Source organism: Streptomyces paromomycinus, from assembly GCF_003865155.1.
Classification (GTDB): domain Bacteria; phylum Actinomycetota; class Actinomycetes; order Streptomycetales; family Streptomycetaceae; genus Streptomyces; species Streptomyces chrestomyceticus.
In genome coordinates this window covers 3,427,151-3,652,250 of the sequence record NZ_BHZD01000001.1, presented here as the reverse complement: position 1 = coordinate 3,652,250, position 225,100 = coordinate 3,427,151, and the positions used below count along the sequence as shown (strand labels likewise).

General features: G+C 71.8%; 193 protein-coding genes, 2 tRNA genes, 5 pseudogenes and 1 riboswitch (2 of these 201 cut by a window edge). Of the genes and pseudogenes, 116 read left to right on the top strand and 84 right to left on the bottom strand.

Annotation, left to right across the window (positions count from 1 at the left end):
* A protein-coding gene (locus OEIGOIKO_RS14860; RefSeq protein WP_125054458.1) for a DUF6542 domain-containing protein crosses the window boundary here: on the bottom strand, positions 1-483 show its 5' portion. It extends 303 nt beyond the left edge of the window; only the first 483 of its 786 coding nucleotides appear in the window; it begins with the start codon at positions 481-483; its stop codon lies off the left edge, out of view.
* A gap of 457 nt (positions 484-940) precedes the next feature.
* Between OEIGOIKO_RS14860 and ychF the strand changes: the two genes are divergently transcribed.
* Complete coding sequence (gene ychF, locus OEIGOIKO_RS14855) at positions 941-2,029, top strand: redox-regulated ATPase YchF (RefSeq protein ID WP_125054457.1); 1,089 nt, start codon at positions 941-943, stop codon at positions 2,027-2,029.
* Between the two features lie 132 nt (positions 2,030-2,161).
* On the opposite strand, the gene OEIGOIKO_RS14850 is transcribed toward ychF, so the two are convergent.
* The gene (locus tag OEIGOIKO_RS14850) at positions 2,162-2,428 is read right to left on the bottom strand and encodes a type II toxin-antitoxin system RelE family toxin (protein WP_125054456.1); all 267 of its coding nucleotides are present in this window, start codon (positions 2,426-2,428) and stop codon (positions 2,162-2,164) included.
* Positions 2,421-2,690, bottom strand: a pseudogene (locus OEIGOIKO_RS14845) (type II toxin-antitoxin system Phd/YefM family antitoxin). Before OEIGOIKO_RS14845 ends, OEIGOIKO_RS14850 begins: the two are co-directional and overlap by 8 nt.
* A gap of 458 nt (positions 2,691-3,148) precedes the next feature.
* Here OEIGOIKO_RS14845 and OEIGOIKO_RS14840 point away from each other — a divergent pair.
* Positions 3,149-4,111 (top strand): alpha/beta fold hydrolase, encoded by a 963-nt coding sequence (locus tag OEIGOIKO_RS14840; protein WP_125054455.1) that lies wholly within the window; start codon positions 3,149-3,151, stop codon positions 4,109-4,111.
* Here OEIGOIKO_RS14840 and OEIGOIKO_RS14835 read toward each other — a convergent pair.
* A complete protein-coding gene (locus OEIGOIKO_RS14835) occupies positions 4,099-4,821 on the bottom strand; it encodes a PIG-L deacetylase family protein (protein ID WP_125054454.1) in 723 nt (240 codons plus the stop codon). The two genes, OEIGOIKO_RS14840 and OEIGOIKO_RS14835, sit on opposite strands and share 13 nt — an antisense overlap.
* Positions 4,822-5,165: 344 nt before the next feature.
* Between OEIGOIKO_RS14835 and OEIGOIKO_RS14825 the strand changes: the two genes are divergently transcribed.
* The 6 genes from OEIGOIKO_RS14825 to OEIGOIKO_RS14800 all read left to right on the top strand — a co-directional run bounded on the left by OEIGOIKO_RS14825 (position 5,166) and on the right by OEIGOIKO_RS14800 (position 12,891).
* Positions 5,166-5,918, top strand: a complete 753-nt coding sequence (locus tag OEIGOIKO_RS14825) for a GntR family transcriptional regulator (RefSeq protein ID WP_125054452.1) — start codon at positions 5,166-5,168, stop codon at positions 5,916-5,918.
* A 424-nt stretch (positions 5,919-6,342) separates the two neighbouring features.
* A complete protein-coding gene (locus tag OEIGOIKO_RS14820; RefSeq protein ID WP_125054451.1) occupies positions 6,343-8,049 on the top strand; it encodes an APC family permease in 1,707 nt (568 codons plus the stop codon).
* A gap of 299 nt (positions 8,050-8,348) precedes the next feature.
* A complete protein-coding gene (locus OEIGOIKO_RS14815) occupies positions 8,349-8,528 on the top strand; it encodes an SPOR domain-containing protein (protein ID WP_030020236.1) in 180 nt (59 codons plus the stop codon).
* A gap of 38 nt (positions 8,529-8,566) precedes the next feature.
* A complete protein-coding gene (locus tag OEIGOIKO_RS14810; RefSeq protein WP_125054450.1) occupies positions 8,567-9,010 on the top strand; it encodes a (deoxy)nucleoside triphosphate pyrophosphohydrolase in 444 nt (147 codons plus the stop codon).
* A 459-nt stretch (positions 9,011-9,469) separates the two neighbouring features.
* Positions 9,470-9,859, top strand: a complete 390-nt coding sequence (locus OEIGOIKO_RS14805; protein WP_125049364.1) for an ATP-binding protein — start codon at positions 9,470-9,472, stop codon at positions 9,857-9,859.
* Positions 9,860-10,137: 278 nt separating this feature from the next.
* Positions 10,138-12,891, top strand: a complete 2,754-nt coding sequence (locus OEIGOIKO_RS14800; RefSeq protein ID WP_246178003.1) for a SpoIIE family protein phosphatase — start codon at positions 10,138-10,140, stop codon at positions 12,889-12,891.
* Between the two features lie 33 nt (positions 12,892-12,924).
* On the opposite strand, the gene OEIGOIKO_RS14795 is transcribed toward OEIGOIKO_RS14800, so the two are convergent.
* The 5 genes from OEIGOIKO_RS14795 to OEIGOIKO_RS14775 form a co-directional block, all read right to left on the bottom strand.
* Positions 12,925-13,431, bottom strand: coding sequence for an excalibur calcium-binding domain-containing protein (locus OEIGOIKO_RS14795; protein WP_125054448.1), 507 nt, complete (start codon positions 13,429-13,431; stop codon positions 12,925-12,927).
* 233 nt (positions 13,432-13,664) lie between these two features.
* Entirely contained in the window at positions 13,665-14,447 is a 783-nt protein-coding gene (locus OEIGOIKO_RS14790; RefSeq protein WP_125054447.1) for a succinate dehydrogenase/fumarate reductase iron-sulfur subunit, read from the bottom strand.
* Positions 14,444-16,474 carry a fumarate reductase/succinate dehydrogenase flavoprotein subunit gene (locus tag OEIGOIKO_RS14785; RefSeq protein ID WP_170251701.1) on the bottom strand — a complete coding sequence of 677 codons (2,031 nt, stop codon included), beginning with the start codon at positions 16,472-16,474 and terminating at the stop codon, positions 14,444-14,446. Before OEIGOIKO_RS14785 ends, OEIGOIKO_RS14790 begins: the two co-directional genes overlap by 4 nt.
* Before the next feature lie 15 nt (positions 16,475-16,489).
* The gene (locus OEIGOIKO_RS14780) at positions 16,490-17,350 is read right to left on the bottom strand and encodes a hypothetical protein (RefSeq protein WP_125054446.1); all 861 of its coding nucleotides are present in this window, start codon (positions 17,348-17,350) and stop codon (positions 16,490-16,492) included.
* Between the two features lie 68 nt (positions 17,351-17,418).
* Positions 17,419-17,751 (bottom strand): hypothetical protein, encoded by a 333-nt coding sequence (locus tag OEIGOIKO_RS14775; RefSeq protein WP_125054445.1) that lies wholly within the window; start codon positions 17,749-17,751, stop codon positions 17,419-17,421.
* A gap of 513 nt (positions 17,752-18,264) precedes the next feature.
* Here OEIGOIKO_RS14775 and OEIGOIKO_RS14770 point away from each other — a divergent pair.
* From OEIGOIKO_RS14770 to OEIGOIKO_RS14740, 7 genes are all read left to right on the top strand, one after another.
* Complete coding sequence (locus OEIGOIKO_RS14770) at positions 18,265-20,637, top strand: ABC transporter family substrate-binding protein (protein ID WP_125054444.1); 2,373 nt, start codon at positions 18,265-18,267, stop codon at positions 20,635-20,637.
* Positions 20,638-21,000: 363 nt separating this feature from the next.
* Entirely contained in the window at positions 21,001-22,905 is a 1,905-nt protein-coding gene (typA, locus tag OEIGOIKO_RS14765) for a translational GTPase TypA (RefSeq protein WP_125054443.1), read from the top strand.
* Positions 22,906-23,397: 492 nt separating this feature from the next.
* Positions 23,398-25,020 (top strand): peptide ABC transporter substrate-binding protein, encoded by a 1,623-nt coding sequence (locus tag OEIGOIKO_RS14760; protein WP_125054442.1) that lies wholly within the window; start codon positions 23,398-23,400, stop codon positions 25,018-25,020.
* 95 nt (positions 25,021-25,115) lie between these two features.
* The gene (locus OEIGOIKO_RS14755; RefSeq protein WP_125054441.1) at positions 25,116-26,042 is read left to right on the top strand and encodes an ABC transporter permease; all 927 of its coding nucleotides are present in this window, start codon (positions 25,116-25,118) and stop codon (positions 26,040-26,042) included.
* Positions 26,035-27,027, top strand: coding sequence for an ABC transporter permease (locus tag OEIGOIKO_RS14750; protein WP_125054440.1), 993 nt, complete (start codon positions 26,035-26,037; stop codon positions 27,025-27,027). Before OEIGOIKO_RS14755 ends, OEIGOIKO_RS14750 begins: the two co-directional genes overlap by 8 nt.
* 11 nt (positions 27,028-27,038) lie before the next feature.
* Positions 27,039-28,076 carry an ABC transporter ATP-binding protein gene (locus OEIGOIKO_RS14745; RefSeq protein ID WP_125054439.1) on the top strand — a complete coding sequence of 346 codons (1,038 nt, stop codon included), beginning with the start codon at positions 27,039-27,041 and terminating at the stop codon, positions 28,074-28,076.
* Positions 28,069-29,121, top strand: a complete 1,053-nt coding sequence (locus OEIGOIKO_RS14740) for an ABC transporter ATP-binding protein (protein ID WP_125054438.1) — start codon at positions 28,069-28,071, stop codon at positions 29,119-29,121. Before OEIGOIKO_RS14745 ends, OEIGOIKO_RS14740 begins: the two co-directional genes overlap by 8 nt.
* 138 nt (positions 29,122-29,259) lie before the next feature.
* Here OEIGOIKO_RS14740 and OEIGOIKO_RS14735 read toward each other — a convergent pair whose 3' ends face one another.
* A complete protein-coding gene (locus tag OEIGOIKO_RS14735) occupies positions 29,260-29,661 on the bottom strand; it encodes an ATP-binding protein (protein ID WP_031000912.1) in 402 nt (133 codons plus the stop codon).
* Positions 29,662-29,795: 134 nt separating this feature from the next.
* Here OEIGOIKO_RS14735 and OEIGOIKO_RS14730 point away from each other — a divergent pair, with 134 nt between their 5' ends.
* The 7 genes from OEIGOIKO_RS14730 (at position 29,796) to OEIGOIKO_RS14700 (ending at position 37,851) form a co-directional block, all read left to right on the top strand.
* Entirely contained in the window at positions 29,796-30,659 is an 864-nt protein-coding gene (locus OEIGOIKO_RS14730) for a helix-turn-helix domain-containing protein (protein ID WP_125054437.1), read from the top strand.
* Positions 30,660-30,669: 10 nt separating this feature from the next.
* Entirely contained in the window at positions 30,670-30,858 is a 189-nt protein-coding gene (locus OEIGOIKO_RS14725; protein ID WP_125054436.1) for a DUF397 domain-containing protein, read from the top strand.
* A 1,337-nt stretch (positions 30,859-32,195) separates the two neighbouring features.
* Positions 32,196-33,815, top strand: a complete 1,620-nt coding sequence (locus tag OEIGOIKO_RS14720; RefSeq protein WP_125054435.1) for a peptide ABC transporter substrate-binding protein — start codon at positions 32,196-32,198, stop codon at positions 33,813-33,815.
* Between the two features lie 20 nt (positions 33,816-33,835).
* The gene (locus tag OEIGOIKO_RS14715; protein WP_125054434.1) at positions 33,836-34,759 is read left to right on the top strand and encodes an ABC transporter permease; all 924 of its coding nucleotides are present in this window, start codon (positions 33,836-33,838) and stop codon (positions 34,757-34,759) included.
* Positions 34,752-35,756 (top strand): ABC transporter permease, encoded by a 1,005-nt coding sequence (locus OEIGOIKO_RS14710; RefSeq protein ID WP_125054433.1) that lies wholly within the window; start codon positions 34,752-34,754, stop codon positions 35,754-35,756. Before OEIGOIKO_RS14715 ends, OEIGOIKO_RS14710 begins: the two co-directional genes overlap by 8 nt.
* An 11-nt stretch (positions 35,757-35,767) precedes the next feature.
* Positions 35,768-36,802, top strand: coding sequence for an ABC transporter ATP-binding protein (locus tag OEIGOIKO_RS14705; RefSeq protein WP_246177344.1), 1,035 nt, complete (start codon positions 35,768-35,770; stop codon positions 36,800-36,802).
* Positions 36,799-37,851, top strand: a complete 1,053-nt coding sequence (locus OEIGOIKO_RS14700) for an ABC transporter ATP-binding protein (RefSeq protein WP_125054432.1) — start codon at positions 36,799-36,801, stop codon at positions 37,849-37,851. The genes OEIGOIKO_RS14705 and OEIGOIKO_RS14700 overlap by 4 nt, the downstream gene beginning before the upstream one ends.
* Positions 37,852-37,879: 28 nt before the next feature.
* Here the strand turns inward: OEIGOIKO_RS14700 and OEIGOIKO_RS14695 are convergent, their stop codons facing one another.
* The 6 genes from OEIGOIKO_RS14695 to OEIGOIKO_RS14670 form a co-directional block, all read right to left on the bottom strand.
* A complete protein-coding gene (locus OEIGOIKO_RS14695; RefSeq protein WP_125054431.1) occupies positions 37,880-38,869 on the bottom strand; it encodes a PI-PLC domain-containing protein in 990 nt (329 codons plus the stop codon).
* 97 nt (positions 38,870-38,966) lie between these two features.
* The gene (locus OEIGOIKO_RS14690; RefSeq protein WP_125054430.1) at positions 38,967-40,121 is read right to left on the bottom strand and encodes an ABC transporter ATP-binding protein; all 1,155 of its coding nucleotides are present in this window, start codon (positions 40,119-40,121) and stop codon (positions 38,967-38,969) included.
* A 17-nt stretch (positions 40,122-40,138) separates the two neighbouring features.
* Positions 40,139-41,200 (bottom strand): ABC transporter ATP-binding protein, encoded by a 1,062-nt coding sequence (locus OEIGOIKO_RS14685; RefSeq protein ID WP_125054429.1) that lies wholly within the window; start codon positions 41,198-41,200, stop codon positions 40,139-40,141.
* A 10-nt stretch (positions 41,201-41,210) separates the two neighbouring features.
* Complete coding sequence (locus tag OEIGOIKO_RS14680; RefSeq protein ID WP_125054428.1) at positions 41,211-42,188, bottom strand: ABC transporter permease; 978 nt, start codon at positions 42,186-42,188, stop codon at positions 41,211-41,213.
* Between the two features lie 129 nt (positions 42,189-42,317).
* Positions 42,318-44,120 carry an ABC transporter substrate-binding protein gene (locus tag OEIGOIKO_RS14675; protein ID WP_125054427.1) on the bottom strand — a complete coding sequence of 601 codons (1,803 nt, stop codon included), beginning with the start codon at positions 44,118-44,120 and terminating at the stop codon, positions 42,318-42,320.
* A gap of 89 nt (positions 44,121-44,209) precedes the next feature.
* Positions 44,210-45,241 (bottom strand): ABC transporter permease, encoded by a 1,032-nt coding sequence (locus tag OEIGOIKO_RS14670; protein WP_125054426.1) that lies wholly within the window; start codon positions 45,239-45,241, stop codon positions 44,210-44,212.
* Between the two features lie 496 nt (positions 45,242-45,737).
* Between OEIGOIKO_RS14670 and OEIGOIKO_RS14665 the strand changes: the two genes are divergently transcribed.
* Complete coding sequence (locus OEIGOIKO_RS14665) at positions 45,738-46,679, top strand: hypothetical protein (RefSeq protein ID WP_125054425.1); 942 nt, start codon at positions 45,738-45,740, stop codon at positions 46,677-46,679.
* 16 nt (positions 46,680-46,695) lie between these two features.
* On the opposite strand, the gene OEIGOIKO_RS14660 is transcribed toward OEIGOIKO_RS14665, so the two are convergent.
* Entirely contained in the window at positions 46,696-48,861 is a 2,166-nt protein-coding gene (locus tag OEIGOIKO_RS14660; protein ID WP_125054424.1) for a S9 family peptidase, read from the bottom strand.
* A gap of 233 nt (positions 48,862-49,094) precedes the next feature.
* On the opposite strand from OEIGOIKO_RS14660, the gene OEIGOIKO_RS14655 reads away from it, so the two are divergent.
* The 5 genes from OEIGOIKO_RS14655 to OEIGOIKO_RS14630 all read left to right on the top strand — a co-directional run bounded on the left by OEIGOIKO_RS14655 (position 49,095) and on the right by OEIGOIKO_RS14630 (position 55,197).
* Complete coding sequence (locus OEIGOIKO_RS14655; RefSeq protein WP_030020272.1) at positions 49,095-49,289, top strand: hypothetical protein; 195 nt, start codon at positions 49,095-49,097, stop codon at positions 49,287-49,289.
* A gap of 135 nt (positions 49,290-49,424) precedes the next feature.
* Positions 49,425-50,363 (top strand): N-acetyl-1-D-myo-inositol-2-amino-2-deoxy-alpha-D-glucopyranoside deacetylase, encoded by a 939-nt coding sequence (gene mshB / locus OEIGOIKO_RS14650; RefSeq protein WP_125054423.1) that lies wholly within the window; start codon positions 49,425-49,427, stop codon positions 50,361-50,363.
* On the top strand, positions 50,360-50,932 hold the full coding sequence (locus OEIGOIKO_RS14645; RefSeq protein ID WP_125054422.1) for a DUF6113 family protein: 573 nt from the start codon (positions 50,360-50,362) through the stop codon (positions 50,930-50,932). The genes mshB and OEIGOIKO_RS14645 overlap by 4 nt, the downstream gene beginning before the upstream one ends.
* 164 nt (positions 50,933-51,096) lie before the next feature.
* A complete protein-coding gene (locus tag OEIGOIKO_RS14635) occupies positions 51,097-53,391 on the top strand; it encodes a hypothetical protein (protein WP_170251425.1) in 2,295 nt (764 codons plus the stop codon).
* A 564-nt stretch (positions 53,392-53,955) separates the two neighbouring features.
* Positions 53,956-55,197 carry a serine hydrolase domain-containing protein gene (locus OEIGOIKO_RS14630; RefSeq protein ID WP_125054419.1) on the top strand — a complete coding sequence of 414 codons (1,242 nt, stop codon included), beginning with the start codon at positions 53,956-53,958 and terminating at the stop codon, positions 55,195-55,197.
* 40 nt (positions 55,198-55,237) lie between these two features.
* Here OEIGOIKO_RS14630 and OEIGOIKO_RS14625 read toward each other — a convergent pair whose 3' ends face one another.
* Positions 55,238-56,059 carry an SDR family NAD(P)-dependent oxidoreductase gene (locus OEIGOIKO_RS14625; protein ID WP_125054418.1) on the bottom strand — a complete coding sequence of 274 codons (822 nt, stop codon included), beginning with the start codon at positions 56,057-56,059 and terminating at the stop codon, positions 55,238-55,240.
* An 87-nt stretch (positions 56,060-56,146) separates the two neighbouring features.
* Between OEIGOIKO_RS14625 and OEIGOIKO_RS14620 the strand changes: the two genes are divergently transcribed.
* The 7 genes from OEIGOIKO_RS14620 to OEIGOIKO_RS14590 all read left to right on the top strand — a co-directional run bounded on the left by OEIGOIKO_RS14620 (position 56,147) and on the right by OEIGOIKO_RS14590 (position 62,498).
* Positions 56,147-57,007 (top strand): helix-turn-helix transcriptional regulator, encoded by an 861-nt coding sequence (locus OEIGOIKO_RS14620; protein ID WP_125054417.1) that lies wholly within the window; start codon positions 56,147-56,149, stop codon positions 57,005-57,007.
* A 110-nt stretch (positions 57,008-57,117) separates the two neighbouring features.
* On the top strand, positions 57,118-58,077 hold the full coding sequence (locus OEIGOIKO_RS14615; protein WP_125054416.1) for an ABC transporter ATP-binding protein: 960 nt from the start codon (positions 57,118-57,120) through the stop codon (positions 58,075-58,077).
* Positions 58,074-58,811, top strand: a complete 738-nt coding sequence (locus OEIGOIKO_RS14610) for an ABC transporter permease (RefSeq protein WP_125054415.1) — start codon at positions 58,074-58,076, stop codon at positions 58,809-58,811. The genes OEIGOIKO_RS14615 and OEIGOIKO_RS14610 overlap by 4 nt, the downstream gene beginning before the upstream one ends.
* Positions 58,808-60,058 carry a sensor histidine kinase gene (locus tag OEIGOIKO_RS14605; protein WP_125054414.1) on the top strand — a complete coding sequence of 417 codons (1,251 nt, stop codon included), beginning with the start codon at positions 58,808-58,810 and terminating at the stop codon, positions 60,056-60,058. The genes OEIGOIKO_RS14610 and OEIGOIKO_RS14605 overlap by 4 nt, the downstream gene beginning before the upstream one ends.
* A gap of 120 nt (positions 60,059-60,178) precedes the next feature.
* On the top strand, positions 60,179-60,370 hold the full coding sequence (locus OEIGOIKO_RS14600; RefSeq protein ID WP_125054413.1) for a hypothetical protein: 192 nt from the start codon (positions 60,179-60,181) through the stop codon (positions 60,368-60,370).
* Between the two features lie 166 nt (positions 60,371-60,536).
* Positions 60,537-61,175: a response regulator transcription factor gene (locus OEIGOIKO_RS14595; RefSeq protein WP_125054412.1), complete on the top strand. Its 639-nt coding sequence runs from the start codon at positions 60,537-60,539 to the stop codon at positions 61,173-61,175.
* Between the two features lie 108 nt (positions 61,176-61,283).
* Positions 61,284-62,498: a PP2C family protein-serine/threonine phosphatase gene (locus tag OEIGOIKO_RS14590; RefSeq protein ID WP_246177343.1), complete on the top strand. Its 1,215-nt coding sequence runs from the start codon at positions 61,284-61,286 to the stop codon at positions 62,496-62,498.
* Here the strand turns inward: OEIGOIKO_RS14590 and OEIGOIKO_RS14585 are convergent.
* Both OEIGOIKO_RS14585 and OEIGOIKO_RS14580 read right to left on the bottom strand, forming a co-directional pair.
* Positions 62,465-63,325 carry a transglutaminase family protein gene (locus tag OEIGOIKO_RS14585; RefSeq protein WP_125054411.1) on the bottom strand — a complete coding sequence of 287 codons (861 nt, stop codon included), beginning with the start codon at positions 63,323-63,325 and terminating at the stop codon, positions 62,465-62,467. The two genes, OEIGOIKO_RS14590 and OEIGOIKO_RS14585, sit on opposite strands and share 34 nt — an antisense overlap.
* Before the next feature lie 17 nt (positions 63,326-63,342).
* The gene (locus OEIGOIKO_RS14580; protein ID WP_125054410.1) at positions 63,343-64,353 is read right to left on the bottom strand and encodes a GNAT family N-acetyltransferase; all 1,011 of its coding nucleotides are present in this window, start codon (positions 64,351-64,353) and stop codon (positions 63,343-63,345) included.
* Between the two features lie 139 nt (positions 64,354-64,492).
* Here OEIGOIKO_RS14580 and fdxA point away from each other — a divergent pair, with 139 nt between their 5' ends.
* Together fdxA and dapC are read left to right on the top strand one after the other, a co-directional pair.
* On the top strand, positions 64,493-64,813 hold the full coding sequence (gene fdxA, locus OEIGOIKO_RS14575; RefSeq protein ID WP_003985062.1) for a ferredoxin: 321 nt from the start codon (positions 64,493-64,495) through the stop codon (positions 64,811-64,813).
* Positions 64,814-64,945: 132 nt separating this feature from the next.
* Complete coding sequence (gene dapC, locus OEIGOIKO_RS14570) at positions 64,946-66,043, top strand: succinyldiaminopimelate transaminase (RefSeq protein WP_125054409.1); 1,098 nt, start codon at positions 64,946-64,948, stop codon at positions 66,041-66,043.
* Between the two features lie 118 nt (positions 66,044-66,161).
* Here the strand turns inward: dapC and OEIGOIKO_RS14565 are convergent, their stop codons facing one another.
* Positions 66,162-66,728 carry an ATP-binding protein gene (locus tag OEIGOIKO_RS14565; RefSeq protein ID WP_125054408.1) on the bottom strand — a complete coding sequence of 189 codons (567 nt, stop codon included), beginning with the start codon at positions 66,726-66,728 and terminating at the stop codon, positions 66,162-66,164.
* 547 nt (positions 66,729-67,275) lie between these two features.
* Complete coding sequence (locus OEIGOIKO_RS14560; RefSeq protein WP_125054407.1) at positions 67,276-68,301, bottom strand: heavy metal transporter; 1,026 nt, start codon at positions 68,299-68,301, stop codon at positions 67,276-67,278.
* Between the two features lie 41 nt (positions 68,302-68,342).
* Here OEIGOIKO_RS14560 and dapE point away from each other — a divergent pair, with 41 nt between their 5' ends.
* Both dapE and OEIGOIKO_RS14550 read left to right on the top strand, forming a co-directional pair.
* Positions 68,343-69,434 (top strand): succinyl-diaminopimelate desuccinylase, encoded by a 1,092-nt coding sequence (gene dapE / locus OEIGOIKO_RS14555; protein WP_125054406.1) that lies wholly within the window; start codon positions 68,343-68,345, stop codon positions 69,432-69,434.
* Positions 69,435-69,545: 111 nt separating this feature from the next.
* Complete coding sequence (locus OEIGOIKO_RS14550; protein WP_125054405.1) at positions 69,546-70,298, top strand: LOG family protein; 753 nt, start codon at positions 69,546-69,548, stop codon at positions 70,296-70,298.
* 7 nt (positions 70,299-70,305) lie between these two features.
* Here OEIGOIKO_RS14550 and folP read toward each other — a convergent pair whose 3' ends face one another.
* Positions 70,306-71,166, bottom strand: coding sequence for a dihydropteroate synthase (gene folP, locus OEIGOIKO_RS14545; protein WP_125054404.1), 861 nt, complete (start codon positions 71,164-71,166; stop codon positions 70,306-70,308).
* Positions 71,167-71,255: 89 nt separating this feature from the next.
* Between folP and OEIGOIKO_RS14540 the strand changes: the two genes are divergently transcribed.
* Together OEIGOIKO_RS14540 and OEIGOIKO_RS14535 are read left to right on the top strand one after the other, a co-directional pair.
* Positions 71,256-71,771, top strand: coding sequence for a DivIVA domain-containing protein (locus OEIGOIKO_RS14540; RefSeq protein ID WP_125054403.1), 516 nt, complete (start codon positions 71,256-71,258; stop codon positions 71,769-71,771).
* Entirely contained in the window at positions 71,768-72,376 is a 609-nt protein-coding gene (locus OEIGOIKO_RS14535; protein ID WP_125054402.1) for a DNA-3-methyladenine glycosylase I, read from the top strand. Before OEIGOIKO_RS14540 ends, OEIGOIKO_RS14535 begins: the two co-directional genes overlap by 4 nt.
* A gap of 72 nt (positions 72,377-72,448) precedes the next feature.
* Here the strand turns inward: OEIGOIKO_RS14535 and chcB are convergent, their stop codons facing one another.
* Positions 72,449-73,249 (bottom strand): 2-cyclohexenylcarbonyl CoA isomerase, encoded by an 801-nt coding sequence (gene chcB, locus OEIGOIKO_RS14530; protein ID WP_125054401.1) that lies wholly within the window; start codon positions 73,247-73,249, stop codon positions 72,449-72,451.
* Between the two features lie 315 nt (positions 73,250-73,564).
* On the opposite strand from chcB, the gene OEIGOIKO_RS14525 reads away from it, so the two are divergent.
* On the top strand, positions 73,565-73,732 hold the full coding sequence (locus tag OEIGOIKO_RS14525) for a DUF3117 domain-containing protein (RefSeq protein WP_125045128.1): 168 nt from the start codon (positions 73,565-73,567) through the stop codon (positions 73,730-73,732).
* Between the two features lie 220 nt (positions 73,733-73,952).
* On the opposite strand, the gene OEIGOIKO_RS14520 is transcribed toward OEIGOIKO_RS14525, so the two are convergent.
* Positions 73,953-74,636 (bottom strand): O-methyltransferase, encoded by a 684-nt coding sequence (locus tag OEIGOIKO_RS14520; RefSeq protein WP_030020299.1) that lies wholly within the window; start codon positions 74,634-74,636, stop codon positions 73,953-73,955.
* Between the two features lie 276 nt (positions 74,637-74,912).
* On the opposite strand from OEIGOIKO_RS14520, the gene sigE reads away from it, so the two are divergent.
* The 5 genes from sigE to OEIGOIKO_RS14495 all read left to right on the top strand — a co-directional run bounded on the left by sigE (position 74,913) and on the right by OEIGOIKO_RS14495 (position 80,419).
* The gene (gene sigE / locus OEIGOIKO_RS14515; protein ID WP_125054400.1) at positions 74,913-75,602 is read left to right on the top strand and encodes an RNA polymerase sigma factor SigE; all 690 of its coding nucleotides are present in this window, start codon (positions 74,913-74,915) and stop codon (positions 75,600-75,602) included.
* Positions 75,599-76,609 carry an anti-sigma factor family protein gene (locus tag OEIGOIKO_RS14510; RefSeq protein ID WP_125054399.1) on the top strand — a complete coding sequence of 337 codons (1,011 nt, stop codon included), beginning with the start codon at positions 75,599-75,601 and terminating at the stop codon, positions 76,607-76,609. The genes sigE and OEIGOIKO_RS14510 overlap by 4 nt, the downstream gene beginning before the upstream one ends.
* Positions 76,610-76,743: 134 nt before the next feature.
* On the top strand, positions 76,744-78,912 hold the full coding sequence (locus OEIGOIKO_RS14505; RefSeq protein ID WP_125054398.1) for a trypsin-like peptidase domain-containing protein: 2,169 nt from the start codon (positions 76,744-76,746) through the stop codon (positions 78,910-78,912).
* Positions 78,913-79,068: 156 nt separating this feature from the next.
* The gene (locus OEIGOIKO_RS14500; protein ID WP_125054397.1) at positions 79,069-79,563 is read left to right on the top strand and encodes a sec-independent translocase; all 495 of its coding nucleotides are present in this window, start codon (positions 79,069-79,071) and stop codon (positions 79,561-79,563) included.
* A 127-nt stretch (positions 79,564-79,690) separates the two neighbouring features.
* Positions 79,691-80,419 (top strand): hypothetical protein, encoded by a 729-nt coding sequence (locus OEIGOIKO_RS14495; RefSeq protein WP_125054396.1) that lies wholly within the window; start codon positions 79,691-79,693, stop codon positions 80,417-80,419.
* A gap of 171 nt (positions 80,420-80,590) precedes the next feature.
* On the opposite strand, the gene OEIGOIKO_RS14490 is transcribed toward OEIGOIKO_RS14495, so the two are convergent.
* From OEIGOIKO_RS14490 to OEIGOIKO_RS14480, 3 genes are all read right to left on the bottom strand, one after another.
* The gene (locus OEIGOIKO_RS14490) at positions 80,591-81,751 is read right to left on the bottom strand and encodes an Mrp/NBP35 family ATP-binding protein (protein WP_125054395.1); all 1,161 of its coding nucleotides are present in this window, start codon (positions 81,749-81,751) and stop codon (positions 80,591-80,593) included.
* A gap of 110 nt (positions 81,752-81,861) precedes the next feature.
* Complete coding sequence (locus OEIGOIKO_RS14485; RefSeq protein ID WP_125054394.1) at positions 81,862-82,452, bottom strand: DUF1003 domain-containing protein; 591 nt, start codon at positions 82,450-82,452, stop codon at positions 81,862-81,864.
* Positions 82,442-83,788, bottom strand: a complete 1,347-nt coding sequence (locus OEIGOIKO_RS14480; protein WP_125054393.1) for a magnesium transporter MgtE N-terminal domain-containing protein — start codon at positions 83,786-83,788, stop codon at positions 82,442-82,444. The genes OEIGOIKO_RS14485 and OEIGOIKO_RS14480 overlap by 11 nt, the downstream gene beginning before the upstream one ends.
* A 361-nt stretch (positions 83,789-84,149) precedes the next feature.
* On the opposite strand from OEIGOIKO_RS14480, the gene OEIGOIKO_RS14475 reads away from it, so the two are divergent.
* The 3 genes from OEIGOIKO_RS14475 to OEIGOIKO_RS14465 are packed head-to-tail and all read left to right on the top strand — an operon-like array spanning position 84,150 to position 85,584.
* Entirely contained in the window at positions 84,150-84,863 is a 714-nt protein-coding gene (locus OEIGOIKO_RS14475) for a hypothetical protein (protein ID WP_125058693.1), read from the top strand.
* Between the two features lie 41 nt (positions 84,864-84,904).
* Positions 84,905-85,189, top strand: coding sequence for a hypothetical protein (locus OEIGOIKO_RS14470; protein ID WP_125054392.1), 285 nt, complete (start codon positions 84,905-84,907; stop codon positions 85,187-85,189).
* Positions 85,186-85,584, top strand: a complete 399-nt coding sequence (locus OEIGOIKO_RS14465) for a hypothetical protein (protein ID WP_125054391.1) — start codon at positions 85,186-85,188, stop codon at positions 85,582-85,584. The genes OEIGOIKO_RS14470 and OEIGOIKO_RS14465 overlap by 4 nt, the downstream gene beginning before the upstream one ends.
* A 31-nt stretch (positions 85,585-85,615) precedes the next feature.
* Here the strand turns inward: OEIGOIKO_RS14465 and OEIGOIKO_RS14460 are convergent, their stop codons facing one another.
* Entirely contained in the window at positions 85,616-86,185 is a 570-nt protein-coding gene (locus tag OEIGOIKO_RS14460) for a hypothetical protein (RefSeq protein ID WP_125054390.1), read from the bottom strand.
* 88 nt (positions 86,186-86,273) lie between these two features.
* Positions 86,274-87,413, bottom strand: coding sequence for a magnesium and cobalt transport protein CorA (locus OEIGOIKO_RS14455; RefSeq protein ID WP_125054389.1), 1,140 nt, complete (start codon positions 87,411-87,413; stop codon positions 86,274-86,276).
* Between the two features lie 518 nt (positions 87,414-87,931).
* Between OEIGOIKO_RS14455 and OEIGOIKO_RS14450 the strand changes: the two genes are divergently transcribed.
* On the top strand, positions 87,932-88,528 hold the full coding sequence (locus OEIGOIKO_RS14450; RefSeq protein ID WP_125054388.1) for a suppressor of fused domain protein: 597 nt from the start codon (positions 87,932-87,934) through the stop codon (positions 88,526-88,528).
* A 138-nt stretch (positions 88,529-88,666) separates the two neighbouring features.
* Here the strand turns inward: OEIGOIKO_RS14450 and OEIGOIKO_RS14445 are convergent, their stop codons facing one another.
* Positions 88,667-89,941, bottom strand: a complete 1,275-nt coding sequence (locus OEIGOIKO_RS14445; protein WP_125054387.1) for an MFS transporter — start codon at positions 89,939-89,941, stop codon at positions 88,667-88,669.
* Positions 89,942-90,182: 241 nt separating this feature from the next.
* Here OEIGOIKO_RS14445 and OEIGOIKO_RS14440 point away from each other — a divergent pair, with 241 nt between their 5' ends.
* From OEIGOIKO_RS14440 to OEIGOIKO_RS14430, 3 genes are all read left to right on the top strand, one after another.
* Positions 90,183-90,821 (top strand): DUF6758 family protein, encoded by a 639-nt coding sequence (locus OEIGOIKO_RS14440; RefSeq protein WP_030020315.1) that lies wholly within the window; start codon positions 90,183-90,185, stop codon positions 90,819-90,821.
* Between the two features lie 222 nt (positions 90,822-91,043).
* Positions 91,044-91,898 carry a PHP domain-containing protein gene (locus OEIGOIKO_RS14435; RefSeq protein WP_125054386.1) on the top strand — a complete coding sequence of 285 codons (855 nt, stop codon included), beginning with the start codon at positions 91,044-91,046 and terminating at the stop codon, positions 91,896-91,898.
* Between the two features lie 237 nt (positions 91,899-92,135).
* Complete coding sequence (locus tag OEIGOIKO_RS14430; RefSeq protein WP_073758457.1) at positions 92,136-92,741, top strand: MarC family protein; 606 nt, start codon at positions 92,136-92,138, stop codon at positions 92,739-92,741.
* A 209-nt stretch (positions 92,742-92,950) separates the two neighbouring features.
* Here the strand turns inward: OEIGOIKO_RS14430 and OEIGOIKO_RS41585 are convergent, their stop codons facing one another.
* Entirely contained in the window at positions 92,951-93,103 is a 153-nt protein-coding gene (locus OEIGOIKO_RS41585) for a hypothetical protein (RefSeq protein ID WP_003985759.1), read from the bottom strand.
* Positions 93,104-93,314: 211 nt separating this feature from the next.
* On the opposite strand from OEIGOIKO_RS41585, the gene OEIGOIKO_RS14425 reads away from it, so the two are divergent.
* On the top strand, positions 93,315-94,265 hold the full coding sequence (locus OEIGOIKO_RS14425) for an NYN domain-containing protein (protein WP_125054385.1): 951 nt from the start codon (positions 93,315-93,317) through the stop codon (positions 94,263-94,265).
* 143 nt (positions 94,266-94,408) lie between these two features.
* On the opposite strand, the gene OEIGOIKO_RS14420 is transcribed toward OEIGOIKO_RS14425, so the two are convergent.
* Positions 94,409-95,266 (bottom strand): alpha/beta fold hydrolase, encoded by an 858-nt coding sequence (locus OEIGOIKO_RS14420; protein WP_125054384.1) that lies wholly within the window; start codon positions 95,264-95,266, stop codon positions 94,409-94,411.
* 492 nt (positions 95,267-95,758) lie between these two features.
* Entirely contained in the window at positions 95,759-98,362 is a 2,604-nt protein-coding gene (locus OEIGOIKO_RS14415) for a DEAD/DEAH box helicase (protein ID WP_246177342.1), read from the bottom strand.
* A gap of 464 nt (positions 98,363-98,826) precedes the next feature.
* Here OEIGOIKO_RS14415 and OEIGOIKO_RS14410 point away from each other — a divergent pair, with 464 nt between their 5' ends.
* A complete protein-coding gene (locus OEIGOIKO_RS14410; RefSeq protein WP_031001019.1) occupies positions 98,827-99,582 on the top strand; it encodes a ferritin-like fold-containing protein in 756 nt (251 codons plus the stop codon).
* A gap of 224 nt (positions 99,583-99,806) precedes the next feature.
* Here the strand turns inward: OEIGOIKO_RS14410 and OEIGOIKO_RS14405 are convergent, their stop codons facing one another.
* The 4 genes from OEIGOIKO_RS14405 to OEIGOIKO_RS14390 form a co-directional block, all read right to left on the bottom strand.
* Entirely contained in the window at positions 99,807-100,076 is a 270-nt protein-coding gene (locus tag OEIGOIKO_RS14405; RefSeq protein WP_031001020.1) for a hypothetical protein, read from the bottom strand.
* Between the two features lie 203 nt (positions 100,077-100,279).
* The gene (locus OEIGOIKO_RS14400) at positions 100,280-100,507 is read right to left on the bottom strand and encodes a DUF3107 domain-containing protein (RefSeq protein WP_030024620.1); all 228 of its coding nucleotides are present in this window, start codon (positions 100,505-100,507) and stop codon (positions 100,280-100,282) included.
* 252 nt (positions 100,508-100,759) lie between these two features.
* On the bottom strand, positions 100,760-101,401 hold the full coding sequence (locus OEIGOIKO_RS14395; RefSeq protein WP_031001023.1) for a TetR/AcrR family transcriptional regulator: 642 nt from the start codon (positions 101,399-101,401) through the stop codon (positions 100,760-100,762).
* A gap of 148 nt (positions 101,402-101,549) precedes the next feature.
* Entirely contained in the window at positions 101,550-101,768 is a 219-nt protein-coding gene (locus OEIGOIKO_RS14390) for a hypothetical protein (protein ID WP_125054383.1), read from the bottom strand.
* A 174-nt stretch (positions 101,769-101,942) separates the two neighbouring features.
* Here OEIGOIKO_RS14390 and OEIGOIKO_RS14385 point away from each other — a divergent pair, with 174 nt between their 5' ends.
* The 12 genes from OEIGOIKO_RS14385 (at position 101,943) to moeZ (ending at position 117,996) form a co-directional block, all read left to right on the top strand.
* Positions 101,943-102,992, top strand: coding sequence for an alpha/beta fold hydrolase (locus OEIGOIKO_RS14385; RefSeq protein ID WP_125054382.1), 1,050 nt, complete (start codon positions 101,943-101,945; stop codon positions 102,990-102,992).
* A gap of 82 nt (positions 102,993-103,074) precedes the next feature.
* Positions 103,075-104,811 carry a DUF3152 domain-containing protein gene (locus OEIGOIKO_RS14380; protein WP_246177341.1) on the top strand — a complete coding sequence of 579 codons (1,737 nt, stop codon included), beginning with the start codon at positions 103,075-103,077 and terminating at the stop codon, positions 104,809-104,811.
* A 189-nt stretch (positions 104,812-105,000) separates the two neighbouring features.
* On the top strand, positions 105,001-105,096 hold the full coding sequence (locus OEIGOIKO_RS43935; protein WP_359871224.1) for an Ms4533A family Cys-rich leader peptide: 96 nt from the start codon (positions 105,001-105,003) through the stop codon (positions 105,094-105,096).
* A gap of 211 nt (positions 105,097-105,307) precedes the next feature.
* Positions 105,308-107,044, top strand: coding sequence for an ABC transporter substrate-binding protein (locus tag OEIGOIKO_RS14375; RefSeq protein ID WP_125054380.1), 1,737 nt, complete (start codon positions 105,308-105,310; stop codon positions 107,042-107,044).
* A 53-nt stretch (positions 107,045-107,097) separates the two neighbouring features.
* Entirely contained in the window at positions 107,098-108,135 is a 1,038-nt protein-coding gene (locus OEIGOIKO_RS14370; RefSeq protein ID WP_246177998.1) for an ABC transporter permease, read from the top strand.
* Positions 108,132-109,121, top strand: coding sequence for an ABC transporter permease (locus OEIGOIKO_RS14365; protein ID WP_125054379.1), 990 nt, complete (start codon positions 108,132-108,134; stop codon positions 109,119-109,121). Before OEIGOIKO_RS14370 ends, OEIGOIKO_RS14365 begins: the two co-directional genes overlap by 4 nt.
* Positions 109,118-110,938 carry a dipeptide ABC transporter ATP-binding protein gene (locus tag OEIGOIKO_RS14360; RefSeq protein WP_246177340.1) on the top strand — a complete coding sequence of 607 codons (1,821 nt, stop codon included), beginning with the start codon at positions 109,118-109,120 and terminating at the stop codon, positions 110,936-110,938. Before OEIGOIKO_RS14365 ends, OEIGOIKO_RS14360 begins: the two co-directional genes overlap by 4 nt.
* A gap of 191 nt (positions 110,939-111,129) precedes the next feature.
* Entirely contained in the window at positions 111,130-113,241 is a 2,112-nt protein-coding gene (locus OEIGOIKO_RS14355; protein ID WP_125054378.1) for a glycosyltransferase, read from the top strand.
* Positions 113,238-114,608, top strand: coding sequence for a hypothetical protein (locus OEIGOIKO_RS14350; RefSeq protein WP_246177339.1), 1,371 nt, complete (start codon positions 113,238-113,240; stop codon positions 114,606-114,608). Before OEIGOIKO_RS14355 ends, OEIGOIKO_RS14350 begins: the two co-directional genes overlap by 4 nt.
* 339 nt (positions 114,609-114,947) lie before the next feature.
* Positions 114,948-115,925, top strand: a complete 978-nt coding sequence (locus OEIGOIKO_RS14345; protein ID WP_125054377.1) for an NAD-dependent epimerase/dehydratase family protein — start codon at positions 114,948-114,950, stop codon at positions 115,923-115,925.
* Positions 115,913-116,719, top strand: coding sequence for a spherulation-specific family 4 protein (locus tag OEIGOIKO_RS14340; RefSeq protein WP_125054376.1), 807 nt, complete (start codon positions 115,913-115,915; stop codon positions 116,717-116,719). Before OEIGOIKO_RS14345 ends, OEIGOIKO_RS14340 begins: the two co-directional genes overlap by 13 nt.
* A 98-nt stretch (positions 116,720-116,817) precedes the next feature.
* The gene (gene moeZ, locus OEIGOIKO_RS14335; protein ID WP_125054375.1) at positions 116,818-117,996 is read left to right on the top strand and encodes an adenylyltransferase/sulfurtransferase MoeZ; all 1,179 of its coding nucleotides are present in this window, start codon (positions 116,818-116,820) and stop codon (positions 117,994-117,996) included.
* Positions 117,997-118,072: 76 nt separating this feature from the next.
* Here the strand turns inward: moeZ and OEIGOIKO_RS43930 are convergent.
* The 6 genes and pseudogenes from OEIGOIKO_RS43930 to OEIGOIKO_RS14310 all read right to left on the bottom strand — a co-directional run.
* A pseudogene (locus OEIGOIKO_RS43930) lies at positions 118,073-118,622 on the bottom strand (IS30 family transposase); the annotation flags it as partial.
* Between the two features lie 111 nt (positions 118,623-118,733).
* Positions 118,734-118,844 (bottom strand): annotated as a pseudogene (locus OEIGOIKO_RS44095) (hypothetical protein); the annotation flags it as partial.
* 421 nt (positions 118,845-119,265) lie between these two features.
* Positions 119,266-121,215 carry a hypothetical protein gene (locus OEIGOIKO_RS14325; protein ID WP_125054374.1) on the bottom strand — a complete coding sequence of 650 codons (1,950 nt, stop codon included), beginning with the start codon at positions 121,213-121,215 and terminating at the stop codon, positions 119,266-119,268.
* 269 nt (positions 121,216-121,484) lie between these two features.
* Complete coding sequence (locus OEIGOIKO_RS14320) at positions 121,485-122,204, bottom strand: ABC transporter ATP-binding protein (RefSeq protein ID WP_125054373.1); 720 nt, start codon at positions 122,202-122,204, stop codon at positions 121,485-121,487.
* 64 nt (positions 122,205-122,268) lie between these two features.
* Positions 122,269-122,631, bottom strand: coding sequence for a hypothetical protein (locus tag OEIGOIKO_RS14315; RefSeq protein WP_125054372.1), 363 nt, complete (start codon positions 122,629-122,631; stop codon positions 122,269-122,271).
* A gap of 304 nt (positions 122,632-122,935) precedes the next feature.
* The gene (locus OEIGOIKO_RS14310) at positions 122,936-125,470 is read right to left on the bottom strand and encodes a lysylphosphatidylglycerol synthase transmembrane domain-containing protein (protein WP_125058688.1); all 2,535 of its coding nucleotides are present in this window, start codon (positions 125,468-125,470) and stop codon (positions 122,936-122,938) included.
* A 775-nt stretch (positions 125,471-126,245) separates the two neighbouring features.
* On the opposite strand from OEIGOIKO_RS14310, the gene OEIGOIKO_RS14305 reads away from it, so the two are divergent.
* From OEIGOIKO_RS14305 to nudC, 5 genes are all read left to right on the top strand, one after another.
* Positions 126,246-126,710 (top strand): MGMT family protein, encoded by a 465-nt coding sequence (locus OEIGOIKO_RS14305; protein WP_371858918.1) that lies wholly within the window; start codon positions 126,246-126,248, stop codon positions 126,708-126,710.
* A 546-nt stretch (positions 126,711-127,256) separates the two neighbouring features.
* On the top strand, positions 127,257-130,682 hold the full coding sequence (locus tag OEIGOIKO_RS14300) for an ATP-dependent helicase (protein WP_125058687.1): 3,426 nt from the start codon (positions 127,257-127,259) through the stop codon (positions 130,680-130,682).
* Between the two features lie 79 nt (positions 130,683-130,761).
* Positions 130,762-134,700 carry an ATP-dependent DNA helicase gene (locus OEIGOIKO_RS14295; RefSeq protein ID WP_246177337.1) on the top strand — a complete coding sequence of 1,313 codons (3,939 nt, stop codon included), beginning with the start codon at positions 130,762-130,764 and terminating at the stop codon, positions 134,698-134,700.
* A gap of 56 nt (positions 134,701-134,756) precedes the next feature.
* Positions 134,757-136,157 carry a dipeptidase gene (locus OEIGOIKO_RS14290; RefSeq protein ID WP_125054370.1) on the top strand — a complete coding sequence of 467 codons (1,401 nt, stop codon included), beginning with the start codon at positions 134,757-134,759 and terminating at the stop codon, positions 136,155-136,157.
* A gap of 226 nt (positions 136,158-136,383) precedes the next feature.
* Positions 136,384-137,319, top strand: a complete 936-nt coding sequence (gene nudC, locus OEIGOIKO_RS14285; RefSeq protein WP_031001056.1) for an NAD(+) diphosphatase — start codon at positions 136,384-136,386, stop codon at positions 137,317-137,319.
* A gap of 109 nt (positions 137,320-137,428) precedes the next feature.
* Here the strand turns inward: nudC and OEIGOIKO_RS14280 are convergent, their stop codons facing one another.
* Positions 137,429-138,670 (bottom strand): erythromycin esterase family protein, encoded by a 1,242-nt coding sequence (locus tag OEIGOIKO_RS14280; protein ID WP_125054369.1) that lies wholly within the window; start codon positions 138,668-138,670, stop codon positions 137,429-137,431.
* Between the two features lie 301 nt (positions 138,671-138,971).
* Here OEIGOIKO_RS14280 and OEIGOIKO_RS14275 point away from each other — a divergent pair.
* Positions 138,972-139,708: pseudogene (locus tag OEIGOIKO_RS14275) on the top strand (XRE family transcriptional regulator).
* Between the two features lie 142 nt (positions 139,709-139,850).
* On the opposite strand, the gene OEIGOIKO_RS14270 reads toward OEIGOIKO_RS14275, so the two are convergent.
* Positions 139,851-140,105, bottom strand: coding sequence for a mycoredoxin (locus tag OEIGOIKO_RS14270; protein ID WP_125054368.1), 255 nt, complete (start codon positions 140,103-140,105; stop codon positions 139,851-139,853).
* A 196-nt stretch (positions 140,106-140,301) separates the two neighbouring features.
* Between OEIGOIKO_RS14270 and OEIGOIKO_RS14265 the strand changes: the two are divergent.
* The 5 genes and pseudogenes from OEIGOIKO_RS14265 (at position 140,302) to OEIGOIKO_RS14245 (ending at position 144,215) form a co-directional block, all read left to right on the top strand.
* A pseudogene (locus tag OEIGOIKO_RS14265) lies at positions 140,302-142,577 on the top strand (ATP-dependent DNA helicase UvrD2).
* A gap of 142 nt (positions 142,578-142,719) precedes the next feature.
* Positions 142,720-143,052, top strand: coding sequence for a hypothetical protein (locus tag OEIGOIKO_RS14260; RefSeq protein WP_125054367.1), 333 nt, complete (start codon positions 142,720-142,722; stop codon positions 143,050-143,052).
* 120 nt (positions 143,053-143,172) lie between these two features.
* The gene (locus OEIGOIKO_RS14255; RefSeq protein WP_003984433.1) at positions 143,173-143,526 is read left to right on the top strand and encodes a WhiB family transcriptional regulator; all 354 of its coding nucleotides are present in this window, start codon (positions 143,173-143,175) and stop codon (positions 143,524-143,526) included.
* Positions 143,523-143,852, top strand: a complete 330-nt coding sequence (locus OEIGOIKO_RS14250) for a hypothetical protein (protein WP_125054366.1) — start codon at positions 143,523-143,525, stop codon at positions 143,850-143,852. Before OEIGOIKO_RS14255 ends, OEIGOIKO_RS14250 begins: the two co-directional genes overlap by 4 nt.
* A 162-nt stretch (positions 143,853-144,014) precedes the next feature.
* Positions 144,015-144,215, top strand: a complete 201-nt coding sequence (locus OEIGOIKO_RS14245; protein ID WP_125054365.1) for a hypothetical protein — start codon at positions 144,015-144,017, stop codon at positions 144,213-144,215.
* Positions 144,216-144,321: 106 nt separating this feature from the next.
* Here OEIGOIKO_RS14245 and OEIGOIKO_RS14240 read toward each other — a convergent pair whose 3' ends face one another.
* Both OEIGOIKO_RS14240 and OEIGOIKO_RS14235 read right to left on the bottom strand, forming a co-directional pair.
* A complete protein-coding gene (locus OEIGOIKO_RS14240) occupies positions 144,322-145,776 on the bottom strand; it encodes an ABC1 kinase family protein (protein ID WP_125054364.1) in 1,455 nt (484 codons plus the stop codon).
* A 34-nt stretch (positions 145,777-145,810) separates the two neighbouring features.
* Positions 145,811-146,956 carry a ThiF family adenylyltransferase gene (locus OEIGOIKO_RS14235; RefSeq protein ID WP_125054363.1) on the bottom strand — a complete coding sequence of 382 codons (1,146 nt, stop codon included), beginning with the start codon at positions 146,954-146,956 and terminating at the stop codon, positions 145,811-145,813.
* A 189-nt stretch (positions 146,957-147,145) separates the two neighbouring features.
* Between OEIGOIKO_RS14235 and OEIGOIKO_RS14230 the strand changes: the two genes are divergently transcribed.
* The 4 genes from OEIGOIKO_RS14230 (at position 147,146) to OEIGOIKO_RS14215 (ending at position 151,077) form a co-directional block, all read left to right on the top strand.
* Positions 147,146-147,745, top strand: a complete 600-nt coding sequence (locus OEIGOIKO_RS14230; RefSeq protein ID WP_125045090.1) for a M48 metallopeptidase family protein — start codon at positions 147,146-147,148, stop codon at positions 147,743-147,745.
* A 114-nt stretch (positions 147,746-147,859) separates the two neighbouring features.
* A complete protein-coding gene (locus OEIGOIKO_RS14225; protein ID WP_125054362.1) occupies positions 147,860-149,602 on the top strand; it encodes a TerD family protein in 1,743 nt (580 codons plus the stop codon).
* A gap of 11 nt (positions 149,603-149,613) precedes the next feature.
* On the top strand, positions 149,614-150,297 hold the full coding sequence (locus tag OEIGOIKO_RS14220; protein WP_125054361.1) for an AIM24 family protein: 684 nt from the start codon (positions 149,614-149,616) through the stop codon (positions 150,295-150,297).
* Positions 150,298-150,318: 21 nt separating this feature from the next.
* On the top strand, positions 150,319-151,077 hold the full coding sequence (locus tag OEIGOIKO_RS14215; RefSeq protein ID WP_125054360.1) for an AIM24 family protein: 759 nt from the start codon (positions 150,319-150,321) through the stop codon (positions 151,075-151,077).
* Positions 151,078-151,190: 113 nt separating this feature from the next.
* Here OEIGOIKO_RS14215 and OEIGOIKO_RS14210 read toward each other — a convergent pair whose 3' ends face one another.
* Together OEIGOIKO_RS14210 and OEIGOIKO_RS14205 are read right to left on the bottom strand one after the other, a co-directional pair.
* Positions 151,191-151,718, bottom strand: coding sequence for an NUDIX hydrolase (locus OEIGOIKO_RS14210; protein WP_125054359.1), 528 nt, complete (start codon positions 151,716-151,718; stop codon positions 151,191-151,193).
* Positions 151,715-153,199 carry a zinc-dependent metalloprotease gene (locus tag OEIGOIKO_RS14205; protein WP_125054358.1) on the bottom strand — a complete coding sequence of 495 codons (1,485 nt, stop codon included), beginning with the start codon at positions 153,197-153,199 and terminating at the stop codon, positions 151,715-151,717. The genes OEIGOIKO_RS14210 and OEIGOIKO_RS14205 overlap by 4 nt, the downstream gene beginning before the upstream one ends.
* A gap of 192 nt (positions 153,200-153,391) precedes the next feature.
* Here OEIGOIKO_RS14205 and OEIGOIKO_RS14200 point away from each other — a divergent pair, with 192 nt between their 5' ends.
* From OEIGOIKO_RS14200 to OEIGOIKO_RS14185, 4 genes are all read left to right on the top strand, one after another.
* On the top strand, positions 153,392-154,543 hold the full coding sequence (locus tag OEIGOIKO_RS14200) for an SDR family oxidoreductase (RefSeq protein WP_125054357.1): 1,152 nt from the start codon (positions 153,392-153,394) through the stop codon (positions 154,541-154,543).
* 199 nt (positions 154,544-154,742) lie between these two features.
* Positions 154,743-155,204 (top strand): molybdenum cofactor biosynthesis protein MoaE, encoded by a 462-nt coding sequence (locus tag OEIGOIKO_RS14195; protein ID WP_030022102.1) that lies wholly within the window; start codon positions 154,743-154,745, stop codon positions 155,202-155,204.
* A 160-nt stretch (positions 155,205-155,364) separates the two neighbouring features.
* Positions 155,365-155,544 (top strand): hypothetical protein, encoded by a 180-nt coding sequence (locus OEIGOIKO_RS14190; protein ID WP_031001097.1) that lies wholly within the window; start codon positions 155,365-155,367, stop codon positions 155,542-155,544.
* 224 nt (positions 155,545-155,768) lie between these two features.
* Entirely contained in the window at positions 155,769-156,860 is a 1,092-nt protein-coding gene (locus tag OEIGOIKO_RS14185; protein ID WP_125054356.1) for a YlbL family protein, read from the top strand.
* Positions 156,861-156,979: 119 nt separating this feature from the next.
* Here OEIGOIKO_RS14185 and OEIGOIKO_RS14180 read toward each other — a convergent pair whose 3' ends face one another.
* On the bottom strand, positions 156,980-157,534 hold the full coding sequence (locus OEIGOIKO_RS14180; RefSeq protein ID WP_125054355.1) for a PPA1309 family protein: 555 nt from the start codon (positions 157,532-157,534) through the stop codon (positions 156,980-156,982).
* A 136-nt stretch (positions 157,535-157,670) separates the two neighbouring features.
* On the opposite strand from OEIGOIKO_RS14180, the gene OEIGOIKO_RS14175 reads away from it, so the two are divergent.
* From OEIGOIKO_RS14175 to OEIGOIKO_RS14160, 4 genes are all read left to right on the top strand, one after another.
* On the top strand, positions 157,671-160,595 hold the full coding sequence (locus OEIGOIKO_RS14175) for a UPF0182 family membrane protein (protein ID WP_125058686.1): 2,925 nt from the start codon (positions 157,671-157,673) through the stop codon (positions 160,593-160,595).
* 78 nt (positions 160,596-160,673) lie between these two features.
* Positions 160,674-160,747 (top strand) — tRNA-Met (locus OEIGOIKO_RS14170).
* A 208-nt stretch (positions 160,748-160,955) separates the two neighbouring features.
* Positions 160,956-162,818: a tetratricopeptide repeat protein gene (locus OEIGOIKO_RS14165; RefSeq protein WP_174857158.1), complete on the top strand. Its 1,863-nt coding sequence runs from the start codon at positions 160,956-160,958 to the stop codon at positions 162,816-162,818.
* A 148-nt stretch (positions 162,819-162,966) separates the two neighbouring features.
* Positions 162,967-163,040: transfer RNA gene (locus OEIGOIKO_RS14160), tRNA-Met, on the top strand.
* Positions 163,041-163,116: 76 nt separating this feature from the next.
* On the opposite strand, the gene OEIGOIKO_RS14155 is transcribed toward OEIGOIKO_RS14160, so the two are convergent.
* Both OEIGOIKO_RS14155 and OEIGOIKO_RS14150 read right to left on the bottom strand, forming a co-directional pair.
* The gene (locus OEIGOIKO_RS14155) at positions 163,117-163,311 is read right to left on the bottom strand and encodes a hypothetical protein (protein WP_125054354.1); all 195 of its coding nucleotides are present in this window, start codon (positions 163,309-163,311) and stop codon (positions 163,117-163,119) included.
* Positions 163,312-163,411: 100 nt separating this feature from the next.
* Positions 163,412-163,831, bottom strand: a complete 420-nt coding sequence (locus tag OEIGOIKO_RS14150) for a Fur family transcriptional regulator (RefSeq protein WP_125054353.1) — start codon at positions 163,829-163,831, stop codon at positions 163,412-163,414.
* A gap of 139 nt (positions 163,832-163,970) precedes the next feature.
* Here OEIGOIKO_RS14150 and OEIGOIKO_RS14145 point away from each other — a divergent pair, with 139 nt between their 5' ends.
* On the top strand, positions 163,971-165,452 hold the full coding sequence (locus OEIGOIKO_RS14145; protein WP_125054352.1) for a catalase: 1,482 nt from the start codon (positions 163,971-163,973) through the stop codon (positions 165,450-165,452).
* Between the two features lie 174 nt (positions 165,453-165,626).
* Here OEIGOIKO_RS14145 and OEIGOIKO_RS14140 read toward each other — a convergent pair whose 3' ends face one another.
* Together OEIGOIKO_RS14140 and hisN are read right to left on the bottom strand one after the other, a co-directional pair.
* The gene (locus tag OEIGOIKO_RS14140; protein WP_125058684.1) at positions 165,627-166,040 is read right to left on the bottom strand and encodes a CBS domain-containing protein; all 414 of its coding nucleotides are present in this window, start codon (positions 166,038-166,040) and stop codon (positions 165,627-165,629) included.
* 212 nt (positions 166,041-166,252) lie between these two features.
* Positions 166,253-167,056: a histidinol-phosphatase gene (hisN, locus tag OEIGOIKO_RS14135; protein ID WP_125054351.1), complete on the bottom strand. Its 804-nt coding sequence runs from the start codon at positions 167,054-167,056 to the stop codon at positions 166,253-166,255.
* Positions 167,057-167,197: 141 nt separating this feature from the next.
* Here hisN and OEIGOIKO_RS14130 point away from each other — a divergent pair, with 141 nt between their 5' ends.
* Positions 167,198-167,848 carry a TetR/AcrR family transcriptional regulator gene (locus tag OEIGOIKO_RS14130; protein ID WP_125054350.1) on the top strand — a complete coding sequence of 217 codons (651 nt, stop codon included), beginning with the start codon at positions 167,198-167,200 and terminating at the stop codon, positions 167,846-167,848.
* A 38-nt stretch (positions 167,849-167,886) separates the two neighbouring features.
* Here OEIGOIKO_RS14130 and OEIGOIKO_RS14125 read toward each other — a convergent pair whose 3' ends face one another.
* The 4 genes from OEIGOIKO_RS14125 to OEIGOIKO_RS14110 all read right to left on the bottom strand — a co-directional run bounded on the left by OEIGOIKO_RS14125 (position 167,887) and on the right by OEIGOIKO_RS14110 (position 171,661).
* On the bottom strand, positions 167,887-168,210 hold the full coding sequence (locus OEIGOIKO_RS14125) for a DMT family transporter (RefSeq protein WP_030022114.1): 324 nt from the start codon (positions 168,208-168,210) through the stop codon (positions 167,887-167,889).
* Between the two features lie 89 nt (positions 168,211-168,299).
* On the bottom strand, positions 168,300-169,307 hold the full coding sequence (gene rsgA, locus OEIGOIKO_RS14120) for a ribosome small subunit-dependent GTPase A (protein ID WP_125054349.1): 1,008 nt from the start codon (positions 169,305-169,307) through the stop codon (positions 168,300-168,302).
* A 13-nt stretch (positions 169,308-169,320) separates the two neighbouring features.
* Positions 169,321-170,688: a 3-phosphoshikimate 1-carboxyvinyltransferase gene (gene aroA, locus OEIGOIKO_RS14115; protein WP_125054348.1), complete on the bottom strand. Its 1,368-nt coding sequence runs from the start codon at positions 170,686-170,688 to the stop codon at positions 169,321-169,323.
* Positions 170,689-170,947: 259 nt separating this feature from the next.
* Positions 170,948-171,661 (bottom strand): M50 family metallopeptidase, encoded by a 714-nt coding sequence (locus tag OEIGOIKO_RS14110; RefSeq protein ID WP_125045074.1) that lies wholly within the window; start codon positions 171,659-171,661, stop codon positions 170,948-170,950.
* Between the two features lie 35 nt (positions 171,662-171,696).
* Between OEIGOIKO_RS14110 and OEIGOIKO_RS14105 the strand changes: the two genes are divergently transcribed.
* A complete protein-coding gene (locus OEIGOIKO_RS14105) occupies positions 171,697-172,515 on the top strand; it encodes an SOS response-associated peptidase (protein WP_125054347.1) in 819 nt (272 codons plus the stop codon).
* A gap of 91 nt (positions 172,516-172,606) precedes the next feature.
* Positions 172,607-173,233 (top strand): alpha/beta hydrolase family protein, encoded by a 627-nt coding sequence (locus OEIGOIKO_RS14100; RefSeq protein ID WP_125054346.1) that lies wholly within the window; start codon positions 172,607-172,609, stop codon positions 173,231-173,233.
* A 54-nt stretch (positions 173,234-173,287) separates the two neighbouring features.
* Here the strand turns inward: OEIGOIKO_RS14100 and OEIGOIKO_RS14095 are convergent, their stop codons facing one another.
* Positions 173,288-173,881, bottom strand: a complete 594-nt coding sequence (locus OEIGOIKO_RS14095) for a helix-turn-helix domain-containing protein (RefSeq protein ID WP_125054345.1) — start codon at positions 173,879-173,881, stop codon at positions 173,288-173,290.
* 345 nt (positions 173,882-174,226) lie between these two features.
* Between OEIGOIKO_RS14095 and OEIGOIKO_RS14090 the strand changes: the two genes are divergently transcribed.
* The 4 genes from OEIGOIKO_RS14090 (at position 174,227) to def (ending at position 177,771) form a co-directional block, all read left to right on the top strand.
* The gene (locus tag OEIGOIKO_RS14090; RefSeq protein WP_218040057.1) at positions 174,227-174,925 is read left to right on the top strand and encodes a sigma-70 family RNA polymerase sigma factor; all 699 of its coding nucleotides are present in this window, start codon (positions 174,227-174,229) and stop codon (positions 174,923-174,925) included.
* Positions 174,922-175,329, top strand: coding sequence for a mycothiol system anti-sigma-R factor (gene rsrA, locus OEIGOIKO_RS14085; protein WP_125054343.1), 408 nt, complete (start codon positions 174,922-174,924; stop codon positions 175,327-175,329). The genes OEIGOIKO_RS14090 and rsrA overlap by 4 nt, the downstream gene beginning before the upstream one ends.
* Positions 175,330-175,953: 624 nt before the next feature.
* On the top strand, positions 175,954-176,940 hold the full coding sequence (locus tag OEIGOIKO_RS14080) for a tetratricopeptide repeat protein (RefSeq protein WP_031001132.1): 987 nt from the start codon (positions 175,954-175,956) through the stop codon (positions 176,938-176,940).
* Between the two features lie 189 nt (positions 176,941-177,129).
* Positions 177,130-177,771 carry a peptide deformylase gene (def, locus tag OEIGOIKO_RS14075; RefSeq protein ID WP_125054342.1) on the top strand — a complete coding sequence of 214 codons (642 nt, stop codon included), beginning with the start codon at positions 177,130-177,132 and terminating at the stop codon, positions 177,769-177,771.
* A gap of 18 nt (positions 177,772-177,789) precedes the next feature.
* On the opposite strand, the gene OEIGOIKO_RS14070 is transcribed toward def, so the two are convergent.
* From OEIGOIKO_RS14070 to OEIGOIKO_RS14060, 3 genes are all read right to left on the bottom strand, one after another.
* Complete coding sequence (locus tag OEIGOIKO_RS14070; protein WP_125054341.1) at positions 177,790-179,694, bottom strand: transglycosylase domain-containing protein; 1,905 nt, start codon at positions 179,692-179,694, stop codon at positions 177,790-177,792.
* Between the two features lie 155 nt (positions 179,695-179,849).
* A complete protein-coding gene (locus tag OEIGOIKO_RS14065; RefSeq protein WP_031001135.1) occupies positions 179,850-180,920 on the bottom strand; it encodes a ribonucleotide-diphosphate reductase subunit beta in 1,071 nt (356 codons plus the stop codon).
* A 2-nt stretch (positions 180,921-180,922) separates the two neighbouring features.
* Positions 180,923-183,361, bottom strand: a complete 2,439-nt coding sequence (locus OEIGOIKO_RS14060; RefSeq protein WP_125054340.1) for a ribonucleoside-diphosphate reductase subunit alpha — start codon at positions 183,359-183,361, stop codon at positions 180,923-180,925.
* Between the two features lie 158 nt (positions 183,362-183,519).
* Positions 183,520-183,682, bottom strand: a riboswitch (cobalamin riboswitch).
* Positions 183,683-184,051: 369 nt separating this feature from the next.
* Between OEIGOIKO_RS14060 and OEIGOIKO_RS14055 the strand changes: the two genes are divergently transcribed.
* The 4 genes from OEIGOIKO_RS14055 (at position 184,052) to OEIGOIKO_RS14040 (ending at position 187,571) form a co-directional block, all read left to right on the top strand.
* On the top strand, positions 184,052-185,419 hold the full coding sequence (locus tag OEIGOIKO_RS14055; protein ID WP_125054339.1) for a TolB family protein: 1,368 nt from the start codon (positions 184,052-184,054) through the stop codon (positions 185,417-185,419).
* A 74-nt stretch (positions 185,420-185,493) separates the two neighbouring features.
* A complete protein-coding gene (locus OEIGOIKO_RS14050) occupies positions 185,494-186,921 on the top strand; it encodes a TolB family protein (RefSeq protein WP_125054338.1) in 1,428 nt (475 codons plus the stop codon).
* Positions 186,922-186,954: 33 nt separating this feature from the next.
* Positions 186,955-187,161, top strand: a complete 207-nt coding sequence (locus OEIGOIKO_RS14045; RefSeq protein ID WP_125054337.1) for a type II toxin-antitoxin system VapB family antitoxin — start codon at positions 186,955-186,957, stop codon at positions 187,159-187,161.
* The gene (locus OEIGOIKO_RS14040) at positions 187,152-187,571 is read left to right on the top strand and encodes a PIN domain nuclease (protein WP_125054336.1); all 420 of its coding nucleotides are present in this window, start codon (positions 187,152-187,154) and stop codon (positions 187,569-187,571) included. The genes OEIGOIKO_RS14045 and OEIGOIKO_RS14040 overlap by 10 nt, the downstream gene beginning before the upstream one ends.
* 72 nt (positions 187,572-187,643) lie before the next feature.
* On the opposite strand, the gene mctP is transcribed toward OEIGOIKO_RS14040, so the two are convergent.
* From mctP to OEIGOIKO_RS14015, 5 genes are all read right to left on the bottom strand, one after another.
* Complete coding sequence (gene mctP / locus OEIGOIKO_RS14035; RefSeq protein WP_174857157.1) at positions 187,644-189,278, bottom strand: monocarboxylate uptake permease MctP; 1,635 nt, start codon at positions 189,276-189,278, stop codon at positions 187,644-187,646.
* Positions 189,275-189,550, bottom strand: a complete 276-nt coding sequence (locus tag OEIGOIKO_RS14030) for a DUF3311 domain-containing protein (protein WP_125054335.1) — start codon at positions 189,548-189,550, stop codon at positions 189,275-189,277. Before OEIGOIKO_RS14030 ends, mctP begins: the two co-directional genes overlap by 4 nt.
* A gap of 149 nt (positions 189,551-189,699) precedes the next feature.
* The gene (locus OEIGOIKO_RS14025) at positions 189,700-189,915 is read right to left on the bottom strand and encodes a YbdD/YjiX family protein (protein WP_281288348.1); all 216 of its coding nucleotides are present in this window, start codon (positions 189,913-189,915) and stop codon (positions 189,700-189,702) included.
* On the bottom strand, positions 189,912-192,068 hold the full coding sequence (locus OEIGOIKO_RS14020; protein ID WP_125054334.1) for a carbon starvation CstA family protein: 2,157 nt from the start codon (positions 192,066-192,068) through the stop codon (positions 189,912-189,914). The genes OEIGOIKO_RS14025 and OEIGOIKO_RS14020 overlap by 4 nt, the downstream gene beginning before the upstream one ends.
* Positions 192,069-192,213: 145 nt before the next feature.
* Positions 192,214-192,972, bottom strand: a complete 759-nt coding sequence (locus OEIGOIKO_RS14015; protein ID WP_125058681.1) for a GntR family transcriptional regulator — start codon at positions 192,970-192,972, stop codon at positions 192,214-192,216.
* A gap of 306 nt (positions 192,973-193,278) precedes the next feature.
* On the opposite strand from OEIGOIKO_RS14015, the gene OEIGOIKO_RS14010 reads away from it, so the two are divergent.
* The 4 genes from OEIGOIKO_RS14010 to OEIGOIKO_RS13995 all read left to right on the top strand — a co-directional run bounded on the left by OEIGOIKO_RS14010 (position 193,279) and on the right by OEIGOIKO_RS13995 (position 198,079).
* Entirely contained in the window at positions 193,279-194,550 is a 1,272-nt protein-coding gene (locus OEIGOIKO_RS14010) for an extracellular solute-binding protein (RefSeq protein ID WP_125054333.1), read from the top strand.
* Positions 194,551-194,715: 165 nt separating this feature from the next.
* Positions 194,716-195,699 (top strand): carbohydrate ABC transporter permease, encoded by a 984-nt coding sequence (locus tag OEIGOIKO_RS14005; protein WP_125054332.1) that lies wholly within the window; start codon positions 194,716-194,718, stop codon positions 195,697-195,699.
* Positions 195,696-196,526 (top strand): carbohydrate ABC transporter permease, encoded by an 831-nt coding sequence (locus OEIGOIKO_RS14000; RefSeq protein WP_125054331.1) that lies wholly within the window; start codon positions 195,696-195,698, stop codon positions 196,524-196,526. Before OEIGOIKO_RS14005 ends, OEIGOIKO_RS14000 begins: the two co-directional genes overlap by 4 nt.
* 8 nt (positions 196,527-196,534) lie before the next feature.
* Positions 196,535-198,079 (top strand): glycoside hydrolase family 3 protein, encoded by a 1,545-nt coding sequence (locus OEIGOIKO_RS13995; protein WP_125054330.1) that lies wholly within the window; start codon positions 196,535-196,537, stop codon positions 198,077-198,079.
* 151 nt (positions 198,080-198,230) lie between these two features.
* On the opposite strand, the gene nagB is transcribed toward OEIGOIKO_RS13995, so the two are convergent.
* Positions 198,231-199,013 carry a glucosamine-6-phosphate deaminase gene (gene nagB, locus OEIGOIKO_RS13990; RefSeq protein ID WP_125054329.1) on the bottom strand — a complete coding sequence of 261 codons (783 nt, stop codon included), beginning with the start codon at positions 199,011-199,013 and terminating at the stop codon, positions 198,231-198,233.
* Positions 199,014-199,519: 506 nt separating this feature from the next.
* Between nagB and OEIGOIKO_RS13985 the strand changes: the two genes are divergently transcribed.
* Both OEIGOIKO_RS13985 and OEIGOIKO_RS13975 read left to right on the top strand, forming a co-directional pair.
* Complete coding sequence (locus OEIGOIKO_RS13985) at positions 199,520-200,569, top strand: SIS domain-containing protein (protein ID WP_246177995.1); 1,050 nt, start codon at positions 199,520-199,522, stop codon at positions 200,567-200,569.
* A gap of 984 nt (positions 200,570-201,553) precedes the next feature.
* On the top strand, positions 201,554-203,023 hold the full coding sequence (locus tag OEIGOIKO_RS13975) for a sensor histidine kinase (protein ID WP_125054327.1): 1,470 nt from the start codon (positions 201,554-201,556) through the stop codon (positions 203,021-203,023).
* A 551-nt stretch (positions 203,024-203,574) separates the two neighbouring features.
* On the opposite strand, the gene OEIGOIKO_RS13970 is transcribed toward OEIGOIKO_RS13975, so the two are convergent.
* Together OEIGOIKO_RS13970 and OEIGOIKO_RS13965 are read right to left on the bottom strand one after the other, a co-directional pair.
* Entirely contained in the window at positions 203,575-203,832 is a 258-nt protein-coding gene (locus tag OEIGOIKO_RS13970; protein WP_003983230.1) for a WhiB family transcriptional regulator, read from the bottom strand.
* Between the two features lie 321 nt (positions 203,833-204,153).
* Positions 204,154-205,122 (bottom strand): diacylglycerol/lipid kinase family protein, encoded by a 969-nt coding sequence (locus OEIGOIKO_RS13965; RefSeq protein WP_125054326.1) that lies wholly within the window; start codon positions 205,120-205,122, stop codon positions 204,154-204,156.
* 175 nt (positions 205,123-205,297) lie between these two features.
* On the opposite strand from OEIGOIKO_RS13965, the gene OEIGOIKO_RS43760 reads away from it, so the two are divergent.
* The gene (locus tag OEIGOIKO_RS43760; protein ID WP_371859021.1) at positions 205,298-205,837 is read left to right on the top strand and encodes a hypothetical protein; all 540 of its coding nucleotides are present in this window, start codon (positions 205,298-205,300) and stop codon (positions 205,835-205,837) included.
* 295 nt (positions 205,838-206,132) lie between these two features.
* Here the strand turns inward: OEIGOIKO_RS43760 and OEIGOIKO_RS13955 are convergent, their stop codons facing one another.
* From OEIGOIKO_RS13955 to OEIGOIKO_RS13940, 4 genes are all read right to left on the bottom strand, one after another.
* Positions 206,133-207,074: an RNA polymerase sigma factor SigF gene (locus OEIGOIKO_RS13955; protein WP_031001162.1), complete on the bottom strand. Its 942-nt coding sequence runs from the start codon at positions 207,072-207,074 to the stop codon at positions 206,133-206,135.
* A 43-nt stretch (positions 207,075-207,117) separates the two neighbouring features.
* Complete coding sequence (locus OEIGOIKO_RS13950) at positions 207,118-207,531, bottom strand: ATP-binding protein (RefSeq protein WP_003985353.1); 414 nt, start codon at positions 207,529-207,531, stop codon at positions 207,118-207,120.
* A 269-nt stretch (positions 207,532-207,800) separates the two neighbouring features.
* Positions 207,801-208,289, bottom strand: coding sequence for a GNAT family N-acetyltransferase (locus tag OEIGOIKO_RS13945; protein WP_125054325.1), 489 nt, complete (start codon positions 208,287-208,289; stop codon positions 207,801-207,803).
* Positions 208,290-208,485: 196 nt separating this feature from the next.
* A complete protein-coding gene (locus OEIGOIKO_RS13940) occupies positions 208,486-208,746 on the bottom strand; it encodes a UBP-type zinc finger domain-containing protein (RefSeq protein WP_125054324.1) in 261 nt (86 codons plus the stop codon).
* Positions 208,747-208,852: 106 nt separating this feature from the next.
* Here OEIGOIKO_RS13940 and OEIGOIKO_RS13935 point away from each other — a divergent pair, with 106 nt between their 5' ends.
* Positions 208,853-210,457, top strand: a complete 1,605-nt coding sequence (locus tag OEIGOIKO_RS13935) for a Na+/H+ antiporter (RefSeq protein ID WP_125054323.1) — start codon at positions 208,853-208,855, stop codon at positions 210,455-210,457.
* Between the two features lie 70 nt (positions 210,458-210,527).
* Here the strand turns inward: OEIGOIKO_RS13935 and OEIGOIKO_RS13930 are convergent, their stop codons facing one another.
* The 3 genes from OEIGOIKO_RS13930 to OEIGOIKO_RS13920 form a co-directional block, all read right to left on the bottom strand.
* Complete coding sequence (locus OEIGOIKO_RS13930; RefSeq protein WP_125054322.1) at positions 210,528-211,445, bottom strand: 1-aminocyclopropane-1-carboxylate deaminase/D-cysteine desulfhydrase; 918 nt, start codon at positions 211,443-211,445, stop codon at positions 210,528-210,530.
* Positions 211,446-211,539: 94 nt separating this feature from the next.
* On the bottom strand, positions 211,540-212,133 hold the full coding sequence (locus OEIGOIKO_RS13925) for a peptidoglycan recognition protein family protein (RefSeq protein ID WP_125054321.1): 594 nt from the start codon (positions 212,131-212,133) through the stop codon (positions 211,540-211,542).
* Positions 212,134-212,298: 165 nt separating this feature from the next.
* Complete coding sequence (locus OEIGOIKO_RS13920) at positions 212,299-212,532, bottom strand: hypothetical protein (protein WP_125054320.1); 234 nt, start codon at positions 212,530-212,532, stop codon at positions 212,299-212,301.
* A 110-nt stretch (positions 212,533-212,642) separates the two neighbouring features.
* Here OEIGOIKO_RS13920 and OEIGOIKO_RS13915 point away from each other — a divergent pair, with 110 nt between their 5' ends.
* The 3 genes from OEIGOIKO_RS13915 (at position 212,643) to OEIGOIKO_RS13905 (ending at position 214,643) form a co-directional block, all read left to right on the top strand.
* Positions 212,643-213,416, top strand: a complete 774-nt coding sequence (locus tag OEIGOIKO_RS13915; protein ID WP_125054319.1) for a helix-turn-helix domain-containing protein — start codon at positions 212,643-212,645, stop codon at positions 213,414-213,416.
* 10 nt (positions 213,417-213,426) lie between these two features.
* A complete protein-coding gene (locus OEIGOIKO_RS13910; RefSeq protein WP_125054318.1) occupies positions 213,427-214,338 on the top strand; it encodes a glutaminase in 912 nt (303 codons plus the stop codon).
* Between the two features lie 65 nt (positions 214,339-214,403).
* On the top strand, positions 214,404-214,643 hold the full coding sequence (locus OEIGOIKO_RS13905; protein ID WP_125054317.1) for a hypothetical protein: 240 nt from the start codon (positions 214,404-214,406) through the stop codon (positions 214,641-214,643).
* Positions 214,644-214,689: 46 nt separating this feature from the next.
* On the opposite strand, the gene OEIGOIKO_RS13900 is transcribed toward OEIGOIKO_RS13905, so the two are convergent.
* The 4 genes from OEIGOIKO_RS13900 to OEIGOIKO_RS13885 all read right to left on the bottom strand — a co-directional run bounded on the left by OEIGOIKO_RS13900 (position 214,690) and on the right by OEIGOIKO_RS13885 (position 219,926).
* Positions 214,690-215,115 carry a VOC family protein gene (locus OEIGOIKO_RS13900; protein WP_125054316.1) on the bottom strand — a complete coding sequence of 142 codons (426 nt, stop codon included), beginning with the start codon at positions 215,113-215,115 and terminating at the stop codon, positions 214,690-214,692.
* 210 nt (positions 215,116-215,325) lie between these two features.
* Positions 215,326-216,264 (bottom strand): beta-ketoacyl-ACP synthase III, encoded by a 939-nt coding sequence (locus tag OEIGOIKO_RS13895; RefSeq protein WP_125054315.1) that lies wholly within the window; start codon positions 216,262-216,264, stop codon positions 215,326-215,328.
* 284 nt (positions 216,265-216,548) lie between these two features.
* On the bottom strand, positions 216,549-218,837 hold the full coding sequence (locus OEIGOIKO_RS13890; RefSeq protein WP_125054314.1) for a heavy metal translocating P-type ATPase: 2,289 nt from the start codon (positions 218,835-218,837) through the stop codon (positions 216,549-216,551).
* An 84-nt stretch (positions 218,838-218,921) separates the two neighbouring features.
* Positions 218,922-219,926: a helix-turn-helix transcriptional regulator gene (locus OEIGOIKO_RS13885; protein ID WP_125054313.1), complete on the bottom strand. Its 1,005-nt coding sequence runs from the start codon at positions 219,924-219,926 to the stop codon at positions 218,922-218,924.
* A gap of 165 nt (positions 219,927-220,091) precedes the next feature.
* Here OEIGOIKO_RS13885 and OEIGOIKO_RS13880 point away from each other — a divergent pair, with 165 nt between their 5' ends.
* Positions 220,092-221,762: an MFS transporter gene (locus OEIGOIKO_RS13880; RefSeq protein ID WP_246177335.1), complete on the top strand. Its 1,671-nt coding sequence runs from the start codon at positions 220,092-220,094 to the stop codon at positions 221,760-221,762.
* Between the two features lie 57 nt (positions 221,763-221,819).
* Here the strand turns inward: OEIGOIKO_RS13880 and OEIGOIKO_RS13875 are convergent, their stop codons facing one another.
* Positions 221,820-222,398 carry a TetR/AcrR family transcriptional regulator gene (locus OEIGOIKO_RS13875; RefSeq protein ID WP_125054312.1) on the bottom strand — a complete coding sequence of 193 codons (579 nt, stop codon included), beginning with the start codon at positions 222,396-222,398 and terminating at the stop codon, positions 221,820-221,822.
* Between the two features lie 77 nt (positions 222,399-222,475).
* Between OEIGOIKO_RS13875 and OEIGOIKO_RS13870 the strand changes: the two genes are divergently transcribed.
* A complete protein-coding gene (locus OEIGOIKO_RS13870) occupies positions 222,476-223,894 on the top strand; it encodes an FAD-dependent monooxygenase (RefSeq protein ID WP_125054311.1) in 1,419 nt (472 codons plus the stop codon).
* Positions 223,895-224,134: 240 nt separating this feature from the next.
* On the opposite strand, the gene OEIGOIKO_RS13865 is transcribed toward OEIGOIKO_RS13870, so the two are convergent.
* Positions 224,135-225,100, bottom strand: the 3' portion of a protein-coding gene (locus OEIGOIKO_RS13865) for a magnesium and cobalt transport protein CorA (protein WP_125058680.1). Its footprint extends 165 nt past the window's final position; only the last 966 of its 1,131 coding nucleotides appear in the window; its start codon lies off the right edge, out of view — the gene reads right to left on this strand; its stop codon occupies positions 224,135-224,137.

Sequence of the window (225,100 nt, the reverse complement as noted above, 5' to 3'; positions counted from 1 at the left end):
CAGCGTGCCCGCGTACAGCCAGCCCGCCTGCGTCGCCAGCACCGTGAAGACGCCCATCAGCAGCCCGCCGACCCCGCCCGTGTCGTGGCTGATCGGCACCGTTCCGACGGTGTACGCGATGGGCAGCGCGACCGGCGCCGTGATCAGGTCGTACGGCCGTACCCACAGCCCGGCGCACACACTCACCAGCACGAAGAACACCCCGTAGGCCGTCGGCGCGGCGTCGAACAGCAGCCGGTCGACGAAGGCGAAGACGACGAGGGCGAGGGTGCTGAGCAGGCCGCACCCCAGGCCGGTGAGCCGGGGCGCGGGCAGCCGCGCGGCGGCCGACGCCAGCGGAGCCAGCGGCCCGCTCCGGCGCGCGCGGACCCGGTAGACGGCCGAACTCTCACCGAACCCGTCCGCCCCGTCCGCTCCGGGTCCCCGCGGGGCACCCGGACCGCCCGGCGCCCGAGGGGCTCCCGGAGTGCCTGCCGCATTCACGGCATTACGGGCATCCCGGGCCCGGACCTCCGGAGCGTTCGTCGGCACGGCCTCCGCGGGGCGGGGAAGCCGTGCGTCCTGGCCCGCTGCCGGACGGCCGGTCCGGGGCGGACTGTGCTGGGGGCTGCGCGCTCTGTGTTGCTCCACTCGGCAACGGTAGGCCGCCAAGTGGTACCAACCGGTTACAGGACACGCGTTTTGTCTGACCTGACCGGCTCATTCGGCGTACAAATCACCCCACGGCCGTAACGCAGTGTGCGCGTACCCGCCCTCGCGCCCTCACGAACCGCGCCTGTGACCGCCCTCCGGCCGCCTCCGCCGGTCCTCCTTACGCCCCGTAGACTGGACGACCGGCCCCCCAAGGACCGTACGGCCCTCACGGGGGCCGCCCGGGCCGCCAGCGGTCCGTACGTACCGTCGCCCAGTCCACCCGCATCCTCTCCGGGAAGTCGCCACCGTGTCGCTCACGATCGGAATCGTCGGTCTGCCGAATGTCGGCAAGTCGACCATGTTCAACGCCCTGACCAAGAACGACGTGCTGGCGGCCAACTACCCGTTCGCCACCATCGAGCCCAACGTCGGCGTCGTCGGCGTCCCCGACCCCCGCCTCGCCAAGCTGGCCGAGATCTTCGACTCCCAGAAGATCCTCCCGGCCACCGTCGACTTCGTCGACATCGCGGGCATCGTCCGCGGCGCCTCCGAGGGCGAGGGCCTGGGCAACAAGTTCCTGGCGAACATCCGCGAGTCCGACGCGATCTGCCAGGTCATCCGCGCCTTCAAGGACGAGAACGTCGTCCACGTCGACGGCAAGGTCTCGCCCAAGGACGACATCGAGACCATCAACACCGAGCTGATCCTCGCCGACCTCCAGACCATCGAGAAGGTCCTGCCGCGCCTCCAGAAGGAGTCGCGCATCAAGAAGGACGTCGCCCCGAAGGTCAAGGCCGTCGAGGAGGCCAAGGCCATCCTGGAGAAGGGCGACACCCTCTTCTCCCAGGGCATCGTCCAGGGCTCCGGCAACGAGGAGCTCCTCCACGACCTCCACCTCCTCACCACCAAGCCCTTCCTCTACGTCTTCAACGTCGACGAGGACGAGCTGACCGACGAGGACTTCAAGGCCGAACAGCGCGCCCTGGTCGCCCCCGCCGAGGCCATCTTCCTCAACGCCAAGCTGGAGGCCGACCTCGCCGAACTCGACGAGGAAGAGGCCCTCGAACTCCTCCAGTCCGTAGGCCAGGAAGAACCCGGCCTCGCCACCCTCGCCCACGTAGGCTTCAACACCCTCGGCCTCCAGACCTACCTGACCGCCGGCCCCAAGGAAACCCGCGCCTGGACCATCAAGAAGGGCGCCACGGCCCCCGAGGCGGCCGGCGTCATCCACACGGACTTCCAGAAGGGCTTCATCAAGGCCGAGGTCATCTCGTTCGAGGACCTGGTGGAAACGGGGTCGGTCGCCGAGGCCCGCGCTGCCGGTAAGGCGCGCATGGAGGGCAAGGATTATGTGATGCAGGACGGGGATGTGGTGGAGTTCCGCTTCAACGTGTGAGCGGATGAGACAACACCACGTCGCTGACGTGGCAAACATGCATGTCAGAAGGGGCCAAAACCTCCGGGTGGCGGCCCCTTCGTCGATCCCGTGCCGGATCGGTGCTGGATTTCCTGGCCCGGCGTCAGGTACTCAGGTGTCGTCGATGGTGGAGCGATGTCCCGCGTGTACGACCCAGACCACCAGTTCTCCGTTGTCGTCGAGCGTGTAGATCACGCAGTAGTCGCCCACCCGAAGGCGGTGCCGGTCGGGCTGGGAGACGAGGGCCGTGGTGTTGAACCCCAGTGGGTCGCTTTCCAGCTCGGTCAGCCTGGCCAGAATGCGGAGGGCCGTACCTCGCGGGACCTTGCGGATCTCGGCCTGAGCCTCGGGGCGAAATACGGTGCGGTACTCACTCACTGCGCGCCAGCGTCTCCCTCATGACGTCCTCGACAGGGATGCCGGATACCGGGTTGGCCATGCGCTCGTCGACGATCCGGTTGATCTCGCGTTCTTCCCACTCCTGCTACTTCCCGAGCACGTCGATGGACACCACGGCGGCCACCTCCTTGCCCCGGCGCGTGATCACCGTGGGTACATCGTCACGGTCGGCCCTCTCCACGACCTCGGCCAGGTGTGCCCTTACATCGCGGATGGACTCTACGGGGAGCGGCTGCGTCATGCACCAAAGGTGCCGGGTGTCGCATGTGTACACAATGGAATGGTGGCGCGGGGGCGTGCTGGATGACTTTCCACCGTGCTGGACCCGTGCGGGATGCGATCTGCGGAGAGGGCGTTTTCGCAGGTGAGGGCTCTGCACCAGACGTTCCGCCGCAACGTGTGAGCAGTATCTTGTTGCGCGCCGCTGATTCGTCCAGCGCGCAGACCAGAAGGGGTCGGCCTCTCCCAGGGTCGAGCCCTTCTGCGTGCCCGCGCTCACCGTACGCCGGCGTTCTCGTTGTTTCCGGGCGGAGTGAGTGAAGGGGACAGGCTGTTGCGCTGTCGCTTCAGGAGCGCGGGCCGGGGTGGGGAAGGCGCGCTGGGGGAAGTGGGGTAAGTCCATTATCGGGTTGGGTGGGGTGGGAAATCTACGTGCTGAGGGACGATATTGGTGGGATTTTTGCGGCCTAGCGTGGGGGCATGACTGCTGCGTACGAGGTTGAGGACAGGTTTGTTGCCGCGCCGGACGGTGTGAGCATCGCGGTTCGGGATCACGGTGGGGACGGGGTGCCGCTGTTGCTTTTGCACGGGGCCGGGCGGACGTTGGTTGATTGGGAGGCTGTGGCGCCGTTGCTCGTTGAGCGGCATCGGGTGGTGGCGATGGATTTGCGGGCGCACGGTAAGTCCGGTGGTGGGGACGGGGCGTGGACGTTCGGTGGTGCGGTCGCGGACGTGGCGGCCGTGGTGGAGGCCTGTGGGATTCCGGGCGCTGTGGTGGTGGGGCATTCGTTGGGTGGGATGGTTGCGGCTTGTTGTTCGGGAGAGTTGGACGAGGTGCCGGGCGCCGTGAATCTGGATGGGCACGGGATGGGGCGGCCTGAGCAGTACGTGGGACTGGATAAGGGTTACGTGGTGCGGCGGTTGGGCGAGGCGCGGGAGTTTGCCGATGCGGCTATGGGGCGGCCGTTGCCGGAGGGTGGGCTGGAGGGAGTGCTGGCCTATCACGCCGCCATGGCGGAGGAATTGGGGATTCCGGGCGAGCTGTTGGAGGCGGGGGTGTGGAGGGGAGTGGCGCGGAACATGGAGGGGGAGGCTTATCTGCGACCTGAGCGGGTGGCGGGGCTCGGGATGCAGGAGGCGATGGCGGGGATTGATCTGTTCGGGATATATCGGCGGGTGCGGCGGCCGTTGTTGATCGGGAGGGCGATGCGGCCCAATCCGCCTACGCCCGGTATGCCGTGGGTGGATGAATTGATGGCGGCGTATGTGCAGGGCTTGCGCGCGGATCTTGAGGAGTTGGCGTGTGCGCAGCCTTGGGTCGAGGTGGTGGGGGTGGATGCGACCCACGCGATGTTGCTGGAGAAGCCGCAGGAAGTCGCTGAGGTGGTGGAGGGGTTTGTGACGCGCGTGGTGGAGCGGGGAACACGTACTCAGCGCGGATAGAGCTGGAAGAGGGTGGCGGGGGTGCCGCGGTATTGGGTGCCGGAGGTTTGGAGCATGGGTTCGAGGAAGTTGCGGGCGTAGGTGGTGGGGTCTTGGGCCGCGCCCTCCAGGCCGGTGATGTAGGCGTGGTGTTCTGCTAGGGACGCGATGGCTCGGTTGATGCCGGGGCCTACTTCTTTTGCGTGGGTGGGGTGCGGGGAGCCGGCTACGGCCACCCAGCGGACGCCGTTCCAGGGGTCGAGGCCGAGTTCGGTCGTCAGGTCGGGGAAGATCCAGCGGTTGCCGGCGTCGCCCGCGGCGTCGAGGGTGGCGCGGCCCACGACCCGGTGGTCCGGGGTGTTCCAGGACACTCCGCCCCAGGTGTCGTGGTGGTTGAGGGTGATCAGGAGTTCCGGGCGGTATCGGCGGATGGCGGCCGACAGGTCGCGGCGGAGCGGCAGGCCGGCCTCGATGACGCCGTCGTGGTGGCCGTCCAGGAACTCCACCGTTCGTACGCCGACGACGGCTGCGCTCGCTCGTTGCTCCGCCTCGCGGACCGCGGCGCACTCGTCGGGGCCGAGGCCGTCGATGCCGGCTTCGCCGCGCGTGACGAGGAGGTAGGTGACCTCGCGTCCGGCGGCGGTCCACTCGGCGATGGCGGCGGCCGCGCCGTATTCGAGGTCGTCGGGGTGGGCTACGACGGCCAGGGCCCGCTGCCAGTCCTCCGGCATGGGGGAGAGGGAGGGAGCGGGGGGAGAGGAGGGGGTGGAGGGGGTGGTGGAGGTGGTGGAGGTGGTTTTGCCGGGGCCTTCGGTGGGGGTGTCGGGCACGGGGGGCTCCTTCCCTGGCCGCTCGGGTGTCGGGCGGGCGTGCGGGGTGTCGTGTCGACTCTTGCACGGGCGGTGCGGTCGTGCCGGGCAGCCGGGCGGGCGTGTTCGTGGGTGGTCAACTCGCGTGATCGGGACACCGGTTGAGCTGGGCTTCATCACATCGAGTGAATTACTGGCCCAGGCTTGCGGTCAACAACGCGCGGTTGCCACGCTGTTGCTGACTGTCAAGCTGTTGGGAGGGGCATGTGCCTTTCGGTGAGCAGCCCGCGTACCTCCGCGTCGCCGGCGACCTGCGCCAGAAGATCGTCGAAGGTGTGCTGCCCCCGCACACCCGCCTCCCCTCCCAGGCCCGCATCCGCGAGGAGTACGGCGTCTCCGACACGGTCGCCCTGGAGGCGCGCAAGGTCCTGATGGCCGAGGGTCTGGTCGAGGGCCGCTCCGGGTCGGGGACGTACGTCCGCGAGCAGCCCGTCCCGCGCCGTATCGCCCGCGCCGGCTACCGCACCGGCGTCGGCGCCACGCCCTTCCGACAGGAGCAGGCCGACGAGCGGGTGAAGGGTACGTGGGAGTCCAGCAGTGAGCGGGAGGAGGCCGATCCGGCCGTCGCCTCCCGGCTGCGTATCCAGGTGGGGGACCGGGTGATGCGTACGCGTTATCTCTTCCGGGCGGAGGGGGAGCCCGCCATGCTCTCGACGTCCTGGGAGCCGCTGGACATCACGGGGCGCACTCCGGTGATGCTGCCCGAGGAGGGGCCGCTGGCCGGGCGCGGGGTGGTCGAGCGGATGGCGGCGATCGACGTGATCGTGGACAACGTGGTCGAGGAGGTCGGGGCGCGCCCCGGGCTGGCGGAGGAAGCCATGGCGCTGGGCGGGGTGCCGGGCCATGCGGTGCTGGTCATCTCGCGTACGTACTTCGCGGGCGGCCGCCCCGTGGAGACGGCCGATGTCGTGACGCTCGCCGACCGTCATCGGGTCGCCTACCACCTGCCGGTGCATTGAGGCCTACCACCTGCCAATGCGTTGAGGGGGAGAGGGGGAGAAGGGGGCGGGCCGGGGTAAGGGGGGAGTGGGGGGGTAGGGATGGGGTGGCCGGTTCGGGGGCGGGGGTGGGGCGTGAGGTCTGGAGGGGCGTCCGGGGCGGCCCCTTTCCCTTCTCCGTAATGACCGAAACCCGTTGCTACCTAGCAATTTTCTCGCCGCTACAGCCAAGATCGCACGTTGTGTACTGGCGCGTAACCCGCCAGTAGCCACCCCCTAAGTCCCTGTATGTCGGGATTCGGGCGGTCAATTGGTGTGTTGGAAACCTCACACACCTTCAGCCAGACCCGAGTTTTGACCCCGCTTGGGAATCCGATCTTCCAATTCGCTCTTACGATGGCGAAGTTTGTGCACGGCACGGGGGAAGATCAGGAGACCAAGCACGTTGAGCACGACGCAGACCCAGAGCGCGGAGCAGGGCTCCCACTCGAATTACCGACGGTCCCTCGGGACCATTGCCCTGACCGCCACGGGTCTTGGGTCGATCATCGGTTCCGGCTGGCTCTTCGGGGCCGAGCGGGCCGCCGCCATCGCCGGTCCGGCCGCCATCCTCGCCTGGGTCATCGGCGCGGCCGTCGCGCTCACGATCGCCCTCACGTACACCGAGCTGGGCTCGATGTTCCCCAAGGCGGGCGGCATGGTCCGCTACGGCCAGTACTCGCACGGTTCGCTCGCCGGCTACCTCGCCGCCTGGGCCAACTGGATCGCGATCGTCTCCGTCATACCCGGGGAGGCGACCGCCTCCGTCCAGTACATGAGTTCCTGGAGCTTCGGGTGGACCCAGGGGCTGTACGACGGCAAGGAGCTGACCGGCAGCGGTGTCGCGCTGGCCAGCCTCCTGCTGATCTTCTACTTCTTCCTGAACTGGTTCGCGATCTCGCTCTTCGCGAAGACCAACACCGCGATCACGGTCTTCAAGGTCGTCGTCCCGGTCCTGACCGCGAGCGCCCTGATGCTGGCGCACTTCGACACCAGCAACATCAAGGACCACGGCGGCTTCACGCCGAACGGCTGGAGCGCGGTCTTCACCGCCGTCGCCGTCTCCGGCATCGTCTGGGCCTACAACGGCTTCCAGTCGCCGCTGAACATGGCCGGTGAGGCCCGTAACCCGGGCAAGTCGCTGCCCAAGGCCGTCATCTACTCGATCCTGATCGCGCTCGTCATCTACGTCGCGCTGCAGGTCGCCTTCCTGATGGCGGTCCCCGGCGGCAAGCTGGAGTCCGTCGGCGGCTGGGCCCACCTCGGCTACAACTCGCCGCTGGCCGACCTCGCCGTCGCCTGGGGCCTGAACTGGCTGGCGCTGCTGCTGTACGCGGACGCGTTCGTCTCCCCGTCGGGTACGGGCATGATCTACGCGGCCACCACCTCGCGCATGATCCACGGCGTGCAGGAGAACGGCCACCTGCCGAAGATCTTCGGCCGGGTCGACAAGAAGACCGGTGTGCCGCGTCCGGCGCTGGTGCTGAACCTGTTCATCGCCTTCCTCTTCCTCGCCGTCTTCCGCGGCTGGGGCTCGCTCGCCGAGATCGTCTCGGTGGCCACCGTGATCTCGTACATCACCGGGCCGGTCGCGGTGATGTCGCTGCGCCGTCTCTCGCCCGACCTCAAGCGGCCGGTGAAGCTGCGGATCATGCCGGTCATCGCGCCCGTCGCGATGGTCTTCGGCTCGCTCGTCCTGTACTGGGGCCGCTGGCCGTTGACCGGCAAGGTCATCCTGATCATGGCGGTCGGTCTGCCGGTCTGGGCCTGGTACGAGCTGCGCAAGCCGTGGGCCGAGCTGAAGCCGCACCTGAAGGCGGGCGCCTGGATGGTGGCGTACCTGCTGGTCATGGCGTGCGTCTCGTACATGGGCGGCGAGGAGTTCGGCGGCAAGGGCTACCTGCCGCCGGGCTGGGACATCGTCGTGGTCGCCGTGATCGGTCTGCTCTTCTACGTGTGGGGCGTCCGCAGCTCCTGGCGCAACCCGTCGCTGATCGAGGCCGAGGCGGAGTCGCTGGCGGCGGCCGAGGCCGAGGCCGCCGAGGAGCGGGCCGCGGCCGGGGGCAAGGCCGGGGACGCGTCCGGCGCGAAGTCGGAGGCGGGCAAGGCGTAACGCCCCACGGCGCGAGACGTGGTGCCCTCCCGGGCACGGCGCCGGGCACGGAACACGGCGGGCGCCGTCGGTGGCAGGAGCCATCGGCGGCGCCCGTTCGTGTGTGCGCCCGGGGCGTCCGCGGGGCTGTCCGTACGCCCCTCGCGCGCTGTTCGATGGCCGGTTCGGTATCTCTTTGTGCAAAGCCGTATCCGGTGCGTGAAGGTCGGGCGTAGGCTCGGGCATATGCGGAATGCGGTTTCGGCATCAGTGCAGGAGGGGCGCGCGGCGGCGCGCCGGCCGGCGGACGGAGGGGCGCGATGACCGACAGTGGAGCGGTGCTGCCCTGGCTCGTCATTCGCCAGGACGAGGGCGGCAACCGTTATCGCGTCGGCCGCTACGCCACCCGCGCGGAAGCGGAGCAGGTGGCCGACCGGCTCGACACCCGCAGGAACGGACGGCTGTACGTCGTGGAGCGGGTGGGGCACGCCGCCACCTGAGACGGGGCAGCGGTGGCGCGGGACGTAGGCTGCCGCGCATGACGGACGTGCGTGTGGTGGTGGGTGGAGCGGTGCTCGACGGGGGAAGGCTGCTGGCGGCGCGGCGCAGTGCTCCGGCCGCGCTGGCCGGCCGCTGGGAGCTGCCCGGAGGCAAGGTCGAGCCCGGCGAGACGCCCGAGGAGGCGCTGGTCCGCGAACTGCGTGAGGAGCTGGGGATCGAGACCGAGCCGCTGGACCGGATTCCGGGGGAGTGGGCGCCGCGTCCCGGTCTCGTCCTGCGGGTGTGGACGGCCCGGCTGGTGTCCGGTGAGGCCCGGCCCCTCCAGGACCACGACGAGCTGCGCTGGCTGGCACCGGGCCAGGAGGACGAGGTGGACTGGCTGGACCAGGACCGCCCGGCGGTCGCGGAGGTGATGCGCCGCCTCGGGGCCGCGGAGGTGTCGGGGGCCCTGTATCCGTCCGGCGCTCCGTACGCCCCGTAGCGCCCCGTAGCGTGCCTGGAACCCCGCGCACCACGTACGTACCGCCCGTGCCTGGAGCCGCAGCCGCCCCGTAACGCGTCCGGCGTCCCGAGCCGTCCGGTGCCGCTCCGCCCCGTCCCGAGAGGACCGGTCATCTTGTCACCTCACCGTTCCCCCGTACGGGACGATCATCGGATCGGGCGGGTCCCTCGTAAGGGTGTGCCGCGGTGCGGCGGCGCACCGGGGTGCCCCGCCGCACACGAGGCGTGCGCGCCGGGGCCTCGTACGCCTCAGTACGCCGTTTGTGCCACAGTGCGCCATTGAGGGCGATATTGATGCGCTGATACCGGGTATGTGCTGTTTACCCCCTCACCACGGACCATCCGGAGGGTGTGCGCATCGGGCTGGGAAGTGATCGGCGTGAGCGACAGTGCAGCGGCAGGGGTCCCCGAATCCGCCCCCTACGCGCCCGGACGCGGCATGATCTCCGGCTCCCCGCTCGCCGAATGGAGCTTCCCGGCCGAGCCCGGATCCGCCCGTACCGCCCGTGCCGCGGTCCGCGAGACACTGCGGGACTGGGGGCTGGACACCGTCGTCGACCTGGCCGTTCTGCTCGTCAGCGAGCTGGTGACCAACGCGCTGCGCCATGCCAGCGGGCCCATCGGCGTACGGATCGTCCTCAAGAGCGGGGGCGGTCTGCTCGTCGAGGTGTCGGACCCGGTGCCCGACCCGCCCCGGGAGCGCGCCGCGACCCCCGACGACGAGGGCGGCCGGGGACTCCAGCTGGTGGCGTGCACGTCGCGGTGCTGGGGCACCCGACATGGCAGGACAGGTAAAACAGTGTGGTTCGAGCTGTCTGTGGCGGGTTAGGAGTCTGGTGGCGGCCTGATCGTTGCCGTTTCATTGACATTCTGTGGACGGCCTGCGATCGAGACTGTGCTGTGATCGTGAAGACCGTGTTCCGGACAGCCGCGGTGCTGGATACTCGGCTCGTCCGGTCCGGGCACGATGAGCTGGAGGGGACGGGGCTCGTGAGCGAGAAGTCATCTGGCGGGGCAGGACCCGCGCAGCCTGCCGGGCCGGGCGGTACGGACGGTCCGGCGCGGCCGTCGGGCCGCTCGGGGCCGGACGGCCCGGAAGGCCCGCCGATATGGCAGAGCAGCCCACCCGGCTCCATCTACGACTACATCCGGGTCGCGTCCTTCTCCCTCGGCCCCGACGGGCGCATCGACCGGTGGAGCGAGCGCGCCGCCGAGATGCTCGGCATCCCCGCCGCCGACGCGGTCGGCAAGGACCCGGTGGCCGCCTTCGTCCCGCACGAGCTGCGCGAACAGGCCCGCCGCACGGTCTCGCAGATCCTGGACGGCCGGGAGTGGACCGGGCTGGTCCCGTACCGCCCCCGTGGCGCGGACCAGGAGGGCGCTCCGGACGCCGGGGACGGCAGGCTCGCGGAGATCTACGTGATGCCGTCCGAGACGGCGGACGGTGAGCGGGCCGCGGTCTGTCTCGTCGTCGACGTCCGCGCGCTGCGCGGCATCGAGACCGACCTCGCGGCCTCTCAAGCCGTTTTCGGCCAATCTCCGATGGGCTTCCTGCTCTTCGACACGGACCTGCGGATCCGCCGCGTCAACGAGCGTTTCGCGACCGTCTTCGGCGGCCCCGCGGCCAAGTACCGCGGGGGCGGGCCGCACGACTTCCTGCCCCGCTCCGAGGCCGAGCGGCTGCAGTCGGCGCTGCGGCGGGTGCTGGAGACGGGTGAGCCGGTCGGCGAGATGCAGCTGGTCGGTTCGGTTCCCGCGCCCGCTTCCTCCGCCGCCGCCATCCCCGCCCCCACACCTCCCGAGCTCGCCGCCCCCTCCGGCGCGGCGTACGCCTCCGGGGCCACCGGTGCGGCGTACCCGTCCGGGGCTTCGGGCACGGCGTACCCCTCCGCGCCCGGCGGTGAGGCCGACCGGCGCCGCTGGTCGGTGTCCCTGTACCGCCTGCACGGTGCCAGCGGACGCCCCATCGGGGTCGCCGCGCTGGCCGCCGACGTGACGGGCCGCCGCCGGGCCGAGCGGGAAGCCGCGAGCGCCCGCCGCAACCTGGCGCTGCTCAACGAGGCCGGCGCCCGCATCGGCAACTCCCTCGACCTGGAGACCACCGCCCGCACCCTGCTCGACGTGGCCGTGCCGCAGTTCTGCGACCTGGCCTCCGTGGACCTCTACCAGGGCCTGCTGGCCGGTGACGAGGCTCCGCCGGGGATGGCCGACGGCAGCGCCGAGCTGCGCCGGGTCGCCTTCTCCAGCGCCGTCTCGGACGCGCCGCTGGCCACCATGGCCTGTGACGTGCCCGAGGGCGGGGCGGGGCCGGTCGCGGTCGGCGCCGTCCACCGCTACCCGTTCAACTCCCCGTGCGCGGGCGCGCTGCGTACGGCACAGGCGCAGATCATTCCGGGCCGGGAGAACGAGGAGCGGGCCGAGCTGGGCGCCGTGGTGCACTCGACGCTCGCCGTGCCGATGGTCGCCCGGGACACGGTGGTCGGGCTGGTGCAGTTCTCCCGTACGAAGGGCAGCGAGCCGTTCGGCGAGCGGGACACCGCCCTCGCGGTCGACCTGGCCGCGCGCGCCGCGGTCTGCATCGACAACGCCCGGCTGTACCGCAGGGAGCACGAACGCGCCCTGATCCTCCAGCGCAGCCTGCTGCCGCCGGGCGACCCCGAGGCGGCCGGCCTGGACATCGCCTGCCGCTACCTGCCGGGTACGACGGCCACCGAGGTCGGCGGCGACTGGTTCGACGTCATCGAGCTGCCGGGACACCGCACCGCGCTCGTCGTCGGCGACGTGATGGGGCGCGGGCTGCGCGCCGCCGTGGCGATGGGCGAACTGCGGACGGCCGTACGGACGCTGGCCCTGCTCGACATGGAGCCGGCCGAGGTGCTGACGGCGCTCGACGAGATCGCACGCGGGCTCGGCGCGACCGGCGGCGGCGCCCGTACGACGTCGCGCGCCTCGCGCAGCCGTTCCGCGCCCCCCTCCGGCGCGCAGTCGGGCTCCCCGGCGGAAGCCTCGCGGTGCGGCTCCGGCACCGCCGACCTCTCCGAGGTCTACCTCGCCACCTGCGTCTACGCCGTGTACGACCCGGTGACCCGGCGCTGCACCTTCGCCAACGCCGGGCACCTGCCGCCCGTCATGGTCGAGGAGGGCGAGGAGGCGCTGCTGCTGGACGTGCCGCCCGGTATGCCGCTGGGCGTCGGCGGTGAACCGTTCGAGGAGACCGAGGTCGAACTGCCCGACGGCGCGCTGCTCGCCCTCTACACGGACGGTCTGGTCGAATCCCGCGACCACCCGCTGGACGAGGGCCTGCGCGCCTTCCAGACGGCCCTGTCGGAGGCCGGCCGCCCGCTGGAGGACGTCTGCGACCACGTACTGAACGCGCTGGACACCCGGCACGGCGAGGACGACATCGCGCTGCTGATGGCCCGCGTGCACGGCCTGCCCAAGGACTCCGTCGGTGACTGGAACCTGGCCCCCGAGGCCCGCTCGGTCTCCCGCGCCCGTGAGCTGGCCCGCGACCAGCTCACGGACTGGGGCCTGGAGGCCCTGGTCGACACGACCGAACTGCTGGTCAGCGAGCTGGTCACCAACGCACTGCGGCACGGCCACGGCGAGATCCGGCTGCGGCTGCTGCTGGACCGGACCCTGGTGTGCGAGGTGTGGGACGCGGATCTGGCGCAGCCCCGCCGCAGGCGGGCCCGGGACACCGACGAGGGGGGCCGCGGTCTCCAGCTCGTCGGGCTCCTCAGCGCGGGCTGGGGCAGCCGTCGGACCCCGCGCGGCAAGACCGTCTGGTTCGAACTGCCGCTCCCGGACGGGGACACCGCCCTGCCCGATCCGGCGGACGCGCTGCTGAGCCTGTTCTGACGGGGTCCGGGGCGACGGCGCCCCGTCCGGCGGTCAGCTCTCGCACCCGACGCCGTCACCGTCCCGGTCCAGGTGCCGGCCGTACCCCGGATCTCCTGCGTGGATGGGAGCGGCGCCCGCTGCCCGTACGGCCGCGCAGTTGGCGTACTGGGCGTCCGCCGAGCCGGCGTCCGAGCTGCCGGAGTCCTCGGCGCCGCCGGAACCACCGGGTGCCGGATCGTCGGCCGGAGGCGGCGCGGCGGTCACCGTCACCCGCGCGGTTTCCGTCACGGTCACGGTGGGCGCGGGACGGGCGGCCTTCACAGGCGGCGCGGTGACCGTCACCGTGGCCCTCGGCGTGACCTGCCCAGCGGCTCGGACGGGCGTGCGGTCCCGGGTGTCCTGCCCGGCGACGGCGACGGCTCCGGCGCAGCCGCCGAACAGGAAGCCCACGGCGAGCAGCCCCCAGACCCGGCCGCGGCGGAACCAGGGCGGACGTACGGCGGGTGGGGAAGCCGGGACGGCAGAAGAGGAAGACGGGCGGTCGTACGGATTGGCCATGGCGGTACCCCCGTGTGCGCGGGTAGCCGGTCGGGCGCCCAGTCGGTGGGGGGAGGCGGCGGAGCGGCCTGCAGAGCCCGTCATCGGAGCGGGCCACCGGTTACCAGGTCTCACGACGGTAGCGGGCCGGTAGGCGGCTCGTCACCCCCTGTGCGCGCGGGAGTCGGCAGCCGTCCCGTACGGCGCTTCCGGACCGTACGCCAATGGCCAAGGGCGCCGGTGCCGCCCTCCGCTCACTCCTTCCGCCGCCGGATCTTGTTCCCCAGCCACACCAGCGGGTCGTACTTGCGGTCGGCCGCGCGTTCCTTCAGGGGGATCAGGGCGTTGTCGGTGATGCGGATGTGCTCGGGGCAGACTTCGGTGCAGCATTTGGTGATGTTGCAGTGGCCGAGGCCGTGGCTCTCCTGGGCGGTGCGTTTGCGGTCGAGGCCGGTTTCGGGGGCGGCGTCCAGCGGGTGCATGTCGAGTTCCGCGACGCGCATGAGGAAGCGGGGGCCGGCGAAGGCGGTCTTGTTCTCCTCGTGGTCGCGGACGACGTGGCAGGTGTCCTGGCACAGGAAGCACTCGATGCACTTGCGGAACTCCTGGGAGCGGCCGACGTCCTCCTGCCGCATGCGGTACTCGCCCGGTGCCAGGTCCGGCGGCGGGACGAAGCTGGGGATCTCGCGGGCCTTGGTGTAGTTGAAGGAGACGTCCGTGACCAGGTCGCGGACGACCGGGAAGGCCCGCATCGGGGTGACGGTGACGGTCTCGTCGCGCTCGAAGACGGACATCCGGGTCATGCACATCAGGCGGGGCCGGCCGTTGATCTCCGCGCTGCACGAGCCGCACTTGCCCGCCTTGCAGTTCCAGCGCACCGCGAGGTCGGGGGCCTGGGTGGCCTGGAGGCGGTGGATGATGTCGAGGACCACTTCGCCCTCGTTGACCTCGACCCGGAAGTCCGTCAGGCCGCCGCCGTCCGCGTCGCCCCGCCAGATCCTGAAGTGCGCCTTGTAGGCGTCGGACTGCGCGCTCACCGGTTCGTCTCCTCGTCGTCCGCCGCTCCGGGCGGCGCCGCCGTGTCCGCCGTATCTGCCGTGCCCGCGGTACCTGCCGCGCCTGCCGTGCCCGCCGCCAGTTCGTCGTCCGTCAGGTACTTCGCCAGTTCGTCCCGTTCGAAGAGGGCCAGCAGATCGGGCCGGACGGGCGGGTTCTCCCGGCGGGACAGGCGGATCTGGCCGACGGCCGGGTCGCGCGGGGGGAGGTCGGCGCCGTCCTCGGCCAGTTCGCAGACCAGGTTGACCCGGCGCCAGCGCCGGTCCATCTCCGGGTAGTCGTCCCGGGTGTGCCCGCCCCGGGACTCCCTGCGCTCCAGGGCCGCGCGGGCCACGCACTCGCTGACCAGCAGCATGTTGCGCAGGTCGATGGCCAGGTGCCAGCCGGGGTTGTACTGCCGGTGGCCCTCGACCCCGGCCCGGCGGGCCCGTGTCCGCAGGTCGGCGAGGCGTTCCAGGGCCTCCTCCATCTCGCCCTGCCTGCGGATGATGCCGACCAGGTCGTTCATCGTCCGCTGGAGCTCCTGGTGGAGGGTGTACGGGTTCTCGGCGGGGCGTCCGGCGTGGTCGGCGCCGGGACCTTCGGCACTGAACGGGCGCAGCGCCTCCGCCTCCGCGGCGTCGAGCTGGAGCGGGTCGGCGGCGGGCCGTGCGGAGCGGGAGCGCGCGTACCCGGCCGCGTACAGGCCCGCGCGGCGGCCGAAGACCAGCAGGTCGGAGAGGGAGTTGCCGCCGAGCCGGTTGGAGCCGTGCATCCCGCCGGCCACCTCGCCGGCGGCGAACAGGCCGGGGACGCCGGTGGCCGCCGCGGTGTCCGGGTCGACGTCCACGCCGCCCATCACGTAGTGGCAGGTCGGCCCGACCTCCATGGCCTCGGCGGTGATGTCCACGTCCGCCAGTTCCTTGAACTGGTGGTGCATGGAGGGCAGCCGCCGCCGGATGACCTCGGCGGGCATCCGGGTGGAGACGTCGAGGAAGACACCGCCGTGCGGGGAGCCGCGGCCGGCCTTGACCTCGGCGTTGATGGCGCGCGCGACCTCGTCGCGGGGGAGCAGCTCGGGCGGGCGGCGGTTGTGGTCCGGGTCCTCGTACCAGCGGTCGCCCTCGTCCTCGGACTGGGCGTACTTCTCCTTGAAGACGTCCGGGATGTAGTCGAACATGAAGCGCTTGCCGTCGCTGTTGCGCAGCACTCCGCCGTCGCCGCGTACGGACTCGGTGACGAGGATGCCCTTGACGGACGGCGGCCAGACCATGCCGGTCGGGTGGAACTGGACGAACTCCATGTTGATCAGCGGCGCCCCGGCGAGCAGCGCGAGCGCGTGTCCGTCGCCGGTGTACTCCCAGGAGTTGGACGTCACCTTGAAGGACTTGCCGATGCCGCCGGTCGCCAGGACCACCGAAGGGGCCTGGAGGACGAAGAAGCGGCCGGTTTCGCGCTCGTAGCAGAACGTGCCGGCCACCCGGCCCTCGTCCTTGAGGACGCGGGTGACGGTGCACTCCTGGAACACCTTCAACCGGGCCTCGTACGAGCCGAGTTCGCGCTCGTCCTCCTGCTGGAGGGAGACGATCTTCTGCTGGAGGGTGCGGATCAGCTCCAGGCCCGTACGGTCGCCGACGTGCGCCAGGCGCGGGTACTCGTGGCCGCCGAAATTGCGCTGCGAGATCCGTCCGTCGGGGGTGCGGTCGAAGAGCGCGCCCCAGGTCTCCAGCTCCCAGACCCGCTGCGGCGCCTCCCGGGCGTGCAGCTCGGCCATCCGCCAGTGGTTGAGGAACTTGCCGCCGCGCATCGTGTCGCGGAAGTGCACCTGCCAGTTGTCGCCCTCGTTGACGTTGCCCATGCTGGCCGCGATGCCGCCCTCGGCCATGACGGTGTGGGCCTTGCCGAACAGTGACTTGCAGATCACGGCCGTACGCATGCCCTGCTCACGGGCCTCGATGGCGGCGCGCAGCCCGGCGCCGCCCGCGCCCACCACGACGACGTCCCACTCCTGCCGGTCCAGCTGCGTCATCACCAGGCACCCTTCCTAGAAGAACCGCGGGTCGTCGAAGACCCCGGTGGCGAGCAGGAAGACATAGAAGTCGGCGGCGGCCACGCTGATCAGCGAGGCCCAGGCGAGCGCCGCGTGCCGGGCGTTGAGCTTGCCGGCCCAGCCCCACAGGCGGTAGCGCACCGGGTGTTTGGAGAAGTGCCGCAGCCGGCCGCCGATGATGTGCCGGCAGGAGTGGCAGGAGACCGTGTAGGCCCAGATCAGCGCGATGTTGACGAGGAAGACGAGGGTGCCCAGACCCATGTGGCCCCACTCGTAGTCCGCGTTCCTGAAGGTGAGCACCGTGTCGTAGGTGAGGATGCCCGCCACGAGCACCGCGAAGTAGAAGAAGTAGCGGTGGATGTTCTGCAGGATCAGCGGGAAGCGGGTCTCGCCGGTGTACTTCTTGTGCGGCTCGGCGACCGCGCAGGCCGGGGGCGAGGCCCAGAAGCCGCGGTAGTACGCCTTGCGGTAGTAGTAGCAGGTCAGCCGGAAGCCCAGCGGGAAGATCAGGATCAGCAGGGCGGGGGACAGGCCCCACCAGCTGCCGAAGACCTCCCAGTTGGGCCCGCCGCGCATCGGGTGGCAGTTCTCCGCCAGGCACGGCGAGTAGAACGGTGAGACGTACGGCGCGGCGTAGTAGTCCGCGTTCGCGAACGCCCGCCAGGTCGAGTACACGACGAAGGCGAACAGGCCCGCCGCGGTCGTGGCCGGGTACAGCCACCAGCGGTCGGTGCGCAGGTGGCGGGCGGGTATCGCGGCGCGCGAGGGGGCGTGGACGCCGGTGCCGGGCGGGCCGGCCGCGCCCTTCGCGCCGTTTGCCTCGGTATGCGGTTGGGGTTCGGTGCCAGTGGCCAACGTCGGTCTCCGTAGACGGCTGTCCGGTGGTGGGACGGGTGGCGCTCAGCGGCGGTACGGGTGGGCGGCTACGGCGCCCGGCGGTCGCGCGCGCCCAGGCCCTCGTCCTCCGCGTCGGCCCACAGGGCGGCGTCGTACGGCGCGTCCGGGATGGTCACCATCTCGGGGGCGGGCGCGGACGAGCGGCCGGTGCGCGCGCCCACGGCGTACGCGGGCCGTCCGCCGGGCGCGTCCGCGCTGCCGTCCCGCAGCAGTTGCAGGCTCTCGCGCAGATGGTCGGTGTCGCTGCGTACGCGCCGGATGTCCAGGCCGCCGCCGACCTGTGCCTCCAGTCGTCCGACCGACCGTTCCAGGTCGTCCAGACTGCGCTGAGCTGCCGTCAGATCGTCCTGCAAGGACATGACTTGCCTCACCTCCGCGGGTGTGGTCGGCGCGCCCTCGCCGCCCGCCCGGACCCGTCCGGGCGCAGCGGCGTGCGCCTGCGAGTGTCGCGCGTCACAGTCGCGATTGGGAAGGGATCTGCCGCGATTGCGGAACCGGACCGGCGTGTTTCGGCACGCGTGCGCCGTCGGGCCGCGCCGGAGGGCGTGCTTTTGTACGGCGGCGCGTACGCCCGCGGACGTGGAGCCCGTACGCCCTCCCGGTCCGCGCGGACGGGCCCGGGAAGGGAACCGCGCAGCCCGTCGTACGAGATCGCGCGCGCCGGGAGGCGGGAGCGGCCGGGAGCGGAAACGGTTGGGCCGGGCGGGTGGCCTTCGCGGCGGCCGCCGACGTGTCGCCCGCACTGGTGGCGACCGGTCCCCTTCAGTGGTGGAGCCATAGATGTGATGAGCCGCAAAGTCGGCCGAACGTGATCCGTGGCCCCGCGGCCCGCCGCGGCGGCGCGGCGCGGGCGAGCCCCGGAGGTAACCGTGATGACCCACCCCGTCAGCTCAGGCGGCGCGGCCTGCCGCAGGCGCCGCTGCGCCGCGCTCCTCGCTGCCGGAGTGCTGCTGCCGCTGCCGGTCCTGACCGGCTGCGGCGGAGGCGACGACGCCGACCAGGCCGGCCCCGGCGCCCAGGACATCTCCGTCACCCCCCGCGACAAGGTGCGCCAGGGCGGCACCCTGCGCTGGGCGGTGGACGCCGCGCCCGGCACGCTGAACGCCTTCCAGGCGCGCGCGGACGCGGCCACCCGGCGCGTCACCGACGCCGTACTGCCCCGGCTGTTCACCCTGGACGAGCGTGGCCGCCCGCAGCGCAACCCGGACTACCTGGACGCCGCCGACGTCACCGAACGCGAGCCCCGCCAGACCGTCGTCTACAAGATCAACCCGAAGGCACGGTGGAGCGACGGACGCGCCGTCGGAACGGACGACTTCACCGCGCAGTGGAAGGCGCTGAACGGCAAGGACAACGCCTACTGGAGCGCGCGCAACGCCGGGTACGACCGTATCGAGAAGGTCGAACAGGGCGGCGGCGCGCACGAGGTCAAGGTCACCTTCACCAAGCCGTACGCCGACTGGAAGTCACTGTTCACGCCGCTGTACCCGAAGAGCGTGACGGGAGACGCGCGCGCCTTCAACGACGGCGCCCGCGAACAGCTCAAGGCGGTGGCCGGGCCGTTCACGGTGCGGGAGCGGGACAGTGAGGCCGGCACGCTCACCCTCGCGCGGAACCCGAAGTGGTGGGGCGCCCGGCCCAAGCTGGACACGATCGTGCTGACCGCGCTGCCCCGCGAGAAGCGGGCCGCGGCCCTGGCGGCGGGCAAGGTCGACCTGGCCGAGGTGGACCCCGCGGACGCCCGCGCGATCACCGAGGCGCGCAAGCCCCCGGCGTCGCGGTCGGCGAGCCCCGGAGCCCCGGCCGGCAGCCCGTCCGGCTCCGGATCGCCGGACGCCGGCTCACCGGGCGCCGGAACGCCGGACGCCTCGGAGGCGGGACGCGTGGAAGACGCCGGCGCCGGGGGTTCCCCGGCCGCGCGCGGCGACGACGCACCGCCGCGCAAGGCCTCCGCCGCCGAGCGGGACGCCCTGCGCCGCTACACCGTCCGCAAGGCCCTGGAACCCGCCTGCACCCAGCTCGCCCTCAACGGCAGCACCGGCCCGCTCAACGACGACCGGGTGCGCCGCGCGGTGGCCCGCGCCGTCGACCGGCAGAAGCTGGCCGACTCCGTGCTCAAGCCGCTCGGCCTGCCGAACCGGCCGCTGGGCAGCCATCTGCTCATGGCGGGCCAGCCCGGGTACGCGGACCACAGCGGCGCCCTCGGCGGCCCGGACACCACGGCCGCACGGTCGCTGCTGGCGGACGCGGGCTGGCGGGCGCCGGGCGGCGCCTCGGCGCAGCCGCAGAAGCCGGAGAAGAAGGTGGACGCCGACCGGGGCGACGACGGCAAGGCGGGCGACCGGGAACTCGCGGCCGCCGTGCCCGTGACACCACTGTCCGCGGTCGGCGTACGGTCCGCCGACCTCCAGCGGTCCACGCTGCTGCGGCAGAGCGCCGGCCTCTACAAGGAGGTGGCGGCACACCTGCGTACGGCGGCCCGGGGGGACACCACCGTCGCGGCGTACGCGGACTACCGGCGCTTCGAGATGCTGGCGTCCGGCGCGCTGACCGCCGCCGAGATGATCGAGGTGGCCCCGGCGGCCGGCGGCCGGGGCACCGGCGCGGCGGGGGCGGAGGCCAGGGCGGCCGACGGCAAGCCGGTCGAGGGCGGCCTGGCCGCCCCGGCGGACGCCTTCCGGGCCGACCCCGCGGCCCGCGGCCCGGTACCGGCCCTCAAGAAGGACGGCAAGCCGCTCGTCCTGCGCTTCGTGCTCCCCGACGGACCGGGCTCCGAACGGCTGCGGACGGTCGCCGACCGGATCTCCGGGATGCTCGCCCGCGTCGGGGTGCAGACCGCCGTGCAGAAGGTGCCGGACAAGAGCTACTTCGAGGACCACATCGCGGCCGGCGACTTCGACCTGGCGCTCTACACCTGGCCCGGCTCCGCCTACCCGGCCACCGACGGCCGCCCCATCTACGCCAAGCCGCAGCCCGCGGCCGACGGCAGCCTCACCGTCGAGCAGAACTACACCCGGGTCGGCACCGACCACATCGACCAGCTCTTCGACCAGGCGGCCGCCGAGCTGGACGAGGACGCCTCCCGCGAGCTGGTCGACCGCGCCGACGCGCGGATCTGGGCGGCGGCCGGGTCCGTACCCCTCTACCAGCGGCCCGAGGTCGTCGCGGCGAAGGAGAGCCTGGTCAACGCGGGCGCCTTCGGCTTCGCGACCCCGCGCTTCCAGGACATCGGGTACAAGAAGTGAGGGGCCGGTACAAGAAGTGAGGGGCCGGGCGTAGCGGACGAGCGGGTGTGACGGCCGGCCCCGGCGACCGGCCCGGCGACCGGCCCCGGCGGCCGGCCGGAGCGGACGACCGCCCGCCCGGCCGTCGCGCCACGCCCCGGTTACGGCCGGACGGCCCCCGGGTGAAGCGGGCGTGCGCCCCCGGCGTACAGTGCCCGTTCGATTCAGGATCTCCGCAGGTCAGAGGCGGTTTCGCGGCCCAGGGGCGGCCGATGCCGCGGCAGCCCCGTACCATGGGGTGAGGCCGTGGCGTCTTCATGCCCGGCAGGCACACGTACCGGACCGTACGTGCCGCCATCCACGATCCGGGAGAAGCGCCGCAGTATGCCCACGCGCCACGACATTCGTAACGTCGCCATCGTCGCCCACGTCGACCACGGCAAGACGACCCTCGTCGACGCCATGCTCAAGCAGGCCGGCTCCTTCGCCGCGCACGCTGCCGAGTCCCTCGACGACCGCATGATGGACTCGAACGACCTGGAGCGTGAGAAGGGCATCACGATCCTGGCCAAGAACACGGCGGTGAAGTACCACCCCAAGGATGGCGGCGACGTCATCACCATCAACATCATCGACACCCCCGGCCACGCCGACTTCGGCGGCGAGGTCGAGCGCGGCCTGTCGATGGTGGACGCGGTCGTGCTGCTGGTGGATGCCTCCGAGGGCCCGCTGCCGCAGACCCGCTTCGTGCTGCGCAAGGCGCTGGACGCGAAGATGCCGGTCATCCTGTGCATCAACAAGACCGACCGCCCCGACGCCCGCATCGCCGAGGTCATCGACGAGACCTACGACCTGTTCCTGGACCTGGACGCGGACGAGGACCAGATCGAGTTCCCGATCGTCTACGCCTGCGCCCGGGACGGTGTCGCCTCGCTGACCAAGCCGGAGGACGGCACGGTCCCGCAGGACAGCACCAACCTGGAGCCGTTCTTCAGCACCCTGCTGGAGGCCGTCCCGGCCCCCGAGTACGACGAGTCGGCGCCGCTGCAGGCCCACGTCACCAACCTGGACGCGGACAACTTCCTCGGCCGTATCGCGCTGCTCCGCGTCGAGCAGGGCGAGCTGCGCAAGGGCCAGACCGTCGCGTGGATGAAGCGCGACGGGTCGGTCCAGAACGTGCGCATCACCGAGCTGATGATGACCGAGGCGCTCACCCGCAAGCCCGCCGAGGTGGCGGGCCCCGGTGACATCTGCGCCGTCGCCGGTATCCCCGACATCATGATCGGCGAGACGCTGGCCGACCCGGAGAACCCGGTCGCGCTGCCGCTGATCACGGTCGACGAGCCCGCGATCTCGATGACCATCGGCACCAACACCTCGCCGCTGGTCGGCCGCGGCGGCACCGGCAAGGGCGCGGACGCCAAGGCCGCGACCAAGGACCGCAAGGTCACCGCCCGCCAGGTCAAGGACCGTCTGGACCGCGAGCTGATCGGTAACGTCTCGCTGCGCGTGCTGGACACCGAGCGCCCCGACGCCTGGGAGGTGCAGGGCCGCGGTGAGCTGGCGCTGGCCATCCTGGTCGAGCAGATGCGCCGCGAGGGCTTCGAGATGACCATCGGCAAGCCGCAGGTGGTCACCAAGGAGGTCGACGGCAAGACCTACGAGCCCGTCGAGCGCATGACGATCGACGTGCCCGAGGAGCACATGGGCGCCGTCACCCAGCTCATGGGCGTCCGCAAGGGCCGGATGGACAACATGTCCAACCACGGCTCGGGCTGGGTCCGCATGGAGTTCGTCGTCCCGTCCCGCGGCCTGATCGGCTTCCGTACGGAGTTCCTGACCAACACCCGCGGCACCGGCATCGCGCACTCCATCCACGAGGGCCACGAGCCCTGGTTCGGCACGCTGACGACCCGCAACAACGGTTCGCTGGTCGCCGACCGGGCCGGCGCGGTCACCGCCTTCGCGATGACCAACCTCCAGGAGCGCGGTGTGCTCTTCACCGACCCCGGCACCGAGGTGTACGAGGGCATGATCGTCGGCGAGAACTCGCGCTCCGACGACATGGACGTGAACATCACCAAGGAGAAGAAGCTCACCAACATGCGCTCTTCCTCCGCCGACTCCTTCGAGGCGATCGTGCCGCCGCGCAAGCTCTCCCTGGAGCAGTCGCTGGAGTTCTGCCGCGACGACGAGTGCGTCGAGGTGACCCCGGAGGCGGTCCGTATCCGCAAGGTCGTCCTGGACCAGAAGGAGCGCGGCCGCACCGCTTCGCGCGCGAAGCGGTAATACGCGCCGTGAGGCCGGGCGGCCACGCTGGGTAATGTCCCGCGGCCGCCCGGCGATTACGCTCCGCGAGCGCCCCACCGGATTTCCGATCCGGTGGGGCGTTTTCCGTTTCCCGCTACGGCGGGCCGGCTACCGCATTAATGATCACCGTGTCAACGGGATTCCGGTTGCGATCCGGCCAGCGCGGGTCCGAATTACGGACGAAGATCAGCATGTGTGATGCCGACGGTCCGTTTCGTTACCGTCTGGATGGTTTGGTTTGTCCGGATTCCGAACTCCCGGAAAACGGATGTGACCAAACCGAGACCCCTTACACGTGGTTTATGGGGCGAAGGTGACTGAGACTGGGGTGCATTGAGCTCGGGTCAATGGGTCACGCGCTGTGGGGAGCGCCGACTCACGAGCAGCAGGGGCTGGTCGCTGGCTGTCAGGGGTGTCAGCTGCGGGCAGCTCCTTTCCATGAAGTGAATGGACTCATGAGGAGGCAGTCCCATGCGCGGTGCCAAGAGCGCCACCTGGGTCGCAGGTGCGATAGCCGTGGCCCTGACCGCCACGGCGTGCGGCGGCAGCAGCAGTAGTGGCAACAACGCGCCCGTTGACCCCAACGGCACGTACACCTACTACAACGTCGAGCCGCAGAACCCGCTGATCCCGACCAACACCAACGAGGTCGGCGGCGGTTACATCGTCAAGAACCTCTTCCGCGGTCTGGTCGACTTCGACCTCCAGGGCAAGCTGCGCTACCAGAACGCCGAGAGCGTCGAGTCCACGGACAACCAGCACTTCACGGTGAAGCTGAAGAAGGGCTGGAAGTTCCACAACGGCGAGCCGGTGACGGCCGCCTCCTTCGTGGACGCCTGGAACTGGGGCGCCAACGCCAAGAACGCCCAGCTGAACTCCTCCTGGTTCGAGCCCATCAAGGGTTACGAGGAGATCCACCCGAAGGAGGGCGACCCGAAGACCGACAAGATGTCGGGCCTGAAGGTCGTCAACGACAGCGAGTTCACCATCGAGCTGTCGCAGCCGGTCTCCACCTTCAAGGAGCGTCTGTTCTACGACGCCTTCTTCCCGCTGCCCAAGGCGTTCTACAAGGACACCAAGGCGTTCGGCGAGCACCCCATCGGCAACGGTCCGTACCAGCAGGACGGGAACTGGGAGCACAAGGTCCAGTTCAAGACGAAGAAGTACGCCGACTACAAGGGCGAGGACAAGCCCAAGAACGGCGGCGTGATCTTCAAGTTCTACAACACGGACGACAGCGCCTACAACGACCTGGTCTCCAACAAGGTCGACATCATGTACAAGGTCCCGAACTCGGCGACCGGCAAGTTCAAGTCCGACCTCGGTGACCGCGCCGTCAACGAGCCGTACGGCGGCCAGACCACCATCGCCTTCCCCATGTACGACAAGGAGTGGGGCAAGCCCGAGAAGGCCAAGGTCCGCCAGGGTCTGTCGATGGCCATCGACCGCGACACCATCGTCAAGACGGTCCTCAAGGGCGCTTCCGACGCGGCCGACGGCTGGGTGCCCACCGTCGTCGAGGGCTACAAGAAGGACGTCTGCGGCGAGTTCTGCAAGTTCAACCCCACCAAGGCCAAGCAGCTGATCAAGGAAGGCGGTGGCGTCCCCGGCAACAAGATGACCATCACCTTCAACAACGACGGCGGCCACCGGGACTGGGCCGAGGCGGTCTGCAACGACATCAAGCAGAACACCGGCGTGAACTGCGCCGCCCAGCCGCGTCCGACCTTCCAGCAGGTGCGTAACGAGATCACCGGCAAGAAGATGGACAGCGCCTTCCGTATGGGCTGGGTCCAGGACTTCCCGAACATCTCCAACTTCATCTCCGAGCAGTACCGCACCGGTGCCGGCGCGAACGACATGGGCTTCTCCGACCCCGAGCTGGACAAGCTGATGGACCAGGCCAACGCGGCCAAGACCATCGAGGAGTCCAACAAGCTCTACCTGCAGGCCGAGAAGAAGCTGACGGAGACGATGCCCTCCATCCCGCTGTTCTTCGACCACACCCTGGGCGGTTACTCCAACAAGGTGCAGAACGTGAAGTTCGACACCTACCGCCAGGCGATCTGGACCGACGTCGAGGTCAAGAAGTAACCGGGACGCTGCATGTGACGCAGGCCCAGTAGCCGCCCGCCCCGACCACCCCCGGGGCGCGGCGGCCGCTGGGCCCGTCAGCGACAGGAGGAACCATGGGGCGTTATGTCGCGAGGCGACTGCTCCAGATGATCCCGGTCTTCATCGGGACCACTCTGCTCATTTTCCTGATGGTGTATTCGCTGCCGGGCGACCCCATCAAGGCGCTTTTCGGTGACAAGGCCGCCGACCCGGCGACCGTCGCCAGACTTCGGCACCAGTACGGGCTCGACCAGCCCATGCTGACCCAGTACTGGAATTACCTGACCGGCCTGTTCAAGGGCGACTTCGGCGACAGCTTCACCGGCCGCCCGGTCGCGGACCTGATGGCCGAGGCCTTCCCGGTCACCATCCGGCTGGCGCTCTACGCCTTCGGTATCGAGGTCGTCATCGGCATCGCGCTCGGCATGCTCACCGGCCTGAAGCGCGGCAAGCTGGTCGACCAGGCGGTTCTGGTGCTCACCCTCATCGTGATCTCGATCCCGGTGTTCGTGCTCGGCTTCCTCGCCCAGTTCTTCCTGGGTCTGAAGTGGGGGCTGATCACACCGACGGTCCAGGACTCCATGAACCTGGGGGAACTGACCGTACCGGCGATCGTGCTCGGCGCCCTGTCGCTCGCGTACGTCACCCGGCTCACCCGTACCACCGTCGCGGAGAACCTGCGCGCCGACTACATGCGCACCGCACTCGCCAAGGGCCTGCCCAAGAGCCGGCGCCTGGGCGTGCACCTGATGCGCAACTCCCTGATCCCCGTGGTCACCTTCCTCGGCACCGATCTCGGCATGCTGATGGGCGGCGCCATCGTCACCGAGGGCATCTTCAACGTCCAGGGTGTGGGCAACACGCTGTTCAAGGCGATCCAGACCAGCGAAGGCCCCACCGTGGTCGGCATCGTGACGGTGCTCGTCCTCATCTACCTCGTGAGCAGCCTGGTCGTGGACCTGCTGTACGCCGTTCTGGACCCGAGGATCCGCTATGCCTGAGAAGACAACTGTGAACCCCGGCAGCGTCGCGGGCCCCGGCACCACCGGCGACACGGTGGACCTCGCGGCGCCCGGCGTCGGCGCTGCCGCGGCCGAGGCGGCCGCCGGCGGCCCCGTCAACAAGCCCCGCAGCCTCGGCCAGGACGCCTGGCGCGAACTGCGCGCCCGGCCGATGTTCTGGATCGCCGGCGTGCTGCTCGTGCTGCTGATCGTCATGGCGGCCGTGCCGTCGCTGTTCACCGGCGCCGACCCGGCCTACGCCGACCTGCGCAACCACTACCTGGGCGAACCCCAGTGGTCGCACGTGTTCCAGGTCGACTGGTTCGGCTACAACAAGCAGGGCCAGAGCGTGTGGGCCCGTACGGTCTACGGCGCCCGCGCCTCGATCATCGTCGGTGTCTGCGTGACCTTCGCGGTCACCGTCTTCGGCGGCCTGCTGGGCATGCTCGCCGGCTACTTCGGCGGCTGGGCCGACGCCCTCCTGTCGCGGATCACCGACGTGTTCTTCGGCATCCCGCTGCTGCTCGGCGCGCTCGTCCTGCTGCAGGCGTTCACCAGCCGTACGGTGTGGACCGTGACCCTGGGTCTGGCCGTCTTCGGCTGGATGCAACTCGCCCGTGTCATGCGCGGCGCGGTCATCACCCAGAAGCAGTCGGACTTCGTGACGGCCGCCAGGGCGCTCGGCGCGGGCAACACCCGCATCCTGTTCAAGCACATCCTGCCGAACGCCATCGGGCCGGTCATCGTCGTCGCCACCATCGCGCTGGCCGGCTACATCTCCGCCGAGGCCACCCTGTCCTACCTGGGCATCGGCCTCCAGCCGCCGGCCATCTCCTGGGGCGTGGACATCTCCGCGGCCAAGGACGTGCTGCGCGACGCCCCGCACGTCCTGCTCATCCCGTCGGCGTTCCTGAGCATCACGGTGCTGGCGTTCATCCTCCTCGGCGACGCGGTGCGCGACGCCCTCGACCCCAAGCTGCGCTGAGGGAGGCGTACGTGACCACGATCTCCAAGACAGCGGACGCCCCCCAGCGGGGGGCGGACGCCAAGGACAGCGGTCCGCTGCTCGACGTCCGTGACCTGCACGTCGAGTTCCACACCCGGGACGGCGTCGTCAAGGCCGTCAACGGCGTCAACTACAACGTCAGCGCCGGCGAGACGCTCGCCGTGCTCGGCGAGTCCGGCTCCGGCAAGTCCGTCACCGCGCAGGCCGTGATGGGCATCCTGGACATGCCGCCGGCGAGGATCCCGCAGGGCGAGATCCTCTTCCGCGGCCAGGACATGCTGAAGATGACGCCCGAGGAGCGCCGCCGGACCCGCGGCGCGAAGATCGCCATGATCTTCCAGGACGCGCTGTCCTCGCTGAACCCGGTGCTCACCGTCGGCTACCAGCTCGGCGAGATGTTCCGGGTCCACCAGGGCATGTCCAAGAAGGACGCCAAGGCCAAGGCGATCGAGCTGATGGACCGGGTGAAGATCCCGGCCGCGGCGGCCCGGGTCTCGGACTACCCGCACCAGTTCTCCGGCGGTATGCGCCAGCGCATCATGATCGCCATGGCGCTGGCCCTGGAACCGGACCTGATCATCGCGGACGAGCCGACCACGGCGCTCGACGTGACGGTCCAGGCGCAGGTCATGGACCTGCTCGCGGACCTCCAGCGCGAGTACAACATGGGCCTGATCCTGATCACCCACGACCTGGGTGTGGTCGCCGACGTCGCCGACAAGATCGCGGTGATGTACGCGGGCCGGATCGTCGAGCACGCACCCGTGCACGAGCTGTACAAGAACCCCGCGCACCCGTACACGCGCGGCCTGCTCGACTCCATCCCGCGCCTGGACCAGAAGGGCCAGGAGCTGTACGCGATCAAGGGCCTGCCGCCCAACCTGCTGAACATCCCCACGGGTTGCGCGTTCAACCCGCGCTGCCCCAAGGCGCAGGACATCTGCCGTACCGAGGTGCCGCCGCTGCACAGCGTCAGCGACGGCCGCGGCAGCGCGTGCCACTTCTGGGAGGAGACGATCAATGGCTGAGCCCACGAAGAACGCGGCACGCGAGCCCATCCTCGAAGTCCGCGACCTGGTCAAGCACTTCCCGCTCACCCAGGGCATCCTGTTCAAGAAGCAGGTCGGCGCGGTCAAGGCCGTCGACGGCATCTCCTTCGAGCTGTACCAGGGCGAGACCCTCGGCATCGTCGGCGAATCCGGCTGCGGCAAGTCCACGGTCGCCAAGCTGCTGATGAACCTGGAGCGGGCGACGTCCGGAGAGGTCTTCTACAAGGGCGAGGACATCTCCAAGCTGTCGGGGCGCGCGCTGAAGGCGGTGCGCCGCAACATCCAGATGGTGTTCCAGGACCCGTACACGTCGCTGAATCCGCGGATGACGGTGGGTGACATCATCGGCGAGCCGTATGACATCCACCCGGAGGTGGCTCCTAAGGGGGACCGGCGCAGGAAGGTCCAGGAGCTGCTGGACGTGGTCGGGCTCAATCCGGAGTACATCAACCGCTATCCGCACCAGTTCTCGGGCGGCCAGCGCCAGCGCATCGGCATCGCCCGCGGCCTGGCCCTCAACCCCGAGATCATCATCTGCGACGAGCCCGTCTCGGCGCTGGACGTGTCGGTCCAGGCGCAGGTCATCAACCTGATGGAGAAGCTCCAGGACGAGTTCAACCTCTCCTACCTCTTCATCGCCCACGACCTGTCCATCGTCCGGCACATCTCCGACCGGGTCGGGGTGATGTACCTCGGCAAGATGGCGGAGATCGGCACCGACGAGCAGATCTACGACCACCCGACCCACCCGTACACCCAGGCGCTGCTCTCCGCCGTGCCCGTCCCCGATCCGGAGGCCCGGGCCGGCCGGGAGCGGATCATCCTCTCCGGCGACGTGCCGTCCCCGGCCAACCCGCCGTCCGGCTGCCGCTTCCGCACCCGCTGCTGGAAGGCGCAGGACAAGTGCGCCGAGGAGGTGCCGCTGCTCGCCGTCCCGGAGCGCTTCGCGTCCTCGGGCAGCCTGGCGGCGCACGACTCGGCGTGCCACTTCGCGGAGGAGAAGGACGTGGTCGGCGCGGCCTGAGCGGGGCCGTACGCGCGTATGCGGGGGCGTTCGGAGCATGGTGCTCCGGGCGTCCCCGTATGTTTTCCCGGTCGCTGACGCTGCCCCTGCCGCTGCTGCTGCCCCTGTCGCCGTCGTCGTCGGCCTGCTCCTGTGGTGCTACCTCCGGTCTCCTTTGGGCGTCACGGTGAACCACACGGCCTTGCCGTTCGGGCAGTCCCGCACTCCCCAGCTGTCGGCGCAGGCGGCCACGATCCCGAGCCCGCGCCCGTACTCCTCGTCGGCCCCGGCGCTCTGCCGCGCCGGGACGCCAGGACCGGTGTCCCACACCGCGATCGTGAGATCGAACGGCGAGCGGTCCACGCTCACGTACGCGTCGGTCTTCGCGTACTGGTACGAGTTGGTCACCAGCTCCGAGACCATCAGCTCCGCCGTCTCCGTCAGACAGTTCAGCCCGGCCCCGTCCAGGATGTGCCGCAGCGCGGCTCTGACGACACCGACCGCCCGGGGGTCATGCGGAATGAACAGGCCGTAGGACCAGGTGTCGCTGGGCGTGCTCATGAGGCAGCCTCCAGGTGAATGCGTTCCGTGACCGGCGTCATACTCAAGGTAGCGACAGGGGTTGCCTATTCACAACCACATGGGGGGAATGCTGAGTTACGAAATACTGCTCGCGTGCATCGAGGGAGGGACCGATGGGTCTGCGTGCCAATCCCACGTACCGTCAGCGGCGCTTCGGGGCGGAAGTCCGGAAGCTGCGCGAGCGCGCGAAGCTGTCGGTGGGGGAGAGCGCTGCCCTGATGGGGATGCACCAATCGCACATCAGCAACGTCGAGAGCGGCCGTACGAGCCTGTCCGCCGAGCGGCTGCGCCGGCTCGCCGAGGAGGCGGGGGAGCTCGCCACCGGGTACGTGGAAGCGCTGACCGCCCTCGGGCAGCAGGCCGGGAAGGGGTGGTGGAGCCTGTACCGCAACAGCGTCCGGGCCCCGCTGCTGGACTTCGCCGAGCTGGAGGCAGGAGCCGAGTCCATCGTCTGCTACGAACCGCTGTTCGTCCCCGGCCTGCTGCAGACCAGGGCGTACGCGACGGCTGTCCACCGTGGCGGGTACGTGGAGGTGTCGCGCTGTGCGGAGGCGGCGGCGGTGGATTTCCGGATGGAGCGGCAGCGGGTGCTCTCCGGGGAGCGGGTGCCCAGGTTCCATGCCGTCGTTCATGAGGCGGCGCTGCGCGTCACGCTCGGCGGTCGCGGGCTCATGCGAGACCAGTTGCGGCGGCTGCTCGACGCCTGCCGGCTGCCGGATGTGACGCTCCAAGTGCTGCCGTTCGACGGTCCGGTGCCCTTCGGGGCGCCCTTCACCGTGATGATGCCGCCGGTGCGGGAACTGTCGACGGTGGTGGTTCCGCACGTCGAGAATTCCCTGTACTTGGGGGAAGTTGACGCTGTCCAGCGGTACACACGCATGTTCGCTAATCTGACGGAGGCGGCGCTTCCACCCGTGGCGCGGCAGTCCAGGGACTCGGTCAAACTCATCGAGCGACTCCTGTACCCCCTGCTCTAGGAAGGTGTGCATGTCCCGGTTCGACTGGCAGAAGTCCAGCTTCAGCGAGGGGCACACCGAGGCGTGCGTCGAGGTGGCGGTGGGGAGCGGCGGGGGGCGGTGGGTGCGGGAGAGTGCGGAGCCGGGGGTGGTGATTGTGGTGTCTGTGGGGGTGTTGGCTGGGCTGGTTCGGGTGCTTAAGGTGGGGGCGCTCGGTTGATTTTGGGGTTGCGCTTTGCGCGGGGGTTGCGCTTCGCGCGGGGGGTGTGCTGACGCACGGTTCGCGTTGCTTTCGTGGTGGGGGCGGGGGCGCGCAGGGGGCCAACTCCTCGGCATCCTTTAGCTTCAGTGCATCGGATATGTGGGGCAGCGTGCGGACTGCCTGCGGGGATGGCCCCCTACGCGCCCCCTCCGGCCGGTTCGGCGAGCCGAGGTCGGTGGGGGGAGTTTTCGATGGCGCCCGGGTGCGCCTCTCCTGGTGGTGAGGCTCACGGGGTGGTGGCGGCACGGCAGGCCACTCCCCGGCGATGGGACGCGCGCCCCGGGCCAGCCCACCCCGACGCGGCTCCGCCGCGCCACCTGGGCGCTGACGCGCCGGACGCCACCCGGGCACTCGGGCACCCGAACGCTGCCGCGCCGGACGCCACTCGCGCACCCGGGCACTGGCGTGCCGGACGCCACTTGGGCACCCGGGCACTCGGGCACTCGGGCACCGGGGTGCCGGGGCGCACCGGGACGCGCCCGGTTGTGAAAGTCCCCGGCCCGATTGCTCGGAAAGCCGCCATTCCGGTCAGGGCTCGGGGTCGCGCAGGGGTCTCCCCGCAGGCAGTCCGCATACTGGCCCACTATCCGATGCACCGCAGCTAAAGGATGCCGAGGAGTGACCCCGGAGTGGCCCCGAGCCCCCACCCACCGGCCCCACCGCGCAAGACGCGAGCTCACCCCCGGGCTGGGTTTCGCTTGGGCTTGTAAAAAGCCCAGCCCGATCGCTCGGAAAGCCGCCCGACGGCCGGGGCTCGGGGTCGCGCAGGGGTCTCCCCGCAGGCAGTCCGCACGCTGGCCCACGTATCCGATTCACTGCAGCTAAAGGATGCCGAGGAGTGACCCCGGAGTGGCCCCGAGCCCCCACCCACCGGACCCTCCGCGCACGACGCGAGCACCGCACCGGGAGCGTTTGGGCTTGTAGAAGCGCAGCCCGATTGCACGGAATGCCGCCGGACGGCCGGGGCTCGGGGGCGTGCAGGGGGCTCCCCGCAGGCAGCCCGCACGCTGACCCGCGTAGGAAAGGCACGAGGAGTCAAGGGTGCCGTGGGGGTACCCCGGCCGAAGGCTGGGGGAGAGTGAGGCCGCACGGCCAGGCCCGCGAGCCCCCCCACCACCGGCTCCATCGCGCACAACGCGCGCACCCACCAGGGAGTGATGGAGATCGCTCGTACGGGGGGTTCTGGCCCGTGTTGCGCCCTGGTGACGGAGTGTGGCGGGTGTGAGGTGTCAGGTTGGGGCCGACAGGCCGGGACGGTGGGGTGCCCGGGGTCGCAGCTCTGAGGAGGCAGGTCGTTGCGGGGTGCCTGGCGCGTCGGGTCGGCGTTCTTCGCGGCCGCCGTGGTCGTCCTGGCCGCCGGGTGTGGTGGGGGCGGGCAGGATCCGACGGTGATCCGGGCGTCCTGGGGTGACCCGCCTAATCCGGTGGAGCCGGCCAACACCACCGATGTGCAGGGCGGCAAGGTGCTCGATCTCGTTTTCCGTGGGCTGAAGCGGTACAACCCGCGGACCGCGGCGGTGGAGAACATGGTCGCGGAGTCGGTGGAGTCGCCGGATGCGCGGAATTTTACGGTGAAGCTTAAACCTGGGTGGGCTTTTAGTAACGGTGAGAAGGTGACTGCTCGGTCTTTCGTGGATGCCTGGAATTATGGGGCGCTGGTCACCAATCGGCAGCAGGGGGCGCCGTTCTTCAGTTATGTGGAGGGGTATGAGGAGGTGCATCCAGAGGGGGCCGGGGAGAAGCCTACGGCGCGGACGATGCGTGGGCTGCGGGTGCGGGACGAGCTTACTTTTACGGTGCGGCTGAACAAGAAATTCGGGCTGTGGCCGGACATGCTCGGGTACAACGCCTTCATGCCGCTGCCCCGGCTGTTCTTCACCGATCACGACGCGTGGCTGGCGAAGCCGGTCGGCAATGGGCCGTATGCCGTGCAGTCGTATGCTAAAGGTGGGGTCATGCGGCTGCGGAGGTGGGGGAAGTATCCAGGTCCGGACCGGGCGCGGAACGGTGGGGTCGACCTTCAGGTTTATACGGATAATGATACCGCTTATACGGATCTGATGGCGGGGAATCTGGATCTGGTCGATGATGTGCCGGCTCCGCAGTTGAAGCATGTGCACAAGGATCTGGGCGGGCGGTACATCAATCAGCCTGCCGGGATCATTCAGACGTTGTCGTTTCCGATGTATGACGAGAAGTGGTCGAGGGCGGGGGTGGAGAAGGTTCGGCGGGGGATTTCCATGGCCGTTAACCGGCCGGCTATCACCCGGCAGATTTTTCGGGGGACGCGGACGCCCGCGACTGACTGGACCGCTATGGCCTTGGGGGAGCATGGCGGCTACCAGGCGGGACTGTGCGGTGACGCGTGTACGTACGATCCGGTCGGGGCCCGGAAGCTGGTGGCTGAGGGGGGCGGGATTCCGGGCGGATCGATGAAGGTGACGTACAACGCGGACACCGGGTCTCATAAGTTGTGGGTGGATGCGCTGTGCAACAGTGTGAACAAGGCGCTGGGCCGGCATGTGTGTGACGGCGCGCCGATGGGGACCTTCGCCGATTACCGCACCAAGGTCACGGGGAAGAAGATGAGCGGGCCGTATCGGGCCGGGTGGCAGATGGACTATCCGCTGATCCAGACGTTTGTGCAGAGCCAGTACTTCACCGGTGCTTCGTCCAACGACTCGGGCTGGAGCAACAAGGAATTCGACGGGCTGGTGAGCCGGGCCAACGCGGAGAGCGAGCAGCGGCAGGTGAACGAGACATATCACCGGGCCGAGCGGATTCTGGCCCGGGAGATGCCCGCGATTCCGCTCTGGTACCAGAACGGGAGCGGCGGGTACGGGGAGCGGATCGAGAATGTTGCTCTGAATCCCTTCAGTGTTCCGGTGTACGACGAGATCGAGATCAAGGGCTGAGGGGCGGGCGGCGGGCGGTCATGGGGCGTTATGTGATCCGGCGGTTGTTGCAGATGGTGCCGGTTTTTGTCGGCGCCACGTTTCTCATTTTTGTCATGGTGTACGCGCTCGGTGACCCGGTCGCGGCCCTTTCCGGAGACCGTGCACCCGACCCCGCGACGGCCGCGCAGATCCGCCGTGAGCTGCATCTGGACCAGCCGCTGTGGCAGCAGTACCTGCATTACATGGGGCAGATCTTCGGCGGCGACTTCGGGACCACGTTCGACGGGCAGCCGGTGCTGGACAAGATGGGCACGGCCTTTCCCGTGACCCTGCGGCTGACCGCCGTCGCGATCGTCGCGGAGATCGTCGTCGGGGTGACGCTCGGTGTGCTCGGCGGGCTGCGGCGGGGGCGGCTGCTGGACTCCGGGGTGCTGGTGCTCACGCTGATCGTGGTGTCCGTACCGACGTTCGTCAGCGGGTACGCGCTCCAGTACCTGCTGGGCGTGAAGTGGGCGTGGGTGAGCCCGGCCGTCGCGCTGGGCGCGCCGCTGGACGAACTGCTGCTGCCGGGCTGTGTGCTGGCGCTGGTGTCCCTGGCGTACGTCACCCGGCTCACCCGGACGTCGATCGCGGAGAACGCCCGCGCCGATTACGTGCGGACGGCCGTCGCCAAGGGCCTGCCCCGGCGCCGGATCGTCGTGCGGCACCTGCTGCGCAACTCGCTGATCCCGGTGGTCACCTTCATCGGCGCGGACATCGGCACGCTGATGGGCGGCGCGGTGGTCACCGAGCGGATCTTCAACGTGCACGGCGTCGGCTACGAGCTGTACCAGGGCATCGTCCGCCAGAACTCCCCGACCGTCGTCGGCTTCGTGACCGTCCTGGTCATCGTCTTCCTGCTGGCGAACCTGGTCGTCGACCTCCTGTACGCCGTGCTCGACCCGAGGATCCGTTATGCCTGAGCCCGAGCGCCCGGAGTTGTTCCAACCGTCGGGTGTCGGGACGCCGTTGCCCGCCGTCGAGGCGGAGAGCGTGGTCGGGCTCGGCGGGACGCCGGAGGTGCCCGGGGCCCCGGGGGCGCCGCAGGGGACCGGCGTGCAGCCGGGCAGCGGCCGGGCCCGCAGCTTGTGGTCGGACGCCTGGCACGACCTGCGCCGCAATCCGGTCTTCATCGTCTCCGGCCTGCTGATTCTGTTCTTTGTGCTGATCGCGGTCTGGCCGTCTCTGCTGACCGGTACCGACCCGTTGGACTGCGACATCACCTTGTCGCAGGAGGGCGCGCGCAGCGGTCACCCGTTCGGGTTCGACACCCAGGGCTGCGACGTCTTCGCGCGGACGGTGTACGGGGCGCGGGCGTCGGTGACGGTCGGCGTGTGCGCGACGGCCGGGGCGGCGCTCCTCGGCGGGGTGCTGGGCGGGCTGGCCGGGTTCTTCGGCGGCTGGTGGGACGCGTTGCTCTCGCGGGTCGCGGACATGTTCTTCGCCATCCCGATGCTGCTGGGTGGTCTCGTGTTCCTGTCCGTGGTGCCGTCCGGTTCGGTGTGGCCGGTCGTCGGGTTCATCGTGCTGCTGGGCTGGCCGCAGCTCGCGCGGATCGCCCGCGGGTCCGTACTGACCGTCAAGCAGGCCGACTTCGTGCAGGCCGCGCGGGCGCTGGGGGCCGGGAACACCCGGCTGCTGCTGCGGCACCTGGCGCCCAACGCGGTGGCGCCGGTGATCGTCGTGGCGACCATCGCCCTCGGCACGTACATCGCGCTGGAGGCGACGCTGTCCTATCTGGGCGTCGGCCTGAAGCCGCCGACCGTCTCCTGGGGCATCGACATCTCCGAGGCGTCCAAGCAGATCCGCAACGCGCCGCACATGCTGCTGTGGCCGGCCGGCGCGCTCAGCCTGACCGTACTGGCGTTCATCATGCTCGGCGACGCGGTGCGCGACGCCCTCGACCCCAAGTTGCGCTGAGGAGACGGTGGATGACGGCTGAGGGGATGTGGCAGGAGGACGATTCCGGTGACGGAGCGCTGCTGGACGTGCGGGAGCTGAAGGTGGAGTTCCGGACGCGGGACGGGGTGGCGCACGCGGTCAACGGGGTCAGTTACCGGGTGAGCGCGGGCGAGACGCTGGCCGTGCTGGGGGAGTCGGGTTCGGGCAAGTCGGTGACCGCGCAGGCCGTCCTGGGCATCCTGGACACGCCGCCGGGGCACGTCACGGGCGGAGAGATCTTCTTCCGCGGGCGGGATCTGCTGCGGATGGGCGGTGAGGAGCGGCGCAGAATTCGGGGCACCGAGCTGGCGATGATCTTTCAGGACGCGCTGTCGGCGCTCAACCCCGTACTGAGCGTGGGGGCGCAGCTCGGGGAGATGTTCGAGGTGCACCGGGGGATGTCCCGCAAGGAGGCGCGTGGCTGTGCGGCCGAGCTGATGGACCGGGTGCGCATTCCGGCCGCCCGGAGCCGGGTGGGTGACTACCCGCACCAGTTCAGCGGCGGTATGCGCCAGCGCATCATGATCGCGATGGCGCTGGCCCTCGGCCCCGACCTGATCATCGCGGACGAGCCGACGACGGCCCTCGACGTGACGGTCCAGGCCCAGGTCATGGACCTGCTGGCGGAGCTCCAGCGGGAGTACGCCATGGGCCTGGTCCTGATCACCCACGATCTGGGGGTGGTCGCGGACGTCGCCGACCGGATCGCGGTGATGTACGCGGGCCGGATCGTGGAGACCGCCCCCGTCCACGACCTCTACCGGGCGCCCGCCCACCCGTACACCCGCGGCCTGCTCGACTCCATCCCGCGCCTGGACCGCAAGGGCCGCGAGCTGTACGCGATCAAGGGTCTGCCGCCCAGCCTGACCGCGATTCCGCCGGGCTGCCCCTTCCACCCGCGCTGCCCCAAGGCGCGGGACGTCTGCCGTACGGACCGGCCGCCGCTCTACGACGTGGCACCGGGCCGGGCCAGTGCCTGCCACTTCTGGGAGGAGACCGTCAGTGAGCGAGGAGACCGCCGGTGAACGCTGAGGCGGCTGGGCGCGCGGGGGAGGCCGTCCTCGACGTACGGGACCTGGCCAAGCACTACCCGCTGACACGCGGCGTCGTGCTGCGCAAGCAGATCGGCTCCGTCAAGGCCGTGGACACCGTCTCCTTCGCCCTGCGCAAGGGCGAGACGCTCGGGGTCGTGGGGGAGTCCGGCTGTGGAAAGTCGACGGTCGCCAAGCTGCTGGTCGGGCTGGAGAAGCCGACCGGCGGGCAGATCCTGTACCGGGGCGAGGACATCACCAGGCTGTCGGGGCGCGCGCTGAAGGCGGTGCGCCGCAACATCCAGATGGTGTTCCAGGACCCGTACACGTCGCTGAATCCGCGGATGACGGTCGGCGACATCATCGGTGAGCCGTACGAGATCCACCCGGAGGCGGCGCCGAAGGGCGACCGGCGCAGGAAGGTTCAGGAGCTGCTGGACGTGGTCGGGCTCAATCCGGAGTACATCAACCGCTATCCGCACCAGTTCTCCGGCGGACAGCGCCAGCGCATCGGGATCGCCCGCGGCCTGGCGCTGCGCCCCGAGGTGATCGTGGCGGACGAACCGGTCTCGGCGCTGGACGTCTCCGTCCAGGCGCAGGTCGTCAACCTGCTGGAACGGCTCCAGGACGAGTTCGACCTGTCGTACGTCTTCATCGCGCACGACCTGTCGGTCGTCCGGCACATCTGCGACCGGGTCGCGGTGATGTACCTCGGCCGCTTCGCCGAGGTCGGTACGGAGGACGAGATCTACGGGCATCCGACGCACCCGTACACCCAGGCCCTGCTCTCCGCCGTACCGGTACCGGACCCCGAGGCGCGCGCCCGGCGCGACCGCATCCTGCTGAGCGGCGACGTCCCCTCGCCGGCCGATCCGCCGTCCGGCTGCCGCTTCCGTACCCGCTGCTGGAAGGCGCGGGAGCGCTGCGCGCTGGAGGTGCCGCCGCTGGACGTACCGGAGGGCTTCGAGGGGGTGCCCGGCCCGGCCCGGCACGCCTCGGCGTGCCACTTCGCGGAGGAACGGCGGGTCGTGCCGGGCGGGTGACGGGGGTGCGCTGCGCAAGGGCCCGGCTTCAGCTGCCGAAGGGGACGTCGGTGTTGGTGGCCATGCGCCGTTCCGCCGGGTGGCCGGCGACGTGATCCGTGATGGAGGCCAGCGCCTTTTTCACCGAGGAGTCGTCGGTGCCGCAGCCGCCGCGCCACTTGGACGTGCCGTCCGGGTAGCAGGCGGCCCGCAGCCCGTAGATGAGGCTGTCGGCGTCGGCCCCGCCCGCCGTGTACGGCGCCAGCAGCTTGGCGACGTTCTTCTCGTCACCCGTGCCGACCGTCCAGCCGGCGGTCGAGGCGATTTCCTTGCGGCTCCGGGCCTCGGCGCCGGCCCGGAGCTCTGCGACGATCTTGCGGGGGGTGAGGGCGATGCCGAAGAGGCCCTTGTCCATGACGCGTTGGTTCGCGGGGATGCGGGAGCCGTGGGCCGCGAAGGCTTTCGCCACGTCCTCGGCGTTGCCGCTGACGTCGACCCCTTCGAGCGGGCGCAGGCCGGTCGAGACATCCTTCCAGCCGGTGCCGCCCTCGGTACCGTAGAACCCGTAGAGCACGCGGACGCCCTGCTTCTCCACCGTGCGGCGGGCCAGGTCGCGCAGTGCCGCCACCGAGCAGTGCCGCCACTTCGCGTCGTCGCTGCGGCAGTGGTCCGGGTTCTTGATGTCCAGCCAGACGAAGTTGACGCTCCTGCCCTCGCCGCGCCGCTGGGCGATGCGCTGAAGCATGGCCTCCATCGTGTCACCGGCGCTGGTGGGGGTGCCGTCGTGATCCGCCCACCAGCCCTTCTTCCAGGCGGTGGCGTCGATCTCGACGGCGTTGGCGCCGTGCTTCAGCGCCGTGTCCACGCCGTCGGCGGTCAGCACCCGGTGGGCGACGGCGTAGGTGGGGCGCGGCGCGGGCGCGTGGGAGCCGGTGGCTGCTGCGGCGGCCGGGGTGCTCGTACAGAGGAGTGTCAGGACTCCGGTGGTGGCCAGGAGGGGGACGCGGGTGTGTATCCGGGCCGGGGAGCGGTGAGCCATATGTGTCATCTGTCCTTGTGTGGAGCCAGTGCGTCCTCGGCACCTGCCCCGATCGGCTGATCCGACACCGGGGGACGCGGGCCGGGGCCCCGGCCGTTCAGGAACTTCCGTCGGCCGCCTCCGGCCCCGGTACCGCGTCCTCGATCGCCGCCAGCGCCGGGTCCAGCACGATGTCCGCGTCCCGCGCCGCCGTGGTGGGCTCCTCCGGGAAGTGGCAGGCCGTCAGGTGTCCGCCGACGTTGCCGGTGATCTGCACCAGCGGCGGTTCCTCGTCGGCGCACTTGTCGCGCGCCTTCCAGCAGCGGGTACGGAACCGGCAGCCGGACGGCGGGTTGATCGGTGAGGGGACGTCGCCGGCCAGCCGGATGCGTTCGCGGTCCGCCGCCTCCTCCTGCGCGTCCAGCAGCCGGGCCTCGGGGACGGCGGAGAGCAGCGCGTGGGTGTACGGGTGGCGCGGCCGCTGGTAGATCGAGTACCGGTCGCCCACCTCGACGATCTTGCCGAGGTACATCACCGCGACCCGCTGGCTGAAGTGCCGGACGATCGCCAGGTCGTGCGCGATGAACAGGAACGCGATGTTCAGCTCCCGCTGCAACTCCTGGAGCAGGTTGACCACTTGGGCCTGGATGGAGACGTCCAGCGCGGAGACCGGCTCGTCCGCGACGATCAGCTTCGGCTCCAGGGCGAGCGCGCGGGCGACACCGATGCGCTGGCGCTGGCCGCCGGAGAACTCGTGCGGGAAGCGGTTGTAGTGCTCCGGGTTGAGGCCGACGATCTCCAGGAGTTCGCGTACCCGCCGCTCCCGGCCGCCCTCCGGGTCGATGCCGTTGATCTCCATCGGCCCGCCGATGATGGTGCCGACCGTCTGCCGCGGGTTCAGCGACGAGTACGGGTCCTGGAAGATCATCTGGATCTCGGAGCGGACCGGCGCCAGCTCCTTGCGCCCGGCGTGGGTGATGTCCCGGTCCCGGTACGTGATCGAGCCCGCGGTCGGTTCCAGCAGCCGGGTCAGCAGCCGCCCGGTGGTGGACTTCCCGCAGCCCGACTCGCCGACCAGGCCGAACGTCTCGCCGCTGTGCACGGTCAGGTCGATGCCGTCGACCGCCTGCACCGCCCCGACCCGCCGCTTGAACGGGAATCCGGCCATGATCGGGAAGTGCTTGGTCAGGCCCCGGGCGGTCAGCAGCACCTCGCCGGGCCCGGCGGCGGCCGGACGGGGGGCGGGCACGAGGACGTCTTCGGGTGCGCTCATGGTCGTCGCTTCGCTTCCTAGCCCAGCCGGGGCTTGATCTGCTCGGTGAACAGGGTGTGTTTCTGCTCGGGGCCCAGGTGGCAGGCCGCCGCCCGGCCGGGGGCCAGCGGCGGGCGTTCGTCCTGGCAGCGGGTGCCGCCGACCTCGGAGACGAAGCCGCAGCGCGGGTGGAAGGGGCAGCCCGGCGGCGGGGCGAGCAGGCTCGGCGGGGTGCCGGGAATCGGTGTCAGCGGCTCCTCCACGCTCGCCGACAGCCGCGGCATCGAGCCCAGCAGGCCCCAGGTGTACGGGTGCCGCGGCTCGGTGAGGATCTCCTTGACGGTGCCGCGCTCGACGGCCCGCCCGGCGTACATCACCAGCAGTTCGTCGGCGGTGTTGGCGACCACGCCCAGGTCGTGGGTGATCAGGATGATCGCCGAGCCGAACTCCTGCTGGAGATCTTTGAGCAGGTCCAGGATCTGCGCCTGCACGGTCACGTCCAGCGCGGTGGTGGGCTCGTCGGCGATCAGCAGCGACGGGTTGCACACCAGCGCCATGGCGATCATGGCGCGCTGCCGCATGCCGCCGGAGAACTGGTGCGGATAGTCGTCCACCCGCAGCGTCGGCTGCGGGATGCCCACCTTCTCCAGCATCTCGATCGCGCGCTGCCGGCCCTCGCGCTTGCTCGCGCCGGTGTGCTTGACGAACGGCTCGGCGATCTGGCGGCCCACCGAGTAGTACGGCGACAGCGCCGTCAGCGGGTCCTGGAAGATCATCGCCATCTTGTTGCCGCGCAGCTTCTCCAGGTCCTTCTCCCGGGCGCCGGTCAGCTCGTCGCCGTCCAGCAGGATCTCGCCGGTGATCGTCGTGTAGTTGGGGCTGTGCAGGCCCAGGATGGCGAGGTTGGTGACCGACTTGCCGGAGCCGGACTCGCCGACGATGCCGAGGGTACGGCCGCGCTCCAGGTCGAAGGAGAGGTCGTCGACGGCCTTGACGACGCCGTCCTCGGTGGCGAACCGCACGTACAGGTCGCGTACCGACAGGAACGGGGCCGAGGCGGCCGGGGCCGGTGCGCCCGCGGGCTGGGTGAGTGTGGACACGGGGCCTCTCCTAGGACAGCCGCACGCGCGGGTCGATGAACGCGTAGCAGGCGTCCACCACGATGTTGAACAGGATGATGAAGGTCGCGGCGAACAGCATCACGCCCATGGTCATGGGCAGGTCGGTGTTCTGCACCGACTTCACGGCGAGGGTGCCCAGACCGGGCAGCGCGAAGACGTATTCGGTGATCATCGCGCCGCCGAACAGCGACCCCAGGTCGATGCCGAAAATGGTCACGATGGGAATGAGCGAGCCACGCCAGGCGTAGCGGAAGAAGACCGTACGGGACGCCATTCCTTTCGCCTTGGCGGTCCGTACGTGGTCCTCCTGCAACTGTTCGATCATCGACGAGCGGGCCATCCGCGTGTACTGCGCGGTGAAGATGACGGACAGCACGCACCACGGAATGATCAGCCCCAGGAACCAGCCCACGGGATCGTCCAGGAGCGGCACGTACTTCGGCTGACCGAACCAGCCGAGGTTGTAGACCAGCAGCGCGAGCACGATCGGCCCGATGAAATAGATCTGCATCGAGGAGAGCACCAGCGAGGACGAGCTGAAGATCTTGTCGATGAGCTTGCCCTGTTTCCAGGCGGCGATCATTCCGGTGCCGACACCGACGCCCAGGAAGACCGCGGCGGCGCCGATGGTCAGCGAGACGGTGGTGGGGAAACGGTCCACGATGGTGTCCCAGACGGGGTCGCCGTTGGCGAAGGAATAGCCGAAGCAGGGCGCCGGACAGTGCCCGACGGCGAAATCCCGTCCGGTGACGATCCCGGACATGAACAGCCAGTACTGGACCGGTACGGGTTTGTCGAGCCCGAGATTCTTGTGGATCATTGCGATGGCGTCAGGCGTGCAGTTCTTTCCGCAGGCCAGCAGCGCGGGATCCCGGGGGGCGGCGAAGAAGAGGAAGAACGTGAACGCGCTGATGATCAGCAGGATCACGATCGCGCCGAGGGACCGGCGGAAGAGAAAACGCAGCATGGCGGTCGCAGCTCTCTTGGGCAGCCAGAGGGTCGGGAGTGCGCCGGGCCGGTGCGCCCGCCCGGGACGGCGGGCACACCGGGCGCGGGCGGCGCACGGCGCTCGGACGGCGCCGGGGCGCCGGCTCCGCTACTTCTTCACGTAGAGCTTGGTCGGGTCGACGGAGCTGATGATGTCGTTGTTGACGACGCCGCCGACGTGGGAACCGTGCAGCTGGACCTGCTTGTAGTAGAAGGTCGGCAGCTGCGGCAGGTCCTCCTTGAGGATCTTCTCGCCGAGGGCGAACCAGTCGTGCGCCGCCTGCTTCTGGTCGGTGAGCTGGGAGATCCGGTCGATCTCCTTGTTGACCGCGGGGTTGTTGTAGTGCGAGTAGTTCGGCGCGTTGTCCTGGATCTGCCGGCCGTCGTAGACCGGCGGGATCACGGTCAGCGAGCTGGGCCAGTCGGCGCCCCACGCGGACGGGTAGATGTCGAACTGGTTGTTGACCTTGCCGATGATGTCGTAGTACGTGTCCGACGGCAGGTCCTTGTTCTGCACGTCGAAGCCGGCCTTGCGCAGGTTGTCGGCGACCGCGACGGAGTACTTCTGCGGCTCGGGCGCGTTGGTGTACGCGAAGGTCAGCTTCATGCCGACCTTGCCGGCCTCCTTGAGCAGCTGCTTGGCCTTCTCCACGTCGCCCATCGGCTTCTTGAGCTTGCCGTACGGGTCGATGTCCTTGTGGCCGGTGAGCGTCGGGCTGATGTAGCTGCCCGCCAGCTCGCCGCCGCCCGGCGTGCCGTACGCGTCCAGGATGGCCTGGATGGGGATGGCGTGGGCGATGGCCTCGCGGACCTTCTTGTCCTTCAGGCGGCTCATGTTGAAGTTGATGGCGCCGACGTAGGGCTGGTAGCCGGAGGTGGAGCGCTTCTTGACGTCCGGGTCGTTGGCGACCTGCTGGAGGCTGGCGGCGTCGACCTGGTTGTTGAAGCTGATGGCCGCCTTGTTGTCGGCGCTGTCGGACATCAGCCGCTGCGTCGAGTCGGGGTAGGAGACGCCGAACTGGATGTCGAACTTGTCGACGTACTGGTGGCGGGTGATGTCCGTCTTCGGGTCCCAGTTGGCATTCTTGACCAGGGACATGCCCTTGCCGGACTTGAACGACCCCGGCGCGATCTTGTACGGCCCGGAGGAGACCGGGTTCTTGTCGTACCGCTCCTTGGTGTCGCCCTTCTCCGGGACGACGGCGTAACCGGCCATGGCCAGCGCGTACGGGAGGTCACCGACCGGCTTCTTGAAGTGGAAGCGGACGGTGCTCTCGTCCGGGGTCTCCAGGACGCTGTCGGGCAGGTGCTTGCCGCCGTACGGGCCGCCGGGCAGCAGCTTGCGGTACTCGTTGCCCTCCGCGTCGGCCAGCCAGCGCTGCACGTACGTCGGGCCGTTGGAGATGAAGTTGGCGAACTGCCGCTCGAAGGTGTGCCGGATGTCCTTCGACGTGATCGGCTGGCCGTTCTCGAACTTCAGGCCCTTCTTCAGGGTGTACGTCCAGGTCCGGCCGCCGTCGGTGGACTTGCCGCTGTCCGTCGCCAGGTCGCCGACGACCGTGTACTTCCCGTCGTTGTCCAGGTGGTAGGAGGTCAGCCGGCGGAAGATCAGCGTCGAGAGGGTGCCCTCGTCGCTGACGTAGATCTGCGCCGGGTCCAGGTGGTCGTAGGTGTCGCGCTGGTAGACCTTGATCGTCCCGCCGGGGGCCGCGCCGGGCACCGCCTCGGCCGGCCCGGTGGACGCCTTGGCGTCGCCGAAGGCGATCTGGGCGCGCTGGCTCTCGGCCTCCTTGCGGCCCTGGTCGTCCTTCGCCCCCTCGCCGGCCCCGCTGCTGCAGGCGGTCAGGACCAGTGCCCCCGCGGACAGCGCCACGACGGTGGCGCGCGCTCTGTGCGTACGGAGTGTCTTCATGGTGGTGGATGCACCTGCCTGTCGTAGTTCCGTGGCCGCTGCCTGACGTGTGCGGTGCTGGGGTGGCAGCACCCCCCGTGGAACACGGTTCACCGGGCGCGCTTCGGGTCGAAGGCGTCCCGGACGGAATCCCCGAGGAGGTTGAAGGCGACGATGAAGAGCACCATCGCGATGCCGGGGAAGAACAAGTACGTGATGTCGTTGCGGTAGTAATCGGCCGCGTTGGCGAACATCCGGCCCCAGTCGGGGGTGGGCTCGACCAGGCCGACGCCGAGGAAGGACAGGCCCGCGATCGAGGTGACGAAGTTGGGCAGCATGTAGGTCGTCTGCACCAGGATCGGTGTCATGACGTTCGGCAGCAGCTCCCGCCGGATGATGCGGGCCGGGGAGGCGCCGCTGACCTTGGCGGCGTCGACGAACTCGCGCTCGCGCAGCGACAGGGTGGTGCCGCGCAGCAGCCGGGCCAGGCTCATCCAGCCCAGGAACCACAGCACCAGGATCAGAATGAGACAGCGCATCCAGGTGGCCATCGCGTCCTCGGGGGCCACGAAGATCGCGCCGACCACGGGGACGAACGCGACGAAGAAGAGCTGGTTGGGAAAGGCCATCAGCAGATCGATGAGGCGGCCGATGAAGTAGTCGACGCGGCCGCCGAAGTATCCGGCGGCCACTCCCATGACGATTGCCGTGAGCACCGAAACGAGAGTGATGGCGACGGAGAGGTAAAGGGTGGTCCGGATGCCGTAGACGAGTTGCATGAACACGTCACGCCCGAGGGTGGGTTCGATTCCGAACCAGAATTCCGAGGAGATGCCTCCGTTCGGCTGCGCCGGATATCCGTTCACCAGCAGACCCGGAGTGATCTGTCCGTACCGGGTGTACGGATCCTTCCCGTACAGCTTGGAGATCAGCGGGGCGAGCAGACCGATCAAGAAGAACGCGATGACCACGCAGCCGCTGATCACTCCGGTCCGGTCGCGCTTGAACCTGATCCACATCAATTGGCCGGGGGAACGGCCGACCAGTTCCCCGCCCTTGCGGTCCTTGACTTTCCGCAGCCCTTCGGGTCCGAGTCCGGAGGGATCGGTCTGCGTTACCGCGGTCTGGGACGGACTGGTCATCGCGAAGTTCCCCCGCACCGAGTTCACTTGCAACAGGAAGCGGAGCTGATTCGCACCGCTGGTTGAGCGGACTTTGGCAAGTGATTTATGGCCCAGTCAAGAGGACGGCGAACGCTCGGTGGGGCGGTGTCCTCTTCTTGAGCGAAGATTGCGCAGATTGACGCCATGGCGTGCTTGACAGCGGTACGCGGCGTACGGCATGGGCGACATATCCCGCTCAACGTCCGTAACGACGGGGCAACTTGACTGTCGTCACGCCGATATACGGACGCGCCATACTCGACAGCGTACGGCCGTGCGGGTGCCGTGAACCGGCCGGGGTGGCCCTGTGATCACCCCGGCCGGCGGCGGCCCGCCCGCCGTCCGCCGTCTGCTGCCGCGCGGTTGTCGCGGTGCGGTGGGTGGAGTAGACCTGTCCGTGCGGGGGCAGGGGGTGGGCCACGACATGGGGCGGAGAAGGGCTCGCGCGCGCGGTGCCGGAGGGTTCGGTGCGCTGTTGTGCCTGCTGCTCGCGCTGTTGAGCGCCGTATGGATCAGCCGAGATCTCGTCGTGGCGCGACACCCGTCGGACGTCTGGTGGTTGTGGGCCGGTGTGCCGTTGCGGCCGGAGGGTGCGGCGGTCTGGGCGACCACGCTGCTGGAACCGGTGCTGGGGATCGGTTGTCTCGCCGCGGTGGTGGCGGTGCTGCGCCGCTCGCCGTCCGCTCCGTGCGCGCTGAGCGCGGTGGCCGGGGTGACGCTGCTGTTCCGGGCGCCGCCGTTGTGGAACCTCGGCGCGGACGGGCTTCCCGGGGCAGGCGCCGGGGCCAGGGGGTGGGCGCTGATCACGGCCGGTGTTGCCCTTGTGGTGAGCGTGCTGCTGCTGATTGCCGCCTCGGCCGGGCGCGGAGGTGCGGACCGCCGGGAGAGTCGCTTGCGCCGCGCGCCCGCGGTGGTGGCCGCGCTGCTGCTGGCCGGTGCTGGGGTGATACTGGCGGCCTGGCAGGCGTACACCGTAAGGGAGTTGGGGTGGAGTACGTACTGGGGCAGCGTCGTCGGCGACGGTGACGCGCATCGTGTGCTCTTGCAGCCACCGGGTAACTGGACCCTGCTGTCCCTGGCGCTGTTGTCTCTGGTGTCCGCCGTCGGGGCGGCGCGGCGCGCGCCGTCCTTGCGGCCGCTGGGCCTGCTGACCGCGGCACTGCTGCTGGCGCACGGTGCCGCGGCGCTGGCCGCCGAGCAGCGCGCGGGGCTGCTCGGGCACTTCCGGGCACTGGCCCCGCGCACTCAACTCGACGTCGCAACCGCCGCGTTCACCGTTCTGGCCGGTCTCGTGGCGCTGCTGGCACTGGCCCGCCCGGCGGCCGGGGCGGCCGTACCGCGCGGGCCGGTGGGCGAGCCGCTGCCACCGGGGTACGCGCCGCCACCCCCGCCCGCGGACCTCCCGCCGAACTGGTGACGGCGAGCCGGACGGCTCAGCTCACCCCCAGCGAGCGCTTCAGGAAGTCGACCTGGAGCAACAGGAGATTTTCGGCCACCTGCTCCTGCGGCGTCATGTGCGTGACACCCGACAGCGGCAGCACCTCGTGCGGCCGGCCCGCCGCGAGCAGCGCGGAGGAGAGCCGCAGGGTGTGCGCCACCACCACGTTGTCGTCCGCCAGCCCGTGCACGATCATCATCGGCCGGTGCGGCTCCGCGGCACCCACCAGGCCGTCGTCGTCGACCAGGGAGTTCTTCGCGTACAGCGCCGGGTCCTCGTCCGGGTGCCCCAGGTACCGCTCCGTGTAGTGGGTGTCGTACAGCCGCTGGTCGGTGACCGGGGCGCCCACGACGGCGGCGTGGAAGACGTCGGGGCGGCGCAGCGCCGCCAGCCCGGCCAGGTAGCCGCCGAAGGACCAGCCCCGGATCGCGACCCGGTCCAGGTCCAGCGGAAAGCGGGCCGCGAGCCCTTGCAGCGCGTCGACCTGGTCCTGGAGGACCACCGCCGCCAGGTCCCGGTGGATGGCCTTCTCCCAGTCGGGGGAGCGCCCCGGAGTGCCCCGCCCGTCCGCGACGATCACCGCGAAGCCCTGGTCGGCGAACCACTGCGACGTCAGGTAGGCGTTGTGCGCGGCCACCACGCGCTGACCGTGCGGTCCGCCGTACGGGTCCATGAGGACCGGCAGCGGCCCGTCCTCCTCCCGGTAGCCGGTCGGCAGCAGCACCGCGCAGGGGATCTGCCGCTCACCGGACAGGACGAACTCCGGGCTGGTGGCGAGCGCCGGCACCTCGGCGTACGAGCCGACCGCGGCCAGCCAGGTCTCGCCGCCGTCCGCCTCCAGGCGCACGACCTCCGTCTGTGCCCCCGGCCGGTCCGGACAGGCGTGCGAGAGGACCGTCACGGCGCCGCCGCGCACCGCGGAGGACACCGACGGGTACGGGCGCTTGCCGACCCGCTCCCAGCCGCCCTGGTCGCCGCTGCCGCGGTACCAGGCGCGGTAGACGCCGATGTCGTGCAGCTCCTCGCCGCTCGCCGTGAACAGCACGTCGTCCTCGCCGATGTCCAGCACGGCCCGTACGTGCAGCGGGGCCGCCGTCAGCGCCCGGTCGCCGACGAACAGCCGGCGGGCCCCGCCCTCGTCGGAGACGCGCACCAGGCGCCCGTCCGGCGTCCAGGCGGGCGATCCGGCGGTCAGCTCCACCCATCGGGGGTCCTCGTCGGCGTGCACGGTGCTGGTCGCACCCGTCTTGACGTCGACCGTCAGGTAGCGCTGGGCGCGCTGGTCGCGGCTCTGGACGAGGAGGAGGGGCGGGCCCGCCGCCGACCAGTGCACGCGCGTCAGGTACGGGTAGCGCTCGTGGTCCCAGGTGACGTCCGTGCGCGAACCGTCCAGGCCGAGCAGGGCCAGGCCCACGGAGGCGTTGGGGGTGCCGGCCGCCGGATAGGCGACCCGGGCCGGTTCGCGGTCCGGGTGCGCCGGGTCGGCGATCCACCAGCGCCGTACGGGCGCGTCGTCGACGCGCGCGGCCAGCACCCGGTCGCTGTCCGGGGACCACCAGAAGCCGCGGAAGCGGCCCATCTCCTCGGCCGCGAGGAACTCCGCCAGGCCCCAGGTGACGTCCGGTCCTTCCGGCTCGGCGAGGGAACGGTCGCCCGGCGTGCCGTCACCGTCGCCGGGCGCGGCGTCGGCCGGGACGACCCGCAGGCGGCCCTGGGACACGTACGCGACGTGCCGTCCGTCGGGCGACGGCCGGGGGTCCACCACCGGGCCCGGAACGGGCAGTTCACGGGCGGTGCCGGCCCGCAGTTCGGCGGTGAACAGGCGGCCCGAGAGGGTGAAGGCGGCCAGTTCCACCGCGGCGTCCACGGCGTAGCCCACCACACCGGACGACCCTTCGCGCGTACGTTCGCGGCGCGCCCGCTCCTCGGGCGACAGCTCCTCGTCCGCGCCGGCGAGCAGCGCCGCCGGGTCGGCGGCGGCGTACTCCCGCCCCTCGTCAAGATCCAGTACCCACAGCAGATTCGCTCGATCGGTGCCCGTACGGGAGCGGAGGAAGGTGACGCGTGAGCCGTCCGGCGCCACCGCGAAGCCGCGCGGCGCGCCCAGCGAGAAGCGCTGGGTACGGGCGTGTTGCCGAGGAAAAGAGAGCTGTCCGGTCATGCGGAGGAGCCTACGGTGCCCCGCCCTGGTCGCGCCCGCTTCCGCGATGATCGCGTGCGCCCCCGTTCTGCTCCCGTGCACCGACATATGCGCGAGCGTGGAAAGTTATGATCCCCTCCGCGGAGTGGGTATGGGAGTGGAGCGTGACAACCCCGTGCCCGCGGGGCCGTCACCCGTCGGCCCCGCGTCGTCCCAACGCTGTCCGGACCGTGCGTACTTGGAGGTGAGCCGCCGTGGCACTGACGATTTCGGCGGTGGTGCTGCTGGCGATCATCGTCTTCCTGCTCGTCAAGAAGTCCGGGCTGAAGACGGGACATGCGCTGGTGTGCATGCTGCTCGGCTTCTATCTGGCCAGTTCGTCGATCGGCCCGACCATCAAGCAGCTGACGACGAACGTCGCCGGGATGCTCGGCGGCATCAAGTTCTAGCCACCCGTCCGTGCGGTGCCGCGCGCCCGCCGGAGCCCGCGCGCGGGGGCGGCCGGCCCGGCCCTTGACGGGGGTGGGCCGGGCGGGCCGGATCGGGATGCGGGGTCCCGGCCGCCCGGCTCGTACGCTGTCTCCATGACCGACCTTCCCGCCCGCCGGCTGCTGCTCGTGCACGCGCACCCGGACGACGAGTCCATCAACAATGGCGCCACGATGGCCAAGTACGCGGGCGAAGGAGCCCTGGTCACGCTCGTGACCTGCACCCGCGGCGAAGAGGGCGAGGTCATCCCGCCCGGCTTGGCCCACCTCGCGCCGGACCGGGACGACGCCCTGGGCCCGTACCGCGTCGACGAGCTGGCCGCCGCCATGGAGGCGCTCGGGGTCACCGACCACCGCTTCCTGGGCGGCGCCGGCCGCTACCGCGACTCCGGGATGATGGGTGCCCCGCAGAACGACCGGCCGGGCGCCTTCTGGCGGGCCGACCTGGACGAGGCCGCCGGTCACCTGGTCGCCGTCGTCCGCGAGGTACGGCCGCAGGTGCTGGTCACCTACGACGACAACGGCGGCTACGGTCACCCGGACCACATCCAGGCGCACCGCGTCGCCATGCGCGCCGCCGATCTCGCCGCGGACCCGGACTTCCGCCCCGAGCTGGGGGCGCCGCACCGGATCGGCAAGATCTACTGGAACCGTAATCCGCGCCCGGTGGTCGAGGAGGGCTTCGCGCGGCTGCGCGCGGCGGGCCCGTCCTTCCCCGGTGTCGGCGCGGCGGAGGACGTGCCGGGGATCGTGGACGAGAGCGTGGTGACCGCCGCGGTCTCCGGCGGCGAGCGGTACGGGGCCGCGAAGGCGGCGGCGATGCGGGCGCACGCCACGCAGATCGCCGTCGAGGGCCCCTTCTTCGCGCTCTCCAACGGCCTGGGGCAGCCCCTGTTCGGGACCGAGTACTACCAGCTCGTACGGGGCAGATCCGGCGCCGCGGCAGGGGAGCGCGAGGACGATCTCTTCGCGGGCGTGGCGGACGACACGGGGAACGGGGCGCGCACCGAGGACGAGAAGGAGCAGGCGGTATGAGCGGCGCGAAGAAGCGCACCAGGGCCACGTCGGGCGGCAAGGGGCCGAAGGCGGGCGCGTCGGCGGCCCCCAAGGGCGGCAAGGGTGCGGCGGCCAGGGGCGGTGCCGGTGGAGGCGCCGGCACGGGTGCCGGGACGGCGGCCGCGGGAGGCGCTCGGGGGACGAGGGGCGCGGCTGCCGGAACCGGGCTCGCCGCGCCGCTGAGCCCCGGCCGGGTGGCCGCGTACGTCCTGCTGTTCGTCCTCGGCGCGGTCGTGGCGGCCGCGGGCGGGCTCGTCCAGGCGGCGTGGTTCCCCGGTGGGCTGCTGCTGGCGCTGGCGGCGGCCGGCGGCCTCTTCTACGGGGGGCAGGTGGCGCTCGGCCGTACGGGTGGCGTGCTGGCGCCGGGCGCGGGCTGGCTGCTGTCCGTGATCCTGCTCAGCGACGCCCGTCCCGAGGGCGACTTCCTCTTCGGAGCCGGCCTGGGCACGTACGTCTTCCTCGTCGGCGGCATCGTGCTGGCTGTGATCTGTGCCACCGGATCGCAGATGCGGGCCAACGGTGCGCAAGCGGCCCGACTTGGCAAGTAAGTACCGGCCCCAGTGATCATTTTCAGGACCGCACGGCGGTCCGGGAGCGGGGCGTTGTCCTGCTCCCGGGATGACCGCCGACAGCGGCCAGTATGGTGGTGCGCGCCGCCGAGCCGCCCAAGCACCGTACTGACGAGCGGCGGAGCCAACCGGGAGAACCTGCTTTGAGTCGTGAATCTGACAGTTCGTCCTCCGGCGCCCAGGGGCGCGGCGGTGCCGCGTACCCGTCGGGGACACCGCCGTACGGAACGCCTCGGTCCGAGGCGGACGATGTGGTGGCGGCCGACGCCGCGGCGAAGCCGGAGGAGCCGAAGACCGAGACCACGCTGACCACGCGGATCAAGATCAATATTCCGGGGTCCCGTCCCATCCCGCCGGTCGTCGTGCGCAAGCCCGTCGGCGAGGAGTCGGGGACCGGCGGGTCCGCCGGTACCGGCCCGTCCCCGTCCCCCCTGTCCAGCACGTCCGGTGCGTCCGGAGGGTTCGGCCAGGGTGCGACCGGTGGAGGGACCGGCGGGTCCGAGCGCACGGGCAGCACCCGTAAGCCGGACGCGCCGGGTGCCGACGGCGCCAAGAGCGCTCCGGCCGAGAAGACCAGCGACTGGTTCTCGCCCCGCAAGCCGACGGCGGCCTCCGCCGGTACTCCGGCGCCCGCCCCGGCGCCCGCGCCGGACCCCCAGGCTCCCGCCGCGCCGCAGGACCGCACCGGCGGCTCGCAGCAGCGCCCGGACCTGCCGTACTTCTCCGACGCGCCCGCGTCGGGCAGCGGCTCGCCGTTCGACGCGGCCCCGTCGCCGTTCGACACGCCGGCCAGCCCGTTCGACGGGCCTGCGCAGGGCGGGGCGAGTCCGTTCGACACGCTCGGTGGGACGGGTGCGGGTGCGGGCAGTGGTGCCGGTGCCGGTGTCGGTGGGGGGATCGGTCAGGGGGCCGACCGCGGCGGTCTGACCGGTCCGAGCGGTCCGAGCGGGCCGAGCGGGCCGACGACTGGTCCGGCCACGGGGGACTCGGCCTTCGACCTGCCCACCGGCTTCCACACACCGGGCGCGCCGGGCACCCCGGGAGCGTCGGGTGCGGACGGCGGTCCGGGCATGACCGACGACACCGCGGTGCTCACCCCGCAGCCCCCCGCTCCGCCCGCCGGACCCGGCAGCGGCATCGGCGTCACGGGCGGCGTCACGGGCGGTGCCCCGGGTGGCGTCGCGGGCGGGGTGCCGGCCGGCGGCCAGGGGGCCGGCGGTCGCGGCGGTGCGTCCGGCGGCAAGAGCGGCAAGAGCGGCAAGGGCGGCAACGCCAGTGGCTTCCCCGGCGGCGCGCCCGCCGGCTCCGGCCGTCCCGGCGGCGGTGACCAGCTCTCCAGCGACACCCTGGTCAGCGGCATCCCGACGGTCCCCGCCGACGCCGCTCCGGCGCCCGCGGCGCCCTTCCCGCCCGGACCGGGCGCGGGCCAGGACACCCCGGCCCCGCCGCGCGCCAAGATCCCCGAGCCGATAAACCCGAAGAAGAAGGGCCGCAACAAGATCGTCCTGCTGGGCGTCGCGGTCGTCGTGCTGGCGGGCGTCGCGTACGGCGCGGGGCTGCTGCTCGACCACGCGGACGTGCCCAACGGCACCACCGCACTGGGTGTGGACATCGGCGGTGCCACAAAGGAAGAGGCCGTCAAGAAGCTCGACGCGGCCGTCCAGAAGACCCGCAACGAGCCGCTGAAGCTGACCGTGGACGGCAAGGAGCAGACGCTCGTGCCGGCCAAGGCCGGGCTGAACATCGACACCCAGGCCACGGTCCGGGACGCCTCCGGCCGCGACTACAACCCGGTCTCCGTCATCAGCTCGCTGTTCGGCGGCACGCGGACCGCCGAGCCCGCGATGATCACGGACGACGAGAAGCTGGACATCGCGCTCAAGGCGGTGGCCGGCCCGGCGGGCGCCGCCAAGGACGGCAGCATCACCTTCGAGAACGGCAAGGCCGTCCCGCACTACGGCGCGCCCTACAAGGCCGTCGACGTGAAGGCGTCCAAGAGCAAGATCGAAAAGGCGTACCTGGACCGGGCCGCCACCGGCAAGAACACCCCGGTGGTGCTGGCCGCCGTCGAGCAGCAGCCGAAGGCGGGCAAGGCGGAGGTCGACCGGGCCCTGAAGGAGATGGCCGAACCGGCGGTCTCCGGGTGGGTGTACCTGTCGGCGGGCGGTGTCGAGGTGCCGTTCAGCCAGCGTTCCATCGGCGAACTGCTGACCTTCACCGCCGCTCCCGACGGCAAGCTCCAGCCGGTCATAGACCTGGCCAAGCTGGAGGAGAAGTACGGCCACGCCTTCGACAACGTGTCGATCGACGGCGGCGCAGGCAAGGTCAAGATGACCCCGCAGCACGCCGCCGCGGCGATGATGCAGGCCCTCCGGCAGCCCGCACCGCCCGCACCGCAGAAGCGCGTCGCCAAGGTCGAGGGAGCCACAAGGGGCTGACCCACCGTCGAGCCGGGCCCGGAGCGTTGATCCGGGCCCGGCTCGTCGTCTTGGCGGCGGTGCGTCGATCCGGGGTCAGTGCGTCGAGCCGGGCTCGGTTCGTCGCTCCGGTGGTGTTGCGTCGATCCGGGACTGGAGCGTCGTTCCGATGCCGGTGCGTCGTTCCGTCTCCGTTACGTCGCTCCAGGTCCGGCACGTCGCTTCGCCCCCGTTACGTCGTTCCGTCTCCGTTACGTCGCTCCAGGCCCGGCACGTCGCTTCGCCCCCGTTACGTCGTTCCGCCCCCGTTACGTCGATCCAAATCCGGTGCGTCGCTCCGCCCCCGTTCCGTCGCTCCACCCCCGTTACGTCGCTCCACCCCTGGCACGTCGCTCCGCCCCCGTACCGTCGTACGAGCCCGGATCGACGTCGTACCAGACGGCGGACCGGACTCACCAGCTTCCCGGCCGCCTCAGCGACGCGGCGCCGCAGCGTCGGAACGCGCGTGGGAACCCCCCAAGGCAAGAACGCGGACCTTACTTTCGTCGGTACTGCGCGGCCGCGGCGCGCCATAGCGTCCCGGGCATGATCTCCGTAACCGACCGCAGGACCCGCACCGCCGAGTCCGCCGCCGCGCGCAACACGTCCCGCCGTTCCCACCGTCCGGCCGCCACCCGTGCCACGGCGCTGGCCCTGGCCGTCACGGCCGTCCTCGCCGCCGGGCCGGCCGCCGACGCGGCAACTCCCCGGCACAGCGACGATCGTCACCGGGCGACACAGAACGCGCTGCGGGACGTGGTGGAGAAGGGCGGCCTCCCCGGGGTCTTCGCCGAAGCCCGGGACGGGCGGGGCCGGTGGTCCGGCGCGGCCGGGTACGCGGACACGTCCATGCACCGCGAACGGACCCGCGCCGACCACTTCCGTGCCGCCAGCATCACCAAGGTCTTCCTCGCCACCGTCCTCCTCCAACTGGCGGAAGAGGGCGTGCTCGACCTGGACGACAGCGTCGAGAAGTGGCTGCCCGGACTCGTACGCGGCAACGGCAACGACGGCCGCGCCGTCCGGCTGCGCCAGCTGCTGAACCACACCAGCGGCCTCGCCAACTACACCTCCGACCCCGAGTTCTCCTACCGCACCTCCGGCCCCGGCTTCCCGGAGCACCGCTACACCACCTACCGTCCCGCGGACCTCGTGGCCCTCTCGATGAAGCAGCCCCCGCACAGCGCTCCTGGAAAGAGCGCCCTGTACAGCAACACCAACTACGTACTCGTCGGGATGATCGTCGAGAAGGCGACCGGCCACCCGTACGCGCACGAGGTGCAGCAGCGCATCCTGAACCCCCTGCGCCTGCGCGAGACCTCGTTCCCCGGCCTGGACCCCCGGATGCCGGCGCCGCACCCCACCGCCTACTCGCGACTGCGGCAGAAGGAGCCCGACGCGCCGATCGTGGACGCCACCGAGCAGAACATGTCGTGGCTCGGCGCGGCGGGCGACATGATCTCCACCACCGGTGACGTGAACACCTTCTTCCGGGCGCTGACCCGGGGCCGGTTGCTGGGTTCGGCGGCCACCCGCGAGATGTTCACCACCGTGCCCGCGGAGACCGAGGGCTACCGCTACGGGCTCGGCATCGAGTCCGTCACTCTCTCCTGCGGGGTGACGGTGGTGGGCAAGACGGGCCGCGCCAACGGCTCCGTGTCCGGGGTCGTCGGCACCCGGGACGGCGGCCACCAGCTGACGTTCAACATCAACGGCGACTGGATGGGTGACGCCGCCACGTATGTGGGGGTCGTCGAAGCCGAGTTCTGCGGCGCGCGGAAGGGCTGAACGCGCCGCGCCGGCGCCGAGCCGGCGCCGTTGCGGTCGCTCAGGCGCACATCCCGCCGTCGACCCGCAGGACCGTGCCGGTGACGTAGGAGGCACGGTCGCTGAGCAGCCAGGCCGCCGCCTGGGCGATCTCTTCCGGGTCGGCGGCGCGGCCCAGCGGGGTACGGGCGTTGAGCTGTTCGACGGTGCCGGGGGACTGTTCGTCCCACGCGTGCAGCATCTCGGTGAGCGTGGTGCCGGGCGCGACGACGTTGACGCGGATGCCCTCAGGGCCGTACGTGACGGCCGCCGACTCGGTGAGGCTGTTGACCGCCCGCTTCGCCGCGCCGTAGACCGGGAGTTGGGGGTTGCCCGCGAGGCTGCCGACGCTGGAGGTGTTGACGATCGCCCCGCGCCCTGCGGTGGCGCGGATGGCGGCGATCTCGGCGGTCATCGCCAGCCAGGGGCCCTTGAAGTTGACGGCGCTGACCAGGTCGAATTCGGCTTCCGGCAGCTCGTCCAGCGGGCCGGGCGGCTGCCCCGTGGCGCCGTTGTTGAAGGCCACGTCGAGCCGTCCGTACAGCTGTACGGCCCGGTCGACGGCGGCTCGGACGCTCGCCGCGTCGGCCAGGTCGCACACCACGTGGTCCGCGGTCCCGCCGGCCGCCCTGATCTCCTCGGTCACCGCCTTGAGCTGGGCTTCGGTCCGCGCCGCGAGCAGCACCTCGGCTCCTTCTCGGGCGAACAGCCGTGCCGCGGCGGCGCCGATGCCTCGGCCGGCTCCGGTGATGAAGGCGACCTTGCCGGCGAGCAGGCCGGCAGTCGTGGCCGACGAGGTCAGTGTGGTTGGTGTGATCGATGTGGTGTTCGACAGGTTGTCCATGCCGACGAGCCTGGGCCCGGCCGCCCGGCCCAGCCAGGCACCGGCTGTACCTGGCTGGGCCGCCCGGCGTCCGCGCACACTGGGGACGTGGACCGACGTGTACGACGAGAACTGGGCGACTTCCTGCGCAGCAGGCGCGAGCGCATCACCCCCGCCGACGTGGGGCTGCCCGCCGGAGCACGCCGCCGCACCCCGGGGCTGCGCCGCGAGGAGGTGGCGCAGTTGGCGTTCATCTCGACCGAGTACTACACGCGGCTGGAGCAGGCCCGCGGCCCGCGGCCGTCCCGTGAGGTGCTGGCCCAGCTGGCCCGCGCGCTGCGCCTGTCGGACGCCGAGCGCGACCATCTCCACCACCTCGCCGGCGCGCCGCCCGGGCCTCCTCCGGGCCCGTCCCGCGAGGTCCGGCAGAGCATCGTCGACCTGCTGCGGCGGCTGCCGGAGGCCGCGGCGCTCGTGATCTCGGCGACGTACGAGGTCATCGCCTGGAACGAGCTGGCCGCCGCGCTGATGGAGGACTTCTCCGCCCTGCCGCGCCGGGACCGTAACCTCGTCCGGCGCGCGTTCCTGGGCCCGCACCCGTACGGACGGCGGCTGTACGGGGTCTCGGACGCGGACGCCTTCGCCCGCACCTCGGCCCAGCAGCTGCGGGCCGCCGCGGCCCGCTACCCCGGCGACCCGGAGGTGACCGGCCTGGTCGAGGAGCTGCTGGCGGGCAGCGAGGAGTTCGCCCGGCTCTGGGCCGCCCACGACGTGGCCGCCCGGCCCACCCTCTGCAAGACCTTCGAACACCCCCTGGTCGGGCCCGTCAGTGTCAGCTGCGACGTCCTGGACATCACCGACCGGGACCAGCGCGTCGTCATCTACACCGCCGCGCCCGGCTCGCCGTCGGCGGAGGCACTGCGGCTGCTGTCGGTCGTCGGCACGCAGCGCATGACCGTGCCCGGCTGACCGGCCCTCCGCCCGGCGCACCCTAGGGGACCCCACCCATGACATCTGTCATCCCGTACTTGCGACAGGCGACACTGCCGCGGGCCACCGCTCACTGTGAGGCTGGAACCATGACGAGCACAGCCACCACCACAGACCGGCCCGCCGGGCGACGGGCGGGCCCGGCGCCCGTGGTCAGCTTCCGGGGAGTCAGCAAGAACTACGGCGCCGTACGGGCGGTGGCCGACCTGGACCTGGAGCTGCACCCGGGTGAGACCGTCGCCCTCCTCGGCCCCAACGGCGCCGGCAAGTCCTCCACCCTCGACCTGCTCCTGGGCCTGCGCAACGCCGACACCGGCACCGTGTCACTGTTCGGCACCACCCCGCAGCGCGCCATCGAGCAGGGCAAGGTCGGCGCCATGCTGCAGAGCGGCGGCCTGATGACCGGCGTGAAGGTCCGGGAGCTGGTCAAGCTCGCCGGCGACCTGCACCCGGGCGGCTACCCGGTCGAGCAGATCATGGACGCCGCCGGGATCACCGAGATCGCCGACCGGATGGTCGACAAGCTCTCCGGCGGCCAGGAGCAGCGGGTGCGCTTCGCGCTCGCCACGGCCGGCGCCAACGACCTGATCGTGCTCGACGAGCCGACCACCGGTATGGACGTCTCCTCCCGGCAGACGTTCTGGGGCACCATGCGGGCGCAGGCCCGGCAGGGCCGTACGGTGCTGTTCGCCACCCACTACCTCGAAGAGGCGGACGAGATCGCGGACCGGGTGATCGTGCTGCACCGCGGCCGGGTGCTGGCCGACGGCACCGCCGCCGAGATCAAGGCCCGGGCCGGTGCCCGCCGCATCACCTTCGACCTGGACGGGCCGGTCGACCGCGAGGCGCTGCGCCGCCTGCCGCACCTGACCTCCCTGGAGGTGTCCGGGCGTACCGTGCGCATGCAGTCCCGGGACGCCGACGCGACGGTGCACGCCGCGTACGGCCTCGGTCTGTACCCGCGCAACCTGGAAGTGGCCGGACTCGGCCTGGAGCAGGCGTTCATCGCCATCACCGACGCAGCGACCGCCGAGGAGGCGGCACGATGACCACCCTGATCAAGCTGGAGATCGTCCGCGCCCTGCGGAACAAGAAGTTCCTGTTCTTCTCGGTGATCTACCCGCCGATGCTCTACCTGATCATCGCGGGCGGCGCCGACAGCAAGCCGATCCCGGGCATGAGCCTGAACATGCCGCTGTACTTCATGGTCGCCATGGCGGCGTTCGGCGCGATGACCGCCGTCCTGATCGGCAACAGCGAGGCGATCGCCAAGGAGCGCGAGAAGGGCTGGGTACGGCAGCTGCGGCTGACCGCGCTGCCCGGCCGCGGCTACGTCGCCGCGAAGATGGGCTCCGCCGCGACCGTCAGCCTGCCGTCCATCGTGCTCGTCATGCTCGTCGCCGCCGTGGTCAAGGGCGTACGGCTGGAAGCCTGGCAGTGGATCGCCATCCTCGTCGCCACCTGGCTCGGCAGCTTCGTGTTCGCCGCGCTCGGCGTCGCCATCGGCTACCTGGCCAGCGGTGACGCGGTCCGCCCGATCGCGATGATGATCTACTTCGTGCTGGCGTTCCTCGGCGGACTGTGGATGCCGCTGACGATCCTGCCGCAATGGGTGCAGAACATCGCCGAGTGGCTGCCGACCCACGCCTACGCCGCGCTCGGCACGGCCATCGAGGGCGGCCACGCCCCGGACGCCAAGGACCTGGCCATCCTCGTCGGCTACCTGCTCGTCTTCGTGGGCGGCGCGGGCTGGCTCTACCGGAAGGACACGCGTACGGCATGAAGACGGCGGAGACCGGCCCCAGCTGCGAGCCCAGCCCGGTGATGATCGGGTCGGCGCCCCGCACCCGCCGGCAGGCGCTGGTGAAGAGCGCCTGGGTCGTCATCTGGTTCCTGTACCTGGCGGGGCCGATCGGGGACCTGGCCGACGGCGGGCTGTCCCCGGCGCACGAGCTGCTGGGCTGCGCCGGTCTCCTGACGTTCGTCGCCGTCTACTTCGTCGTGCTCTTCCGGCACATGGCCCACCGACCCGCGAAGAACCTGGTGGTCCGGGCCGCCGTGGCCTTCATCGCGGCGCTCGCCGTCCTGCTGGCCTCGGTCATCGGGCCGAACTGGCTGGTGCTCTTCACCTTCGTGTGCGTCGCGGTGGCCGTCACCCAGCCGTTCGGCGTCTCGCGGTGGGCCATCCCTGCGCTGACCGTCGTCCTCGTGCTGGTCGGCCTGCGCTACGAGGACATCCACGCCTACCTCTTCGCGTACGCCCTGCCCTGCCTGCTCAGCGGCTTCGCGATGGTCGGCGTGCAGTATCTGATCCGTACGACGAAGGAACTGCGCGAGGCGCGGGAGGAGGTCGCGCGGCTGGCCGCCAACGAGGAGCGGCTGCGGCTCGCCCGCGACCTGCACGACCTCCTCGGCCACTCGCTCTCCCTGATCACGCTCAAGAGCGAACTGGCCGGGCGGATGCTGCCCGCCGAGCCGGACCGCGCGGCCCAGCAGGTCGCCGACATCGAACGGGTCAGCCGCCAGGCGCTGGTGGACGTCCGCGAGGCCGTCACCGGCTACCGGCGGCCCCGCCTGGTCGTGGAACTGGCCGGGGCCCGCGCCGCGCTGCGCACCGCGGCGATCGCGGCGGACATCGACCCGGCCGTGGAACAGGAGCACCGGGGCCTCACGGAGGACGGGGAGGGCGCCCTGGCCTGGGCGCTGCGCGAAGCCGTCACCAACGTCGTACGGCACAGTGGCGCGGGCCGCTGCGAGGTGCTGCTCACCGAGGAGTGGGAGGCCGACGAACGGCGTTACCTGTGCCTGTCCGTCATCGACGACGGCACCGGGCCGATGCGTGGCGGGAACCACGACGGGAACGGCCTGAGCGGGCTGCGCGAACGGCTGGCGCTGACCGGCGGCCGGCTGGAGACGGGCGCGGCGCCACGCGGCCGCGGCTTCGCCCTCCGCGCGTACGTGCCGCTCGGCGGCCTGCCGGTGCCCGGGGCCGTCGCCCGGCCCGCGGAGCAGCGCCCGTCGGGGGCGTGAGACGTACGGACGTACGCTCCGGTGGCTCCGGCGCGCGGGCGCACGCTCCCGCTCCGCCCGTTGGAGTGGCCCGGCGCGGGAACCGGCGCACCGGCACCCCGGGTTGTGCAGGCTGGCGCCATGCCACCCATCGACCCGCGGGCCGTGGTCGGGCCCCTCGCCCCGCCCGGCTGCCCGTCCTGCCGTGACCGGCGCCGCCTGTGGAAGGACACCAGCGACTCGGGCCGGGCGCCGGAGACCTGGCACTGGTGGTGCTCCGGCTGCCGCCAGACCTTCGAACCGACGCCGCAGCACAAGCGTTTCTACATGTGAGTCGTGCTGAGTCCCGCTCCCACCGGCTCCCGTGAGTCCCACTGAGCCCCGCGCCCGGTTCCCGCCGACGGCCGACGGCCGACGGCCGACGGCCGACCGCCGCCCGCCGCCCGCGCCGCTTCCGCCCGCTGACCTGCGCCTTCCCCCGCCTGGCTAGGGTGGCCGCATGACTGACCCGCACGGCGAGCAGCCCGTGAAGAAAGTGCGCCTCCTCCTCGCCGAGGACCAGTCCATGGTCCGGGAAGCGCTGGCCGCGCTGCTGGGGCTGGAGCCCGACATGGAGGTAGTGGTCCAGGCCGCGCGGGGTGACGAGGTGGTCGGCGCGGTGCGGGAACAGCCCGTGGACGTGGCGCTGCTCGACATCGAGATGCCCGGCCTCAGCGGCCTGGACGCCGCCGCGCTGCTGCGCGCCGAATTCCCGGCGCTCAAGGTCGTCATCCTCACCACCTTCGGACGGCCCGGGTACCTGCGCCGCGCCATGGAGTCCGGCGCCGACGCGTTCCTGGTCAAGGACGCCCCGGCCGCGCAGCTGGCGGACGCCGTACGGCGGGTGCTCCGCGGTGACCAGGTCATCGACCCCGCGCTCGCCGCCGCCGCGCTGTCCGAGGGGGCCAGCCCCCTCACCGACCGGGAGTGCGACGTGCTGCGCGCGGCGGCGGACGGTTCCACCAACGCGGAGATCGCCGCCGCCCTGCACCTCTCGCACGGCACCGTACGCAACTACCTGTCCACCGCCATCCAGAAGACGGGCGCCCGCAACCGCGCCGAAGCCGTCCGCACGGCAGGCGCCAAGGGCTGGCTGTGACCCCGCCCCGGGCCGGCCCCGCGCTGTAAGCAGTCTCACCTCCCGTAACCGCCTCACCAGGACTTTCGACCCTGTGCGGGGTGCGGCGGCACCCGCACGCTGGGATGTGTGACGACTTACCAGCGATCCCCGGCGCGTGACCGCGGTGTGGCGTTGCTGCTGGTCGTCGTGACCCTGGTCATCACGCTGGCGGACGCGGGGACCGGCCCGCAGCTGCACTTCGCCCTGTTCATGGGCATCGCGCCGCTGATCGCCGCCCTGCGCTGCGGCTACCGGTGGACGGCCCTGGTGGCCGCCGTGTACGTGCTGTGCCAGGTGTTCATCCAGGTGCGGCTGGTGCCGGACTGGTCGGTGGCCAGCAAGGTCGTCGGGGCCTTCGGGGCGCTGCTGGTCGCCGTGTTCGCACTGGTGCTGTGCCGTACCCGGCTGGAGCGGGAGGCGCTGTACGCCCGTACGCGCATGGTCGCCGACGCCGTGCAGCGGGAGATGCTGCGCGAACTGCCGCTGAGCGCCGGACCGCTGGAGGCGTACGGGTTCTATGTCTCCGCGCAGGAGGGGGCCCGGGTCGGCGGGGACATCTACGAAGCCGTGGAGACGCCGCACGGGCTGCGGCTGATGATCGGCGACGTCCAGGGCAAGGGAATGCCCGCGATCGGCGCCGGGCACGAGGTGCTGGCCTCCTTCCGGGAGGCGGCGCACTACAAGGACAGTCTTGAAGCCGTCGCCGAGCGGATGGAGCAGGCACTGGCCCGCTACAACGTCCGTTCCGCGGAGCGCGGCGGCCAGGAGCGGTTCGTCACCGCGCTGCTGCTGGAGGTACGCGGCGAGGACGGTACGAAGGTGCTGTCCTGCGGCCACATCCCGTACTACCTCGTACGGGACGGCCAGGTCACCGAGCGCAACGACGGCGAAGGCGGCCTGCCCCTGGGGCTCGACTGGCTCACCGGCGAGGCCCGGCAGAGCGTGGCCGTCGAGCCGGTGGCGGACGACTGGATCGTGCTGTGCACCGACGGCGTGACCGAGGCCCGCGGCGCGGACGGCGCGTTCTACCCGCTGGCCGACCGGCTGGCCCGCTGGACGCACCTGGAGCCGGACGAGCTGGCGCGCACGCTCCGCGCCGACCTGGAGCGGTTCACCGGCGGAGAGCTGAAGGACGACGCGACCGTACTGATCGTGCGCCGCGGCCCGCACGCCGCCGGGCGGCAGCCCGCCGTGGACCAGGCCGAGAGCGGGGGCCAGGCCGAGGCCCGGGGCCAGGCCGGGAGCCGGGACCAGGCCGAAGACCAGGATCAGTTGAGCATGGCGCGGGCCGCGGCCGCCTGACGCCGTACCGCTGCGGCGGCGGCCGGGTCGATCTCCTCCACCACCTTCGCGTACTCCTCCAGCCCGGCCGCGCCGCCCAGGAAATCTCCGCGCTGCACGAGCAGTTGCGCGTGGTCGTGGCGCAGCCGTGCCGGGTGGCTGGGCAGCAGCAGGGACAGCTCCACCGCCCACAGCTGCACGTCGCTGCGCTCCGGCCGGGCCGCCGCCCACGCCCGGATGTTGTTCAGGATGCGCAGCACGATCTCCAGCGGGTCGGCCGGCGCGAGCATCTGCTCGGTCAGCGGCGCCCCGGTCGCGCCCGCGACCAGCACCCCCGCGTCCTCGTCGGTCAGCAGCCGCCCGCCGTCGAAGGGGTCGGCGAGGACGTGCGTGCCGTACGGGTCGCCGAAGCCGACGACGAAGTGCCCCGGCAGCGCCACCCCGTACACCGGCGCGCCCGCCCGGCGCGCGACCTCGATCCACACCACCGACAGCAGGATCGGCAGGCCCCGACGGCGCCGCAGCACCTCGTGCAGCAGCGACGACTCCAGCCGCCGGTAGTCGGTGGGCGTGCCGCGGAACCCGAGGCGCGCGCCGAGCAGTTCGGCGACGTTACGGGCCCAGGGGCGCGGCCCGCCCGTGGGGGCGTACGGCAGCCGCCCGGCCAGCGCGTCCAGTTCGATCTGCGCCGCGTCCAGGGCCGCCTCGTCCAGCGCGGGATCGGCCTCCGCCGCGATCAGCAGGCACAGCCGGGCGAGGTCCGGCCGTTCGTCGCGCGCGGCCTCGGCGAACTGCCGGCGCCGCTCGGCGGACGCGTCGTCCCCGTTCGGGTCGGGGTCCGGATGCATACGAGGTTCGTACCCGTTCAGCTCGGGCCTCCCTGGGAGGCGCGCCAGTGGTGGTAGTGGTGGTGGGTGACGAAGCCCAGCCCGTCGTACAGCGCGCGGGCACTGTCGTTGTCCGTCTCCACCTGGAGGTACGCGGCCGAGGCGCCCTCGTCCAGCGCCTTGCGGGCGAGCGCCGCCATCACGGCAGAGGCCAGGCCGCGCCGCCGGTGCTCCGGGCCGACCTCGACCGCCGCGAACCCGGCCCAGCGCCCGTCCACCACGCACCGCCCGATCGCGGCCGGACGGCCCGCCTCGTCCGGCACCTGTGCGAACCACACGGACGGGCCGCCGTGCAGCACCTTGAGCACCTCGGGCCCCGGCTCCCCGGACCGCCGGTAGCAGCGCAGCCAGTCCGGCCCGGCCTCCCGGCCGAGCGCCACCCGGGACACGTCCGCGTCCAGGTCGCCCACGGGGGCCAGCGCGGCGGTGCGCAGCTCCGCCGTCACCTCGCGCGTCCAGCCGCGCCGGCCCAGAGCGGCCGCCAGGTCCTCACCGGCACCCTGGGCGCCCGTACTGACCTGTATGCAGGCGGGCAGCGAGCGTTCGGCGTACCAGGCGCGCACCCGGTCCAGCGCGGCGTCCAGCGGAAGTCCCGGGTCGCCCGACGCCGCCACCGAGTTGGCCCGCCGGGTGAACCCGGCGCTGGCCCGCAGCTGCCACTCGCCCAGCCACTCGCTCTCCACCGGCGGCCAGCCGCGGGCGGCCACCCGGTCCAGTTCCGGCGTGCTCGTCGCGGGGGAGCGGCGGCGGGCCGGAGCCGCCGGAACCGTCTTCCCCGCGACCAGAGTGGCCTCCGGGATCCGGACGGTCTCTCCGTTCCGTCGTGTGATGCTCAGCACACCCTCGTCCCACGATGTGAGAACGCCGACCGTGTCGGTGAACCTGGCGGCCCCCTCCCCGGCGCCGCTCAGGCGCCGGACAGATACCCTTTTGCCCACGTCAGCACGGGTGATGTGGACCTCCAGCCGTCCGCCGGTAGTGAATTCCACGGCTCTACCCGCCCCTCTTGTTCGTCTCGTGCCCGGGAACGGAGATACTAGGTGCGGGCATCGACGACGCCGCGCTCCCGCGCGCCCCGCGGCGGAACTGCCAATCGGTCCGCCAGCCCTACCGAGGAGGAACGACAGCGTGACCTACGTCATCGCGCAGCCTTGTGTCGACGTCAAGGACAAGGCATGCATCGAGGAGTGCCCCGTCGACTGCATCTACGAGGGCTCCCGGTCCTTGTACATCCACCCGGACGAATGCGTCGACTGCGGCGCCTGCGAGCCGGTCTGCCCGGTCGAGGCGATCTTCTACGAGGACGACACCCCGGAGGAGTGGAAGGACTACTACAAGGCGAACGTCGAGTTCTTCGACGAGCTCGGTTCGCCCGGTGGTGCCAGCAAGCTGGGCCTGATCGAGCGCGACCACCCCTTCATCGCAGCGCTGCCGCCGCAGAACGGCTGAGCGGCCGCATGGCGCCGCCCCGGTCCCGTACGGCCGGCCTCCCCGTCACCTGAGACCGGGAAGCCGACGCCGCACGGGGCCGAGGCGTTTCCAGACCTGTGCGGCCAGAGGAACGTGAGGAAAGAGAGCAACGTGGGCACCGTTTCGTCCCGTCTTCCGGTCTTCCCCTGGGACCGGCTGGAGCCGTACAAGACCACGGCGGCCGCGTATGCCGACGGCATCGTGGACCTGTCCGTCGGCACTCCGGTCGACCCCGTGCCCGCGCTCGTGCGAAAAGCCCTCACGGACGCCGCCGACAGCCCCGGCTACCCGACGGTGTGGGGCACCGCCGCCCTGCGCGACGCGATCATCGGCTGGGCCGGGGAGCGCCTGGGCGCCACCGGCCTGGAGCACACCGACGTACTGCCGGTCGTCGGCTCCAAGGAGCTGGTCGCCTGGCTGCCGACGCAGCTCGGCCTGGGCGCCGGCGACCGCGTCGCGTACCCGCGCCTGGCCTACCCGACCTACGAGGTCGGCGCGCGCCTGGCGGGCGCCGAGCCGGTCGTCTACGACGACCCCTGGGAGCTGGACCCCGCCGGCCTCAAGCTGCTGTGGCTGAACTCGCCGTCCAACCCGACCGGCCGCGTGCTGAGCGCCGACGAACTGCGCCGTACGGTCGCCTGGGCGCGCGAGCACGGCGTGCTGCTCTTCAGCGACGAGTGCTACATCGAACTGGGCTGGGAGGCCGACCCGGTCTCCGTCCTGCACCCGGACGTCTGCGGCGGCTCGTACGACGGCATCGTGGCCGTCCACTCGCTGTCCAAGCGTTCCAACCTGGCCGGCTACCGCGCGGCCTTCCTCGTGGGCGACGCCGCCGTCCTCGGTGAACTGCTGCTGATCCGCAAGCACGGCGGCATGATGATCCCCGCGCCGGTGCAGGCCGCGACCGTCGCCGCGCTCGGCGACACCGAGCACGTCGGCGAGCAGCGCGAGCGCTACGCCCGCCGCCGTACGGCCCTGCGCGAGGCCCTGGAGGCCGCCGGCTTCCGCGTCGAGCACAGCGAGGCGTCGCTCTACCTGTGGGCGACGCGCGACGAGTCGTGCTGGGACACCGTCGGTGACCTCGCCAAGCGCGGCATTCTGGTCGCGCCGGGCGACTTCTACGGGAGCGCCGGTGAGCGCTTCGTACGGGTCGCCTTCACCGCCACCGACGAGCGGGTGGACGAGGCGGTGCGCCGCCTGGCGCAGTAACCCGTAGCAGCCCGCCCCTACGGGGCCGCAGCCGCACACGCGACGAGCCCGGAGCGGACGCCGTACCTCAGGCGTCCGCTCCGGGCTTCGCTGTGCGGGCTTCGCCGTGCGCGCTCCGTCAGCTGATGGGCAGCCCGCTGGTCGGCAGCAGGTCCGAAGCCAGACCGCTGTCGCCGACCGCCTGGGCGAGCCCGTCGGTGGACAGCGAGTCGGTCACTCCGTCGGTGGACAGCCCGTCGCCCGGCAGCGCGTCGGTCAGGCCGTCGGTCGGCAGACCGTCCTCGGTGGCGGTGTGGAGGGTGTCGGTGAGGATGTCCCCCGCGCTGTCCGCGGTGTCGCTGGCGGCATTGCCCGCGGCCTGCTTCGCGGCCGGCGCGGTCTCCCCGAGCGTCTTGCCCGCGGTCTTGCCGGCGGTCTTGCTCAGGGCCGGGACGGCCTTGCGGACAACCTTGCTGCCGGCTTCGGTGGCGTTCGCGCCGGTCTCGCCGGCGAGGTCGCCGGCACCCTGGACCGCGCCGTCGGCGGTGTCGGCGAGGCTCGCGGTGTCCACTGCGCTGACTCCGCCCAGGTCGGAGGAGTTCGGCAGTTCCACGGCGCTCGCGGAGCCCGCACCGACCACGGGGGCTGCGCCGGCTGCGACCAGCAGCGCGGCTCGGGCGATCCGACGCGAGAGGGGGAGGGACATGGTGCTCCTTTTACGGAGAGGGACTGGTTCTTCTGACAGACGTGCCGTGTCCGCCGGCGGGGCGCGGTGGCTGCCGGACGCACGACGTGACTACCGCGTCAGGCCCGGGAAGGTTGCGGCACGGCCGGTAAAGAATCAGTGGGGGGTCACATAATCTGCTCCGGAGGAAACCGGGCAAACTGCGCCGTGCGCAGTACGGTGCTGAAACGTCACGCCTCAGTGCCCTGGCGGGTTCCACGCCGTTCGGGTGACCCCGGCGCCGGTGATGTGGCGCCGCTGCCCGGGGTTGACGACGTTAACTCGGCCGAGGGACCGGCCGGACGGCTGCGCGGTGCGCACGAGGCTGACGGCGTGACGGCCGTACGGGTGACCAAGCGGCGCCGCGCGGGTCTCCGGCGGCGCTCGCGCGAGCGCGTCCCGAGGGGCCGCACAGCCGCCCCGCGCACCGGCCGCGCGACCGCGTCACCGGGACCGGCGGCACTGCCCGGCGCACGGCCGTTCCGGCGGCCGCCTGCCGGTCACCTCGCTCCGGCGGCCGCCCCCCGGCTCACTTAGCGGTGACGATCCGTACGTCCGCACCGGAAGCCCGCGCCGCCGCGCCGGTCGCCTTCTGCCAGCCCTTCCCGGAATCGGCCGCCGACCACATCTTCCCGGCGTAGGAAATCTGCTCGATGCCCAAGGCTCCGGAGTGGGCCATCGCCCAGGTGGCCAGCTCCCAGCCGCGCCGCTCCGTCCCGGAGCCGGCCCCGGCTGCCGAGGCGCCGCCGGCCTGCCCTTGACCCGCCGAGACCCCGGCGACCCCGGAATCCGCGGCGTCGTCGGCGTCACCGTGGGAGGCCGGCCGTACGGGCACCGTCAGCACCCGGCCGCCGTCCTTGCCGCCCGGTGCCGCCCCGTCCGTGTGCGGCAGGACGTCCGGCCCGAACTCGCGCACCAGCTTCTTGCGCACCCCGTCCGTACCGCCCGGCCGCTTCTGGTCCGCCGGACGGTTCACCGAACACGTCATCGCCGCCCCGTCGCGCCCGGTCAGGGCGCCGGTCAGCAGCGCGGCGTCCGGCTCGTGCTTGGCGTACGCCTGCGGGAAGCCGCTGCGCTGCACCTTCTGCGCGGCCACCGTCAGCGGCAGCCGTGAGTAGCCCGGCACCTTGACCAGGTGCGTGTAGAACTCCCCGGCCGAGTAGACCGGGTCCATGATCTGTTCGACCGTGCCCCAGTCCTGGGACGGACGCTGCTGGAACAGCCCGACCGAGTCGCGGTCGCCGAAGCCGATGTTGCGCAGCCCGGATTCCTGCATGGCGGTCGCCAGGGCGATCGTCACGGCCCGCTGCGGCAGCCCGCGCGCGGAGCCGACGGCCGAGATGGTCGCGGCGTTCGCGGCCTGCTCCGGCGAGATCTCGTACGGCTGCCCGCCGTCCGCGGCCCGCACCGAGCAGCGCGGCGCGCCCGGACCGCCGGTCACGTACTGCACGAGGAGGTACACGCCCAGTCCGACGAGCACGGCGAAGGCCGCGCCGGCCCGCAGGAGGCGCTTGCCGCGGGTGCCGCGGGAGGGGGCGGAGGACTGGGGAGACACACAGCCAACGGTACTGGAGGGGCGCCGGTAGGGTCGGACGCATGGAGACCGCTACGCAGACCCCCGCACTGGACCTCTCCCTCGACGCGGCCGAGCTCACCGCTCAGCTCGTCGACATCCCCTCCGTCAGCCGGGACGAGAAGGCCATCGCGGACGCCGTCGAGCACGCGCTGCGTGCGCTCCCGCACCTGACGGTGGAGCGCGACGGCAACTGCATCGTCGCGCGCACCTTCCAGGGCCACGCCGAGCGGGTCGTGCTGGCCGGCCACCTGGACACCGTGCCGATCGCGGACAACGTGCCCTCCCGGCTCGACGAGCACGGCGTCCTGTGGGGCTGCGGCACCACCGACATGAAGTCCGGCGTCGCCGTGCAGCTGCGCATCGCCGCCACCGTCCCCGCGCCCAACCGGGACCTGACCTTCATCTTCTACGACATGGAGGAGATCGCCGCCGAGTTCAACGGCCTCGGGCGGCTGGCCGAGGAGCACCCGGACTGGCTGGAGGGCGACTTCGCCGTCCTGCTGGAGTCCTCGAACACCGAGGTCGAGGGCGGCTGCCAGGGCACGCTGCGGGTGCTGCTGCGCACCGAGGGCGAGCGGGCCCACTCGGCGCGCAGCTGGATGGGCAGCAACGCGATCCACGCGGCGGCGCCGATCCTCGCCCGCCTGGCGTCCTACGAGCCGCGCCGGGCCGTCATCGACGGCCTCGAATACCGCGAGGGCCTGAACGCCGTACGGATCGAGGGCGGCGTGGCGGGCAACGTCATCCCCGACGCCTGCACCGTCGCCGTGAACTTCCGCTACGCGCCCGACCGCGGCGAGCAGGAGGCGCTCGACCACGTCCGGGAGGTCTTCGCGGACTGCGGCGTCGCCGAGATGACCGTCGACGACCACTCGCCGGGCGCGCTGCCGGGCCTGTCGCACCCCGCGGCCGCCGCCTTCATGAAGGCGGTCGGCGGCGTCGCGAAGCCCAAGTTCGGCTGGACGGACGTCTCGCGCTTCAGCGCCCTGGGCGTGCCCGCGGTGAACTACGGTCCCGGCGACCCCGTACTGGCGCACAAGAAGGACGAACGGGTCGCCGTCGAGCGGATCCTGCACTGCGAGGAGCGCCTGCGGTCCTGGCTCACCGCGTAGCCCACTGGCCCCACGTACCTCACGGGTGTCCCGGCATCCGGAATTGCCCTGCCCGTCACCTGCGCCGATCTACCCTTGCCGGACACCGACCGGCAGCGGAGGGAGCACGATATGGCCAGCCCCGAGGACGAGCGGGCGTGGGAGGAACAGCGCCTGGGACCCGTGGTGCGCCGACGCGACCAGGTGCAGAAGGGCACCACGGACCAGCGGCTGCTGGACACCGCCGAAGGCGACACGGACTGGGTGCACACCGACCCCTGGCGGGTCATGCGCATCCAGTCGGAGTTCGTGGAGGGCTTCGGCGCCCTGGCCGAACTGCCGAGCGCCATCAGCGTCTTCGGCTCGGCCCGGACACCCGTCGGATCGCCCGAGTACGAGACGGGCGTCGAACTGGGCCGGGCCCTGGTCGAGGCCGGCTTCGCGGTGATCACCGGCGGCGGTCCCGGCGTGATGGAGGCCGCCAACCGGGGCGCCAGGGAGGCCAAGGGCGTCTCCGTCGGCCTGGGCATCGAGCTGCCCTTCGAGCAGGGGATGAACCCGCACGTCGACATAGGCGTCAACTTCCGCTACTTCTTCGTCCGCAAGACGATGTTCGTGAAGTACGCGCAGGGGTTCGTCGTGCTGCCCGGCGGCATGGGCACCCTCGACGAGCTGTTCGAGGCGCTGACCCTCGTCCAGACGCGCAAGGTCACCCGCTTCCCGATCGTGCTCTTCGGCACGGAGTACTGGAGCGGCCTGGTCGACTGGCTGCGGGACACCGTGGTCGCGCAGGGCAAGGCGTCGGAGCACGACCTGCTGCTCTTCCACGTCACCGACGACGTGGACGAGGCGGTCGCGCTGGTGTCCAAGGAGACCGGGAAGTAGCGCGACGCTAGGCAAGTCCCCGGCGGGCGACCGCCGGGGGCCGGTGGCCCGCGATGGACGCCACCATGTCCAGGACCTGCCGCGTCTCGGCGACCTCGTGGACGCGGTAGACCTGTGCGCCCAGCCATGCCGAGACCGCGGTCGTGGCCAGCGTCCCGATGAGCCGTTCCTTGACCGGGCGGTCCAGCGTCTCGCCGACGAAGTCCTTGTTGGACAGCGAGACCAGCACCGGCCAGCCCGTGTCGGTCATCTCGCCCAGCCGGCGCGTCGCCTCCAGGCTGTGCCGGGTGTTCTTCCCGAAGTCGTGCCCCGGGTCGATCATGATCGCGTCACGCCGTACGCCCAGCTCCACCGCCCGCTCGGCCAGCCCCAGCGTCACCCGCAGGATGTCCGCCATCACGTCCTCGTACGCCGTCCGGTGCGGGCGGGTACGCGGCTCCACACCACCCGCGTGGGTGCACACAAGACCGGCGCCGTAGCGCGCCGCGACCTCGGCCAGCTTCGGGTCCACCCCGCCCCACGCGTCGTTGAGCAGGTCCGCGCCGGCCTCGCAGACCGCCTCGCCGACGTCGTGCCGCCAGGTGTCCACGCTGATCACCACGTCCGGGAACCGCTTGCGCACCTCGGCGACGAAGCCGACCGTGCGCCGGGCCTCCTCCTCGGCGCTGACCTCCTCGCCGGGGCCCGCCTTCACCCCGCCGATGTCGATGATCGCGGCGCCCTCGGCCACCGCCTGCTCCACCCGGGCGAGCGCGGGCTCGTCGGTGAAGGTGGCTCCCTGGTCGTAGAAGGAGTCCGGGGTCCTGTTCACGATGGCCATGATCACCGGCTCGTGCCCGGCGAACTCTCGATTCCCCAGCCGCAGCATGCTTCTCCCTCTTCCTGGTCCGGCAGCGACCCTAACGGTCACACCCGCATGGCACGATCAGTGCCAACACATAGCTCGGGGAGATGGTCGTGTTCTGGTTCTTGCTGATCGCGATGGTCGTGGTGGTCGCCGCGGTCACGCTCGCCGTGGTCGGCGGCGGCGACGCGGGCGGGCTCGGCGAGGCCGCCCCGGACCGGCTGTACGAGCCGCTGCCCGCCGACCGGCCCGTCTCCCGCGCCGACGTGGAGGCGGTACGCCTGGCGGTGGGCGTGCGCGGCTACCGGATGAACGACGTCGACGACGTGCTGGACCGGCTCGGCGCCGAGCTGGCCGAACGGGACGCGCGGATCGCCGAGCTGGAGGCGGCCCTCGCGGGCGCGCACGCTGCGGCGATGGGCCCGCCGGATCTGATCAAGGACGACCCGGAGGGCGGCACCGGGGGCCGGGACGGGCAGCGGCCCGGGGAACGCCCGGCCGCATCAGCCGCACCGGATGAACCGGCCGCATCAGCCGCACCGGCTGCACCAGCTGAACCGGCCGCACAGGCGGCCGCACAGGAGCCCCCGGTCTCCGGGGGCGAGGAAGAGGGGAAGACCGCCTCATGACGGGAGTGAGCACGGCTCCGGACGGGGTGCCCCGCTGCCCCTGGGGCATGGAGTCGGAGAAAATGGCCGACTATCGCACCTACCACGACACCGAATGGGGCCGGCCGGTCCACGGCGACGACGCGCTCTTCGAGCGGATGAGCCTGGAGGCGTTCCAGTCCGGGCTGTCCTGGCTCACGATCCTGCGCCGCCGCGAGGGCTTCCGGGCCGCGTTCGCGGACTTCCGGATCGAGGCGGTCGCCCGGTTCACCGACGCGGACGCCGAGCGGCTGCTCACCGACGCCCGCATCATCCGCAACCGCGCGAAGATCAACGCGGTGCTGACCAACGCGCGGGTCGCGGCCGGGCTGGCCCCCGGTGAGCTGGACCGTCTGATCTGGTCGTACGCGCCCGACCGCGCCGCCCGCCGAACCCCGCGCACGCTGTCCGACGTGGCGCCCGTCACCCCGGAGTCCACGGCGCTGGCCAAGGACCTCAAGAAGCGCGGCTTCCGCTTCGTCGGCCCCACCACCGCGTACGCGACGATGCAGGCGTGCGGCCTGGTCAACGACCACCTGGCGGACTGCCATGTGCGGGACGCGGTGGAGGCGGCGGCGGAGGGGTGAGGGGCGGGCAGCCCTCTGCGCGGCCGGCCCCGGCGCGGCCGGGCCGCGAGCCGCCGGGCCCGCCCGAGCGGCTCAGCGCCCCAGGAACTTCGGCTTCTCCTTCTTCACGAACGCCTCCACCGCGATGTGGTGGTCCGCCGAGGCGCCTGCCCGTGTCTGCAGTTCCTCCTCCTTGGCCAGCGTCTCGGCGAGCGAGTGCCCGGCCCCGTACGCGAGGGATTCCTTGATCGCGGCGTAGGCGGCGGTCGGCCCCTCGGCCAGCGTGCGCGCCACCGCCGCCGCCTCGGCCGCCAGTTCCGCCGCCGGGACGACCTTGTTCGCGATGCCCAGCTCGTACGCCTCCTGGGCGGAGATGCTGCGCGGGAAGAGCAGCAGGTCGGCGGCGCGGCCGTGGCCGATCAGGCGGGGCAGCGTCCAGGAGATGCCGGAGTCGGCGGTGAGCGCCACGCCCGCGAAGGAGGTGTTGAAGGAGGCGGTGTCGGCGACGACCCGGTAGTCGGCGGCCAGCGCGAAGCCGGCGCCGGCGCCCGCCGCGACCCCGTTGACCCCGGCCACCACCGGCTTGGGCATTCCGGCGAGGGCCGTGACGACGGGGTTGTAGTGCTCGCGCACCGTGCTCATGGTCCGGCCGGAGCCGGTCTCGCGGTCCTGGGCCAGCAGCCCGATGTGCTCCTTGAGGTCCTGCCCCACACAGAAGGCGCGTCCGGTGGCGGTCAGCAGGACGGCCCGTACGGCCGGGTCGGCGGCGGCCTCGCGCAGGATGTCCCGCAGGGCCTCCTTGGCCTCCGTGTTCATCGCGTTCATGGCGTCGGGGCGGTTGATCGTGATCGTCCCGACGCCCTCGGTCACGTCGTAGAGCACGGTGTCGGCCATGGTGAGGAGTCCCTCCGTCGCGGCTCGCGGCCGCCGGGCAGTGGCGGCCAGCGCTCAGGATGCCGGAGATCATCGGCGCCCGTCATGTGACGTACGTCAAACAACCGGCGAGGACCGGACGCCGGAGGAGGGCGAAGTATCGCAGCCCACTCCCCGAATTGGGTGGTTTTGCGAGAGCGCGTTGCCGAAGGGATGCTCCCCGATGTTGGTCATCGGGTCGTGCGATGCGGGATAATGGCCTGGAAGCAATGTGTTCGATGCCGGTGACACCTGGGTTGTCGGCTGCGTGAGCTGGTTTCAGGAAGGGGAACGAGCATGGCGGCCATGAAGCCGCGGACGGGCGACGGCCCGCTCGAGGTGACCAAGGAGGGGCGGGGCATCGTCATGCGCGTTCCGCTCGAAGGCGGCGGTCGACTCGTCGTCGAGCTGACTCCCGACGAGGCCAAGGCTTTGAGCGAGGCCCTGGAGAAGGTCACCGTCTGACAGGGCAGCCTCCCTGATGCTGCGGTTTCCCGGGAGTGATGACCCCTGGACCCCCAGCCGAATACCCGGGCCCCGGTGGGCGCCGCGCGTGCGCGCGGCGCCCACCGGGGCCGTGTTCGTTCCCGGGCGGCCGGTCCGCGCACGCGGTGGCCGTTCCGTCCGTACAGTGGTCCCGCCGTGCCTCGCTCCGGCGGCCGCCCCTGTGCGCGCCATGGTCCGCTCAGCCGCGCTTGACGGCGCACAGCAGGCCGTCGCCCACCGGCAGCAGGGACGAGACCAGCGCGTCCGTCTCGCGGAGCGTGCGCAGCAGCTCCCGCAGGCGCAGCACCTCGGCGGGCTGGGCCGCCGAGTCGACCGTACGGCCGTCGGCGAAGACGCCTTCGAAGCAGACCAGGCCGCCGGGGCGCAGCAGCCGCAACGATTCAGCGAGATAGTCCAGGCACTCCATGCGGTCGCCGTCGCAGAAGACGAGGTCGTAGCCGCCGTCGGCGAGCCGGGGCAGGACGTCCAGGGCGCGGCCGGGGATGAAGCGCGCGCGGTTGCCGGCGAAGCCCGCCTCCCGGAACGCCTGCTTCGCGAACTGCTGCCGCTCCGGTTCCAGGTCGACCGTCGTCAGGACGCCGTCCGGACGCATGCCGTGCAGGAGGTAGATGCCCGACACTCCCGTGCCGGTGCCGATCTCGGCGACCGCCTTGGCGTCGGCCGTCGCGGCGAGCAGGCGCAACGCGGTGCCGGTGCCGGTGGACACCGCACGGATGCCCGCCTCCCGCGCCCGCTCACGGGACCAGTGCAGGGCGGCGTCGGCCTCGTCGTCGATGGTCCCGGCGCCGTACGCCTCGGCGAATGCCAAGCTCGTCTGCCGGTTGCCGGTAATGGCCCTCTCCTGTCCCCGTAGTTGACGCAACCGTGACTGTATCCGCTGCGTGCGGGAACCCGCAGATGGGACCGGGCGTTGAAGCACAGCAGGGGGGATGCATCGGTGAAGACCCAGCGAGATGTGCGGGATGACGCGAGGCCAGGCCAAAAGCAGGTCAAATCTGCTTATCCGGAGCTAACGGGAGAGGTGGATATGGTAGGGGCTCTACTGGACACCACCAGAGCCACCAGGGGAGGTGCGGCTGCGACGGGTGACCGATGGGCGCGCAGGCGCCTCAGGCGGTCGGCCGCCGAGCCGAAATCCGTGACAGACACCGCTGACCGTTCCCGCTCCCACGGCCTCAAGGGTAGGGGAGGGGCCTTCGACACCGCTACGACCGCGACGTTCGCCGCCGAAGCGGATGCGCAGGTCTGGACCCCGCCCAGCTGGGAGGAGATCGTCAGCACCCACAGCGCGCGGGTCTACCGTCTCGCCTACCGCCTCACCGGCAACCAGCACGACGCCGAGGACCTGACGCAGGAGGTGTTCGTCCGCGTCTTCCGCTCGCTGTCGACGTACACCCCCGGCACCTTCGAGGGCTGGCTGCACCGCATCACGACCAACCTCTTCCTGGACATGGTCCGCCGCCGCCAGCGCATCCGCTTCGACGCGCTCGGTGACGACGCGGCCGAGCGGCTCCCCAGCCGCGAGCCCTCCCCGCAGCAGCATTTCAACGACACCCACTTCGACGCCGACGTCCAGCAGGCCCTGGACACCCTCGCGCCCGAGTTCCGCGCCGCCGTGGTGCTCTGCGACATCGAGGGCCTGTCGTACGAGGAGATCGCCGCCACCCTCGGTGTGAAGCTCGGCACGGTCCGCAGCCGGATCCACCGCGGCCGTTCCCACCTGCGCAAGGCGCTCAAGCACCGCTCCCCGGCGGCGCGCGCCGAGGAGCGCGAGCACGACCGGCGGCCGCTCACCTCGGTCACCACAGGGGAGGTCGGAATCGCGTGAGCGGTACAGGCGGTCCGTCCCCCGCCGAGCATCATCTCGGCGACCGCCTCGCGGCTCTGGTCGACGGGGAGTTGGGGCATGACGCGCGCGAGCGGGTGCTCGCGCATCTCGCTACGTGCGGAAAGTGCAAGGCGGAGGCCGACGACCAGCGACAGCTGAAGAACGTCTTCGCCGAGACGGCGCCCCCCGGTCCCTCCGAGGGGCTGCTGGCGCGCCTCCAGGGGCTGCCGGGAGGTGATGCCGACGGCTCCGGAAGTCGGCTGGGCCCCGGGCGCTTCGGCAGCGGCGCCTTCGGCGGTGACTTCACCGAGGGCGGCGAGTTCGAGGCGCGCGGCGGCTCGTTCCGGTACGCACCGTCCGGCGGACACGCCGTCGGCGCGGTGCCCCGCCAGCCGCGCTCGCGCGGCTTCCGTATCCACGAGCCGGACCGGCCCGCGCCGCAGCGCCGCCGGTTCGCCTTCGCGGCGGCCGGCGCGGTCTCCCTGGCGGCGTTCGCGCTCGGCGGTGCCCTGCCGCTGGAGGCGGCGGTCGACACCCCGAGCGGCCGCGGCGACGGTACGGGCAGCCAGACGACGCCGCTCAGCGCCATCCCGGGACCGCTCGGCCCGCCCGGCACGACCCGCGGCGAGGCCCTGCTGTACGCGACCAGCCACCCCTGGGTGCGGCCGCTCCCCGACGCGGACCCGACCCTGGAGCCGGCCCCCAGCTCGCTCGGCCTGACCGGCCCCTCGGCGCCGTCGGCCGCGCGCCCCGCGCCGACGCTGCCGCTGTCCGAGGTCGCGTTCCCGGCCGACGGCCGGTCCGCGCTGCCCGCGCTGACGCTCCAGACCGGTCAGCTCCTGCCGTACCACCCCGCGCCGGGCAGCGCCGCCCCGCTGTCCGGGGCCCGCGTCGTCGGCCCGTACCTGCCCTCGGCGGACGCCGGACGCCCTCTGGCCGGGCCCGCCGTACCGTCCGGCCCCGCCTCCCGGGAGGCGATGACCGCTCACCACCCTGCCCCGCGCTGACCGGGCTCTGCGCGCGGCCGTGCGAACCTGGTTGAATCGCCTTCCGGACGGTGTTTCCCCGTGGGGGCGCGCCGCCGGCGAGGTGGTGGTGCCCGCCTGACACAGCGGGCGGATCGGTGGGGAGCGCGGAGAGCATGGACGAGGGGACGGCCGCCGGGCCGAAGCGGAACTGGTGGAGCCGGTCGGGGCAGCAGCCCGCGGAGCCGTCGGCACAGGCGCCCGCCGCGCCCGGTCCCGCGGCACCTGACGCCGAAGTGGCCGCCGCCACCCGGGAATTCACGGCCCTGTCCGGGGAGGCCGACGCCGCACCGGGTACGTCACCGGACACCGGGCAGGCGGCGGGCTCCGGCGCGCCGCACGCTCCGGGCACTCCCGCACCACAGGCTCCCGCGCCGCACGCCCCCGAACAGCAGGTTCCCGCGCCGCCGGCCGCTCCTCCCGCCGTGCCGCCGCGGCAGCAGCCCCTGCATCCCCAGGATCCGTACGGCACGCCTCCGTACGGCGACCCGGGCCCTTGGGCTCCCGCGCCGCCCGTCCAGCGCCCTACGGCCACCCCGGCGCACGGCACGGGCGTCCCGCCCCAGGGCGGCTCCGCACCGCAGGCCACCGGTCCGGCCCCGCAGACCGCAGCGCCGACGCCTCCCGGACAGGCGACGCCTCCCGGACAGGCGACGCCCGTCGGACTGCTGACGCCTCCCGGACAGCCGAAGCCTCCCGAACAGCCGACGCCCGCCGGACAACACCCCGCGTACGGCACCGGCACACCCGTGCCGCCGCCCCAGCAGCCGTTCCCGGCCCAGCCGCAGCCTCCCGCGGGCCCGCAGCCGCACGAGGGCTCCGCCGCCCGTACGCCGATGCCGCAGGCCGAGCCGTCACGGGCGACCGCCCAGCCGCCGCACTCCCAGCCGCCGCAGGCGCGGTCGGCCGCGCACGACACGTCCGGCGGCGCCCCGCTCCCGCCCGAGGCGCACGGCGCGCCGCAACCCCCGTACCTCCCGCCGCCCGGCCAGGGAGGCGCCGAGCCGCAGCCGGTCGCGGCAGCGGGCGGACAGCCCCACCAACCCCACCCGCCCCACCCCCAGAGCGAGCAGCAGGGCCACTGGCAGCAGTACGACCCCTGGCGGGCGCCGCAGCACGGCGCGGCGCTGCCCCTGGGCACGCCGCCCCCGCCGCCTCCGGCCCCCCGTCGCAACCGCCGCGGCGCGCTGGCCGCGGGCGCGGTGATCCTGGCGCTGCTGGCCGGTGGCATCGGCGGCGGCGTCGGCGCGTACATCGAACGCAACGGCGGCCTCGGCAGCATCGAGCTGCCGCAGGACACCGGCGACCGGGGCGGCCGCAAGCCGGACAGCGTCGCCGGTATCGCGCAGACGGCGCTGCCCAGCGTGGTCACCCTGCACGTACGCGGCAACAGTGAGCAGGGCACCGGCACCGGCTTCGTCCTCGACAAGCAGGGCCACATCCTCACCAACAACCATGTCGTCGAGCCGGCCGGCACGGGCGGGGAGATATCGGTCTCCTTCAGCGGCGGCCAGACGGCCAAGGCCAAGGTCATCGGCCGGGACGGCGGCTACGACCTGGCCGTCGTGCAGGTCCAGGGCGTCTCCGGGCTGCGGCCGCTGGCGCTCGGCGACTCCGACTCGGTACGGGTCGGCGACCCGGTCGTGGCCATCGGCGCCCCGTACGACCTCGCCAACACCGTCACCGCGGGCATCATCAGCGCCAAGCAACGGCCCATCACGGCGGGCGGCAAGAAGGGCGACGGCAGCGACATCTCGTACGTGGACGCCCTGCAGACCGACGCCCCGATCAACCCGGGCAACTCCGGCGGTCCGCTCGTCGACTCCCGGGCCCGGGTGATCGGCATCAACAGCGCCATCCGCGCGGCCGACAGCTCCGGCGGCGGCCTGGACGGCGGCGGCCAGGGCGGCAGCATCGGCCTGGGCTTCGCCATACCGATCAACCAGGGCAAGTGGGTGGCCGAGCAGCTGATCAACAAGGGCAAGGTCCTGCACCCGGTGATCGGCGTCACGCTGGAGATGGAGTACGCGGGCGACGGCGCGCGGGTCAGTTCCAAGAGCAAGGACGGCGGCGTCCCGGTCACGCCCGGCGGCCCGGGGGCCAAGGCGGGCATCAAGCCGCGGGACGTGATCACCAAGGTGGACGGGCAGCCCGTGCACAGTGGCGAGGAGCTGATCATCAAGATCCGCAGCCACCGGCCGGGCGACCGGCTCACGCTGACCCTGCGGCGCGACGGCAAGGAGCGGACCGCTCAGCTGACCCTCGGCGCGGCCGGTCAGGAGTAGCGGCCCCGGGAGCGTTTGCACGGTGTTGGGACGGGCGACTCCCGCCGGATGCCATGGGCCAGGTACCGTGATAGGCGGCCTGGCCCATAGGCCCGACACGTCCCCCTAGACCCGCCTAGGTCCTGGTAGGCCCCGGATGACCCAAGGAGCTGCAAGGTGTTCTTCGACATAGGACCCCTAGAGCTGGTCGCGCTCGTGATCCTTGCGGTACTGATCTTCGGGCCGGACAAGCTGCCCAAGGTGATCGCCGATGTCATGGGATTCGTGCGCAAGGTGCGGGCGTTCTCGGACAACGCCAAGGAGGACATCCGCAGCGAGCTGGGGCCGGAGTTCAAGGACTTCGAGTTCGAGGACCTGAAGCCGCGGAACTTCGTCCGCAAGCACGTGCTGGAGAACGACCAGTACGGCCTCCAGGAGATCCGTAACGGCTTCGACCTGAAGAAGGAGATGGCCGAGGTCACGGACGCCGTGCACGGCGTCGACGGCGCCTCCTCCGCCGATCCTGGGCCCACGTCCCGGGTGAACTTCTCCAAGGAGTCCCCGGCCGCCGGGACCGGCTCCGGCGGCGGGTCCGCCGCGCCGGACATGTTCACCAAGGGAGCGAGGCCGGCCCGCGACGAGCGCCCTCCGTTCGATCCCGATGCCACCTGACTCGTCTTATGCAAGCCTTATGCCCGCTGGTGCCGAACGGGTTGACTATGCTCCCGGTGTCCGGGGTGAGGTCGCCTGAGGGGGGCGGGCCGCCCACGACGCAGGGCAACTAGGAGGCTCCGCGCAGATGGAGACGACGGGTCGGGCAGGAGTTCAGGCGGTCGCCGCCGACACCGGACGGAAGGTCGACGGCTATCTGTCGGCCGCGTTCCCGTGGTACGGACTCGACGACGCGTTCACCGGTCCCCGCTGGCTGCTGCAGGTCGGCGCGGCCGCGGACGGCACGGTCGAGCACGGCGCGACCGGCCACGGCCAGCAGCCCACCATAAAGGTGGAGAGCACACCGGACTCGGAGCGTTTCGCGGTCGTGGTGACCGTCGCCAGCCGCCCGGTGCGGCGCAGCGCGGACGGTACGGGCGTCCTGGACGCCACCTCCACGGCCACCGCGGCCTGGCTCGCCGGGTCGGGCCTGCTGTCCCGCACCTGGCCGACGCAGATGGACCGCACGCTCCGCCAGGACTGGCTCGACCAGCAGACGATGCTCGCCTGGGAACTGGCGGACGACCTCGGCGGCGAGGGCTGGAGCGCCCTGACGCTGCCGGTGGACGGCGTACCGACGCCGTTCCGCTACCGGGAGTCGGAGTACGGCTGGGTGCTGGCCGGGTCGGCGGGAGAGGGCCCGGAGGGCGTGCACATCGGGGCGTACGGGCGCGGCATGAGCGCGTACGGGCTGGGCTTCGCGGTGGTCAAGGACATCGCCGCGTACGAGAGCGGCGACAGCGGCACGCGGACGGCGGCCACCGGCGACGCGCGGGCCGACGACGTGCCCGCGGAAGGCGTGAGGGCGGCGGACTGAGCCGGGCGCGGGCGGGGCCTACGGGCCCGGTCCGGCACCGCGCCCGCCGCACGGGCCCGGTCCGGCGCACGGGCCCGGTCCGGCGCACGCCCGCCGCACGACGACGAAGGGGCGGGCCCGACGGCCCGCCCCTCCGCACGTCCAGGCCGCCGTTCCAGGCCGCCTGGCGCCTCAGAACTTGTTGCGCGGAGTGATCCCCAGCGACATGCCCGACAGGCCGCGCTGACGGCCGCCCAGCTTGCCCGCGATGGCACGGATGGCCGCGCCGGCGGGAGACTCCGGGTCGGTCAGCACGACGGGCCTGCCCTCGTCGCCGCCCTCCCGCAGCCGTACGTCGATCGGGATGGCACCCAGCACCGGCACCTGCGTGCCGGTCGTCTTCGTCAGGCCCTCGGCGACCCGCTCGCCGCCGCCGGTGCCGAACACGTCCACCATCTCGTCGCAGTGCGGGCAGGGCAGCCCGGACATGTTCTCCACCACGCCGACGATCTTCTGGTGGGTCTGTACGGCGATCGAGCCGGCCCGCTCGGCGACCTCGGCGGCGGCCTGCTGCGGGGTCGTGACGACCAGGATCTCCGCGTTCGGGACCAGCTGCGCCACCGAGATGGCGATGTCGCCGGTGCCCGGGGGCAGGTCGAGCAGCAGGACGTCCAGGTCGCCCCAGTACACGTCGGCCAGGAACTGCTGGAGCGCGCGGTGCAGCATCGGGCCGCGCCAGACCACCGGGGCGTTGCCCGGGGTGAACATGCCGATGGAGATCACCTTCACGCCGTTGGCCGACGGCGGCATGATCATGTTCTCGACCTGGGTGGGGCGGCCGTCCGCGCCCAGCATCCGGGGCACCGAGTGGCCGTAGATGTCGGCGTCCACCACGCCGACCTTCAGGCCGTCGGCCGCCATCGCCGCGGCCAGGTTGACCGTCACCGACGACTTGCCGACGCCGCCCTTGCCGGAGGCGACCGCGTAGACCCGGGTCAGCGACCCCGGCTTGGCGAACGGCACCTCGCGCTCGGCGGTGCCGCCGCGCAGCGACGACGCCAGCTCCTTGCGCTGCTCGTCGCTCATCACGTCCAGGTCGACCGAGACACCGGTGACGCCCTCGACCCGGCCCACCGCCTCGCGCACGTTCGAGGTGATCGTCTCGCGCATCGGGCAGCCGGCGACCGTCAGGTAGACCGCCACCGCCACCGCGCCGTCCGCCGCGATCTCCACCGATTTGACCATGCCCAGTTCGGTGATGGGGCGGTGGATCTCGGGGTCGTTCACCGTGGCGAGCGCGGCGTGGACCGCGTCCTCGCTGGGCGCTGCGCTTCGGGGCGTGTCGGTAGCCATGCTCCAAGACTACGGGGGTGGTGGCGGCCTCCGGAAAGCCCTGGTGACGGTCGTGTTCGTCACTCCGGGCAGCCGTCCCGCACGCGGCGCGGTCCGCCCCGGTGCCCGCGCTACTCCCGCCGCCGGCTCTCCTGCTCGCTCTCCGCGTCCACCATCTGACGCAGCTCCAGCTCCTTCAGCAGATCCTGGAGTTCGGAGCGGATCCAGTCCCGGGTGGCCACCTCGCCCAGGCCCAGCCGCAGCGCCGCCACCTCCCGGGTCAGGTACTCGGTGTCGGCGATGGCCCGCTCGTTCTGCTTGCGGTCCTGCTCGCGGGTGACCCGGTCCCGGTCGTCCTGCCGGTTCTGCGCCAGCAGGATCAGCGGCGCCGCGTAGGACGCCTGGAGCGAGAGCATCAGGGTCAGGAAGATGAACGGGTAGTTGTCGAAGCGCAGATGATCGGGCGCGGAGATGTTCCAGATGATCCACACCACGATGATCACCGTCATCCAGACGATGAACCGGCCGGTCCCCAGGAAGCGGGCGATCTTCTCCGACAGCCGCCCGAACGCCTCCGGGTCGTACTCCGGCAGCAGGCTGCGCCGGGGCGCGCGCGGCTGGTCCAGGCGCGCGCGGGGGCGCCCCCCGCCCGCCCCGGGCCCCGGCGCCGCACTCAGCGCCCGCGCACGCTCCTTGACACCGTCCCGTTCCTCAGCGCCCATCGTCCGGTTCTCCCTCCCGGTCCGCTGCCGCGCCCGGCGGCCCGTGCATCTCCGCCTCCCGCCAGTCGTCGGGCAGCAGGTGGTCCAGTACGTCGTCGACGGTCACCGCGCCCAGCAGGGAGCCGCTCTCGTCCACGACCGGTGCCGCCACCATGTTGTACGTCGCCAGATAGCTGGTCACCTCGTTCAGCGGGGTGCCCGGCGGCAGCGGCGGCAGATCGGTGTCCGCGACGGAGCTGACGAGCGTGAACGGCGGGTCGCGCAGCAGCCGCTGGAAGTGCACCAGCCCCAGGTACTTGCCGGTCGGCGTCTCGTCCGGCGGCCGGCACACGTACACCTGCGCCGCCAGCGACGGCGACAGGTCCGGGTCACGCACCCGGGCCAGCGCGTCCGCGATCGTCGCGTCCGGCCGCAGCACGATCGGCTCGGTCGTCATCAGACCGCCCGCGGTGCGCTCCTCGTACGCCATCAGGCGCCGGACGTCCGCCGCGTCGTCCGGCCGCATCAGACCGAGCAACCGTTCCTTCTCGTCCTCCGGCAGCTCGGAGAGCAGGTCGGCGGCGTCGTCCGGGTCCATCGCCTCCAGGACGTCGGCGGCCCGCTCCTCCTGGAGCTTGCCCATGATCTCGACGCGGTCGTCCTCCGGCAGCTCCTCCAGCACGTCCGCCAGCCGGTCGTCGTCCAGCGCGGCGGCGACCTCGCCGCGCCGCTTCGGCGTCAGGTGGTGCAGCGCGCTGGCCAGGTCCGCCGGGCGCAGCTGCTCGAAGGTGGCGAGCAGGTTCTCCGCGCCCTGCCCGTGCTCCTCCAGCGAGAACCCGGTCACCGCCGACCACTCGACGGTCAACGTCTCTCCCGCCCGTCGCCCACCACCCTTCGAAGGAGGCGCTTCGCGCCGCAGAAATCGATTGCGCAGCGCCCCGCCCTTCCCCTTCCGTACGAAGACCTTGTCGATCTCCCAGTCACGGCGGGCCGGCAGCTGGCTGATGCCGATGTCCAGGACGGTGGCCTCCTCGCCGGTCTCCACCAGGCTCACCCGGCGGTCCAGCAGCTCACCGAGGACCAGGGTCTCCGACGCGCGCTGCTCGAAGCGCCGCATGTTCACCACGCCGGTGGTGATGACCTGGCCGGACTCCACCCCTGTCACCCGGGTCATCGGCAGGAAGATCCGGCGGCGGCTGACGACCTCGACGACCAGCCCCAGCAGCCGGGGCGGCCGGCCGCGCACCCGCAACATCGCGACCAGGTCCCGGACCCGGCCGACCTGGTCGCCGTTGGGGTCGAAGACGGCGATGCCCGCGAGATGGGAGACGAACACCCGAGGGGTGACCACCGCCATGCCGAGTGCCTCCGCTTCCGTTCCGCTGCGCCGTAGCGGGCCGCCGCGCCGCCGCGCGGCCGCGCCCCCTCTTCCCTGGCGTTACGTGTTGCCGCTGCTCCGCAGGTGAAGCCCCTCAGGCGGGCTTGATCCGAAATCAGGCTAACGTGCACCACCCGGTGCCGCCCCGGCGGGAAGGGCCGTACGGTGTCCACCGCGCACTCCGCCGTACGACGTGCCCGGGCCCGGGTACGCTGCCGTACTGCCGTCGAGGTCATCCGTATCAGGAGGCAGAACCGTCGTGACCGCTTTCCCCTCGGCAGGCCCGGCCGGGGCCTGCTCCCGCCGGCCGGCCGCACCCCACCGCAGGCGCGGGGCGACGCTGACGGCGGCGGTGTGCGCGGTGCTCGCCGGGGCGCTCGCGGGGTGCGCGACGGAGGACCCGGACGCCGGGACCAACGGGGTCGGCAGACTGCCCGCCGACAAGATCCAGGCCAAGGCGCAGACGGCCGCCCGCGCTGCCGGAACGGTACGGCTCTCCGGCAACCTCGTCAGCCAGGGCCGCACCTACAAGCTGGACATGCGGCTCGGCCCCCAGGGCGCCCGGGGCGAACTCGCCACCAAGGCGGCCACCTTCCAGCTGCTGCGGGTCGACGGCGCGCTCTACCTCAAGGCGGACGCCGGGTTCTGGGCCCGCGAGAAGAACGCCGACCCGTCGAAGAACGACGAGACGTCCGTCGCCAAGCTCGTCGGCAAGTACGTGAAGGTGCCGTCCTCGGACCCCGTCTACAAGCGCTTCAGCGGCTTCACGGACAAGGACGTCCTGCTCGGCAGCCTCCTCGGCCTGCACGGCAAGCTCACCACCGGCGACCGCGGCACCCTCGACGGCACCCGCACCATCCGCATCGCCGCCGGCCAGGGCGCGGGCGGCACCCTCGACGTCTCCCTGGAGGGCGAGCCCTACCCGCTCCGCCTGCGCCGCGCGGGCGACGCGGGCGAGGTACGGCTGACCGACTGGGGAAAGCCGGTGCAGATCCAGGCACCGGCGGACGGCCAGGTCATCGACTACGGCAAGTCGATCACGCTGGGCGACTGAACGCAGCGCACATCGGCCCATAGTTCCGCTATATTGCGGCTATGGCGACGACGACGATTCAGGTTCTGCGAGAGACCCGTGATCACCTTGCCGAGCTGGCCAGAGAGCGCGGTGTGAGCATCGGCCAGCTGGTCGAAGCGCTTGCCGCGGAGCAGCCGACGGCAGCGCAGCGGGCCGAGCGGCTGGCCGCCGACCGGGAAGCCGTACGCCGCATGATGGGTGTGGCCATCAGCGACGAAGAGTTCGAGCAGGCCCCCGACGTGCTCGGCAACATCTACAAGATCGCTGCTGAGAAGGTCCGGGCGGCCAAGGGCGTCGCAGCGTGATCATCCTGGATACCAGCGCCGTCATGGCGCTCGCCGGCGGCCACAAGACGCTGAACCTCCTGGCCGGCAATATGGCGGAGACCCCCGGCGAGCATCTGAACATCCCCGCTCTGTGCCTCACTCAGGCCGAAGTCGGTGAAGAGAACCTCGCGCAGCGCGTCCTGACCTTTTCCTCAGTGGTCGTCGACAGCCTCGACACGATGGCCGCTGTCAGCGTCGGCACCATGATTCGCGACGGCTATGGTGGCCCGGACACCTGCCACGCCCTCTACTGCGCACTGCCGCGCCCCGAATTCACCGGCATGTCCATCCTGCTGACCGGCAACGAGAACGCCTACCCGCCCGGCGTGGTCACCGTCGACATCGACTCACCCGGGATGCTCGGCTTCTACTGACGGGCAGTCGACCCAGGCCGGAGGGGCGCCCTCAGCGCCCCCGCCGCTTCCCCCGCAGCAGCTTGGGCAGCGCCGCGGGAATGGGTTCGCGGGTGGTGACCGGAGTGGGGAGGGGGCGCGCGGCCTGGGCGCCGTCGCCGAAGTCCGTGGTGGCCGACGCGTCCGTGACCGGTTCCAGGCGCAGGACGCGGCACTCGCGTGCCCAGCGGCGCGGCATCGTCTCCGCGTCCGGTGCGTTGAGCCGCTTGCCCTTGAGGTCTTCCACGGCGGCCTGCCACGCCTCGCTGTCCGGCTCCAGCTCGGTGACCCGGGCCTGCCAGCCGACCAGCCGGCCGCCCTTGTCCTTGCTGCGCAGGGTGACGGTCGCGGTGCCGCCGTCGGTCAGACCGAGGTCGTGCAGCGGCTGCTCGTCGGACGGGTCGGCCACGCCGTCCGCACGGCCGGATCCCGCTCCGACGACGCACGCGGCGCCGTCGTGCCAGACGTGCCACAGGGCCCGCGCCGGGCCGGTGGCGCCCCGTACCCAGATGAGGCCGGACTTCTTCGTGGCCTCTTCGATGAGCGCGCGGTCCAGCAGCGCCTGCGACACGGTCTCCGTCATGGGAGCAGCCTAATGGGCGGCGGGCCTGCCGCCGGGCGGCGGGCGGGGCGCCCGGACCGTACCGCCGTCACAGCCGTCCGTACCGCCGTCAGAGCCACCCGTTGCGCTTGAAGCCGCGGTGGATGCCGAAGCAGATGCCGACCGTGACGAGCAGGACGAGCGGGTAGCCGTACTTCCACTTCAGCTCGGGCATGTACTCGAAGTTCATGCCGTAGATCCCGGCGATCATCGTCGGTACGGCGAAGATCGCCGCCCAGGAGGTGATCTTGCGCATGTCCTCGTTCTGGGCCACCGTCGCCTGCGCCAGGTTGGCCTGGAGGATCGAGTTCAGCAGGTCGTCGAAGGAGAGCACCTGCTCGTTGACCCGGGCCAGGTGGTCGGCCACGTCCCGGAAGTACTTCTGGATGTCGCAGTCGACCAGCCGCATCGGCCGCTCGCTCAGCACCTGCATCGGCCGCAGCAGCGGTGACACGGCCCGCTTGAACTCCAGTACCTCGCGCTTGAGTTGGTAGATCCGCCCGGCGGCGTCGCCGCCGCCCTTCGCCGCGCTCCGGCCGGCGCCCGCGTGCTTGCCGTCCGAGCCGGAGCTGAAGACGTCGATCTCCACCTCGTCGATGTCGTCCTGCATCGCGCCGACCACCGCGATGTAGCCGTCCACGACCTGGTCGGCGATGGCGTGCAGCACCGCGGACGGGCCCTTGCCGAGCAGCTCGGGGTCGTCCTGGAGGCGGTGGCGCAGCGCGCGCAGCGAGCCCTGGCCGCCGTGCCGCACGGTCACGATGAAGTCCCGGCCGGTGAAGCACATCACCTCGCCGGTCTCCACCACCTCGCTGGTGGCGGTCAGCTCCGCGTGCTCGACGTAGTGGACCGTCTTGAAGACGGTGAACAGGGTGTCGTCGTAGCGCTCCAGCTTGGGCCGCTGGTGGGCGTGGACCGCGTCCTCCACGGCCAGCGGGTGCAGTCCGAACTCCCGCGCGATCTCGGCGAATTCCGCCTCGGTGGGCTCGTGCAGCCCGATCCAGGTGAAGCCCCCGTCGCTGCGTACGTTCGCCATCGCCTGGGACGGCGTGACGTGGTCGCTGACACGCCGGCCGTCACGGTAGACGCCGCAGTCCACGATGGCGCTGTTGGTGTGGGCCTTGCCGTGGTCGTTCTCGTACTTGTACGGGGAGTCCTCCCGCCGGCGGGCGGGGCGGACGGCGGCACGCAGGTCGCGGATCATCGACATGGGCAGGCTCCTTCACGGGCCGGCCGCCAGCCGCGGGCGCGCGGCGTAACGCTGCCCGGAACGAGGACGTACAAGACGGCGCTGGCCGTACGTCCGCAAAGCGGGCGGCGCTCCGTGCGCAGGTCTGACGGCAGTTCGCAGAACACGCAGAAAACGCAGAAACGAGAGTCGAAGGCGCTCTTCCGTCATCTACTTCCGGCGCGAAGGCACGTCGCGGGTTTCACCGCGTGCGGCAGGGGTACGGAAGCCCCTGGATCAAGAGAGCCGCTGGGCGCGCTGGGGGATGACAGGAGAACTGTCGGTACTGCACGGTCGACTTGGATCCACCGCAGCCCCACCTCCTCCGGCCGGTCCCCGCTGGGGGACGAACGTCATTCCCTGACCAGACGGCAAGGCTATCAGCCGTCAGAACCGATCCGGCGCGCCTTTGCCCGTTCCATACGAACGGCCGCCACGTGCGGCGGGACGGGCCACCGGGCGCCCGCGGCCGGACCCGGGCCCCGGCCTATGCTCGCGGCATGTCTGACGTTCTCGATCTGGTCGAAGCCCGCCTGCGTACGACCTTGGGCGAGCCGGACGCGCGCGCCGCCGTCACCTTCCTCGGGACCGACCGTGTCGAGGTCCTGCGCTTCACCGGCGGCGGCCCGGACGGCGATCTGGTGCGCTATGTCACGCTCGGCATGTCGGACCGGCCGATGACCGACCCCACGGCGGTGCTGGCCGACCCGCTGCGCGGCCCGCGCGCCGAACTGGTGCTGTCGGTGAAGGCGGGCCGGGCCGATGTCGACAAGGTGCTGCGACCGCTCGCCGTGCTCGCCGCTTCCCCGCAGGTCGAGGGTGTGATCGTGGCGCCGGGGGCGTCGCTGGACGTGGGGGAGCCGCTGTGGCCGGGCGCGCCCTTCACCTCCGTACTGGTCGCGGAGCCGGGCGGCCTGGTGGCGGACCTGGAGCTGGACGAGCCGCTGGCCCCGGTCCGCTTCCTGCCCCTGCTGCCGATGACGCCCAACGAGGCCGCCTGGAAGCGGGTGCACGGCGCCGAGGCGCTCCAGGAGCGGTGGCTCAAGGGCGGGACGGATCTGCGGGATCCGCTGCGGTCGGGTGTGGCGCTGACGTAGCGGTGTACGGGGGCGGCGTACGGGAACGGTGCTGCGCCGACGGCGTACGGGGGCTGTGTACGGGAGTGGCGGCGACCTGACGGGGTACGGCGCGCCGGCCCGGGTGGGCGCGCCGTACCGCGTCGGCGGGGGCTGCCGTCAGTTGGCGAAGGCGGACACGCCGTCCTCGGTCGCGTGCCGCGGCTCCAGCTCGTGCGCCCGTATGGTCAGCGCCCGGCGCCGTACGGCCACGATGCCCGCGCCGACGAGCGCCGCCAGGGCCGCGACCACGAACGGGATGTGGATGTCGGTCCATTCTTCGATCTTCGGCGCCAGGAACGGCGCGGCCGCGGCGGCGAACCAGCGCACGAAGTTGTAGCCCGCGCTCGCCACCGGTCGCGGCGCGTCGGAGACGCCGAGCGCCAGTTCCGTGAAGACGGTGTTGTTCAGGCCGATGAAGGCACCGGACAGGATCGTGCAGACGACGGCCGTGACGTGGTTGCCGTAGCCGAGGACCAGGAGGTCCACGGCGAGCAGCACCAGCGAGCCGCCCAGGACCTTCAGTGACCCGAAACGCTCCTGGAGGCGCGGCGCCACCAGCACGGAGAAGACGGCGAGCAGCACGCCCCAGGCGAAGAAGACCCCGCCGGACTTGTACGGGCTCATGTTCAGCACGAAGGGCGTGAAGGCCAGCACCGTGAAGAACGCGTAGTTGTAGAAGAACGCGGAGACGGCGGCGGAGGCCAGGCCGCCGTGGCCCAGGGCCTTGACCGGGTCCAGTACCGACGTCTTGCGCGCCGGCCGGGGCTGTTCCTTGAGGAAGACCGTGATGGCGATGAAGCCGACGGCCATCAGGACGGCGGTGCCGAAGAAGGGGTAGCGCCACTTCATGTCGCCGAGGACCGCGCCGAGCAGCGGGCCGCAGGCCATGCCGAGGCCGAGCGCCGATTCGTACAGCAGGATCGCCGCGGCGCTTCCCCCGGCCGCCGCACCCACGATGACGGCCAGCGAGGTGGAGACGAACAGTGCGTTGCCCAGGCCCCAGCCGGCCCGGAAGCCGACCAGCTCGCCCACCGAGGACGAGGTGCCGGACAGCGCCGCGAAGACCACCACGAGCGCCAGTCCGGCGAGCAGCGTCTTACGGCCGCCGATCCGGCTGGAGACGAAGCCGGTGACCAGCATCGCGACCGCGGTGATCAGGAAGTAGGAGGTGAACAGCAGGGAGACCTGGCTGGTGGAGGCGTGCAGTCCCTGGGCGATCGAGGGGAGGATCGGGTCGACGAGGCCGATGCCCATGAAGGCGACGACCGAGGCGCCCGCGGTGGCCCAGACGGCCATCGGCTGGCGCAGGATGCTGGTGCCGCCCTCGTCGAACGGGTCGTCTCCGGCGTGGCCGCGGTGGCCGCGGTGGCCGCTCTTGCCGAGTTCCGACATGCCGTTGTCCCCTTCCTGTTCCTGTTCCTGTTCCTGTTCCGGTCGCGGGCGCCGGGGTCCTGGTCGGGGGTCCGCCGGGTCGGCGCTTCCGCAAAAACGTTGCTGTATACACACAATAAGTTAGTCGACCTAAAGAATGCAACGTGCAACTACCCTGCCGGGAGGCGCGGGGACCGGCCCGGGACGCCGGATGGGTGATCGTCCTTGACGCGGCGCCCGGCCGGGAGGACCGTGGGGCTCTATGAGGGGCGAACCCAGTTGCCCGAAGTGCGGTGGCCGGGTGCGGGCGCCCGGTCTCTTTGCCGACTCCTGGCAGTGCGGCGTGCACGGCACCGTGCACCCGCTGCAACCGGTCGTCCCGCCCAGCGTCGAAGCGCTGGCCGTGGTCGTACGCCGGGCCCGGGTGCCGGTGTGGATGCCGTGGCCGCTGCCCGTCGGCTGGCTGTTCACGGGCGTGTCCTGCGCGGGCGACGACCGCAGCGGCGGGCGCGCCACCGCGGTGGCCTGCTCGGGTCCCGGACCGCTCGGCGGGCCCGGTGAGCTGCTGCTGATCGCGGAGGAGCTGGGCGTCGGCCTGGGCGCGCGGTACGCGGGCATCGACGGACCCGACCCCGGCCCGCACATGTGCGTGAACAAGCCGCCGCACGTGAAGGTGCTGGCGGCCGGGCGTCCGACCCCGCTGTGGCACGTCGAAGGGGCTCCCGAGGACCGGGCGGTCTTCGCCGGGGAGGCGCGCGGACTGTGGCTGTGGGCGGTGGTCTGGCCCGCCGAGTCGGGCCTGCTGCTCTACGACGAACTGGTCCTCACCGACCTGCGGGACGCGGGCGCCGAGGTCGATCTGCTGCCGTGCGGGGCGCTGTCGCCGCGGCTGCTGACGTGAGGGGTGGCCGACGGGCGCGGACGGTCACCGGCCCTGCGGGGCCCGGCGCGGCCGAGGCGGACTCTCGCGTGACGCGGTTGCTCACTCGCACGGGAAAGGGGAACCGGTGGCGGTCGACGGTGTGACGGAGCCCGCGCGGTCGCGTGTTCGAGGGGCCGGTGGGCGGCCGGTATCCTTCTGAGGTCCCCTGGCCGGCCCCGCAGCAGTCTGGAGTTCAGCGTCGTGCGCATCGATCTGCACACCCACTCCACTGCTTCCGACGGTACGGACACCCCCGCCGAGCTGGTGCGCAACGCCGCCGCTGCCGGGCTGGACGTCGTCGCGCTGACCGACCACGACTCCGTGGGCGGATACGCCGAGGCACGGGCCGCGCTGCCCGAGGGGCTCACGCTGGTCACCGGTGCCGAGCTGTCCTGCCGGGTCGGCGGGGTGAGCATGCACATGCTGGCGTACCTCTTCGACCCCGAGGAGCCCGAGCTGGCCCGGGAGCGGGAGCTGGTCCGCGACGACCGGGTGCCGCGGGCCCGCGGCATGGTCGCCAAGCTGCGCGAGCTGGGCGTCCCGGTCACCTGGGAACAGGTGGCGCGGATCGCCGGGGACGGCGCCGTGGGGCGGCCGCACGTGGCCGCCGCGATGGTGGAACTGGGCGTCGTCGAGACCGTCTCCGACGCCTTCACGCCGCAGTGGCTCGCCAACGACGGCCGGGCCTACGTCGACAAGCACGAACTGGACCCGTTCGACGCGGTCCGGCTGGTCAAGGCAGCGGGCGGGGTGACGGTCTTCGCCCACCCGATGGCGGTCAAGCGCGGGCGGACCGTGCCCGAGCACGTCATCGCCGAGCTGGCGGCGGCGGGGCTGGACGGCGTCGAGGTGGACCACACGGACCACGACGACGCCGCGCGGACCCGGCTGCGCGGACTCGCCGCCGACCTCGGCCTGCTGACCACCGGCTCCAGCGACTACCACGGCAGCCGCAAGACCGTCGCGCTCGGTGAGTACACCACCGACCCCGAGATATACGGCGAGATCGTGCGCCGGGCCTTCGGCGCCTTCCCCGTTCCCGGCGCGGGCGGCTGACCGTACCGCGCTCCGGCCGGCGGGCAGGTTCCCGTCCCGGCCGGACGGGCACGTTCGTGCTCCGGCGCGGCGGGTCTTCGTACCGCCGCGCCCTGTCCGGGCTTCTCCCGCCCGCTCACGCGCCCGCGCGCGTGAGCCTGCGCGCTCTCCCTCTCACCACCCTTTCGTTCTCCCCTCTCGTCACACCGCTCTCTCGTCACACCGCTCTCCCGTACCACCTCTCGCAAGGCCATCACTGTGTTCGACTTCGCTGTCTTCAGTACGCTCTTCGTCACCCTGTTCGTGATCATGGACCCGCCCGGGATCATCCCGATCTTCCTGGCCCTCAGCTCCGGCCGCCCCGCCAAGGTGCAGCGGAAGATGGCCTGGCAGGCGGCCACTGTCGCGTTCTGCGTCATCGCCGTCTTCGGTCTCTTCGGCGAGCAGATCCTCGGCCGGCTGCACATCACCCCGCCCGCCCTGATGATCGCGGGCGGGCTGCTGCTCCTGCTCGTCGCGCTCAGCCTGCTGACCGGCAAGTCGGAGCAGCCCACCCAGACCAAGGACGTCAACGTGGCGCTGGTGCCCCTGGGCATGCCGCTGCTGGCGGGGCCGGGCGCCATCGTCTCGGTGATCCTCGCGGTGCAGCACGCGGACGGGATCAGCGGCGAGCTGTCGGTGTGGGCGGCGATCGCCGCCATCCATGTGGTGCTCTACCTCGTGATGCGCTTCTCGCTGGTCATCATCCGGGTGATCAAGGACGGCGGGGTGGTGCTGGTGACCCGGCTGGCCGGCATGATGCTCTCCGCGCTCGCAGTGCAGCAGATCATCAACGGCGTCATGCAGGTCGTACGCGGCGGCTGAGCGGTTGCGGCCGGGCGGTCGTGCGGTCGTGCGGTCGGGCGGCCGGGCGTTCGGGCGGCTGGGCCGGTGGGCCGTCGGCGGTCCCGGGCGCCCGGCGCGCCCGGCCGGGCCCGGACGCGCGAAGCGCCCCGCGCGAAAGGTTTCGTGCGGGGCGCTCCGTGCGCCGGACATGGGCGCGTCACGCGCTCATGAGTGACGCTGTTCGTGCGTCATCGGGCGGCAGTATCGGCTGGGCGGATGTAGATGCGCTGGCCGACTGCGGCGGCCTGCTGCACGATCCGGTTGACGGAGGCGGCGTCCACGACGGTGCTGTCCACGGCGGTGCCGTCGACATCGTCCAGGCGCATGATCTCGAAGCGCATAAGGCTTCTCCCTTCGTCTGATCCTCCTGCGGAGAACTTTGCTGTTGTACGGGGTACTCGCGGGGCGACGGTGCCCTGCGTTCCCAGTGGGTATAACGACATGCTGCCTGCAATCATTCCCTACGCTAAAGAAAATTTTCGGCCGTCTAAGTACTGATGGGTAGGGAGAGCGGTTGTGCGCGCTGAGTGACCGGCCGGACAATGGGCCCGTATGAACGACGACGCCCGGCCCACCGGCCCCTCACCCGACCTCACCGCGGTGCTCGCGGGGATCGAGCGCACCAACGAGCTGCTCACGCGGGTGCTCGCCGAGGTCGCCACCACTCCGTCCACCCACGCGGCCTTCGTCGACGCGGGCTATGTGTACGCGGCCGCCGGGCGGCTGGTCGCCGGCACCGAGGACCGCCGGGCCTTCGAGCTGGACGCCGAGGGTCTCATCGAGGCCTTCATCGACAAGGCCCGCACGATCTTCCCGGACAGCCGGCTGCTGCGCGTGTACTGGTACGACGGCGCCCGGCGCCGCATCCACACCATGGAGCAGCAGCGCGTCGCCGAGCTCCCGGACGTCAAGGTGCGGCTCGGCAACCTGAACGCCAACAACCAGCAGAAGGGCGTCGACTCGCTGATCCGCTCCGACCTGGAGTCGCTGGCCCGGCACCGCGCGATCAGCGACGCGGTCCTGATCGGCGGCGACGAGGACCTGGTCTCCGCGGTGGAGGCCGCGCAGGGCTACGGAGCCCGGGTCCACCTGTGGGGCATCGAGGCCGTCGGCGGGCGCAACCAGGCCGAGCCGCTGCTGTGGGAGGTCGACAGCCAGCGCACCTTCGACCTGGAGTTCTGCAAGCCGTACGTGACCCGGCGGACCGTCGTCCCGCACGAGCACGGTGACGCGGCGGCCGACGGCACCGGCAACGGCGGCACCGCGCCCACGCGCGACGAGGTGCGCTTCGTCGGCGCGCGGGTCGCCGCGCGATGGCTGGGCGAACGCGGCGTCCCCTGGGTCACCGAGTTGCTGCCCGGCCACCCGTACCTGCCGGGCGCGGTCGACCAAGAGCTGCTGACGGCCGCCGAGGCGCTGCTGCACCACTCGCTGCGCGGGCACGCGGACCTGCGGCGGGTGCTGCGGGACGGCTTCTGGGAGCACGTACAGGCGCAGGGTTAGCGGCCGGGGGGGCGGGGGCCGGGTGGCCGGGCGGGCGCTGGCTCCGGCGCCCGATGCGCGGGGTGGCGGGAAGCCGTACGTACGGGCGCGTCGATGGCTTCGCGGAGGTACGGACACGACGCGCGCCGGGGTGTGCGCCCCGCTCAGTCGGTGCTGTGCCAGAACTCCGCGAGTGCCGCCGCCGTCTCGGCCGGCCGTTCCGCGTTGGGGGAGTGCTCCGCGCCCTCGACGACCGTGCGCCGGGCTCCCAGCCGTTCGGCCATCGCGTCCATCTCCGGCACCGGCCACGCGTAGTCGACGGTGCCCGACACGACGTGCTTGGGCAGCGGTACGGCGGCCAGCTCCGCCACCCGGTCCGGTTCCGACACCATCTGCCGCCCGGTGGCAACCAACTGCTGAGGGACGGTGTTCATCCAGCGCTGGTGGAGGAAGGCGCCGATCTCCGGCGGGGTGGCCGCGTCCTCGGCCTCCGGCGGGTCCAGCTCGCGCATGGCCAGCCACACCGCCTGCATGTCCAGCGTCCCGAGGGCGTCGATGAGCATCCGTACGCGGTTCTGCTGGGACGCGGCGATGGCGGCCGGGCCCGAACTCATGACGGTCAGGGAACGGAAGGGCGCGGGGTCGCGCAGGACGGCGGCCCGGGTGAGGAGGCCGCCGAGGGAGTGCCCGAGGAGGTGCACCGGGCCGTCGCCCAGGGCGCGCGCCTGGGCGGCCACGTCCTGCGCCAACTCGCCCTGCTCGTAAGCGGTTTCGTCACGCGGGCCGGGTGACTCGTGCTGGCCGCGGCCGTCCACGGCCACCACCCGGAACCCTGCGGCGGCCAGTGGTGCCAGGAGGGCGATGAAGTCCTCCTTGCTGCCGGTGAACCCCGGCACGAGCAGCGCGGTCCCGGCGGGCGTCCCGTCGGGCCGGGCGTCGTGGACGGCGAACTCGCCGCGCGCGGTGACGAGTCGGCGCGCGCGGGCGCACGAGGGCAAGGTGAGGGTGGGCGGCCTGCTCATGGGACGAGGCTATCCGGGGCCCGGGAAGCCGCCGCGCGCGGGCGCATCCGCCGACGAACCGGCCGCGCGCATGCCGACGATCCGGCACCGGATCCGCCGACGGACCGGGCGCGCTTGCGCCGACGGCCGGGCCGCGGATTCGCTGACGGTCCGGTCCCGCACATGCCGACGGCCCGGCCGCGCATTCGCCGTCGGCTCGGTCCCGCACACGCCGGCGGTCCGGCCCCGCCTGTGCCGATGATCCGGCCCCGCACACGCCGACGGCCCGGCCCCGCACACGCCGACGGTCCGGCCCCGCACACGCCGTCGGTCCGGCCCCGCCTGTGCCGATGATCCGGCCCCGCACACGCTGACGATCCGGCCCTGCATTCGCCGTCGGCCCGGCCCCGCACACGCCGTCGGCCCGGTCCCGCCTGCGCCGTCGGCCCGGTCCCGCACACGCCGACGGCCCGGCCCCGCCTGCGCGGGAACCGGGCCGTCGTACGGTCGGGATCAGCCCTCGGCCGGGGCCTCCGCCGTGGCCTTCTTGGCCGCCGTCTTGCGGGTGCGGCGCGGCTTGGCGGGCGCGTCGTCCTCCGCAGCCGTAGCGGCGTCGGCCGCCGGGGCCTCCGCCGTGGCCTTCTTGGCCGCCGTCTTGCGCGTACGGCGCGGCTTGGCGGCCGCCTCGTCCGCGACGACCTCGGCACCCTCCGCCGTCTCCACCGTGGCCTCCGCCTTCTTGGCGGCGGCGGTCTTGCGCGTACGACGCGGTTTGGCCGGAGCCTCGTCGGCCGCGACCGCGGCCTCGGCGCCTTCGGCCGTATCGACCGCTGCCTCGGCCTTCTTGGCGGCGGCGGTCTTGCGGGTGCGGCGCGGCTTGGCGGGCGCCTCGTCCGCGACCGGCTCCGCGCTCTCCGCAGCCTCCTCGGCAGCCTTGGCGGCCGCCGTCTTCCGCGTACGGCGCGGCTTGGCCGGGGCCTCGTCGGCTGCGACCCCGGTGCCTTCGGCCGTGTCGACCGCGGCCTCCGCCTCGGTCTTCTTGGCGGCGGTCTTGCGCGTACGGCGCGGCTTGGCGGCCGCCTCGTCCGCGACGACCTCGGCACCCTCCGCCGTCTCCACCGCGGCCTCGGCCTTCTTGGCGGCGGCGGTCTTGCGCGTACGGCGCGGCTTGGCCGGGGCCTCGTCCGCGACCGGCTCGGCGGCCTCGGCCGTCTCCACGGCGGCTTCGGCCTTCTTGGCGGCGGCGGTCTTGCGGGTGCGGCGCGGCTTGGCGGGAGCTTCGTCCGCGACCGGCTCGGCCACGACGGTCGTCTCGGCGACGGCGACCGGCTCCGCGCTCTCCACCGTCTCCACGACGGCTTCCGCCGCGGGCTTGGCGCTGCGCGTGCGGCGGCGCGGCTTGGCGGGTGCCTCGTCCGCGACCGGCTCGGTGACGGCCGGCGTCTCCGCGACGACCGGGGCTTCGGTGGTGGCCTGCGCCGGGACCTTGACGGTCCCGGTGGGGCCCTCGGCCGTGTCCACGGCGGTGGCCGACGCCGTCCGGGCCGTCTCGGCCTTGGCGGCGGAGTTCGCGCCGCCCCGCGTACGGCGGCGGCGCGGCTTCGACGGCGCCGCGGTGGCGTCGCCGCCCTGCGCGGCCTCGGACGCGATGGTCTCGGCGGCCGGTGCCGCCTGGTCACGGGCCGGCGTCACGGCGGCCGGCGCGTTGCCGGAGCCACCGCGCGTACGGCGACGGCGACGCGGCTGGCGCGGCCCGTCCGTGGCGGCGGCGCCACCCTCGGGCGCACCGGACGTCGCGGGAGCGTCCGCCCCGTCCACCAGCGCGCCGCCCCGCGTGCGCCGGCGCTGGCGCGGCGTACGGCTGCGGCTCGGGCGCTCCTCCTCGACGGCGGGCGCGCCCCGGCGCGGACCACGGCCGCGGCCGCCGGTCTCGCCCAGGTCCTCGACCTCTTCGGCGGCCAGCCCGGCCCGCGTACGGGACGCGCGCGGCAGCACACCGGTCGTGCCCTCGGGGATCTCCAGCAGCTCGTAGAGGTGCGGGGAGGTGGAGTACGTCTCCTCCGGCTCGTCGAACGGCAGGTCCAGCGCCTTGTTGATCAGCTTCCAGCGCGGGATGTCGTCCCAGTCGACCAGCGTGACCGCGGTGCCCTTGGCGCCCGCGCGGCCGGTCCGGCCGATCCGGTGCAGGTAGGTCTTCTCGTCCTCGGGGGACTGGTAGTTGACGACATGCGTCACGCCCTCGACGTCGATGCCGCGGGCGGCGACGTCGGTGCAGACCAGCACGTCGACCTTGCCGTTGCGGAACGCGCGCAGCGCCTGCTCGCGCGCGCCCTGGCCGAGGTCGCCGTGGACCGCGCCGGAGGCGAAGCCGCGGCGCGCCAGCTGGTCGGCGATGTCGGCGGCGGTCCGCTTCGTACGGCAGAAGATCATCGCGAGGCCGCGGCCGTTCGACTGCAGGATGCGGGAGACCATCTCCGGCTTGTCCATCGAGTGCGCGCGGAAGACGTGCTGCTTGATGTTGGCGACGGTCTGGCCCTCGTCGTCCGGCGCGGCGGCGCGGATGTGCGTGGGCTGCGACATGTAGCGGCGGGCCAGGCCGATGACCGCGCCCGGCATGGTCGCGGAGAACAGCATGGTCTGGCGGCGGACCGGCAGCATGTTGATGATGCGCTCGACGTCCGGCAGGAAGCCGAGGTCCAGCATCTCGTCGGCCTCGTCCAGGACGAGCGCCTTGACGTGCGAGAGGTTCAGCTTCTTCTGGCCCGCCAGGTCCAGCAGCCGGCCCGGGGTGCCGACGACCACGTCGACGCCCTTCTTCAGGGCCTCGACCTGCGGCTCGTACGCCCGGCCGCCGTAGATCGACAGCACCCGTACGTTACGGACCTTGCCGGCGGTCAGGAGGTCGTTGGTGACCTGCTGGCACAGCTCGCGGGTGGGGACCACCACGAGGGCCTGCGGGGCCTCGGTCAGCTGCTCGGGCTTGGCCCGGCCCGCCTCGACGTCCGCGGGGACGGTGACGCGCTCCAGCAGCGGGAGGCCGAATCCCAGGGTCTTGCCGGTGCCGGTCTTGGCCTGGCCGATGACGTCGGAGCCCGCGAGGGCCACCGGGAGCGTCATCTCCTGGATGGGGAAGGGGGACGTGATGCCGACGGCTTCAAGGGCCTCGGCGGTCTCGGGGAGAATCCCGAGGTCTCGGAACGTAGACAGAATCTTGCCTCTTCTGTGAGACGCGGCACGAGGCGGCCAAGGGGGTCGTACCGCGCCCTCGCACACTGTCGTACGGGACCGGCCTTGGGTCGGCCGGATGGCGCGGGACCACTGCCTTCGCTCAAGCACTCGAACCGCGAGCGGTGTCCCTCCCGCTGTGCGTACGTCTCGTACGCGCCGCGAAAGAGGGCGGTCGGGTTGGAGCCGATCGGGCCACCGACCGGGCATCCGCATGCGTGGAACAACCCGCCGATACTCGGCGGGCGCATTACCACCATACCCCGGATAGCCACACGTGTGTCCGGGCAATCGTTCGGTCGGGTGGGACGGGAGTGGCTGACCAGCCACTTCCCCCGGTTGCGCAGCGGGCTATTGTGCGCTTCATGGAGACGCCTGACAACGCTGCGCACACCGCCGAAGATGACCGAGAACACACCGGGATCGCCGCCCAGGACTGGGCCGCGGCCTCCGCGGAGCCGCAGTACCGGGCCGCGGTGATCGACCTGCTGGGCGCCCTCGCCTACGGCGAGCTGTCCGCCTTCGAGCGGCTCGCGGAGGACGCGAAGCTGGCGCCGACGATGGACGACAAGGCGGAGCTGGCCAAGATGGCGTCGGCCGAATTCCATCACTTCGAGCGGCTGCGGGACCGCCTCGCGCACATCGAGGCGGAGCCGAACGAGGCGATGGAGCCGTTCGCGGCGGCGCTGGACGAGTTCCACCGGCAGACCGCCCCGTCGGACTGGCTGGAGGGCCTGGTCAAGGCGTACGTCGGCGACTCGATCGCCAGTGACTTCTACCGCGAGGTGGCGGCCCGGCTCGACTCCGACACCCGGGACCTGGTCCTCGGCGTCCTCGACGACACCGGGCACGCGACGTTCGCCGTCGAGAAGGTACGGGCCGCGATCGACGCCGACCCGCGCGTCGGCGGGCGGCTCGCGCTGTGGGCCCGGCGGCTGATGGGCGAGGCGCTGTCCCAGGCGCAGCGGGTCGTGGCCGACCGGGACTCGCTGTCGACGATGCTGGTGGGCGGCGTGGCCGACGGGTTCGACCTCGCGGAGGTCGGCCGGATGTTCTCGCGGATCACCGAGGCGCACACGAAGCGGATGGCCGCGCTGGGCCTGGCCGCGTAGCGGACGGGAGCGGCACGGAGCGGGCGGGTGAGCCCGGTGCCGCCCCGCTGACCGGTGCGCGGCCCGTCGGCGGCGGGCGGCCCCGGGCACGGCACCCCGTCGTACCGACGCCGGAGGGGCTGGACCCACGTCCAGCCCCTCCGGCGTTCGCATCCGCAGAAAATCAGGGAGCCGCGGCTCCGCCGCCCCCGCGCCCGGCCGGGCGGGCCCGCGCCCGCCCTGGGTCACACCCCCGAGCGCAGGGGCGACAGCCGGTGTGCGGGCCGGATCAGCAGGGAGAGCATGGCCGCGCCCAGGCAGGCGGCGGCCAGCAGGGTCTGGAAGAAATGGCCGGGGCCCAGGATGGAGTGGGCGAGAAAAGCGCCGAGGAGGGCCGCGGCGGGGCCTGTCGCCAGCGTCAGGGTGCGGGCGGGGAACCGGCCCGGCAGCCGGCGCGTGGCGGCCAGTGCGATGGCGAGTCCGACGATCACGGAGCCGAGAGCTTCCCAGACCATGGTTTATCCCTCCCGCGGTTACGACCGGCTGGACGACACAAATCGGTCGTAGGCCGTCGTACCCAGGGGGAATGCGCCGCAACCCTCGTCGGCGCACGGAGTCCCGGGCGGTCCGGACAGCGAAGCGGCGGCCCGGAGAACGATCTCTCCGGGCCGCCGCTCGTGACGGGTGCGCGCGGGCCCGTCCAGGGGCCCGCGGCCGGCTACAGCGCGCCGAAGCCGACCTTGCGGACGGTCTGCTCGCCGATCTCCACATAGGCCAGCCGGTCCGCCGGGACCAGGACCTTGCGGCCGTGATCGTCCACCAGGCTCAGCAGCTGCGACTTGCCGCCCAGTGCGTCCGCCACCGCTCGCTCGACGTCCTCGGCGGTCTGCCCGCTCTCCAGAACGATCTCGCGGGGCGCGTGCTGCACGCCGATCTTGACCTCCACGGCTTTGTCCCTCCGACGGTCTCGGTGCCCCCCGGCTGGGCCACGGGGCAGGTGCGCGGCAATCCGCGCCGTACGCAGCACACATTAGCCCGGTGAGCGGACGGACAGGGCGCCGCGGAGCACGCCCGCAGCGAACAGGGGAGGGGCGTGGGCGGACGGGAGTGCGGGACGTGGCAGGGCGGACCCGCCACCCGGACCCGCGATACGGCCCGGCGTCCGGTGGTACGGCTCACAGCGCGGCGGCGGTCCGCCTCACTGCCCCTCGGAGCCGTGCAGCGGGAAGCCCGCGATGCCCTTCCAGGCCAGCGAGGTCAGCAGCTGCACGGCCGTCTCGCGCGGCACGGTGCTCTCGGAGGAGAGCCAGTAGCGCGCCACGACCTGCGAGACACCGCCCAGCCCGACGGCCAGCAGCATCGACTCGTCCTTGGACAGACCGGTGTCCTCGGCGATGACCTCGCTGATCGCCTCGGCGCACTCCAGGGAGACCTTGTCCACCCGCTCGCGCACGGCGGGCTCGTTGGTCAGGTCGGACTCGAAGACCAGCCGGAAGGCGCCGCCCGGGTCCTCGACGTACGCGAAGTAGGCGTCCATCGTCGCGGCTACGCGCTGCTTGTTGTCGGTCGTCGAGGCGAGCGCGGTGCGCACCGACTGCAGCAGCGCCTCGCAGTGCTGGTCCAGCAGGGCCAGGTAGAGGTCGAGCTTGCCCGGGAAGTGCTGGTAGAGCACGGGCTTGCTGACGCCGGCGCGCTCGGCGATGTCGTCCATCGCGGCCGCGTGGTAGCCCTGCGCCACGAAGACCTCCTGGGCCGCGCCCAGGAGCTGGTTGCGCCGGGCTCGGCGTGGCAGGCGCGTGCCCCGCGGGCGTGCCGCCTCGGTCTGCTCGATGGCGCTCACGCTGCCTCCCAGGTGTCGTTCCGTCCGCGGCGCACGCACAGCGGTGCGCCGCGTCCGCCATCGTACTTTTGGGTAACCCGGCTGTGCGTGGTCACGGGCGAGAAAATCTGCCGCCGAAGACTGTGGGAAGCCGACATATGGCCCCAGGTCATCGGTAATCGTCTTCGTCGAGATCCACGACGCGGGCCTGCTCGGCACGGTCCGCCTCGTCGGCGGAGTCGGGATCGGCGCCGGTCAGCGGATCGTCGCGGTGCGGCGAGAGGTCCGCCTGCTGCTCCGCGGCGTCGGCCTCGGGCGCTTCGACGTCGATTTCCGAGGCGCCGGCCTCGTCCTCGAAGGTGTCCGGGTCGGTCGGGTCGACGGGCATGGTGGCTCCCTTTCTCTCACGTCCTCCGGAGGCCAGGGCGAGCGTCCGCACGCGAGCGCTCGTCACACGGGTGCCCTTCCTGCCCGAGCCTAAGAGAGCGGGTTCCGAAATGCGATGCGGTGTGTGAGCGCGAACACACGATCGGCGGCGTGATCGTCTCGTAACATCGACCCCATGTCTTCGACGGAGTCGACCGGATCGCCGGACGTGTCGCCGGACACCCGCGCCGTTCTCCCGGTGCCCCCGGCGGGCCGTCCCTCGCGCGTCGGTCCGGGGGAGACGGTGCGGTCCGTGAGCCTGCCGGGCCTGACGATGAGCGTGCGGGGCGTGCCGGGCGAGCGGGCCGGGCTGCCGCCCGCGCTGTACGTCCACGGCCTCGGCGGTTCCTCCCAGAACTGGTCCGCGCTGATGCCGCTGCTCGCCGGCCAGGTCGACGGCGAGGCGCTGGACCTCCCCGGATTCGGTGACTCCCCGCCGCCGGACGACGGTGACTACTCCGTCTCCGCACAGGCGCGGGCGGTCATCCGTCATCTGGACGCCAGTGGCCGCGGACCGGTGCACCTGTTCGGGAACTCCATGGGCGGCGCGGCGGTGACGCGCGTGGCCGCGGTCCGCCCGGACCTGGTGCGGACGCTGACGCTGATCTCGCCCGCCCTGCCGGAGCTGCGCCCGCAGCTGTCCGCGGTGCCGACCGGACTGCTCGCCGTGCCCGGCGTGACCCGGCTCTTCAGCAGGCTGACGCGGGACTGGACGCCGGAGCGGCGCACCCGTGAGGTGCTGGCGCTGTGTTACGGCGATCCCGCCCTGGTCACCCCGGACGGCTTCACCGCCGCGGCGGAGGAATACGCACGGCGCCTCGAACTCCCTTACTTCTGGGAGGTGATGACGCGCTCGGCACGGGGCATCGTCAATGCGTACACGCTCGGCGGGCAGCACAATCTGTGGCGGCAGGCGCAGCGGGTGCTCGCACCCACGCTTCTCGTCTACGGTGGGCGCGACCGCCTGGTCTCCTTCCGTATGGCACGCCGGGCGGCCGCCGCTTTCCGCGCCTCCCGGCTGCTGACGCTCCCGGAGGCGGGGCACGTGGCGATGATGGAGGATCCGGAAACGGTGGCGCGGGCCTTCCGCGAGCTGTTGGACGACGCGGCCGCGCGGGACGCGGCCGGTGCGGGCGGGAGCGCCGGTGCGGGAGAGTCCGCCGCCGGTGGCGCGTCCTGGACGTGAGTAGGAGCTGACAGGCCGAGTGGGACGTCACAGCCGCCGGAGCCCGGCCGCAACCGCCGGTGACACCTCCGGAATAGGTGAGGTGGGCGAGGCGGACGGGCTCGGCGCGGCAGGTGGCGCCGGACCCGTTCCCGGGCCGGGTACGGGCCGCAGGCGCCGCCGCGCGGAGCCGGGGCCGGACGGCGGAGGGGGCGGCGAGGCCGCCCGGGCGGGCGGCGCCGAGCAGCAGCGCACGCCGGGGGACGAGCCCGCGCAGGGCGCGATCCGTTACGCGACCGGGCGCCGTACGCCCGAGCACGGACCGGCGCAGGGCGCACCGTGGCAGACACCCGCGCAACGCACGCCGCAGCATCCGTCCACGCGCCCCGAGCCGTACCGGCACCCGACCGTGCGCCCCGCGGCGCCGCAGAACGCGCCCGCGCGCGACACCTCCCCCGGCACACCCGCGCGCGACACTTCCCCCGGCACGCCGGCGCACGGCACACCCGCGCAGGGCGCACCCCGGGTACCGCGCCCGCGCGACGGCCGCCCGCAGTCCGCGCCGGCCACCCCGGCGCACGGATTCGCCCCGTTCGAGGACGGCGGCGAAGGCGCGAGCAGGCCCGCGCCCGGCGCCGGCGGCACTGCCGCTGCCTCCACTCCTGCCGCTGCCCCCGCCCCTGACGCGGAGGCCGGACCCGTCCTCGGTCCGACCTCCACCGGTACGGGATCGGTCGGATCGCCGTTCGTCCCGCAGAACCGGGTGCCGGCGCCCCGGCAGGAGTACATCGACGCCTTCGCGGCGCAGCCCGTACCCGAAAAGGAGCGCGTCGGCGGTCCCGGGGACGCGGACGACGACGTGTTCGCGGCCGGGTCCCCGGAGAGCGGCGGACGGCCCGGACGGGCCGGGCCGGGGCGTGACACCGGCCGGTCGGTGGTCTTCCCGAGGGAGGGCGACGGCCCGGCCGACGCGCCGGACATCACTCCGGACGCCGGTGAACTCGGCGCCCAGGGGCCCCAGTTCAGCTCCCGCAAGAAGATCACCAAGGGTCGTACCTTCACCGGTGTGGCCGCGGCGGCCGTGACGACCGTGCTCGCGGTCGTGGTGGCCGGGCAGGTCACGGACCAGCGGCAGGACGACGGCAAGGCGCGGGCGCTCAGCGGGAAGGGCCGGACGGCCGGCTCCGACGCCGCCTCGCGCTCGAACGCGCGCCCGACGCAGCAGGCGGCCCCCGTCACGTACGACGACAAGATGGCGAAGGCCTACCCGCTGGACACGAAGCTGGCGGCCTCCGGGCAGTTCAAGCCGGCCGGCGGGGACGCCGAGGCGCCGGGCCGCGGCAAGGTGTGGCGCTACCGCGTCGACGTGGAGGAGGGCATGGGCCTGGACGGCGAACTGTTCGCCGACGCGGTGCACAAGACCCTCAACGACGACCGGAGCTGGGCGCACGGCGGGCGGCGCACCTTCGAGCGGGTGGGCTCCGGCGAGGCCGACTTCGTCATCACGCTGGCGAGCCCCGGGACCACCGCCGCGTGGTGTGCCAAGTCCGGGCTCGACACGACCGAGGACAACGTGTCGTGCGACTCGGCGGCGACCGAGCGGGTCATGATCAACGCGTACCGGTGGGCGCAGGGCGCCCAGACCTACGGGCCGGACCAACTGCACGCGTACCGGCAGATGCTCATCAACCACGAGGTGGGCCACCGGCTCGGACGCAACCACGAGAGCTGCACGCGGCAGGGCGCCCTGGCGCCGGTGATGATGCAGCAGACGAAGTTCCTGACGACGGACGGCGCGACCTGCCGTCCCAACGCCTGGCCGTTTCCCGAAGGGCGCTGACAGCGGTACAGCGGTCCCCCTGACCCTGCCCCGAGCGACTCGACGGTGCTGACCGCAGGGCGCTCGGAGGGTGCCGGCGCCGGATTCCCCGAAGGGCGCGGACGCGAGATGGTCCGGCATGCGGGATGATTCGTCTCTCATCGCGGGACACTTTTGCCATCGGACGGACATTCGGGAAATCTTCCTCCCATGCCGCGCCCTGCCACCGCCTTCGCACCCGCCGCTTTCGAGCTGGCGCTGATCGGCGTGTCCGTGCAGTCCGTGGCCGACATCGAGTGTCGCTGAGGCCCGTCCCCGGCCGCGCGGAAGCGCGCCGCGACGGCCCGCGTACCCCGGGGCCGTGAGACGCGGCGCCGTACGACCCCGGGCCGGGGCGTCCCCCGCGTATCCACGTATCTCACCCGAACGTGTCCGCAGGGGCGGCCCCGCGCCTCACCGCGCTCCTGCTGCCGCCGCCTTCCGCGGGTACGTCCCGCTGCGAAAGGCACCCACCGACATGGCCGAGCCGTCCCGCCCCCGTCACTCCGTCCCCGCCAGACGCACGGTCACCGTCGCGGTGGCCGTCGCGCTGGCCGCCGGGGCCACCGCCTGCGGCCCCAAGGACAGCGCGGCAGGTGACGGCGCGGGCGCCGCGCCCGCCAAGGGGGGCACGCTCACCGTCCTGAACTCCGCACCCCAGACCAACTTCGACCCGGCGCGCCTCTACACCTCCGGCGGCGGCAAGGTACCGACCCTGGTCTTCCGTACGCTGACCACCCGCAACCGGGAGAACGGCGCGGCCGGCGCGAAAGCCGTACCGGACCTCGCCACCGACACCGGACGGCCCAGCGAGAACGCCACGGTGTGGACGTACACCCTCAAGGACGGGCTGAAGTTCGAGGACGGCTCGCCGATCACCAGCGCCGACGTCAAATACGGCATCGAGCGTTCCTTCGCCGCCGAACTCTCCGGCGGCGCACCGTATCTGCGGGACTGGCTGGTGGGCGGTGAAAGCTACCAAGGGCCGTACAAGGACAAGAGCGAGGACGGGCTCAAGTCCATCGAGACGCCGGACGCGAAGACCATCGTCTTCCACCTGAAGAAGCCCGAGGGCGAATTCCCGCTGCTCGCCACCCAGACGCAGTTCGCGCCGGTGCCGAAGGCCAGGGACACCGGCACGAAATACGAGGAGCACCCGATCTCCTCGGGCCCGTACAAGGTCGTCAAGAACACCGGGGACGGTGAACATCTCGTCCTGGAGCGCAATCCGCACTGGTCCGAGAAGACCGACTCCGAACGGCATGCCTATCCCGACACCATCGATGTGAAATCCGGCCTGGATTCCGCGGTCATCAACCAGCGGCTGGCCACCGGCGCCGGTCCGGACGCCGCCGCGGTGACCACCGACACCAACCTCGGACCGGCCGAACTCGCGCGGATCAGCGGCGACCGGGAACTCGGGAAGCGGGTCGGCACCGGCCACTTCGGTTACACCAACTACCTCGCCTTCAACCCGAAGGTGAAGCCCTTCGACAATCCGAAGGTGCGCCAGGCCGTCGCCTACGCCGTCAACCGGCAGAGCGTCGTGAACGCCGCCGGCGGCTCCGCGCTCGCCGAACCGGCCACCACCTTCCTGCCGAACGGAAGGTCCTTCGGTCACACCCCTTACGACCACTTCCCGGCGGGCCGTACCGGAAATCCGGCCAAGGCGAAGGAACTGCTGAAGGAAGCCGGTCACGAGAACGGGCTGACCCTCACCCTCACGCATTCCACCGCCAAGAACTTCGAGACCAGCCCGGACATCGCCACGGCCGTGCAGGAAGCCCTGAAGAAGGCCGGGATAACCGTCAGGCTCCAGGGCCTGGAGAACAACGACTACAAGGAGAAGGTGCACAGCGTCGACGACGCGCCGGGCCTGTTCATCGGCGGCTGGGGAGCGGACTGGCCGTCCGGCGGCCCGTTCCTCGCGCCGATCTTCGACGGCCGGCAGATCGTCCGGGACGCCTCCAACTTCAACCACGCGCAGCTCGACGACCCGGCGGTCAACCACGAGATCGACGAGATCAACAAGCTGACCGACCTGAAGGCGGCGGCGGAACGGTGGGGCGCGCTGGACAAGAAGATCGGCGAGCGGGCCCTGTCCGTACCGCTCTTCCACCCCGTCTACAAGCGCCTGTACGGCAAGGACGTCAAGAACGTCGTCATCAGTGACTGGGACGGCGTGCTGGACATCTCCCAGGTGGCGGTCAAGTGACGACGACCGACGTGACGCCGCGTCAGCCGGGGGTCGCGCCTCCGGAGACCGCGGTGACACCCCCTCAGAAGCACACCGTATGGCGACGGCTGCGGCAGCGGCCCGCCGCCGTGGCCTCCGCGGCCGTCCTGCTCGTTCTCGTCCTGCTCGCCCTCGGCGCACCGCTGCTGGCGGCGCTGGAGGGCCAGGACCCGACCACGTACCACGACGACCTGATCGACTCCGCGCGCGGCGGCGTACCGCTCGGCCCGTACGGCGGGATCAGCGCCGACCACTGGCTGGGCGTCGAACCCGGCACCGGCCGGGACATGTTCGCCCGGCTGCTGTACGGGGCCCGGGTCTCCCTGCTCATCGCGCTCGGCGCCACGGCCGTACAGGTCTTCATCGGTGTGGTGGTCGGCCTCGTGGCCGGGCTCGGCAACCGCCTCGCGGACCAAGTGCTCTCCCGGTTCACCGAGGTGCTGACCGCGCTGCCCATGCTCGTCATCGCGATCTCGATGACCGCGATCGTGCCCGCCGACTTCCCCCGCCCGCTGCTGCTGGTGCTGGTCCTCGGCCTGCTCGGCTGGTTCGGCACGTCGCGGATCGTGCGCGCGCGGACGCTGGCCCTGAGGAAGCTGGACCATGTCGCGGCGGCCCGGCTCGGCGGCGCGGGGCCGCTGCGCGTGGCGCGGCGCGAACTGCTGCCGTCGCTCGCCGCACCGGTGATCACGTACGCGGCGATCCTGGTGCCCGGCAACATCGTGGCCGAGGCGTCGCTGTCGTTCCTCGGCATCGGCGTCCGGCCGCCCACCGCGTCCTGGGGACAGATGCTGTCGACCGCGACCACCTGGTTCCGGGCCGACCCGGTGTACGTCCTGCTCCCGGCGGGCTTCCTGCTGGTCACCGTGCTCGCGTTCACCGTGCTGGGCGACGCGGTCCGTACGGCACTGGACCCGCGCGAACGGTCCCGGCTGCGGGTCGGCACCCGGGCGGGCCGCAAGGGCGGTACGGGCCGGTCCGCGGGCGCCACCCGCGAGAAGCAAGAGGAGCGCGAGGAGCGCGAGAAGCACGAGAAGCGCGAGAAGCACGAGAAGGAGGCCGTCGTATGACCGGCTACGCACTGCGCCGGCTCGGCGGCGGGCTCCTGGTCCTCTTCCTGCTGACCGTCGCCGTCTACGCGCTCTTCTACGTCGCGCCCGGCGACCCCGCCAAACTGGCCTGCGGGCCGCGCTGCAACCCCGGCCAGATCCAGCAGGTACGCGAACGGCTGGAGCTGAACGCGCCGGTCCTGACGCAGTACCTGCACTTCCTCCAGGGCCTGGTGGCCGGCCGCGAGTTCTCGTCCGGCACCGGCGTACTGCACTGCGACGCGCCGTGCCTCGGCCTCTCGTACCAGAACAGCTCGCCCGTCACGGAGCTGCTCGCCGACCGGCTGCCGGTCACCGCGTCGCTCGCCCTCGGCTCGATGGTGCTGTGGCTGCTGCTCGGCGTCGGCACCGGCCTGCTGTCCGCGCTGCGCCGCGGCGGCACGACGGAACGCGTCCTGACGGGCCTGACGCTCGCCGGCACCGCCACTCCGGTCTTCATCACCGGACTGCTGCTGCTGATGGTGTTCTGCGCCTACCTGCAATGGCTGCCGTTCCCCTCCTACGTCCCGCTGTCCGAGGACCCGGAGCAGTGGGCCTGGAACCTGCTGCTGCCCTGGACGGCGCTGGCGCTGCTGGAATCCGCCAAGTACGCCCGGCTGACCCGCTCCTCGACGCTGGAGACGCTGGCCGAGGACCACATCCGCACCTTCCGCGCGTACGGGGTGCGGGAACGTTCCGTCGTGACGCGGCACGCGCTGCGCGGCGCGCTGCCGCCGGTCATCGCGCTCACCGCGCTCGACCTCGGGACGATGTTCGGCGGCGCGATGCTCACCGAGACACTCTTCGGGCTGCCCGGCATCGGTCAGCTCATGGTCCATTCGGTGCGCGTCGTCGACCTGCCGGTGGTCGTCGGCGTCGTGCTGGGCACCGGCGCCGCCGTCGTCGTCGCCAACGTCGTGGCGGACGTCCTCTACGCACTCGCCGACCGAAGGGTGGCCCTGACATGACCTCCGAGGACACGAGCGGAGCGGCGCCGGGCCCGCCGGAGCCGGACCTCCCGGAGCCGGACCTTCTGGTGGACGTCCGCGATCTGTCGGTCGCCTTCCCCGGCGCGGCCGGTGGCGACGGACCCGGCGACGGCGGAGGCGCCGCCGCCGTGCGGGCCGTGGACCGCCTCTCCTTCTCGCTGGCCGCCGGCCGGGCCCTGGGCATCGTCGGCGAGTCCGGTTCCGGCAAGTCCACCGTCGCGGCGGCCCTGCTGGACCTGCACCGGGGGACCGGAGCGCAGGTGAGCGGCACGGTACGGGTCGCCGGTACGGACGTACGGGCGGCGGACGAGCGCGAGCTGCGGCGGCTGCGCGGCGGCCGGGCCGCCATGGTGTTCCAGGACCCGCTGTCCTCGCTCGACCCGTACTACGCGATCGGCGACCAGATCGCCGAGGTGTACCGGGTGCACCGGCCGGACGTCTCCCGGCGCGCCGCCCGCGCCCGCGCCGTCGAGGTGCTGGAGCGCGTGGGGATCGCGGACGCCCCCCGGCGCGCCCGCTCGCGGCCCCACGAGTTCAGCGGGGGCATGCGCCAGCGCGCGTTGCTCGCGATGGCGCTCGCCTGCGAACCGCGCCTCCTGATCGCCGACGAGCCCACCACCGCGCTGGACGTCACCGTCCAGGCGCAGATCCTCGACCTGCTGCACGACCTGCGGGCGGAGACCGGCATGGGGCTGCTCCTGGTCACCCACGACCTGGGGGTGGTCGCGGGCAGCGTGGACGAGGTGCTCGTGATGCGCGGCGGCCGGGCGGTGGAGCACGGCCCGGTCGGCGAGGTACTGCTCGCGCCGCGCGCTCCGTACACGAAGGAACTGCTGGCAGCGGTGCCGCGGGTGGACGCGAAGCCGGACGGGCGCGCCCTGCGCGGCACGGGCGCCGCGCGCGACGACGACGGTGACCGCGTCAGTGGCGGCGTCAGTGGTGGCGGCAGAGACGGTTTCAGTGGTGGCGGCGGAGACGGCGACCGTGACGGCGTACTGCTCGAAGCCGTCGGGCTGCGGCGGGAGTTCGGCGGCCGCAGACACCGGACGACCGCGGTCGACGAGGTCTCGCTGACCGTACGGGAAGGGGAGACCGTCGGCCTCGTGGGGGAGTCGGGCAGCGGCAAGACGACGCTCGGGCGGATGCTCGTGCGGCTGCTGGACCCGACCGCGGGGACGCTGCGCTACCGGGGGCGCGACATCGGCACCCTCGGCGACCGGCAGCTCCGCCCTTTCCGCAGCGAACTCCAGATGGTGTTCCAGGACCCGGTCTCCTCGCTCAACCCGCGACGCAGCATCGGCGAATCGGTCGCCGACCCGCTGCGGGCGGCCGGCGACCGGGACGACGCGCGCGTGGTGCGCCGGGCGTGCGAACTGCTGGAGCGGGTCGGCCTGGACCCGGCGTGGTACCACCGCTACCCGCACGAGTTCAGCGGCGGGCAGCGGCAGCGCGTCGGTATCGCGCGGGCGCTCGCCCCCGGCCCCCGGCTGCTGGTCTGCGACGAACCCGTATCGGCGCTGGACGTCACCACCCAGGCGCAGGTCGTCGACCTCCTGGGCGAACTCCGGCGGGAGCTGGGCCTCGCGCTGGTCTTCATCGCGCACGACCTGGCGGTCGTCAGGGCGGTCAGCGACCGGGTCGCGGTGATGCGCGGCGGGCGGATCGTGGAGGAGGGCACCACCGAGGAGGTGTACGAGCGTCCCCGGCATCCGTACACGAAGGGCCTGCTGGCGGCGGTGCCCGTGCTCGACCCGGAGGCGTCGGCCGGGCGGCGCGCACTGCGTGCTGCGGCGTGACGGGCACATAGCGCGCCAGAACGCCCACCGGGGTGGAAAGTTACGTCTCTTCACCCCTTCCGGTGGCGCGACGGACAACCGTCCGTCGTGTCACCGGAATCTCTGCGTAGCTTCTTCCTGCAGGTAGCGGCGGGCCCCCCGGGGAACGACCGCCGTCGTGGACGCCGATCAGGAAGAACGGGGGTGCGCTCGTGCGCATTGGACTGCTCACCGAGGGTGGCTGCCCGGATGCGTCCGGTGAGACGCGTCCGTGGCGCGACCGGCTCGTGCACGGGCTCCCCGGCCACGAGTTCGAGGTCTACACCCTCGACCGGGGCCCTGAGGACGGCGTCGACCGTGGCCCTGAAGGCGGCACGGCGGACGAGTCCGGGCCGTCGGACACCGGACCGGAGGCGCGCGGGGCGGGCAGCGGTGCGGGCACGCTGGGCCACGCCCGGGTGGCGCGGGTCGCGCCGCTGTACGGAGAACTGCCCGCCGCCCTGCGGTGGCGGCCCGGCGGGTGGCGCGCCGGGGCGCGCGGACGGCGTGCGCGGCGGCGGTTCGCGGAGTGCTTCGGCGATCTGGCGGCGGGGTTCATCGCGGCGGTACCGCCCGGTGTCCGGGCTCCCGTCCCGGTGCCGGCAGCGGACGGCGCCGCGGACCGCGAGGGTCAGGCGGACCGTTTCGCCGCCGGTCTGTACGGCCTGGCACAGGTGGCCCGCGACCACGGCGGCCTGCCCGAACTCCTCCGCTCCGAACAGGCCGTACGCATCCTGGAGAGCGCCTGCCGCGCGCCCGGCGCCCTCTGCGCCGCGCACGGCGCACGCGTGGGCGACCTGCTGGCCGTGACCGAGGAGCTGGAGCGCGCCCTGCGTCCGCTCTCGCTGGACTGGTTCGGCACGGGACGGTACGACGCGGAGCGGTACGGCGGGGACCGGTACAGCGGGGGCCGGTACAGCGGGGGTCGGCACGGCACGGACCGGTCCGGCTGCGGCTCCGCGGCCCCCTCCGGGGGCGACGGTGACGGGCTCGCCGCGGTCGACCTCTGCCACGCCACGGCCGGCGGCTCCGTCGCCCTCCCCGGACTGCTGGCCAAACGCTTCTTCGGTACGCCCCTCCTGCTCACCGAGTACGGCGTGCGCCTGCGCGAGCGCTACCTCGCGCGCTCCGGAGTGGGGGCGAGCGCCCCCGTACGCGCCTTGCTGGGTGCCTTCGAGACCGCGCTGGCCGCCGAGACGTACGCCGAGGCCGCGCTCGTCACCCCCGGCAGCGCCCGTACCCGGCGCTGGCAGGAACGCTGCGGCGCGGGCCGGGAGCGGCTGCGCACGGTGTACCCGGGCATGGACGCGGCCGGCTTCACCGCCGTCCCCGACGCCCCGGCCGACCACTCCGCGACGCTGGTGTGGACCGGCACCGTCGAACCCGCCAAGGACCTCGTCTCGCTGCTGCACGCCTTCGCCCGCGTGCACCGGGCCGAACCGGCCGCGACCCTGCGCATCGTCGGCGCCCCGGGCCCCCTCCCGGAGGACGCCGCCTACCTGGCCCAGTGCCGGGTGCTGGCCGCCCAGCTCTTCCCCGACGAGGCCGCCGACGAGCGGAGCGCCGGTGACAACCCGGTCTCCTTCGAGGAGGTCGGCGGCCCCGGCCTGCCGCGCCCGCAGGACGTCTACGCGGCCGGTTCGGTGCTGGTCCTCTCCAGCGTGGCGGAGGGCTTTCCGCGCTCTCTCGTGGAGGCGATGCTCAGCGGCCGCGCCACCGTCTCCACCGACGCCGGAGCGGTGTGCGAGGTCATCGGCGGTACGGGCCTGGTCGTGCCGCCGCGCAACCCGCGCGCGCTGGCCGACGCGTGCCTGGCACTGCTGCTCGATCCGGGGCGCCGCGCCCGGCTGGGCGCCGCCGCGCGCGCCCGCGCACTCGAACTGTTCACGGTGGAGCAGAACGTCGCGGCATTTCGTGGCATCTACCTGGAGCTGATGTCCCGTACGCCGTGCCGCCCGGCCGCCGGAGCCGGACCGGGAGGCGACAGCGTGCCCCGCCTCTTCAGCCGGCCCGCCGAGTCCCACGTACCGGGCCGCTGGGCCGTGGCGGGCGGCGGCGCCGCGCACGCCGCACCGCCGACGGGCCGCGCGCCGAGCTGGGCGGCACCGGACCCGGACGCCCCCGCCACTGGACGGGTCACCGCACCGGTAGTCGAACCGGCCACTGGACGGGTCACCGCACCGGTAGTCGAACCGGCCACTGCACCGGCCCTCGCACCGGTCGCCGGACCAACCGCCGCCGCGGCGGGAGCCGGTGCCGACCGTCAGAGAGGAGCGCGACCGTGACGACAGCCGACATGGGGACCGGCCTCGACGCCGGTAGCGGTCTCGACACCGGCTCCGGCCCCGGCGCGACGCCGGAAGCCGGGACAGAACCAGCCGTGCCGGAAGCGGGAGCGTCCTCCCTTGCGGCCGCTCCCGCGCCCGCTCCCGCACCCCTCCCCGTACGGGACACCCCCGCCGGGCCGCCCCGGCGCGGCCCGGCCGACCCCGTGAAGACGTTGATGCACCAGCACCGGACGCTGTGCGAACGGGCCGTCGACCCGATGGAGATCGCCGCCGGGCTGGAGGCGCACGGGGTCACCGACCGTACGGCCGCCCGCTTCCGGCACCGCGACGTCTTCTCGCTGGCCGAGGAGTTGTACGCCCGGGTTCCCCGCGCCGAAGTGCCGCCGCCCGCCGTGCCCGCGCCCGGCCCCGTACGGAGGGGGAGGGCTGCCCGCGCGGCGCTGCACGTGCTGCCCGGCGCGGTGTGTGCCGCGACCGTGGCCGCCGTCGCCGCTGCCGGGCACGCGCCCGCCCCCGTACCGTTCACGTCGGCCGACGGCCCGTCACCCCGCCTCGTACAGACGGTCGTCGCGGCGACCGGGGCCGGTCTGGTGCTGCTCGCCCTGCGCCTGTGCGTCCGCCACGGTCCGCTGCGCGCGCGGTATCCGATCGCCCGTTCCGCCGGGTTGTGGACCTGCTGGCTGGCCGGATACGCGCTGGGCGGCGACTGGTTGCTGGCCCAGCTCCTGGCAGGCGGCCCCGATCTACCGCCCACACACACTCAGTTGGCCACCGCTTCCGCCCTGGCCCTGACGTGTGCCGTCGTGCCCGCCGCCTGGTGCGCGCACTGGTTCGCGGGCCGCGCGCGCCGCGGACTGGCGGACAGCCGGTGCCTGACCGCATTCGCCTCCGGTGTCCGGCCGTTGCTGCTGATCGCCACCGCGATGCAGCTCGCGGCGCTGGTCGCCCTGTCGGCTGCGGCGGACGCGGTCGGCGGCGGTGTTGGTGCCGTCGGCGGCGGTGGTGGCGCGGGGGCGGTGGCCGCCGCCTCGGCCTTGGGCGCCCTGCTCTTCCTGGCACGGCTGCTCGCCCGGCACGGCTTCCCGGCCGCTGCCGCCGCCGGCCCGGCCGCCGCCGTCACCCTGGAAGCCGCTGCCCTGGCCTGCGTACTGGCCGCCCGGTCACCGGGCCTGGAACCGCTGGGCAGGCCGGTCGAGACGGCTGTCACCCACCTCGGCCCGTCCGTCGTACCGGCCGTGGCCTGCGCGCTCCCCGCCCTGGGCCTGCTGCTGTACGCGCTGGGCGCACTTACCGGCGCCTCGGCGCACGCGCCGGCTCCCGACGCAGCCTCCGCCCCCGTACCGGCGGAGGCGGGCCGGCCGTGACCCCGCACACGTCACCACCCGCGATACGCGCCCCACTGCTTCCGGTACTTCCGGTACTTCCGGTCCGCACGCCACCACTCCCGGCGCGCGCACCGTCGCCGCCCGCGCGCACGTCATCACCCCCGGTGGTCGCGCGGGCCTCCGCAGTGCCGGCGCTCCCGTGGCGCCGGTTGTCCTCCTCCGGACGCCCGCCACCATCCGTGCGGCGTACTCCGCCACCGCCCGGCCCCCGCGGCGGCGGTCACCCCTGCCGAAGCACGTCCGCAACCCACCGCATTAGGAGAACGACACCATGAATGTCCACCCCACCGAAGCACACCGGGACCGGGGGGTCGCGCGATGAGGGTGCTGCTCATCGGTGCCAACGGGTACCTCGGCCGTTACGTCGCCGACCGGCTGCTCGCCGACCCCGCCGTCCAGCTGACCGCCCTCGGGCGCGGCGACGACGCGGACGTCCGCTTCGACCTGGCCTCCGGCAGTCCGGGCGCCCTGACCCGCTTCCTGGACGCGGTCCATCCGGGCGTGGTGGTCAACTGCGCGGGCACGACCCGCGGCGGCGCCCGCGACCTGACCCGGCACAACACCGTCGCGGTCGCCACCGTCTGCGAGTCACTGCGGCGCAGCAGCTGCGGTGCCCGGCTCGTCCATCTGGGCTGCGCGTCCGAGTACGGGCCCTCGCAGCCCGGCTCCTCGACCGCCGAGGACGCCGTGCCGCGGCCCGGCGGACCGTACGGCGTCAGCAAGCTGGCCGCCACCGAACTGGTCCTCGGCTCCGGCCTGGACGCCGTCGTGCTGCGGGTCTTCTCCCCGGTCGGTCCGGGCACCCCGGCCGGCTCGCCGCTCGGCCGGCTCGCCGAGGCGATGCGGCGCGCGATGCAGTCCGGGGACACCGAACTGAAGCTGGGCGGCCTGGGCGTGCAGCGCGACTTCGTGGACGTACGGGACGTGGCGCGGGCGGTGCACGCCGCCTCGCTCTCCGCCGCCCAGGGCGTGGTCAACATCGGTACCGGGCACGCCGTACGGCTGCGCGAGGCCGCCGCGCTGCTCGCGCGGGTCGCCGGGTTCGGCGGCGCGCTCCACGAACTGGACACCCCGCCCGGCTACGCCGCCGGCGGCCCCGCCGCCGCGCGGCTCGCCATCCCGGGGCCGGCCTCTGAACACGGCACGGTGCCCCCCGCGTATCCCTATCCGGACGGGTGCGGGAGCTGGCAGCAGGCGGACGTGCGTACCGCCCGCGACCGCCTGGGGTGGCGGCCGCGGATCGGGCTGGAGGAATCCCTCGCCGACATCTGGATGGAGGCCGCATGTCGTATCTGACGACGTCCCTGGGCGCCGGCACCGCCGTGACCGGCGCCGCGCCGCTCGGCGTCGGCGTTCCGGGGTTCGCCCACCCGCTGCTGGCACCCGCCGAGTGGGCCGAGCTGCTGCGCCTGGCCCGGGGGTTGGCCTGCACCGGAGCCGCGCGCCGGGCGCCGGGGCCACGGGGCGGCGCGGCGGCGCTGCACTGGGTGGTGCTCAACGTCGCGCGCGGTCCCGGGGTGCGCCCCGACCCGTACTGCCTGCCGGCCGCCGCCCAACTGCGTGACGCGGGGGCCCGGCTGCTGGGCCAGCTCGACCTGGGGCACGGCGCCCGTCCGTTCGGTGAACTGGTCTCCGACGCACACCGGTTCCTGGAGTGGTACAAGGTCGACGGTTTCTATCTGGACCGCTGTCCCACGGACCGGACACTGCTTCCCGAGACCCGGCGGCTGACCACCACCCTGCGGGCCCTCAAGGACGGCGCGCACCTCGTCACGGGGCACGGCCGCCACCCGTACCCCGGCTACGCGGAGGTCGCCGACCAGCTCGTCACCTTCGCCGGCCGCTGGTCCGACTACCGCTGGTCACAAGTGGCGGAGTGGACCGCCGAATACCCGGCGCGGCGCTTCTGCCACCTCGTGCACGGCGTACCCGGCACCCACCTGGAAGAAGCCCTGCGGATCGCCCGCTGGCAGGGCGCCGGGACCGTCTACTTCACCGACCGCGCCGACCACGGAGGGAGCGCCTGGGAATCGCTGCCCGGCTACTGGGACACATTCGTCTCGCGTATCGGACCGGGTGTCTCGGAATGAAGAAGGGCGTGGCAGTGTTACGGGGAGACCACCGTCCCTTGCTCCGGGTTCTCCGGAGCGGGGGGTCGCCCATCGAGATACCGACAAACGGAGTCCCCGTGTCGCTGCCACCCCTGGTCGAGCCCGCATCGGAGCTCACCGTCGACGAGGTCCGCAGGTACTCCCGCCACCTGATCATCCCGGATGTCGGGATGGACGGGCAGAAGCGGCTGAAGAACGCCAAGGTGCTGTGCGTCGGCGCCGGCGGCCTGGGCTCGCCCGCGCTGATGTACCTCGCCGCGGCGGGCGTCGGCACCCTCGGCATCGTGGAGTTCGACGAGGTCGACGAGTCCAATCTCCAGCGCCAGATCATCCACAGCCAGGCGGACATCGGCCGCTCCAAGGCCGCGTCCGCCAAGGACACGGTGCTGGGCATCAACCCGTACGTCACGGTCAACCTGCACGAAGAGCGCCTCGACTCCAGCAACGTCATGGAGATGTTCGCGCAGTACGACCTGATCGTCGACGGCACCGACAACTTCGCCACCCGCTACCTGGTCAACGACGCCTGCGTCCTGCTGAACAAGCCGTACGTCTGGGGCTCGATCTACCGCTTCGACGGCCAGGCGTCGGTCTTCTGGAGCGAGCACGGCCCCTGCTACCGCTGCCTGTACCCGGAGCCCCCGCCCCCCGGCATGGTCCCCTCCTGCGCCGAGGGCGGCGTGCTGGGCGTGCTGTGCGCGTCCATCGGCTCCATCCAGGTCAACGAGGCCATCAAGCTGCTGGCCGGCATCGGTGACCCGCTGGTCGGCCGCCTGATGATCTACGACGCGCTGGAGATGACGTACCGCCAGGTCAAGGTCCGCAAGGACCCCGACTGCGCGGTCTGCGGCGCGAACCCGACCGTCACCGAACTCATCGACTACGAGGCGTTCTGCGGCGTCGTGTCCGAGGAGGCCCAGGAGGCGGCGGCCGGTTCCACGATCACTCCGGCGCAGCTCAAGGAGTGGATCGACACGGACGAGAAGATCGAGATCATCGACGTCCGGGAGCCGAACGAGTACGAGATCGTCTCGATCCCCGGCGCCAAGCTGATCCCGAAGAACGAGTTCCTGATGGGCAGCGCCCTCCAGGACCTCCCGCAGGACCGGAAGATCGTCCTGCACTGCAAGACGGGCGTCCGCTCCGCCGAGGTCCTCGCCGTCCTGAAGTCCGCGGGCTTCGCGGACGCGGTGCACGTCGGCGGCGGCGTCATCGGCTGGGTCAACACGGTCGAGCCGGAGAAGCCGGTCTACTGACCGGCGGCCGGCCACGGCGAAGTGTCCGCACCCCTTGGCGGTCTCTAGGGGGCGTCGTAACACGTGGTCGTCTTGATCAGGCCGTGAGTAGTTCATGCAGGCGCTCGACTGGGGTTTCCCAGTCGAGCGTTTTGCGTGGGCGGCGGTTGAGCTGGTCAGCGACGGCGACGAGGTGTTCGGGGCTGTGGAGGGGCAGGTCGGTGCCCTTGGGGAAATACTGGCGCAGCAGGCCGTTCGTGTTCTCGTTGGAGCCGCGCTGCCAGGGGCTGGCGGGGTCGCAGAAGTAGACGGGGATGTCGGTGGCGAGGGTGAACTCGCCGTGCCGGGCCATCTCGGTGCCCCGGTCCCAGGTCAGAGTCCGCATGAGATGGGCGGGCAGCATCTGGACGGTGGTGGTCAGGTCAGCCAGTACGGCTTCGGCGCAGTAGCTGCCGGGCAGGTGCAGGAGCGTGACGTAGCGGGTGGCGCGTTCGACCAGGGTGCCGATCGCGGACCTGCCGTCCGTGCCGATGATCAGGCCGCCCCTCCCAGTGGCCGGGCACGGCCCACTCCTCTGCTTCGGCGGGACGCTCGCTGATCATGACCATCGGGGTCGTGAAACAAGGACCTTGTGCGGCTTGGCGGGCATCGGCGCGGGCCTGGGCGGCGTGCGGGCGGTAGCGCCAGTAACCGCGAGTGCCTTCGGGGCGGTTGCGGCGTACCTCACGGCTGACCATGGACGGGCTGCGGCCCAGCTCCGCGGAGATCGCCCGCACGGTGGCTTTCTCCCGCAGCCGGTCGGCGATATGGATGCGCTCGTCCACGCTCAGATACCGGGATGACCCGGAAGCCGGTTCCACCACGTGCATCGGTGGTACCTGCTTCCGGTTCCGTTCCGAGCGGCCGTTGCGCCACTTGTTGCCCGTCCTGCGGTCAACGCCGACAATTCGGCACGCTTCGCTGTTGCTGTATCCCCGCTGCACGAGCCGGGAGTATGCCTCCCGGTCCCGTGAGAGCTTCCTGGGACCCTGCGGAGCCCGGTCCTTGCGGATCTCGAATTCCATCGCACCCCTCGAACTGGGGTGTTGCAACGACCACTAGAACCCAACAGCCTGGTGGGCGGGCCCTTTCGTACGCCGTGCGGAACGCCGACCAGGGCGGTCAGACCGGCGCACGAAGAGCGGGTGGGGGCAAGACTGAACCCCAATCGTGTGAGCGTGTCACACATGAACTGGCCCTCAACGAGGCGCTATAAGCGACGAACGCATCACGATTTCGCGTCTCGTTGCCTCATTCACCGTTCGGGCGCCAACTGTTGGCCATGGCATGGGCCGTGCGGACGCCGTACGCCCACAGCCCGATTGCTATCACGGTGACTGCAAGTACGATGGAACCCAGTAGAGAATTAGGTATAGATGATCCGCCCGCCGTAGCAAGGGGAGTCGCCAACCAGGTGCCGAACATCGCGCCTGTCAGTGCCGCCAATGCCATGGGGATCAGTACATTCCACGCAGTCGCGAGGGCGAGTACCCGGTGGTTGGCAGTGAGAACGCTTAGCGGCGTGAGCGCACGTCCAGCCCGGGTCAGTTCGGCGAGTCCCGCGAAGCCGAAAGCCAGACTGAGAACGAGCACGCCAGCTGCCCCGAACAGAACGATCCAGTTACCTTGCTTCTCGCGAACGAGAGCTGGTCTGAGCCAACTTTCGCCAAGGTAGTCGACATCAACGCCCATTGGCCGCATCTCGTAGAAGATTTTTTTGAAGGGCGCTGTGGGCAGAGCGCGGCCATCACTTGAGACGAGGATCAGTTGGCGGCTCGAATCCTTCGCGGTCAACGCTTGAGCGACGCTGCCCGGGCGCACGGTCACTCTAGCTGTTTCGTCGCTGAACCACCGCAATAGCTCGTCCAGGCGGGGGTCATTGTAGCCCGCTCCAGGGGGCAGTTCGGTTTCGATACATGGGAGTTTTAGGGTAGTTAGTGCCGTACATGATGCCTGCACTTGCAGATGATTGCTGTCAGGAGAAGCAATCAGTGCTGCGGCTTCCGTAGGAACCGGTGAAGCTTGTAGGACGTGCTTAACCTGAGCTTCGGTCAGTGCGGGACTATTTTGTGCCACTACCAAACTGTCACCGATGCGGTGACGGGTTTCCTCGGCCTGTCGGGCAGGCAGGCCCATGTAGCCATTCCAGGCATAAATCTGAATCAGTAGCGCTATGGCTATTACGAGCCCTGACACAAGGCGGGCAATGGGCCCTGGGTGCGTCGCATAACGGCGGCCCGCCAGGACTGTTGCCGGACTACCCATGGCACGTCCCTTCCTGGCGAGAGGGTTTCCGATGGCCGCTGTTCCTGCCGCAATACACAAAGGAAGTGTGATCAGTGCCAGGCCCGTACCGCAATAAATGGCAAGCATGAAATTGCCGGTGCCAGTAGGGAAGAAGTCGGGTCCGCGAACCGCCAAGAGCAAAGCGATAGGAAACAGCAATGCCGTTTGCGGGGGAACGCGGTGTTTTTTTCGAGGGCGGGTCGATCTTTGGGAGAACTGACTGGCGCACTGGGGGAGCGAAGCGCTGACTGCCACCAAGATGACGGCCAATAGCAGAGAAGAGGTCAACAGCCATGCCCATTGCCGCATGTCCTCAGCCGATGTCAGGTAATCCACGACTGGAATACGGCAGTTTCTCGCCAGAAGTGCGGTGAGAGGGAAAGCAGCGAGCCCGGAGCCCAAGGCAACAGGAGTAGCGACTTCCCCTATAGCCATCAAGGCGCGATCGCGCGAAGAGCCGCCAAGACTCTCGATCAGAGCTTCTCTACGGTCCCTATAATGTGCCCCAGTGCGTACAGCCACTACAACCAGAATCCCGGCTGGCAAAACGAGAGAGAAGCCGATCAGGAGCAGCATGGTCCACTCTGGCTGGACGAACTGGCCGTCGCTGAGGCTGCCCTCCGAATCTTTCCATGGTATGCCGAACCCGCTCGCAGCGGTCGGGGCTCCCTTTGTCAGGCTGACGCGTGGTCGAACGTAAGCTAGTCGTTCTCCAGGGGTAGCTAGCCCTGCCTCATCAATAATGCCGATCTGTCGCCCATGGCGACTCTCGACTTCCCCCTGAGCACCGTCTTCGGCGAGTGCGGGCGACAGGAACGCTTCGCCGGGGCCTGGCCAGCGACTCAAGCCTGGTGGCAGGGGAGCATCTTTGGTGAGCGGTTCGATGAATACAGCGGTGTACGGTGTGGCTCCCACGGCTTCGGGAGCGAAATTCCACAGTAGCTTGGCTGAACGATCGTGAGCATCGCCGACGAAGACAGGCGTGCGGGCTGCCAGGCGTTGCGCGCGGCCGTCATAAGTGGCGTGTACTGCTGCGAGCGAAATCAGCCCAATGGCCAGGGTGGTCGTGGCAAGGAGTAGTGCGAAGAATCGGTTGTGACTGGATTCAGTGCGCTTAGCTGCGCTGTGACCGATGCAAAGAAGACGCCAGAGGAGAGGTCGCGATCGCGGAGTGAGGCATGGAGTCACTGATGGATCGCGCTTTCTATATCCAGCGGGTACAAGGCCGCGTCCTGAAGCTTAAAAACCCGGTCGGCACGCTTGGCGACGTCATAATCATGGGAGACGACCAGTAGGCTGCAGTCGTGCTGCCGAGGCATGGAAAAAAGCAGGTCGGCCAGGTGGTCACGGGTTTTGGTATCCAAGGCTCCAGTCGGCTCGTCAGCGAGGATGAGTTTAGGCGTGTTGATGAGGGCCCGTGCAACCGCAGTGCGCTGACGTTCTCCGCCAGATAGTTCATCTGTGCATTCAGCGTCAGGCACGCCGAGTTCTGCGAGTATTTTCTCAGCGCGGGCACGAGCTGCCTTAGGTGAGCTTCTCGCCAATAGGGCAGCCAGTTCGACGTTCTCCACAGGTGAGAGTTCGGGAAACAGTTCTCCGAACTGGAACACCATGCCGATATTGGTGGCACGGTGCGCTGCGCGCGCCTTCTTTTTCAGTCGATGAACGTCTATGCCGGCTACGCTCACGGTCCCCGAAGTCGGAGTCAACAGGCCCAGAGCTATAGAAAGTAGTGTGCTTTTGCCGGAGCCGCTAGGGCCCATTATGGCTACGGATTCTCCCTGTTCCAGACGCAACTGCAGGTTTTTCAGGACGGTCCGCTCGGATGTCCGATAGCAAAGGGAACGAATGTCAAGGGGTGGTACTGCATCCGTTGAGCAGTTTGCGGCGATTAGGGGAGTCATGAGCCTTCGATGGGTTAGCGCCGGTCGTGGTGGGGGCGTTTTCTAGCCCCCACCACTGGTTAGGCTAGCGTCCGGTAGCGACAGTCGGGCCGTACCAGTCCGGTGCCCAGTCCTGCTGGACAACGCCCCTAATCGCAGTTATGAGGTTATTCGGGTAGTTGTCGGAGTACGTTGTCTTGCCAGCGCCCTGCTTGTTGCTCAGCTGGATGTTGGTGGAACTCTTCTGTCGCTGGAAAAGTGCGTAAACCCACCAGCCGTCGGCCACGGTGTCCTTCACGGCTACCTGGCTGTTCTTTCCGTATGACCAAGCGTGCACACCGTTGGTTTTCGAGTCCACATCCTTCGCGAAGGCCGGCGACGCCGTCAACAGTGCGGCAGCCGCAATGGTGGCCGCACCGATCTTTGTGATCTTTTTACGGGTGGGCATGACTGTTGAATCCTCCCCTGGTTAAGCAGATGGCCAAAACTTGCCAAGGTTGTTGAAGCGCTAACAGGCATCATCTTGGCGGCCAAGCGGAACTCAACTACGAGTTATTGATCTCTGTCAATGCACATTGGCGATTTCGTCACTACACCGACAGGAGTCACCGTGCATGGTATGGCGAGGGGGTGCGATGAGGGTGCCTTTCGACCTTTTGAGGGCATTTTGGAGGCATGCCAGGGTGGCCGAATGTAAGGGGGGTGTTACACGGAGTGTCTTGGTGTGCTGCTGATGACTGCCCGTCGATGTCCTAGATCCGCCCCTTACGGGTCAGCTGCGTGAACGAGATCCAGCCCGGCAGCACCGGCAGCCAGAACGTCATCAGCCGGAACAGCAGTACCGAGGGCAACGCAATGTCCGGAGTGAGCCCGGCGAGCGACAGGGTGGCGGTCAGCGCGCCTTCGATGGCGGCCACACCGCCGGGGGTGGGTGCCGCGGAGCCCACCGCGTTGCCCGCGAGAAACACCACCGCGATGGCCGCGTAGCTGAGCTGTCCGCCCCCGCCGAACGCGCGGATCGACGCGTCCAGGCACAGCACGTTCGCCGCTGTGAGCAGCAGCGTGCCGCTGATGCCGACCGCCAGCTTCTTCGGGCGCTGGAGCACGTCCAGCATGCGTGGCACCACGCCCGCGAACAGTGACCGTACGCGGGTGGAGATGAACTTGCGCAGCGCCGGGACCGCGGTCACCACCAGCACCAGCACAGCAGCCGTCAACAGGCCCGCGATTACCGCGCGGGACGGGGACAGCGACGGGGTGCGCTCGGTGCCGGTCAGGTAGCCGAAGGTCAGCAGCAGCATGATGTGGCAGCCGAGGCCGAAAAGCTGGGACGCGCCAACGCTCGCCACCGCAAGGCCGGGCCGAATCCCCGAGCGCTGGAGGAAGCGGGTGTTGAGCGCCACGCCGCCGACCGCGGCCGGCGCGACCAGCTTGACGAAGTTGCCCGCCACCTGCGCGATCACCGTCCGCAGGAAGGACACCTTCTCCGGTACGAAGCCGAGCAGGCTCATCGCCGCCGCCGGGTAGGTCAGCGCCGAGAAGACCAGCGCCGCAACCACCCATACCCACTGGGCCTCGCCGACCACCTCGCCGAACTTGGCATGGGTGATCTGCGAGGCCAAGAAATACGCGGCGAAAACGCCGGCGATCCAGGTGACGAGGGTGCGGGGCCGGATCCGTTCCAGGCGGGCCGGCTCGACCGGTGCGGTCGGCCGGATCAGCAGCACCTGCTGGCGGATCTGCGAGAGCAGGTCCTCCTCGCGGGCCTCCTCCAGCGCCTCGTCGACCGCCCGCTTCTCGGCGTTCTTCTCGGCGCGCGCCACCTTGCGGTTGGTCGGCTGCTCCTGTGTGTGTGCGCCGCCGCGCCCGGCCGCTTCGGCAGCCTTGCGTTCCTTGGCGGCGCGCGACGCTTCCAGAACAGCCTCCCGCTCCCGCGCGGAGCGCTCGCGGGCCAGCTGGCGCAGGGTGGCCCGGGTGGTGCGGCTGAGGGCGATCGGCTGGAGCAGCGGCAGGCTGTCGGCGACCGCGTCCGGACCGAGGACATCGACGGCCGCGGCCACCGCCCGCTCGGCGCCCGCCCGCAGCGCGAAGGTGGTCAGCAGCTGCGCGATGTCCATCCGCAGGACCAGGTCGCCCGCCGCGATCTCACCGCCGCGCAGATCGGTCAGGAAGATCCTGCCGGAACGATCCACCAGAAGGGCGTCACCCACCAGGCGCCGGTGGGCGATGCGCCGCGACTGGAGCGCCGCCACCTGCCGCCAGGCGTTGCCCATCAGATCGTCGGTGATCTCCTCGTCCGGCAGCGAGTCCAGCGGCCGGCCGTCGATGTGCTCGTACACCAGCATCACGGCGTCCGGGCCCAGCTCGGAGGTGGCGATCAGCTTGGGCGCGTTGGCGCCGGCCGCGATGGCCGCGTACGCCAGCAGCGCCTCCTGTTCCAGCGCCTGGCGCAGCGACTGGAGGCTGCGGCGCTGGTTGATGCCGCGCAGCGACAGCCGGCGCCACACCCGGTAGAAGAAGCCCTGGGCCTGCCGTTCGCGGTCCACGACGGTGACGTCGATCGGCGGGCCGTCCTCCAGGGTGACGATGTAGCGGCGGCCGCGGTCGGCGTGCTCCGGGTGCTCGGCGGTGCCGATGTCCTCGGCACGCACCGCCCGGACAGGGCGGAAACCGACCCGGCGCAGGCCCGCGAGGAGGTTCTGGCCGGTGGGGCGCACATTGGGCGAGCCGACCGCGTACAGCGTCCCGAAAGCCACCGTCCAGCCGATGAGGATGGTGGTGACGATGGCGAACGGCGTCGTGTAGCGGCCCACGAGCACGGCGAACGCGTCGAGCAGCAGCACGCACCACATCGCCACCCGCCAGCGCGGGCGCCGCGACATCCCCACCGCGGTCATGTACGCGATGACCGGCGCCAGGTAACTGTGCACCGGCGGGGTCAGCCCGCCGTTGGCCAGTGGCTGGGTCAGCGCGACCTGGATGGACTGCGGGGCGGCCTCGGCGACCCACAGGTCGGTGGCGAGCGAGACGCCGTGCGCGAGGACCGCGGCCAGCACCCCGTCCGCGATCCGCAGCCCGTCCCGTTTGATCAGCCGTTCGACGGCGAAGGCCACCGGGACGATCAGTACGGCCACGCTGGACGCCAGCCCGGCGAAGTTGATCAGCAGGCGGGGTGCCAGCCCCGCGCCCTCGCCGATGTCGCGCTGGAGGCCCTGGGTCGTGCCGTGCGCGAAGGTCGCCAGCAGCAGCACCAGCGCGATGCCGACGATGCCGAGCAGCAGGCGCATCAGGTCGGACGGGCGGTGCACCCGGGCGGGCAGCAGCGGCTCGTCCCCGGAGACCTGGTCGACGTGGAACTCGCTGCCTACGTGGTCGGGGGGCGGGGCCGGTCGGTCGAGCCGGTCGGTTTTGCTGCTCTTGCTGCCGCCCTTGCCGCTTCTGGCGGCTTTCCCGGTCCTGTCGACTTTGCCAACTTTGTCGGGGGTGGCGGGGGTGGCGCCGGTGCCGGTGGCGCCGGTGCCGGTGGCACCGGTGACCTCACCCGTGTCGCCGCCCGGCCGGTCCGGGCCGGCCGTCCCGTCGGCGGTGCGTTCCTCTTCTGCCGTGCCCGCCGCTCCGGTGGAAGCGGACGCCGCCTCGGCCCGGCGGGGCCGTGTCGGCCCTGCCGGTCCGGCCGGCCCTTCCGGTTCCTCCGGACTCGCGGGCTCGTCGGCTCTTCCGGCCTTCTCGATCGTGCTCGCCTTTTCGGTCTCGGAAGCCTGTGACGGCTTCCCCCGTGGTTTTCCGTCCCCCGGGCGGGGGTGGCGGAGGACAGCGCCTCAGGGGTGCCGGCCTCCCGTGGAGGCACCGCACCCTGCTGTTCGGCCGTCTCTTTTTGATCTCGTATCACCAGTCACCGCCCGGAAGATGGTGGCATGGCCGGGAGGAGGCGGGGGGCATCAGGGTGCATTTCGAAGGGCCGGGAAACGGAACATACGCCGCCGCGACCGCCCGCGCACGCCGTCGGCGGGCCGCCGCGCGGACGGGGCGGGACTGTCGGTGGTGTGGTGCAGGATGGGCCGAATGAGTGGGACAGCGGGAGACATTCCCGAGTACGGCACCGGGGAGATCCCCGAGTACGCGGAACGGGTCCTCGGCGTGGCCGAGCTGATCCCGCCCGGCCGGGTGATGACGTACGGCGATGTCGCCGAGTGGCTCGCGGGGGAGGAGCCGCCCGGGGAGCCCGGGGACCCGGAGGAGGGGCCGTCCTCCGGTGGAGGGTCCGTGGGGGCCGGTGGCGGGCGGCGCGTGGGCGGGCCGCGACAGGTGGGCCGGGTGATGGCCCTGTACGGGGGCGCCGTGCCGTGGTGGCGCGTCGTGCGTGCGGACGGGCAGCTGCTGCCGGGCAGCGAGCTGCGCGCGTTGGCGCACTACCGGGAGGAGGGCACTCCGCTGCGGGAGGCGGCCAAGTCCGCCGAGGGCCAGGTCCCGCGCCTCGACATGCGGCGGGCTCGGTGGGACGGGGGCGATAGCGGGACGAATGGCTGAGGGAGCCGTGCGGTCGGGGCGGGAGCGCCCGTAGTACGTCCGTCCGGGGGGCGCGGGGCCGAGGCGTACGGGTCCGGCACGTGCTGATCCGGCTCGTGTAGATCCGGCGCGTGCTGATCCGGTCGTCATGGCCGGGCACCCCGGAGTCTGCGGCAAGGCGGGAGCGGCTGACGCGCGCGGCCTTTGCGGTGCGTGCGGTCCGCCTGGCAGACCTGCCGCATTAGCCCTGTTCGCCCTGTATGCCCCGTTTGATTCGTCCGGCAGACCTGCCACGTCCGGCCCGTCCGCATCGTCCGCCTCGTTCAGCTCGGCCATCCCGTACGCCGTATCCGTCACGGACGCACCCGTCCGGCGTACCGTCGTGGGACGGACTGCGGCTCGTGCGCCACCTGGCGTAGCGTCGGGCACGGCCCGTACCACCGCCCCGCCGCCCGGCGTCCGGCGCGGTGGCCGCACCGCCACGCCCCGCACCGCGGTGCGCACCACGACCAGCACCTCCTCCCAGGACCGGCGATCCACGTGAGTTCCTCCTTCTCGGCCTCGGCCATGCCGTCCGCGCCGCCGCGCCGGCGGCCGGCGCGGCGGGATGCCACCGGCGCGTACCGACTGGTGCGTACCCGGCCGGGACCGGCGGACCCTCCTGCTTTGGACGCACGTCAGCGCGCTGTGGTTGACCACGGCGGCGGGCCGCTGCTGGCCCTCGCCGGCCCGGGTACGGGCAAGACCACGACGCTCGTGGAGGCGGTCGCCCGGCGCGTCCAGGAGGGCGCCGACCCCGAGCGGCTGCTCGTGCTGACCTTCAGCCGCAAGGCCGCCGTCGAGCTGCGGGACCGGATCGCCGCGCGCCTGGGCAGCACCGCCGCTCCGCAGGCGACCACCTTCCACTCGTACTGCTACGCGCTCGTACGGGCCCATCAGGACGCCGACCTGTTCGCCGACCCGCTGCGGCTGCTGTCCGGGCCCGAGCAGGACCTCGTCGTGCGCGAGCTCCTCGAAGGACAGGCCGGGCTGGCGGCCGCCGGACGGGCCCGGGTGCGCTGGCCGGACGAACTGCGCGCCTGCCTGACGACGCGCGGCTTCGCGGACGAGGTCCGCGCGGTGCTCGCGCGCAGCCGGGAGCTGGGGCTGGGCCCGGACGCGCTCGCCGACTTCGCGCGGCGTACGGGGCGGCCCGACTGGGGCGCGGCGGCCGGGTTCCTCGCCGAGTACCTGGACGTGCTGGACGCCCAGGGCATGCTGGACTACGCCGAACTCGTGCACCGCGCGGTGCTGCTCGCGGAGCGCGATGAGGTCGCGGCGGAGCTGGCCGCGCGCTACGACGCGGTGTTCGTCGACGAGTACCAGGACACGGACGCCGCACAGGTACGGCTGCTGCGCGCGCTGGCCGGGGGCGGCCGTACGCTCGTCGCCTTCGGCGACCCGGACCAGTCGATCTACGCCTTCCGCGGCGCCGACGTCAACGGCATCCTCGACTTCCCGGCGATGTTCCCGCGTACGGACGGCACCCCGGCGCCGGTCGAGGTGCTCGGCACGTCCCGGCGCTCGGGCGCGGCCCTGCTGGCGGCCACCCGGCGGCTCACCGCCCGTATGCCGCTGACCCGCCTCCCGGCCCGGGCGGTACGGGCACACCGCGACCTGGCGGCGGTACGGGACGGTGGCCGCGTCGAGGTCTTCACGTACCCGACGCCGGGCGCCGAACTGGACAACATCGCGGACATTCTGCGGCGTGCGCACCTGGAGGACGGTGTGCCGTGGCGCGACATGGCCGTCCTCGTACGCGCCGGCGCCCGTTCCCTCCCCGGCGTGCGCCGGGCCCTGACCACGGCCGGCGTGCCCCTGGAGATCGACGGCGACGAGCTGCCGCTGCGGCAGGAGCAGGCGGTGGCGCCGCTGCTGACGGCCCTGCGGGTGGCGGCTTCGGCGGCTGCCGCGTCGGCTGCTGTGCCGGCGGCCTCGCCTGCTGATGGTGCGCCCGCCGAGGATGACTCCGTGGCTGACGTCCCCGTTGAAGACGCCTCGGTCGGGGACGTCGGGGACGTCCCGGCCAGTGACACCTCGGTCGACGAAACCTCGGCCGCCGACGCGGCCCACGGCCTCTCCGCCGAAACCGCCATAGACCTGCTGACCTCCCCCCTCGGCGGTCTCGACGCCGCCGACCTGCGCCGGCTCGGGCGGGCGCTGCGTGAGGAGGAGCGGGCCGCCGGGCACGAGGTACCGCGGCCCTCCGACGAACTGATCGCGCGGGCGCTCGCCGAACCGGAGCGCCTGGTCGCGCACGATCCGGCGTACGCGCGGGGCGCACGGCAGCTCGGCGAGCTGCTGCGCACCACCCGCGACCTGCTGGCCCGCGGCGGCACCGCCGAAGAGGCCCTGTGGACCCTGTGGGACGGCACCCCCACCTGGTCTCAGCGGCTGGAGCGGACCGCCCGGCGCGGCGGCGCGGCGGCCCGTAACGCCGACCGCGACCTGGACGCCGTCGTGGCGCTGTTCGAGACCGCCGCCCGGGCGGAGGCCCGTACCGGTGGCCGGGGCGCCCTGAACTTCCTGGAGGAGCTGGACGCCCAGGACATCGCCGCCGACACCCTGACCCGCCGGACCGTCCGGCCGGACGCGGTGCGCCTGATGACCGCGCACCGTTCCAAGGGGCTGGAGTGGCGGCTCGTCGTCGTGGCCGGCGTGCAGGAAGGGCTCTGGCCCGACCTGCGCCGGCGCGGCTCGCTCCTGGAGGCGGACCGGATCGGCCGCGACGGACTGGCCGAGCCGCTGCCCCCGGGTGCGCTGCTCACCGAGGAGCGCCGGCTGTTCTACGTGGCGGCGACCCGGGCCAGGGAGCGCCTGGTGGTCACCGCCGTCAAGGCCGCGTCCGACGACGGCGACCAGCCGTCCCGCTTCCTGACGGAGCTGGGCGTGGAGCCGCAGGACGTCACCGGGCGCCCTCGCCGTCCGCTGTCGGTCGCCGCGCTCGTCGCGGAGCTGCGGGCCACCACCGTCGACCCGGACGCCACTCCGGCGCTGCGGGAGGCCGCCGCGCGCCGGCTGGCGAAGCTGGCGGCGCTGCGCGACGACGACGGCCAGCCGCTGGTGCCGGCCGCCCACCCGGACCAGTGGTGGGGCCTGTACGAGCCGACGCACAGCGCCGTGCCGCTGCGCGACCGCGACCGTCCCGTGACGCTCTCCGGCAGCGCGCTGGACCAGCTCGCCAACACCTGCGCACTCCAGTGGTTCCTGGGTCGCGAGGTGAAGGCGGACCAGTCCGCGACCGCCGCCCAGGGCTTCGGCAACGTCGTCCACGTGCTCGCCGACGAGGTCGCCTCCGGCCGTACCCCCGCCGACCTGTCCGTCCTGATGGAGCGCCTGGACTCCGTATGGGACGCGCTCGCCTTCGACGCCCCCTGGAAGTCGCGGCAGGAGAAGGACAACGCGCGCGCCGCACTGGAGCGCTTCCTGCGCTGGCACGTGATGGAGCGCGGCACGCTGGGCCGCGAGACCGTCGCGACCGAGCACGGCTTCGACGTCACCCTCGAAGCGGGCGAGTACGCCGTCCGCATCCGGGGGAGCATGGACCGCGTCGAGCGGGACGCGGAGGGCCGGGCGTACGTCGTCGACTTCAAGACCGGCAAGCAGAAGCCCACCGGGCCGGAGGTCGCCCGGCACCCGCAGCTCGCCGTGTACCAGCTGGCGGTGCGCAGCGGCGCCGTGGACGCCGCCTTCGACGGGCAGCGGCCCGAGCCGGGCGGCGCGGAACTGGTCCACCTGCGGCTGGGCGCTCCCCAGAAGGAGGGCGGGGACGCGCTCCCCGCCGTCCAGGCACAAGGGCCCTTGAACGGGGACTGGGTGGGCGAGCTGCTGGCCACCGCCGCGGGCCGCGTCCTGGAGGAGCGCTTCACGCCCACCACGGGGCAGCACTGCACCCACTGCACGTTCCGCAGCGCCTGCTCGGCGCTGCCGGAGGGGCAGCACGTGGTGGACTGACGGCTCCCGCGCGCTCGCCCGCACCCCGCTCAGCAGGCGTTTGCCGCGATTGTCAGTGGGGGCGGATACGGTCTCGGATGTGTCAGCTCGCATCACCGACCCCGAGCAGCTCAAGGAGCTCCTCGGCATCCCGTTCACCCCGGAGCAGACGGCCTGCATCACCGCACCGCCCGCCCCGCAGGTCGTCGTGGCCGGCGCCGGTTCCGGCAAGACCACGGTCATGGCCGCGCGCGTGGTGTGGCTGGTCGGCACGGGCCAGGTCGCCCCGGAGCAGGTGCTCGGGCTGACGTTCACGAACAAGGCGGCGGGCGAGCTGGCGGAGCGCGTCCGCAAGGCCCTGGCGGCGGCCGGGGTGACGGAACCGGCCGATCCGTTCGGTGCGGCAGGTCCGGGGGGTGGCGGTGCGCGGCCCGGTGCCCCGGGGCCGGGCGGCCCGGCCGCCGCGGACGGCGTCCCCGGCGAGCCCCGGATCTCCACGTACCACTCCTTCGCCGGCCAGCTCCTCAAGGACCACGGCCTGCGCATCGGACTGGAGCCCAGCGCCCGCCTGCTCGCCGACGCCACCCGCTTCCAGCTCGCCGCCCGGGTGCTGCGCACCGCCCCCGGCCCGTACCCCGCCCTGACGAAGTCGCTGCCCGCCCTGGTGGAGGACCTGCTCGCGCTCGACGGCGAGCTGGCCGAGCACCTGGTGGAGCCGGACCGGCTGCGGGCGTACGACACCGAGCTGCTCACCGCCCTCGACCAGGTGAAACTGACCAACGCCGACCTGCGCAAGGTGCCCGAGACGGTCCGCGGCCGCTTGGAGCTGCTGGAGCTGGTCAGGACGTACCGCGCCGAGAAGCGGCGGCGCGAGCTGCTGGACTTCGGCGACCAGATCGCCCTGTCGGCGACTCTCGCGACCACCCGCCCCGAGGTGGGCGCGCTGCTCCGGGAGGAGTTCAAGGTCGTCCTCCTGGACGAGTACCAGGACACCTCCGTGGCGCAGCGGATCATGCTCGCCGGCCTGTTCGGCGGCGGTACGGGCCACGCGGTGACCGCCGTCGGCGACCCCTGCCAGGCCATCTACGGGTGGCGCGGCGCCTCCGTCGCCAACCTCGACGACTTCCCCGACCACTTCCCCTTCGAGGACGGCAGCCCGGCCGGCCGCTCCGCCCTCAGCCAGAACCGCCGCAGCGGCGGCCGGCTGCTCGACCTGGCCAACGGGCTCGCCGCACCGCTCCGCGCCATGCACGCGGGCGTCGAGGCGCTGCGTCCGGCGCCGGGCGCGGAGCGCGACGGCGTGGTGCGCTGCGCGCTGCTGCCCACCCACGCGGAGGAGATGATCTGGCTCGCCGGGAACATCGCCCACCTGGTGCGCACGGGCACTCCGCCCGGCGAGATCGCGGTGCTCTGCCGGACCGCCGGCGACTTCGCCCGTATCCAGGGCGAGCTGGTCGCGCGGGAGATCCCGGTGGAGGTCGTCGGCCTGTCCGGGCTGCTGCACCTGCCCGAGATCGCCGACCTGGTGGCGGTGTGCGAGGTCGTTCAGGACCCCACGGCCAACGCCGCCCTGGTACGGCTGCTGATCGGCCCGCGCTGGCAGATCGGCCCTCGTGACCTGGCTCTCCTGGGCCGCCGGGCGCGGCTCCTGGTCCACCGCGACGGCCAGTCCGAGGACCCCGAACGGCGGCTGGCCGAGGCCGTGGAGGGCGTCGACCCGGCCGAGACGATCTCGCTCGCCGACGCGCTCGACACCTTCCTGGAGTCGGACGGCCGCCCCGACGACGGCCTGCCGTTCTCCCCGGAGGCGCGCGTCCGCTTCGCCTATGTGGCACGCGAGCTGCGCGAGCTGCGCCGTTCCGCGGGCGATCCCCTGATGGACGTACTCCACCGCGTGCTCTCCGTCACCGGCCTGGAGGTCGAGCTGTCCGCGTCCCCCCGCGCGCTGGCCGCCCGCCGCCGGGAGACCCTGGGCACCTTCCTGGACATCGCCGCCGGCTTCGCCGCCAAGCAAGGCGGCGCCGCGCTGGACGGCGACGCGACACTCCTCGCCTTCCTGGGCTTCCTGCGCACGGCCGTCCAGCACGAGAAGGGCCTGGACAGCTCCCTCCCGGGCGGCGACAACACGGTCAAGGTGCTGACCGCCCACAAGTCCAAGGGCCTGGAGTGGGACGTGGTCGCCGTCCCCGGCCTGGTCGGCAAGCAGTTCCCCAGCGAGCAGGCCCGCGACTCCTGGCTCACCCAGCCCAAGGTGCTGCCGCACGCCCTGCGTGGCGACGCCGCGACACTGCCGGACGTGACCGACTGGAGCAGCCGTGGCCTGAAGTCCTTCAAGGAGGAGATGAAGGACCACCAGTCCGTCGAGGAACTCCGCCTCGGCTACGTGACCTTCACCCGCCCCCGTTCCCTGCTGCTCGGCTCCGGCCACTGGTGGGGCCCCGACCAGAAACGGCCCCGCGGCCCGTCCGCCTTCCTGGAAGCGCTGCGCGCCCACTGCGAGGCCGGTCACGGCGAGATCGAGGAGTGGGCCGACGCTCCCGAGGAGGGCGCGGAGAACCCGTCGCTGAAGGAGGTGGAGACCGAACGGGAATGGCCGCTGCCGCTGGACGCGGTGGCGAAGGAACGCCGGCGCGCGGCCGCCGCGACGGTCCGGGCGTATCTGGACGGGATGCCGGGGGGCGGCGCGGGCACCGGCGCAGGAACAGGCACAGGCGTAGGTGCAGACGCAGACGCAGGCACGAGCGCCGGTGCCGCGCTGCCGCACGCCGCCGCTGTCGGAGCTTCGGAGGCCGCGGCCACTCACGACGCCCCGCATCCGGCAGCGGGGGGCACCGCGTCCGTACCCGGCCGGTATGAGGACGATCCGTATGCGGACGTTCCGTATGACGGCGATCCGTACGCGGACGTTCCGTACGGAGGCGACCCGTACGCGGACGTTCCGTACAAGGGTGACCCGTACGAGGGCGACCCGTACGAAGACGTGCACGCCGCCGACGACGTGTTCGCCGCCGAAGACGCCCAGAAGCCCGGCGTCGATTCCGGCCCCGGCGCCGAGCACGACCTCGCCGACTGGGACGCCTGGAGCCCGGAGCGGCCCGCGCACCCGGAGGACGACGACCGGCCGGACGGAGTCGCGGGCGGCGCCGTGCGTGCCGGAGACAGGCTCGCCCGCGTACCGAACCAAGCGCACGCCCCCGAAGCCACCCCCGAAACCGCTCCGGAACCCGCCCCCACCCCCCTCCTCCCCGAGGAGCGCCGGACCGTCGCCTCCTGGGACCGCGACCTCGACGCGCTCGCCGACGAACTGCGGCGGTCCCGTGCGACCGTGCGCGACGTGCCCCTGCCGTCCTCGCTCAGCGCCTCGCAGCTGCTGTGGCTGGCTTCCGACCCGGACGGCTTCACCCGGGAGCTGGCGCGTCCCATGCCGCACCCGCCCCGGCCCGCCGCCCGCCGCGGCACGCGCTTCCACGCCTGGGTGGAGTCACGCTTCGAGGAACTGACCCTGCCCCTGCTCGGCCCCGACGAACTGCCGGGCGGCGCCTACGGGCACGAAGCCCGCGCACAGGAAGCGGCCGGCGCAGCGGACCCGATCAGGGACGAGGACGACCTGGCGGCCCTCAAGGACGCCTTCGCCCGCACCCCGTACGCCCGGCGCACCCCGTACCGCATCGAGGTCCCGGTGCAGGTCACCCTCGCAGGCCGGGTGATCCGGGGCCGTATCGACGCCGTCTACCGCAACCGCGGCCCCCAGGGGGACACGTACGAGATCATCGACTGGAAGACCCACCACGCGCAGACCGCCGATCCGCTGCAGCTGGCCCTCTACCGGGTGGCCTGGGCCGAGCAGCACGGCCTGCCGCTGTCCGCGGTCGACGCCGCGTTCCTGTACGTGCGCAGCGGTGAGACGGTCCGGCCGCAGCGGCTGCCCGACCGCGCCGGACTGGAGCGCATCCTGCTCGGCGAACCCGCACGGACCACCGGCGAGCAGGACGTGGAGGCGGCCGCGGAGGAGGACGCGGCGGGAGGCGGGCAGAGGTGACAAGATCGATGAGACCGGCGGCGGACCGCGCCCGCGAGCCGGATAGGCTCGGACACATGAGCACCACCTCGGACAGCGCCGTCCGCGCCTACATCAACGTCCACCGCGAAGAGTTCCTCGACGACCTGGCCGCCTGGCTGCGCATCCCCTCGGTGTCCGCCGACCCGGAGCGCGCCGCCGACGTGCGCCGCAGCGCCGAATGGCTGGCCGGCCGGCTCACCGCGACCGGCTTCCCCACCGCCGAGATCTGGGAGACCGACGGTGCTCCCGCCGTCTTCGCCGAGTGGCCCTCCGGGGACCCGTCGGCCCCCACCGTCCTCGTCTACGGCCACCACGACGTGCAGCCCGCCGCCCGTGAGGACGGCTGGCACACCGACCCGTTCGAGCCGCAGACCGTCGACGGCAAGCTGTACGCACGCGGTGCCGCCGACGACAAGGGCCAGGTGTTCTTCCACACTCTCGGCGTCCGCGCCCACCTCGCCGCGACCGGCCGCACCGCCCCGGCCGTCAACCTCAAGCTCCTCATCGAGGGCGAGGAGGAGTCCGGCTCCCCGAACTTCCCGGCGCTGATCGGCAAGCACGCGACCCGCCTGGCCTGCGACGCGGTGATCGTCTCCGACACCGGCATGTGGTCCAAGGACACCCCGACCGTCTGCACGGGCATGCGCGGCCTCACCGACTGCCAGATCGACCTGTACGGCCCCGACCAGGACATCCACTCCGGCTCCTTCGGCGGCGCGGTGCCCAACCCCGCGACCGAGGCCGCCCGCCTGGCCGCCGCCCTCCACGACGAGGACCGCCGGGTCGCGATCCCCGGCTTCTACGACGACATCGTCGAGCTGACCGACAGCGAGCGCGAACTCTTCGCCGAGCTGCCCTTCGACGAGCCCGAGTGGCTGCGCACCGCCCACTCCCACGCGGCGCTCGGCGAGACCGGCCACAGCACCCTGGAGCGCATCTGGGCCCGCCCCACCGCCGAGGTCAACGGCATCGGCGGCGGCTACCAGGGCCCCGGCGGCAAGACCATCGTGCCGTCGGCGGCGCAGCTCAAGCTGTCCTTCCGCCTGGTGGCGGGCCAGGACACGGCCGCCGTCCAGCAGGCCGTACGGGACTGGGCCGCCGCCCGGCTGCCCGACGGCATCCGCCATGAGATCACCTTCTGGGGCGCCACCCGCCCCTGCCTGACCCCGCTCGACCACCCCGCCCTGCAGTCCGTCGTACGGGCCATGGGCCGCGCCTTCGGCCAGAAGATCCGCTTCACCCGCGAGGGCGGCTCGGGCCCGGCCGCCGACCTTCAGGACGTCCTCGGCGCACCGGTCCTCTTCCTCGGCATATCCATCCCCTCGGACGGCTGGCACGCCCCGAACGAGAAGGTCGAGCTGGACCTGCTGATGAAGGGCGTCGAGACCGCCGCGCACCTGTGGGGCGACCTGGCGGAGAACTGGCGCGTCGCTTGATCCCTGACCATGCCCCGACGGCGCCCGTGCCCGTGCCCCGGCCGGCGGCCCGCCCCGCGGCCGGGTCGTCGGCCCGCGGCCGGACGGTGGCCGCCCGCACGCCGCCGCCCGGTCCGCGCACGGGCCGGGCCACTCGTACCACCCTCGCCGCCCGGTCCGCCGCCCGCCCGGCGGCCGCGCCCACGGGCGGCAATCACCCACGCCACAGGGGGAGTTGGAAACCGCAGTGACCACCTGGACCGACCACAGCGCCGACCGGCCGATCACGTTCAGCGCGCCGAGCGGCATCGACAGAGCCGCCCACCACCGCCTCGACGAGGCGTGGCTCGCGGCGGCCTGGAGCCACCCGACGACGCGTGTCTTCGTGGTCTCCGGAGGCCAGGCACTGGTCGACGACACCCCCGACGGCCGTACCGAACTGGTCATGACGCCGTCCTTCGAGGCGCCGCTCACCGAGACGCACCGCTACTTCCTCGGCACCGACGAGGACGGCGTGCGCTACTTCGCGCTCCAGAAGGACTCGCTCCCGGGGCGCATGGACCAGTCCGCGCGCCCCGCCGGCCTGCGCGAGGCGGGCCTGCTGCTGTCCCCGCGCGACGCCGGGCTGCTCGTGCACGCCGTCGCCCTGGAGAACTGGCAGCGCCTGCACCGCTTCTGCTCCCGCTGCGGCGAACGTACCGTCATCGCGGCGGCGGGCCACATCCGCCGCTGCCCCGCCTGCGGCGCCGAGCACTACCCGCGCACCGACCCCGCCGTGATCATGCTGGTCACGGACGAGGAGGACCGCGCACTCCTCGGCCGCCAGGTGCACTGGCCGGAGGGCCGCTTCTCCACCCTGGCCGGCTTCGTCGAGCCCGGTGAGTCCATCGAGCAGTCGGTGGCCCGCGAGGTCTTCGAGGAGGCGGGCGTGGTCGTCGGCGAGGTCGAGTACGTCGCCAGCCAGCCGTGGCCCTTCCCGTCCAGCCTGATGCTCGGCTTCATGGCCCGTGCCACGTCCTCCGAGATCCAGGTCGACGGCGAGGAGATCGAAGAGGCCCGCTGGTTCTCCCGCGAAGACCTGAAGGCCGCCTTCGAGTCCGGCGAGGTGCTGCCCCCGTACGGCATCTCGATCGCCGCCCGCCTCATCGAAGCCTGGTACGGCAAGCCGTTGCCGAAGCCGTAGGACCGTCCCGGCCGCACAGGGTGCGGGCCTGAGGACACAGCCGGCCGGGGCCCCGCCAGGCCCCGGCTGTCTCCTGCCCCTCCTGCCCGCAGAGCGGACGGCGCCCCTGCTAGGCGCCGTCGGGCGGCAGCAGCCGTGAACTCGTCGAGGTGGCCACGTAGGCGAGCCCGTCGTACTCCCGTGCCGGCGCCGTCGGGCTCCGGTGCAGGTGATAGGTCCAGCGGGGCACATGGGCCCCGAAGCTGCGCATCGCGGACGGCTCGTGGAGCCACTGCCGCACGGCGTCCGGCGCGTCCGCGACGGAGCGGAGGTCGACGACGAGGTCGCCGCGCCCGGCGGCGGCCAGCCGTGCCTCCACCGTCGTCCCGTCGGCCATGCCGATGCGGTTGCCGACGGGGCGCCGGGCCTTGGCTCCGGCCCGCGGCCGCCCGCGGCAGGCACGGAAAGATCCTTTGCCGAACAGCAGCCCCAGCGCGTAGTAAGCGTCCCCGTACCGCTCCTTCAGATGGCGTCCCAGGGGAGGCGGGCCATGGCCATGAGCACTCTTGGCGATGTGACCGTTGTGCGCCCACAGAACGACTTTCGTGGACGGCGCGGCGACCAGTTCCTGCACCGCTTCGGCCATGTACCGGTCCCGCGCGGCGTAGACGGTCTGCCGCGGGTCGTCGTGCAGCCGGTCACGGGTCACCAGATCGGCGGCCCGGACCAGGATCCGTGCATGCCGGACCGCCTCCTCCGCCTCGGGGAACCGGTCCTGCACGAACGCGGCCAGCTCCTCGGCTTCGCGCACCAGGCGCCGCTGTGGGTCGGGGTGCTGCCCCGGATGAGCCTCGGCGAGCACCCCGAGCAGGGAACGGAGACCGGCGCCCCGGTCCACCGCACGCTCGTTCAACAGCGTCTCCAGCACGGAGACCGAGGCGCCGCACTTCTGCGGATCGATCCCGGCGAAACGTATCTTGCGCTCTTCGGGGCGGCCCCGGTTGTAGGCCCGCATCCACTCGATCACCGCGAGCACCTCGTACGTCCGCCAGGTCCAGAACCCCAACCCTCTGAGCGCCGTCTCCGCGTCGCCGACGCCCTGCCGTACGTAGGCGTCGACGGCCGGCGCCGCGGAGGCGCTCGCCTCCATGGCCAGCACCGAGAAGCCCAGCTCCGTCACCAGGAACTCCAGCAGACGGTGCTTGAGCTGGAAGAACTCCCGGGTGCCGTGCGTGGACTCGCCCAGCCCCACGACGCGCGCACCGCTCAGCACGCCCTTCAGCGGCTGGAGATCGTCGCTGGGCGCACCCGCGACGAGGCCGCGCAGCGGAACGGCCCTCTCCGCCAGCCAACTGGTCACTTCATCGGTCACGGCCCCCCCGATTCGTCGCTCGACCCCACGCGGTGGAGCAGGGTACCCGCCCGGATCATGGACGTCTCCACCACCCACCGGCCACGAAGCCGGGCCGGCGAACGCCCCGAGCGCCCACTCCGCCGAGTCCGCCGAGTCCGCCGAGTCCGCCCGGGAGACGCCGTACCGAGTCCGGCAGGCGCCATGTGCAGGACGTCAAAACGGTGTCTCTTTGCGGGGGTTGGGGCTAGCTTGAGTCCTGGCGATCGCCCCGGTTCTCTCAGCGAACGCAGCCTTCCGGGCCGTCCGCCTGTCCCTTCGGATGAGCCAGGACGACATGGCCCGCGCGCTCCGGAAGGCGGGCGACGAGGCGGGCGAACCCAACGGCGCCAGCAAACGGCTCGTGCAGCGCTGGGAGGGCGGTACGACGCGCGTGCCCCGGCCCGTGTACGTACGGGCCCTGGCGAAGGTCACCGGGCTGCCCATCGAGTCCCTGGGGGATTCCTTGCCGGTCGTGGCACGGGTGAGCGACGACGGTGCCGGAGGGCATGACGTGGTGTGTGGGGCTGCCGAGGGCGCTGGGGCCGCCGAAAGCATCCCGCCTCCGGTGACGCCGAGACGGCCGCGCAGGAGGCCGGACGCGCGCACTACGCGGGCGTGTGGCTCAGCCGGTACGAGTTCTACTCGTCCGGCAGAGGGCAGACCTTCACCGGTGCTCACTTCGTCGTACTGGTACAGAACGGCAACCGGCTCACCGGCCGGTCGCTGCCCGGAGCGTCGTCCCGCCCCGACTCACCGCTGTCCCTCGACCTCACCGTGGACGGGGACGTGGTCACCGGGACCTGGGTGGAGCAGACCGCGACGGACGGCTACTGCGCGGGCGCCCGCTACCACGGAGCCGTCCAACTGCTCGCCGAACCGGCTGGACGGCGCATGGCCGGGAAGTGGGTCGGCTTCGGCAAGGACTTCGACGTGAACACCGGACCGTGGGAACTGATCTTTAAGGACGCGTCCACGTCGAAGGGGACGGTGGAGCGGTACAGCCGCCGTCCGGAGTGACCGGGCTCTGACGTGGGCAGCGTGCTCGGCCGCGCCCGCCGGAGCGGTGGTGCCCGGACCGTGACGTCTGGCCCGACGGGCCCCCGGCCATGACGGCCGGGGGCCCGCCCGCGCGAACCGTGGGCTCGGCGCGAACCGTCGCTCAGACGCCGAGCGCCTGCTTGACCTGGGCCAGGGACGGGTTCGTCATGACCGACTCCTCGCCCGAGGCGGGGACGATCCGGAGGGTCGGCACGGTCTGGTTGCCGCCGTTGGCCTTTTCGACGAACGCCGCGGACTCGGGGTCGTGCTCGATGTTGATCTCGGTGTACGCGATTCCCTCGCGGTCCATCTGGCCCTTCAGCCGACGGCAGTAGCCGCACCACGTGGTGCTGTACATCGTCACAGTGCCCGCCATGGGTCCTCGCGCTCCTTCAAGCTCGGCGTGTATCGATGGGAGAACGTCTGCCCGGGCCGGACCATTCCCGTCCGTGCCGGACCGTTCCCGTACACGTACGGTGCCGCTTCCGTAGGCACGTGCATTCGTATGACCGGGGAGTGGCGGCTGTGGACAACTTTCCCGGCTGTCCCGGTCGACCTGGCAGCATGGTCGGGTGACAGCAGCATCGGACTCCACTCTCTTCCCGCAGGTTGCGGCCGCGACCCAGTTCCCGGCCACGCCGGAGGGTGCCGACGCGGTGCTCGACGGCCTGGACCCCGAGCAGCGCGAGGTCGCCACGGCCCTGCACGGGCCCGTGTGCGTCCTGGCGGGTGCCGGGACGGGTAAGACCCGCGCGATCACCCACCGCATCGCGTACGGCGTGCGTGCGGGCATCCTGCAGCCGTCCACGGTGCTCGCCGTCACCTTCACCGCCCGTGCGGCGGGGGAGATGCGCGGGCGGCTGCGGCAGCTGGGGGCGGGCGGGGTGCAGGCCCGGACGTTCCACTCGGCCGCGCTGCGCCAGCTCCAGTACTTCTGGCCGAAGGCGGTCGGCGGCGAGGTGCCGAGGCTGCTGGAGCGCAAGGTGCAGGTGGTCGCGGAGGCCGCTGCCCGCTGCCGCATCCGCCTGGACCGCAACGAGCTGCGGGACGTCACGGGCGAGATCGAGTGGTCCAAGGTCACCCAGACCGCGCCCGCCGACTATCCGGCGGCCGTGCACAAGGCCGGGCGCGAGGCGCCCCGCGACCCGGCCGAGATCGGGCAGATCTACGGCACGTACGAGCAGCTCAAGCGCGACCGGGGGACCATCGACTTCGAGGACGTGCTGCTGCTGACGGTCGGCGTCCTGCAGGACCGGCACGACATCGCCGAGCAGGTCCGTGCCCAGTACCAGCACTTCGTCGTGGACGAGTACCAGGACGTCAGCCCGCTCCAGCAGCGGCTGCTCGACCTGTGGCTCGGCGACCGTGACAACCTCTGCGTCGTCGGCGACGCCAGCCAGACGATCTACAGCTTCACCGGCGCCACCCCCGACCACCTGCTGAACTTCCGCACCCGCCATCCGGACGCCACGGTCGTGAAGCTGGTCAGGGACTACCGTTCCACCCCCCAGGTCGTGCACCTCGCCAACGGGCTGCTCTCCCAGGCGCGCGGCCGCGCCGCCGAGCACCGGCTGGAGCTGATCTCCCAGCGGGACGCCGGCCCGGAGCCCGCCTACACGGAGTACGGGGACGAGCCGGCAGAGGCGGAGGGCACCGCCCGCCGTATCCGCGACCTGATCGCGTCCGGCGTGCCGGCGAGCGAGATAGCGGTCCTGTTCCGCATCAACGCCCAGTCCGAGGTCTACGAGCAGGCCCTCGCCGACCACGGCGTGCCGTACCAGCTCCGCGGTGCCGAGCGGTTCTTCGAGCGGCCCGAGGTGCGCGAGGCGGGCGTCAAGCTGCGCGGCGCCGCCCGCTTCGGCGCCAACGACGCCCTCCTCGACGACGCCATGGACCTCCCGTCCGAGGTCCGGGCGGTACTGAGCGACATGGGGTGGACGAGCGTGCCCCCGGCCGGGTCCGGCGCCGTGCGGGACCGCTGGGAGTCGCTGGCCGCGCTGGTCCGTCTCGCCGAGGACTTCGCCAAGGCCCGGCCGGCGGCCACCCTCGCCGATCTGGTCGCCGAGCTGGACGAGCGGGCCAACGCCCAGCACGCGCCGACCGTCGAAGGTGTGACGCTCGCCTCTTTCCACGCGGCCAAGGGCCTGGAGTGGGACGCCGTCTTCCTGGTCGGCCTCACCGAGGGCATGATGCCGATCACCTACGCCAAGACCGACGAGCAGGTCGAGGAGGAGCGCCGCCTGCTGTATGTAGGTGTGACCCGGGCCCGCCTGCATCTGGGGCTCTCGTGGTCGCTGTCCCGCGCTCCGGGCGGCCGCGCCGTCCGGCGGCCCAGCCGGTTCCTGGACGGTCTGCGGCCCGGTTCGGGGGCGTGGGGCGCCGCGCGGCGGCCGCCGCCGCAGGCGGTGTCGAGCGGGGCGGCGCCATGACCAGGGGCGGGGGCAAGCGCCGCACCCGGTCACCCGCCCGTTGCCGGGTCTGCGGCAAGACGCTCACCGATGCGGGTGAAATGAAGCTCATGCGCTGCGACGACTGCCCCTGCGAGCTCGACGAGGCGTTGTACGGGCGGCTGCGCGACTGGCGGGCCGAGCGGGCACGGCAGCTGGGCCAGCCGGCGTACTGCGTCTTCACGGACAAGACGCTGATGGCGATCGCCGAGGCCGTTCCGGGAACCGAGGGGGAGCTCGCGGGCATCCCTGGTGTGGGGGGACGCAAGCTGGGCAGATTCGGCGCCGACGTCCTCGCGCTGTGCGCAGGTGAGGAGCTCGTTCCGGCAGCGGACGGGCCGTCGCCGGACGATCTTCCGGAGGGTGGTGCAAGAACCTCCGGAAAGTCGTCAGAAAAATAGTTTGCGCGCGCGGAGCGCATCCCCATAGCCTTCACAGGCACGAAGACGACGGGCCTTCCGGGATCCGCTGATTTCGTGTTGTACTGAACAAGCCCGGACCGGATTTTCCGGTCCGCCGAGACGCCGAGAGGAGGCGAGACCAGTGATCAGCTTCATCGAGACCCAGAAAATGACCGATCGTTCGGTCGTCGCCACCCGCATGCTCGGCGCCTCGCTCCCGGGCACCGGTCTGTCCGGCTTCGGTCGGCTGTCCGGTCTTGAGGTCTCCCGTGCCGCGTCCCTGGTGTTCCTGCCCAAGAACGCGTGCGACGAGCGACCGACCCAGGCACCCGCAGTAGCGGCAGCGGCACAGGCAGCGGACCAGCATGCCTTCGCCGGCGCGGCGGCCAACGGTGCCGAATCCCGGAAGCAGTACCAGACGCAGCAGGACACGTGGGCCCACCGCGGGCACGAACCCTGGAGAGATCCAGCCTGATTCGCATGATCAGGTCGGCACCTTCCAGGGCCGCGGAACCCACACCGGGATCCGCGGCCCTTTTGCTTTGCCCATGAGCCCAGCCACCAGCCGGGCCGAACAGACGAGGAACACACCACCGTGCAACTCCAGACGCACACCCCGTCCGTCGCCACCGACCTGATCCCCCCGCCCGACTCCCAGGAGACCCCTTTGCTGCCCCTCACCGAGCTCGACGACGAGATCGACCGACTCGGCGCCGCCGTGCCGTGCCGTACCTACGACCCCGAGGTCTTCTTCGCCGAGACCCCGGCCGACGTGGAGTACGCCAAGTCCCTGTGCCAGACCTGTCCGGTGCGCGAGGCGTGTCTCGCCGGCGCCAAGGACCGTCGTGAGCCGTGGGGCGTCTGGGGCGGCGAGCTGTTCGTCCAGGGCGTCGTGGTGCCCCGCAAGCGTCCGCGTGGCCGTCCGCGCAAGAACCCGGTCGCGGCATGAACCTCGGCGGCACGTACACCAGCGGCACAGGAACGATCGACCGTCCCGCCCAGCGGGACCCCCAGAAGCAGGACCCGATGAACCCCACCCTCACCGACACCACCGCACCAGCGAACCCCGGCGTGATCGAGTCGCGCCAGAACAGGACCCGTGAAATGCAACTCATCCCAGAAGCCCTGGCGCGCGCACATATGCAACAGCGCCTGCAGGAGGCCGAGTCCGAACGCAGGGCCCAGCGCCTCGCCGCGGCCCGGCGCATGCAGCGCCGCGCCGAGCGGGCGTCGCTGCGCGCCCGGCGCGCTCTGGCCATGGCCGTCATGCAGTGACCTGCCGGCTGCCCGGCATCCGTACGGTGCCGGGCCGCCCGGTGGCGTCACCGCCGCATCAGGCGGCCATCGCAACACCACACATCTCGGGGGCTGTCCAACTGGGCGGCCCCTGAGGCGTTGTGCCCCCTTTCCCGGCGGTGGCGGGGATATTGTCGGCTGATGAACCAGAAGACGTATGAACAGGCGGAGTTGACCACCGACGACACGGAGTGCGCCCAGTGCGGCGCCACGGCCGAGGGCACCCCGGCCACCTGGACCTGCACCATCGCCAACGGCACCCGCCAGCACCTCTGCGACACCTGCACCCGGGCCAGCCTCCGCGTCATCGAGTCCCACCTGGACCCGGTGCCGACCCGGTGAACGGCGGCCGGCGGCTGCGGCCTGCCGTACGCCTCAGACCGGCGGTGCCACCTCAGACCGGCGGTGCCACCTCAGACCGGCGGTGCCACCTCGGGCCGGTTTCTCCTCAGGCCGGTGTCTCCTTTTCGGCGGGGTTGCTCTGTTCGGGTACGGACGGGGCGGGAGCGTCGGAGGTGTTGTCGGCGGCGGTGTGGTCGGGGGAGGTGTCGTCGGGGGAGGTGTCGTCGGGGATGAAGCCCGGGAGCCAGGACTCCAGCTCGTCGCGCAGGCGGACGGTGGCTCCCAGCTGGCACAGGACGCCGATCGTGCTCAGCGTCACACGGTGTATGAGCAGGTAGGAGGGGGGCAGGTTCAGCTGGCGGCCCAGCTGGTAGGCGGGGGAGCGGGGGTCGGCGATCCGCGCGGCCTGGGTGCGCATCCAGGAGCGGGTGAAGGTGAAGTGGTCCACCTGGGCCGGTTCGATGATCGGGAGCAGATAGTCCAGCACCGCGTCGGGGTCCAGCTCGATGGACTCTTTCACGAAGCCCTCCTCGCGCAACAGCTCGTAGACCGCCTCGGCCTCGCCGTCGAGCGTCATGCGCAGTGAGGCACCGATCGTGGACGGCAGACCGTCCGGCAGCCGGTCGACCGTCCCGAAGTCCAGGACGCCCAGCCGCCACCGCTCCGCGGGGCCGTCGGGGGCGTCGCCGGTCAGCAGCCGGAAATTGCCCGGGTGCGGGTCGGCGTGCAGCAGACCGGTGCGTGCGGTGCCGGAGAAGAGGAAGCGGGCGAGGAGCTGCCCGGCCCGGTCGCGCTCCTCCTGGGAGCCGTTCGCGATGACCTCCGAGAGGGGGACGCCCTCCATCCACTCGGTCACCAGCACCTGGTCGCTCTGGTGGACCACCGCGGGGACCCGTACGTCGGGGTCGTCGGCGAACTCCTCGGCGTGTGCCTGCTGGGCCGCCGCCTCCAGGGCGTAGTCCAGCTCCTCGGAGACCCGGTCGCGCAGCTCGGTGATCAGCGGCTTGATGTCCATGCCGGGGATCAGTGGCCCGAGCAGCCGGGCGAACCGGCCCAGTTGGGACAGGTCGGACAGCAGGGCCGCGCCCGCTCCCGGGTACTGGACCTTGACCGCCACCTCCCGGCCGTCGTGCCAGACCGCGCGGTGCACCTGGCCGATCGACGCGGCCGCCGACGGCTTGTCCTCGAACTCCGTGAACAGCTCGCGCCAGTCCGCCCCCAGCCGCTCCGCCAGGATCGCGTGCACCGAATCGGTCGGCATCGGCGGTGCGGCTTCCTGAAGTTTGGTGAGCGCGGCGCGGTACGGGCCGGCGATCTCCTCCGGCAGCGCCGACTCGAAGACCGACAGCGCCTGCCCGAACTTCATGGCGCCGCCCTTCAGCTCGCCGAGCACCCGGAAGAGCTGATCGGCGGTCCGCTGTTGGAGCTCGCGGCCGACGATGTCCGCCGACCTGCCGCCGATCCGCTTGCCCAGCCCCCAGGTGGCGCGGCCGGCGAATCCCAGTGGCAGCGCGGCCAGCTTGGCGGTACGGGTGACCGCCTTGCGGGGAAGATCTGACATGCGCCCCTCCAACTCACACTGTCCCCAACCGGGGTTACTCCGCCATTGTTACGTGTCGCCGATGCGGATCCGAGGCGCCCGTGGCGCCGGCCGGCCCCGCCGCGCCGCAGCCGCACTCCGGATGCGGCGCGACTCCGGTCGTCCGCCAGTCCGCACAGGGCAGCGCGACCTCGATCCGGGCTCCTGTGCAGGGTGGCAACTGACCGTCCAGGAACGCCAGCGCCTGCACGGCGGCCAGCCCCGCGACCGCCGTCGCCAGCGCCGCGTCGCACGCCGGAACGGCCGGTGCGCCGCGCCCCGATCGCCACTGGGCCAGCAGCCGCGGCCAGGCCGGCTCCGCGTCCGTACGTCGCAACTGGAGGCAGCCCGCGCAGGAGGAGCCGCCCGGCAGGACCAGCGGACCCACCACGCCGGTCCCTTCGACCACCCCGGCGAACACATGCGGGATTCCCGCGGCCACGAAGGGTTCGTACAGGACCGGGTCGGGCGCATAGGCGGCGAGGCCGTCACGCGGCGCGATCACGACGAGCCCGAGGCCCGGCTCGCCCGCGTCCGACGGCCCGCTCCCGGGCCGGAGCCGCCGCGACCAGGGTGAGACGCGGTGCACCAGGCTGCGGGCCGCGGTGTCCCGGCGCGCACCGATCTGCTCCGCCCGCACCCCGCCCGGCACGACGTCCCAGGGCTCGACCTTCCCGCCGTCCTGCACCTCCACCCGCCCGACGCCCGCCGCCGAGAGCAGGGCCGCCACCGAAGAGCCCACCCGGCCGGCGCCGCGCACCCGCGCCCGTACGGCCCGGCGCGCCCCCATCCGCTCCAGTCCGCCCGCCGCCTCGGGATGGCGCACGGACAGCGACGCGAGGTCCGCCCGGAGCCGGCCGAAGGCCGCGGAGTCGGCGCGCACCGTGTCGGCCGCGGGACCGCCCGCCGACGGCGCGTCCAGCAGGCCCGCCCGCCCCAGCCGGTCCACCACCCGCCGTGCGTGCCCGTCCGGCAGGCCCAGCTGTCCGGCGGCGTCCGCGAGCTGATCCAGGCTGCGGGTGCCGTCGATCAAGGCCAGAAAACTCCCGGTGGCCGTGTCCACCGGGCCCAGTTCCACCGCGTGTGCCGGGGCCACCCCGAACCGCACCGTCGCCCGGTCCCGCCATCCGCGCCGCAGCGCGGGCTTGAGCATCGGATACATGAAGCCGCCCCCGTCGATCGGATCTCGTCCAGCGGTCCTCAGCATCCCGCGGCCGCGCGACCGGCGTCGGAAGTTGTCCACAGCCCGCAGGCAATAGTCATACAAGCCGTACCTGTCCTTGAGCGGTCCGTGAACATGGCGGAAGCCGGGGGCAAGACTTCCCGCACGGGCAGCGGGTAACGTCGGGGCGTGCCCGCCGACCCTTTGCGCCGAGCCGCAGACCCTCCCCGCAGGACCGCCACGCGCCCCGCGACCGGGGGCCCCGCGACGAGCCCGGTCGAGGTGCGCAGAAGCTCGCGGCGGCGCCGTACCGTCTCCGCCTACCGGGAGGGCGACCGCACCGTCGTCCTGATCCCGGCCCGGATGTCCGAGGCCGAGGAACGGCGCTGGGTCACGGTGATGCTGGACAAGCTCGCCGCGCAGGAGAGCAGGCGCAAACTCGGCGACAGCGAGCTGGCCGAGCGCGCGGAGCGCCTGTCGGAGCAGTTCCTGGGCGGCCGCGCCCGGCCCGCCACGGTGCGCTGGGTGACCAACCAGAACACCCGCTGGGGCTCCTGCACCCCCGCCGAGGGCAGCATCCGCCTTTCGCACCGGCTCCAGGGCATGCCGGAGTACGTCGTCGACTACGTCCTCCTGCACGAGCTGGCGCATCTTCTCGTCCCCGGTCACGGGCAGCGTTTCTGGCAGCTTCTGGAGTCATACCCACGTACGGAGCGTGCGCGCGGCTATCTCGAAGGGGTGGTCGCGGCGGAGCGGCTGCCGCAGTTGCCAGCGGCCCGTACGGAATAGGGCCGGTTCCGCCCGGTTCGCTCCGCGCCCGGCATCGCCCGCTGTCGGCGGCAGCGGTTAGCCTGGCGCGACGTCATCAGAGCGCGAAGCGGGAGCGGGGGACGGTCGTTACGTATGGCCAGGGAATTCCAGCGGGGCCACAAGGCCAGGATCAGTGACCTGACGGCCGGGACGGATCTGTACGTAGGTGTGCAGATCGCGGGTGCCGGCCTGACCTTCGACATCAGCTGCTTCGGCCTCGACGCGGACGAGCGGCTCTCCGACGACCGGTATCTCGTCTTCTTCAACCAGCCCGCGTCTCCTGAGGGGTCGGTTCAGCTGCTGGGGGCCCAGGCGGGCGACACCGAGTCCTTCCGGGTCACGCTCGACCGGATTCCGCAGCACATCCAGAAGCTGTCCTTCACCGCCACGCTCGACGGCGCGGGCCAGATGTCCCAGATCGGCCCCGGCTACCTGCGCATCGTCGCGGGCGGCGAGGAGGTCGCCCGCTACGCGTTCACCGGTGCCGAATTCAGCACCGAGCGTGCCGTGATGCTCGGCGACTTCTACCTGAAGGACGTGTGGCGCTTCGCCGCGGTCGGGCAGGGCTTCGACGGCGGCCTGGAGGCGCTGCTGAAGAACTTCGGCGGTGAGGTCGCGGAGGAGGAGCCCGCGCCCGAGCCGGCGCCGCAGGGCGGTGTGCCGGGCTTCGCGCCGCCCGCCGTCTCCGAGCCTGCGCCGGGCTTCGCTGTCCCGGCAGCCCCGGAGCAGCCACCGCAGCAGCCCGCCCCGGCCCCGGCCTTCGGCGCGCCCTCAGGTGCCCCCCAAGACCCCGCTCAGAGCCAGCAACTCCCGCCCCAGCCGCAGGTCCCGGCCCAGACGCAGCCGCCGCAGGCCCAGCCACCCCAGCCGCCGGCTCCGCAGATGCACGCGGCCCCGACCATCGCGGCGCCGATGGCGCCCCCCGGCGCTCCGCCCGGACAGTTCCCCCAGCAGCAGCCCCCGTACGGCCAGCCCCCGCACCAGCAGGCACCGCCGTCGTACGGCCAGCCGGGCCAGCCGCCCCAGGCGGCACCCCAAGCGCCGCCGCAAGCTCCGCCCCAGGCCCCGTACGGCCAGCAGGGCGGTCCGTTCCCCGGACAGCAGCCCCCGGCCCCGTACGGAGCGCCCCAGGGCCAGCCCGCCCCGTACGGTCAGCCGCAGGTCCAGAGTGGCGGCCCCGGTCTCAGCGTCGTCCTGGAGAAGTACCGCGAAGCGCCGACGGGGCAGCGGTGGACCCCGCAGAACGAGAAGCTGATCCGCGCCGACCTCGGCGTCGACGGGCAGCCGGTGCTCGCCCGCCAGGGCAGCATGGTCCTCTACCAGGGCAAGGTCGACTTCGGCTACAAGGGCGCCGGTGTCCGGGGCCGCATCGTGGGCAACGCCACCGGCCAGGAGATGCAGCTGATGCGCTGCACGGGCCAGGGCCAGGTGTTCTTCGCGGACAACAGCGCCCATGTGCATCCCATCGAGCTCCAGGGTGACGCGATCTGTGTCTCGGCCGAGAGCGTGCTCGCCTTCGACGAGTCGCTCCAGTACGAGACCCGCCGCATCGAAGGGCACGGCATCCCGGGCGGCGCGCTGTTCACCATGCAGTTCCAGGGCAGCGGCACGGTCGTCGTCAAGACCCAGGGCACCCCGGTCGTCCTCCCGGTCACCCCGACGACCTTCGCGGACGCCAACGCCATCGTCGCCTGGTCGGCGGCTTCGCAGGTGATCATTTCCAGTCAGGTGAGCCTGCGCCGCAGCGCGTACCCGGGTCACTCCGGCGAGACCGTGAACCTCCAGTTCCGCGGCGCGCCCGGCAACTTCATCGTCGTCCAGCCCTACGAGGTCTGAGGGAGCCCGCCATGTACGAACAGCACGCCCCGGGCCACGCCCCGACCGCACCCGCCGCCCGCATGGAGAACCACGGCAGCGCCATGGTGAAGATCGCCATGCAGAGCGGCCAGGACGTCTTCGCCCGCACCGGCTCGATGGTCGCCTACGAGGGCTTCGTCCAGTACGAGCCCAACCCGCCCGCGGTCCGCCAGATGGCCTCCCAGTGGCTGACCGGCGAGGGCGCGCCCCTGATGAAGTGCTCCGGCGACGGCCTGCTCTACCTGGCCGACTACGGCGCGGACGTCGTCTGCATCCACCTCGACGGCGACTCGATCTCCGTCAACGGCACCAACCTGCTGGCCTTCGACGCACACCTCCAGTGGGGCGTGCAGCGCGTGAAGGGCATGGCGAAGTTCGCCGGGCAGGGGCTCTTCAACGTCGGCATATCGGGCACCGGCTGGGTCGCGCTGACCTCGCGCGGCACCCCGATCGTGGTGGACTGCGGCCGCGGTGAGGACGAGACCTACGTCGATCCGGACGCGCTCGTCGCCTGGTCGACGAACCTGAAGATGAAGGGCAAGCGCAGCTTCAAGGCGTCCTCGATGATCGGGCGCGGCAGCGGCGAGGCGTACCAGCTCGGCTTCTCCGGCCAGGGCTTCGTCGTCGTACAGCCCAGTGAGGACAGCACCGACCGGCTCCGGGCCCGGGGCTGAGGGGGAGGACGTCAAGCCATCATGCAGAGTCCGCTTTTCGCCTACACCGAGGCACAGACCCAGGACCGGTATACCCTGCAGAACCCGCAACTGCTGCGGGTGGCCCTACAGGGACACGAGGACCTGCTCGCCCGTAAAGGCAGCATGGTCGCCTATCAGGGGCTGCTGGAGTTCGACGGGAACTACCAGACGTCGGGGCAGCAGCGTGCCCGCGCCGCCTCCGGTGAGGGCCTGGACCTGATGCGCGTCTCCGGGCAGGGCACCGTCTACCTGGCCAACCTCGCGCAGTACGTGCACGTCATGGACGTCGACCACGACGGCCTGACCGTGGACAGCAGCTATGTGCTGGCGCTGGACTCCGGCCTCCACTGGGAGGTCGTCTCGGTGGACAGCCAGTACGGGATCTCCGGCACCGGCAAGTACCAGCTCAACATCTCCGGCCGCGGCAAGGTCGTGCTGATGACCTCGGGCCAGCCGCTGATGATGCAGGTCACCCCGGACAAGTACGTCAACGCCGACGCGGACGCGGTGGTCGCCTGGTCCGCCTCGCTGCGGGTGCAGATGCAGGCACAGACGCACTCCTCGGGCGTGTGGCGGCGCCGGGGGAACACCGGTGAGGGCTGGGAGCTGAGCTTCCTGGGGCAGGGGTACGCGCTCGTCCAGCCGAGCGAGCTGCTGCCGCCGCAGAACGCGGCCATCGGGTCCGGTCTGGCCGCCCAGTTCGGCATGGGCCAGCAGGGCGCCCACGGCCAGAACCAGGGGAACATCTTCACCAACTGAGGCGCGAAGGCCGGCTCACCGGACCGGCCGCCCGTATGGCCCGCACCCTCCGTCCCGTGCATCGGCCGCCCGCCCCGCTCCGTAGGAGAGGGCGCGGGCGGCCGTCACGCGTCCTACAGGAGCGCGCGGGTGCGCTCCATGAGGCGGACGACCGAGTCGTCCGCCACTGTCGCCACCTCGTCGTACGGGAACCAGCGGAGATCCAGCGACTCGTCGCTGATCACCGCCTCGGCGTCCTCGGGCGCCAGCGCCGCGTACTGCACGTCCAGATGCCACGCGCACGGTGTCAGATGCCGGTCCAGGCGCACCGGCCCGCCCAGCAGCGTCAGCCCGGAGGCGATCCCGGACTCCTCGCGCGCCTCGCGCAGCGCCGCGTCCGCGAGTGTGGCGTCCTCGGGCTCGCAGTGCCCGCCCATCTGGAGCCACATCTGGAGCTTGCGGTGCAGCGTCAGCAGCACCCGCCCGCGCGCCGGGTCGATGACCAGGGCACTGGCCGTGATGTGGCCGTCCTTGCAGGGCTTGCCCATGCCGTCGGGGTGGGCCGCCAGATGATCCAGGTAGGAGAGCCGCAGCCGCTCCTGCTCAGGGGACGGCGCGGGCCACTCCTTGAGGACCCGCGCCGCGTCGTCGTGAAGGCTCACTTCTCGCCGTCGCCCTTGTCACCGTCGCCGGGCCTGCCGCCCTCCTGGGAGCCGTCCCGGCCGCCGCCTTCGCCGGTCTCCTTGGACAGGTCCGGCTTCCCGGCGCCGCCCGCGGCCTCACCGAGCATCTTGTCCAGCTCGGAGAAGTCCAGCTGCTCGTGGTGGACGAAGCCGTCCGGATCGTCCAGGTCGGCGGCCGTCGGCAGCATGTCCGGGTGCTCCCAGAGCGCGTCCCGGCCGTCCAGGCCACGCGCGTCCGTCAGCAGGGCCCACAGCCGCGAGGCGTCCCGCAGGCGCCGCGGGCGCAGCTCCAGACCGATGAGGGTGGCGAAGGTCTGCTCGGCCGGGCCGCCGGTCGCCCGGCGCCGCCGCAGCGTCTCGCGCAGCGCGTCGGCCGACGGCAGGTGCGGGGAGGCGGCGGCGTGCACCACCGCGTCCACCCAGCCCTCGACGAGGGCCAGCGCCGTCTCCAGACGGGCCAGCGCCGCCTTCTGCTCCGGGGTGTCCTCGGGCTGGAACATGCCCTGCTGGAGGGCGTTCTGCAGCTCCTCGGGGTGCTGCGGGTCGAGCTGGCCGACCACGTCCTCCAGCTTGGTCGTGTCGACCTTGATGCCGCGGGCGTACCCCTCGACCGCGCCGAACAGGTGCGAGCGCAGCCACGGCACATGGGCGAAGAGCCGCTGGTGGGCGGCCTCGCGCAGGGCCAGGTAGAGCCGCACCTCCTCCTCGGGCACGCCGAGGCCGGAGCCGAAGCCCGCGATGTTGCCCGGCAGCAGCGCGGCCTTGCCGGCCGGCCCCAGGGGCAGCCCGACGTCCGTGGAGCCGACGACCTCACCGGCCAGCACGCCCAGCGCCTGCCCGATCTGCGTGCCGAACATGGCGCCGCCCATGGAGCGCATCATGCCGAGCAGCGGGCCCGCCATGGCCTGCATCTCCTCGGGCAGGACGTCACCCATGGCCGCGCCGACGCGCTCCGCGACCGGGTCCACCAGGTCCTTCCACACCGGCAGGGTCTCCTCGACCCACTCGGCGCGGCTCCACGACAGCACCGTGCTCGCGCCCGACGGCAGCGACGTCACGCCGTCCAGCCACAGGTCGGCGAGGCGTACGGCCTCTTCGAGGGCCGCCCGCTCACCGGGGGAGACGCTGGCGTCCTTGGTGCCGTCCTCGGCGCCCTGCGCGACGGTCTGCCGCGCGATGTCCTTGGCCATGTCCCAGTTCACCGGGCCGCCCTCGTACGAGAGCATCTGGCCCAGCTTCTGGAAGGCGGCGCCAAGATCGCCAGGGTTCATCTCGCCACCAGGACCGCCCGTGCCGCCGAAGAGCGCCGCGAACGGATTGTCCGCGCCGCCGCTCCCGCCGCCGAATCCGAACGGGTTCGCGGGGCCCTGGCTACCTCCCTGGCCGCCCTTCTTCTTGCCGTTGTCGCCGTCCTCCGGCTCCTCCGGCGGAAGGCCGAATCCAAATGGGGTGTCACTCACGGGTTTCCTCGGCTCGTAGGGCCGCCGGCCCGGGGCCGGCGGCGGCTGCCCGACATTCTCTTCCAGCCTAGACACCCGCCCCGCTTCGGGGCTCGGTGCTTCGCCGTCCCGGTGCCTGCGGCAGGATGGACGCCACCTGGTACGTACGCGTCAGCACGCCTACGCACTGAAGACAACCGCTGGAGACGCCCGGTGAGTTCCCCAGATCCGTCCGTTCGCGCAGCGCGAAACGAAGCTGCCGAGACCGAGCACGCAGGAAAACAGGCGGACGGCGCGCCCGCCCGGCCGCTGCGCCGCCCCGTCGTCGCGGTCACCGGCGCCGCCTCCGGCGTGGGTGCCCTGCTGACCCAGGCGCTGACCGAGTCCGACGAGGTCAAGCGGGTCGTGGCCATCGACGAGCGGCGCGGCGGGACCGCCGGGGCGCACTGGCACGTCCTGGACGTCCGGGACCCGGCCATCGCCGACAAGCTGCGCGGCGCCGACGTCGTCGTGCACCTCGCCGTCGACCTCGACCTGGAGACCGACGCGGACGCCCGTACGGCGTACAACGTGCGCGGTACGCAGACGGTCCTCACGGCCGCCGCGGCCGCCGGCGTGCACCGGGTCGTGCTCTGCACCTCCGCCATGGTCTACGGCGCGCTCCCCGACAACGACGTACCGCTGGCCGAGGACGCCGAGCTGCGGGCCACCGCCGACGCCACCGGGGTCGGCGACCTCCTGGAGATCGAGCGCCTGGCGCACCGCGCGCCCCGCGCGCACCCCGGCCTGAACGTCACCGTCCTGCGCCCCACCGTCCTGGTCGGCGGCACGGACACCGCGCTGACCCGCTACTTCGAGTCGCCGCGGCTGCTGGTCGTCGCCGGTTCCCGCCCCGCCTGGCAGTTCTGCCACGTGGAGGACCTGGTCAGCGCCCTGCAGTACGCCGCGCTGGAGAAGGTCGAGGGCGAGCTGGCGGTGGGCTGCGACGGGTGGCTGGAGCAGGAGGAGGTCGAGGAGCTGTCCGGCATCCGGCGCATGGAGCTGCCGTCCTCGGTGGCGCTCGGCGCCGCCGCCCGGCTGCACCGCATCGGCCTCACGCCGTCGCCCGCCGGAGACCTGGCCTACACGATGCACCCGTGGGTGGTCAGCGGCAGCCGCCTCCACGAGGCGGGCTGGCGCCCCCGGTGGACGAACGAAGAGGTGCTGGCCGAGCTGCTGGAGGAGGTCGCGGGCCGGCACACGGTCGCGGGCCGCCGCCTGGGCCGCAAGGACGCCACCGCGGCCGGGGCGGCCGGTGCGACGGTCGCCCTCCTGGGCACCGCCGCCCTGGTCCGCCGCGCCCGTAAGGCCCGCCGGCGCATCTGAGGGGCGGGGGCGCTCCGTCTCGGCTGCGGGGAGGCCCCGTACGGCTGCGGAGAACCTCCGTACGCCGCGGGGGAGCCTTGTGCCACCCCGGCCCGCGCCCGCGTCCTCCCGCGCCTGTAGAAGCCTCCAACCCGCCCCGTCGCAGGACCGGCGGAAAGGCCATGCCCCGCGACGCCGCCCCGTACGGCACGATGGAGCCATGCCAGGCACGTATGACCACCCGGGCGAGCAGGGTGCGGCGGACGCGATCCGCCTCCTCGCGGTCCGTGACACCCCGCTGTCCTTGGACGAGGTCTTCGCGGCCGTCGGCGATCCCGCCGCCGGCGGCACGGCCCTGTTCGTCGGTACGGTCCGTTCGCACGACGGCGGCGCCGATGTCGACGCCCTCGGTTACTCGGCGCACCCGAGCGCCGAGGCCGAACTGCGCCGCGTCGCCGAGAAGGTGGCCGCCGACTTCCCCGTACGCGCGATGGCCGCGGTGCACCGCGTGGGTGAGCTGGCCGTCGGCGACCTGGCGGTCGTCGTGGCGGTCTCCTGTCCGCACCGTGCGGAGGCGTTCGCGGCCTGCCGACGGTTGATCGACGACCTCAAGCACGAGGTGCCGATCTGGAAGAACCAGCGGTTTTCGGACGGTACGCAGGAGTGGGTCGGCGCCTGCTGACGGCCGGTTTCCGGCGGTGGGGTGCGTTCCGGGCGGCGTCGGTAAAGCCTTTACGCGCGCTCCAGTTGCGTAACCCGCCCCCTGGCGTAAGCGTTGACCTGGCAGATGGTTAATCTGCTTATTCGTCGTTGCGGTTGTTACAAGGGGTCGGGAGGCCGCTATGGGAGCGCTCCTCTGGTTGACGATTCCGGTTCTCGCCGTCATCGCCGCCGTCGTGTGGAGCAGTTGGGCATCGCGCAACCGCAGGACCGGGGACGTGGCGGAACTGGCGGGCTATGCGCGGTTCCGGGAGGCGATGGAGAAGCCCGAGAAGGCACATTCCGGTTCCGACGCGGCATGAGCATGACGGACTGAGCCGGGGCACGGCCGGGGCCGTGGCCGCCGTACGCGGACGCAAGCGGCCGCCAGGGCTCCGGTTCCCCGCCGCGCTTCCGCCGCCCCGCCAGGGGCGGCTCCGATTAGCCGCGTCCGGCGTTCCGCGCCCCGCTCCGCACCCCGCTTCGCCCGTCCCCGGACGGACGGCCCCGGAGACCGGGTGCCGGACGCGTCCCGTACTGTCGTTCCATGCCACGCCGCACCGCGACGCTGCTCGCCTCTCTCGTGATGCTGATTGCGCTGATCTGCGCCGGGATGGTGATTCCCGTTCCGTATTCCGAGATGTACCCGGGGCCCACGACCAACACCCTGGGTGAGGACGAGGGCGAGCCGGTGCTCCAGATATCCGGCCACAAGACGTACCCGACCTCCGGCCACCTGGACATGGTCACCGTCCGGGTCACCGGCGCCGAGTACCGCATGAACCTCTTCGCCTCGGTCGTCGGCTGGCTCAAGCACGACAGCCTCGTGGTGCCCCACAAGACGCTCTACCCGGAGGGCCAGACGGCGGAGCAGTCCGACCAGCAGAACGCCGAGGAGTTCACCCAGTCCCTGGAGAGCGCCAAGGTCGCCGCGTTCAAGCAGCTGGACATCCCGGTGGGCTCCCAGACGGTCGTGGCATCCGTCGTCAAGGACGCCCCCGCGGACGGCAAGCTGCACGCCGGTGACGTGATCAAGGCCGTGGACGGTACGGCGGTCAAGGCCAACACGGACGTCGCCAAGCTGGTCACCCGGCACAAGCCGGGCGAGCCGGCGGTCTTCACGGTCATCCCGGCCAAGGAGGCGGCCGCGGCCCAGAAGAAGGGCAAGCGGCCCGAAGGCCCCACCAAGGACGTCGCCGTCACGACCGCCAAGGCGAAGGACAGCCGGTCCGTCGTGGGCATCCAGGCCGGTATCGACTACACCTTCCCGTTCAACGTCGACATCAAGCTGGCCGACGTCAGCGGCCCCAGCGCCGGACTGATGTTCGCCCTCGGGATCATCGACAAGCTCACGCCCGAGGACCTGACCGGCGGGAAGTTCGTGGCCGGTACGGGCACGATCGACGCCGACGGCAAGGTCGGCCCGATCGGCGGCATCGCGATGAAGGTGGTCGGCGCGCGCAACAAGGGCGCCGAGTACTTCCTCACACCCAAGGACAACTGCGCGTCCGTCGTCGACGACCACCCGGACGGCCTGCGCCTGGTCAAGGTGGACACCATCCGGGACGCGCTGAAGTCCCTGGAGAAGATCCGCAAGGGGGACACGGCCGGCCTGCCGAGCTGCCCCGCGAACAAGTAGGCGGCCGCGCGGCAGCCGCTGCCGCGCCCGCCCGTGGAGGACCCGTAGGAGGCCCGGCGGCGCCGCCCACGGCAGGCCCGGGCCGGGGCACCCGCCCCGGCCCCGGACGGGCCGCGGCGTCAGCTCTCGAAGGTGGCGGACAGCGCGTCCGCCAGCCCCGGCACGAGCTGCGAGCCGGTCAGCACCTCGGACGTGGCGTCCTTCTCCCGCAGCCGCAGCGCCGACTCGCGCGTGCCGTCCCGCAGCACCGCCACCGTCATCCGCACCTCCTGGCGGTCCGGGTGGCCGGCGACCCACTTCGCGAGCTGGGCCTCGTCCATGCCCTCCGGTACGGAGTCCTCGGCGGACGGCGGCAGCATCAGCCGCTCCACGGTCATCGCGCAGCCGGCCACCGCGTCCGGCCAGCCGATGGTGGCCAGGAACTCGTCCAGCGGGGCGCCGGCCGGGATCTCGTCCTGCTCGACCGGGGTCAGCGAGGCGGTGGTGGAGTCGTCGATACCGAGCTGTTCGGCGAGCGAGGGTTCCTGCTCGCGCAGCCGGGCGGTGTCCACGAGGGCGAAGAGACGGGCGGGCTGGTCCCAGCCGAGCCCGGCGGCGTACTCGTCGATTTCGAGTACGGCACGGGTCAGCGGGCTGGCGGCGAGGGGGGTGCCGTCGACGGGAAGGTTGTTCATGCTCAATATCGTGCCCTGCTGACCCCGGAAAACGGGAACCGAGTAAAGCCTTAGTAAGTTGCAACAGTGGGTCCTAGTATCGCCGGGCCTGCTCAACACGACAGCGAACTTCGAGGTGCGCACCTTGGCTTTCCAGATGCCGGACCGCGGCGGAGGCCCGACAGGGCCACGGATCAGAGTCGGCCGACCGTCCCGGCGGATCCGGACCCTGCTCATGACACTGGGCGTGCTGGCCGTGCTGGCCATGCTCTTCGTCATGTTCTCCGGGTTCTGGACCGACTGGCTCTGGTACCGGTCGGTCAAGTTCTCCTCGGTCTTCACCACCACGCTGTGGACGAAGATCGGACTGTTCGCCGCCTTCGGTGCCCTGATGGCCACCGCGGTCGGCGTCAACATCTGGCTGGCGCACCGGCTGCGGCCGCCGCTGAGCGCGATGTCCATGGAGCAGCAGAGCCTGGACCGCTACCGGATGGGCATCGCCCCGTACAAGAAGTGGGCGCTGCTCGCGGTCACCGCGGTGGTGGGCCTGATCGCCGGGGCCTCGGCCTCCGGCCAGTGGCGTACGTGGCTCCAGTGGGTGAACGGCGTGCCGTTCGGCCAGCAGGACCCCCAGTTCGGCAAGGACGTCGCGTTCTACGCCTTCGACCTGCCCTGGTACCGCTTCCTGCTCAGCTTCGGCTTCGCCTGCGCGGTGCTGTGCCTGATCGCCGCGGCGCTCACGCACTACCTGTACGGCGGCCTGCGCGTCACGAGCCCCGGCTCGCGCGCGACGGCCGCCGCCACCGGGCACCTCTCGGTGGTGCTGGGCATCTTCGTGTCGCTCAAGGCCGTCGCGTACTGGCTCGACCGGTACGGCCTGGCGGTGAAGTCCAGCGGGCTGAAGTCCGCCGACGGCTGGACCGGCCTGCGCTACGTGGACGCCAACGCCTACCTGCCCGCCAAGACGATCCTGTTCTTCATCGCGGCGATCTGCGCGGTGCTCTTCTTCGCGACGCTGTGGCGCCGTACCTGGCAGCTGCCGGTCATCGGCTTCGGCCTGATGGTGCTCTCCGCGGTCCTCATCGGCGGCCTGTACCCGGCCATCGTGCAGAAGTTCCAGGTCCAGCCGAACGAGCAGGCCAAGGAAGCGCCGTACATCAAGCAGAACATCAAGGCGACCCGCGACGCGTACGACATCGACGGTGTCGACGTGCAGAGCTACAACGGCAACTACAAGCCGAAGGACGACACGGACCGGCAGAAGCTGCGGGACGCCGCCGACACCACGGCGAGCGTGCGGCTGCTCGACCCGAACGTGGTCTCCCCGTCCTTCCAGCAGCGCCAGCAGGTCCGCAGCTACTACCAGTTCCCGTCGACGCTCGACGTCGACCGGTACAAGGACAAGGACGGCAAGGACCAGGACACCGTCATCGGCCTGCGTGAGCTGAACCTCAACGGCGTCTCCGAGCGGAACTGGATCAACGACCACTTCAAGTACACCCACGGGTTCGGCGCGGTGGCGGCCAAGGGCACCACGTTCGCCGAGGGCGGCGAGCCGGCCTACACCGAGAGCGAGCTGCCCTCGAAGGGCCAGTTCGGCCCGTACGAGCAGCGGGTGTACTACGGCGAGAAGACCACCCAGTACTCGATCGTGGGCGGGCCGCAGAAGGAGCTGGACTACTCCTCCGACAAGAGCGGCGAGAAGAGTTACAGCTACACCGGCAAGAGCGGGGTCAACCTCGCCAACCCGGTCAACCGCGCCGCCTACGCGGTCGCGTTCGGCGAGCCGCAGATCCTCTACTCGGGCGCCATCGGCGAGGGCTCGCGGATTCTGTACAACCGCACGCCCAAGGAGCGCGTGGAGGCGGTCGCCCCCTGGCTGACCATCGACGGGGACGCCTACCCGGCGGTCATCGACGGCCGGATCAAGTGGATCGTCGACGCCTACACGACGAGCAACGGCTACCCGTACGCCTCGCGCACCACGCTCGGCGACACCACAGCCGACTCGCTCACCGACGGTCAGCGGGCGGTCGTCGCCCAGCAGAACCAGGTCAATTACATCCGCAACTCGGTCAAGGCCACGGTCGACGCCTACGACGGCTCGGTCAAGCTCTACGAGTGGGACACCAAGGACCCGGTCCTGAAGACCTGGATGAAGTCGTTCCCGGGGACGGTCGAGAAGAAGAGTTCCATCAGCAAGTCCCTGATGGAGCACATGCGCTACCCGCAGGACCTGTTCAAGGTGCAGCGCCAGCTGCTGACGACGTACCACGTCACCGACCCGAACACCTTCTACACGGGCAGCGAGCGCTGGCAGGTCCCGAACGACCCGACGAACAAGTCGGGCAACTCGGTGCCGCCGTACTACCAGAGCCTGAAGATGCCGGACCAGAAGGCCCAGACCTTCGCGCTCACCACGACGTTCACCCCCAACAAGCGGGACAACCTGGGGGCGTTCATGGCGGTCGACGCCAATGCCACCAGTGGTGACTACGGCAAGATCAGAGTGCTGAAACTGCCGTCCCAGACACCGGTGCCGGGACCGCAGCAGGTGCAGTCGAAGTTCAACTCCGATCCGAAGATCGCCAACGAGCTGAACATCCTGAAGAAACTCGGTGACTCCGAGATCGAGTACGGCAACCTGCTGACGGTCCCGATGAACGGCGGCCTGCTGTACGTGGAGCCGGTCTACCTGCGCGGCGCGGGCACCAACTACCCGCTGCTGAAGAAGGTGCTGGTCAGCTACGGCGAGAACGACCCCGTGCTGGGCAACAACCTGGCCGAGGCGCTCGACGTCGTGTTCGGCAAGAAGCCTCCGGGCTCCGGCACGGAGCAGCCGCCGTCCGACGGCGGTGACACGGGGCAGCAGCCGCCCGCCGACCAGACGGTGCAACAGGCTCTCGATGACGCCGTGAAGGCGTACGAGGACGGCGAGAAGGCCCGCAAGGAAGGCGACTGGGCCGGCTACGGCGAGGCGCAGAAGAAGCTGAAGGCGGCCCTTGACCGGGCGGCCGAGGCGGAGAAGAAGTCCGCACAGAAGGGTGACGCCGGCAAGAACGGCGGTACCGGCGGAGGATGATTCCGCGGCCCGGCCCCTGGGCACCGACCAGCGGGCCGGGCACCCCCTCCGCGCCGTGGTACCGTGGACACACAACGGCGCGGGGTGGAGCAGCTCGGTAGCTCGCTGGGCTCATAACCCAGAGGTCGCAGGTTCAAATCCTGTCCCCGCTACTGAAGAACGAAGGCCCGGATCCTTGGGATCCGGGCCTTCGTCATGTGTGGCGCGACACGCCCGGACGGGCGCGCCTTTCCCAGATGTGAACGGACGTGGAGGAGAACGGAGTTTGGCATGTCTCTGTATCGGGAAGTCGACAAAACGCTGTAGTGACCTCACTGGCTGCGGTATACCAGGTGTACGCGGGTTGCGGGTGGTGCGACGATGGCCCTCATGGGGGACAAGGCAAGGTTGTTGGAGACAGGCCGGTTTGTGCACGCGCCCGACGACGGGCGCGAATCCGGGACACCGGACGGACGGGACACCGTGCTTCCGGACCAGCGTGATGCCGACATGCCGCTGGACGTGATCGAGGCCGACGCCGCCGCGGAGGCGTCCGAAGCCGTGACCGAGGCCCACCACCGCCGGGCCGCCGAAGCCGGCGACACCGGGGCCATGAGCGTGCTGGGCGCGATGCTGCTGCGCCGCGGCGACCTGGACGGCGCCGAACCGTACCTGCGCTCCGCCACCGCGGCGGGCGACCGCGCGGCCGCCAACAACCTGGGCGTCCTGCTGCACCAGCGCGGGTACGCGGACGAGGCGGCGGGCTGGTGGCGGGTCGCCGCCGTCGCCGGGTCCGCCGCGGCCGCCCACGCGCTCGGCCGCTTCTACCGGGAGCGCGGCGACGAGCCCGCCGCCGAGTACTGGCTGCGTCAGTCTGCCGAGTCGGGGCACTGCCTCGGCGCGTACGCCCTCGCCGACCTCCTGGAGCACCGCGGCGACGTGGGCGCCGAACGCTGGTTCCGGGCCGCCGCCGAGCGGGGGCACCGCGAAGCCGCGTACCGCCTCGCCCGCCTGCTGGACGACCGCGCCAACGCCCTGGGCGGCGACGGCGTCCCGGACGCCGAGGCCGAGCAGTGGTACCGCCAGGCCGCCGCACGCGGGCACCGCCGCGCCGCGCTGCACCTGGGCACGCTCCTGGAGGAGCGCGGCGACACCCAGGAGGCCGGCCGCTGGTACCTGACCGCGGCCAAGGGCGGTGAGGCGCGGGCCGCCTGCGCCCTCGGCTTCCTGCTGCGCGACGCGGGCGACGAGGAGAGCGCCGCCGAGTGGTGGCGCCGCGCCGCCCAGGACGGCGACGGCAACGCCGCCAACGCGCTGGGCGCGCTGCACGCCGACCGCGGCGAGACACAGACCGCCGAGCGCTGGTACCGCGCCGCGCTGGACGCGGGTGACGTGAACGGCGCGTACAACATCGGCCTGCTCTGCGCCGAACAGGGCCGGGAGGGCCGTGGCGAGCAGTGGTACCGCCGCGCCGCCTACGCGGGCCACCGCGAGGCCGCCAACGCGCTCGCCATCATGCTGCTCCAGCGCGGCGACTCGGCGGGCGCCGAACCGTGGTTCTCCAAGGCCGCCGAGGCGGGCAGCGTGGACGCCGCCTTCAACCTCGGCATCCTGTACGCGGAGCGCGGCGCGGAGCGGATGGCGCACGAGTGGTACGAGCGTGCCGCCGCGGCCGGCCACACCGAGGCCGCGCTCCAGGTCGCCATCGTCCAACTGCGCGACGGAGACACAAAGGACGCCGAGCGGAACCTGCGCTGCGCGGCGGAAGGCGGCAGCGCCGAGGCCGCGTTCCGCCTCGCCGACCTGCTGGACCGCCGCGACGGCGGCGCGGTCGAGCGGCGGCAGGACGACGAGTGCACCCGGTGGTACGAGCACGCCGCGCGGCAGGGGCACCGGCGCGCCCAGGTTCGGGTTGGCATGTTCGCGGCGGCGCGGGGCGACGTGGTCGAGGCCGCGCGCTGGTACCGTGCCGCGGCCGAAGCGGGCAGCCGCAACGGCGCCTTCAACCTCGGTCTGCTGCTGGCCCGGGAGGGCAGTCTGCCCGAGGCCGCCCTGTGGTGGACCCGCGCCGCCGAGGACGGACACGGGCGCGCCGCGCTGCGCCTGGCCCTGCTCGCCGCCCGGCGCGGCGCACTCGCCGAGGGGCACCAGTGGTGCCGGCGGGCCGTGGAGCTGGGGCCGCCGGAGGTCGCGGAGCGCGCGGCGCGGCTGCGCGAGGCGCTCCAGGAGGAGCTGTCGGCGTGAGCGTGCTGTACGGGGTGGCGCGGGCCGCCCCGTACGGCGCCGCCGACCGTCGCCCGGCCCCGAGGACGCCGCCGGCCCGCTGGCCCTGAGGCAACGCAATGTGATTTGCGCTGGTCGTCGCGGTGCGGTTACAGTGGACACACAACGGCGCGGGGTGGAGCAGCTCGGTAGCTCGCTGGGCTCATAACCCAGAGGTCGCAGGTTCAAATCCTGTCCCCGCTACTGAAGACGAAGGCCCGGATTCCCAGGAATTCGGGCCTTCGTCGTATCCGGTCACGCTGTCGCGCTGCTCGGCACCTCATTCGCCGGTGCGTTCGCCCTTCGGGCCCCGGCCGCGCTCGGTGCGCGGTCCCCGGCTGCGCCACCCTTCCTCGCCCTGGAGGGTCTCGTTGGCCTCCTCGTTGGCGCGCTGATCGTTGATCCCGCTGTTCTCGGCGTCCTTGCGGAGCCGGGCGCGGCGCTTGTCGTAGTCCTTGCTGCCGGGCTCGGGCATGGCGGACCACCTCCTGGGCCCTGGGTGCCCAGGAGGGGCGGGTGAAAACTCGCCTACCGGGACGTACCTGGACGTGCCGGAAGGAGGCGGGATGCCCGGTTCAGCGGTGGGAGTGGCAGTTCGGGCAGATGCCCCGATACGTCACCGACACCTCGGAGACCTGGAAGCCGAACCGTTCCGGCACCGGCAGGGCGGCGAGCGGGTCGCTGTCCAGGTGTACGTCCCTTATGGTTCCGCACCGTGAGCACACCAGGTGCTGGTGGTCGTGGTGGGCGTTGGGGTCGTACCGCTTGGCGCGGCCGTCCGTGCTGACCTCCAGCACCTCGCCGAGCGAGACCAGCTCGCCCAGCGTGTTGTAGACGGTCGCGCGCGAGATCTCCGGCAGGCGCTCGGTCGCCTTCGCGTGCACCTCGTCGGCGGTGTAGTGGACGTGGTCCCCGTCGAGGACCTCGGCGACGACGCGTCGCTGCGCGGTCAGCCGCCAGCCGCGTCCCCGGAGTCGTTCCAGCAGGTCACTCATGCCAATCACCTATCAGTCAGATAAGGGCAAGGGTAGCAGTGGCTCGTCCATCACCGGATTCGGTACGAGTTTCGGGTTCTTCTTGACTTAGACATTGTCCAATGTAGGATCGGTTTCGGCGCAAGCCAAGGGCAGGTTCATGACTCAGGAGGCGCACGTGTCGGTACAGAGCAGCACCGGACCGCTGACCACGGAGGCCGGGGCTCCGGTCGCGGACAACCAGAACAGCGAGACGGCCGGCATCGGCGGGCCCGGACTCATCCAGGACCAGCTCCTGATGGAGAAGCTCGCGCACTTCAACCGCGAGCGCATCCCGGAGCGTGTGGTGCACGCCCGCGGCGCCGGCGCCTACGGCACCTTCACGGTGACCGCGGACGTCACGCGGTACACCCGTGCCAAGTTCCTCTCCGAGGTCGGCAAGCAGACCGAGACGTTCCTCCGGTTCTCCACGGTCGCGGGCAACCTCGGCTCCGCCGACGCGGTGCGCGACCCGCGCGGCTTCGCGCTGAAGTTCTACACCGAAGAGGGCAACTACGACCTCGTCGGCAACAACACCCCGGTGTTCTTCATCAAGGACGCCATCAAGTTCCCCGACTTCATCCACACCCAGAAGCGCGACCCGTACACGGGCTCGCAGGAGGCGGACAACGTCTGGGACTTCTGGGGCCTGTCGCCCGAGTCCACCCACCAGGTGACCTGGCTCTTCGGTGACCGCGGCATCCCCGCGTCCTACCGCCACATGGACGGCTTCGGCTCGCACACCTACCAGTGGAACAACGAGGCCGGCGAGGTCTTCTGGGTCAAGTACCACTTCAAGACCGACCAGGGCATCAAGTGCCTGACCCAGCCGGAGGCCGACAAGCTCGCCGGTGAGGACCCGGACAGCCACCAGCGCGACCTGCGCGAGTCCATCGAGCGCGGCGAGTTCCCGAGCTGGACCGTCCAGGTGCAGATCATGCCGGCCGCCGACGCCGCGACGTACCGCTTCAACCCGTTCGACCTGACCAAGGTCTGGCCGCACGCGGACTACCCGCCCATCGAGATCGGCAAGCTGGAGCTCAACCGCAACCCGGAGAACGTCTTCGCCGAGGTCGAGCAGTCGATCTTCTCCCCGCACCACTTCGTGCCGGGCATCGGCCCGTCGCCCGACAAGATGCTCCAGGGCCGGCTGTTCGCGTACGGCGACGCCCACCGCTACCGCGTCGGTATCAACGCCGACCACCTGCCGGTCAACCGCCCGCACGCCACCGAGGCCCGCTCGCACGGCCGCGACGGCGCGCTCTACGACGGCCGGCACGGCGGCGCGAAGAACTACGAGCCGAACAGCTTCGGCGGCCCGGTGGAGACCGGCCGGGCGATGTGGCAGCCGATCGCGGTGAGCGGCACCACCGGCGAGTCGGAGGCGCCCTCGCACGCCGAGGACAACGACTACGTGCAGGCCGGCAACCTGTACCGCCTGATGACGGAGGAGGAGAAGGAGCGTCTGGTCGGCAACCTGGCCGGCTTCATCTCCAAGGTCTCGCGCGACGACATAGCCCAGCGCGCGATCGAGAACTTCCGCAAGGCGGACCCCGACTACGGCAAGCGGCTGGAGGCCGCGGTCCAGGCCCTGCGCGGCTGACCCTTCCCTTGCCGTAACACCGAAGAGGCCGGACGCCGATGGGCTCCGGCCTCTTCGCGTGCACGCGGGCGGGCGGGCGGCCGCGCGCCGGCCGCAGTACGCCTGCGCTCCGGCCGCCGTACGCCCGCACGCCGTCATCCCTGGGCCGGAGGCGTCACACCGACGCCGGGCCCCTCACGCCGGTACGGGGCTGACCCGCTCCGCGCGCTGCTCCGGGACGGAGGCCCGGCACCGGATGATGTCGCGGACCGACACGATCCCCACCGGCTCCAGGTCGTCGAGCACGATGAGGTGCCGGAAGCCGCCGTGCACCATGGCGGCGGCGGCCTCGTCGAGCGTCCACTCCGGAGCGGCGAAGACCACGTCCGAGGTCGTGTGGGCCTGCGCGGTCTCCCGGTCCGGGTCCTCTCCCGCGCCCAGGGAGTTGAGGATGTCGCGCTCGGTGAGGATGCCGAGTCCGCTGGTGTCGGTGTCCAGGACGACGGCCGCGCCGACGCGCCGCGCCGCCATCAGACGGGCGGCCTGGCGCAGTGTGTGGGCGGGCCCGATGGTGAGGACCACCGTGCTCATGGCGTTGCGCACGTACATGGGCATGGAATGGAGCCACCTCCCTTGTCGCTTGCGGAGTGCACCTTGCGAAACGATTCACAAGTTCACAAGCTTCGGTGTTCTCATGTTCACATGCGCCCGGGAGAGCAACAAGGGGCGCGGAACGGACGGTTTCCGTTCGCACGCCCCCGGATGCCGGTTCGTATACGAGTTCGGGCCGGTCGGGGCCTCGGTTCAGGCCGGTCGGGGCCTCAGCGGCGCTCGTCGCCGATGTAGCTGAGCAGTTCCTCGTGCAGCAGGCCGTTGGAGGCCGCGGCGTTTCCGCTGTGCGGCCCCGGCACGCCGTCCAGGCCGGTGAACCGGCCGCCCGCCTCCTGCACGACGACGGCGCAGGCCGCCATGTCCCACAGTGACAGCTCCGGCTCCGCGCAGATGTCCACCGAGCCCTCGGCGACCATCATGTACGGCCAGAAGTCGCCGTAGCCACGGGTGCGCCAGCAGTCCCGGGACAGTTCGAGGAAGCCGGGCAGGCGGCCCTGCTCCTCCCAGCCGGTGAGGGAGGAGTACCCGAACGACGCGTCCTGGAGGCGGCTCACCCGCGAAGCCTGGAGCCGGGTGGCGGAGGTCAGGCTGCGGCCCGTGTACGCGCCGAGGCCCTCCGCCGCCCACCAGCGGCGGTTGAGCGCGGGCGCGGAGACGACGCCGACCACCGGACGGTCGCCGCCCTCGCCCCGCTCCATCAGGGCGATGAGCGTGGCCCAGACCGGCACCCCGCGCACATAGTTCTTCGTGCCGTCGATGGGATCGATGATCCAGCGGCGCGGGCCCGAGCCCTCGCTGCCGAACTCCTCGCCCAGGACGGCATCGCGCGGACGGGCGCGCTGCAGATGACCACGGATCAGTTCCTCGGCCGCCTTGTCGGCCTCGCTCACCGGAGTCATGTCCGGTTTGGTCTCGACCTTGAGGTCGAGTGCCTTGAACCGCTCCATGGTCGCGGCGTCGGCGGCGTCCGCCAGGACGTGGCCGAGGCGGAGGTCATCGTGATAGTCGGGCATGTGCGAACAGTATCGACTGGTCTCCGGCGCGAGCCACATGACGCCGGTTGCCCGGCGCGTACGGACCCTTGACAGCCCCTGGCGGCGAGTCAATTCTGTGCGGCACACCGGCCATCTGGGCCGGCGGCCTGGGAGGCGACGATGCCTACAGCGCGTGAATCCCTGCTGGACGCCGCCTACGCGGCGCTCGCGGCCAGGCCGTGGGCAGGAGTCCGGATGGTCGATGTCGCGGCCGAGGCCGGGGTGTCCCGGCAGACCCTCTACAACGAGTTCGGCAGCAAGGAGGGCCTGGCCAGGGCTCTGGTGCGGCGGGAGACGGAGGGCTACATCGCCGGGGTCACCCGGGCCCTGGCCGAACCGGGCGCCGGGCCGGGAGGGGCGGGCGGTGACGTGGAGGCCCGGGTGGTGGCCGCGGCGGCGTGGACCGTACGGGCCGCACGGACCAATCCGCTCGTACGGGCGGCGCTGACGGGCTGCTGGAGCGAGCGGCTGCCGGCCCCGGCGGGCGGAGTACCGGGACGGCGCGGACCGTACTCCGGCGGCGCGAGCAGCCAGCCGGGGGCGCGCGCGGACGGGCCCCCGCCGGGTCCGACCGACCTGGTGAGCCGGTTCAGCGACTGCGCGATGGCGGCGCTGGAGGCCGACTGGCCCAAGGAGAACCTCCCCGAACTGGGCACCGCCTGCGCCACCGCGGCCCGCCTCACCCTGTCGTACGTCGTCGCCCCCGCCGAGCCCGAGGACCTCACCCGTCAGCTCCACCGGGCCTTCGCCCATGCCGCCCATCGCGCCTGACCACTGACCGTCCACGGCCAGGACCAGCGGAAGCGCTGCTAGTGCGCCGACCCCGAAAGCTGAAGCCCGATCACGCCGACGATGACGAAGGCGATGGAGACCAGCTTGAGGGTGGAGACCAGGTCGCCGAGGAAGACCATGCCGTAGATGGCGGTGCCGGCGGCGCCGATGCCGGTCCACACCGCGTAGGCCGGGCCCACGTCGAGCTTCTTCAGCGAGAGGGTGAGCAGGCCGAAGCTGCCGAGCGCGAAGCAGGCGAAGGCGATGGTGGGCCAGAGCCGGGTGAAGCCGTGGGAGAGCTTGAGGCAGACCGCGAATCCCGTCTCCAGGAGCCCTGCCACCACGACGAGCAGCCACGCCATGTCCATGCCTCCGTACGGTCCGTGACCGCTTCGCCAGCCTTGGTGTGATTATGCATTTACCTCGGCGGCGGGGTAGCAAACGTGCGCGATCAGTCCCCTTCGCGTCGCTCCCGGGTGGCCAGCAGACGGCGTAGCGAGTACAGCCGCGCCGGATCCGCGTGGCCGTCGGCCACCCACTGGTCCAGGGCGCAGTCCGGCTCGTCGTGGCTGCACGCGCGCGGGCAGTCGGCGGTGCCGGGGACCAGGTCGGGGAAGGCGAGGATGACCCGGGCCGGGTCCACGTGGTGCAGCCCGAAGGAGCGGACGCCCGGGGTGTCGATGACCCAGCCCGAGTCGTCCGGCAGCGGGAGCGCGAGTGCGGAGGTCGTGGTGTGCCGGCCGCGGCCGGTCACCGCGTTGACGTGTCCGGTGGCCCGTGCGCGGTCCGGCACCAGCGCGTTGACGAGGGTGGTCTTGCCGACGCCGGAGTGCCCGACGAAGGCGGTCATGTGCCCGCGCAGCCGCTCCCTGACCCGGTCGGCGGCGGTGCCGTCGGCGAGTTCGTCGCGGTTGGTGACGATGTACGGGACGCCGATCGTGCCGTACGACTCCAGGAGGGTGTCGGGGGAGGCCAGGTCGGACTTGGTCAGGACCAGCAGCGGGTCCAGGCCCGCGTCGTACGCGGCGACCAGGCAGCGGTCGATCAGCCGCGGCCGCGGCTCCGGGTCGGCGAGCGCGGTGACGATCGCGAGCTGGTCGGCGTTGGCGACGACCACCCGCTCGAACGGGTCGTCGTCGTCCGCCGTGCGCCGCAGGGTGGAGCTGCGCGGCTCGACCCGGACGATCCGCGCCAGGGTGTCCTTCGCGCCGGACAGGTCGCCGACCACCGCGACCCGGTCGCCGACCACGGCGGACTTGCGGCCCAGTTCGCGCGCTTTCATCGCGATGACCGTGCGGTCCTCGATGAGGCAGGTGAGCCGGCCCCGGTCGACGGTCAGGACCAGGCCCTCGCTGGCGTCCTCGTGCTTGGGCCGGATGTTCGTACGGGGGCGGTTGCCCTTGCGGTTGGGGCGGACGCGGATGTCGTCCTCGTCGGGGTTCTTGCCGTAGCGCCGCATGGTCGAAAGAGCCTCAGCCTCTCCGCGCGGGGGCCGTGGCCTCGCCGAGCATGCCGGTCCACAGGGCGGGGAAGTCGGGCAGCGTCTTGGCGGTGGTCGCCACGTTCTCGACCTGCACGCCCGGTACGGCCAGGCCGATGACCGCGGCGGCGGTGGCCAGCCGGTGGTCCTCGTACGTGTGGAAGATGCCGCCGTGCAGCGGACGCGGCCGGATGTGCAGGCCGTCCTCGGTCTCCGTGACGTCACCGCCCAGCTCGTTGATCTCCTTGGTGAGCGCCGCCAGCCGGTCGGTCTCGTGCAGGCGCAGATGGGCGACGCCGCGCAGGGTGGAGGGGGAGTCGGCGAGGGCGGCCACCGCGGCGATGCCGGGGGTCAGCTCGCCGACCTCGCTCAGGTCCACGTCGATGCCCTGGACGCGGCCGGTGCCGGTGAAGGTCAGGCCGCGCTCGGTCAGCTCGCAGGAACCGCCCATGGCGGTGAAGATCTCCCGCAGCGCGTCACCGGGCTGGGTGGTGCGCTCGGGCCAGTCGGGAATGGTGACCCGGCCGCCGGTGACCAGCGCCGCCGCCAGGAACGGCTGGGCGTTGGACAGGTCCGGCTCGACGATCAGGTCGCGGCCGAGCAGGGCGCCGGGGGTGACCCGCCAGACGTTCGGCTCACCGCCGGACTCCGGGGTGTCCACCTGGGCGCCGACGCTGCGCAGCATGTCGACGGTCATCCGGATGTGCGGCATCGAGGGCAGTGCCGAGCCGACGTGCCGTACCTCGACGCCCTGGTTGAAGCGCGGCGCGGACAGCAGCAGCGCGCTGACGAACTGGGACGAGGAGGAGGCGTCGATCTCCACCGCGCCGCCCTCCAGGGCGCCGCCGCCGAACACCGTCATGGGCAGCGCGCCGCGGCCGTCGTCGTCGATCCGGGCACCGAGCGAGCGCAGCGCGTTGATCACGCCGTCGAGCGGGCGCTCGTAGGAGCGCGGGTCGCCGTCGAAGCGGATGGCGCCGTCGGCGAGGGCCGCGACCGGGGGCAGGAAGCGCATGACCGTACCGGCGTTGCCGACGTCGACGGTGGCCGGGCCGTGCAGACCGGCCGGGATCACCCGCCACGCCTCGCCGCCGCCGCCGTCCGCGCCGGCCGTCGCGGCGGCGCTGGAGGGGGCGGTCTCCTCGATGCCGACGCCCATCGTGCGCAGCGCCTCGGCCATCAGCAGGGTGTCCCGGGAGCGCAGCGGCCGGCGCAGCCAGCCGGGCTCGGAGGACAGGGCGGCGAGGACGAGGCCACGGTTGGTGACCGATTTGGAGCCGGGCACGGTGACGGTGGCGTCGACCGCTCCGGCAGCGACGGGGGCGGGCCAGAGGGCGGGATGCACGGGGCTCTCGGTCATGCCCCTCACTTTAATGGCTGGGACAGGGTGCAGATCTTGATCAAAAGTGGCGCAACCTGCAGGAAACACGGCACTGATAGTGCAGGCCGGGTCACTGTCCGGCGCCGCGCTCCCGACGACGCGCTCCGGGGCGCATCCCGAGGGCACCGGTGCCCCTTCCGTACCGTACGGGCGCGAGGGCACGACACGCGCCCGGAAGGCGGGCACCGGCGCACGGCTCGCGCCCGGGGGCGGGCACCGGCGCACGGCCCTTACCGGTTCAGAGATTCAGCAGCCACCGGCCGCCGCCGGCCAGCGAGCTCAGCGTCACGAGGTGGAAGAGGCCCAGCCAGACGGCCGCCGGTACCCGGGTGAGCCGGGCCAGCTGGTCGGGGTCGGAGTCCCCGGCCCGGCCGCGGCGCCGCTTGCCCTGGAGCTCGAAGGGCGGCCGTACGCCGCCGAGCAGCAGGAACCACACCACCGCGTACGCGAATGCCGCCTGTACGTCGGGAGTGGTGAGCCAGGAGACGAGGAAGAAGGCGGCCCCGGAGAGCACGACGGTCAGCACGCCGTACGCGTTGCGGATCATCAGCAGCATCGCGGCGAGCAGTACGACGGCGCCCCACAGCAGCGCCGTGATGTGCCCGGAGGCCAGCAGCCAGGCGCCGAGCAGTCCCAGCAGGGACGGTGTGACGTACCCGGCGGCCGCGGTGAGGATCATGCCGAGGCCGGTCGGCTTGCCGCGCGAGACCGTCAGCCCCGACGTGTCGGAGTGCAGCCGGATGCCGGACAGCCGGCGGCCGCTGAGCAGGGCGACGAGCCCGTGGCCGCCCTCGTGGGCGATGGTGACGGCGTTACGGGACAGCCGCCAGGCGCGGTACGGGACGATGGCGCCGAGGGCGAGCACCGCGGTGACCAGCACGAGCCAGGGCGGCGGGTCGGGCTGGATGCCGAAAACCCTGTCCCATACGTCGGTGATATGACCGGTGTCCATCTCTCCCCTTGGTGTGGCGTGGCACTGTGGCATACATGTGCGGACGGTATGCAGCGAGTCGCGGCCCCGAGGATCTGGTGGGGCTCTTCGAGGTCGAGAAGTGGGAGCCGGAAGAGGCCCTGGCGCCCGACTGGAACATCGCCCCGACGAAGAACGTCCACGCGGTGCTCGAACGTCCCCTTAAAGACGCGGAAGACCGTCGTCCGGTTCGCCAGTTGCGCAGACTGACCTGGGGGCTGGTCCCGTCCTGGGCGAAATCGCCCGATGTCGGGGTCAAGATGATCAACGCACGGGCGGAGACGGTGCACGAGAAGCCCTCGTTCCGGCGGCCGTTCGCGGCCCGCCGCTGCCTGCTGCCCGGCGACGGCTACTACGAGTGGGTCACCGCCGCGGCCGAACGGCAGCTGGAGGAGCAGGGCAAGAAGAAGCGGCCGCGCAAGCAGCCGTACTTCGTCACACCGGCGGACGGCCAGGTGATGGCGCTGGCCGGGCTCTACGAGTTCTGGCGCGACCGCACCCTGCCCGACGACCACCCGCAGGCCTGGTGGGTGACCTGCACGGTCGTCACCACCGAGGCCGAGACCACCCCGCTGGCGAACGCGGACGGCGGCGAGGGCCCGCAGACGCTCGCCGACATCCACCCCCGGATGCCGCTGGTCATGACGCCCGACAAGTGGGACGCCTGGCTCGACCCGGCCCGTACGGACGTGGCCGACCTGCTGCCGCTGCTCGCGCCGCCGCCCGCCGGGCTGATGCGCGCGTACCCGGTCCCCACCGAAGTGAGCAACGTCCGCAACAACGGCCCGGAGCTGGTCAAGGAGCTGGCGGCGCCGGAGGCGGGCACGCTGTTCTGAGGGCCGGGGCGCCCGCCGCCCGCCGCACGTGGCACCGGCCCGCCGCGCGCCCCCGTACGGCACCGGGCGCGCGGGGCGGCAGGATGAGGGCGTGAGCGAAACAGTTGAGACTCCTGTGGGTGAGGCGCGCATCACCTGGCACCCGGCGAAGGGCGCGCGGGCCGTCCTCGCCGTCAGCCACGGCGCCGGCGGCGGCATCGAGGCACGCGACCTGCGCGCGCTGGCGGCGGAGCTGCCCGCGCGCGGCTACACCGTGGCGCTGGTCGAGCAGCCGTGGCGGGTGGCCGGCAAGAAGCTGGCACCGGCTCCCAAGACGCTGGACACCGCCTGGACCGCACTGTGGCCCGCCCTGGAGAAGCCCGGCCTGCCGGTCGTCGCTGGCGGACGCAGCGCCGGGGCGCGCGTGGCCTGCCGCACGGCGCGCGGTCTGGGCGCGCACGGCGTACTGGCGTTGAGCTTCCCGCTGCACCCGCCGGGCAAGCCCGAGAAGTCGCGCGCGGACGAGCTGACCGGTGCCGGACTGCCGACGCTGGTGGTGCAGGGCGGCCGGGACCCGTTCGGGCGGCCGCCGGAGTTCCCGGAGGGCACCCGCGTCGTCGAGGTGCCGTACGGGGACCACGGTTTCGCCGTACCGAAGAAGGCGGACCTCGACGAGCCGGCGGCGATGGCCGTGATCACGGACGCGGCGGGGGAGTGGCTGGACGGGCTGTTCGCCTGACCCGGACCGGACGGACTGGTCGCCCGACCCGGCGGAGAGCCGGGCCGTACGCCCTCAGTCCTCCTTGTCCTGGCCGCGCGGCCGGGCGCGTACGTGCATCCGCTCGCCCTGCCGCCCGAAGAGGCTGAGCACCTCCACCGGTTCGCCGCCCGCCGGTCCGAACCAGTGCGGCAGCCGGGTGTCGAACTCCGCCGCCTCGCCGGAGCGCAGCACCACGTCCCGGTCCGCGAGCAGCAGCCGCAGCCGCCCGGAGAGCACGTACAGCCACTCGTAGCCCTCATGGGTGCGCAGGTCGGGCTCGCCCGCCACCGGATCGATGACCAGCTTGTACGCCTGGAGTCCGCCGGGCTGCCGGGTCAGCGGCACGACCGTCATGTGCGCCCGGCGCTGCGGCACCGCGCGCACCCGCGGATCGCCCACCTCCGGCGCGCCGACCAGCTCGTCCAGCGGCACCTGATGGGCCTGGGCGAGCGGCAGCAGCAGTTCGAGCGTGGCCTTGCGGCCGCCCGATTCGAGGCGGGAGAGGGTGCTCACCGAGATGCCCGTCGTCTCCGAGAGGGCGGTGAGCGTGACCCCTCTGTCCTGCCGCAGCCGCCGCAGCCGCGGCCCCACGTTCGTCAGCACCCGTTCGTACGCCTTGTCGTCCATCTCTTCATTGCTGAAGCGGCAAGCCGTTTTGTCAAGTGTGCCCCGGACGCACGGCCTGTTCCGGCGGGCTCCGTGACCATGCTCACGGCGCGGCTCCGCGGGGCGGGAATGACGTGCGGGGTGCGGCTGTTGTGCCGGTTGTAGGAACGCCGAGGGAATCTTCGAAGAAGTGGGGTCCGCCGCATGGGAATCGCTTGCCCAGCCCGCCCGCAGGCCGCTGACCTGCAGTGGTCACAGCTGAGGGGCGCCCAGGCCGCCATGGCTGGAGCGGCGGCGATACCGGATCGTCGTCTATTCTCCGAATCGAGCGGGTCCGCGTCCGGATCCGTCACGGTGTTGGAGGAGGTGGGTCCGGTCACCGGTACCGACGCAGGGACCGACGGTACGGCTGAGGAGCACGCTGGCCACGGGAAGCGGGAGACGGACGCCGAGCGCAACGCGCGCTTCGAGCGGGACGCGCTCACCTTCCTGGACCAGATGTATTCGGCCGCGCTGCGCATGACGCGCAACCCGGCCGATGCGGAGGACCTGGTTCAGGAGACGTATGCGAAGGCGTATGCGTCCTTCCACCAGTTCCGTGAGGGAACGAACCTCAAGGCGTGGCTGTACCGCATCCTCACGAACACCTTCATCAACTCCTATCGCAAGAAGCAGCGCGAACCCCAGCGCAGTGCCGCCGAGGAGATCGAGGACTGGCAGCTGGCGCGCGCCGAGTCGCACATGTCCACGGGCCTGCGGTCCGCCGAGTCCCAGGCGCTGGACCACCTGCCCGACTCCGACGTGAAGGCGGCCCTCCAGGCCATTCCGGAGGAGTTCCGCATCGCGGTCTATCTCGCGGACGTCGAGGGCTTTGCGTACAAGGAGATCGCCGACATCATGGGTACACCCATCGGCACGGTGATGTCCCGTCTGCACCGCGGCCGGCGCCAACTGCGCGGCATGCTGGAGGATTACGCCCGTGAGCGCGGGCTGGTCCCCGCCGGGGCAGGCGCTGCGTCCGCGCAGTCGTCGCAGTCGCACGATCGGAAAGGCTCGGGATCATGAGCTGCGGAGAGCCGCACGAGAAGGACTGCTCAGAGGTCCTCGACCACCTGTACGAGTACCTCGACCGGGAGATGCCGGCCGGTGAGTGCGAGAAGTTCCAGGAGCACTTCGACGAATGCTCGCCCTGCCTGGAGAAGTACGGGCTGGAGCAGGCCGTCAAGAAGCTCGTCAAGCGCTGCTGCGGCCATGACGACGTCCCGGTCGACCTGCGGTCGAAGGTGATGGGCCGGATCGACCTGATCCGCGCGGGCGAGGCCGTGCCCGAGCAGAGCGTGCTCGAACAGGCCAAGCAGGAGCAGGCGGCGGCCCGTGCCGCCGCGGCCGCCAAGGCCCCCGAGCAGGCGTCCGGGCCCGGTCCGGACAGCGCGCTCGACGCGCGTGGTGAGACCGCGCGGGCCGAATAGCGCGGCGTATCACCCCAAGGGGTGAGGGGCGGGACGGTTCGTCCCGCCCGATCCACTGATCCGCCCTTTCACCGCCGGGCCGCCCGTTCGCCGCCGGACCGCCGCGACTTTGCCGCCCGCCGGTCGCCCACAGGGGCTCAACTTCCCTACGTCCAGCCGCCGTTCCCGTACGGCAGGCCGCCGTTCCGTCTGCCCTGCCGCATGCCTCGGCGGCCTCCCGGGACGAGCCCCGGCCCGGGAGACCCCCGTTCCCGGACTCCCGCACCGGTCCACGACGGCTCCCCGCACACATCCCCCCGGGGGCCCGTCTGCGGATCCCCCCGCGGGCCCGTCTGCGATCCCCGCACAGATCCTCGCAAAGGCCCGCGCAAGGTCATGGAACCGATGGGTAATGAGCGGTGCCGGAGATGGGCATGGTTGGATGCGAAGGAACCCCCACGAACGGGGATTCAGGGGGACGGCGAAAGGCAAGGAGCCGGTGAGGGGGACGGCGGCGGGCCGCGGGCGGCGCGGCAACCGGGCTGAGCCCGGCGGCAATCTGTGGCAGGTTGTCGAGTGGGCCCTCGAACGGCCCCCGGCCCCCGTCCGGGGCGGCATCCAGGAAGCAACCAGCAGGCGGGAATCGTGAAGATCTTCGGCAAGGTACGGCACCGGCCCTCCGCCTCGTGGCGGCAGGCGACCGACCGCGCTTTCACGCTGATCGGTGACGGCCGTTACGAGGATGCGGGCGCGCTGCTGACGCGGGCGGCCGACATGGAGCCGTGGCTGTCGGAGTCCTGGTTCAACCTCGCGCTGCTGCACAAGTTCCGGCATGACTGGGAGCAGGCGCGCGCCGCCGGACTGCGCGCGGTCGCCCTGCTGGACCGCGAGGCCGGCGCCCCCGACTGGTGGAACGTGGGCATCGCCGCCACCGCCCTGCAGGACTGGCCGCTGGCCCGGCGGGCCTGGCAGGCATACGGCCTGAAGGTCCCCGGCGAGGGGTCACCGTCCGCCGAACCGGTCGGCATGGAGCTGGGCAGCGCCGCCGTGCGCCTCTCGCCCGAGGGCGAGGCCGAGGTGGTCTGGGGCCGCCGGCTGGACCCGGCCCGGATCGAGGTGCTCTCCATCCCGCTGCCGTCCTCCGGGCGGCGCTGGGGCGAGGTCGTCCTGCACGACGGCGTCCCGAACGGCGAGCGGACGACCGCGGCGGGCCCGTCCTTCCCGGTGTTCGACGAGATCGAGCTGTGGGCGCCCTCCCCGGTCCCCACCTGGGTGGTGCTCCTGGAGGCCGCCACGGAGGCCGACCGGGACGCCCTGGAGCGGCTGGCCGCCGACGCGGGCTTCGCCGCCGAGGACTGGTCGTCGTCCGTACGCCTGCTGTGCCGTACGTGCTCGGAGAGCCGGATGCCCAGTGACGAGGGCGAGGGCGAGCACCTGGACCCGCACGACCACAGCGAACCGGGCCACCCGGGGCCGCTGGGCCACCGCACGGCGGGCTCCGGCTCGCTGTGGGTGCCGGAGCGCGAGTGCGGCATCGCGGCCCCTGCCGGGCTGGTGCGCGGCCTGCTGGACGGCTGGGTCGCGGACAGCCCGGACACGCGGGAGTGGCGGGACCTCGAAGAGGTCTGCTGACGGCCGGCGGCCGCACGGACCGGCGCCCGGCACGCCGCGCGCTCCCGGCACCTCGCGCGTTCCCGGCATCCCGCGCGCTCCCGGCATCCCGCCCGGCCGGAACCGGACGCGGTCTCCGCGAGCCCGCAGGGCGCCCCGCGTAGGCTGGAGGGCGAAGATTTCGGGTTTCCAGGAAGGCGTACGGCGGACATGGCGCAACAGCCTGTTTTTGACCACAACGAGGAGCGGGCGGCGGAGGGCTTCGTCGACGACGTCACCGGCGCGGCGGAGCGGGAGGAGGCGCACCGCGGGCGCGGCACGTCCCGCCCGATCACCGTCGTCGGCAACCCGGTGCTGCACAAGGAGTGCAAGAACGTCACCGAGTTCGACGACGAGCTCGCCCAGCTCGTGGACGACATGTTCGCCAGCCAGCGCACGGCCGAGGGCGTGGGCCTGGCCGCCAACCAGATCGGCGTGGACCTGAAGGTCTTCGTCTACGACTGCCTGGACGACGAGGGCGTACGGCACGTCGGCGTGGTCTGCAACCCGGTCCTGGACGACCTGCCGGTCGAGCGCCGGGTGCTGGACGACTCCAACGAGGGCTGCCTGTCGGTGCCGGGCGCGTACGCGGAGCTGGCCCGCCCGGACTACGCGGTCGTCCGTGGCCAGGACACCAAGGGCAACCCGATCGTGGTCCAGGGCACCGGCTACTTCGCGCGCTGCCTCCAGCACGAGACCGACCACCTGTACGGCTACCTGTACATCGACCGGCTCTCCAAGCGCGACCGCAAGGACGCGCTGAAGCAGATGGCCGAGCGCGAGCCGCGCTACCCCGTCGTCGCCAACGACTGAGCGGCGGCCCGGCCCCGCTCACTTCGCCGTGCCGGCGGCGTACGCGGTGGCGTACGCGCCCCAGATCCGGGGCGGTATCCCGTTGCCGAACAGCCGGGCGTCGCCGCCCACGCCCTCCATGGGCAGCAGCCGCGGCGTCCCCGGCTTCGTGCGGAAGACGGTGACGGCGGTGGTCAGCCCGCCGCCGGGCGCGCCGTCGTTGCCGATGAACCACGCCGACCGCATGCGGTCGGCGGGTCCGGTGCCGCCGGCGGTGACTCCTTGCGGCAGCTTGGTGACGGTCTCCTGGGGCAGCGACTTCCAGGCGAAGGCGCGCAGCGCGAAGTTGACGCCGCGTGCCGCCGCCGGGTCCAGCACGCGGCGCGGCTCCGGCGGCTCCAGGCCCGGCAGCGGCTTGCCGTCGTGCACGACCTTGGTCACCGAGTACGGCTCGGACCGGTTGCCGTCGCTGCTGAACAGGGAGTACGCGCCGGCCAGCCGGATGGCGCTGGGCGTGGAGGTGCCGAGCGGGAACGTCGGCTCCAGCTTGGCCAGGCTGCTCTTGTGCAGGCCCGCGTCGAGGGCGAGGTCGCGGATCTTCTCCAGCCCGAGGCGCTTGCCCGCGCTGACGAACGGCGGGTGGGCGGAGGTCACCAGGCCCTCGTACAGGGCGGACGGCAGGGCGACGGCCGGTGACGGGCCGCCGGGGCCGGGGACGGCCTCCGCGGCCTCGGCGCTGCCCTCGCGCAGGGCGGCGGCCAGCACGAACGGCTTGAAGGCCGAGCCCGCCGGTACGCCGGCGGTGTCGGCGTTGTTGGCGAAGTGTTTCGTCGCGTCCGGGCCGCCGTAGAGCGCGACGACCGCGCCGTCCCGCGGCCGTACGGACGCGGCACCGCATTCCACGTACGCGTCGGCGGCACGCTTCTTCGGGTCGATACTGCGGCGCCGTTCGTCCTCCACCGCTTTCGCCAGCAGCGCCACCTTGTCCTTCTCGAAGGTGGTGTGGATACGGTAGCCGCCGCGGGCCAGATCGCGGTCGGTCAGGTCCGTACGGCTCCTGAGGTATTTCTTCGCGGCGTCGACGAGATAGCCGGTCTGGCCCTTCTGGCTGGTCGGTGTGACCGGTTTCCGCGGCTCCGGGAACGTCGTGTAGCGGGCGCGTTCCTCCCGGCTCATCAGGCCGGTCGCCACCTCGCGGTCCAGAATCCACTTCCAACGCTCCACCGCCCGCTCGTGGTTGGCGTCGCTCAGCGCCGGATCGTACTGCTCGGCGCCCTTGAGCAGCGCGGCCAGCGCCGCGCCCTGGCTGGGGTCCAGGCTCTTGGCGGGAATGCCGTAATAGGCGTTCGCGGCGGCCTGGATGCCGAACGAATTACGCCCGAAGTAACTGGTGTTGAGGTACCCCTGCAGGATCTCGGACTTGGACTTGCGGTTGTCCAGCTTGAGCGCGATGAAGAATTCCTTCACCTTGCGCTTGAGGGTCTGGTCCTGCGAGAGGTACGTGTTCTTCACGAACTGCTGGGTGATGGTGGAACCGCCCTGGGCCTCCTGGCCCTTGGCCATGTTCACCGCGGCGCGGGCGATCCCGGAGAGCGAGACTCCGGAATCGGAGTAGAAACTCGCGTTCTCGGCGGCGATGACGGCGTGTTCGACGGAGTCGGGCACCTGGGCGAGGGTGACGTTCTGCCGGTTGACGGCGCCCTCGCTCACCATCTGGCTGCCGTCCGCCCAGTAGTAGACGGTGGCTTCCTGGCGCGAGGCGGCGTTCTCGTCCGGGATGTCGACCTGGACGTAGACGGTGCCGAAGAGCCCGGCGAGACCGGCCGCGCCGACGGCGGCGGTGCCGAGCTGCTGTCTCCAGGACGGCAGCCAGCGGCGCCGGCCGGCGCGGCCCTGGCGGGGATAGTCGATGAACCGTTTCTTCGGTTGCTCGCTGCCCTTCATACAAGGGGAGAGCAGGCGGGTCGGGGCCGGGTTGCCGCCGTCCGCACGTTGTCATCGACTCATCAAATCCGATCCGGATTCGTCGGACATAAAGAAACGGACGGTGCCGGTCCGCCCTCGTGGACCGGCACCGTCCGGCTGTCCGGCCCGGTGGATCAGAACTCGTCGTCGAAGGAGACCGAACCCTCGACGGCGACCTGGTAGGCCGAGGCGCGCCGCTCGAAGAAGTTGGTCAGCTCCTGGACGTTCTGCAGCTCCATGAAGGAGAACGGGTTCTCCGAGCCGTACACCGGCGCGAAGCCGAGGCGCTGCAGGCGCTGGTCGGCGACGCACTGGAGGTACTCGCGCATCGACTCGGTGTTCATGCCCGGCAGGCCGTCGCCGCACAGGTCACGGCCGAACTGCAGCTCGGCCTCGACGGCCTCCTTGAGCATGGCGGTGACCTGGCCCTCCAGCTCGTCGTCGAAGAGGTCGGGCTCCTCCTCGCGCACCGTGTCCACGACCGAGAACGCGAACTCCATGTGCATGGTCTCGTCGCGGAACACCCAGTTGGTGCCGGTCGCCAGGCCGTGCAGCAGACCGCGCGAGCGGAACCAGTACACGTACGCGAAGGCGCCGTAGAAGAAGAGCCCCTCGATGCAGGCCGCGAAGCAGATCAGGTTCAGCAGGAAGCGGCGGCGGTCGGCCTTCGACTCCAGACGGTCGATGGACTCGACCGAATCCATCCACTTGAAGCAGAACTCGGCCTTCTCCCGGATGGAGGGGATGTTCTCCACGGCGGCGAACGCGGCCGCGCGGTCCTCCGGGTCGGGCAGGTAGGTGTCCAGCAGCGTCAGGTAGAACTGGACGTGCACGGCCTCCTCGAAGAGCTGCCGGCTCAGGTAGAGCCGCGCCTCGGGGGAGTTGATGTGCTTGTAGAGCGTCAGGACCAGGTTGTTCGCCACGATCGAGTCGCCGGTCGCGAAGAACGCGACGAGCCGGCCGATCATGTGCTGCTCGCCGGGCGAGAGCTTGGCGAGGTCGGCCACGTCGGAGTGGAGGTCGACCTCCTCCACGGTCCAGGTGTTCTTGATCGCGTCGCGGTAGCGGTCGTAGAAGTCCGGGTAGCGCATCGGGCGCAGGGTCAGCTCGAAGCCCGGGTCGAGCAGGTTCTTGCTGCCGGTGGTGGCGGTGTGCGAGGCGGCGGCGGACGTCTCGGTCGTGTTCTTCTCGGGTGCGGTAGTCATGATTACTGGCATGCCTCGCAGGACTCGGGGTTTTCCAGGGAGCAGGCGACGGCCTCGGGGTCGGCCGCCTGAGCGGGTACGGGAGCGGTCTGCGCGCCCCCGCCCGTGCCGCGCGCGGACTGGGCGATACGGGTCGCCGGACGCGAGCGGAGGTAGTAGGTGGTCTTGATGCCGCGCTTCCAGGCGTACGCGTACATCGAGCTGAGCTTGCCGATGGTCGGGGACGCCATGAACAGGTTCAGCGACTGGCTCTGGTCGAGGTAGGGCGTACGGTCCGCCGCCATGTCGATCAGCGCGCGCTGCGGGATCTCCCACGCCGTGCGGTACAGCGCGCGGGTCTCGGCGGGAATCCGGTCCAGCTCCTGCACCGAGCCGTTGGCCTCGCGCAGTGCGTCACGGGTGCGCGCGTCCCACAGGCCCAGCGCCTTCAGCTCCTCGATCAGGTACGCGTTGACCTGGAGGAACTCGCCCGACAGCGTCTCGCGCTTGAACAGGTTCGAGACCTGCGGCTCGATGCACTCGTACACGCCCGCGATGGACGCGATGGTGGCGGTCGGCGCGATGGCCAGCAGCAGCGAGTTGCGCATACCGGTCGTCGCGATACGGGCGCGCAGCGCCGTCCACCGGTCCGCCCAGCGCGGCTCGGCGTTCGGGTAGTGGTCCGGGTGCAGCACGCCGCGGGCCGTACGGGTCGCGGACCAGGCCGGGTGCGGGCCGTGCCGCTCGGCGAGGTCGGCGGACGCCTCGTACGCCGCGAGCATGATCCGCTCGGAGATGCGGGTGGACAGCTCCCGTGCCGCGGGCGAGTCGAAGCCCAGCCGCAGCCGGAAGAAGACGTCCTGGAGGCCCATCAGGCCCAGGCCCACCGGGCGCCAGCGGGAGTTGGAGGTGCCGGCCTGCTCCGTCGGGTAGAAGTTGATGTCCACCACGCGGTCGAGGAAGGTCACCGCCGTACGGACCGTGGCGTCCAGCTTCTCCCAGTCCATCTCGCCGTTGTCGCCGAGGTGGGCGGCGAGGTTGACCGAGCCGAGGTTGCAGACGGCGGTCTCGCCGTCGTCGGTGACCTCCAGGATCTCGGTGCACAGGTTCGAGGAGTGCACGACCTTGCCGGGTTCGGCGGTCTGGTTCGCGGTGCGGTTGGCGGCGTCCTTGAAGGTCATCCAGCCGTTGCCGGTCTGCGCGAGGGTGCGCATCATCCGCGAGTACAGGACCCGGGCCGGGACCTGCTTGACGTAGCGGCCCTCGGCCTCCGCCTTGCGGTACGCGGCGTCGAACGCGTCGCCGTACAGGTCGACCAGCTCGGGCGCGTCGCTGGGGGAGAACAGCGACCAGTCGGCGTCGGCCTCGACGCGGCGCATGAACTCGTCGGGGATCCAGTGCGCGATGTTGAGGTTGTGGGTGCGCCGGGCCTCCTCGCCCGTGTTGTCGCGCAGCTCCAGGAACTCCTCCAGGTCCGCGTGCCAGGTCTCCAGGTAGACGCAGGCGGCGCCCTTGCGCCGACCGCCCTGGTTCACGGCCGCGACCGAGGCGTCCAGGGTGCGCAGGAACGGCACGATGCCGTTGGAGTGGCCGTTGGTGCCGCGGATCAGCGAGCCGCGGGCGCGGACCCGGGAGTACGACAGGCCGATGCCGCCGGCGTGCTTCGAGAGCCGGGCCACCTGGTGGTAGCGGTCGTAGATCGAGTCCAGCTCGTCCAGCGGGGAGTCCAGCAGGTAGCAGGAGGACATCTGCGGGTGCCGGGTGCCGGAGTTGAAGAGGGTGGGCGAGGAGGGCAGGTACGACAGGGTGCTGGTCAGCCGGTACAGCTCGGCGACGTCGGCCAGCGCCCGCTCGCTGTGGTCCTCGGCCAGGCCGCAGGCCACCCGCAGCAGGAAGTGCTGCGGGGTCTCGATCACCTGGCGGGAGATCGGGTGGCGCAGCAGGTAGCGGGAGTGCAGGGTGCGCAGGCCGAAGTAGCCGAACCGGTCGTCGGCGCCGTCCGTCAGGGCGCGCTCCACCAGCTCGTCCAGGCGGGCCGCGTGGGTCCGGACGAACTCCGCGGTGCTGTCGGCGATCAGGCCCTCGCGGTGACCGGTGGCGACGGAGGCGGAGAAGGCGACCGCCCCCTCCGCGGCCGCCTCCTCCGCGATGGCGCGGGTCAGCAGGCGGGCGGCCAGCTTGGAGTACTGCGGCTCGTCGCCGATCAGGCCGGCCGCGGCCTCCATGGCCAGCGAGCGCAGCTCGGCCTCGTCGGAGCCGGGGTGGCGGCCGCGCAGCGCGGCGGCGGCGATCTTGCCCGGGTCGGTGGCGGGCAGGTCGACGGTGAGGTCGGTCAGCGTGCGCAGCAGGGCGGCGCCGGGGCCGTCCGCGGCCTGGCCGCCGGGGCCCTGCTGGGGCTGCGTGTCCTTCGCGGGCTGCACGACCTGCTCGGCTGCTGCGGGCTCCGTTGGCGCGATGGTCACGTGCTGCTCTCCCTCACTCGGCGGGGGCCTGGGGAGGGCACGAGGGCGCGTACGGGCGTGCGGCACCCCCGGCACGGCAAGGGGCGCGCGGGCACACCGCGCAGCGTCCACCGGTCCAACCCGCGAGACCCGGACGTATCGACGTCCGCGCCGGTCCTGGCGCGGGCGTACTGTGGGCAGGTCTTCGGACTCACGGGTGCGGTGTGCGCACTTCGTACACCGTTGCGGGACAGTTCCGGATTCGCACCGGATTCCCCTGCGACGACAGCGAGCACGAGCATACATCTTGTGCTGCCTCGTGCACCCACCCCCATATCTTGTGTCGCGTTGGCGCGGGGATGCCCGGAGTCGTGGTAATCGGCGGCCGTTCCGGGGCGGTTTCCCGGGGTTTGCCGGGGCCTCCGAGAGGGTGCCACGCGGTGGCCCCGGGCTGTTCCCCGGGGGGCTCCGCGGCCGTTCGCCGGACCGGTTGCCGGGCCTGTCGCGGGGCGTCCGCCGGGCCTGTCGCGGGGCGTCTGCCGGGCGGGTTGCCGGGCTGTCCGGCGCGGCCTGGACGGGGGCTGATGCAGGGGGCGTATTGGTGGCGCGGAATGTCCCTGACGCGTTGACCGGGACTCCTGGAGCGTATTGGCTCCTTGTCTGCTCCGCCGGTCCGGCGGGGCGGGTGGGGGCCTTGTGCGAGGGGGAGTCATGCGAGGAACCGGTGGGGTGCGTGGCGCCGTGCGTGTCGTGGGGCTGGTGGCAGGGGTGTGCGTGGTGGCGGGGGTGCTGCCCATGGCACCGGCGGCCGCGGCGGGACGGGCGGCCGCGGCGGGACGGGCGGTGCCGGCCACCGAGCGGGTCGGCGTCGCCGCGGACGGGACGCAGGGAAACGGTTTTTCAGGCGATCCGACGCTCAGCGCGAACGGGCGGTTCGTGGCATTCACCTCGGAAGCCACCAATCTGGGGCCCGCGGACACCAACGGCCACCAGGACGTCTACGTCAAGGATTTACGGACGGGAAAGGTCGACCTGGTCAGCGTCGCCGGTGACGGCACGCCCGGTGACGCCCTTTCCGGGTCACCCGAGATCAGCGCCGACGGGCGGTATGTGGCCTTCTACTCCAGCGCGACGAACCTGGTCCCCGGCGACACCAACGGCGAGGGCGACGTCTTCGTCCACGACCGCCGCACCGGGCGCACCGTGAGCCCCACGGCGGGCGACGGGAAGTCCCCGTACGGCTACGGGGTCCAGAACTTCGCCCTCAGCGGCGACGGTCACCGCCTCGTCTTCGGCTCCTACCGCCCGGACCTGGTGCCCGGCGACACCAACGAGCGCCTGGACGTCTTCGTCCACGATGTGCAGAAGGGAACGACGCGACGGGTCAGCGTGGCGAGCGACGGCACCGAGGCGAACGCCGCGTCCGCGTTCCCGTCGATCAGCGCCGACGGCCGCCGGATCGCGTTCACCTCGAAGGCGACCAATCTCACCCCCGCCGGGCCCGGTTTCCGCCGCCCGCCGCCGCAGGACCCCCTGTACGTCCACGACCTGGCCACCGGGCGGACCCGCGTGGCGAGCCTGAGCACCACGGGCGCCGTGGTCGGCGTGTCGCCGTCCCCCAGGCTGAGCCCCGACGGCCGGTACGCGGTCTTCTCCGCGCTGGCCGCCGACGTGGTGCCGGACGACACCAACGGCACGTACGACCTCTTCGCCCGCGACCTGGAACGCGGCACCACCCGGCTGCTGTCCCGCACGCACGACGGCGCCCAGGGCAACGGCTGGTCCTCCGACGGACGGCTCAGCGCCGACAACCGGCGGCTCTTCTTCACCTCGGCGGCCACCAACCTGGTACCCGGCGACACCAACGGCCAGGTGGACGGTTTCGTCCGCGACCTGCGCACCGGACAGGTCGAGCGGATCAACGTCGGCGCGGACGGCGGCCAGTCGGCGTCCTGGACGAACACCGCGGCACCCGACGCCGCCGGACGGCTGGCGGCCTTCGACTCGCGCGACGAGGGGCTGGTGCCCGGGGACACGAACGGGACGGGCGACGTGTTCGTCCGGCGGCTGGAGCACTGACGTACTGACGTACCGACGTACTGACGGGCTGACGCGCTGACGCAGCGGCGTATCCACCAGGAGGGGAACCCACCATGATGACCACCCGCACCACCGCCCGAAGACTCGCCGCCGTGACGGGCGTGTGCGCGCTCGCCGCGCTGCTGCCCGCGACGACGGCCGGCGCCCGTACCGCGCCGCCGTCCGGCACCGAGCGGGTCAGCGTCACCGCCGAGGGGGCGCAGGCCGACGACGGCTCGTCCGGCGCGGCGATCAGCGCCGACGGCCGGTACGTCGCCTTCGACTCCGACGCGAGCGACCTGGTGCCCGGCGACACCAACGGGAGGTCGGACGTCTTCGTGAAGGACCTGCGGACGGGCGCCGTCGAGCGCGTCAACGTGGCGAGCGACGGCACCCAGGCCAACTCCTGGTCGTCCACCCCGTCCCTCAGCGCCGACGGGCGGTACGTCGCCTTCGCGTCCGACGCGGCGAACCTCGTGCCGGGCGACACCAACGCCGACACCGACATCTTCGTCCACGACCGCCGGACCGGACGGACCGAGAGCGTCACCCTCGACGGGCGGCCCCCGCAGGGCAGGCAGGGCAACCAGATGCCGGTGATCAGCGCCAACGGGCGGTACGTGGCGTTCGCGTCCAGCCGCGAGGACCTGGTGCCCGGCGACACCAACGGCGCCCAGGACATCTTCGTACGCGACCGCAGAACCGGCACCGTGACCCGGGTGAGCGTCTCCGTCACCGGCGGCGAGCAGGCCGCCGGCCCCTCCGCCAGCCCGGTGATCAGCTACGACGGCCGCAAGGTCGGCTTCATCTCCAAGGCGTCCAACCTGCCCCCGAAGTCAGCCCAGGCCGCCCGCCAGGAGGCCGAGCAGCGCCGACCGCACAGCTACCCGTTCTTCCCGCACGACCTGGACACCGGCCGCACGAGCGTGGCGAGCCTCAGCTCGGCCGGTGAGCCGGTGGGCGCCTGGAACGCCTCGCTCAGCCCCGACGGCCGCTACGCGATCTTCTCCAGCCAGTACGGCGAAGTGGTGCCCGGCCACCCGACGGGCCGCCCGGACCTGTTCGTCCGCGACCTCGTCAAGGGCACCACGGAGCAGATGAGCCGCACCCACGACGGAAAGCAGCCGCTGACCGGGTCCTCCGGACTGGGCGTGCTGTCCGCCGACAACCGCCGTCTGTACTTCCAGTCCTCGTCCCCCGACCTGGTGCCCGGCGACACCAACGGCGCCCAGGACATCTTCGTCCGCGACCTGCGGACCGGCACCGTCGAACGGGTCAGCGTCGCCACCGACGGCACCCAGGCCCAGGGTTATTCCTCCAGCGCCTCCACCGACGCCACGGGCCGTCTCGTCGCCTTCGACTCCGACGCGGCCGACCTGGTCCCGGGCGACACGAACGGGGTCACGGACGTGTTCGTGCGGAGGGTGGGGCCGCAGGCACGAGGGCATGGCCATTCCGCCGCATTGCCTATACACCTTGAGGGTGCCACCATGTATCAGTGAGCGCTCAGCTTGCATACAAGCCGGAGGTGGGCCATGACCGCGACGCAGATCGACCTCGACGACTCTCTGATGAGCCAAGCGGCGGAGATACTGGGTACGACGACCAAGAAGGCGACCGTCAACGAGGCCCTACGGCGTCTGGTGGCAACCGAGACACAGCTCCGTCACCTCGACGAGCTGGCTTCCGGGGCGCTGCCTGACCTCGGCGACCCGGAAGTGATGGCCGAAGCGTGGCGGTAGCGAGGTACCTGGTCGACAAGAGTGTCTGGGCGCGCGCCGCGAAGCCTGCTGTGCGTGCGGCACTGGAGCCGCTGATCATCCGGGGGCTCATCGGTACGACGGGCGTGATCGACCTGGAGATGCTGTACAGCGCACGCAACGGCACGGAACACGACATACTCCGGGACCGCCGGAAGGCGTTCGAGTGGTTCGCGACGGACGACGATGTGCTCGGGCGGGCGATCGAGGTCCAGAACGCACTGGCGCACCACAATGAGCACCGTGCCGTCTCGATCCCCGACCTGCTCATCGCCGCCACGGCGGAACTTCACGGCCTGACCGTGCTGCACTACGACGGCGACTTCGATCTGATCGCCAAGTTCACAGGCCAGGCCGTCGAGTGGGTGGCACCCGCCGGAACGGCCGACTGAAGCGCACTCATGCGTGAGCGGGCCGCCGCACAGCACTGTGCGGCGGCCCGCTCACGCGCACGGTCCCGAGGCTCAATGCCCCGCCGGCGCCCCCGCCGTGACCGGCGGCAGCTCCGCCTGGACGCCCTGGTCGCCCACGTCCGCCGTGTAGTCCTCCGGGGACGTCTCGTCGACGCCGTCCGGGGCCTTGGTGGCCCGCAGGATCACCGTCAGGACGACCGTGACCAGGACGTTCAGGAGGAACGCGGTCAGGCCGATGTAGCCGATCTCGCCGATGCCGGGGATCTCCGCGCTGGAGCCGCCGAAGTGCTTCTGCGTGGGGCTGGCCACCCCGTACGCCGCGAGCGTGCCGTAGATCATGCCGGCCGCCCAGCCGGCCAGCAGCGCCCACCGGTGGAACCAGCGGGTGAACAGGCCGCCGACCAGGGCCGGCATCGTCTGGAGGATCCAGATGCCGCCCAGGAGCTGGAAGTTGATCGCGACGGTCTTGTCCATCGTCAGGACGAAGACCAGCGCACCCACCTTCACCAGCAGCGACACCAGCTTGGCCACCTTGTGCTCCTGTGCGGGCGTGGCGCCGGGCCGGAGGAAGTCCTTGTAGATGTTGCGGGTGAAGAGGTTCGCCGCGGCGATGGACATGATGGCCGCGGGGACCAGCGCGCCGATGCCGATCGCGGCGAACGCCACGCCGGTGAACCAGTCGGGGAACATGTCCTCGAACAGCTGCGGAATGGCCAGCTGCCCGTTCTGCACCTTGATCCCGGCCGCCACCGCCATGAAGCCGAGCAGCGCGAGCAGCCCCAGCATCAGGGAGTACAGCGGCAGGATGGTGGTGTTGCGGCGGATCACGTTGCGGCTGCGGGAGGACAGCGTCGCGGTGATCGAGTGCGGGTACATGAACAGCGCGAGCGCCGAGCCGAGGGCCAGCGTCGCGTACGCCCACTGCGCGTTCGGCCCGCTGGCCAGTTCGCCGCGTGGCTTGCCGGTCGCCGGATTCGGCTGCGCGAGGGTGTCCTCGGCCACCGCGAAGATGTGCTCGAACCCGCCCAGCTTGATCGGGATGTAGATGATCGCGACGATGATGACCAGGTAGATCAGCCCGTCCTTGACGAACGCGATCAGTGCGGGCGCCCGCAGCCCGGACGAGTAGGTGTACGCCGCGAGCACGCCGAAGGCGATCAGCAGCGGCAGGTCCTTGACGAACCAGTGGGTGTTCTCGCCGCCGCCGACGCCCATCACGTCCAGCACCGCCTGGATGCCGACGAGTTGCAGCGCGATGTACGGCATCGTGGCGAGGATGCCGGTGAGCGCCACGGCCAGCGACAGGCCCTTGGAGCCGAACCGGCCGCGCACGAAGTCGGAGGTGGTGACGTACCCGTGCTTGTGCGAGACCGACCACAGCCGGGGCAGGAAGGTGAAGATCAGCGGGTAGACGAGGATCGTGTACGGGACCGCGAAGAACCCGGCCGCGCCCGCCGCGTAGATCGCCGCGGGTACGGCGACGAAGGTGTACGCGGTGTAGAGGTCGCCGCCGAGCAGGAACCACGTCACCCAAGTGCCGAAGCTGCGGCCGCCCAGGCCCCATTCGTCGAGGTTGTCGGACTGCGCGGCCTTGCGCCAGCGCGCCGCCAGGAAGCCCATGACCGTGACGGCCACGAAGAAGAAGATGAAGACGGCGAGCGCGACGCCGTTCACGCCGTCCTTCACCGGGCCGCACCCCCCTTGCGCAGCCGCTGTTCACGCTGGACCAGCTTGTACGCGATCATGGTGAGCGCGGTCGAGATCAGCACCCACAGCATCTGGTACCAGTAGAAGAACGGGATGCCGATGAGCGTCGGCTCCACCTTGGCGTACGAGCTCACCCACAGCATCGCCACGAAGGGCGCGACCAGGCACAGCCCGGCGATCACGCGGCTGGGCGTGACGACCGGGGCGGCTCTGCCCGCTGGTGTTCCGGCTGATTCGGACGGCTCTGGCATGGTGGTGGCTCCGTTCCCTGGCGGTCCCTCGGTGATCACGCGTGCGATGGGCAGGAAATCTAAGCCAGGGAAGTTGCGCGCGTCACTACCTGTCCGTATATCGGTACGGCAACGACGGGCGCCGCCTCGGCCGCGCCGGGCCCGCCGCCTCAGCAGCAGCGGAGGCCGGAGCGGGGGTCGCCCTCGCGCGCGGCGGCCCGCTGCCGTTCGAACTCACGGCGGCCGGGCACCGGCGCGTCGGGAGCGTGCTGCCGGACATGCGCGACGTACCGCTCGTACGCGCTCTCGCCGGTCAATTCCCGTACGTACCAGCGCATCCAGCGCAGCCCGCGCCGGACCGCCGCCACCGACGGTGCCGCGCTCACGGCCCGCTCCGCTCCGCGGCCGCCAGCTCCGCCTTCTCCTCCTTGGAGGCCACCAGCCCGGCGGGCGCGACGATCGCCGACCGCACGTACGGGGCCTCGCTGAGCCGGGACGCCGCGGGGTCGCGCAGATGGCGTACGCAGACCCGGGCGGCGTCCGCGAGCACCACCACGATCAGCAGGGCGAGCACCGCCGACAGCACGCCGTCCACCGTCGAGTTGGTGACCACCGTGTGCATGTCGTCCATGCTCTTGGCGGGCGGCAGCACCTTCCCGGCGTCGATGGCGTCCTGATAGACCGAACGCTGCGTGAAGAAACCGACCTTGGGGTCGCCGGAGAAGACCTTCTGCCAGCTCGCGGTGAGCGTCACGACGGCGTCCCAGGCGAGCGGCACGCCGGTGATCCAGGCCCACTTGAGGCGGCCGGACTTCACCAGCAGCGTCGTGCAGACGGTCAGCGCGACCGCCGCCAGGAGCTGGTTGGCGATGCCGAAGACCGGGAACAGCTGGTTGATGCCGCCGAGCGGCTCGTGCACGCCGACCCACAGGAAGTAGCCCCACAGCGCCACCACGGCCGCGCTGCACAGCACCAGCCCGGGCTTCCAACTCACCCTGCGGAACGGCTTGTAGACGTTGCCCAGCATGTCCTGGAGCATGAACCGGCCGACCCGGGTACCCGCGTCCAGCGCCGTGAGGATGAACAGCGCCTCGAACATGATGGCGAAGTGGTACCAGAACGCCTTCATCCCGGCGCCGCCGAAGACCTGCGAGAAGATGTCCGCGACCCCGACGGCGAGCGTGGGCGCGCCGCCCGTACGGGACAGCAGGGTGTGCTCCTCCACGGCCTTGGCCGCGGCCGCCAACTGGTCGGGGGAGATGCTGTATCCGAACTGGGCGACGGCCTGGGAGGCCGACTGGACGGTGTCGCCGATCACCCCGGCCGGCGCGTTCATCGCGAAGTACAGCCCCGGGTCGATGATCGACGCCGCCACCAGGGCCATCACCGCGACGAACGACTCCATGAGCATCGACCCGTAACCGATCATGCGGATCTGGGTCTCCTTCTGCACCATCTTGGGTGTGGTGCCGGAGGAGATCAGCGCGTGGAAGCCGGAGAGCGCGCCGCAGGCGATGGTGATGAAGACGAACGGGAAGAGCGACCCGGCGAAGACCGGGCCGTCACCCCGCCCGGCGAAGTCCGTGACCGCGTCCATCTTCAGGTTGGGCACCGTGACCAGCACGCCGACCGCCAGCAGCCCGATCGTGCCGATCTTCATGAAGGTGGAGAGGTAGTCGCGCGGCGCCAGCAGCGTCCACACGGGCAGGACGGAGGCGATGAACCCGTACGCCACCAGCCAGACGACCAGCGTCCCCGGCTCCAGCGTGAAGGTGTCGGCCCAGGACGAGTCCGCGACCCAGCGGCCCGCGACCAGCGCGAGCAGCAGCAGCGCGACGCCGATCAGGGAGACCTCGGTGACCCGGCCGGGGCGCAGGACCCGGAGGTAGAAGCCCATCAGCAGGGCGATCGGGATGGTCATGCCGATGGAGAAGGTGCCCCAGGGGGACTGGGCGAGCGCGTTGACGATGATCAGCGCCAGCACGCCCAGCAGGATGATCATGATGGCGAAGGCGGCGAGCAGCGCGGCGGCCCCGCCGACCACGCCGATCTCCTCGCGCGCCATCTGCCCCAGCGACCGGCCGTCGCGCCGGGTGGAGAAGAACAGCACCACCATGTCCTGCACAGCGCCCGCGAAGACCACCCCGACGATGATCCAGATGGTGCCCGGCAGATATCCCATCTGGGCGGCGAGCACCGGCCCCACCAGCGGCCCGGCGCCCGCGATGGCCGCGAAGTGGTGCCCGAGCAGCACCCGCCGGTCGGTGGGGTGGAAGTCCACGCCGTCGTTCAGCCGCTCGGCGGGCGTGGCGCGGGTCCGGTCGAACTTCAGTACGCGGGTCGCGATGAACCGCGCGTAGAAGCGGTAGCCGATCGCGTACGAGCCGAGGGCGGCGGCCACCATCCAGGCGGCCGAGACCTCCTCGCCGCGGGACAGCGCGAGCAGCGTCCAGCCGGCGGCGCCGACCAGCGCCACCGCCGTCCACAGGGCGATCTTGCGAGGATTGGCGGCACTTCGAGGTCTGCCTGCTGGGCGCACCTGTACGTCCTCCCGTCGACGCGACGACGGAAGGACCGTAGAGGCAGCGGGGCGGATCGCGCCATACCCCCGCGGGCGCGGCGGGGCGCCGGGCGCGGGCCGCTTCCGGCGGGACGCCCGTACGGTCCGTCCCGCCGCCGGGTGGTCAGTCGGCCGGCCGCTGCAGCCGCGCCACGAACTTGTAGCGGTCGCCGCGGTAGACCGACCGCACCCACTCCACCGGCGCGCCCTCGGCGTCGAGGGAGTGCCGGGAGAGCATCAGCATGGGCAGGCCCACGTCCGTACCGAGCAGCCCGGCCTCGCGCGGGGTGGCCAGCGAGGTCTCGATGGTCTCCTCGGCCTCGGCCGGCCGGACGTCGTAGACCTCGGACAGCGCCGTGTAGAGCGAGGTGTACTTCACCAGGTTGCGGCGCAGCGCGGGGAACCGCTTCGCCGACAGGTGGGTGGTCTCGATGGCCATCGGCTCGCCGCTGGCCAGCCGCAGCCGTTCGATGCGCAGCACCCGGCCGCCGGCCGTTATGTCCAGCAGCCCGGCCAGGCGGTCGTCGGCCGTGACGTAGCCGATGTCGAGCAGCTGCGAGGCCGGCTCCAGGCCCTGGGCCCGCATGTCCTCGGTGTACGAGGTCAGTTGCAGGGCCTGCGAGACCTTGGGTTTGGCGACGAACGTGCCCTTGCCCTGGATGCGTTCCAGCCGACCTTCGACGACCAGTTCCTGGAGGGCCTGGCGTACCGTGGTGCGGGAGGTGTCGAACTCCGCCGCCAGGGTCCGCTCCGGCGGGACCGGCGTGCCCGGGGGCAGCGTCTCGGTGATCTCCAGCAAGTGGCGCTTGAGGCGGTAGTACTTGGGCACGCGGGCGGTACGTGCGCCGCCGCCGTTGTCCGCGCTGCCCCCGTCGGTCTCCATGACCCGCCTCTCCGACTCCTGTCGCGCTGCCGTCACCGGCTCCTCCGTACGTAGCGGCTCATCGTGGCACGGGTGGGGTCCCGATGCTCCCTTACTGGTCCGTGCCCGCTCGCGGGGCCCGACGCCAACGTAGCGTCTGCCCTGCGGACGGACGCCGCGGCTGCGGCGACAGGCCCCAGATGTCGGTCCGGTAACGGACCTGACAGCGACTCTTATACACCCTTGACACCCCAAAAGGTCTAGGCCAAGCTGCGGGCACTGGTCTAAACCATTAAAGACCACTCACGGTTTTCAGGGGAGAGCGCAATGAAGCGTGGACTCATAGCGGCGACGGCAGTCGCGGGAATGTTGGTGAGTGTCGCTGCCTGTGGGTCCAGCGACAGCAAGACGGCGGGGGCCTCGGACTTCAAGGGCAAGAAGCTCATCGTCTGGGTCATGGACGGCTCCAACCCGGCACAGTGGACCAAGCAGGTCTCCGAGGACTTCAAGAAGAAGACCGGCGCCACGGTCGAATTCCGCGTCCAGCAGTGGAACGGCATCCAGCAGAAGCTGACCACCGCCCTCTCCGAGAGCACGCCGCCCGACGTCGTCGAGATCGGCAACACCCAGACCGCCGCGTACGCCAAGGCCGGCGCCCTCGCGGACCTGGGCGACCTGAAGAAGGAGATCGGCGCCGACTGGACCGACTCCTTCAACAAGGCCGCCATGGCCGACGGCAAGCAGTACGCCCTCCCCTGGTACGCGGGCAACCGCGTGGTGATGTACAACAAGAAGATCTGGGCGCAGGCGGGCATCAAGGAACTGCCCAAGACCCGCGCCGAACTCTTCAAGGCGTTCGACACCATCAAGCAGAAGACCGACGCCGAGCCGCTCTACCTCCCCGGCCAGAACTGGTACTTCTTCGACGGCCTGACCATCGGGACCGGCGCCGACCTGGTCAAGAAGGACGGCAGCAAGTGGGTCTCCAACCTCGGTGACCCCAAGGTCTCCAAGGCCATGGACATCTACAAGCAGTACCAGGCCTTCAGCACCGCCCCGAAGAACAAGGACGAGGCCACCCCCCAGCAGGCCGAGATCTTCTCCAAGGGCAAGACCGGCGCCATCATCGCCATGGGCTACGAGGGCCCGACCGCCGTCAAGGCCAACCCGGCCATCAAGGACGACATCGGCTTCTTCCCCATCCCGGGCGAGACCGCCGACAAGCCCGAGGGCGTCTTCCTCGGTGGCTCCAACTTCGCCGTCGCCGGCGGCGGCCAGAACCAGGAGCTGGCCAAGGAGTTCCTGAAGGTCGCGCTGTCCAAGAAGAACGACGGACAGATGGTCAAGGAGGTCGGCTGGAGCCCGAAGTCCCCCGACCTCGCCTCCGCCGCCAAGGGCAACCCGGCCGCCGAGGCCGCCGCGCCCGGCGCCGCCAAGTCCAGCGGTACCACCCCGCTGATCCCCGAGTGGGCCCAGGTCGAGAACACCCCGAACCCGATCAAGGCGTACATGACCGCGGTGCTCAACGGCAAGGCCCCCGCGGACGCCGCCAAGGACGTCGAGGGCGAGATCAACAAGCGGCTGTCCCAGAAGCAGTGACCGACGGCGTGCCGCGCGGCACGCCGAGGCACCAGTGAACGCGGTCCCCGCGGCGGCGCCAGCCGCGGGGGCCGCCACCGTACGGGTTCCGTACGGGAGCCGGCCGTCCCGGCCCCCGTACGGGACCGACCAGCGTGAGCACGACCAGGTGATGGGGAGCGGGACATGTCAGTGCAGATCGAGGACGCGGTTCGAGACTCCGCGCCGCGGATCGGCAAGGGCGGCGCCCCGCCGCCCCGGCGCGGCCGAGGGACCGGCCGGGCCGCCAGAAGCGCCCCCTACCTGCTGCTGATCCCGGCCCTGGCCGCCACCGCGGTCTTCCTGGGCTGGCCCATGGTGCGGAACTTGATCATCTCGTTCCAGAACCTGAACATGAAGCAGCTGATCCAGCACCTCACCGAGTGGCGCGGCTTTGACAACTACGCGGAGATCCTGGGGGGCGAGCAGTTCTGGCGGGTCACCCTCCGCACCATCGTCTTCACCGCCGTCAACGTCACCCTGATCATGGTGCTGGGCGTGCTGATCGGCCTCCTGCTGGCCAAGCTCGGCAAGAAGATGCGCCTGACGCTGTCCGTCGCGCTCGTCCTGACCTGGGCGATGCCCGCCATCGCCGCCACCACCGTCTTCCAGTGGCTCTTCGACGCCCGCTACGGCGTCGTCAACTGGGTCCTGGACGCGCTGGGCTGGCACTCCATGGCCCGCTTCGACTGGGTCGGCAGCCAGCTGTCCACCTTCTTCGTCATCACCGTACTGATCGTCTGGCAGTCGCTGCCGTTCGTGGCGCTGAACCTCTACGCCGCGACCACGACCATCCCCAAGGAGCTGTACGAGGCCGCCCGGATGGACGGCGCCGGCACCTGGAAGGTCTTCACCAGCGTCACTTTCCCCTTCCTCAAGCCGTTCTTCCTGGCGACGACGTTCCTTGAGGTCATCTGGGTCTTCAAGGCGTTCCCGCAGATCTTCGCGATCAACGAGGGCGGCCCCGACCGGCTCACCGAGACCCTGCCGATCTACGCCTTCACCGAAGGCGTCGGCAACCTCCACTTCGGCATGGGCGCGGCCATCTCGCTGCTGACCATCGTCGTCCTGCTCGCCATGACCGCGTACTACCTGCGACTGACCCTGAAGCAAGAGGAGGACGAGCTGTGAACCGCTCACTGCTCGGCCGCATCTGGCCCAACGCGACGGCGATCGTGCTCGCCCTCGGATTCGTCTTCCCCGTGTACTGGATGTTCACCACGGCCTTCAAGCCGAACCGTGACATCATCACCGAGGACCCGGTGTGGTTCCCGCTCCACGGCACCTTCGAGCACTTCACGACCGCCGTGAACGCGCCGAACTTCTGGACCCTGGTGGGCAACTCCGTCACCGTCACCGTGCTGGCGGTCGGCCTCTCGCTGCTGATCGCGCTGTGCGGCTCCTTCGCCATCGCCCGGATGCGCTTCAAGGGCCGCAAGGGCATCATCCTGACCTTCATGGTCGCCCAGATGGCGCCCTGGGAGGTCCTGGTCATCTCGGTCTACATGATCGTGCGCGACGCCGACATGCTGAACAGCCTGGTGCCGCTGACCTTCTTCTACATGCTCATGGTGCTGCCCTTCACGCTCCTGACGCTGCGCGGCTACGTCGCCGCCGTGCCCAAGGAGCTGGAGGAGTCCGCGATGGTCGACGGCTGCACCCGGCGGCAGGCCTTCGTGAAGATCATCTTCCCGCTGCTGGCCCCCGGCCTGATGGCCACCTCGCTGTTCGGCTTCATCACCGCCTGGAACGAATTCCCGCTGGTGCTGGTTCTCAACAAGGAGCCCGACAAGGGCACGCTGCCGCTGTGGCTCTCGCAGTTCCAGAGCCAGTTCGGCGACGACTGGGGCGCCACGATGGCCGCCGCCTCCATCTTCGCCGTACCGATCCTGGTCCTGTTCCTGTTCCTGCAACGCAAGGCGGTCAGCGGACTGACCGCCGGCGCAGTGAAGGGATGACGCGCGCCATGACGACACTCCTGCACCCCGCCGACACCCTCACCCGCGACGCGCTCACCGTCCTCCAGCCCGGCTTCACCGGCACCTCGGCGCCCGACTGGCTGCTGCGCCGGCTCGGCGAGGGCCTCGCCTCGGTGGGCCTGTTCGGACGCAACGTCGCCTCACCCGAACAGCTCGCCGCGCTCACCGCCCAGCTGCGGGCCGAACGCGACGACATCCTCGTCGCCATCGACGAGGAGGGCGGCGACGTCACCCGCCTCGAAGTACGCGGCGGCTCCTCCTTCCCCGGCAACCTCGCCCTGGGCGCGGTCGACGACACCCGGCTCACCCACGACGTGGCCCGCGAGCTCGGCCGCCGCCTCGCCGAGTGCGGCGTCAACCTGAACTGGGCGCCGTCCGCCGACGTCAACTCCAACCCGTCCAACCCGGTCATCGGCGTCCGCTCCTTCGGCGCCGACCCCGAGCTGGTCGCCCGGCACACCGCCGCCTACGTCGAAGGCCTCCAGTCCGCCGGCGTCGCCGCCTGCGCCAAGCACTTCCCCGGCCACGGCGACACCGCCGTCGACTCCCACCACGACGTACCGCACATCGCCGCCGAGCTGCGCACCCTCCAGGAACGCGAACTGGTGCCCTTCCGCGCCGCCATCGCCGCCGGCACCAAGGCCGTGATGAGCGCGCACATCCTGCTCCCGGCCCTGGACGGCACCCTGCCCGCCACCCTGAGCCGCAACGTGCTCACCGGCCTGCTGCGCGCCCCCGCCTCCGAGGGCGGCCTCGGCTTCGACGGCCTGATCGTCACCGACGGCATGGAGATGCAGGCCATCTCCGCGACGTACGGCATCGAACGGGGCAGCGTCCTGGCCATCGGCGCCGGGGCGGACGCCATCTGTGTCGGCGGGGGACTGGCCGACGAAGCCACCGTGCTGCGGCTGCGCGACGCCTTGGTGAGGGCGGTACGCGACGGAGAGCTGTCGGAGAAGCGGCTCGCCGACGCGGCAGCACGGGTCCGCGCCCTGGCGCGGTGGACCCGGAGTGCGGGCGCGACACAGGGGACCCTCCCTGGGGAGCGAGGGGTCGCGCCCGCACCCGAGGCCGGTCTCGTCGCGGCCCGCCGCGCACTGCGCGTCACCCGCAACGGGCCGTACGAACCGCTCACCGCGCCCGCCTATGTCGCGGCCTTCACGCCTGTCGCCAACATCGCCGTCGGTGACGAGACGCCCTGGGGAGTCGCGGCCGAGCTGGCCCGCCTGGTCCCCGGCACCGAGACCGGCACGTACGGCAGTCCCGGCGACGCCGCGGCCGACACGCGCGCCCGGACCGAGGACATCCTGCGGGCGGCGGGGGAGCGGCGGATCGTCGCCGTCGTCCGCGACGTCCACCGGCACGCCTGGATGGCGGCCGCCCTGGACGCCCTGCTCGATGCCCGCCCGGACACGGTGGTCGTCGAGATGGGCCTGCCGCAGGCGCCGCCGCGCGGTGCCCTGCACATCGCCACCCATGGCGCGGCCCGCGTCTGCGGCCGCGCCGCCGCGGAGGTCATCGCGGGTGGCTGAGCCCCCGCCGGGCCGCGGAAGGGGAGCCGCGGCCCGGCGGGAACACGCGTCTCACGCGTGACACGACGTGGCCGGGGCGCCCTGATGGGTGCCCCGGCCACGTCGTGTGCGACAGCGGTCCGCTGCCCGCGGTCCGCTGTCCGTGTGCTGCCTACAGACCCTGCCACTCCGGCTTGGCGGCGTACGTGGCGCGGAAGTAGTCGGCCAGCTTCAGCTTGGACGCGGCGGCCTCGTCGACCACGACCGTGGCGTGCGGGTGCAGCTGGAGCGCGGAGGCCGGCACCAGCGCGGAGACCGGCCCCTCGACGGACTGCGCGACGGCGTCCGCCTTGCCCTCGCCGGTGGCCAGCAGCACCAGGTGGCGGGCCTCCAGGATGGTGCCGATGCCCTGGGTGATGACGTGGTGCGGCACCTCCTCCAGGCTGTCGAAGAACCGGGCGTTGTCCTCCCGGGTCTGCTGCGTCAGCGTCTTGATACGGGTACGGGACGCGAGCGAGGAGCACGGCTCGTTGAAGCCGATGTGCCCGTCGGTGCCGATGCCCAGCAGCTGGAGGTCCACGCCGCCGGCCTCGCCCAGCGCACGGTCGTACGCCTCACAGGCCGCCTGCACGTCCGCCGCGGTGCCGTCCGGCCCCATGAAGGCGTCCTCGCCGAGCCCCAGCGGCTCCACGACCTCGCGCAGCACCACGGAGCGGTACGACTCGGGGTGCCCGGCCGGCAGTCCGACGTACTCGTCGAGCTGGCAGATGCGGGCACGCGAGACGTCCACGCCACCGCCGCGGACCGTGCCCGCCAGCGCTTCGTAGACGGGCAGCGGAGTCGATCCAGTGGCCACACCCAACAGCGCCTCGGGCTTACGGCGCACCAGGGCGGCGATGGCCTCCGCGATCAGCTCGCCGCCTGCCTTGGCGTCCGGGACGATGACAACTTCCACGCTTTGCCTGCCGATCTGGAGAATGGACTCGTGTGGTATAGACCAATCTACCAGAGCTCGCCCCAGCACCCCCGGAGACATCAGACGGCCCGCAACTGAACAGCGGGCCAACCGGGGGTACGGAGGGCGGCGGACCGGGGCGGCTGGGCGGGCCCGGGTGCGGTGGCGGGGACGGGGGCGCACGTGGTCGACTGACGGCGGACACCGCGGCCTCCACGCCCGCCCCGGTCACTACGGCTATTACGGCCGCTACGGGTGCGGCGGCCACTTCAGGGTTACGCGATACGTGACAGCTGCGCGACGGACGCGCACAGACGTTCCGCCGGGCGCCGCGGGCACGGTGCGTGAACGGCACACGAACGGCACGCGGGCACGGCAGACCACAGGAGGCGGCCAGGATGTCCGACACGGTGAACCACACGCTGCACGACGACTCCGACGACCGGCCTGACGAACGGTTCGACGATCGGCCTGACGACTGGTCCGACGGCCGACCCGGCCGCCACATGGCCGCCGAGATGGCCGAACAGCCCGACGTCCTGCGCCGCATCCTCGCCGAGGGCACATCACCCATCCGTACCGTCGCCGAACAGGTCGCCGCCCGCCGGCCGAGGTTCGTCCTGTTCACCGCGCGCGGTACGTCGGACAACGCGGCCCTCTACGCCAAGTACCTCTTCGAAGTGCGGCTCGGCATGCCCTGCGGTCTCACCTCCATGTCCACGACCACCGCCTACGGCGCACGGCCCGATCTCAGGGACTGCCTGGTCGTCACGGTCAGCCAGTCCGGCGGATCACCCGACCTCGTCGCGTCGACCCGGGCCGCCCGCGAGGGCGGCGCGATCACCCTCGCGGTGACCAACAACGCCGACTCGGCACTCGCCGCCGTCAGCGAGTTCCACCTCGACATCCTGGCCGGCCCGGAACGCGCCCTGCCCGCCACGAAGACGTACACGGCCGAGCTCCTCGCCCTCTACCTCTTCGTCGACGGCCTGCGCGACAGCTGGGGCCACCCGGGCCCGCACGCCGCGGGCGACCTGGCCGCCAAGGCGCTGCCGGACCTCGCCGAGTCCGTCCTCGCCCGCCACGCCGAGGTCAAGGCACTCGCCGCCCGCTACCGCTTCGCGGAGCGCATGGTGCTCACCTCGCGTGGCTACGGCTACCCGACGGCCAAGGAAGCCGCCCTGAAGCTCATGGAGACGAGCTACATCCCCGCCCTCTCCTATTCCGGCGCGGACCTCCTGCACGGCCCGCTCGCCATGGTCGACAACATCTCCCCGGTGATCGCGATCGTCACCGACGGCAAGGGCGGCGAGGCACTGCGGCCCGTACTGGAACGCCTGCGCGACCGGGGCGCCGACCTGGTGGTCATCGGCAGCCACGCCGAGGTCGACCGGGCCGCGGCGGGCTTCGCCCTGCCGACCGAAGGCGTGGCCGAGGAACTCCAGCCGCTCCTCGAAATCCTCCCCCTCCAAATGCTCGCCTACGAGGTGACCCTCGCCCGAGGCCAGGACCCCGACGCCCCCCGCTCCCTGGCCAAGGTCACCAAAACCCACTGACCCACCCCCTCCCGCCCCGCCCTCCCCTCCAACACCAGACCTCCTGGTCTTGCCCCACACCCACAAGCCAACCCCAGACGGCCCTGCCGCAGCCCGCAGTCGCCGGACGGCCAACCGCCGGCTGCCGGCCCCGGCCCGCAGACCCCGGCCCCGAGCGGGGGTGCCGCTACCGGACCAGCCCGAGCGGTCCGGTCCCGGACAGACCGTCTACGAGCGGCAAAGTCGCTGACCGGAGAACGGCACCTGACAGAAAACTCTGCCCGAGCCGCAGATCCGCAGATCCGCAGATCCGCAGATCCGCAGATCGGGCAGCCCTCAGGAGCGCCGAGCCCAGACCGTGGAACTGCTCGAAGGGCGGATCCGGGACGACATCCGGAGCGGTGAGCTGCCCGGCGGTACTGACGCACACGCTCTCGCGACCTACGGCACGACCGTGCTCCAGGGCTTTCACAGCAGGCGCGGGACGGTGCGGACCGTACGACGCTGGAACGGGTCGCCGAACTCGCGATGGCCGCCTGGCCCGCCGGACGGAGCGACGGGGGAGGGGAGGACGGCTCGGCGCGGGAAGAGTAGAGGGGAAGCGAGGGGCGGGTGCTCGGCCGGGCCGGGGACACCCGCGGGCCGCGGCGCCGGGACAGGACCCTCAACCTGTCCGGCACCGCAGCCCGGAGCTTCATCGGCCGGCCCGGCGGCAGGAGGCGTCCCACGTGCGGTAGGAACATCCGCCTGCCCAGAGGCCGGTCGATTGGAGGCCGTCGCGCAGTCAGGGCAGAGAGCGCTCGGGCCTCTTTCCACTCTCCTGTGCGGGGAGAGCGGAGGTTTCTGGAGGTTCGCGAAGTCTTCGTGCCGGTACCGCGGGCCCGGGGGCCGCCCCTCACGGGGTGCGGTACCGACTCATTGTGGACTAGACCAATCAGATCTGTCCATGGCCTTGCAAGGACAACACCTACACCGTACGCCGGTAGGCTCCAAGGCGTGCCCTCCATGAACGATCTCGTACGCCAGCACACCGCCCTCAGCGACTCCGACCTGGAGTGGCTGCACCTGCTGGTCTCGGAGTGGCAGCTGCTCTCCGACCTGTCCTTCGCCGACCTGGTGCTGTGGGTGCCGACCCTCGACGGCACACGGTACGTCTCCGTCGCCCAGATGCGGCCCAACACGGGCCCGACCTCCTACCAGGACGACATGGTCGGCCACCTCGTTCCGCGGGGCCGCCGTCCGATGCTCGATTCCGCCCTGGACGAGGGACGGATCGTACGGGAGGGCGACCCCGAGTGGCGCGAGGAGGTGCCGGTACGCGTCGAGTCGATCCCGGTGCGCCGCGAGGGCCGGGTACTGGGCGTGATCGCGCGGAACACGAACCTGCTGACGGTACGGACGCCGAGCCGGCTGGAACTCACGTACCTCCAGAGCGCCTCGGACCTCGCCCAGATGATCGCTGCAGGATCCTTTCCCTTCCCCGGGCAGCAGGTCGACATGGACGCCTCGCCGCGGGCCGGCGACGGGCTGATCCGGCTGGACGCGGACGGTGTCGTCCAGTACGCCAGCCCGAACGCGCTCTCCGCCTACCACCGCCTCGGCCTCGCCGCCGACCTCGTGGGACACCACCTCGGCCGGGCCACCGCCGAACTGGCACCCGCGCGCGGCCCCGTCGACGAGGCGCTGGTCAAGCTGGCCAGCGGCTGGGCGCCCCGGGAGTTCGAGGTCGAGGGCGAGGACGGGGTGATCCAGCTGCGCGCCATCCCGCTCAAACCCAAGGGCACGCACATCGGTTCGCTGGTCCTGCTGCGCGACGTCACCGAACTCCGGCGCCGCGAACGGGAACTGATCACCAAGGACGCCACCATCCGGGAGATCCACCACCGGGTGAAGAACAATCTGCAGACCGTCGCCGCCCTGCTGCGCCTCCAGTCCCGCCGGATGGACTCCGAACAGGGGCGCGAGGCGCTCAACGAGGCCGTACGCAGGGTCGGTTCGATCGCGATCGTGCACGAGACGCTGTCCCAGAACCTGGACGAGCGTGTCGAGTTCGACGAGATCGCCGACCGGGTGCTGGCGATGGTCGCCGAGATCGCGCCGGGTGCTGTGACCACCCGCCGCACGGGCCGTTTCGGCATACTCGACGCCGAGGTCGCCACCCCGCTCTCCATGGTCCTCACGGAGATCCTGCAGAACGCCCTCGAACACGCCTTCGTGCCGGGTGACCAGGGGACCGTCGAGGTGGGCGCGGTCCGCGGCGGCAGCCGTACGGAGCCCCGCCTGCTGGTCACGGTCCAGGACAACGGCCGTGGTCTGCCGGACGGGTTCGACCCGCACCGGGCCGGGAACCTCGGGCTGCAGATCGTCCGCACCCTCGTGGAGGGTGAGTTGGGCGGAAAGTTCGACATGGTGCCCGGAACCGAACGGGGCACCCAGGTGATTCTCGACATTCCCGTACGCGCCGAGAAGCACTGATGAAGGAGCGGCTCATCAAGTGAGCGGCGGAAGTGTGGAATTCGGGAAATCCGGAGAAAAGCCCGGGGCGCCAGGTGCCCCCGGCCCCCGAATGGCCGTACAGCAGAACGAGGTAACGGAAGAGTGACGGCGGGGGCGGTGAATGGACAACGGCTGGGAGGGGTAAGTCACCAGGGCCGCCCGGGAGATGAAGGTCCGGACCTTTCCGGGGGTGCGGACGAAGGCGGGGCGGGGCGTGCGGAGGCGCGATGGGGGCGCGGACGGAAACTGGGGTGCGGACGAAGGCGGGGCGCGGGCGTGCGGAGGCGCGATCAGGGCGCGGACGGAGACTCGGGTGAGAGTGCGGGTGCGGGGCGTGCCGGGGGAGTCCGAGGCGGTCGGCCGGTGGTGAGGCGCCGGCCACAGCGGGGCCGGACAGCAGTAAGCCCCGGACCCATCCGGTCCGGGGCTCAAAGCTCACGTTGCGTGGGGAGCTCCCAGGCGCTCGGGGCGCTGGGGGAGCATCGGGGGTACTGCGCGCTGCGGCTCGGGGGCCACGGGGCGTCTGGCGGTCAGGCGCTGGCGTTGCGCGCCCGGTTGCGAGCTGCACGGCGCTTCATGGCGCGGCGCTCGTCTTCGCTGAGACCACCCCAGACGCCGGAGTCCTGGCCGGACTCAAGCGCCCACTGCAGGCACTGCTCCATGACGGGGCAGCGGCGGCAGACGGCCTTGGCTTCCTCGATCTGCAGCAGCGCAGGACCGGTGTTGCCGATGGGGAAGAAGAGCTCGGGGTCTTCCTCGCGGCAAACGGCGCGGTGACGCCAGTCCATGGCTGCTCCATCTCCTCGTGTGACGGGATCGTTGCTTGTGAATGTGAACGCTTTCACGAATCCCTCCACAAGGGAAGGGCCGAACCCCAGTTGAGAACTGGTGCGGTCCTGAAGAATGAGGAGGAGGATTCGGGCTCTCAAGGGGGCCGGTAGAAACGGCCGTCCCGATCGCCATGAAGAGACTCGCAAACCTCGGCGACGGATACAACCCCTTCCGGAAACTTTTTTTTGATTCCTTGGTGTCGCCTAGGTCACAGCCGTACTTCTAGGGGGTGGAAGTCAGTCTAAACGTTCGACTGAAAGGACTTTAGGCCCTACTGCTCACACAATCACACGCAGTGCACGGCGAACGCCTGTGAACGTCACGCTCGTACGGAGCCCTAGGTGGTCACCGTCCACCTGGAAGGGCAGCGGCGCCTGCGAATGCAAGGTGAAGTCCGTCAAGTCGTGGAGCGAGACCACATGCTTGCCCCGGGGGCCGCGCTCCGGTGTTGACGCCAGGAGCTGGGTCGCGTAGCGGGTCACCGCAGATGCGGACAGTTTGGACAGGGCGAACACGTCGAGCGCCGTGTCGAAGGAAGCCGCCGGGGCCGGGTAGACCGGGCGATTGCCCAGGTAGGTCCAGGGGGCGGTGTTGCAGATTATCGACATGACCAGCTGTTCCACCGGGTCCTCGCCCGGGCGCTCCAGCGTGATCGTGCCGTGCCGGCGGTTCGACTCGCCGACGTACTGGCGCAGCACCTGCCGCATGTAGAGCGAGTGCGTCGAACGCTTGCCCCGCTCCCGCTGCTGTTCGACCCGGCCGACCACGCCCGCGTCGAAGCCGAAGCCCGCGCAGAACGTGAACCAGCGGGCCGGTACCCCCTCGTCCTCCGTGCCGGGCGTGCCGGCGGCCAGGCCGAGGCCGACCGTGCGTTCGCTGCCGTCACGCAGCGCGTCCAGGAGGGCACCGGTCGCCTCGACGACGTCGTTGGGCAGGCCGAGGGCCCGGGCGAAGACATTGGTGGAGCCGCCGGGGACGACGGCCAGGCGCGGGAGGGACTCGGGGGCGGGGCCGTGCGTCAGCAGACCGTTGACGACCTCGTTCACCGTGCCGTCGCCGCCGAGCGCGACGACCAGCTCGATCTGACCGCCCTCGGCCGCCTGCCGGGCCAGGTCCCGGGCGTGTCCGCGGTAGCGGGTCTCGGCGACCTCCAGCTTCAGGTCACTGGCCAGCGCGTGGGTGAGGACTTCACGCGTACGCGCACTGGTGGTGGTAGCTGCGGGATTGACCACGAGAAGTGCGCGCATGTGCAGCAGGGTACCTACCTGCCGGTACCCGACTCACTCCCTGCCCGCCGTGCGGAGGAGGCCCCGGGGCTACCCTGCTGGGGTGAGCAGTAAGCAGAAACGGCCCGCGGCCAAGGCGGCCAAGCCCTCCCGGCCGGCCGAGGCGACGCGGGGCAGCAAGCCGGGCGGGGAGAACGTGCAGGCCGGGGGCGCGAAGGCCGGATCGGGCGGAAAGTCCGGGGCGGTCGAGAAGACCGGGAAGGGCGGAAAGAGCGGGAAAGGCGGCAAGGCGGCCGGGCAGCGGCCGGACGCCAAGGCCGGCGCCACCGCCGCCGCCGGGCCGAGTGGGCCGCGGCCGGCCCGGCTCAGCGCCGCCGCGGTGCTCACCGCCGTCGAAGGTGTGGCGCTGGCCGCCCTCGGCGTCTACATGCTCATCGACGGGCTGACCGGCTCGCCCGACAGCCCCCGCCAGGCGGAGACGGGCGGCCTGACCGTGATCGCGCTGGCGGTGCTGCCGCTGGTCGCGGCACGCGGACTGTGGCTGCGGCGCCGCTGGAGCCGAGGGCCGTCGCTCATCACCCAGATCGTGGCGTTCCCGGTGGCCTGGACGCTGATCAACGGCGGCGGCGCGCTGATCGCGGCCGGTGTGGGCCTGGCGGTGGTCGCGATCGCCGTACTCGGGCTGCTGGTGAATCCGACGGCCACCGAGGCGCTGGGGATCACTCCCAGGGAGTGAAGGGCTGGGGCTGAGGCCCGGCCTCCTGCGGCCGGCCGGAGAGCGTGCCCAGGGTGAGGTTCAGGGCTGCTGTGGGTGGCCGGAAGGCGGTTCGTGGCCGGGCGCCCGGGCGCGTGAGTGCGGGCCTGCTTCCGGGCTGCGGATGGCCCGTACGAGGTGCGCGCGCCGTACGTCGTACGACGCCCACCCCGCGACGTAGAACGGCGCCCCACGCACGGCGCCCCGGCTCGGACGTCGAGGCCGGGGCGGTGGCGGTGGTGCGGGTGCGGGTACCGAAGCTTCCGCAGCCGCCGGGCTACTCCTCCACCAGGAGCTTGTCGCGGAGCTGGGCCAGGGTGCGGGCCAGCAGGCGGGAGACGTGCATCTGGGAGATGCCGACCTCCTGGGCGATCTGCGACTGGGTCATGTTGCCGAAGAAGCGCAGCAGCAGGATCTTCTTCTCCCGCGGTGGCAGATCCTCCAGCAGCGGCTTGAGCGACTCGCGGTACTCGACGCCCTCCAGCGCCTCGTCCTCGGCGCCCAGGGTGTCGGCGACGGCCGGTGACTCGTCGTCGGTGTCCGGCACGTCCAGGGACAAGGTGCTGTACGCGTTGGCCGACTCCAGGCCCTCCAGGACCTCCTCCTCGGAGATCGCCAGGTGCTCGGCGAGCTCGTGGACCGTGGGGGAGCGGCCGTGCCGCTGCGACAGCTCGGCGGTCGCGGTGGTCAGCGACAGCCGCAGCTCCTGGAGGCGGCGGGGCACCCGGACCGCCCAGCCCTTGTCGCGGAAGTGCCGCTTGATCTCGCCGACGACCGTGGGCGTGGCGTACGTGGAGAACTCCACGCCACGGTCGGGGTCGAAGCGGTCCACGGACTTGATCAGGCCGATGGTGGCGACCTGGGTCAGGTCGTCCAGCGGCTCGCCGCGGTTGCGGAAGCGCCGGGCCAGGTGCTCGACGAGCGGCAGATGCATCCGCACGAGCGTGTTGCGCAGCTCGGCGCGCTCCGCCGATCCGTCGGGCAGCTTGCGGAGCTCGTAGAACATCGCCCGCGCGCCGCTGCGGTCATGGGGGTCGTGAGGGTCATGGGGGTGGTGCGGGGTGTGCGGATCGCGCTCGTTCCGCTTGTTCTCGCTCTGGTCCATGTGGTCCGCCCGCTCTGCCTGCTCCGCCGCGTCCAAACGGCCGCCGTGGTCATCCGCGCCCACCGGTTGCGGCCGGGCATGATGCTGCTCGGGGATGGCCGTGACGGGCGCCATCCGCGTGCCGCTTTCAAGATCCTTCACGGGGCCCCCTGTTCGGTCATGACGGTCCGGGACCGGCGCCGCGCTCCTTGTACAGGCTGATGGTGACCGTACGGTCCTCCGCGACGGTGGAGTCGACCTTGCCGGCCAGCGCGGAGAGCACCGTCCAGGCGAAGGTGTCGCGCTCGGGGGCGCGGCCGTCGGTCGTCGGGGCCGAGACGGTCACCTGCAGCGCGTCGTCGATCAGGCGGAAGACGCAGCTCAGTACGGAGCCCGGCACGGCCTGTTGCAGAAGAATCGCGCACGCCTCGTCCACGGCGATCCGCAGATCCTCGATCTCGTCGAGGGTGAAGTCCAAGCGGGCTGCGAGTCCGGCCGTGGCCGTACGCAGCACCGACAGGTAGGCACCCGCAGCGGGCAGCCGGACTTCCACGAAGTCCTGGGTCCCGGGCTCGCCTGCGATCTGGGACACCCTCACCTCCAAGGTGACACAAGCTGGTTGAGCTGATATTCGCGCCGGTCGCGGCCCCTCTCGTGACAAGAGGAGAACGATCCGGCGCGGCACATGGTTCGCCTGCGACGCTATCGCGATCTGCGGGGCGATGTCGCCCGGAAGAGGCAGCGCCGGCTTCCGGTACGACGGCTGGACTCACAGCGTCCCGCAGTCCTACGACTGTCACTCATTGTAAGCCTACGGGTACGGACAGTGGCTAGGGGTCTGCACCGCCAAATCGGAACCAGTTACGCTGCGTTGACGTTCGAGACGCCCGCAAGGTTGTGCAGCGCATCTCCAGTGAGCCGGAAGACGGTCCATCCGTCCATGGGTTCGGCGCCGATCGACCGGTAAAAACCGATGGACGGTTCGTTCCAATCCAGGACTGACCACTCGAAACGCTCGTAGCCGCGCTCCGTGCAGATCTCCGCGAGCGCCGTGAGGAGCGCCTTGCCGTGGCCGCCGCCGCGCGCCTCCGGACGGACGTAGAGATCCTCCAGATAGACACCGTGCGTGCCCGTCCACGTCGAGAAGTTCCGGAACCACAGGGCGAAGCCGACCGGGCCCTCGGCGTCCTCGGCTATGAGCGCGAACGCCGCCGGATGCGCGCCGAAGAGCGCCTCGCGCAGCTGCGCCTCGGTGGCCTTCGCGGACTCGCGGGCCCGCTCGTACTCGGCCAGCTCGCGGATCATCGTGTGGATGACGGGTACGTCGTCGACCGTCGCGGTGCGGATCATGCCTGAAGGCTAGCGGGCGGCACTGACATCCGGCCCCGGGGTGCGGTGATCGCGGCGGACCGGGCCTGCGCAAGGCGCCCAAAGGGGACGGAAGGCGGCACGGTGGCCGCGCGGGCGGGGGCCCCGCCGGCTCTCACGGACGGTCGGCCCGGTCCACGGTCTCGGCGTCGGCCCGGCCGGCGGTCTCGGTGCCGGCTCAGACGACGGTCTCGTCGACGAAGCACCACCGCCAGCTCTCGCCCGGCTCGTACGAGCGCATCACCGCGTGGCCGGTCGCCGCGTAGTGCGCCGTCGCGTGCCGGAACGGCGAGGAGTCGCAGCAGCCGACGTGGCCGCACACCAGGCACAGCCGCAGCTGTACGGGATGGCTGCCGACCGCCTCGCACTCGGGGCAGGTGGCGCTCAGCGCGGCGGGTTCGGGGCGCGGCAGACCGGGAACATGCGGGCACTCGCTCATGATTGCCAGGTTAGATCGCCGGAGCGGGCGCGGCACAGGCGGCCGCGACGGCGACCGGGGCGGCACGGGCCGGCCACGGTGGAACAGGACAGGACGGTCGGGACCGATGGACGTGATGCCACTACTGCTGCTGGTCGCGGGGAGCGCGGCGGTCGCCGGGGCCGCCCGGCGCACGCCCGTACCGGGGCCACTGCTGCTCGTCGTCACCGGCCTGGTGGCGTCCTACATCCCGGGCGTACCGGATTACACACTCGATCCGCACATCGTGCTGCCGCTGCTGCTGCCCCCGCTGCTGCACACCGCGGCACTGGAGAGCTCCTACCTGGACCTGCGGGCCAACCTGCGGCCGGTGGCGCTGCTGTCGGTCGGCTATGTGCTCTTCGCGACGGTCGCCGTCGGGTACGTCGCCTACCTGATGATCCCCGACCTGCCGCTGGCGGCGGCACTCGTCCTCGGTGCGGTGATCGCGCCGCCGGACGCCGTGGCCGCCACCGCCATCGCCCGCAGACTGCGCCTGCCGAACCGGATCACGACCATCCTTCAGGGCGAGTCGCTGGTCAACGACGCCACCGCGATCACCGCGTACAAGGTGGCGGTGGCCGCCGCCGCGGGGGTGGGCGCGACCTGGACCGACGGCATCCGCGAGTTCGCGGTCGCGGCGCTCGGCGGCATCGGCGTCGGGGTGGTGCTGATGATCCCGCTGCACTGGCTGCGCTGCCGGCTGCGGGACGCGCCGCTGCTGGAGAACACCCTGGCGCTGCTCATCCCGTTCGTGGCCTACCAGGTCGCCGAGGAGTTCGGGGCGTCCGGTGTGCTGGCGGTCGTCGTGGTCGCGCTCTATCTCGGGCACCGCTCCTGGCAGGTCGACTTCGAGACGCGGCTCCAGGAGGAGGCCGTGTGGAAGATGGTCTCCTTCGTGCTGGAGTCGTCGGTTTTCGCGCTGATCGGGCTGCAACTGCCGGTCGTACTGCGCGGGCTCGGCGAGTTCAGCGGCGCCGAGGCCGCCTGGTACGCCGTCGTGGTCTTCCTGGTCGTGGTGCTCACCCGGTTCGTCTGGGTCTTCCCCGCGACGTTCCTGCCGCGCGTGCTGTCCGAACGCATCCGCACCCGTGAACCCGGTACGAACTGGAAGGCGCCGGTGATCGTCGGGTGGGCCGGGATGCGCGGCGTGGTGTCGCTGGCGATCGCCTTCTCGATCCCGGTGACCGTCCAGGACTCCGGCGAGGGGTTCCCGGCGCGCAACCTGGTGCTCTTCTTGACCTTCACGACCGTCATCGGCACCCTCGCCGTCCAGGGGCTGACGCTGCCGCCCCTGATCCGCGCGCTGCGGCTGCCCCCGCGCGACGTACAGGGCGAGACGCTCGCCGAGGCGCAGGCGCAGAACGAGGCGTCACGGGCCGCGGAGCAGCGGCTGGCCGAACTGCTGGAGGACGAGCGCAACGCGCTGCCGGGACCGCTGGCCGACCGGCTGCGCACGGTCATGGAACGGCGACGCAACGCGGTGTGGGAGCGGCTGGGTACGGTCCACGAGACCACGGGGGAGTCGGCGGACGACACGTACCGGCGGCTGGCGCGCGAGATGATCGACGCCGAGCGCAAGGTGTTCGTACGGCTGCGGGACGAGCGGCGGATCGACGACGAGATGATGAGCGTGCTGCTGAAGCGGCTGGACCTGGAGGAGGCCGCGGCGTACCGGGAGGCGGCCGGCTAGAGCTGCCGAGACGGGGACGCGTCGCCTTACGGGGCACCGGGCACGGCGTGCGGCTTGAGGGCTGCGGCTTTTACGGGGTCGGGGCCCCTGTCACGACCGCCGTGACGGTGCTGCCGGGCGGGAAGGCGCCTTCCTGGGCCAGGGTCGTCAGGCCCAGGAGGAGTTTGGCGACGTAGAGGCGTTCCAGGGGTATTCCGTGCCGGTCCTCGAAGTCGGCGGCGAAGGCGTCCAGTTCGGGGGTGCGGCGGGCGTATCCGCCGCAGTGGAAGCGGTCGTCCAGGTCCCAGGTGCCGCGCCGGCCGCCGAAGGCCGCGTACTGGAGGCGTTCGGTCTCCGCGGCGAGGAAGTGCGGTGTGCCGCCCTTGAGGACGGGTATCCCGAGGGCCCGCTGGTCCGGTGCCAGGCCGGCGGCCAGGCCCGCCAGTGTGCCGCCGGTGCCGCAGGCGACAGCGACGACGTCCGACGCGCCGTGCAGTTCCCGGCCCAGGGCCGTGCAGCCCTGGACGGCGAGGGCGTTGCTGCCCCCTTCCGGTACGGCGTAATACGGGCCGAAGCGTTCCCGGAGGGCGGCGGCGGTCTCCGGCTCGGCCTTGCGGCGGTAGGCGGCGCGGTCGACGAAGTGCAGGCGCATGCCGTCGGCGGCGCAGCGCGCCAGGGACGGGTTCAGCGGCTTGTCCGCCAGTTCCGCGCCGCGTATGACGCCGATCGTCGCGAACCCCAGGAGGCGGCCGGCCGCGGCGGTGGCGCGCAGATGGTTGGAGTACGCGCCGCCGAACGTGAGCAGCGTGTGCGCGCCGGCCTCGGCCGCCGCCCGCAGGTTCAGCTCCAGCTTGCGCCACTTGTTGCCGGGCAGCTCGGGGTGGATCAGGTCGTCCCGTTTGAGCAGCAGCCGCACACCGCGGCGCGCGAACCGTCCGTCCTCGACGTGCTGGAGGGGGGACGGCAGGCGCGGCCGCAGTGCGGCGAGGTCGGGGACGGCGGAGGTCACCCGGCCATTGTCGCGTGCCGGCGGGCGCTGCTTCACCCGACGGCGGGTCCTACGGGTCCTACGGGTGCTACGAGTCTTACGGGTGCCGCGGGTGCTACTTGAGGCGGGCGCCGATGCGGGCGCGCATGTCCTTCATCGTGAAGCCCTTGGGGTCTATCTTGTCCGCGCGCCACTCCAGGTGGCCGACGACCGAGTACTCGTTCCAGCCGTGGACCCGGCACAGCGCCGCCGCGGCCTTCTCGATGGCCTCCAGCTGGGCCTCGGGCCACGGGTCCTTGCCGTCGCCCAGGTTCTCGCACTCGAAGCCGTAGAAGTGGACGTTGCCGTCGGCGTTGTACTGGTTGGTGGGGGGAAGCTGCTTCCGCTCGGCGATCACGGCGTTCAGGACGTCGCGGTCGCCGCTGCCCGCGTGGTTGGTGCGCCCGCAGCCGACCAGGTGCACCCGGCCGTCCTTGGTGATCACGCCGTGGCACAGCGGGCCCGGCAGGGCCGAGGTGCCGTCGTAACACAGGCGCACGGTGCTCTCGGTCCCGGACGTGACGGTGTGGTGGATCACCACACCGTGCACCGGGCCCCAGTCACCGTGGCCCTCGCGGTTGTGCGTGCGCCACTCGCCGACCTCGACGACGTCCAGGCCCTCGTCTCTGAGGGCCTTGATGAAGGTGTTCGCGGACATGGGTGGGGCCATGGCCGACTCCGTTCGGTGCGCGGCGGCCGCCGACCGCGCACCGCCTCATAAAACGCTTGTACTGGAACGTCAGGTCACAGACCAGCCGTTCGTCGTGTGTACGAGCGGATGAGCGAGCGGTTTCAGCCGCTTTCCACCGCTTTCAGCCGCGGGGAACGCTGCCTTTCAGCCGCGCAGGAAGCCGTCACCGTGCGTCGCGATGTGGGCCTCCAGCGCGCTCAGCGCCTCCTGGGTGGCGTCGGGGGAGCCGTTGCCGCGACGCTCCGCGTAGTAGGCCGCGCCCAGCTTCTTCAGCAGGTCGTTGCCGGCCCGCTGCTGCTGGACCTCGTCGACCTTCTGCTTGCCCTGGTTCAGCGCGCTCTGTGCCTGCTCCTTGGCGCGGTCGAGAAAGCCTGCCATTGCTGCCTCCGGTGAGGTTGGGGGAGGGGCGGACGGCCCCGCTGCCGTGGCGGTGCCGTACCGGATCAACGGTCCGGACGTTACCCGCGTTCCCGTGCCACCCTGAGGAGGTGGACAGGGGGACGGAGCGGGCCGCGGACGAGCGACCGGGCCCGGACCAGGGAGCGGTCGCGGACCCGGGCGGGTACCGGGAGCGGGCCGCGCGGCTGCCCGGAGCGGTCGTCTGGGTGAAGCGGGCGCCCGGCGGCCCGGCGCCGGCGCCGCAGCGGGTGCTTCCCGACGGCTGCACGGATCTGCTCTGGTGGGGCGGCCGGCTGACCGTGGCCGGGCCGGACACCAGCGCGTACACCCCCGCCGTGCGGCCGGGCGAGATCTCCGTCGGACTGCGCTTCGCCCCCGGCGAGGGGCCCGCCGTCTTCGGCGTGCCGGCCCACGTGCTGCGCGACCAGCGGGTGCCGCTGGAGGAGCTCTGGCCCCGCGACCTGGTGGACCGGCTGACCGGAACGGTGGCCGGGACCGATTCACCCGGACGGGTGCTGGAGGAGATCGCCGTACACCGCCTCCGGGAGGCCGCCGGACCGGCCGACCCCGCGCGGAACGCGATCGCCGCGGCGCTCGGCCGCGGCCGGGCCGTGGCGGAGGTCGCCCGGGACGTGGGTGTCGGCGAGCGGCAGCTGCACCGCCGGTGCCTGGAGGCGTTCGGGTACGGTCCCAAGATGCTGGCCAGGGTGCTGCGCCTGGTGCGCGCGCTGGAACTGGCCCGCGGCGGGATGCCGTACGCGGACGTGGCGGCCCGCGCCGGGTACGCGGACCAGGCGCACCTGGCGCGTGAGGTGAAAGCGCTGGCGGGGGCCCCGCTGGGGGTGATCGTGCCCCCGAGGTAGCTTGTCCGTCATGGACTACCAGGCCGTTCTTGAGGAGGTAGCGGCCTATGCGAGGTCGTATGTCGGACATGGGCAGGTTGCCGATTACATACCCGCGCTGGAAAAGGTGCCGACGGACCGTTTCGGCATAGCGCTGGCCGACATCAACGGCGAGGTGTACGGGGTGGGGGACTGGGAGGTCCCGTTCTCCGTCCAGTCCATATCGAAGACCTTCTCGCTGGCGCTGGTCATGGCCAACGACAGCGAGGACATCTGGAAGCGGGTCGGCCGCGAGCCGTCGGGCACGCCGTTCAATTCGCTGGTGCAACTGGAGTGGGAGAACGGCGTACCGCGCAACCCCTTCATCAACGCGGGCGCGCTCGTCGTCACCGACCGGCTGCAGACGCTGACCGGTGACGCCAGCACCACCATGCTGCACTTCCTGCGCGAGGAGAGCGGCAACCCGGACCTCGCCTTCGACCAGGCCGTGGCCGACTCCGAGGCGGAGCACGGTGACCGCAACGCGGCGCTCGCCCACTTCATGGCCAGCTTCGGCAACCTGGAGAACCCTGTCCCCAGCGTCATCGAGCACTACTTCTGGCAGTGCTCGATCGAGATGAGCTGCCGCGACCTGGCGGCGGCCGGCGGATTCCTGGCCCGGCACGGGCTGCGCGCCGACGGCAGCCGCCTGCTGGAGGCCCGCGAGGCCAAGCGGATCAACGCGGTGATGCTGACCTGCGGCACCTACGACGCGGCCGGGGAGTTCGCGTACCGGGTGGGGCTGCCCGCCAAGAGCGGTGTCGGCGGCGGGATCGTCGCGGTCGTACCGGGCCGCTGCACGCTGTGCGTGTGGAGCCCCGGCCTGGACAGCCGCGGCAACTCGGTCGCGGGCGCGGCGGCGCTGGACCACTTCACGTCGCTGACCGGCTGGTCGGTGTTCTGAGCCGGCCGCCCGGTGGCGGGCGGCGGCGCCCCGGGCGCATCGTGGGGGCGAGGAGGTGCGTCGCGATGGAGCACGAGATGCGCGCCGAGTACGCCGAGGCCGCGGAGGACGCGGAGGCCGGTTCGCCGCGGGCGGGCGGCCCGGTGAAGCTGTGGCACATGGTGCGGCTGGACGACACCCGGTCGATGTGCGGCCGCGAACTGCGACCGGATGCGGCGGTGCAGTCCGCGGACGTCTGGGGCACGGCCGCGGCCGAACCTTTCTGCCACTCCTGCGGGGCGCTGTACCTGCGCGAGGTGCCGTAGCCGCGGCGGAGGGCTTCAAGGGGGTCTCGTACCCGTACGCGAACGTCTATGCCATCGCCGCGAACAGGTCCACTCCGTGCCCGTCCGGGTCTTGGACCACCGCGTACCGCTGCCCCCAGGGGGCGTCCCACGGTTCCTTCTCGCCGGCGTACCCGGAGGCGGTCAGCTCCGCGTAGACCTTGTCGACCCCGGCCGGGCCCGCGCACTCGAAAGCCAGGCCTGTCGGGGTGCCGGACCCCGGCGGCGTCCACTCGGGATCGATGGAGCGCGCGACGGCGTACGTGTCCCACATCAGGCGCAGACCGCCGGGCAGCGCCACCTCGGCGTGCGGGGCGGTGTCGGCCTCGGCCGGGACGGCCAGGCCCAGACGGCGGTAGAAGGCCAGCGAGGCCGCCATGTCGGCGACGACGATGCCGATCGCCGCCAGGCGCGGTGCCGTGCTTCCGGGGGCGGGGTGCGTTTCGTTGCTCATACGGGGAGCGTAGGGAGCGTCGCGTGGCCGGGTCTTGAACGAATCGGACGTCGGCGTCGTACGGGGACGGGCACCGGCACGGTTCCAGGTACGGGCACCGCTACGGGCACGGATCGGGCGCCGCTACGGGCAGGGGAAGGCAGCCGGCCTCACGGGCACCGCTACGGGCACGGATCGGGCGCCGCTACGGGCAGGGGAAGGCAGCCGGCCTCACGGGCACCGGATGACCTGCCCCGCGTACGACAGGTTGCCGCCGAACCCGAAGAGCAGCACCGGGGCACCGGTCCGGATCTCCCGCCGCTCCACCAGCTTGGACAGGGCCAGCGGTACGGAGGCGGCCGAGGTGTTGCCGGACTCGACGACATCGCGCGCGATCACCGCGTTGACCGCGCCGATGCGTTCCGCGAGCGGCTCGATCAGCCGCAGGTTGGCCTGGTGGAGCACGACACCGGCCAGGTCCTCCGGCTGGATGCCGGAGCGCTCGCACACCTGGCGGGCGATGGCCGGGAGCCGGGTGGTCGCCCAGCGGTAGACCGCCTGGCCCTCCTGGGAGAACCGGGCCGGGCTGCCCTCGATACGGACGGCGCCGCCCATCTCCGGAACCGACCCCCACAGCACCGGGCCGATCTCCGGCTCCGGCGCCGCCGTGACGACCGCGGCGCCTGCGCCGTCCCCGACGAGCACGCAGGTCGAGCGGTCCGTCCAGTCGACCACGTCGGTGAACTTCTCGGCGCCGACGACCAGCGCGTTGACGGCCGAACCCGCCCGGATGGCGTGGTCGGCGGTGGCCAGCGCGTGGGTGAAGCCCGCGCAGACCACGTTGATGTCCATGGCGGCGGGGGCCGGCAGGCCGAGCCGGGCGGCGACCCGCGCCGCGGTGTTGGGGCTGCGGTCGACGGCCGTGCAGGTGGCGACCAGCACCAGGTCGATGTCCTGGGCGGTCAGGCCGCTGGCGGCGAGCGCCTTGGCCGCCGCGGCGGCCGCCATCGCGTCCACGCTCTCGTCGGGGGCCGCGACGTGCCGGGTGCGGATGCCGACGCGGCTGCTGATCCAGGCGTCGTCGGTGTCGACGATCTTCGCGAGGTCGTCGTTGGTGAGCACCTCGGAAGGCTGGTAGTGGCCGAGAGACAGGACGCGTGAGCCCGTCATGGGATCCCCTGAGCGTGTGCGGACGGTGTCTGTCCAGTGTTGGGGGTGCGGCTGCTGAGGACGTAGCGAGAACCGCCAATCTTCGGGGGCGAGAACTGGAGGGAAGCCACGGACGACGCGGATCAGAGGCTTCCGGTGGCTTCGGAGCGGAGGCCGTGATCCCGCGCACGACGCCGGTACGGCGCGAGCGCACACCGCCGGCCCGGACCCCGCGCACGACGCCGGTACGGCCCGTACAGCGGAGGGGCGCTGTACGGGCCGTACCGAGGGCGGGCTCCCGTCGCTCAGGTGAGCGGCTTGAAGCGGCGCAGCCGGAGGCTGTTGGCCACCACGAAGACCGAGGAGAAGGCCATCGCGGCCCCGGCGATCATCGGGTTGAGCAGCCCGGCGGCGGCCAGCGGCAGCGCGGCGACGTTGTAGCCGAAGGCCCAGAAGAGGTTGGCCTTGATGGTGCCGAGGGTGCGGCGGGCGAGCCGGATGGCGTCCGCGGCGGCGCGCAGGTCGCCCCGTACCAGCGTCAGGTCGCCCGCCTCGATGGCGGCGTCCGTGCCGGTGCCCATCGCCAGGCCCAGGTCGGCCTGGGCGAGCGCGGCCGCGTCGTTGACGCCGTCACCGACCATGGCCACCGACTTGCCCTCCGCCTGGAGGCGCTTGACGACCGAGACCTTGTCCTCGGGCAGCACCTCCGCGAAGACGTGCTCCGCGTCGATGCCGACCTCGGCGGCGACCGAGCGGGCGACGGCCGCGTTGTCGCCGGTGAGCAGTACCGGGGTGAGGCCGAGGGCGCGCAGCCGCCGGATCGCCTCGGCGCTGGTGGGCTTGACCGCGTCGGCGACGACGAGCACGGCGCGCGCCTCACCGTCCCAGGCGACGGCGACCGCGGTGTGCCCGGCCTCCTCGGCGGCGGCCTTGGCGTCCGCCAGGGTGGCGGGCAGCTCGATGGCCCACTCGGTGAGGAGGGAGGTACGGCCCACGAGGACGGCATGGCCCTCGACGACGCCCTGGACACCGCGGCCGGGTACGTTCGCGAAGTCCTCCGGGGTGGGCAGCCCGCCCGTACGCTCGTCCGCCGTGGTCGCGACGGCGCGGGCGACGGGGTGCTCGGAGGAGTGCTCCAGGGCACCGGCCAGGCGCAGCGCCTCCGTCTCGGACACGCCGTCGGCGAGGTGGACGGCGGTGAGGGTCATCGCGCCGGTGGTGACCGTGCCGGTCTTGTCCAGCACGACGGTGTCGACGCGGCGGGTGGTCTCCAGGACCTCGGGCCCCTTGATGAGGATGCCGAGCTGGGCGCCGCGGCCGGTGCCGACCATGAGCGCGGTCGGCGTGGCCAGCCCCAGGGCGCACGGGCAGGCGATGATCAGTACGGCGACCGCGGCGGTGAACGCGGCGACCGCGCCCGCACCGGTGGCCAGCCAGTAGCCCAGGGTGCCGAGGGCCAGCGCGATGACGACCGGGACGAAGACGGCGGAGATCCGGTCGGCCAGGCGCTGGGCGGCTGCCTTGCCGTTCTGCGCGTCCTCGACCAGCCGCGCCATCCGGGACAGCTGGGTGTCCGCGCCGATCCGGGTCGCCTCGACGACGATCCGGCCGCCCGCGTTGACGGTGGCGCCGGTGACCGGGTCACCGGGGGCGACCTCGACGGGCACGGACTCGCCGGTGAGCATCGAGGCGTCCACGGCGGAGGACCCGTCCACGACCGTGCCGTCGGTGGCGATCTTCTCGCCGGGGCGGACCACGAACCGGTCGCCGACCGCCAGCTCACCCACCGGTACGCGGACCTCGCGCCCGTCCCGCAGCACCGCCACGTCCTTGGCGCCCAGCTCCAGCAGCGCCTTCAGCGCGGCCCCGGCCCGCCGCTTGGAGCGCGCCTCGAAGTAGCGTCCGGCCAGGATGAAGGCGGTGACCCCGGCCGCGGCCTCCAGGTAGATGTTGCTGCCGCCGTCGCCGCGTTCGATGGTCAGCGTGAACGGGTGGGTCATGCCGGGCATCCCGGCGTGGCCGAAGAACAGGGCCCACAGCGACCAGCCGAGCGCGGCCAGCGTGCCCATGGAGACCAGGGTGTCCATGGTGGCCGTACCGTGCCGCAGGTTGGTCCAGGCGGCCTTGTGGAACGGCCAGGCCCCGTAGGCCACCACGGGCGCCGCCAGGGTCAGCGACAGCCACTGCCAGTTGGTGAACTGCAGCGCCGGGACCATCGCCATCAGGATCACCGGTACGGCCAGGAGCACCGAGACGGTCAGACGCTGCCGCAGCGGGGCGAGCGGGTCCGCGCCCGGTTCCGGCGCCGGGGCCGGAACCGGCGCCGTGCCGGGATCCGGTGGCGGCGGTGCGGGGGCCGGGGGCTCCGGGACGGCGGCGGTGTAACCGGTCTTCTCGACGGTGGCGATCAGATCGGCGACCTCGATGCCGGCGCCGCTCTCGTACGTGACCTTCGCCTTCTCCGTCGCGTAGTTGACGGTGGCGGTGACGCCGTCCATCCGATTGAGCTTCTTCTCGATACGGGCGGCGCAGGAGGCGCAGGTCATGCCGCCGATCTCCAGCTCGATGCCGTGCTCGTCGACGGTGGTGGTCATGGCTGCTCCTTCGGGAGGCGGGGTGGCGGCGGGGGACCGCCGTCGTCCACTGCCTGAACTGTATACCCCTAGGGGGTATGAGTGCTACCCCTCCCGGGTATGCGGCGGCGCGGCCGCACCCGGCTCGGTGCCCCCGGCGGCCGCCCGCAGCATCCGCCCGCCCAGCCGCCGCAGGTGCTCCGCCAGCTCCGGCGGCTCGTGCACCGTGAACTCGCTGCCGAGCATCGCCAGCCGGACCGCCGTCCACTCCAGGCAGTCGGGCCGGGTGCGCACCCGGCACGCCCCCTCGCCCAGCGGCTCCACCGCGGCCACCGCGCGCCCCAACCGCTTGCACACCTCGGCGGCGGATGCCTGCACCGTGACCTCCGCGGCGCAGGCGGGCCCCAGGCCCTGCATCCGCTCCGTGACGAACGCGGCGGCGTCCTGGGCGGGCAGCTCGCGCGGTGGCGTCCGTACCCCCGTGGGGTACGGCTCGCTCAGCCGGTCCACGCGGAAGATCCGCCAGTCCTCGCGCTCGTTGTCGTACGCCACCAGGTACCAGCGGCGCCCCGCCGAGACCAGCCGGTGCGGCTCCACCAGGCGCTTGGAGCGGACGCCGTCGCCCGCCCGGTAGGTGAAGCGCAGCCGCTCCCGGTTGGCGACGGCCGCGGCGAGGGCGGTCAGGTGCGCGGGGTCGACGGTCGGACCGTCCCCGGCGGGCATCGGTACGGTGGCGGTGCCCAGCGCGCCCACCCGCCGCCGCAGCCGGGACGGCAGGACCTGTTCCAGCTTGGCGAGGGCGCGTACGGACGCCTCCTCGATGCCGTCGACGGTGTGCCCGGCCGCCGAGCGCAGCCCGACGGCGATGGCCACCGCCTCCTCGTCGTCCAGCAGCAGCGGAGGCATCGCGGTGCCCGCCGCGAGCCGGTAACCGCCTTCCGCGCCCATCGTGGCGTGCACCGGATACCCGAGGTCGCGCAGCCGCTCGATGTCGCGGCGGATGGTGCGGGTGGTGACCCGCAGGCGGTCGGCCAGTTCGCTGCCGGGCCATTCGCGGGGTGTCTGGAGGAGGGACAGCAGGTTCAGCAGGCGGGCCGAGGTCTCACTCATGCCGCTGATGATGCCGGGCCGAGTAGGACGGGAGCTGTCCTATACGGACCTTAGGGTCGAGATCTGTCCCGGAGTCCCCGAAAGCCTCGTGGTCCGGGACCCCAGGTTCCTTCGCGGCACCCAGTCCTCCGCGCCAGTCCCGAGCACCTCCCAGGAGTCACCACCATGCCCACCCCGCCCACGACCGCCCCCGGCGCGTCCGACACGGCCGGCGCGTCCGACACGGCCGGCGCGACCGGCCGCAGACGCTGGATCGCGCTCGCCGTCGTGCTGACCGCCGCCTTCATGGACCTGGTGGACGCGACCATCGTCAACATCGCGGTGCCCAGCATCCAGCGGGACACCGGCGCCTCGTTCGGCGCCGTCCAGTGGATCACCGCCGGCTATGCGCTGGCCTTCGCCGTCGGCCTGATCACCGGCGGCCGGCTCGGCGACATCCACGGCCGCCGCCGGCTCTTCCTGCTCGGCATGGGCGGGTTCACCGTCGCCTCCGCGCTGTGCGGCATCGCCGCCGACCCGGGGATGCTGATCGCCGCCCGCGTCCTCCAGGGCGCGATGGCCGCGCTGATGGTGCCGCAGGTCCTGGCGATCATCCACGTCACCTTCCCCGCGCACGAACGCGGCAAGGTCTTCGGCATGTTCGGTGCCGTCATAGGGCTGGGCGCGGTCTGCGGTCCGCTGATCGGCGCACTGCTGACGCAGTGGGACATCCTCGGCCTCCAGTGGCGGCCGATCTTCCTGATCAACCTGCCGGTCGGCATCGCCGGCATCGTCCTCGGGCGCCGCTTCATCGCCGAGTCGCGCGCTCCCAAGGCGCTGCGCCTGGATCTCGGTGGCATGGCCCTCGCCGCGCTCGCCCTCCTGATGGTGCTCTACCCGCTCACCCAGGGCCGCGAAATGGGCTGGCCCGCCTGGGGGTTCGTGTCGATGGCCGCGAGCCCGCTGGTCTTCGCCGTCTTCGTACGGTATGAGCGCGCCAAGGCTTGCAAGGACGGCTCGCCGCTCGTCGAACTCTCCCTCTTCAAGCTCCGGACATTCGTCGCGGGCGCCGGTGTGCAGCTCACCTTCGGGGCGCTCTCGGGCCTGTTCTTCCTCGTCTGGACTCTGTGCATGCAGCTCGGCCTGGGCTGGAGCCCGCTGCGCTCCGGGCTGACCGGAGTGCCGTTCTCGGTCGCCTGCTCGGCGGCGGCCGGTGTATCCGTACAGAAGCTGGTGCCGCGGTTCGGGCGCAAGGTGATGCAGGCCGGCGCGTTGATCATGCTCTGCGGTGTGCTGCTCTACATCGCCGAGGCCACGCGGTACGGGACGGACCTGACCTCCTGGCAGATGGTGCCCGCCCTGCTGCTGATGGGCGGCGGCATGGGCCTGATCGTCGCCCCGATCACCGACGCGGCCCTTTCGGAGGTGCCGTCCGAGCACTCCGGATCGGCCTCCGGGGTCTTCAACACCACGGGCCAGCTGGGCATGGCCTTCGGGCTCGGCCTGTCGTCGGTGGCCTTCTTCGGCGTCCTCGACGGAGCGACCGGTCAGGACCCGAGGGCGACGGTCGTCGACGCGACGGTCACCTCGCTGTGGTGGGTGGCGGCCGGTCTGGTGGTGATCTTCCTGCTGCTGTTCCTGATGCCGGGGAAGCCGCGTACGAACGGGGAGCTGCGTGTGAACGGGGAGTTGCGTGTGAGCGGGGAGCCGCGTGTGGCGGCGGGGCCCGGAGCGACCGGTGAGCCCAGCACGGGCGACGGCGCTGACCGGCCTGCCGACCCCGCGCCCGCGCCCGCGTCCTCGCCAGAGGACGGCCGCCGGACCACCCCCGGCCCGGAGCGAACGCTTGTCCACTGACCCGCCCGGCTCCGCGGTCCCGGCCGGCCTCGCCCGGCAGGGGCCGCGCGCCCGTACTTACGGCGTGTAGTCCTTGCCGTTGAGGGCGCGGTAGAGGAACCGGGTGGTCGCCTCGATGGCCTCGTCCTCGGTCATCCCGGGCCACAGCTGCGCAGGCGCGTCCAGCATCACGCTCATCATCAGCAGGGTGGTCTCGGGGGAGGCCGGCAGGTTCTGTACGTGTTCCAGGTGGTCGGCCAGGTCTTCGAGCTGGGTGCGGCGGAACTGGTCGAAGGTGCGGGTGAAGTCCTCGCTGACGAGCGCCGCCTGGCGCAGCGCGACCATGGTCGCCGCGTGCTCCCGGTGCACGCGCCAGCAGCCGGCCACGTGATAGCGGATCGCGTCGGGGTCGGTGAAGTCCGACTTGTGCTCGTCGGTCGCGGCGTAGGCGTCGCTCGCCGCGGACAGTTCGTCCAGCAGCGCCCTGAGCAGGTCTTCCTTGCTCGTGAAGTGGCGGTAGAAGGAGCCCGCGGCCCGGCCGGCCTCCGTCGTGATGTCAGTGATCTTGGTGTTCAGGTAGCCGCGGTCGGCGAACAGGCGCTTGGCCGCCTCGATCAGCGCCGCCCTCGTCTCGACCGCCTGCTCCGCGCGCTTCACGTCTTCCTCCAGCTCTCTTGACAGCGCACGCTAGCAGGCCCCACGATGAATGCACATTCAGCGAATGGAGATTCATCATGCGAGTGCTGGTGGTGGGCGGCGGCCCGACCGGGCTGACCCTGGGGATCGAACTGGCCCGGCGCGGCGTCGGGGTGCGGGTCGTCGACAAGGCGACCGCGTACTTCGACGGCTCGCGCGGCGACAGCCTTCAGCCGCGCACGCTGGAGGTCTTCGACGACCTCGGCGTGCTGGACGCCGTACGGGCCGCCGGGGCGCCGCCGGCGCCGCTGCGCGCGCACATCGACGGCCGGTTCGCGGGCGAGCGCTGGATGACCGAGCCGCGCGAGCCCCGGCCCGGCGTGCCGTATCCGAACCCGTGGGTGCTCGGCCAGTCGCAGACCGAGGGGATATTGCGGGCGCGGCTGCTGGAGTTCGGTGTCCGCGTCGAGCTGGGCACCGCGCTGTCCGGCCTGGAACAGGACGCGGACGGTGTGACCGCGCGGCTGGCCACCGGTGAGGTGTCCCGGTTCGACTACCTCGTGGGCGCCGACGGCGGCGCCAGTTCCGTCCGCAAGGCGATCGGTGTGGCCTTTCCCGGCACCACCGACGAGACCTTCCGGGTGCTGGTCGGCGACGTGACGGCGCCGGGCCTCGACCCGGCGTGCGGCCACTGGTTCGCCGCGGCGGACCACCCCATGGCGGGTGTCGCGCTGACCCCGCTGCCCGGCACCGGGCAGTTCCAGTTCATCGCGCCCTTGGGCGAGGGCGACGACGCCTCCCTGGAGACGATGCAAGCCGCCCTCGACCGGTTCTCGGCCGGGATACGCCTGACCGGGCACGGCTGGTCGACGGTGTGGCGGCCGAACGTACGACTGGCCGAGCGGTACCGGGACGGGCGCGTCTTCCTGGCCGGCGACGCCGCGCACGTCCACCCGCCGACCGGCGGCCAGGGCCTGAACACGGGCGTGCAGGACGCCTACAACCTGGGCTGGAAGCTGGCCGCGGAGACCGCGCTGGACAGCTACGAGACCGAGCGGCGAGCCGTCGCGGCCCGCGTCCTCGGTGTCAGCACCGATCTGCTGGACAAGTACGTCGAAGGTGCGGTGGACGCCCACAAGCGCGGCGAGGAGGGCTTCGGCCTCGACATCACCTACCGCTCCCCGGACGCCACCGGCGCCCTCGTCTCTGGCGACCGCGCCCCGGACGCCCCGCTGCGCGACGCGGACGGCAAACACGTCCGCCTCTTTGACCTCTTCCGCGGCCCGCACTTCACCCGGCTGGTCTTCGGCGCGCCCGCCCCGGACGAGGAACACGCCTACGCCGTGCTGCGTCCCGGCGAGGAGCCCGACGGCGGGTGGCTCGACGGCGGGTGGCCCGACGGTGGCCGGCCCGGCCGCGGCCGGTATGTCATAGACGCCGAGGGCCACGCCTTCACGGGCTACGCGGCGGCGCCCGGCGACACCTTCCTGATACGCCCGGACGGCTACCTGGCCTGAGCCACGAGCGTCTCCGCCGCCAGCCCTGAGCCGCCTACGGCTCGGCAGCTGCCCTCGCTGGCTGAGGGTCTGCCGGCCGGAGCGCGGAGCTTCGCCACTGCCCTGGGCGACTTCGACTTCTCCGGCAGGCGGTGTGTGAAGGATCTGGAGGTGCAGCACATCCGGGGATTCGGAGCTGAAGACCATCGGCAACGTCCGCCCCACGCGCAGCCGACTCCCGCACCGCGGACCCGGAACGGGTCAGAGCCACCCGTTCCGCTTGAACCCCCGGTGGATGAGGAAGCAGAGCGTGACCGTCACGGCCATGATCAGGGGGTAGCCGAAGGTCCAGTGCTTCTCCGGCATGTGTTCAAAGTTCATGCCGTAGATGCCGCACACCATCGTCGGGACGGCGAGGATCGCGACCCAGGCGCTGATGCGCCGCATGTCCTCGTTCTGGGCCACGGTGATCTGCGCGAGGTGCGCCTGGAGTATGGAGTTGAGCAGTTCGTCGAAGGCGTTGATCTGCTCGGTGACCCGCTCCAGGTGGTCCGACACGTCGCGGAAGTATGTGGTGATGTGCGGATCCACCAGCGCCATCGGCTGGGTGGCCAGGGCCTGCAGCGGGTGGGTCAGGGGCGCCACCGCGCGTTTCAGCTCCAGGAGTTCCCGCTTGAGCTGGTAGATGCGGCCCGCGCCGGTGCCGGAGCCCTTGGTGCCGCCGCGCCGTTCCGCGCTGTCGCTGCGGCGTGGGCTCTCGGCGAAGACCTCGCTCTCGACGTCGTCGATGTCGTCCTGCACGGCGGCGGTGACGTCCAGGTAGTCGTCCACGACCAGGTCCGCGATGGCGTGCAGTACCGCCGAGGGGCCGATGGCCAGCTGCTCCGGGTCCGCCTCCAGCTGTTCGCGCAGCGGTCCGAGCGAGCCGTGGCCGCCGTGCCGGACCGTGATGACGAAGTCGGCGCCGGTGAAGACCATGATCTCGCCGGTGTCCACCACCTCGCTGGTCTCGGTGAGCCGGTCGTGGTCGACGTAACAGACCGTCTTGAACACCGTGAACAGCGAGTTGTCGTAACGCTCCAGCTTCGGCCGCTGGTGCGCGTGCACCGCGTCCTCGACGGCCAGCGGGTGCAGCCCGAACAGCTCGGCGATGCCGGCGAACTCCTTCTCCGACGGCTCGTGCAGTCCGATCCACACGAAGCCGTCGCCGGAGCCGCGGACCCGGCG

What these genes read in the sequence shown, in the direction of transcription:
- OEIGOIKO_RS14840 (WP_125054455.1), top strand. Translation starts at nt 3,149, where the DNA reads ATGACTGCTGCGTACGAGGTTGAGGACAGGTTTGTTGCCGCGCCGGAC.
- OEIGOIKO_RS14835 (WP_125054454.1), bottom strand. Translation starts at nt 4,821, where the DNA reads ATGCCGGAGGACTGGCAGCGGGCCCTGGCCGTCGTAGCCCACCCCGAC.
- OEIGOIKO_RS14815 (WP_030020236.1), top strand. Translation starts at nt 8,349, where the DNA reads ATGACCGACAGTGGAGCGGTGCTGCCCTGGCTCGTCATTCGCCAGGAC.
- OEIGOIKO_RS14810 (WP_125054450.1), top strand. Translation starts at nt 8,567, where the DNA reads ATGACGGACGTGCGTGTGGTGGTGGGTGGAGCGGTGCTCGACGGGGGA.
- OEIGOIKO_RS14805 (WP_125049364.1), top strand. Translation starts at nt 9,470, where the DNA reads ATGATCTCCGGCTCCCCGCTCGCCGAATGGAGCTTCCCGGCCGAGCCC.
- OEIGOIKO_RS14795 (WP_125054448.1), bottom strand. Translation starts at nt 13,431, where the DNA reads ATGGCCAATCCGTACGACCGCCCGTCTTCCTCTTCTGCCGTCCCGGCT.
- OEIGOIKO_RS14785 (WP_170251701.1), bottom strand. Translation starts at nt 16,474, where the DNA reads ATGACGCAGCTGGACCGGCAGGAGTGGGACGTCGTCGTGGTGGGCGCG.
- OEIGOIKO_RS14775 (WP_125054445.1), bottom strand. Translation starts at nt 17,751, where the DNA reads ATGTCCTTGCAGGACGATCTGACGGCAGCTCAGCGCAGTCTGGACGAC.
- OEIGOIKO_RS14770 (WP_125054444.1), top strand. Translation starts at nt 18,265, where the DNA reads ATGACCCACCCCGTCAGCTCAGGCGGCGCGGCCTGCCGCAGGCGCCGC.
- typA (WP_125054443.1), top strand. Translation starts at nt 21,001, where the DNA reads ATGCCCACGCGCCACGACATTCGTAACGTCGCCATCGTCGCCCACGTC.
- OEIGOIKO_RS14760 (WP_125054442.1), top strand. Translation starts at nt 23,398, where the DNA reads ATGCGCGGTGCCAAGAGCGCCACCTGGGTCGCAGGTGCGATAGCCGTG.
- OEIGOIKO_RS14755 (WP_125054441.1), top strand. Translation starts at nt 25,116, where the DNA reads ATGGGGCGTTATGTCGCGAGGCGACTGCTCCAGATGATCCCGGTCTTC.
- OEIGOIKO_RS14750 (WP_125054440.1), top strand. Translation starts at nt 26,035, where the DNA reads ATGCCTGAGAAGACAACTGTGAACCCCGGCAGCGTCGCGGGCCCCGGC.
- OEIGOIKO_RS14740 (WP_125054438.1), top strand. Translation starts at nt 28,069, where the DNA reads ATGGCTGAGCCCACGAAGAACGCGGCACGCGAGCCCATCCTCGAAGTC.
- OEIGOIKO_RS14735 (WP_031000912.1), bottom strand. Translation starts at nt 29,661, where the DNA reads ATGAGCACGCCCAGCGACACCTGGTCCTACGGCCTGTTCATTCCGCAT.
- OEIGOIKO_RS14730 (WP_125054437.1), top strand. Translation starts at nt 29,796, where the DNA reads ATGGGTCTGCGTGCCAATCCCACGTACCGTCAGCGGCGCTTCGGGGCG.
- OEIGOIKO_RS14725 (WP_125054436.1), top strand. Translation starts at nt 30,670, where the DNA reads ATGTCCCGGTTCGACTGGCAGAAGTCCAGCTTCAGCGAGGGGCACACC.
- OEIGOIKO_RS14715 (WP_125054434.1), top strand. Translation starts at nt 33,836, where the DNA reads ATGGGGCGTTATGTGATCCGGCGGTTGTTGCAGATGGTGCCGGTTTTT.
- OEIGOIKO_RS14710 (WP_125054433.1), top strand. Translation starts at nt 34,752, where the DNA reads ATGCCTGAGCCCGAGCGCCCGGAGTTGTTCCAACCGTCGGGTGTCGGG.
- OEIGOIKO_RS14705 (WP_246177344.1), top strand. Translation starts at nt 35,768, where the DNA reads ATGACGGCTGAGGGGATGTGGCAGGAGGACGATTCCGGTGACGGAGCG.
- OEIGOIKO_RS14695 (WP_125054431.1), bottom strand. Translation starts at nt 38,869, where the DNA reads ATGGCTCACCGCTCCCCGGCCCGGATACACACCCGCGTCCCCCTCCTG.
- OEIGOIKO_RS14690 (WP_125054430.1), bottom strand. Translation starts at nt 40,121, where the DNA reads ATGAGCGCACCCGAAGACGTCCTCGTGCCCGCCCCCCGTCCGGCCGCC.
- OEIGOIKO_RS14680 (WP_125054428.1), bottom strand. Translation starts at nt 42,188, where the DNA reads ATGCTGCGTTTTCTCTTCCGCCGGTCCCTCGGCGCGATCGTGATCCTG.
- OEIGOIKO_RS14675 (WP_125054427.1), bottom strand. Translation starts at nt 44,120, where the DNA reads ATGAAGACACTCCGTACGCACAGAGCGCGCGCCACCGTCGTGGCGCTG.
- OEIGOIKO_RS14670 (WP_125054426.1), bottom strand. Translation starts at nt 45,241, where the DNA reads ATGACCAGTCCGTCCCAGACCGCGGTAACGCAGACCGATCCCTCCGGA.
- OEIGOIKO_RS14660 (WP_125054424.1), bottom strand. Translation starts at nt 48,861, where the DNA reads ATGACCGGACAGCTCTCTTTTCCTCGGCAACACGCCCGTACCCAGCGC.
- mshB (WP_125054423.1), top strand. Translation starts at nt 49,425, where the DNA reads ATGACCGACCTTCCCGCCCGCCGGCTGCTGCTCGTGCACGCGCACCCG.
- OEIGOIKO_RS14645 (WP_125054422.1), top strand. Translation starts at nt 50,360, where the DNA reads ATGAGCGGCGCGAAGAAGCGCACCAGGGCCACGTCGGGCGGCAAGGGG.
- OEIGOIKO_RS14630 (WP_125054419.1), top strand. Translation starts at nt 53,956, where the DNA reads ATGATCTCCGTAACCGACCGCAGGACCCGCACCGCCGAGTCCGCCGCC.
- OEIGOIKO_RS14625 (WP_125054418.1), bottom strand. Translation starts at nt 56,059, where the DNA reads ATGGACAACCTGTCGAACACCACATCGATCACACCAACCACACTGACC.
- OEIGOIKO_RS14615 (WP_125054416.1), top strand. Translation starts at nt 57,118, where the DNA reads ATGACGAGCACAGCCACCACCACAGACCGGCCCGCCGGGCGACGGGCG.
- OEIGOIKO_RS14610 (WP_125054415.1), top strand. Translation starts at nt 58,074, where the DNA reads ATGACCACCCTGATCAAGCTGGAGATCGTCCGCGCCCTGCGGAACAAG.
- OEIGOIKO_RS14605 (WP_125054414.1), top strand. Translation starts at nt 58,808, where the DNA reads ATGAAGACGGCGGAGACCGGCCCCAGCTGCGAGCCCAGCCCGGTGATG.
- OEIGOIKO_RS14600 (WP_125054413.1), top strand. Translation starts at nt 60,179, where the DNA reads ATGCCACCCATCGACCCGCGGGCCGTGGTCGGGCCCCTCGCCCCGCCC.
- OEIGOIKO_RS14595 (WP_125054412.1), top strand. Translation starts at nt 60,537, where the DNA reads ATGACTGACCCGCACGGCGAGCAGCCCGTGAAGAAAGTGCGCCTCCTC.
- OEIGOIKO_RS14585 (WP_125054411.1), bottom strand. Translation starts at nt 63,325, where the DNA reads ATGCATCCGGACCCCGACCCGAACGGGGACGACGCGTCCGCCGAGCGG.
- OEIGOIKO_RS14565 (WP_125054408.1), bottom strand. Translation starts at nt 66,728, where the DNA reads ATGTCCCTCCCCCTCTCGCGTCGGATCGCCCGAGCCGCGCTGCTGGTC.
- dapE (WP_125054406.1), top strand. Translation starts at nt 68,343, where the DNA reads ATGGAGACCGCTACGCAGACCCCCGCACTGGACCTCTCCCTCGACGCG.
- OEIGOIKO_RS14550 (WP_125054405.1), top strand. Translation starts at nt 69,546, where the DNA reads ATGGCCAGCCCCGAGGACGAGCGGGCGTGGGAGGAACAGCGCCTGGGA.
- folP (WP_125054404.1), bottom strand. Translation starts at nt 71,166, where the DNA reads ATGCTGCGGCTGGGGAATCGAGAGTTCGCCGGGCACGAGCCGGTGATC.
- OEIGOIKO_RS14535 (WP_125054402.1), top strand. Translation starts at nt 71,768, where the DNA reads ATGACGGGAGTGAGCACGGCTCCGGACGGGGTGCCCCGCTGCCCCTGG.
- chcB (WP_125054401.1), bottom strand. Translation starts at nt 73,249, where the DNA reads ATGGCCGACACCGTGCTCTACGACGTGACCGAGGGCGTCGGGACGATC.
- OEIGOIKO_RS14525 (WP_125045128.1), top strand. Translation starts at nt 73,565, where the DNA reads ATGGCGGCCATGAAGCCGCGGACGGGCGACGGCCCGCTCGAGGTGACC.
- OEIGOIKO_RS14505 (WP_125054398.1), top strand. Translation starts at nt 76,744, where the DNA reads ATGGACGAGGGGACGGCCGCCGGGCCGAAGCGGAACTGGTGGAGCCGG.
- OEIGOIKO_RS14495 (WP_125054396.1), top strand. Translation starts at nt 79,691, where the DNA reads ATGGAGACGACGGGTCGGGCAGGAGTTCAGGCGGTCGCCGCCGACACC.
- OEIGOIKO_RS14490 (WP_125054395.1), bottom strand. Translation starts at nt 81,751, where the DNA reads ATGGCTACCGACACGCCCCGAAGCGCAGCGCCCAGCGAGGACGCGGTC.
- OEIGOIKO_RS14485 (WP_125054394.1), bottom strand. Translation starts at nt 82,452, where the DNA reads ATGGGCGCTGAGGAACGGGACGGTGTCAAGGAGCGTGCGCGGGCGCTG.
- OEIGOIKO_RS14480 (WP_125054393.1), bottom strand. Translation starts at nt 83,788, where the DNA reads ATGGCGGTGGTCACCCCTCGGGTGTTCGTCTCCCATCTCGCGGGCATC.
- OEIGOIKO_RS14470 (WP_125054392.1), top strand. Translation starts at nt 84,905, where the DNA reads ATGGCGACGACGACGATTCAGGTTCTGCGAGAGACCCGTGATCACCTT.
- OEIGOIKO_RS14460 (WP_125054390.1), bottom strand. Translation starts at nt 86,185, where the DNA reads ATGACGGAGACCGTGTCGCAGGCGCTGCTGGACCGCGCGCTCATCGAA.
- OEIGOIKO_RS14455 (WP_125054389.1), bottom strand. Translation starts at nt 87,413, where the DNA reads ATGTCGATGATCCGCGACCTGCGTGCCGCCGTCCGCCCCGCCCGCCGG.
- OEIGOIKO_RS14450 (WP_125054388.1), top strand. Translation starts at nt 87,932, where the DNA reads ATGTCTGACGTTCTCGATCTGGTCGAAGCCCGCCTGCGTACGACCTTG.
- OEIGOIKO_RS14445 (WP_125054387.1), bottom strand. Translation starts at nt 89,941, where the DNA reads ATGTCGGAACTCGGCAAGAGCGGCCACCGCGGCCACCGCGGCCACGCC.
- OEIGOIKO_RS14440 (WP_030020315.1), top strand. Translation starts at nt 90,183, where the DNA reads ATGAGGGGCGAACCCAGTTGCCCGAAGTGCGGTGGCCGGGTGCGGGCG.
- OEIGOIKO_RS41585 (WP_003985759.1), bottom strand. Translation starts at nt 93,103, where the DNA reads ATGCGCTTCGAGATCATGCGCCTGGACGATGTCGACGGCACCGCCGTG.
- OEIGOIKO_RS14425 (WP_125054385.1), top strand. Translation starts at nt 93,315, where the DNA reads ATGAACGACGACGCCCGGCCCACCGGCCCCTCACCCGACCTCACCGCG.
- OEIGOIKO_RS14420 (WP_125054384.1), bottom strand. Translation starts at nt 95,266, where the DNA reads ATGAGCAGGCCGCCCACCCTCACCTTGCCCTCGTGCGCCCGCGCGCGC.
- OEIGOIKO_RS14415 (WP_246177342.1), bottom strand. Translation starts at nt 98,362, where the DNA reads ATGACGCTCCCGGTGGCCCTCGCGGGCTCCGACGTCATCGGCCAGGCC.
- OEIGOIKO_RS14405 (WP_031001020.1), bottom strand. Translation starts at nt 100,076, where the DNA reads ATGGTCTGGGAAGCTCTCGGCTCCGTGATCGTCGGACTCGCCATCGCA.
- OEIGOIKO_RS14390 (WP_125054383.1), bottom strand. Translation starts at nt 101,768, where the DNA reads ATGCCCGTCGACCCGACCGACCCGGACACCTTCGAGGACGAGGCCGGC.
- OEIGOIKO_RS14385 (WP_125054382.1), top strand. Translation starts at nt 101,943, where the DNA reads ATGTCTTCGACGGAGTCGACCGGATCGCCGGACGTGTCGCCGGACACC.
- OEIGOIKO_RS43935 (WP_359871224.1), top strand. Translation starts at nt 105,001, where the DNA reads ATGCCGCGCCCTGCCACCGCCTTCGCACCCGCCGCTTTCGAGCTGGCG.
- OEIGOIKO_RS14375 (WP_125054380.1), top strand. Translation starts at nt 105,308, where the DNA reads ATGGCCGAGCCGTCCCGCCCCCGTCACTCCGTCCCCGCCAGACGCACG.
- OEIGOIKO_RS14365 (WP_125054379.1), top strand. Translation starts at nt 108,132, where the DNA reads ATGACCGGCTACGCACTGCGCCGGCTCGGCGGCGGGCTCCTGGTCCTC.
- OEIGOIKO_RS14360 (WP_246177340.1), top strand. Translation starts at nt 109,118, where the DNA reads ATGACCTCCGAGGACACGAGCGGAGCGGCGCCGGGCCCGCCGGAGCCG.
- OEIGOIKO_RS14345 (WP_125054377.1), top strand. Translation starts at nt 114,948, where the DNA reads ATGAGGGTGCTGCTCATCGGTGCCAACGGGTACCTCGGCCGTTACGTC.
- OEIGOIKO_RS14340 (WP_125054376.1), top strand. Translation starts at nt 115,913, where the DNA reads ATGTCGTATCTGACGACGTCCCTGGGCGCCGGCACCGCCGTGACCGGC.
- OEIGOIKO_RS14320 (WP_125054373.1), bottom strand. Translation starts at nt 122,204, where the DNA reads ATGACTCCCCTAATCGCCGCAAACTGCTCAACGGATGCAGTACCACCC.
- OEIGOIKO_RS14315 (WP_125054372.1), bottom strand. Translation starts at nt 122,631, where the DNA reads ATGCCCACCCGTAAAAAGATCACAAAGATCGGTGCGGCCACCATTGCG.
- OEIGOIKO_RS14310 (WP_125058688.1), bottom strand. Translation starts at nt 125,470, where the DNA reads ATGCGCCTGCTGCTCGGCATCGTCGGCATCGCGCTGGTGCTGCTGCTG.
- OEIGOIKO_RS14305 (WP_371858918.1), top strand. Translation starts at nt 126,246, where the DNA reads ATGAGTGGGACAGCGGGAGACATTCCCGAGTACGGCACCGGGGAGATC.
- OEIGOIKO_RS14300 (WP_125058687.1), top strand. Translation starts at nt 127,257, where the DNA reads ATGCCGTCCGCGCCGCCGCGCCGGCGGCCGGCGCGGCGGGATGCCACC.
- OEIGOIKO_RS14290 (WP_125054370.1), top strand. Translation starts at nt 134,757, where the DNA reads ATGAGCACCACCTCGGACAGCGCCGTCCGCGCCTACATCAACGTCCAC.
- OEIGOIKO_RS14270 (WP_125054368.1), bottom strand. Translation starts at nt 140,105, where the DNA reads ATGGCGGGCACTGTGACGATGTACAGCACCACGTGGTGCGGCTACTGC.
- OEIGOIKO_RS14250 (WP_125054366.1), top strand. Translation starts at nt 143,523, where the DNA reads ATGAACCTCGGCGGCACGTACACCAGCGGCACAGGAACGATCGACCGT.
- OEIGOIKO_RS14245 (WP_125054365.1), top strand. Translation starts at nt 144,015, where the DNA reads ATGAACCAGAAGACGTATGAACAGGCGGAGTTGACCACCGACGACACG.
- OEIGOIKO_RS14240 (WP_125054364.1), bottom strand. Translation starts at nt 145,776, where the DNA reads ATGTCAGATCTTCCCCGCAAGGCGGTCACCCGTACCGCCAAGCTGGCC.
- OEIGOIKO_RS14235 (WP_125054363.1), bottom strand. Translation starts at nt 146,956, where the DNA reads ATGTATCCGATGCTCAAGCCCGCGCTGCGGCGCGGATGGCGGGACCGG.
- OEIGOIKO_RS14225 (WP_125054362.1), top strand. Translation starts at nt 147,860, where the DNA reads ATGGCCAGGGAATTCCAGCGGGGCCACAAGGCCAGGATCAGTGACCTG.
- OEIGOIKO_RS14220 (WP_125054361.1), top strand. Translation starts at nt 149,614, where the DNA reads ATGTACGAACAGCACGCCCCGGGCCACGCCCCGACCGCACCCGCCGCC.
- OEIGOIKO_RS14215 (WP_125054360.1), top strand. Translation starts at nt 150,319, where the DNA reads ATGCAGAGTCCGCTTTTCGCCTACACCGAGGCACAGACCCAGGACCGG.
- OEIGOIKO_RS14195 (WP_030022102.1), top strand. Translation starts at nt 154,743, where the DNA reads ATGCCAGGCACGTATGACCACCCGGGCGAGCAGGGTGCGGCGGACGCG.
- OEIGOIKO_RS14190 (WP_031001097.1), top strand. Translation starts at nt 155,365, where the DNA reads ATGGGAGCGCTCCTCTGGTTGACGATTCCGGTTCTCGCCGTCATCGCC.
- OEIGOIKO_RS14185 (WP_125054356.1), top strand. Translation starts at nt 155,769, where the DNA reads ATGCCACGCCGCACCGCGACGCTGCTCGCCTCTCTCGTGATGCTGATT.
- OEIGOIKO_RS14180 (WP_125054355.1), bottom strand. Translation starts at nt 157,534, where the DNA reads ATGAACAACCTTCCCGTCGACGGCACCCCCCTCGCCGCCAGCCCGCTG.
- OEIGOIKO_RS14175 (WP_125058686.1), top strand. Translation starts at nt 157,671, where the DNA reads ATGCCGGACCGCGGCGGAGGCCCGACAGGGCCACGGATCAGAGTCGGC.
- OEIGOIKO_RS14165 (WP_174857158.1), top strand. Translation starts at nt 160,956, where the DNA reads ATGGCCCTCATGGGGGACAAGGCAAGGTTGTTGGAGACAGGCCGGTTT.
- OEIGOIKO_RS14155 (WP_125054354.1), bottom strand. Translation starts at nt 163,311, where the DNA reads ATGCCCGAGCCCGGCAGCAAGGACTACGACAAGCGCCGCGCCCGGCTC.
- OEIGOIKO_RS14150 (WP_125054353.1), bottom strand. Translation starts at nt 163,831, where the DNA reads ATGAGTGACCTGCTGGAACGACTCCGGGGACGCGGCTGGCGGCTGACC.
- OEIGOIKO_RS14145 (WP_125054352.1), top strand. Translation starts at nt 163,971, where the DNA reads ATGACTCAGGAGGCGCACGTGTCGGTACAGAGCAGCACCGGACCGCTG.
- OEIGOIKO_RS14140 (WP_125058684.1), bottom strand. Translation starts at nt 166,040, where the DNA reads ATGTACGTGCGCAACGCCATGAGCACGGTGGTCCTCACCATCGGGCCC.
- hisN (WP_125054351.1), bottom strand. Translation starts at nt 167,056, where the DNA reads ATGCCCGACTATCACGATGACCTCCGCCTCGGCCACGTCCTGGCGGAC.
- OEIGOIKO_RS14130 (WP_125054350.1), top strand. Translation starts at nt 167,198, where the DNA reads ATGCCTACAGCGCGTGAATCCCTGCTGGACGCCGCCTACGCGGCGCTC.
- OEIGOIKO_RS14125 (WP_030022114.1), bottom strand. Translation starts at nt 168,210, where the DNA reads ATGGCGTGGCTGCTCGTCGTGGTGGCAGGGCTCCTGGAGACGGGATTC.
- rsgA (WP_125054349.1), bottom strand. Translation starts at nt 169,307, where the DNA reads ATGCGGCGCTACGGCAAGAACCCCGACGAGGACGACATCCGCGTCCGC.
- aroA (WP_125054348.1), bottom strand. Translation starts at nt 170,688, where the DNA reads ATGACCGAGAGCCCCGTGCATCCCGCCCTCTGGCCCGCCCCCGTCGCT.
- OEIGOIKO_RS14110 (WP_125045074.1), bottom strand. Translation starts at nt 171,661, where the DNA reads ATGGACACCGGTCATATCACCGACGTATGGGACAGGGTTTTCGGCATC.
- OEIGOIKO_RS14105 (WP_125054347.1), top strand. Translation starts at nt 171,697, where the DNA reads ATGTGCGGACGGTATGCAGCGAGTCGCGGCCCCGAGGATCTGGTGGGG.
- OEIGOIKO_RS14095 (WP_125054345.1), bottom strand. Translation starts at nt 173,881, where the DNA reads ATGGACGACAAGGCGTACGAACGGGTGCTGACGAACGTGGGGCCGCGG.
- rsrA (WP_125054343.1), top strand. Translation starts at nt 174,922, where the DNA reads ATGAGCTGCGGAGAGCCGCACGAGAAGGACTGCTCAGAGGTCCTCGAC.
- def (WP_125054342.1), top strand. Translation starts at nt 177,130, where the DNA reads ATGGCGCAACAGCCTGTTTTTGACCACAACGAGGAGCGGGCGGCGGAG.
- OEIGOIKO_RS14070 (WP_125054341.1), bottom strand. Translation starts at nt 179,694, where the DNA reads ATGAAGGGCAGCGAGCAACCGAAGAAACGGTTCATCGACTATCCCCGC.
- OEIGOIKO_RS14065 (WP_031001135.1), bottom strand. Translation starts at nt 180,920, where the DNA reads ATGACTACCGCACCCGAGAAGAACACGACCGAGACGTCCGCCGCCGCC.
- OEIGOIKO_RS14055 (WP_125054339.1), top strand. Translation starts at nt 184,052, where the DNA reads ATGCGAGGAACCGGTGGGGTGCGTGGCGCCGTGCGTGTCGTGGGGCTG.
- OEIGOIKO_RS14050 (WP_125054338.1), top strand. Translation starts at nt 185,494, where the DNA reads ATGATGACCACCCGCACCACCGCCCGAAGACTCGCCGCCGTGACGGGC.
- OEIGOIKO_RS14045 (WP_125054337.1), top strand. Translation starts at nt 186,955, where the DNA reads ATGACCGCGACGCAGATCGACCTCGACGACTCTCTGATGAGCCAAGCG.
- OEIGOIKO_RS14030 (WP_125054335.1), bottom strand. Translation starts at nt 189,550, where the DNA reads ATGCCAGAGCCGTCCGAATCAGCCGGAACACCAGCGGGCAGAGCCGCC.
- OEIGOIKO_RS14015 (WP_125058681.1), bottom strand. Translation starts at nt 192,972, where the DNA reads ATGGAGACCGACGGGGGCAGCGCGGACAACGGCGGCGGCGCACGTACC.
- OEIGOIKO_RS14010 (WP_125054333.1), top strand. Translation starts at nt 193,279, where the DNA reads ATGAAGCGTGGACTCATAGCGGCGACGGCAGTCGCGGGAATGTTGGTG.
- OEIGOIKO_RS14005 (WP_125054332.1), top strand. Translation starts at nt 194,716, where the DNA reads ATGTCAGTGCAGATCGAGGACGCGGTTCGAGACTCCGCGCCGCGGATC.
- OEIGOIKO_RS13995 (WP_125054330.1), top strand. Translation starts at nt 196,535, where the DNA reads ATGACGACACTCCTGCACCCCGCCGACACCCTCACCCGCGACGCGCTC.
- OEIGOIKO_RS13985 (WP_246177995.1), top strand. Translation starts at nt 199,520, where the DNA reads ATGGCCGCCGAGATGGCCGAACAGCCCGACGTCCTGCGCCGCATCCTC.
- OEIGOIKO_RS13975 (WP_125054327.1), top strand. Translation starts at nt 201,554, where the DNA reads ATGAACGATCTCGTACGCCAGCACACCGCCCTCAGCGACTCCGACCTG.
- OEIGOIKO_RS13970 (WP_003983230.1), bottom strand. Translation starts at nt 203,832, where the DNA reads ATGGACTGGCGTCACCGCGCCGTTTGCCGCGAGGAAGACCCCGAGCTC.
- OEIGOIKO_RS13965 (WP_125054326.1), bottom strand. Translation starts at nt 205,122, where the DNA reads ATGCGCGCACTTCTCGTGGTCAATCCCGCAGCTACCACCACCAGTGCG.
- OEIGOIKO_RS13955 (WP_031001162.1), bottom strand. Translation starts at nt 207,074, where the DNA reads ATGGCGCCCGTCACGGCCATCCCCGAGCAGCATCATGCCCGGCCGCAA.
- OEIGOIKO_RS13945 (WP_125054325.1), bottom strand. Translation starts at nt 208,289, where the DNA reads ATGATCCGCACCGCGACGGTCGACGACGTACCCGTCATCCACACGATG.
- OEIGOIKO_RS13940 (WP_125054324.1), bottom strand. Translation starts at nt 208,746, where the DNA reads ATGAGCGAGTGCCCGCATGTTCCCGGTCTGCCGCGCCCCGAACCCGCC.
- OEIGOIKO_RS13935 (WP_125054323.1), top strand. Translation starts at nt 208,853, where the DNA reads ATGGACGTGATGCCACTACTGCTGCTGGTCGCGGGGAGCGCGGCGGTC.
- OEIGOIKO_RS13925 (WP_125054321.1), bottom strand. Translation starts at nt 212,133, where the DNA reads ATGGCCCCACCCATGTCCGCGAACACCTTCATCAAGGCCCTCAGAGAC.
- OEIGOIKO_RS13920 (WP_125054320.1), bottom strand. Translation starts at nt 212,532, where the DNA reads ATGGCAGGCTTTCTCGACCGCGCCAAGGAGCAGGCACAGAGCGCGCTG.
- OEIGOIKO_RS13910 (WP_125054318.1), top strand. Translation starts at nt 213,427, where the DNA reads ATGGACTACCAGGCCGTTCTTGAGGAGGTAGCGGCCTATGCGAGGTCG.
- OEIGOIKO_RS13905 (WP_125054317.1), top strand. Translation starts at nt 214,404, where the DNA reads ATGGAGCACGAGATGCGCGCCGAGTACGCCGAGGCCGCGGAGGACGCG.
- OEIGOIKO_RS13900 (WP_125054316.1), bottom strand. Translation starts at nt 215,115, where the DNA reads ATGAGCAACGAAACGCACCCCGCCCCCGGAAGCACGGCACCGCGCCTG.
- OEIGOIKO_RS13895 (WP_125054315.1), bottom strand. Translation starts at nt 216,264, where the DNA reads ATGACGGGCTCACGCGTCCTGTCTCTCGGCCACTACCAGCCTTCCGAG.
- OEIGOIKO_RS13890 (WP_125054314.1), bottom strand. Translation starts at nt 218,837, where the DNA reads ATGACCACCACCGTCGACGAGCACGGCATCGAGCTGGAGATCGGCGGC.
- OEIGOIKO_RS13885 (WP_125054313.1), bottom strand. Translation starts at nt 219,926, where the DNA reads ATGAGTGAGACCTCGGCCCGCCTGCTGAACCTGCTGTCCCTCCTCCAG.
- OEIGOIKO_RS13880 (WP_246177335.1), top strand. Translation starts at nt 220,092, where the DNA reads ATGCCCACCCCGCCCACGACCGCCCCCGGCGCGTCCGACACGGCCGGC.
- OEIGOIKO_RS13870 (WP_125054311.1), top strand. Translation starts at nt 222,476, where the DNA reads ATGCGAGTGCTGGTGGTGGGCGGCGGCCCGACCGGGCTGACCCTGGGG.